Here is a 225,565-nt window from a genome sequence, read left to right as displayed (position 1 = left end):
TATGATCAGGCTCGCCCTCATTCGCCACGGCCACACCGAATGGAACCGTAAGGGTCGCATTCAGGGGCGCACGGACATCCCGCTGGACCCGGAGGCGCGTGCCGGGCTTGCCACGCGCGTCCTGCCGAAGCCGTGGTACGATGCGGCGCTTGTATCCAGCCCGCTGATGCGCGCCGTGAAAACCGCAGAACTGATCAGCGGCAAAACCCCGATCACGATACCTGCGCTGATGGAAATGGACTGGGGTGCGTGGGAAGGAAAGCGCGGGGAGGCGTTGCTGGCCGATCCCGACACAGATTACCGCCATATCGAAGACTGGGGCTGGGAGTATCGCCCCCCCGGCGGGGAAAGCCCGGCAGATGTGAGCGCGCGACTGACCCCATGGGTCAACAGCCTTGCCACGGACACGGTCGCCGTCTGTCACATCGGGATCATGCGCGTGTTGATGGCCAAGGCCACGGGCTGGAACTTTGACGGTGCCGCCCCTTTCCGCATCAAACGGGACCGCCTGTTTATCCTGAACATCTCTGACGCGGGCTGGACGGTTGCAGGCGATCCTGTTCGCCTTGAGGCGCGCACCCGGTGAGAGTGTTCTTTGTGGTGACGCACCTGCTTGGATCGGGACATTTGTCGCGCACATTGGTGCTGGCCCGCGCACATCTGAAGGCAGGGCATGAGGTGACGCTGGTCTCCGGCGGCATGCCCGTGCCTCACCTGTCTCATGACGGTATTACGCTGGTGCAATTGCCCGCCCTGAGATCCGATGGCGTGAACTTCACGCGCCTGCTTGATGACAAAGGGGATGTCGCGCCTGAAACGCTGATGCGGGATCGTCGCGACAAGCTCCTGAGCACATTTGAAGAGGCCGCCCCGGATGTGCTTGTCACCGAATTGTTCCCCTTTGGCCGGCGCAGTTTGAGCGATGAGTTTCTGGCGCTGCTCAAAACGGCCATAGCACGCAAAAACCCGCCGCGCATTTGCTGCTCGATCCGTGATATTCTGGCGCCGCCTTCCAAACCATCCAAAGCGGCACGCGTCCGTGACATCATCGCAGAGTTTTACGACGCAATCATCGTGCATTCCGATCCCGATGTGACACCGCTGGCGGCAAGCTGGCCCGTCACCGAAGATATTTCGGAAAAACTCAGATACAGCGGATTTGTCGCAAACCCGCCCGCCCCCATGCACCCTGATGCATTGGGACAAGGCGAAGTACTCGTCAGCGCTGGCGGTGGGGCCGTTGGCGATGCGCTTTATTCTGCTGCCCTGGGCGCTGCGAAACTGGACGGCGATCTGCATTGGCGTGTTTTGGTCGGTGGCGCGGATGCACCGGCAAAATGCGCGGCACTGAAAGAACTTTGCCCGGCAAATGCTACCATCGAACCCGCCCGACCGGATTTTCGCCAGATGCTGCACCGCGCAAAAGCCTCCGTGTCGATGTGCGGCTACAACACGGCGCTCGATATACTGCAGGCCGGAACGCCCGCGGTTTTCGTCCCCTTTGATGCGGGCGGCGAGGTGGAGCAATCCCTGCGCGCCTCGGCACTTGCTAAAATAGCGGGCATACGCGTTGTGAACTCTGTGGACCTGCAACCCGAGACACTTTTGAACACCGTGTATTCTGTCGTGCAAGACCTCCGACGGGATCCGCAAACGCAGGGCCTCGATGGGGCAAACCGCACGGTTGAACTGCTCGAAACGCTTGTTAAGGCACCGAGCCATGCAGGTTGACTGGACCCCGCTGCGCCGTGAATTGGCGCGCCATAGGGCCCGCGGGATGGCCCTGCACTTCTGGTGGCGTGATGACGATGCCACGAAACCAACTGCGGCGCTTGATCAACTTGAAACTACCGCTGACGCGCTGAACGTGCCCGTGCATCTTGCGATCATCCCGGCATTGGCCGAAGCCTCACTGGCTCAACATGCCAAAAGGTCGGATCACCTCGTGCCGATCGTTCATGGCTGGCAACACAAGAACCATGCCCCGAGCGGTCAGAAAAAAGCGGAATTCGGCGCAATGCGCAGCGGGGCCATCGCCGAACTCCAACGCGGGCTTGATCAGATGCGGCAGCTCTTTGGCACCGGGATGGTCCCGGTCTTTGTACCGCCGTGGAACCGGATCAATCCGTCCTACCTCGCGCCGCTTGCCGATGCAGGCTATGCAGGCCTGTCGACCTTTACGCCACGACAAACCGTCTGTGCCGCCGATGGCCTGATGCAGATCAACACCCATATTGACCCCATCGACTGGCGCGACACGCGCGGCCTCAAAGACCCCGCAACGCTCGTGGCACAAACGGTTGAAGTACTTGCCGCGCGCGCGGATGGGCAGTCGGATTCGTCTGAACCCTTGGGCTATCTGACGCATCATCTTGTGCATACTGCGGATGTGTGGGACTTCACCCAGCAGTTTGTATCAGAGCTTTTGGATGGTGGCGCGCTGCCACAACCCATCGCCCCCTTGCTGGAGAAACACAGATGAGCCGACTGGACTCCATGCGCCGCCGTCTAAGCGCGCAGATCGACGGTCTGAACTGGGCCGCTGAGCAGGTGCGGGGCATTGACGGTGATGTGCTGGAACTGGGTTTGGGCAACGGTCGCACCTATGATCACCTGCGCGAGGTCCTGCCCGAGCGGCGCATCTGGGTGATTGACCGGGTGCTGCAACCGCATCCGTCCTGCGTACCCCCTGCGGAAAACTTCCTGCAGGGCGAAGCGGATGACATGCTCACGACCCTTGCAAAGACGGGGGCAAAATGCGCGCTGGCACACTATGATTTCGGCTTTGGCGTCAAGGATCTGGATGTGGCGGAGGGCGCGCGGCTCTCGCCCCTGATCGCAGCACTGATGGTGCCGGGCGGACTGGTGGTCAGCCAGCAACCGCTGATCGGGCTGACACAGATCAGCGGGCCGGACACAATTGACCCGGAACGATACCTTTTCTACCGCGCGCCCTGACTCCGGCGCATACCGATTTTTGACCTTTCGCCGATCGCATTTCCGGGTAATCTGACCGGATATTGCAATAAAGGACGACCAGATGAAAAAGCTCGTATTGTGCCTGTTTACTGTCGCGGGCCTCGCCGCCTGCGATCACAATCAGGACGCCGATCCGGAGGCAATGGAACAGCTGAATGAAATTCCCGAAGCGGTGGATGGCGTAATTTCCTGACCCCATGGGAAAAACTCCGCAAAAAGCGGTACGGAAATCACTTTTTCGCGTGAACCCGATTCGCAATAGGCTATAGAGGGTCTATTGATGACGACTTCAAAAAGGACTTCCCCATGATCAGAGTTGCCGTTCTCCTCAGCCTCGTATTGGCACTTGCTGCTTGTGAAACCACAAAAGGCATCGGCCGCGACGTACAAAACGCTGGCGAAGCGCTCGACGAAGCGATCTAAGAACACCTCGTCGCGCCGGAGTTTCCCCTGCGGCGCGCGCTGCTATTTAGCACAGTTCCTGCAGAGTGCCGCATCCGGCACGGCCATGAGGCGCGCGTCGGAAATCTGGTCGCCGCAGGACAGACATGTGCCATAGGTGCCGTCGTCAATGCGGCTCAGTGCGGCGTCAATGCGCCTGAGTTCAGCCATCTCGACCTGCCCCATGGCTTCGAGGACTTCATCGCCCTGACGTTCAGTGGCGCGGTCTTCCCAGTCTTGCGGCATGGGCGCATCCAGCGCTTGTTCGATATCGGACAAATCCCCCACAAGAGACGCGCGGCGGCTCAAAAGCGTCTGTTTGTGAACCTGAACATCCATGAAAATCCCCTTTCGTGATCAGCGTAAAACGCGCGGCGAATCGTTTTGTGTGCGGGTGGACTACCCTGCGATCTTACCTGCCAGAATATAGGATGCCGGCGCCGCCAGAACCGCGCCCGCAACCGCCGCCACCACGATTGGCATCATACCGGTAAGACCCATGGTCAACACGGCAATCACAGCCGTCCCCGCGAGAGTGGTTGCGACGATGGAATAAAGAATGAGAGCAATGCGTAACATCGAGGGTGCCTCCTGTGATAAACTCGCATTAAGACTAACGCAGGTGCCGGGTGTTTGCCTTGATATGTGTCAAGGTTGATGTGGTTGGGTTGGGTGGTTCTTAAAACTGCGACCAAGCTATCTTGTGTTTGGGTGCAACCTGCGGCGTGCTTCCAGTAGGGCGACGCGCCCGAACCGAGGGGTGGGAAAAAGCGAAGCGCCCGCCCCGTGGGGGCGGTTCGGGCGCTGCAAATCCAGAGGATTTGCATTGGGTTACTTGGTGAGATGTATTGCAACTGAATTCAAAAGCAGCACACTGTTTGTTTATGAGTATTCGTCTGAGCAAGGCATCAATGAAAAACGAAAAGCTAGCTGTAGAAACACTATTGCCCCCGCGTTTCTTGTTTCAAATTGGCGCATACCTCCAAACTTGCGCGCACATTGAGTTGGCAATATGCGCAGTCATCACTTGTCTCGAAGGCTGTTTTCCACCTGACGATAATTGGCTGAATAAATACTCTAAAAACAGAAAAACAAGCACCAGCGAATTGATTAAAAAACTTCGCAGGACCAATAAAGCAAAAAACAATCATGGTTTTGCCAAAGACCTTGAAAAACTCGTAGATTGGATAGACAGGTTTGTTGACAACAGGCATTTGGCTGCGCACGGCGCTTTTTTTGGCTCTCCGGAGGGTTTCCTTCGCGTCGACTACCTACGCAATACAGGCAAAAAAAAATCGCCAAATTATGAGCAAACGCGAACTGCGATCACCGAAGCAATGGTAACTGAAGTGCTAAATGATGCTAACGATATATACTTGGTTTTGTTGGGAATGCTGGAGCAAATTAAGCCTGGACTGTCAACCGATGTGCACAGGGTGATTGTGCCCTTGGTGGAGCATCCTGTGTCGGCCAAGTAAGTTACCAATAGATAAAGCATGAACCAGTTTTTCTGCTCGCCCGGCTACAACCGCCGATATCGCCGGGCGGGTGTTTTGCACGGAAACTGCGCCCAGTCACTTCTTACTGCTCTGTCTAGTCGCTGTTTCGCGTACCCGATTGCATGTTTAATCCCACAAGTCCAACGCGCGGAAACGCGCATTGCTACGCAGTACGCTGCCTCACGCCGTCTTTCATATAAGCCTTGTTAAACGGCTTTAGCCGTCCATCTTGAGAGCGCTGATAAACGCTTCCTGTGGAATATCCACTTTCCCGAACTGACGCATCTTCTTCTTCCCCGCCTTCTGCTTGTCCAGCAGCTTGCGTTTGCGCGTTGCATCCCCACCGTAACACTTGGCGGTCACGTCCTTGCGCATTGCTGAGAGGGTCTCGCGGGCGATGACTTTGCCGCCAATCGCCGCTTGGATCGGGATTTTGAACATGTGGCGCGGGATCAGGTCCTTGAGCTTTTCGACCATCGCGCGGCCCCGTCCCTCGGCCCGGTCGCGGTGCACCATGGTGGAGAGCGCATCGACCGGTTCGTCGTTCACGAGGATCGACATTTTCACAAGGCTGTCCGTGCGATACCCGATCATCGCATAGTCAAAGGACGCATAGCCCTTGGTCACCGATTTGAGCCGGTCGTAGAAATCAAACACCACCTCATTGAGCGGCAGATCATAGACCACCATCGCACGCGAGCCTGCATAGGTCAGGTCTTGCTGGATGCCGCGGCGGTCCTGACACAGCTTCAGCACATCGCCAAGGTAGTCGTCGGGCACAAGGATCGTCGCCTTGATCCGCGGCTCCTCCAGATGATCGACCAGCGTGAGGTCGGGCATGTCGGCGGGGTTGTGCAGCTCGATCATAGAGCCATCTTTCATATACACATGGTAGATGACCGAGGGCGCGGTAGTGATCAGTTCGATGTCATATTCACGTTCGATCCGGTCGCGGATGACTTCTAGGTGCAACAACCCCAGAAAGCCACAGCGGAACCCGAACCCAAGGGCGGCCGATGTCTCCATCTCATAGGAAAAGGACGCGTCATTCAGCGCGAGTTTCTCGATACTGTCGCGCAACTCCTCGAACTCGGAGCTGTCCACCGGGAAAAGACCACAGAACACCACGGGCTGCGCCGGTTTGAAGCCCGGCAGCGCGTCGGTCGTGCCCTTTTTCTCATGCGTGATCGTATCGCCCACGCGGGTGTCGCGCACCTGCTTGATGGACGCGGTCAGAAACCCGATTTCGCCCGGACCCAATTCGTCGATCTCGGTCATGGCGGGGCGGAACACGCCGATGCGGTCCACGCCATGGGTGGAATTGTTGGACAACATGCGGATGCGGTCGCCCTTTTTCAGCACACCGTCCATGATGCGCACCAGAACGATCACCCCGAGGTAGCTGTCATACCACGAATCCACCAGCATCGCCTTGAGCGGCGCATCGCGGGTGCCTTTGGGCGCGGGCAGGTTCTGCACGATGCTTTCCAGCGTCTCCATGATGCCCTGCCCGGTCTTGGCAGACACCTGAATGGCACCGGAGGCATCAATGCCGATCACGTCTTCGATCTGTTCGGCCACGCGGTCACAATCGGACGCAGGCAGGTCGATCTTGTTGAGCACGGGCACGATTTCATGATCCGCGTCGATGGCGTGATAGACATTGGCGAGCGTCTGCGCTTCGACGCCCTGGGTGCTGTCCACGACCAGCAGCGACCCCTCAACCGCGCGCATGGAGCGGCTGACCTCATAGGCGAAATCCACGTGGCCCGGCGTGTCGATCAGGTTGAGGACATATTCCTCACCATTCTGGGCGGTGTAATTGATCCGCACGGTCTGCGCCTTGATGGTGATGCCGCGCTCGCGCTCGATGTCCATGCTGTCGAGCATCTGCTCCTTCATATCCCGATCCGCCACGGTATTGGTGGACTGAATGAGCCTGTCGGCCAGCGTGGATTTCCCGTGGTCAATATGCGCCACGATGGAGAAATTGCGGATATGTGAAAGCGGTGTCATGGTAATGGGATATGGTGTGGTTTGGGGGGGCGGTCAAGGTGGATCAGAAGGTAGAGATAACGGATCAGCAAAGCGCACAAGCGTGGCTGGACACGCAGGACCACCAGACGCAGGTTTGGTTCGCCGCGCGCTGTGCCTTGCGCGCGCTGCCCGGGCTAGGAAGCTGGGAAGAAGCGACGTCCAACGGGCTTGCTGTTTTGACCTTGCGATCGGCGCTCGTCTCTGCGGCTACAGCAACCTGTCCAGCCGCAGAGTTACACGGGTTGGCAAACGCTGCCGCTAACGCCTTCTTCGCCGGCGCCGCCTTCTCTGGCGCCCCTCCTGTCGCTCGCTCCACCGTCGCTGCCACCCGCGCTGCCACCCGCTCTGCCACCAATTCCACCGCCGCCACGACTGGCGCTTCCGTCGCCTTCTCCGCCACCGACGTAGCTGCCATCAATTCCGCCGTCGAGTTCTCCGCTGCCAGCACCGCTGCCGCAGCTTCCGCAGCCGTCCGCTCCACCGCCACTTTCGACTCAAATTTACCAGGTAATTGGGAGGCGCTCTGGCCAAAAGTCGCTCAACCAGACGGCCTGAAAACCGGATGGGAAACGCTTAAGGCGCAATGGGACGCCGATGATGCCGACTGGTCCTTCTGGGTCGAGTGGTACGAGGCCATCCTGAACGGCACCCCGATGCCATGGGACTTGACGCACCGGATCGCTCTGGAAATCACGGATGCTGAATGGAAGGCCGGGCAGATAGTGGTAGCGGGTCGGATCGCTGAGATAATCCAGTCTTACAAAACCAACGTCGGCCCCAGATTGGTACTCAATTCTGACGGCCTGTGGGACGTAGAAGATGACGTCGCGGTTCCGGAAGAGCCTATGAGTTTTGCGATTTCCCAAGTGGAGATCAACCTCGTGGCCGCGCTGAGCGCAGGAAACGGATTATCTGAAACCTCCGGCGAAACGATTTTGATCAGGAGCGCGTGCACGACATATCGCGGCCAAGCAAGCGTGGTCGCAACATGCTTCTGGAATGCCTGCATGGCTCTTCAACGTAACATTGGCGATGTTTACCCCGACGACGCCGCGCTTATCGGATTACAAAATGTTTTGTATACGTCGGTGGAGGAGCTCTGCGCGCAAGATACGCTCATCAGGGATCGCATTGCAAAGCTGGCAGCCCTCGAAACACGCCGCATGCCAACCCCGTCTGAAAAGGAAGACCTCAAAGCAGTTCCTGAAGCTATGAAAAAGGACCTCACAGAAGATGCGTTTAGACAGTTGAGCGACGCTGTGGAAACCGTCGTCAATGAAGATAAGCCGCCGAAAGTTTGGCGCGCGCGCTTGGTTAATTGGCTTACCACACTTGGGCAAGGAATCGACAAAGGGCAAAAGCATGAAAAACGAGCCACATGGCTACTGAAACTGGGTCGAAAAATCGCGGGTTGGTTTTTTGAAATGGATGAGCAGTAGTACGAACAACCTTTTCGGCTCGTTTTCAGAGCGCCCTCTCAATGCTGAGTCCATTCAAATCAAGCAAGTGTGTCCAATTCCAATTCGTTGCCAAAGTGATCTGGGGTCTGGCCCGCCATCCGACACGCCGACGTGGATCGAAACTGAAAAACCCAATGCCTGAGAGCAGCTTTGCTTTTACGTCTCGAATTTTTCGCGGTAGGGTTGTTTCAGAACGGCTCCGAATTTCGTTTCTGAAAGGTCTAAACATCATGACAGTCTCCCTCCCTTCCCGTCTTGGCCTTGTGTCTGCCCTTGCCCTGGGTGCGCCGCATATTGCCGCCGCGGACCCGACGTTTGATTTCTATGGGCAGCTTAACTTTGGTGTTTTCAGCGTCGATGACGGGACAGAGGATGAGACGTTCTTTACCGACAACGACAATTCCAACAGCCGCGTGGGCGCGATTTACTCGAACGATCTGGCGGGCGGGTCCACGGTCAAATTCCACTTTGAAACGGCGCTTGGGTTCGCCGGGTCGAGTTCTGCGACCATGGATAACAACGATCTCGACCTCGATATCGGGCGCACGGATCTGCGTAAACTCGAACTGATCTACGCCACGCCAAGCTTGGGCACGCTCAGTTTCGGTCAGGGCAGCACCGCGTCGGACGGCGTGGCGGAAGCGGATTTCTCGGGCACCTCGGTGATTGCCTATTCCGGCATTGCCGACCTCGCCGGCAGCTTTCAGTACCGCCCCGATGGCGGCGCGCTGTCAGGCATCGCCATCGGGGACACGTTCAAATCCTTTGACGGGGCGCGACGGTTCCGGGTGCGGTACGACACGCCCTCATGGAACAACCTCGTCTTTAGCATCTCGGGCGGTGAAGAGGTTCTGGATCGCGACAACGACAGCGAATACTATGATGTCGCGGCCAAATACGCGGCTGACTATGGCGACATGAAGGTGGACGGGCGCCTTGGGTACGAGTGGATCAGCGGCGGTGAAGAACTGTTGGTCGGCTCGTTCGCGCTCCTGCATAAGCCCACCGGTTTCAGCCTTGCCCTGTCGGCAGGGGCCGAGCAGGAAGGCGATGCCGATTACATCTACGCCAAACTCGGGTATCAGCAGGATTGGTTTGCCCTTGGCACCACGGCGTTGTCGCTGGATGTGTTCGAGGGCAATGATTACGCAATCGACGGATCCGACAGCTCATCCGTAGGGATCGCGGCGGTTCAAAAGGTCGATGCCTATAATCTTGAGCTTTATGCCATTTACCGCACGCATGAATTTGACGCCTCGGGCACAGATTTCGACGATATTGATGCGATGGCGGTCGGCGCACGCTGGAAATTCTGAGGCGCGGCATCATGTCCTGCAGCGGGCGCGGATGAATTGCGCCTGCGATGCGGATACGGCATATGGGGGCTATGATGTATTGTCGGACAAAACCAGCCTTGGGCATGTTGCGCCTTGGCCTTGCGGGTGCGCTGATGCTTGGCCTTGCCGCCTGCGGGGGAGGTGGTGCAAATACACAGCCAAACACCCTGACACCTGTGACACTGGAAGGCGCTCAGCGTTTTGCCACGGGACCGATCGGCGCGGCGTGCAACGTTCACAATCGGCGCACGGCGTCAAAGGCCCGCTGTGGGTGCGTTCAGGCGGCGGCGAACCTGACGCTGAGCCAGTCAGAACAGCAGCGCAGTGCGCGCTTTTTCGCAGAGCCTGAGCTTTTGCAACAGGTCAAACTCTCTGACAGCCCTGCGAGTGAACGTTTCTGGTATGCGTGGGCTGCTTTTGCCGAAACCGCCGAGACGCTTTGCGCAGATTTGTGACCTCTCAGAGGTCGCGCGCCCAAAACTGAAGCTGCTTGGGTGTTTCATCTGCCGCGCCCAGATCTTTCCAGTTGAATGTCGCCACGACCCCGGGCAGGGGCCGGTAGCCCCGTGCGCGCCAGAAACCATCCAGCGGCCGGTAATCGGTCGGACGCAGTGAATGATCTGCAGGGCGGATCACAGAGCAAAAGACGCATGTGTCAAAGCCATCCTGCCGCGCGGCCGCCTCGCGCAGATCGAAAAACGCATGCCCCGCCCCGTGCCCCCGAAACTGCGGGAGCAAGACACTCTCGGCACAGTAAAACACCTTTGATACATCTATGTCCGTTTGCACAAATGCACTCGCAAACCCATCGGCATGCGCCGTCAGCGGCATCGCGGTCGAAGCCCCAACCAGACGCGCGCCCTCAAAAGCACCGATCAGAACCGTCAGCGGGTTTTGCGCATAGGGGGCGAGATATTCTGCCTCGTATTCGAGATCACCTTCATAAAGATAGGGCCAGTCGCGAAACACCGCGATGCGCAGGGCGGCAACTGCGGGAATGGCGTCGTTTAACGCGGCTCCACTCAGCCTGCGGAACTCAAGCGTCATCGGCTCCAGACACCTGAGCGATCCAGTCCGACAGGTTATACCGCGTCGTCACCCGCGAGATTTTGCCGTCGGTGATGTCAAAGAACGACCCCGCACTCAGCCGATACCTCTGCCCCTGCGCCTCGGGCAGGCCCGCATCCGTCGCCAGATAGGTGCCGTTCACCACATATTCCGCAGCCGCACGCCCCTGATCCTTTGCCTCAAGGATCACCATATCGGTCAGGGTTTCATCATAGCAGCGGCTCATATGCACACAGAACTGTTCAAAGGCTTCCTTGCCCTCGCGCACGTCGCCTTCGTTCACATGATGCGCGACATCCTCCGTCAGACAGGCCAGCATGCCCGGAATATCCTTGGCGTTAAAGGCGTCAAAGTAGGTTTTTACGACAGCGGGCATGGACCCTCCAATTGATCAGAAACACATGTCGGTCGTGTGCCGTGTCAGAGGTTGTCCTCAACATCGGTCACATCAACGCCCAGCAATTCCAACCCGTTTTCAAGATGCTCTGCAAGGCCCGGAATGCCGGACAGATAGTTTTCCGTTGGCGCGGATGCTTCGCGCCGCGCTTCCGCTTTCGCATACTCCAGTTCGGAGACATCAAAACTGTCGCGGCCCACCCACATCAGGGCGACAAGATTGGCTTTCTCGTCATCATTCAGCCCGGATATATAGTTTGATAGATTGGAGCTCTCAGGGCCATATTCACGGGTCAGCAGGATTACCCGCGCGACTTTTCGTGTGCTGATTTCGAGCATATTGCCACCCCTTTTTATATGCTCTCAGCTTGTGTCTTTCGTTGGTGCGGTGCAAGGGTTAATTGTACCTGCGAACGTACCGTACCTTGCACAAGCGCGCGCGCCAAAGCCTGCACGCTCTGTGGCCTGTCCGTAAATAATTCTAGAAAAAGTTAACGACATGCGTGATGTTCTACGCATAGTTGCGTCATTTTCAGAGGATCTTTTTTATGTCACGTATCCCTTACAACGTTCAAAAATTTCTGTTTTCCATTGTCGAAGCCATCCCCCCGCTGGCGGCCTTGGTCAATAAATTTGCCATCAATCGTGTCGTCAAACGCGCCAGAACCCGGCCACACCCCCTGAGCACCGGGCGTGATTATGTCAGCTGGTCCGGCCTGACAGATCGCCGCTGGAGCGCACGGCATCTGCCACCACAAACCCGCGATAACCTGCCAGACCCGGAAGTGTTGCAAGAGCTGTTCCGGCGCAAAGAGGGCACACAACGGCTTTGTCCCAAATCGACCTGCCTGTTTCCGGCCTTTGCGCAATATCTGACCGATGGGTTTATCCGCACCGAGTCAGAACATCTCACCCCCGAGGGGCAAGACCCCAAGCTGCACCTGAAACGTAACACGTCGAACCATGACATCGACATGTGCACGCTCTATGGTCGCACCCCCGCACAGACGGATGCGCTGCGCCTTCAGTCCAGCGATCCGGGCCACAAAGGCCGTCTGAAATCTCAGATGATCGGGGATGAGGAATATCCGCCATTTCTTTACCGCGATGGCGTGCCTGATCCTGATTTCGCGGTTCTCGACCCACCCCTAGGGGGTGCAGATCAAAGCCCTGAGAAACAGGCGAAACTCTTTGCCGTGGGCGGGGACCGGGTCAATTCGGTGCCGCAGGTTGCCATGCTCAACACGCTGTTTCTGCGTGAACACAACCGGCTCGCGGGCGAGATCGAAGTCGTACATCCCGATTGGGATGACGACCGCGTTTTTGAAACAGCGCGCAATACGGTCATCGTGATTTTCATCAAGATCATCGTTGAGGATTACATCAACCACATCTCTCCCCTGCCCTTCACGCTGCGCGCGGACCCGTCCGTGGCGTGGAATGCGCCGTGGAACAAACCCAACTGGATCACCACTGAATTCAGCCTTTTGTACCGCTGGCACGCGCTGATCCCCGATCAGATCCAATGGGGCGATGATCTGCACCCGGTTCATACGACGTTCATGAACAACGACCTGCTGATCCGTGATGGCCTGCTGAAAGGGTTTGCCGGTATATGTGCAACGCAAGCAGCTGAGCTTGGGCCGCGCAACACGGCTGAGCCTTTGTTGAAGGTCGAATTGGCCTCAATCGAGCAGGACCGCTTTTGTCAGCTGGCGGGGTTCTCGGATTATTGCAATTACATGAGTCAGCAAAGACCTGCGTCCTTCAAGGCCATCTCATCTGATCCGGAAATCAGCGATACGCTCGCCAAACACTATGGCGGACCCCGCGATGTCGATTTTCATGTGGGCCTGTTTTGCGAAGACAGGGTGCCCAACAGCCCGTTGCCAAACCTCATTTTGGTCTTTGTCGCGCTGGATGCGTTCAGTCAGGCGCTGACCAACCCGTTGCTGTCACAACATGTCTTTAAACGCGGCACGTTTTCGGCACCGGGATGGAGCGCGATCCGGCAAACAGAATCCCTGCGTGATGTTCTGGACCGCAATGTGGCGGGCGGCGCAGGCGATACATTTATTGCGATGACGCGCAAGGAATGGGTGCCGGAGTAAACGCGCCCTCAGATCAATTCAGTTGGGGGGCCAAATCGCGCGATCAGCCGCTCTTTGATCTGATCGCGGGCCTGCCGATACCCTGCCAGCTTGCTCTCGCGCGTCTCACCCAACCCGGTCGGGTCAAGGATTGGCCAGTATTCCACATCAAGGTGATAGAACCGCGTCAATTCCAGCGCGCGGCGCTGGCTGGCCGGGCTCAAGGCGATCACCAGATCGAAAGAACCCAGATCATCGCCCCAGTTTTCCATCTCGTCAAAGCTGCGGGACCGGTGACGCGATAATTCCACATCCAGTTCCTGACAGACCGCGATCGAGAATCCGTCAATCTCAAGATCATTCGTCACGCCGGCGGATTGGACGTATGTGCCGGTGCCGTAGAGCTTTTTCATCATGCCCTCCGCCATCGGAGAGCGCACAGCGTTATGATCACAACAAAAAAGAACGGACTGTGGCGGTTCTTGTGTCATTTAACCGCCAAAGTGCAGAACGCAAATCAGTGTGAACAAACGCCGTGCGGTGTCGGTGTCGATATCGGCCTTACCTTCGAGGCGTTCCTGAAGCACACGACTGCCTTCATTGTGGATACCGCGTCGTGCCATGTCGATGGTTTCAATCTGGCTCGGTGGCAGTTTCTTGACCGCATCGAAATAGCTTTCGCAAATCTGGAAGTAGTCTTTGACAACCTGCCGGAACGGCCCGAGCGACAGATGGAATTCCGCCGCTTTTTCTGCTGTTTCCGTGTTCACGTCAAAGACGAGACGCTTGTCGCGGATCGCAAGGCTGATGTGATAGGGACCGTCGAGAACCGGGCGCCCCTCGCGACTGGGCAGCACAAACGTATTGTCCTCAAGAAGATCAAACATCGCGACTTTCCGCTCCTGTTCGATTTCAGGCGTCGGCGGCGGAAGGCCGCTGTCATCGAGGGTTATATGCGAGATGCGGGACATTTGAGTACTTCTTGCCGATGGATGTAAGCCGCGCCTGAGTAGCGCGGAAACACCGTTCGGGGCAACCTTTTAGAGCGCTTCACTGTCGTTTAGTTTGCGCAGGCGCGCCGTCACAGAAAGGCCGTGCGCCTCAAGGCTTTCCGAGTTGGCCAGCGTCTCGGCCGCCGGACCGACGGCGCGCAATGCCGCCGGTGTCATCCGCGCCAGTGTCGTACGCTTCATGAAATCAAGCACGGACAGGCCCGATGAGAACCGGGCAGAGCGTGCCGTTGGCAGAACATGATTGGGTCCCCCGACATAATCGCCAATCGCCTCTGGCGTCCATTGCCCCAGAAAAATCGCCCCGGCATGCGTGATCTGCGCGCTCAGGGCATCCGGGTCCGCCACGCAAAGCTCAAGATGTTCAGGGGCGATCCGGTCGGACAATGTAGCCGCTGTGGCCAGATCAGGGACTGTGACGATCGCCCCAAAATCGCGCCAGGACGCACCCGCGATCGCGCGCCGCTCTAGGGTTTCCAACCGCTTTTCAACCGCCACCGCCACCGCCCGCCCGAACGCAGCATCGGTCGTGATCAAGATAGACTGCGCGCTTTCGTCATGTTCCGCCTGGCTCAGCAAATCGAGGGCGATCCAATCCGGGTCATTCTGCGCATCTGCAATCACCAGTATTTCGGATGGACCCGCAATCATATCAATGCCGACTTTGCCAAAAACACGCCGCTTGGCCGCCGCGACAAAGGCATTGCCCGGACCGGTGATCTTATCCACCGGCGCGATTGTCGCCGTGCCGTAGGCAAGTGCTGCCACGGCCTGTGCCCCCCCGATACGGTAGATTTCATCAACCCCCGACAGACGTGCTGCGGCCAGCACAAGCGGGTTCAGCACGCCATCAGGTGCCGGCACGACCATGGCAAGGCGGGAAACCCCCGCGACCTTGGCAGGGATGGCGTTCATCAGCACCGAGGACGGGTAGGACGCAAGACCACCCGGCACATAAAGCCCAGCTGCCGCCACAGGCGTCCAGCGCCAGCCCAGCATTGCGCCGCTGTCATCGATCCACTCTGCGTCCTCAGGACGTTGGCGTTCATGGTAGGCGCGGATACGTTGCGCCGCCAGTTCCAGTGCGGCCACCTGATCGCCGGGCGCCGTCGCAACCGCAGCATCCACCTCATCAGGCGTGATGGCGAGGCGATCCGGCGTCAACGTCAGCCGGTCAAACTTTTCCGTCAGGTCGATCAGGGCCGCGTCACCGCGTGCTCGGACATCCGCAATGATTTGCGCAACGGTGGCGTCTACATCGGGGCTGTCTTCGCGCTTGGCGCTCAGCAAAGCGCTGAAGCGGGTCTCAAAATCTGGATCGGCAGCATTCAGAAATACGGGCATGGCAGTTTACGACTCGTCTGGGAAAGGGGCAGTGCCGGGGATAGGTCACTCAGGATGCGATGGCGTCGTCTTGGACGGTGCCAAATAGGGTTTTGTGACGTCTTTCAAGGTCGCTTCAATTGCTTCAACCTCAAGACGAATGGCCCCATCCCCCGCAAGCGTGATGACGATATGACCCGAAGGGGCGTCTGCGACAACAAATTCTATCGTGAGCACAGACAGAATTGTGTCCTTGTCGCCCCGGTCGATCCCGCTGCTGGCAACAGCGGTCACCGTGTCGAAGGCCAATACAGATTGCACCCGTTCAGGGGACATCGCACGTGCCGTGCCCTCTTCCCAGCGAAAACGGTTGAGTAGCAGAGCGAACCGCTGCGCGACCCTGTCCCAGCGCATTTCGGTTGCCGGAAAAACCGCATCCTGCGCCAGGGACGCCATGACCTTGAGGTCTTCTGCATCGACCGCACCAAGGTTCAACGGCGCTTCACGCCCGTCTTCGAAACGTGCATCGGTCATTATTCCGCGATCCTTTCGATCTGCGCCCCAACAGCGGAGAGCTTGCGCACCACATGCTCATATCCACGGTCGAGATGATAGACGCGGGACACTTTTGTCTCGCCCTCAGCGGCAAGCCCCGCAAGGATCAGGGAAACGGACGCCCGCAGATCGGTGGCCATCACCGGGGCCCCCTTCAGGCGGTCAACCCCCTTGACTGTCGCGGTCCCGCCATGCACCTCGATGTCAGCGCCCATGCGAATGAGCTCAGGCGCATGCATGAACCGGTTCTCGAATATCTTTTCTTCCAGAACAGAGGTCCCTTTGGCGGTGCACAACAGGGCCATCATCTGCGCCTGCAGATCGGTGGGAAACCCCGGAAATGGCTCCGTCGTGACATCGACCGCGCGGATATCCCCATTTGCGCGGGCGACACTCAACCCATTCGCAGTTTCGGTCACCGTGACACCCGCCGCATCCAGCTTGTCACAAAACGCAGCCAGCAGGTTGATGCGTCCCCCCAGCAGTTCCACCTGTCCGCCGCAGATCGCCGGGGCGAGCATATAGGTGCCAAGCTCAATCCGGTCCGTCACAACGCGGTGGGTGGTGCCGCCCAGTCGGTCAACGCCCTGCACCGAGATAGTCGAGGTCCCTTCGCCTTCGATTTGTGCTCCCATGGCGCGCAGGCATTCAACAAGATCCACAATCTCGGGCTCGCGCGCGGCATTGTTAATGACGGTGGTGCCTTTCGCCAGTGACGCGGCCATCACGATATTCTCGGTCGCCCCAACAGAGGCAAAGGGAAAGTCAATGACCGCCCCCTTGAGCCGTCCGCCCTTGGCCTTGGCCAGCAGATAGCCGTCTTTCAACTCGATCTCGGCGCCCATCTGGCTCAACCCGTCGGTGTGGATGTCCATGGGGCGTGCCCCGATTGCACATCCCCCGGGCAGGGAAACCTGCGCGTGACCTTCGCGCGCCAAAAGCGGCCCAAGCACGAGGTTGGACGCGCGCATCTTGCGCACGATGTCATATTCCGCACGGGTGTTGATCGCCCCGTGACAGGACATCGCCAGCACCTTACCATCCTGCAGCGAGGTCACTTCCGCCCCCAGCGACTGAAGCAGTTGCGTCATTGTGCGGATGTCCGACAAGCGCGGTGCATTGGTCAGCGTCAGTGGTTCTTCGGACAACAATGTTGCGGGCATGAGGGCAAGGCAGGCGTTCTTTGCACCTGCGATCGGGATCTGCCCCTTCAGGCTGCCGCCCCCTTTTACCAATATCGAATCCATGCGCTTATGCGTCCTTATCCTGCCCGGAATTGCCCGGTATTTTGTTTGTTTCCCCATCTGACTGCGCCCGCTCGCGCGACTGAGACTTGCGCCGCGCAAGGTTGGCTTTCAACGCCGCTTTCAGCCGGTCTTCGCGGGAGCCATCGGTTGTGCCTTTGAATTTCGATGGAGTTTTATCTGCCATAAAGGCTGTCTATCGCAGCCACGCGCGCGGGTCCAGATTAGGCTTGCACCAATGTGAGTTTGCGTCTAACCAGCACTCGCACAAAGGCTGCAGTAGCTCAGTGGTAGAGCGCGTCATTGGTAATGACGAGGTCGGGAGTTCAATCCTCCCCTGCAGCACCATTCATCTGTACAAATTTCACGGCTCAAATGAACCGGTAGGGTCGGGTGCCTGTCGACGAAGTACACGTGCTCCAGCCCTCGGCGGGATCGACGGAAGGCTGACAAAAGAATTGGTTCGCGCGTGGTTCCTGAACAGCAGGCAAAACCGGCTCACATTGCCATATTCATTTAGTCGCGTCCCGGCTCACAACCTGTTTACAGAACACAGCCGTGGGTCTTGTTCTGCAGAACCTTTGCCGAAACGCTGTCCTATTTAAGGTCCAGATGGACTTCGGGCACGAAGGTTTGGTCCGCCATCGGGGGTCTGACATAGCCCCGTTGCGGTGGGCGTTCTTCAAGGACGACCGGGGGGCGTTCGATTTCCTTGTAAGGGATCAATGACAAAAAGTGATTGATGCAGTTGATCCGGGCGTGCTTTTTCACATCCGAATTTACCACGTACCAAGGCGCCTGCTTGATGTCCGTATGCGAGAACATATCGTCCTTCGCTTTCGAGTAATCCACCCAGCGCTTGCGACTCTCCAGATCCATCGGGCTCAGCTTCCACTGTTTCGTGGGATCGGTCAGGCGCATTTGAAACCGACGTTCCTGCTCTTCGTCGCTGACGGAAAACCAGTATTTGATAAGCTGTATACCTGAACGCACCAGCATGCGCTCAAACTCAGGGCAACTGCGCATGAATTCCTTATATTCCTCTTCGCTGCAGAAACCCATGACACGCTCGACACCCGCCCGGTTGTACCATGAGCGATCAAATATGACGATCTCACCCGCCGCCGGAAGATGCGCGACATATCGTTGGAAATACCATTGCGACTTTTCGCGCTCCGTCGGGGCCGGAAGGGCAACCACCTGACAAATCCGCGGGTTCATGGCTTCGGTGATGCGTTTGATCGTGCCGCCCTTGCCCGCAGCATCGCGCCCCTCAAAGATAACCGCAACCCGATGACCGGTATGTTTGACCCATTCCTGCAGTTTGACCAATTCGATCTGCAGCCTTGCCAACTCGGCTTCGTAGTCTGAATTTGATATTTTTCCCATCATGGTCTCCCAATACCCGTTGCGTTAATCTGGTGCAGGTTTCGACGCCGCTTGTACAAGTTTAGCATTGTCAGGCGCAGGGTCGGGCAAAAATTTTCAAGCTACCGGTGCCGATCAAGGCCAGCCCGGTCATTACCAGCGGCCTGAGCATGCAAGTAGTGTGGTGCCCTGTACCACAAGATCCACCCCTCCATACGAAGGCCGCGTGTCAGATCAATATCCAATGGTGTCTTGGCTTGAGGTCGGAAAGATCTGCGGTCCAATAGTGACCTTGAGAAGGTTGATCATATGCGCGGTTGATCGGCAGACCTGTGAAAGCACAATATAACAACGTCCCCACCGCACCATGGGACACGATTGCAAGATCGCCGGTTTCGTGGTGCGCCGCGATACCGCGCACGGCGTTTTCAATCCGACCCTGAGCGGCGCGCGCGGTTTCCCATCCTCGGAATGCGGTGTCGGGCTTCGAAAAGAACTCATCTGCGGCGGCTTCAAATTCGGGGGGCGGCAGAAACCCGGTCGCGGTACGGTCGTTTTCGCCCAGATTACTGTCTGTCTGAAGGGGCACACCGGTCTGCCGCGCAATATAGTCGGCTGTCTGTTGCGCCTTGCGCTCTTCGCTGGCCCAGATACTGGTCACATTTGCCAAGAGCGTTGAACGCGCAAACCGCTCAGCGCGCGCACAGCCAGTTTCGCTTAGTTCCCAATCCGTCACCGGGCGGGCCGCATCGACCTTGACTTCAGGGTGCGTGATGAAAATCAGGGCGCTCACTTATTTCGCCTCAGGCAGCAGGACTGGCCCCTTGGCGGCAAAGGACATGCGCAGCTCGGCACCAATTTCAAGTGGATCATCGACATCATCCTGAACTGCAAACACCTGCCCGAAACTACCTTCGAGGGTGTATTCCATACGTACGCCGACATAGGTGGCCTTGGCAATACGCACGGCAACCCCATCGCCATGCCCCACGACAATACGCGATGGGCGCACGGCCAAAGTGGCCGGTCCTTGCGTCAAACCGCGCGCGGGTAATCGGTGCTGATACCCGTCTATGTCGATGGTTGCGGTATCGCCTTCAACCGCGACGATGGTACAGTTGATCAGGTTCGCCTCTCCGATGAAATCCGCGACGAAACGGTCGTTTGGCGCATCATAAAGCTGGCGCGGTGTGCCGATCTGGGCGATGGCGGCATTGCGCATGACCACGATCTGATCAGAGACGGCGAGCGCTTCTTCCTGATCATGGGTGACGTAGATGACCGTTAGGCCAAGGTTCTGCTGGATCGCGCGGATGTCCTCGCGCACCTGTCGGCGCAGTTTGGCATCAAGGTTCGACAGCGGTTCGTCAAACAGCAGCACCTGAGGTTCCAGCACCAGCGCGCGTGCGACGGCCACACGCTGCTGCTGGCCGCCGGAGAGTTCCGAGGGCAACCGGTTGTCAAACCCTTTTAGTCCGACCAGATCGAGACCATGCAAGGCCCGCGCGCGCGCTTCCTCCTTGCCAAAACCGGAAAATGTCAGGCCGTATTTTACGTTCTCGAGCACGGTCATATGCGGAAACAGGGCGTAGGACTGGAAGACCATGGATACGTCGCGATCCGTTGCAGGTAATTTTGTAACGTCCTGATCGCCGATCAGAATACGCCCGGAACTCGCCATCTCAAGCCCTGCAATCATGCGCAATGTCGTCGTCTTGCCGCATCCGGACGGGCCAAGAAGTGTCACGAGCGAGCCCGCATCGACATGCAGATCGATGTTGTCGACAGCGATCACATCCTTGCCAAAGACTTTGGAGACCCCTTCGAAGCGAACCGGTGCTGCCTTGCCGCCGAGTTGCGTTTCATTCATGTCGATTTCTCCGCTACCTGTTGGGTTCGCCGCCCGATCTGCACCCGACCCACGAGCAATTGCAGCATGCCAACAGCCGTCAGCATCACAAAGATCAGCGTGGTGGAATAGGCAATCGCAAGGCCATAGTCATTATTTTCGACCCGCCCGATGATGTAGCTGGTGGCCATGTCATATTCCGCCGAAACGAGGAAAATCACGGCAGAAATTGCTGTCATCGCGCGCACAAAGGAATAGACCAATGCCGCGAGAATGGCCGGGCGCAGCAAGGGCAGGATCACGCGCCGGAACGTCTGCCACGAATTTGCCCCAAGGGTCAGCGAGCTTTCGTCCAGTGATTTATCCAACTGGCTCATCGAGGCGATGCCAGCGCGCACGCCAACGGGCATGTTTCGGAAAATGAAGCTGATGACGAGGATAACGCCGGTGCCGGTAATCTCGATCGGCGGAACGTTGAAGGCCAGAATGTAGCTGACACCGATCACCGTGCCGGGGATGGCGAACGACAGCATCGTGCCAAATTCAAACGCGTTTTTGCCTGCAAAGTTCTGGCGCGTCAGCAGATAGGCCGTGACCAGACCCACCGCCGCGGTGAGCGGTGCGGCAATCGCAGCAATGGTGATCGTCGTCCAGAAACTGTCCCAGGCGGCCCCGGTCCAGCGGATGCCTTCCTCTTCGAAACGGACGGAAAAGGCGGTGATGTAGTGTTTGAAGGTCAGCGAATTATTAACGCCCCAGAGTTCGACCACGCTGCCGTAGATGATCATGCCATAAACAACGGCGGTAAATATGGCCCACCCCAGCGCGATCACCATGACAGGCACGGCCAGACCGGTCGGCATCAACGGATGAACCCCTGAATCGCCCTTGCCCGACACGGTGGTGTAGCTTTTCTTACCCAACCATGCGCGCTGCGCGTAAAACGCCGAGAGCGTGAAAAACAACAAAACCATCGCCAGAACAGCCGCACGGCCCTGATCGTATTGCGCGCCGACGATGGCAAAGAAAATCTCGGTCGACAAAACATCGAAATTGCCGCCCAAAACCAGCGGGTTGCCGAAATCGGCCATGCTTTCGATGAAGCCGAGCAGGAAGGCATTGGCCAGACCGGGGCGCATCAGCGGCAGCGAAACCGTGCGAAACGTCTGCCAGCGGTTCGCCCGCAGCGTCTGCGATGCCTCTTCCATGGAGGGGCTGACGCCCTCAACCACACCGATCAGAACAAGAAACGCAATCGGCGTATAGGCCAGTGTTTGCGCGATCATCACGCCCGGCATGCCATAGAGCCACCGGGTCGGTTGCACGCCGAACATCTCGGCAAAGAACACCGTGACGGAACCGGACAGGCCGAACAGCAGGATCAGCGCCAGACCAATCACAAACGGGGGCGTGATGATGGGCAACACCGTCAGCGCGCGGATCGCGCGTTTGTAGCGAAAGCCCGACCGGGTCACGATCAGCGCAAAGCACAGGCCCAGTGCAGTGGTGAGAAATCCAACCGTTATCGCCAAAAACAAGGAGTTCCACGCCGCCCCGCATTTTGCCCCGGCAAAACACCCAAGGCTCCAGAGCCGGTCATCGAACAGTTTATCGGCAAAAACAGCGATGGAGTATGCCCCATCCTCGGTCACGAAGGCCGCGAACAGCATCTTGGCAATCGGGAAAAAGACGAAAACGGCGACGATGGTGATCACGCCGCCAATGGCGCTGACCACAAAGACATCGCCATTGATCGCCCCCCGCGCAGCAACACCCTGCGTGAGCAAAAACAGGAAAGCAGATGCGGTGATCATGCCCCCATAGCCCATGCCGAACTGACGATCCCCAAGGTCACCAAAGGCGGCCTCAAGCCAGTCAGAGTTAAACCCGCGAATGCCGATGCTGAAGCCTTGCGCGATCAACCAGCCAAAGCCAATCGCCCCCGAAAGGATCAGCAGCCGGGCAAACCACGGGTCTGATTTGGGACGCCGCAGTGCGATGAGCGGCAGAATAAGCGCGATCAGCAGAGGCGCCAGCCAGAGCTTTTTGCCCTGCGCGATCAGGAACGCGGCAGGGGCGTAATCCTCATCAAACGGATAGCCATCACGCAGCCACTCGAACGACAGCAGGCCGTCTTCCACCATGTACCATGGCAGAAGACAAAACCCGACCCACCCGGCAATGACCCAGAAGGTCAAAACCGGATGCGTGGTCCGTTCGGATGTGGCGTTTCGCACGGATTACTGCGCGAGCACAGAGACCTCTTCGTCCCACTTTTGCAGCAGCCGCTTGCGTTCATCGGAGGAGCCGTACTTCTTGAAGTCGTAATCAATCAGTTTGATCGTGCTCATATCAGGCGCGCTTTCGGAAGTTTGCGCACTTTTGTTGGATGGCACCTGAAAGGCATCGACCTGCAGAGCAAGGTTCTGCGCCTCGGCACTCAGCGCCCAGTCATAGAACTTTTTCGCTTCTTCAAGGTTGCGGGAGCCATCAATGATCGACATCGATCCGATCTCATACCCTGTGCCTTCGCACGGGGCGACAACCTTGATCGGGAAGCCGGAGACTGCCTGTTTGACCGCGTCATGCATGAAAACGATGCCGATTGTATTCTCGCCACGTCCTGCCGCCTTGATCGGGGCCGAACCGGATTTGGTATACTGGTTCACATTGGCATGAAGCCCTTTCATGAACTCGAACCCCTCGTCCTCGCCGAAAATCTGAACCATCGAGGCCAGTGTCGTGTAGGCCGTCCCCGATGAATTCGGGTTCGCCATCTGCACGTGGCCCTTGTATTCAGGCTTCAGCAAATCCTTCCAGCATGCGGGTTCCGGCAGATTGTTCGCCGCGATCAGGTCGGTGTTATACCCATAGCCCAGCGCACCGGAATAGATGCCAATCGTCTTGTCATCCGCGCTTTCGGCCTGGCTGATTGCCCAGTCGTGTAACTGGTCGCGCATTGGCGAAATATAGGCCATGGTCAGCCCTTCCTCGGCTGCCTGAAGGTGTGGATCGCCCGTACCGCCCCACCATACGTCCCCTTTGGGGTTGGAGGATTCCGCGCGTATCTGGGCAAAGGTCTCACCCGAAGACTTGCGCGTCATGTTGACATCAATGCCTGTCGCATCCTCGAAACTACGCGCCATAAGCTGGCACCATTCTTCCTGCGCGCTGCAGTAGAATGTCAGCTTGTCGGCCTGCGCCGCAGTCATTGACGCGGACAGCGCGATCAAGGACCCCGCCAGCGTGGTTGTAAATTTCTTCATTTTCTTCCTCCCAGTTTATTCGTATGTCCCGGTTTTTCCGGTTCTGATCGGTCAAGCGCCTAGGACGCTTCCCGCAGGTTTTGCATTATCTTCAATTCTCCCGCCCGATCTGCAAGCATTTTGAGGATGCGGGACAGATCTTTTTCATCAACCAGTGTCGCAGCTTTGCCCGGCGAAAACCAATGCCGCTTGCGCTGAAGGCGTTCTTTCCATCGCTTATTCAGCTTTTCGACCACCATTGGATAAAGGGTCACCTCACATGGCATCAGGTCTGTATCGGAGAGACGTTTGTCGTAGTGATAGGTGCCAATCGCATTGTGTGAGATGAAACCAACAGCGCCGGCTTCTTCCAACGCTTCGATCTCCGCCGCGTGCCAGGGCTTTTTGCCATCCATCAGCCAGCCCTTTGGCATGACCCATCTGCCGGTATCGCGCGATGTCACCATCAGCACGCGCAACTTGCCTGTCTTGTCCCACCGTACCGGCAGGGCCGCGATCTGTATGGCCGTTACCAATTGATCACTCATGGGCAAGTCCGCGCGGTTATGTCGTCACCCGTCAGGATTTGTACAAAACACTGGGCCCGGTCTGGTGAAGGCAAAGCGATAAAAGTCATATCGCACCATCATCTTGTGAAATTTCATATTTCAAAACTGTTTAAACACATCTGTTGTTTGATCGTTTATACCCAAGCTTCAACACTGACTTGTGGTTTATGCAACAAAATAATTGCAAATCAGACCGAAACACCACAATCATCAGGCCAAATTTAAGTGGGTCAGGTAATTGGCAAAGGCAACTAAACGAGACGCAGGCCCCGATGTGCGCCCGGGCAAAGTTAAGAAATCAGAACGTCGCCGAAAGATTCTTCTGGAACTAAAATTACGGCCCCATGTTCGGATCAGTGAGCTTGCAAGGCAGTTCAACGCGTCCACGGAAACCCTGCGCCGCGATTTTGACGCGCTTGCCAAGGACGGCCTGATAGACCGCGCACATGGCGGTGCCTCGGCACTGTCGCAGCGCCATTATCCAAATCTCGATACACGCACGGCGGCACGTATTGCAGAAAGGGAAAGGATAGCCCTTGCTGCGGCGTCTCAAGTACGGGACGGCGAAACGATAATGATCGATTCCGGGTCAACAACGATTGAGCTGGCCAAAGCGCTCGCCTATCGCGATGTGTCGTGCACGGTTATCACAAATTCGCTGCCGGTAGCGATGACGCTTGGCTCACGATCCGCAGATGTCATGCTGTGTCCGGGGGAATATCAGGGCGACGAAAATGCAGTTGTTGGCACTGAAACGCTGGAGTTTCTGCGCGGATTTCGAGTGGATCGCTGCATGATTGGTGCATCGGGATTGTCCGTGGACGGCGTGTCCGAGACCGTTCGGGGGTTTGCGGCAGTTAAAAGGGAGATGCTGCGTCAGGCATCACTTCGCCAGCTGTTGATCGGATCCGAGAAATTCAATCAAAGCGGATTGGCCCGCGTCGTCGGCATCGACGAGCTTCACAGTATTTTTGTTGATGTGAGACCGCAAAACGAATTACTCGCAGCATTAAAGCGTGGTGGCGTTGATATTCACGTTGCAGACACGCCATCACCGAACGCATAATCACGTAAAGAAAACTCAGGGAGGAAATGAAATGAAACTCAATCTTAAACTGCTGCTTGGCGCTTCTGCCATCTGCATGCTGTCGCTGTCCACGAGCGCTTTGGCGCAAGACTGCCCACGCGGTGATCTGGATTCGCGCTTCTGCGATGTTGACGGGGACCTGATCGCTGATACGCCAACTGACCCTGCCGAGCAGCTCGACCCCGACACGCTGATCTTTGCATACACGCCCGTCGAAGACCCGGCCGTCTATAAAGAAGCATGGTCCGATTTTCTGACCCATCTGGAATCAGAGACCGGCAAAGATGTCGTCTTTTTCCCCGTGCAAAACAACGCAGCCCAAATTGAAGCGATGCGCTCAGGTCGTTTGCACATCGCCGGTTTCAACACCGGGTCGAACCCGCTGGCTGTAAACTGCGCGGGCTTCAACCCCTTCACGATCATGGCGTCCAAAGACGGCAATTTCGGATATGAGATGGAAATCATCACCTACCCCGGTTCCGGAATCGAAACGGTTGAAGATATCAGAGGCAAATCCCTTGCCTTTACGTCGCCCACGTCAAATTCTGGTTTCAAGGCACCCTCTGCGATCCTCAAGGGCGACTTCGACATGCTGCCCGAACGTGATTTCGAGCCCGTGTTTTCCGGCAAGCACGACAACTCCATCCTTGGCGTGGCCAATAAGGACTACGTTGCCGCCTCCATCGCCAATTCGGTCAAATCGCGCATGATCAGCCGCGACGTGATCTCCGAAGACGACGTGAAGGTCGTGTATAAATCGCAAACCTTCCCGACCACAGGATTTGGCACGGTCTACAACCTCAAGCCGGAACTGAAAGAGAAGATCCGCAATGCGTTCTTTAATTTCGAATGGGAAGGCACCTCACTGCAGGCAGAGTTCGAAAAATCGAACGAAGGCCAGTTCCTTGAGATGACCTATCAGGAATTCTGGGACGTGATCCGCAAGATCGACACCGCAAATGGCGTCAGCTACGCCTGCGAGTAAACTCTGATCGGGCGGGTCTGTTATGGCCCGCCCTGTCCAATCAAAAATGGTGGGGGGCATGGTGATGCTGCGGCTTGAGAAGCTAGTGAAGACGTATAAAACCGGCGATCAGGCGCTGAAGGAAGTCGACCTTGAGATACCACAGGGTCAGGTGCTGGCGTTGATCGGCCCGTCGGGCGCTGGCAAATCAACCCTTATCCGCTGCGTCAACCGACTGGTGGAGCCGAGCTCCGGTCAGGTTTATCTGGGCGATGTCGAGCTGACCGGGCTGTCATCTGGCGCATTACGTCGCGAACGCCGCCGTATGGGCATGATCTTTCAGGAATACGCGCTTGTGGAACGTCTGACCGTCATGGAAAACGTGCTGTCCGGGCGTTTGGGCTATGTCGGTTTCTGGCGTTCTTTCCTGCGTAAGTTCCCGCAAGCGGATGTGGACGAAGCGTTTCGCCTGCTTGATCGCGTGGGCCTCGCGCATATGGCCGACAAACGGGCTGACGAGCTTTCTGGCGGGCAACGCCAACGTGTTGGTATCTGCCGCGCCCTCATTCAAAACCCCGCGCTGCTGCTGGTGGATGAACCAACCGCCTCGCTTGATCCCAAAACATCCCGTCAGATCATGCGGCTGATTTGCGAGTTGTGCCGCGAGCGCGGGCTTGCCGCCATTATCAACATTCACGACGTGGCTTTGGCGCAGATGTTCGTGCAACGTGTCATTGGTTTGCGCTTTGGTGCCATGGTTTACGACGGTCCACCCGAAGGACTGACCCCGGACAGGCTGACCGAAATCTACGGCGAAGAAGACTGGGAAGCGACCATCGAACAAATCGACGATGATGAGATCGAGGCAGCCGAATGAGCGTCCCAAATTCCGAGCTGGAAACACTTCTGGGAAAGCCGTGGAAAAAGCCACCTTTCATCCAGCGTCCGTGGCTACGGTGGACCCTTGTCCTTGGATTCTTCGCCTATCTGATTGCTGCCTATATGACGATCGAGGTCAATTGGGCCCGCGTCTATGTTGGGCTTGAACGCGGCAAACAATTCGTGCTCGCTTTTACAAGCCCGGATTTCACCACCCGGTCCAGCGACATCTATTCGGGGATGCTTGAAAGCATCATCATGACCGTTGCGGCCTCTGTTGTCGGCATCATCATTTCGATTCCAATTGCCCTTGGCGCTGCGCGAAATGTTGCACCCTTGCCGGTCTATTTGATCTGCCGGGGCATCATCGCGATCTCGCGCGCGCTGCAGGAAATCATCGTGGCGATTTTGCTGGTTGCGATCTTTGGCTTCGGCCCGCTGGCAGGTTTCCTGACGCTGAGTTTTGCGACAATCGGCTTTCTGTCCAAACTGCTCGCAGAGGACATCGAAAGCATGGACAAGGTGCAGGCAGAGGCGATCAAAGCTTCTGGCGCGCGCTGGACACAGTGGATCAATTACGGCGTACAGCCGCAGGTCATGCCGCGCCTCATCGGCCTGTCGATCTACCGCATCGATATCAATTTCCGCGAAAGCGCTATCTTGGGTCTGGTGGGTGCCGGGGGCATCGGTGCGACGCTCAACACAGCCTTTGACCGCTACGAATATGACACGGCCGCTGCGATCCTGATCATGATCATCGTGATCGTCATGGCGCTCGAATATATCTCCGGCATTGTCCGGGCGAGGGTACAATAATGCCGATCCGCGAGACAAACAGCCAGAAAATCTGGCAAAGACGCACCGGGCGCGAAAGCCTCTCGCACTGGGCCATGTGGCTCGTTGGCCTGATGATTTTCGCCTATTGCTGGCAGCAGATTTCGCAAGCCACCACATGGTTTTTCGTCTGGGACGCGCCCCGCATTGCGAATGATATCTGGACGCGCGCAACACCGCCGAAATGGGATTACATTGCGCAGCTGGGCGAGCCGATCTGGGATACGCTGAACATTGCGACCCTCGGCACGATCATCGCCCTGTTTCTTGCTGTCCCGGTTGCGTTCTTTGCCGCGCGCAATACCACGCCTTCAGCGCTGTTCGTGCGTCCGATTGCCTTGCTGATCATCGTTTCGACCCGCTCGATCAACTCACTGATCTGGGCATTGCTGCTTATCGCGATTATCGGTCCCGGCGTCTTTGCGGGTGTGATCGCCATCGCGATCCGCTCCATCGGGTTCTGCGCAAAGCTGCTCTATGAGGCCATAGAAGAGATCGACGAAATTCAGGTCGAGGCGATCACCGCGACAGGTGCATCGCGCTGGCAGGTCATGGCATATGGAATTGTGCCACAGATCCTGCCTGCATTTGCTGGCATTGCCGTGTTTCGCTGGGACATCAACATCCGCGAATCGACGGTGCTGGGGCTTGTCGGGGCCGGCGGTATCGGTCTTCAATTGTCAGCATCGCTGAACGTGCTGGCATGGCCGCAGGTCTCGCTCATCCTGCTGGTGATTCTGGCGGCCGTTGTGATCTCCGAATGGGTGTCGGCCAAGGTGCGCGGCGCGATCATATAATTAGATCCGGTGTGGCGGCAGTATATGCCGCCCCGCGATCTGGTCTGTACATCGCCGATAAACACCACTGATTTTACAACATTTACAACGCGATACATCGCGAAACCTATGCGATTTCCACATGGTGCGCTTACTCATGTTGACATGTATGGAAGTATACAAGTAGCTTTCCCGCAAAGGGAGCGGTGATGACGTTGGTGCTGGATGATCTGAGCAAATGGAAGCTTGACCCGCTTGTCGCGGTCAGCCCGCAACTCAGGTTGATCTTGCGCAGCCGCATCATCCGCAATGACCTCAAACCAGCCAGCAGGTTGTCGGAACCGGAGCTTGCCAGAGAATATCACGTCAGCAGACAGCCCGTCCGCGAAGCCTTCATCACCCTCATGAACGAAGGCCTGCTCGAGATCAGACCACAACGCGGCACCTTTGTGAAACTCATCGATTATGATGCGGTCCTGAATGGTCGTTTCGTACGCGAAGCGGTGGAAGCGGATATCGTCAAAAGACTGGCAGACACGCCGCCGGACGGGTTGGTCAAAGACCTGCGCACACAGTTGGACGCGCAAAAAGCGGTCGGCGCACGCGACCCTGCGAAATTCATCGAACTGGACGAAAGGTTCCACCACACCCTTGCGGATGCCGCCGGTGTTGGCAAAGCCTGGAGTATTCTGGATGCCATCAAGACACAGATGGACCGGGTGCGCTTCCTGACCTTCGAAGAGTTTCCGGTCGCCAAGCTGATTGATCAGCACACCGCGATTGTTGATGCGATCGAACAGCAACACGTGGCAGGGGCCGAGGTCGCGATGCGCACCCACCTGATGGAAATCCTAAGCTCGCTCCCAAAGGTGCAGGCCCTCTACCCCGCGTATTTCGACGGGTCTGCTCAAACAATACCCGATCCCAAGCCTTAACACTGGAGGAAACATTATGAGGCTCTTTACAAAAATCAAAGGACTGGCTGCGGTGACCTGCGTTGCAGCGCTCGCGTCTTCGGCCGCATTTGCACAGGAGATGACCCTGAAACTGGGGCATCTGGCAAATGAGCAAAACGCATGGCACCTAGCCGCGGTCAAATTCGGCGAGGAACTCTCCACGCTGACCGATGGCCGCATTGCCGTCGAGGTTTTCCCGAACGAATCCCTCGGTAAGGAAATCGACCTGATCAACGGCATGCAGCTTGGCACGGTGGACATGACAATCACTGGTGAAAGCCTGCAAAACTGGGCCCCCATGGCTGCGTTGCTGGCCGTGCCCTATGCCTATAAATCCCTCGATCACATGGACGAAGTCGCCTCTGGTGACATCGGCACGCAGATCAAACAGCAGATCATCGAAAAAGCCCAGGTGCGCCCGATTGCATTCTTTGCCCGTGGGCCGCGCAACCTGACATCGCAACGCCCGATCACATCGCCTGCAGACCTTGATGGCATGAAAATGCGCGTCCCGAACGTGCCGCTTTTCGTGGACGTCTGGAGCGCTCTGGGCGCATCGCCAACACCGATGGCATTTTCCGAAGTCTTCACGTCCCTGCAAAACGGCGTGATCGACGGTCAGGAAAACCCGCTTGCCCTGATCCGCTCGGCCAACTTCAACGAAGTGCAGGGCTATGTGAACCAGACCGAACATGTCCGGTCCTGGATTTACCTGACGATCGCGGAATCCACCTGGGCCAAACTGTCCGAGGACGATCAGAATGCGGTCATGCAGGCCGCAGCAACAGCGCAGGAATATGAGCGTGGTCTGCTTCTGGAAAGCCTCGCCGAAGATCGCGGCTATCTCGAAAGCAAGGGCATGACCTTCGTTGAGGTGGATGGCGCCGCGTTTCAGGCCGCTGCCAAGGACGCGGTTCTTGCCAACGTAAGCGAAGAAATCCGCCCCGTCGTGGAATCGCTGTTTTCTGAGTAAAACTTCCGCGAGAGCCGTCGGACCTATCTCCGGCGGCTCTTGCACCTCTTTTAATGAAAGTCTGACGGATGCAGCGGATAGAACGGATCATCGTGGGTGTCGCCAGCGTCGGTGTCGGCCTGTCCTTTTTCGTTCTCATCTGTGCTGTCCTGACACAGGTTCTCGGCCGGACATTCGGATCATCGCCCGTCTGGACCGAAGAGCTGACGCGCTATGCGATGCTATACACGGTGACCTTCGGGGCCGGGCTTGCCCTGCGCTCCGGCGATCTGGTGAATGTAGACGTCGTCTGCGAAGCACTCCCGGGCAAGGGGCCATGGCTGTTGCGACTGTTGTCTGCGACCGCAACGCTCGTCCTCTGCATTATCCTGATCCCTGCGGCATGGAAATATGTGTCCATCGGGGCTTTTCAAACCTCGCCCGCCTTGGGCGTGCGCATGGATTATATCCACTTTTCGGTTCTCGCATTGCTAGGCTGCCTCGCGGCTTTCGCCCTGCTCAGGATCGTTTCGATGATCTTTTTCTCCGGCACCGGTGAGCCAGTCAATCGTATGGACAGCTGAACATGGGCTTGCTTATTCTCGTCACCGTTTTCGTCATCGGGCTGGTCGTGGGCATCCCCGTGGCCATCACTCTCGGCCTGAGTTCCCTCTGCTATCTGCTGGTGACGGGCATTCCCGTGGTCGTCATGCCGCAGAAAATGTATGCGGGCATGGATGTTTTCGTATTGCTCAGCATCCCCGGCTTTATTCTCGCAGGCAACCTGATGAACCGGGGCGGTATTACGGAACGGATCATCCGCTTTGCAAATGCGCTGGTCGGTTGGATCAGAGGGGGCCTTGGCCTCACAAACGTGGGCGCGTCGATGCTGTTCGGCGGCATCACCGGCACGGCAGTTGCCGATGCGGCATCCATCGGCGGCGTCATGATACCGGGCATGAAAAAGGCCGGATACCCTGCCGATTTTTCAGCCGCCATCACCGCCGCCTCCTCCACCGTCGGGCCGATCATTCCGCCAAGCGTGCCGATGATCATTGTCGGAGCCTTGTCCGGTATCTCGGTCGGAAAGATGTTTCTTGCCGGGGCGATACCGGGCATTTTGCTGGGTATGGCGATGATGATCACCACCTATGTGATTGCGCGCCGCCGGAATTTTCCCAAACAGGAATGGCAGGGCGTGGGCGAAATCGGGCGGTCCTTCGCGGGCGCGTTCTGGGCGCTCGCGATGACCGCTTTGATCCTTTACGGTCTACTGAGTGGCGTGGCGACACCCACGGAAACGGCGATCATCGCGAGTGTCTATGCCATGTTCATCGGACTTGTCGTTTACCGCGAACTTCCGTTCCGTGAAATTCCCAAGATCATCGTTGACAGCGCCGTTGCCGCATCGGGGATTCTGGTTCTGGTCGGGTTTGCGAATGTGTTCGGCTGGATCCTCGTCTCTGAGCGTATTCCACAGGCCATCGCCGCCGCTGTCCTGTCGTTCACGGAAAACAAATTCATCATCATCCTGATCATCAACATCCTGCTGCTGATTGTCGGCATGTTCATGGAAACGATTGCGGCCCTGATCATCCTCTTTGTCCCACTTCTGACGCTTGCCACCTCCGTGGGGATTGACCCGCTGCATTTTGCGACCTTTGCGGTGCTGAACCTGATGATCGGCCTGACAACCCCGCCCCTTGGCGTGTGCCTGTTTGTCTGCGCGGGGATCGCGCGATTGCCCTTGACCCCCGTCATTATCGCGATCCTGCCGTTTATCGCGACAAACATCATCGTTCTGTTGATGGTGTCCTACTTCCCCCCGCTGGCGACCTGGTTGCCCTCTGTCCTTATCCCGTAAAAGGAGGTTTTCGTGACCACCACAATTTGCAGACTTCACAGCAAAGGTGACTTGCGCGTTGAGGAAATCGCATCACAGCCTCTGGAAACGGGCCAGGTCGCGGTCGAAATCGCGCGCGGTGGCATCTGCGGATCAGACCTGCATTATTTTCAGCATGGTGGCTTTGGCCCGGTGCGCGTGAAAGAACCCATCATTCTGGGTCACGAAATCGCGGGCGTCATAAAGTCGGTCGCACCGGGCGTCACTTGTTTGGAACCGGGCGACAAAGTCGCGGTGAACCCCAGCCAGCCTTGCAATGATTGCCATTTCTGCGCCCGCGAGGAATACCAGCATTGTCTGAACATGCGGTTTCTGGGCTCGGCCAGAACCTTTCCTCACGTGCAGGGGGGATTTCGCAGTATCTTGCCGGTGCCCGCATCCCAATGCGTCAAAGTGAGCGCACAAACCGAGATTGCACATGCCGCCTGCGCCGAGCCGCTGGCAGTTTGCCTGCATGCTGCAAATCAGGCCGGCGATCTGGCAGGCAAACGCGTTCTGGTCACCGGGGCCGGGCCGATTGGCGCGTTGTGTGTTGCAGTATCCAAGGCACGGGGCGCATCGGATATCGTGGTGACCGATCTCGTCGATTTCACCCTGTCCAACGCGAGCAAAATGGGGGCAACGCACTGCGTCAATATCGCGACATCAGCCGACCTGATGGATGCGTTCAGCTCGCCTGAAAAACAATTCGATGTGGTGTTCGAATGCTCCGGCGCTGAGGCCGCGATTGCCATAGCGATTGAATTTGTCCGCCCGCGCGGGACATTGGTTCAGGTCGGCGTCGCGGGGAGCCTGAATATCCCCATCAACGCCATTGTCGGAAAAGAAATTTCGCTGAAGGGCACGCACCGTTTCCACCCTGAATTTGCCGATGCGGTCCGGATGATTGACCAAGGGGTGATCAACGTCGCCCCCATGATCACGCAGGTTTTTCCGGTGGAACAGGCACATGAAGCATTTGCGACCACGCTGGATCGCAACAAATCAATCAAAGTGCAGCTGTCGTTCTAGAGTGTTTGACGAAACGCCTGAAATATCAAGCATCACGTAACGCGTTGAAATCTTTCATTGCAGGCAGCATTACGTGATTCAGGTTTTTCGCATGACGCTTTAGGTTTGCCACGCAGCGAATTGGCGGGGTCCCTGCGGCACTTCTTTGCCAAGTGGCGTTGTTCTTGGACGCGCTGCGCCTTAGTCTGCAAATCGTCGCTCCGATTCCGTTTCAGCAAGGCTTTTCATGTCCGAGACACCGCACGCCCCCTATCAGGTTCTGGCACGTAAATACCGCCCTGAGACCTTTGCCGATCTAGTCGGACAGGACGCGATGGTTCAGACACTGAAAAACGCGTTTGAAGCGGATCGCATCGCGCAAGCCTTTATCATGACCGGCATCCGCGGCACGGGTAAAACCACCACCGCCCGGATCATTGCCAAGGGCATGAATTGCATCGGCCCGGACGGCACAAGCGGCCCTACAACCGAACCCTGCGGCACCTGTGAGCATTGCACTGCCATCATGGAGGGCCGCCACGTCGATGTGATGGAAATGGACGCGGCGTCCAATACCGGGGTCGCAAACATCCGGGAAATCATTGATTCCGTCCACTACCGCGCCGCCTCGGCCCGCTACAAAGTCTATATCATCGACGAAGTGCACATGCTGTCCACCGGCGCATTCAACGCGCTGCTGAAAACGCTGGAAGAGCCGCCGGAACATGTAAAATTCATCTTTGCCACCACGGAAATCCGCAAGGTCCCCGTAACCGTGCTGTCGCGTTGCCAGCGGTTTGACCTGCGCCGCATCGAACCCGAGGTCATGATTGATCTGATGCGCAAAATTGCGACTGCCGAAGGGGCCGAAATCGCGCAGGACGCCATGGCCTTGATCGCGCGCGCGGCTGAAGGCTCCGCGCGGGATGCGACCTCGCTGCTGGATCAGGCCATCAGCCACGGCGCGGGAGAGACAACAGCCGCGCAGGTCCGCGCGATGCTGGGGCTGGCGGATCGCGGGCGCGTGCTCGATCTGTTTGACATGATCCTGCGCGGGGACACTGCGGGCGCGCTCACCGAACTGTCGGCACAATATGCCGAAGGGGCCGACCCGATGGCCGTGCTGCGCGATCTGGCGGAGATCACCCATTGGGTGTCGGTGGTCAAGATCACCCCCGAAGCCGCCGAAGACCCCACCGTATCGCCCGACGAACGCAGCCGGGGCCTTGAGATGGCAGGCACCTTGCCCATGCGCGTGCTGACGCGGCTGTGGCAGATGCTATTGAAAGCACTCGACGAAGTGGCAAGTGCCCCCAATGCAATGATGGCCGCCGAGATGGCGATCATCCGGCTGACACATGTGGCTGACATGCCAACCCCCGAGGAATTGGTGCGCAAACTGAATGCGGCCGATGCACCTGCAAGCGGCCCCTCAGGCGGCAGTACCCCCACACAGGACACGGCAACGCGCGGCACAACTGCGACGGCCTATGCCTCCGCAAGAAGCCCATCCCCGTCGGGTTCTGGCACCGTTACAGCATTGGCCGAGCAACCGAATGAAGCCCTTGGCCGTTTCATCAGCTTTGATCATGTGGTCGAACTGATCCGCACCAATCGGGACGTAAAGCTCTTGGTTGAGGTAGAAGGCTGCGTGCGGCTGGCGCAATACCAGCCCGGCCGGATCGAATTTGCCCCCACGGAAAACGCGCCCGCCGATCTGGCGCAACGGCTCGGGCAGCGGCTGCAACTCTGGACCGGCAATCGCTGGGCCGTCACAATTGTGAATGATGCATCCGCGCCAACGATTGCCGAAAAGCGAGACGCCGCAGAACTCGACCTGCAAAGCAAAGCGCTTGCGCACCCGATGATGCAGGCGGTCCTCGCCCAGTTTCCGAAAGCCCGCATCACGTCCATCAAAACCCCCCAGCAGATCGCGGCAGCCGCCGTTGCGGACGCTCTGCCAGAGGTCGAGGACGAGTGGGACCCCTTCGAGGACAGTTGAGCCTCTTGCGAGACCGCCCCAAAACACGCATATCAAATGTAACTGAACACATAAGGACACAGCAGATGCTCAAAGGACTAGGCTCACTCGGCGATATGGCCGGCATGATGAAAAAAGCGCAGGAAATGCAATCCAAGATGGCGCAGATGCAGGAAGACATGCAAAATGTGATCGTCGAGGGCGTCTCTGGCGCGGGTCTGGTCAAAGCGACCTGCACCGCCAAGGGCGAGTTGAAAGGTCTGGATATTGACCCGTCGATCTTTAACAGTGATGACAAGGAAGTCGTCGAAGACCTGATCCTTGCCGCGATCAAGGACGCGCAAACAAAAGCCGCCGACAAGGCGCAGGAAGAAATGGCGAAATTGACCGAAGGCATGGGCTTGCCTGCGGATATGAAACTGCCGTTCTGAGCGCCCTCCTCTGCCGCAGACCACTCGCCGCGCGGCCCCCGCAAAACAGGCATGATTTGTGAGCAGCACAAAGGACATTGACGCGTTAATCGACCTGATGGCCAAGCTGCCCGGGCTTGGGCCAAGGTCTGCGCGCCGTGCCGTGCTGCACCTCATCCGGAAACGCAGCCTGCTCCTGATCCCGCTGGCAGACACGTTGCAAGCGGTCGCCGAGACAGCCCGTGAATGCCTGAACTGCGGCAATGTCGGTACGACGGATATCTGCGACATCTGCACCTCCGAAAAACGCGCCAATGGGGAGCTTTGCGTGGTAGAAGATGTTGCTGACCTCTGGGCCATGGAACGCTCAGGGGTTTTCAAAGGGCGCTATCACGTGTTGGGCGGCACCCTTTCCGCGCTGGACGCGGTCGGACCGCAGGAATTGCGCATTCCCCGTCTGCTGGACCGTGTCCCGAGCGAAGGGATCACCGAAGTGATCCTCGCCCTGAACGCAACGATCGACGGCCAGACCACCGCACATTACATCGCCGACAACCTCGAAGGTCAGGTCCGCCTCACATCACTGGCGCAAGGCGTTCCGATTGGTGGGGAGTTGGATTACCTCGACGATGGCACGATCACCGCAGCCATGCGCGCGCGAAAGTCGTTTTAGAGCGTCTGACGAAATACCTGAAACATCACGTAACGCGTTGAAATCTTTGATTTCAGGCAGCGTTGCGTGATTCAGGTTTTCCGCATGACGCTTTAGACCGGGTCAGTCGTAGGCCGCATCGACGATAATTTCCACCTTCAACTCAGGACGCGCAAGCTTGGCCTCACCACAAGCGCGGGCCGGGGCGTGCCCTTCGGGGACCCACGCGTTCCACACTTCATTCAGCCCGGCAAAGTCGCTCATATCCGCCAGCCAGATCGTCGCCCGAAGCATTTTCTCGCGCGATGAACCCGCCTTGATCAAAAGGGCATCCAGACGCCGCAAGCACTCTGCGGTCTGATCCTGTATTGTCTCGCCCTCACCAACCTGACCGGTGATATAAGCAACACCTTGATGTTTCACGATTTTCGATGATCTGATGCCGGTTTCAATTCGTTCAATCATGATGCGTCCTTTTCGATAAGATAGGTAAGGCCTGACCGCTTTCGTGCTGGAACACAAGCCCAAGACAAACCACACAAACGAAAACCCCCGGCGACGGTGCACCGGGGGTTAAAGAAGTCAGACGTGACACATGAGTTCAGCGTTTGTCCGCCGCTTCATCTTCGTCTTCATCATCATGCGTGCCATCGGGCAGGTTAAAGAAGCTATCCGCATCGGAGAAATCACCCGCTGACTCTTCGTCTTCATCCTTGGCGCTGTCACCAGATAATGTAAACGTCTCCAACCCTTCGATGGCGGTCGGAATCTTGGGCTCGGCATCCATGCCGAGGCTTTGTTCCGTGCTGACCAGTTTGCGGCGTTCGTCATCGCTCATCACCGGCGCATCGGCGGCCTTTTTGGCGGCGGCTTTCTGCACGACCATGTCCAGTTCGGATTGCTTGCAAAGCCCCAGTGCCACCGGGTCAATCGGTTGAATGTTGCTGATATTCCAATGCGTGCGTTCGCGAATGGCCTGAATGGTCGGTTTGGTTGTCCCGATCAGCTTGCTGATCTGGCCGTCTGTCAATTCGGGGTGGAATTTGACCAGCCACAGGATAGATGCCGGACGGTCCTGACGCTTGGACAGCGGCGTGTAACGCGGACCACGGCGTTTTTCCTCGCCCTGTGCGGCAGCGTTGAACTTCAGCTTGAGCTTGTAAAGCGGGTTGCTTTGGGCCGTGTCAATTTCATCTTGGGTCAGCTGGTTATTGGCAATCGGGTCAAAGCCCTTGACGCCCTGCGCCACATCGCCATCCGCAATCCCCTGCACCTCAAGTTCGTGCATTCCGACAAAGTCAGCAATCTGCTTGAAGCTGAGTGTCGTGTTATCCACCAGCCAGACAGCGGTGGCTTTGGCCATAATCGGTTTTGCCATTGTGGTGCTCCTATCAATACGTATTCCCCACGCCGACCCAATCGCCTTGAAGGGCGGTTCCGAAGCTTCGGAACGGTTTCCATTGTGGGGGAACTGCAGCCGTATATAATCAGCAAAATCCTATAAGGAAAGCCCCAATGCGCTGGCTCATTGCCTCACTTATTGCCGCCTTACCGTTCGGCGCTCAAAGCGACACAACAGGCACGTTTGACTACTATGTGCTCTCCTTAAGCTGGTCGCCAAACTGGTGTGCTTTGCAAGGGGATGCGCGCGGTTCAGACCAATGTGATGAGCGTCACGATCACGGCTGGATTCTCCATGGTCTGTGGCCGCAATACGAAAGCGGCTTTCCCGATTACTGTCAGACCTCCGAACGCGCGCCCTCCCGACAGATGACAGCTGGCATGGCCGATATCATGGGCACGTCCGGTCTGGCCTGGCACCAGTGGAAAAAGCACGGCACCTGCGCCGGGTTGAGTGCCGCGCAGTATTTTGACACCTCGCGCGAGGCTTACGCGCGGATAAACCGTCCGGAAATTCTGCGCCGGTTGAGCGAACCTGTGCGCATCGCCCCCCAAGTCGTTGAACAAGCCTTTCTTGAGGCGAACCCCGATTTGCGCCCCGACCAGATCACGATCACCTGCCGCGACGGACATATCCAAGAGGCACGGATTTGCCTGACCCGCGCACTTGAGCCGCGCCAGTGCGGGCGCGATGTCATCCGGGACTGCAGCGCGAAAAACGCGCTGTTCACCCCGATCCGCTAGAGCGTCAGAATCGTACTGCCCGTGGTTTTGCGTGCTTCCAGCGCGCGATGAGCCTCAGCGACATCCGTGAGGGGAAAGCGCTGATCAATGCGAATCTTCACATCGCCGTTTTGCACCTTTTCAAACAGCTGTGCCGCCATGGCCTGACAGGTTTCATGCTCTGCGATATGGGTGAACAGGGTCGGGCGGGTGATTTTCAGCGACCCTTTCTGGCCCAGAATACCGACAGAAAACGGGGGCACCGGCCCCGACGCATTCCCGAAGGAAATCATCATGCCAAGCGGCTTGAGGCTGTCCAATGACCCCTCAAAGGTATCTGCCCCGACCGCGTCCATGACCACGTCTACGCCTTTGCCATCGGTAAGCTCACGGACCCGCGCGGCAAAATCCTCGGTTTTGTAGTTGATGCAATGGTCGGCACCGTGCTCCAGCGCGATCGCGCATTTCGCGTCACTCCCGGCGGTCCCGATCAGCGTGATCCCTTCTGATCGCGCCCATTGGCAGGCGATCAGACCAACGCCCCCGGCGGCTGCGTGAAACAACACGGTATCGCCCGCCTTCAGCGGGGTCGTGCGGTGGAACAGATATTGCACCGTGAGCCCTTTGAGCATCATGGCGGCGGCTTCTTCGAAGGAAATCCCATCGGGCAACGGGCAAACCTGTGCGGCGGGCATCACGCGGGCTTGCGCATAAGCACCGGGCGGTGTCGCAGCATAGGCGGCACGGTCGCCGACCTTCAGATGCGTGACACCTGCGCCGACAGCCTCGATCACGCCTGCCGCTTCCATACCGAGGGCATGGGGCAACGCCATCGGATACAGGCCACTGCGTTGATAGACATCGATAAAATTCAACCCGCAGGCTTTGTGGGTGATGCGCACCTCGCCAGCCCCCGGCTCGCCAACAGGTCGGTCCACCACGTGCATCGCCTCGGGTCCACCCGCTTCTTCAATAATTACGGTCTTTACCATCTTTTCTCTCCACTACATCGAATTTGCACGGGCCTCACGAGGCGACTTTCAGAACGATCTTGCCAATATGGCCAGAGCTTTCCATGCGTGTATGCGCCGCTGCCGCCTCTTCGAGGAGGAATTCCTGATCCATCACCGGGCCGATTGTTCCCGCCGATAGCATCGGCCAAACGGTGTCGCGCAGTTCCTGCGCAATGCCAGCCTTTGCCAGATCGCTTTGCGGGCGCAGGGTCGATCCTGTCATCGTCAGACGGCGCGTCATCAGCATCGTGAAATTCACCTCGACCTTGGCCCCGCCAAGGAAAGCAATCTGCACCAGCCGCCCGTCATCCGCCAAGGCCTTGAAATTGCGCGGGATATAATCTCCGCCAACCATATCCAGAATGACATTTGCGCCGCCCTCTGCGCGCATGGCAGCCACAAAGTCATCATCCCGGTAGTTGATCGCGCGCTCGGCACCCAGTTCGACACATGCCGCGCATTTCGCCTCCGAGCCTGCAGTGGCAAACACCCGCGCGCCCAAGGCGTGCGCCAGTTGAATGGCCGTCGTACCGATGCCGGATGACCCGCCATGCACCAGAAAACGCTCTCCCGCTTTGAGGCCACCACGCGTGAACACATTGGACCAGACGGTGAAATACGTCTCAGGCAGGCAGGCAGCTTCGCGCAGGCCCATCCCGTCGGGAACGGCCAAACAATGCGCCGCAGGTGTCGCCACATATTCCGCATAGCCCCCGCCCGGCAGCAGCGCGCAGACAAGATCACCCACCGCAAGGTCATTCACCCCGGCCCCCACTGCGACGACCTCGCCCGAGGCTTCAAGCCCCGGCAAATCGCTGGCCGTGGGCGGTGGCGCATATAAGCCCGCGCGTTGCAGGGCATCAGGCCTGTTCACGCCCGCCCATGCCACTTTGATCACAACCTGATCGTGGGCAGGCTCAGGCATCGGGCGCTGGCACAGCGTCAGAACTTCCGGCCCCCCCGCTTCGCTGATCTCAATTGCGCGCATCATCTGGGCCATGTCATCCGTCCTGTTGTTCATTTTGTGTCCACCATAGACAAGCGCACGACGGGTGCAACGCCATCACTCGCGCGGGGCGGTCCAGCTTCCCGGCAGGTCGGTATTGGGCGTGCTGCGCGGTGCTTTGATCTGGCCCAGCAGCCAATTCGGACCTGTCATCAAACGGCTCAGCGTCGGGCTTTGGCGCACCTTGGCCTTGATTTGTTCAATGGCCATGACGTTCTCGATACGCCGATCCAGAAAGCCCCATGTGGCCATGTGATCCGGGCTGTCATCGCCCAGCCAATAGAGCACCGTAGACGAATAGACGCCCGACAGGGTGGCGCGTTTCGTGTACCAGTTCACATCGTCAGACGTATCGCCCAGCGTCGTCCAGATCGCATCGCAAGTACCCCAGATCAGCTTGGCCCCATCCGCTGCATATTGAGGCAGTGCAAAGAGCGTCGTGCCACGACGCACCGCTTCCTTATCCTCTACCACTTCCAGACGTATGCGCACCGCCGCGGTCACCTTGTCGCGAAACTTCATCGCGCTGAGGTCGGTTTCGCCCAACCGCTCCAGCATCGCGGCATCACCCGCCTTGTGAAAGGCAATCGCCAGATCAACCGCACCGCGCGGACAGATGGCGCGCGCAACCGATGGCGACAACTCCGCATCCCGCGCGGCAGCCTGAAATGTGGTCTCTGACCAGCCATCGAAAGGCACATGCATCATGGCTGCTTCCAAAAGGGCGGCTTTGGCGGTTTCATACGGCACTGTCATCATCTGGCTCCTGAACGTCGGTATCAACACACTAGACAAGTTAGGGCGTCCTTGCTATATGCCCACTTCCTGCAAATCCTTGCAACTCAACTTAGAAAGGTGGTGAAAACCACATGCAGGTTAGTGTTCGCGACAACAATGTCGATCAGGCCCTCCGGGCTCTGAAGAAAAAGCTGCAGCGCGAAGGCGTCTTCCGCGAAATGAAGCTCAAGCAACATTTCGAAAAGCCGTCCGAGAAAAAAGCGCGCGAGAAAGCTGAAGCGATCCGCCGTGCCCGCAAGCTGGCACGCAAAAAGGCACAACGCGAAGGGATGATGTAAATCATCCACGCAATGTGACTGTCAAGAATACGAACCCCCGTGCGGCGCAAGCTGCGCGGGGGTTTCACGTTCTGACGCACCATAATTCTGACGCACCATAATAATGACAAACTCCTGCATAATGGTGCATTGTCTGAATCTGAAATTGCAAAAGCGTCATACGAAAAACCTGAATTACCCACCGCTACCTGAAATCAAAGATTTCAACGCATTAGCTGAAATGCGATATTTCTGGTACTTCGTCAGACGCAATAAGGGAGGTGTTGCGGCATGACTGAAAACCTGATGCTGCTCGCGCTCTGCGGCCTGATCGGTCTGTGGGTCGCGGTCCTGATCCGGCGCCTTTTGGCGGCGCGTCGGGCTTCGGCCCTCCGGGCCACGCAGAAGTGGGCGATCATCGACGGGTCGAACGTCATGCATTGGAAGGACGGCACACCGCAGATCGCCACCGTCCGCGACGTCGTGTCCCACCTGTCCCAAAAGGGTTTTACCGTCGGGGTCGTGTTTGACGCGAATGCCGGGTATCTTTTGTCCGGAAAATACCAGCACGATGATACGCTGAGCCTTGCCCTGAATTTACCGGAAAGCCACGTCATGGTCGTGCCCAAGGGGCAGCCTGCGGATCCTGCCATTCTGACAATGGCCCGCGATATGAACGCGCGAATCGTGACCAATGACCGTTTTCGGGATTGGGCCGGTGATTTCCCGGAGGTGCGCAAATCCGGTCATTTGATTCCCGGATCGTTCCGGTCAGGTCAGTTGAACCTCAGGCTGTCAAACACCAACAAGCCCCGCAAGAAACGCGCCGCCTGAACCGCGCAGAGGCCCCAAACCTCATGTCACAGGCAAGGCTGTCGTTTTGAACACCGTGCGCAGCGCAAAGCTTGACTGCATTTGCGCCACACCGGGCAGGCGCGCGAGGTATTGGCGGTGGATACGGGCGAAATCATCCGTGTTTTCAGCCACCACTTTCAGCAGGTAATCCGCAGATCCCGCCATCAGGTGACACTCCAGCACATCCGGGATGCGCGCCACTGCTTTCTCGAAGGCATCCAGCACTTCATCCGCCTGCGCCTGCAGCGTAATCTCCACAAAAACGGTTGTCGGCACACCCATCTTGCGCGCGTCCAGAAGGGCCACGTAGTCCTTGATATACCCGTCTTTTTCCAGACGCTGAACACGCCGGTGACAGGCAGAGGGCGACAGGTTGACCGCATCGCTGAGGTCGGCGTTTGACATGCGTCCCGCGCGCTGAAGAGCGCTCAATATACGTTTGTCTGTGGTATCAAGCGTCATTCGCACACAATTCATTCAAATTTGCGTCCATTACCGGTGATTTCTTTCAATTAATCAACCTCAAGCAACGTTTATTTCGCGCCTATTTGCGCCAAAGACGCCGTATGTTTCGGTCACAATGCAACGGAGGAGGAGTGCATCATGATCATCGGGTGCCCAAAAGAGATCAAACCACAGGAATTTCGCGTTGGCCTGACACCAAATGCCGCCCGCGAGGCCGTGTCACACGGGCACCGGGTTTTGATCGAAACCAACGCAGGCGCCGGTGCCGGGTTTGAGGATGCGGATTACACAGCGGCAGGTGCCGAAATTCTGGAGACCGCCGCCGAGATATTCGCAGCCGCCGAGATGATCGTGAAGGTCAAGGAACCACAGGCCGGTGAGCGTAAAATGCTGCGCGCGGGGCAAGTGCTGTTTACCTATCTGCACCTTGCGCCGGACCCGGATCAGACCCATGACCTTATCGCTTCCGGTGCGACGTGCATTGCCTATGAAACGGTGACGGATGATCAGGGCGGCTTGCCGCTTTTGGCCCCGATGTCAGAGGTTGCGGGGCGGCTTGCGCCACAGGTCGGGGCATGGACCCTGCAAAAGGCCAACGGCGGGCGTGGCGTCTTGATGGGCGGCGTGCCCGGCGTCGGGCCTGCCCGTGTTGTGGTGATCGGCGGCGGCGTCGTTGGCACCCATGCTGCCAAAATCGCAGCGGGTATGGGCGCGGATGTCACGGTTTTGGATCGGTCGCTGGCACGCCTGCGATATCTGGATGACGTCTTTGGAGGTCGTTTCAAGACCTCCTATGCCTCTGCGGGCAATACGCTGGAATTGGCACAGGCCGCCGATCTGATCATCGGAGCGGTCCTCATTCCCGGTGCCGCCGCGCCCAAGCTGATCAGTCGGGCACAGCTGTCAACGCTCAAACCCGGTGCGGCGCTGGTGGACGTGGCCATTGATCAGGGCGGCTGTTTTGAAACTTCAAAGGCCACGACCCACAGTGACCCGATTTATGACGTGGACGGGATCATGCACTACTGCGTGGCGAACATGCCCGGCGCCGTGGCACGCACGTCAACGATTGCGCTTGGCAACGCCACGATGCCCTTCATGCTGGCCCTTGCCGACAAGGGCTGGCGGCAAGCCTGTCTTGATGATCCGCACCTGTTGAACGGCTTGAACGTACACGCAGGCCAGTTGACCTATTACGCCGTTGGCAAGGCGTTGGGGCTGGATGTCATCTCACCCACCGTTGCGATCAGGCAGTAGGGCGCATGAGGGTTTGGCGACGAGACTTGCGCGTCTGACGGTGTGCGCCACGCGTCCGCCACGCTCCGCCGCATGGCAGACGCGCGGCCCGACTCAAAGCCCGCCAACCCCCAGGTTTTCCAGCCCCGAGGTATCAATATCCTTGAGGGCATCGCGCGCGTCAATACCATCTGCACCGTGGCTGCTTGACATGCTGCCTGCGAGCGCCGCACCGATAATGCTTGCCGTCCGTTCATTTTGCGCTTCAGTTTCGCGACACGTCAGGAAACCGTAATCCCACCCTGTTTTGTAATCGCCCCCGGCGGCATAGGCCACATCATCGCGCGCCGCTTGCTGAAAGCTGTCACCGCCCGCCCGTTTTCCACTTGGGCATCCGTCATGATAGCCCGCGACATAATTCTCCGAATACCCATGCTGGCGAAGTGTTTCTTCGCTGGAGTGTTGTGTCGCGCACCCGGCCAACACAAGACCGGCCAATATCATGGTTCCCGTACGTATCATTTGGTTCCCTTTGACTGTGGTTCGCGTGCCAGACGCGGAAATACGGACGCGCATCGTGTCAACTGGCCCGCCCGGCGTCAATCTTGGCCATCAGATATTGCGCGAAATCATAGTTGGGTCGTTCCAGATGGCTCAGGTGTCCGGGCGTTGCTGCATCCGAACAAAGACCACGATAGACCTTTTCGGTGCAGCCGCGATCCTCGACGTTCACATCATCCAGAAGAGCCTTGAGCGCGGCAAAGTTCTCTTCTGTATCGGGGTCATCGGCAAAGTCATTGGACATGCCGCCACCAAAGCGGATGTGTACCTGCCCCGGTCCTTTGGGATGCAGGGAAAGATACCAGAAATAGCCCGGCGTCAGCGTGATCATCAGGCTGGGATAGAGCGCCAGCAAATAGGTCATGCGCCGCGCGTCCCCCTCCAGCCGGTCATTCTTGGTGGGGTGCGCCATGGCGATGCGCAGCGATTCATCCTTGAGGATCGTGTGATAGTTGAACGCGGCACCACCGGGCGGACAGATCATATCCTCCAGCCTCGACAAACCGCCGATCGTGCCCGCGTGGCAAACCGGCAGATGATAGCTTTCCATGAAGTTCTCGGCCAGAACCTTCCAATTGGTGTCCCAGACATGTTCCTCATAAAACGCTTCGGAATAATTGGTCATGTCATAGCCCGCGATCATCAGCGCGACATCCGATAACTGTTCGGCCACAGGTGCGGCGTTGGGGTCAAGGCAGACAAAGACCCAGCCCAGCCATTCCTCACAACGCACCTGCGGCAGCTTGTACTGATCCCTGCAAAAGCCCTCGTTCCGGGTCATCGCAGGTGCACCGCGCAGCTTGCCATCAAGGTTATATGTCCAGGCGTGATACGGGCAAACGATGGTTTTGGCATTGCCGCGTCCGTGCAGCAGGGTGGACATGCGGTGCAGGCACACATTGCTCATGGACCGCAAATCGCCCTCTCGGTCACGCAACACCACAATCGGCTGACCCGCCAGTTCGCAGGATATGTAGTCACCGGGGGCCACCAGCGAATCCGACCGACCGACGCAATACCAGTCCTTGCGGAAGATATGCTCAAGCTCAGCATCCACGAAGGCCTGCGAAGTATAGACTTCGGTGGGCATGGCCCGTGCACGCTCGAAAGGAACCGACGTATTGTCCCGCAGCGCGGCAATCGGGTCTACATGATCCTTGGGCATCGGCGCACCTCCTTTGGCATTTCAGCACTTACGTTTGAGCGATATGATGCAACTGCCTGCCCCCAAAGGAAAGTGGTCGTTGGCTTACTCTGGCTTAACCAAAAGCTAAGCTGCAACCGGCGCGGCGGTTTTTATTGCCAGCGGCTGAAAGGAACGTCTGCCGCCCCTTCGGTCTCGGGCTGAAGGGTCGCGCAGGCCACGCTGCCCCCCTCGGCAGTGCAGGCGATATCGCGACGGTGGATATATCCGCCATCGCTGCAGGCAAGGTTACCCCCTTCGCCAAGGATCAGGCGCGCGGGGCTTTCCATACGCGCCTGCACAGGCCCTTCACAGGTGGAGCCATCATCACCCTGCATGACCTGTTTCCCGCGCCCTTGCGTGTCAAAACACATCCGCCACGTGGGGTAAGAGACGATCTTGCCCGTATCCACATCGCGGGTCTGATAGCTGCTGCCCAAAGACCAGCAGCCATAAAGCGCCTCGAGATCATTGGCCGCCAGTTGCGGCTGCGTGATCGGCGCGGTGGAGGACGGCGGCACGGCCTCACATTGGCGCGCGGCCAGCACCGTTTCTCTGTTGAATATCTCATTGCGCAACGCCGCATGTGTCGCGGCGAGCGCTGCCAATTCCGCCTCCAGCGCCAAATCGGCATCAGTCGGGCAACCGCTCACGTCCGAGAGAAACTCAAGGCGCACAGCACAGCTTTGCAAAGCTGCATATGCCGCCGCACCGCTGGCCACGACAAGCACCACTGCGCCAACAGCCGAAAATATTTTGAGCGCGCTCACAAATAACGCTCCTTTTGCTTGGCTGCGGCGCCCGCAGCCTGTGCTGGTTTTTAATAAGGTGTCCGCCCGTAAAGAAATTGGACAAACACAGCCCCAAGGGCCATTCTGTTCCTAACCACCTAAACGGAATTTCTAGGATGCGTAAATATTTAACCACCACTTTCGGCATTTTTGCTTTGTTTATCGGCTCACTTGCGGCGCAGGCGGAACAAACGGCTGTGCTTTGGTGGGATGGGTCGCCCACCTATGACGGCGCTACCAACGCGCAAGACCGCGCAGCAATGGCAAATTACATCAACCAGTTTGACGGCGGCGCAAGCTATGCTGTCACGTTCAAACATGCGACCCAACGCGGGGCGCTTGCAGCGGCTTTGGCGGGCGCGCCTTTCGATATTATCGTTTTGGACGTGACAACCACGAGCAGGAACTTCACCAACGCGGACCTTGATGCCCTGCGCGCGCATTATGCCAGTGGCAAACGTGCCTTGATGCTGGACGGCACGCTTTGGGTGCGCAACGCGCGGCCCGGACCCAAGACCGTTTTCCCCGGACCAAATGGGGCCAGCGCGGCCCTTTTGATCAATCAGATCGCTGCGCTTGCCGATGCTGGCGGTGGGATCCTGATCGGAACGGATCACCGCGAATTTCAGGCGGGGGCAAATCAATTGCTTGAAGCGATCGTGCCACGCGCGCGCTTTTCGGGTCGCACGAACCCGTCGCGTGATGGGGAGTTCATCGGGGGCACGCTGCTGAATGCGGCCGTGCCGGTGCGACCATTGGATATCCTGCAACACTGGGAAGAGATACCCAGTCAGGCCGAAGCGCCCGTGGGCCAGTTTACCGATTTCATGGGCAATCCGGTCACGCTCCATACATTGGTCGAGACATCCGACAAGCCGGGTGGCAAAGCCAAACGGCCCTATATCACGGCCAGTTTTGCGCCGGGCGAAGGGCGCACCGCGATTGACAGCAACGCGGAGCCTGAACCCGTGCGCGACTACATGCCGACACGCAAAAGCAAGGTGAGCGAATGAAGTCTCTTTTTCACATATTGGTCGCCCTGATGACCGCCTGCCTGATCCTTGTGGCAAGCACTGCCATGGCGCAACCGATGAAGGTGCTATGGTGGGATGTCAGCGTCGAAGAGCCCTCAACCAAATCCTCGCACAGACAGCGGGTGGCGCGCTTTGTCGATGACTATCAAGGCGGCGCTGTTTTTGATGTCACCTACAAGTTTGAACCACGACGCGGTTCTCTGGCGCGCCATCTGGCGACGCAGGGCGGATACCGGATCATCGTGATGACCGCCACAAACACCAACCGCACGTTCAACGATGCCGACCTTGACGCGCTGCGTGGCTTTTATGCCAATGGGCCGAAATCGCTGATGCTGGATGGGACGCTGTTCATTCGCAACACCAACGCCCATAAACTGGCGAACTGGCCGGGGGTAAATGACTCTTCGGCCAATCTGGTGATCAATCAGATGGAAGCCTTGCGCGCGGCAGGGGGCGGCATCTGGATCGGCACCGATCATGGCCAGTTTCAGCGCCCCGCCAATCAGGCGGTCACCGCCCTTATGCCCGAAGCCAGTTTCAGCCGCACGACGAACCCCTCGCGAGATGGCGAGTTCTTTGGCGAATTGCTATTGGCCTACAAGCAGCCGGTCAAACCGATTGATATCCTGCGCCATTGGGAATCGATCCCCAGTCAGGGGCAGGCCCCGACGGGGACATTCACCGATTTCATGGGGCAGCCGGTCACGCTGTATACGCTGGTTGAGGCGTCGGACAAACCGGGGGGCGGTACGCGGCGCACCTATATTTCGGCCACGCTTGATCCCGGTGACAAGCGGTTTGACATCGCAGGCGATGATGTCCCGGTCATCGACCGCATGCCCACACGCAAAAGCCTGCCGCAGAACTAAAGCGTCTGACGAACTACCTGAAACATCACGTAACGCTTTAAAATCCTTGATTTCAGGCAGCGTAACGTGATTCAGGTTTTTCGCATGACGCTTTAGGGTTTATCGTACCGCAAGCGCCAGCAAATCCTGTTGGCTCATGTCAGGCTGTTCGCGATATGCTTCCAGGTCGCGCCAGAACAGGCGCAGCATCTCAAGAAACGGGACCTGTTCGGCCTCGATCAGGTCCTGCGACAGGGTCTGATAGGCGGTATCCAGCGTTGCACCCTCCACATCATTGGTGAGCGTCTCAAGAGCCGCCCGATAGGACAGCAGATAGGTCGCCTGCCCTTCGCGCAACTGACCCAGACGTTCCAGAGTGTTTCGAAACGCGACCATCAATTGCGGGTGCTGCGGCGTGCCGACGGCCACGCGGGCCTGATCGCGCAGCGCGCGCAATTGCAGATCAAGCTGCTGGATCGCCCGCGCGTCTTCGACAAGGGTTTCCACAAAAGCCGCACCGCTGATCAGGGTTGATTTCGCCGCCTGCCGCGTCGATGTCTCCGCCGCTTCACTGGCAAGTCGGAAGCTCAGTTGCAGATCGCTCAGCGCCTGTTTGCGACGTGGGTCGATCTCTTCTTCGAGCAGGGCGGCAAGCGCTGTCAGGGGTTCGGCACTTTCCGACGTTTCACCGGTTTCAACGCGGGCCAGCCAACCATCCCGGATCGCATCATAATCGGCATCCGTCACGATATGCGCGCCGATCACCGGGCGCAGACCAAAAAAACCGCCACTTTGCGCCATGCCCGAACGCGGGTTGAACATCGGATATTCGCGTCGCTGTGCGGAATAGATGTTCTCCGGCGTTGTATCAATCGAACCGCCGCGCGTTACCACGCCGCCCGCCTGCCCATGCTGACGGCCGACCGCATTCAGACGAAAGGGCTCAAGCATCAGCTCTTCGGCATTGCCATAAACATCAAACAGCCCCACGGGATTTGGCGAGCGCAGCCCCACGGGACGCAACTTGCCACGCCCCTGACCTGCGGCCTGAAAATGGGCATAGTCAGACAATGCACCGTCCTCAAAAAACCGCCGACCCGGGAACAGCGTCGGGTCCACCTTTGCCCCACCCCGCGTTGCATATTCCCATTCAACCTCAGTTGGCAGCCGCACGAAACCCTTGCGCGTGCCCTGCGCAGGCAGGCTGTCGGCAGCGTTCTGCAAAATCCATTCCGTCATCAGGCGCGTCAGGTTCACCGCCTCGAACCAGCTCAAATCGCCTTGGGCAAAACGATCCCTGCGTTCGAACGGCGCATCGCAGTCCCCCGTCAGCGCGCGGTATTGCGCGACATTCATCTCATAGCGCGCGATATAGTAATACGAACCCTCCTGCGTATAGAACGCGCCGCGCAGGAACGCCGGGGTCAGGTAATCTGAAAAGCCGGTGGATTCCTGCGACTGGCCCATGCGAAACGGCCGATCATCAATCGGGTCCGCCACATCGACCGGCACCGCGACCCGCTGAAACGCCATGCCACCGCCACAGGGCAACGGCAGGATCAAATCCGCCCCCCCGGCCGGATCAATCAGATCCGCATCCCATGTCGCGCTGTCCGTTTCCTGTCCAACAGATGCCCCCGCGCTCAGCAAGAGCATCAACAGACCTATGACATGTTTCATGTTGCCCCTTCTCTCAACACCGTTGCCGGATCAATGCGCAGAACCGCACGCGCCGCAAACAGCGACGAGGCGATCACGAAAACACTGACGGCAACCACAATCGCCATGACCTGCCCCGTTGTTATCTGCACCAGTCCGCCTGCGGCCAGACCGGTATCGAACATCTGCTCTGCCACCAATGCAGCAAGGCCCAGCAAGGCAAAGGAGACCACCAAAGCCAGCGCAGAAGACACCAGCGCCTGCACCATCGGGAACAGCCACAAGCGTTGCCCACCCAGCCCCATCAGCGCAAGTGACGCCAAAACCTGCCGCTTGCGTTGCACTTCGCCCCAAAAGCCAAACACCAGCGCTGCGGCCAGTCCCAGACTGGCAACCGACGCGGTCAGCAAGAGCGCAAGGTTGAGGTTGCGCCCAAGGTTCAGGACACCCTGCACCTCAGCGGTGCGGGCTTCGGTGCGGATTCCGAATTCACTTTCAATCCGGTTTTGAAGAGGCGCAAGTTCTTGCAGACCAACGGCGTACACGCGCATACCCTCGAAAACTGCCGCGCGATCCGACAGTGGCTTGCCCTGCGTGATACCATATTCCGGCAGGGCGTAGGCGTCGTAAAACGCCTCGACCAGATCAAGGATATCGATCTGCGCCAGCACGGCGCGACCGGAGGCGCGTTCAGCCGGCAATACCGCCACCACGTCCAGCTGGATACGCAGTTGCCGCGGGCGGTCCTCTGCCTGTGTGATGACATCAATCCGGTCCCCGACGCTGATCTCAAGCTGATCGGCCAGTTGCGCGCTGATCACGGCAGCGCCTGCATCCAGCGCCAGACCTTCGGGCAGGTTGGGATCGCCTGCACCACTGGGGATCAGGATCGCGTCGCGTTTTTGCCGCCCGCCCTCCAGCCGTACATTCACGAAATCGAACTGGCTGCGTGTTTTCAGCGTTACAAATCCAGCCTCGGGCCAGCCTCGAACTGTTTCGGCGTCCGCTGTGGAGAAAGTGGCATTGCCGGAGGTGTCGATCTGCACGGACCTTGGGTTGCTCAGCAACTCCCCGATCAGCGCGTTGTAAACGCCGTTTTTGACACCGAACAAAACCAGAAGCGGCACCAGAACCCCGGCCAGCACCGCGATGTTGCAGATCAGATGAACCTTCTGGAAAAACAGATCACGCAGGGCAAGACGCAGGATCAGCATCAGACGTCCACCCCGTCAGATGGCGATGTCGCCCGTTGTTTGTCCATGGCCACAAGGGTGCTGACCACATTCGGGTCATGCGGTGCCGAGGTGATCTGCAACCCCATGCGCCGCATCTCGAATTTTTCCAAGGTGGGGTAATCATGGCTCGACAACAGGGTCGCCGTGCCCCCGGCGCGCGCGGCCTCGATCAAAAGACCCATGGCGGCTTGTGCATTTTCCGGGTCGAGCGCTGCGGTCGGCTCATCCGCGATCACGCAAAACGGGCGATGCGCGAGCGCGCGTGCAATGGCCACCCGCTGGCGTTGACCGATGGACAAGGCACCGGGGCGCAAATGCGCGATCTGGTTCAGACCCAATTCGCCCAACAGCGCCTTGAGCCAGCTTTCGTCAGGACGCCGCGCAATCCGCTGCGTGATTTCCACGTTCTCGGTGACGGTCAGAAACGGCAACAGCCCGCCCGCCTGTGGTACAAAGCCAAAGAACCCCGCACGCGCCCCGGCACAAAGCGCCATGGCATTCGCGTCCCGCCAGAAGCTGTGAAATTCCTGCCGCGTGCCAGCGGTGCCTGTCAGCGGTGTGGCGATATAGCTGCCGCGATCGGGCGCGCGCAACATGCCCAGCAGTTCCAGCAGCAGCGTCTTGCCGGTTCCCGATGGTCCGGTCAGCCCAATGACCTCCCCCGCCGCAATCGACCACTGCCCCGCTTGCAGCGTAAAGCGACGCTCCGCATCGCCAAGCGTCACCGTCAGATCGTCAATTGCGAGCGAATAGGCCATCGCCGCGCCTCAGGGCAAAACGTCAAAGGGCATGGCAAAGACCAGCTCCCCATCATCTGCCCCTTCGTGCAGTGCGGTCCAGACCTGCGGGTCAAACAACCACTTGCGGTATTGCGTCAGCTTCTGGCGCATCCCGTCGATGATGGACCGGCGCAGCATGGCACTTTGCGCCCAGCGGTCTTCGGTCATTTGCAAGAGCTGGCTGCGATAGGGCAATTGTTCAAGGTATTCCAACGCCCCGCCCAGCGTGTCGGCTTGCGTGTTCAGCCGCCGGTCCGGGTTGGTTGCCATATCCGCAATCACGCCCCGCACCTGCGTAAAGAAGTTCATCGCGTCATCACCACCCTGACTTTGCTCCCCCAGACGGATCAGGTTGTCCAGCAGTTCCGCCATTGTCGCCATCTCATTCTTGGTGATCAGCAAGCGCGGTTCTACGGCGAGCGATTGCGGCGCTTCCACCGCCTTGTCACTGACCCATCCGCGGATCACATCGGGGGCCTGCGTGCCGCGTTGTGATCCCAGATAGGCCAAGCGCATGGCGCGGCCCAAGGCCACCAGATCTTCGCCGGCCTCGTCCTCGCTCAGGACCGAGGTTTCACCGCGCGCGGTGCGCACGTGATCGGTGATGGCCGTGACCAGCCGGGTTGCGACACCCTCGAACGCTTCCTCTGATCCGCCCTCGATGGGGAAATAGAACTGACGGCCCGCAAAGGTCGACAGCGCACGGTAACGACCTTCGGCATAGGCATGGTTAGCCTCGCCCCCGGTCGGCGTTTTGAGATGCAGCGTCATCGTCACGATGTTCTTGCCCTCTGCATCGGCTTGCAACTCCTCAACCCCGATCTGCGAGCGTGCATTCGGATCACGCGGGTCTTTTGGCCCGGCATCCGTGACCAGAATGATATAGCGCGCATCAATAGGGTCGCCCGATCCCTCTTGCTGCCAGTCAATCAGGTCAATCGCATCCTCGATGCCAGCCAGACTGTCTTCGTTGAAACCGGGCGAATTGGCGATGGCAACCCGTGTGTTGGCGATTGCATTCAACACTTCGGACTGGTCATCGCGCCGTTTGATATCTGCAAGGACCTTGGTGCGGTATTCCAGTTCAGGCACAACATCGGTGTTGTCGCGAAACCCGATGGCCCCAAAGTTCACCAGCTTGCCAATCTCGGTCCCTGAAATCTCCTGAACCGTGTTTTGCAGCACTTTCTGCGTGCGCGCGATATAGGTCTCCATCGACTGGGTCGTGTCGAACACAAAGACGATACCGACGTCAAAGGCCGCATTGCCTTGATCCGCGTTGTTTTGCACGCCACTTTCCGCCTTGAGCGGGACAGAGGCCACCTCCATCAACAGAATATCCTCGTAGTTGAGCGGATGCAGGTCTTCGACAAAATCGAGGATCGGCATCACATAGAGATCTTCGCGGATGTTGACGAACTCTTCCGGCTCAACAGAGACAACACCGTTGTTGCCCTGCGATATCCCCGCCGAGGCCTCGGCCAGCAAACGCTCCTGCACCTGCGGCAAGGCTTCATGGTTCAACAGCCAGCGCAAATCCTCTTCGCTCTGAAACACCAGCTGGCGTTCTCGCCCGGCGGCATTCGTAAAGGCACCGACGATATTCTGTTTCCATTCAACGGTCTGATCCGTCTTAACCCATCCGGTTGGCTCCTTGGAAATGGACGGTCCGATCTGTTTCCATTCCCCCTGATCCGCAAAGACGTAAAACGGCTGAAACGCGGGGATCTGTTCGATCACAGCGCCGTCAACGGCACTGTGCAGGGTGGCGGCGGGGCGTGTCAGCACGCGCTGAAACACCGTATTGGTGCCCTCCATCAGCAAGGGTTGAGCCGCCAGTGCAGAGGCCCAGAAAGACAGGGCCGCCATGACCATCACCACCAACCGCATGCGCATACCCATCTCCCTAATTGCCACAATAATCGGTGACGGCACCCTGCACCAATGTGTCTGTCATGTCGGCCATCCGTGTGCACAAGGCAGCCAGCTTCTCACTTGCCTCAGTGGATCCTGCCGCGACAGCGCGCGCATAATACTCCGCCGCCGTAGCGGGTTCATCCCCGAAGGTCAGACCAATCTGATCCTCGATCACCGCATCCATCGCTTCGCCGTCATAGACCGTGCCGAACAGCACCAAGGCATCCGCGTCCCCTGCCGCCGCCGCACGCTCAACCAGACCAAGGGCCGTATCGGCTGATGCCGTACCCGCACACCCCCGCAGCGCTGCTGATTGAGCCGCGAACCCCTCAAGAGCGCGCAGCGCATCTGCCGCGCAGGGATCGCTCGCCTCAGCCACTGGCGCAGGCGCGATCACCGGTTCGGCCACGGGTGTGACAGGTGTGTCCTCCGTCGCAAGCAGCCAATAGGCCAGAGCAGCCGCCAAAAGCAGCACAACCACCAGACCGGCGATCAGGCCGCCTTTGCCCTTGGGCGCAGGCGTTTCCACCGGTTCCGCCGTTGGGGCTGGGGTCGGTTCCGGGATAGGGTCCACCTCGGCGGGTTCAGGCTCCGGTTCCGGCATTTTGGCGCTCAGCGCACTTGCGGCTGTGACTTCGGCGGCTTTCGTGCCCATGATGCCGCCGATTTTCGCAGCGCCCGGTGCGGGAACCACATCATCGGGCCAGCTTACATCCTGTTCAGCATCGCCCACCATCAGCTTGACGTTCGCGTATTCTTCAATCTGGTTCACGATCTCGGGGCCGATCACCAGATGCGCCTGCCCCCCTTCGCGCCGCACCGCATAGGGGCCGAACATAACCTTGACCGGCTGCCAGCCGGATTCCCCCAGAAAGCGTTCGGAATAATTGTCGAAAACAGCAACCTGCGCGGTCTCGCCGACCAGTTTGTCCTCTGGTACCGAAAGCTCCGCATGGCCCCCGCGGGGGTGCGCCGGATCGGGTTTGACTGAAATCACCGCTTTACCTCTCTCGTATTCATCGACCCTTACGCGGCCTGTTCAGCATCAAGCCCATTGACCACGCGCCCGATGGCCATGTTCTGCTCGATGTTGATTTCGCCCGCGTCGCCATCTTTGGCGTTTCCGACAAACAGCGCCTCCAGCATATATACCCAATCCGTCCAGAAGTCTTCGGCGGCAGCGCGTTGTTCCTGCGGCAGATCAAACGCCGTATCAGAGGCCGGGCGCGCTTCAAACGCCATCCGGCTGTTGCCGTCTTGCAATTCGATCACCGGGCGGTCTTTGTCCGACAGCTTTTCCGCACCCAGAGAATGTACGAAACTATTGATTGTCTCGGCGCAGACAATGGCGGCGGGTGGTGCCTGTTTGTCAACGGTCAGCCCGTAATCAATCGCCTTGAGCAGGGTTTTCATGTCCGATGCAACATCGGTGCGCCGGAACCCATGCACCAATTCGCGCACCAGATCCGCCGCCGCCTCAGGCGTCAGGCTGAAGGTCGCCAAGCGGTCTGCATCCTCGCGCAACTGGCTTAAGTGTTCGATCCAGATATCAATGGCGGTGTTGGCCTGAAAATCCTCTGACGACATGGTGCGGATCAGCGACGCTGTCTTGGCGGTTGCATCCGTGTCGACCTCAACTGCCACGGGCGCTGGTTTACCCGGGCGGTTTGGCCTTCCGGGGCGCGAGGGGCGTGATGCGCCACCGGGGCGTGGCGGGGATGCAGCCCCGCCGGTGGATGTGCTTTCCATTGCGGAAGAACCTACCGCCTGACTGATCCGGATGGAGCTTGGCACCCGGCTGATCCGATCCTCAATTGCATCCTGATCCACACAGAGCGCGTTTATGAAGGCCCCGAAACGGTGACTTTGCAGCGTCAGCTCAAGGCAGTCGATGATCTGCGCCGCAGCATCCCGCTTTTCTTCGATCCGCGTTTCGATATCGTCAGATACATAAAGATCGCGCAATTCCCCCAGAACGTCATTCGTCATCTTATCCAACTGAGCCGAGATTTGCCCCATCTTGCTTTCCGGCTTGCAGACCTTCGTCAGCTCCTGCGTCAGATAGCCCACACCCCCATCATTCAGGGTCAGGGCCGCGTCCCATGCAACCTCCGGCTCTTTGAAATGCGATGTCACTGCTTCTGTTGACAGACACCCTTCCTTGAGTTCCGCCACCCGGTCCAGTTTTTCCGCGCGGATTTCCTTTTCCGTCTCATCCTCGTTGTAATTGATCAGACCTTCGACGAAATAATTCGGATTGCGCAGCCAATAACAGTTCTGGAACGGCTGGCTGGGCGTCCATTTATGCACCCAACTGTCACGTAATTTGCCAAACGCTTTGAGCAGGGACGCGTCCATCCGCCTTTCGAAGCGTTCTGTCGAAGAGCCACCGGAGGCGCTTTCGCCCAAGTGTTTGTCAAACTTGGTCATGACAAAAAACAGGATGCAGTCGTTCTTGGCCCGTTCCTGCGGCGTGGCACCATGGGTCATGGAAATCCAGTTTTCGACCAGCCCCGGCAGGCTGACCGTGTCCATATTGCTGTCGGGCACGCAGAGCAGCATGGAAGTGATTTCCTGATTGGCCACGTAGCGGTCGAAGAGATAGGCAACCTTGCCGCGCAACAGCATGTTGGTCACGCCCTCTTCGGGATTTTCCAGCGTCTTGGTCAGCGGCAATTCAAACCGGTTGCGCGCTCCGGGGAAATCCAGCAAGTCGGTTTCGGCAAAGAAATCTGACGGCTGCTCCGCCATCGGAAAAACCAGTTCGGCTGCGAGCGCACAGACCACAGCGCGGTTCATCTGGGCCACTTTACCCGAGGGTGTGCGGATCGGCAGCGTGTCCTCATTTTCAGGCCCGAAAAGCCCGCTGAGCGTGTTGACGTCAATGATTGACGTCTCGCGCGGTTGCAGCGCCTCAAGGGGGGCATAGACCTCTTCGGCGTTGTCGATCAGCGTCAGGGCGGAGGACAGTTTGACATAAAGGTCCGTCAGCGGCTGATACCCACCCCAGAGGATCGACAGAAAATCGCCACGGTCCTTGATCGACATATTGGGCGCAAGGCTCGCCGCCTCATCCCAAAACCCACGCAAATGGCTGGCATAGGCGACCTTGCCGAATGTGTTTTCGACATATTCGGCGATTTCATAGACCTCTTCGAACGACAGGCCTGGCACCTCTCCCGCCCCGGCCTTGCTGGTATGGGCGGCGAAATGTGCCTTGAGGTCTTCGGGTTCGGGCGGTGTTTCGGACTGATCGCCATCCTCATAAAAGCTGTTGATGATGGTGCGCGCGATATCGGCCTCGGACAAGAGGTTCAGCTGGATCGGAAAACCATCGGGCGTCGCGGCCTTGGTCATCGTGAACCGTGTGACCAGACCGGTCGATTCCCCATCCCCCGCCGGGTTCACCTGAGAGATGTAATCAAGCTGCCCGCCGGGTCCGTTGAAATCGGCGGCAAGCCGTCCATCCGTCGGGCGCGCGAGGACCGACACCAAAAAGGATTTACCCGCCTGCGAGGGGCCAAAAACGCTCACCGACATATTGGTGCGGGCCGATTTGCCCAGCCGTTCGGCGCGCCGCGCGCTCTTGCGCAGCAGCTTGGTCAGGCTTTTGTGCCGCGGCCCGACAGTGTCGCTGTTTTCCTCGTGGTTGACCCAGGCAAGCGCGTCGCGTGTCAGTTGCGACACCTCTACGCAGCGATCTGCAAGTATATTATTCTCAGACATCGGACCGCACCATTTCTATCTTGCACATTCTCATATTCTATAGACCCCGGTATCGATCCAATAGTCATCGTCAAAGCCGAGAGTTTGCAGTTTCAGCACCAATTCACTGACCTTCATTTCATCGCCCTCCCCATCCAGCAGCTCAGCGATCTTGAAGGCCTCGCGCAGACTTTCACGGCGCAGCTTGGCGACCGATGTCTGCTCGTCGTCGTCATCACCTTCGTCTTTTTCCAGCGTCACCTGATACGGTGTTGGCCGTTTCTGCGCCCCCGGTGCATTGCTGTTGTTGAAATCCAGTCGGAACAGCGGCGTCGTGGTCCAGCGTTCCAGATCCAACTGGCGTGATCCGATATGAACCGGCGAAAACATCTTGAGTTCCGCCGTCTGGTCCCCGGATTTGCCCTTTTTATCCAGATCAATGTCGGAAAACAGCACGCGTTCCCGCAGGATTTGCCCGTTGCGGTCCATCTCACCAATGAACCGCGCGGTTGAGCGCATTTGAAACGCTTCGGTCGTGACCTTAAAGTTGGGAATACGGCTTTCGGAGAGCGCAATCAGCATGCCGCCCACGGCAACGGTGGATTTCGGATCACCGATGCGTTGCGTGATTGGATCGCGGAACGGATACCAGCGCCCGGTCTTGTATTTATGCATCGAAATCAGGCGGTGCGGCGGCACGACCATCATCTCTTCAACGATTGAGCGCACAGCCGGCAGACGCGATGGCCGCCCGGTCAGCAACACGATATCACAGCCCAGATGATCAATGACCTCGCACATATTGCTGAGGACCTTCTGGAACACCTCGCGCGAGATCGCGTCCACGTCCTCGCGGGAGGTGCTGAGTACGATATCGGACAGATGCCAGTTTTCAGCGCCACAATCCGCCGCCGCGCGCTCAAGGTAGCTGAGCACCTCGAGCGGGGTAAACGGCTCTAGCTCTTCTTCGGTCGCATCCTCGTCAGGCACCTCAAGGCCGAGCACCTCTGACAGGTTCAGATCAATCCGGTCAAATTCTTCGGAAGCCTCGGAAACAGACAGGATCGCTTCAGCCAAAGGCACCAGCACACGCACGGAAAACTGACGGCGCCGCTGCACGGCCTGTTGGTCCTGACCGCCCCGGTCCCCGCCAAAAAGTTCCCGCATCTTTTCCGCGACATAAGAGCCACCGGCCGCTTCGATGCTTTCCTGCAGGCGCGGGATCACGATGGCGCTGACCACCCGGTGGACCAGATCATCACCCGCCACCCGGAATCCCTCGCGGAAGGTCTGTTCGGGGTGCAGCACGCGGTTGGCCTCACCCCGGTAGGTCGTGACCATCAGATCGGTTGTACCGCCGCCAATATCAACGCAGGCAAGCCTGAGCGTTGGCACCGCCTCTTTTTGCCCTTCAAGCTGACGTTTCTTGCCCTTGAGGGTCAGGAATGTGTCAATGCGGCCTTCAAACTTTTGCGTCAGTTCGCTGTAGAGATAGACAAGCTGCGTGCAACTGGCCTCGTCCCATTCGATTTTCAACTCAGGCTTACCGGAAATCGAGTTTTTGGTGCTGTCGGTGATGCCCAGCATGGACCACACGAGCTGCAACGCCCCTTCGGTACGGGACCGCATGATCGCCTGTTCCTGAATGGAGGTCGCGGTGGGCAGGCTGAGGATGATCCGGTTGAGTTTGCGCGGCAGATCGCTTTGTGCGCGGCGCGACCGGGACGCCGGATCGTTTACCTGAATGAGCGCATGGGCAATGATTTCCGCCAGCATAAACCCATAGAGCGACGAGCGCGAAAAGCGGGGCCGGATCGCCGCCGTGGTGCTGGCGGTCCCGGCGGTGCGCAGACCGCTCTCAATATCTTTTTGCAACTGCTTGATGACATCGCCTGCTTCATTCAGGTGGCGCATTGCCGCGCGTACCGCCTTGGGCAGGTTGTTGACATCCATGTGGTCGTGAAAGCGCCAGTCCTGCGAGACCGCCGCATCATCCCAAAGATAGCGTTTGGGCGAGGAGAGCCCCGATACCGTTTCGGTTCCTTCTTCTCCCTGCACCAGTCGCACGGCTTCAGGGCCAAGGCGCACAAAGCTTGGCCATAAAAACCCGTTGCGTCGCCCGGACCGGCTGGCAAAGCGTTCATCACCAAAGCGCAGTTCGGCAAATTCCACCCGGCTTTGGAACAGACCGGAATACATGAATTCGGGCCGCGACAGATCGCGAATTTCCAGCGGAAAGGAGCGCGCCAGATCAACGCGGCTTTCACCCGCGAACTGCTCGATCAGAATGCCGCAGGTGCGGCTGTTGCCGATGTCGAGCACCAGATCAACGCCGACCGGCATGACCGCATCCCGGTCCGCGACCGTATTCACAAACCGCATCTTGGGCGGCGACACGGCCTGCTGCACGAGGTTGAGATAGGCCAGATACCGCGCCCAGTGCTCAAACTGATGCGGCAGGTTTTCTTCCAGCACAGTGCGCCCCGGACGCGCTGCGCGTTTGAAACTCATGAAGAGTTCCTTCAGCCAATCCGACACCCAGACCTGCAAATCAATCAGGCTGCCGTCTTCGGCTTCCTCAAGGCGGCGCAGGAACCAGTCCATATGCGCAGGCTCCGACACAAGGCGGAAATCGCGCGGCTTTTCGGCATCCGCAACTTCGGGTGCGATGTAATGCGAGGGCTGCCCCCCCGCCATCAGGTTGGTATCAAGTGCGAGTTGCACGCGGTGCGTATGGCCCGTTTCGGGATCGGGAGTTTCAAGTTCAACAATTCGCATCCGGGCCCAGCTTGAGGGGCCGGGATCAAAACGCTCTTCGCCGCTGGGTCCCCGCTGGCTTTTCATACGCAGCACAGGCACCGGAACCCATTTCTCCAGGAATGGCTCCAGCGCCGCGATGGGCCGGATCGAATAGGCATCATCGGTTTCCAGCGCCGCCTCAAGGATCGGCAGATCACGTTCGTCATTGCCGCTGAGCGGGATCAGCGTGCGTTCCACCTCGCCTGCTTCCTCGCGGGTTACACGCTCGATGAACTTGGATGCCTTGATCTCAAGCGCGTCCAGATCAAAGCCGAAATCGAGCATCTGCACCCCGCTATAGGGCACCAGCGCGATCTCTTCTCCGAAATCAACCAGCTGCTTTAATCGTCCGACACTCTCTTCAAACATCATTTTCCCCCGTACCGGTAGGTATACTGCCAGTTTTCTGCACCCACCGAAACCGTTCCTTTTTGCGTGGTTACCCGGTCCCCTTCGCGGATTTGCAGCGTAAAGCTGCGGGGCGCGTTTCCGTCGCGTTGACGATAGAGATGCACCCGCACGCGGTAATCGCCCGGCAACGGGTCCGTGAAATAGGTATTCTCAACCGGGTCGGGCACAACCTGAAAGCCGTTCATGTCCAGATCCATCTCACCGTTACACTGAACCTTGTCGAGGAAAAACAGCGTATCCCCCGCCGGGCAGGTGGTGTGCAGGTCCAGATCATCAGACCCTTCCCAGATCAGCGTAAAGGACAAATCCCCACGTTCCGCACCCGCCCGATCTGCGCGGTCATCAACTTCCGGGTCAATCGGCAGGCTGGGTTGCACGCCGGTCTCGGGCGGCACCACCGCGTCAGGGTCCGGGATCGGCAGCAGGGCAAAATCAGGCTGGCAGAGGCGATCCTTGATGTGGATTTCCTTTTGCACCTGCGTGATCTGATCCTCCAGCAGCAGCCGCTCTTCATAGAGCGTGTCGGGGATTTCCTCGACCTGCTCACAGGTATTGGGCAGCCAGGAAATCCGCAGCGCGCAGGGTTCGATCATCAAATAGATGACCGCAGCAATCAGCAGCGCCAGCAGCAACCAGCCCAGCCAGACCAGCCACCACCAAATGGCGCTGACACCGGCCACCGCCGCCGTTCCCGCGCCCGCCGCCAATGGCATCGCCGCAGCCGCCGCAGGAGGCGGCACATATCCGGGACGTTGTGCCGGGGCGCGCGTGTCCATGCCCGTCAGCACGCCGCGCACCGCCACTTGCGCGTCTTTGGTCCATGCCCAGTTCACCAGAACCGGTTGTGGTGCACCGCCGTCCGCGCCCTGAATGACAAAAATCGCGTCTTCGTCCGGGATTTCGAGCGCATTGGCCAATGCTTCGCCGAGGCGTTGTTTTTCCGCCAGCTTTGAGGCCATCAGCTCATCCGCCAAATCCTTGATCTTGGCCACAAGCCCGGCAAGGACCTCGCGCACCGGCTCGGGATCTTCCAGTGCGGCAAGCGGAACCGCCTGCCCGTCCACCGTGGCGTACCAGTCAAACCGATCCCCGTATTGCGTCGGTACGGGCTCCGCGAAAAGCGCGGCGGCGGCCTCACCGCAAGCTTCGCGCACGGTGTCGCTGACAAGTTCATAGGACCGCTGAGGGGCCGTGCCCAGCGGCTGCAACCCTTCGGTCGAGGTGTTGGTCAGAAAGGATTCATTCATACCATTAACCCGTCACTGCCCCGCCGAAGCAGAAACAGGCGCAGGGCGCGCAACCAAAGGCTCGCAAACATCGCTCGATATGACGGGGGCCGCAGGTGTACCCGCCAAAAACTCCAGCAAGTCATCGATGGAAAGCGCGAAGTTCAGGTTCCGAAGTTCGCCCTGATAGACGAAGGTATTGACGCCCACCACGCGGCCACACATGTCAACCAGTGGCCCCCCTGAATTGCCGCCCGACAAAGGTGCTGAATGGATCACAGCGCGCGCCTGATCCGAAAGCGATTGTTCTGAGTTCACGGTGCCGTCGGTGACGATCAAATCTGGTACGTCAAAATTGTTGCGGCTGCTGAGCGCCTGAAAGTCGCTGTTGATCCGCAATACATCGCCGGGATAGCCCGCAGCAATGACCGATTGCAGCCGCATCGACTGATCGCTTTGCCGCAGCGTATAAAACGGCTGGTTCACATCAAGCACCCGCAGCAGGGCAAAATCCGCACCGACTTCGGCCACAGGGCCCAGCGATTTCAACACTTCGACACGCTTGAGCCCATCCATCGCCTTGCTCACCACGAAGATATTCTGCGCATCCGCCCCTTCGACCACATGAAAGTTCGAAACAAGCAAATCCGGACCCACGAAAAACCCCGTGCCCGTGCCTGTGCCCTGATCGGAGACGGCGACCACCATCGCGGTGCGGTCATCAATGTGGTTGAGCAACGTCGCGGTGTCGGGAATAACCCCGTCCGCCGGAGGGATCATCACCCGATCAGAGGCGGGGGGCAGGATCGGTGTGCGGTCCGCTTTGATGATCTCGCCCGCACGCAACGTGCCTTCATCGAAACCCGGTGGAAGCAAACCTTCAATGGTCATCCCATCCGGCATCAGCAAAGTGCCATCCGCGCGACAGACAGCGCCCTCAAGCGCCACGTTCAAATCGGCCAGCCGTTGTTCCAGCGCGCGGTTGATCTCGCGAGCGGCCCGCAGTGTATCCTCATCCGTGATTGCAGGTTGCACACCATCATCCGCAAAAATGCGGTTCCCCGGCACCAGCAGCCAGGCCAGCGCCCCCCCGAAGAGCAGCAAGAGCAGAACCAGCGGCACCCAGGCGATCAGCGGTACGCGCCCCCGGGCAGGTCTTTGCTCTGCAACGGGTATTGACGGATCATCGGTTGATCCGCCTGCGGAGGCGCCTGCGCCGGTCGCCACATCCGCCTGCGCGTCAGGCTGGGCTGCATCGGACGTGCCAGCGCTCACTGCGCTGCCCGCCGCAACGCCAGCGATGGCTGAGGCGGCCGCGACCGCGGCGACCTTGTCACCCCGACGCTGTTCCTGTTCCTGTTCCGTCAGGGGTGGTGCGCCATCCATTGCCAGATAAGGTCCGAGCGTGCGCGCGTAATGCATCGAACGGGTCGCAGCGTCTGACCCTTCCGCTGGCATCAAACCCCAGTTCACGATAACAGGATGACCGCCTACCGCCCAGATATCGCCCGCACCGCCGATGTGTAATGCTGCAGCTACAAAAGGCGCGGCCTCGGGATCATCCAACAGGTCCTTCAACGTGGACAAACGCGCGCGCAGGGCCGTTGCAACTTCGTTTTGCTCAGCCGTATCAAGTTTCGACAGGGGCACGCCCTGCCCCGCCCGATCACAATACCACGAGACCGTCGACGCGGCCTGATCATTGCCCTTGCTGACCAATGGTTCAGCAAAAAGCTTGGCAACATCAGGGCCTGCCTTGGCCATCAGCAGCGCGTTGAATGCCTCGTATTGTTCGACCGCAGGTGCCTCGCCCGCATCAATGCAACGGCTCAGGTCGATGCGCGTCTTGGTCAAAAAGTGTTCGGCCATATCAGGCTCCGCAAAATAACTGGCGCACCGGTAAGCGCCGGTACAAAATCAAAACTGCGCGGTTGAATGCTCCGACCTGCTGTCAGACGCTTAAAGAATGAAGAAAAACAGACGCATGTCACCATGCACCAGATCTACTCCCTTGCTCCCGCGCCTCCAGATAACGGCATAAAAAAATTGACGTCAATCGTCGTGTGGCAATCAGTCGGTGCAATAAGCGCCCACCCGGCCTTTTGGACATGCGCGGGGTAAATTGGGCGCGGTTTTCGACAGATATCACTTAAATCAGGTGATATTTTGCCGATCAAATCCCCGTAATTGTGGAAAAAAACCGTGCAGCGGAGGGGCGAATCTGATTTAATCAGGCAAATTAAAGATTTTTCTGTGGGGTATTGGATATGAAAAAGCGAAATGGAATTGCGGCTGTTGTGGCAGCTACTTTGATGATCACATCAACAAGCGCAAAGGCGGACAGCACAATCGGAGGCTTTGTCGCCGGGGCCGCCTTGGGCGCTTTGCTCAACAATCAGATTGGCAAAAACCAACGCGCGCAGAAACAACAAAAGCAACGATCATCGATCAGCAACTACCAACGCCAGCAGAACCGTGAAGTGCAGGCATCCCTGAACGGCTTCGGATTTAACGTCGGCGCCGCCGATGGATCCCTTGGGCCGCGCTCGCGTGCCGGAATTTCCGAATACCAGAACTACATGGGATGGCAGCCCACCGGCAGATTGGATGACTGGCAGCGCTCACAACTTGTCGGTGCGCATCAGCGGCTTCAGGCAGGCGGCGGTGCCGCCTATCCGGAGGTTGTCGCGAATGAGGGCACACGGGGCCTGCTCAAGGCCTTCGCTGACCCGAACTACGCCAACCGTTTCCGAAACAATGGTGGTCAGGTAGACAACGTTCAGAATAACAATGGCGTCGTTGACCGCAATGCCAACAACGGCGGCTTCAACAACAATGCGGGCGTACAGCAAGCTCAGGCGCCGCTTTCAATCGCACCGATCACCTTTGGCGCGCAGCAGGCTGTCACCTCCATGGCCAGCCATTGCGAACTGGTATCTGGCATGACGCAAGCCAATCAGGGTGTGATCCTTGCAAACAACATCAACGACCCCGAACAGGCCCTCGGAGAGCAATTCTGCGAGGCGCGCGCGTTCTCGATCACACAGAGTCAGGGGTTGATCAGCCAGACAGGTCAAAACGAAGACGTCTTCGCGGGACAATGCAGTCAGATCGCGCAAGCGATGGCACCGGCAATTGCGCAGATCGGCACTGGCGACGTCAAACTTGTCGCAACACAAGCGCAGCAAGTGGCGGGAAGCGTTTTCCAAGGCAATATGCAGACCGCTGGCGCTTACGGGCAGATTTGTCTGGGCCTCGGCTATCGTCAGGACGACGCGCAGATGGCGCTTGGCGGTGCAGCTTCGATGCTTGCCGCTGGCCAGATGCCTTATAGCGAGATCATGGGCCATCACCTGCGCTGGGGCTTTGGCACTGCGAAGTCACCTGCCGCATCGACCGGCTGGTACCAAACGGCCATCGCCTCAATGGAGCAAGGCGCGCAACCAGTATTCGTGCCCAGCAAGACAGCCGAGCGCAACGCCATCATCAAGGCCTCAATCACAAGCGCGCCTGTTGGCGGTGTGGCCCCGCTTCAAACTTCGGGACAGGGCGGGCTTGCATTGCCTGCGCTTAACTTGGGCGGGAACTGATACGCCGGCTTTCCGCAGCGCGCGCCCCAGCACATAGCAAAGGGCCTGCCGGTAATTGCCGGCAGGCCCTTTTTTTATCATGTAGAACGATCAGCTTTGTTTGGCCAAAGCGTCGCGGATTTCCTTGAGAATATCCAGCTCGGTTGGACCGGCGGGTTCTTCGGCGACAGCTTCCTTTTCACCCTCAGCTGCATCTTTGATGCGGTTGACGGTCCTGACCAGCATGAAAACCACAAAGGCGATGATGATAAAGTTGATCACGGCCATGATGAAGTTGCCAAAAGCAAAGACCGGCGCACCTGCTTCAGTCGCCGTTGCAAGTGACGCATATGTTTCGCCGTCCAGCGCATAGAACCACCCGGAGAAGTCGATGCCACCGGTGAAAAGCGCGATAAACGGGTTCACAAGGTCAGCGACCAGAGATGAAACGATGGCAGTAAAGGCAGCACCAATGATGATACCGACCGCCATATCCATGACGTTTCCCTTTGAAATAAAGGTTTTAAATTCGTTGAGCATTTTTCCCTCGTACTATTAATGACGGCCCTGAACATGGCCGTTAACCTTTGGTTAACATATGAGAGCCGTGTTGTAAGGCGCATCCACGGGGGAAAAACAGGCCCGGCGCGTCAATGAGCGCCGGGACCAGAAAACAGAGCGCAGATCACCTGCGGCTCGGGGCTTTCGGTTACGAAGGCAAAGTGCTGGTCAACACATACCGCAGAATATCAACAACCTGCTTGGGATCTTCCGCGACGGCAAGTGCTGCGGCATCGACCTCTTTCAAAGCATGCGCGTGGTCTGGCCCATGCAGGATAATCAGGGATTTTCCCAAGGCAGACGCATAGCCCGCATCAAAGGCCGCGTTCCACTGTTTGTATTTCTCGCCAAACCGCACGACAACCACATCGGCATCTGCAATCCCCTTGCGCGTCCGGATCGCATTGACCATCGCACCCTTGTGGTCGTGCCAGTACTTATTGTCCTCTGCGCCAAGGATCGCAACGCCACAGTCGTCGCTCGCCGCGTGGTCGGTCACCGGGCTGTTGAAGCTCACATCGAGACCCTGCGCGCCTTCCACGATCTGCTCGCGCCAGTCAGTGTGGATTTCCCCCGACAGATATACTTTCAATGCCATACTGCACCTCCTTTGAATTCATTCACGTATCGCAGCGCCCCACGGGCACAGGCGCATCAGGCGCGCAGCACACCACCCGTAGCCTTGATCACCTTTTCCACGACCTTTGCGCTGACCGCTTCGATGTCTTTATCGGTCAGCGTCTGGGTCGCGGGTTGCATCCGCACCGTCAACGCGAGGGATTTCTTTCCCTCCCCCAAAGAGCCGCCGATAAATTCATCAAAGACGCGCGCGTCCTCGATCAGCGCTTTATCAGCCCCCATTGCTGCGTTGACGAGGGTCAGTGCCTCGACACCGCTATCGACGACAAAGGCAAAATCGCGTTCCACCGCTTGCAGGTCACTGATCTGCAATGCAGCACGGGTCGCGCCACTCTTGCGGGGCAGCGGCACCTCGGCGGGCCAGATCGTAAAGCCCATCGCGGGCCCTTTGACGTCCATCGCCGCCAGCACCCGCGGGTGGATTTCACCGAATACACCCAGGACTTTCTTGGGCCCCAGACAGATCATCCCATGCCGACCGGGATGCCACCATGGGGCCGCACCGCGCAATATCTGCACCTTGGCAGGTGCACCGATGGCCGCCAGAACCGCTTCCGCATCCGCTTTGACATCATAGACGTCAACAGCGCGGGACGCGCCATGCACATCCTTGGGTTCCGTCCGCCCGATCAGCAATCCACTGACCAGCAAATGCTGTTCTCCGGGTTCGCCGCCATGAAAGGCAGGGCCGACCTCAAACAGCGCGAGGTTCATATTGCCCCGCGCCTGATTGCGCGCTGCCGCCTGCAAAAGACCGGGCAGCAATGCGGGACGCATGTGGCTCATGTCGCTGCTGATCGGGTTTTCCAGCCGGGTGACGTCCTCTCCGCCACCGAACAGCTTGGCAGAGGCCTGATCAATAAAGCTGTAGCTGACACATTCGTTGTATCCCAAGGCCGCGCAGGTACGCCGTGCCATAGCTTCGCGCCGCTGGATCGGCGACAGGATCGGGCGCGACACGCCTTCATCCAGCCGGGGCAGCGGTCTGCCTTTCAGCTTGGTCAGCGAGGCAATCCGCGCCACCTCTTCGACCAGATCCGCTTCGCCCTGCACATCGGGCCGCCAGCTTGGCACATGGGCCATGTTGCCTTCAAGGCGGAACCCCAGCGCAGTCAGCGTCTGGCGCTGATTGCTTTCGGGGATGTCCATGCCCACCAGCGACTGCACCCGCGCGGCATCCAGTTTATAGGCCCGGTTGGTGTCAGGTATCTTGCCCGCAACGATGACCTCGGAGGGCTCACCGCCTGCATGTTCAAGGATCATATGCGTTGCATGTTCAATCCCGTAGGGCGTCCATTCCGGGTCGATGCCCCGTTCAAACCGATACCGCGCGTCGGAATTTATCTTGAGCGCGCGACCGGTATAGGCCGTGCGGACCGGGTCGAAATAGGCCGCTTCGATAAAGACATTCGTGGTCTCTGCCGTGCAGCCCGTCGCAAGGCCGCCCATAACCCCCGCGATGCTTTCCACATTGGCCGCGTCAGAGATCAGCGTCATGCCTTCTGCAAAGGTATATTCCTTTTCGTCCAGCCCCACGAGGGTTTCGCCACCCTTGGCGCGATGGACCCGCAGGGTGTTGCCTTCAATCTTGTCGGCGTCAAAGACGTGCAGGGGGCGGTTGCGATCATAGGTGAAAAAGTTCGTCACATCGACGAGGAACGAAATCGGGCGCAACCCAATCGCGCGCAGCTTATCCTGCAGCCACTGCGGGCTTGGGCCGTTCTTGACACCCCGGATCACCCGGCCAAAAAACACCGGACACTGCTCCAGCGTATCGGCCTCGATGGTGATGCTCACCGGACAGGGGAAGACCCCTTCGACGGCCGCCACATCGCGCGGCTTCAACGTGCCAAGGCCGCGCGCCGCCAGATCACGCGCAATCCCGCGCACACCCAGCGCATCGGGCCGGTTCGGGGTGATCGCGATCTCGATCACCGGGTCGACCTTGGCCGGGTCATGTTCTGCCAGCCAGTCGACGAAAGACTGCCCGACCTCGCCCGAGGGCAATTCGATGATGCCGTCGTGTTCTTCGGACAGCTCCATCTCGCGCTCGGAGGCCATCATGCCAAAGCTTTCGATGCCGCGAATTTTGCCCACGCCGATGGTCGTATCAATGCCGGGCACATAGACGCCGGGCTTGGCCACGACGACGGTGATCCCCTCGCGCGCGTTCGGGGCGCCGCAAATGATCTGCTTGTCGCCCTCATCGGTCGCCACCTGACAGACCTTGAGGCGGTCCGCATCCGGGTGTTTTTCCGCTGATTTGACGTAGCCGATGGTAAAGTCCCGCAGCTTGCCCGCACGGTCCTCCACGCCCTCGACCTCAAGACCAAGGTCGGTCAGCGCATAGGTGATCTCGTCCAGCGTAGCGGTGGTGTCGAGGTGCTCTTTGAGCCAGGAGAGGGTGAATTTCATTGTTTATTTCTCCAATGGTAGAGCCAGTTAACAATCCAATCGAAGCCGCCAATGACATGCCGACGAAAATAAAATCCTATACCGATAACAGCGGCAATGGGCACTAAAATCCACCAAAACAAAGCAACGAACGTCGCGGAAATGAAGGTCCCTGCTATGTAGCCAGAACCCCCGGTCAAAAGGACACCACCCGAGGTATGAGCGACAAGCGAAATTCCAAAAAAGTTACTCAATGCCCAAGTAGCGCCAACCGCGCCAACGCCTGCCCCCCGCCTCCGTGAAGCAATTTTTTTCAAAGACGCGATCAGGAAATCCCTCACCTGCTCAACCCACCATGCAGCGTGGGCTGATCCAGCGATGCGAAACCGTAATGCCGCAGCCACCGCAGGTCGCTATCAAAGAACGCGCGCAGGTCGGGGATGCCGTATTTCAGCATGGCGATCCGGTCGATGCCCATGCCGAAGGCAAAGCCCTGCCACTGGTCGGGGTCAATCCCACCGGCGGCCAGCACCTTGGGGTGCACCATGCCGGAGCCAAGAACTTCGAGCCAGTCATCCCCTTCGCCGATGCGCAATTGCCCATCAATCCACGAACACTGAATGTCCACCTCCGCCGAGGGTTCGGTGAAGGGGAAATGCGAGGCGCGGAACCGCGTCTTGATCCCGTCGATTTCAAAGAAGGCGGCAAAGAACTCCTCCAGCACCCATTTCAGGTTCGCCATGGAGATGTCCTTGTCCAGCGCCAGCCCCTCGACCTGATGGAACATGGGCGTATGCGTCTGGTCGTAATCCGCGCGGTAGACGCCACCCGGACAGATGATGCGCAAGGGCGCGCCCTGCGCCTCCATCGTGCGGATTTGCACAGGGGACGTATGGGTGCGCAGCACATGCGGCGGGCGTTCGTCACCTTCGGCGCGCGTCATGTAAAATGTGTCCATCTCGGCCCGCGCCGGGTGGTGGCCCGGAATATTCAGCGCGTCAAAGTTATACCAGTCGGTATCAATGCGCGGCCCTTCGGCGACCGAAAACCCCATCTCGCCAAAGATGGCGGTGACCTCTTCGGTGACCTGACTGACCGGGTGGATCGTCCCGCGGGGGCGGTCGCGCGCGGGCAGGGTCACATCCAGCCACTCGTCGCGCAGACGGGCATCCAGTGCAGCATCCGCCAAGCCTGCTTTTTTAGCAGCCAGAGCCGAATTGATCTCATCTTTCAGGGCATTCAGGGCAGGCCCAGCAACCTGTCGTTCTTCCGGGGTCATCTTGCCCAGCTCACGCATTTTCAGGGCGACCTCACCCTTCTTGCCGACAGCCGCCAAGCGGATCGATTCCAGCGCCGCCTCGTCTTGCGCCGCCGCAATCTGGCTTAAGTATTTTTGCTTGAGATCGTCCATATTCCGCGCGTCCCTTGATTTGCCCTGTTTCCTAGCAGAACAGTCCCTGATGGCAAGCCAGCAGTTGCGCGGGGCCGAGGCGTTGACGGCTGAGACACATTCACACGCAGCTGTGCGTGTTCCGCAAAGGACAGCGATCCAAAGAAGCGCCCGGAACCCCTATATGCCCTTTCGACAGCCGGAAATCACCTAACCGGAATTTGAAAAAGCACGCTGATCCGAATTCCACGTGAGACCTGTCTTTCGTGCGATCGTTGCAAACTGTCGGTCCAGCGAACGATCATTCATTCGCCTGGACATGCTGCGAAATGGGATCAGGTTGCGCTCACCATATCCGTCGATCAGGAAACAGGCCGCGCCCGCACCGCGTGTCCCGTAGACAATATTCGAAAAATTGATGTCGCGCGCCACGATGTGCAGGTCGAACATTCTGTCGACGAAAGCATTCAGCGCTTCCAATACCGGTTCGTCCATGCGCCCACGGCGGCAAAGCCGATTGAGCCGTTGCGCAAGATCGCCGTCCAGCCCATCGATACGTTCCACGACAACGCCGACGCCGCGATCGGTCTGCACAATACCGAGCATTCTGGAAATCGGCATGTTTTCGATGTCCGCACCAAGCTTGAGCGAAGCCAGTAGCTCACATTTCAACTCATTCAGAATGGTGCGAAATTTCAGCATGGGGAATAATTTCCAGGCGAGGCGCTTGAGTGGCCTGCGCGAGGAACGTTTTTCGAACGCATGGAAAACCTTGATCAAAAGGTTGGGCTGATCGGGAAACGCGTAGACAATGCGCACGGTGCCGTTTGCAATGCTGTGGTCGTCGGAAAGCTTGATAACGCTTGCTGTGAACAACATTTTTCATCCCATTCGAACCGCGGCTTTTTCCGCGCTAGCCGTTTTTTGCGATCGTCACCGATGATACCGCGGGTTTCCACCGCTGCGATGATGGGCGCCAACAGGCAGTTTATCCGCGTTTTGCATGACCCAGAGCCCGGCTGAATTACCCTTGCCGCACAGGCGATGCTTTAGCGTTGTTTATGAAATCAAGGCAAGTGCTTTGCTTGATAAGTCGACAGTGGTTGCATCGCAGCTTCAGCGCGAGGGCAGGCTTTGTTTTGCAGCTGCATGGGCGAGCAAAACCTGTCCTTCCTTCAGGACTTCGCGCAGGATGACCCCGCAATGGGCGAAAACCAGTGATAAACCACGCGCGCAACATGCCGTCTGTACAGCAAAAAAGCCGCCCTCAAAGAGAGCGGCTTTGGACTGTTGAGCCTGGCGCAGGATTATGCGGCCAGCGCGTCCTGTGCCTGCTTGACGATTGCACCGAATGCTTCGGGTTCGTGTACGGCAAGGTCCGCGAGAACTTTGCGGTCGACTTCGATACCCGCGAGCGACAGGCCGTTGATGAACCGGCTGTATGTCAGCGCTTCATCATGGCTGCGCACAGCGGCGTTGATCCGCTGAATCCACAGCGCGCGGAAATTACGCTTGCGGTTCTTGCGGTCACGCGTGGCGTATTGGTTGGCCTTATCGACCGCCTGACGCGCGACTTTGAAGGTGCTCTTGCGGCGACCGTAGTAGCCTTTTGCAGCCTTGATGACTTTCTTGTGACGGGCGTGGGTGACTGTTCCACCTTTGGTACGGGACATGTCTGTATTCCTTCTGGCTTAGCGGTCGTAGGGCATGAAGCCCTTGATGATCTTTGCATCGGGCTCCGACAGAACTGTCGTGCCGCGCGCGTCGCGAATGAACTTTTTGCTCCGCTTGATCATGCCGTGGCGTTTACCCGCCTGGCCGCCGATAACCTTGCCAGTGGCCGTTATCTTGAAGCGCTTTTTGGCGCTCGATTTGGTCTTCATCTTGGGCATTTCCGTCTCCTGGTTTGTAGATCGGTTAAAGCGCGACTCGGCATGCCACATTGGCCGGTCGCGCGGGCGAGAAGCCGCTCTTTAGGGGATCGAACCGCGTATGGCAAGACATCTTCGGCCCAATCCCCAGTTTCATGGCCGGACTGAGCATCTGTGACCACCTCATTCAGGCAACGCCCTACATCGGAATTGCAAAACGTGATACGCTTTGTGTCTACGACATCGTTTCAGGTCAAAAACTGTGAATTTCATCAAGTTTTTCGAATTAGAGAAATTTTCGCTTGGCGATCTGCTTGATACGCTCGGTCTCGTTCTGACCCGCCCATGGAAATTAGCAGAAGCGGTCTACAATGGGGGCAACTCGGTACAAAATGCCCTTGTTTACTACTTTGTGCTCTTTTCCGTATCGCTGATGGCGTTCCTTCCGTTCGGATTGAACGATGAGTTTCGCAATTTCGCGCAACATTTCACGGTCACGGCTTTCCTTATTCTCGCCGTGACATCCGTGACACTGTTTTGTGGGCTTCGTCTCGCCGGCGTAGACCTGCCATTTCATAAAGCCCTGTCGCTCAAGGCCTTCATCGCAGGCGCTTACGTACTGGTAATCAACGCATTGGTCGCCATGGCACTGGGCATCATGTCGATATTCATGCCTGAAGAAGTCCCGACCTTCAGCGCGTTCGCCATGGGGTGTCTTCCGGTCCTGGACTTCGGCTCCGGCACCCCTCGGTTTACCGTGTCGCAGCCAACCCTCTCGATCTACCTATGCCTCACTTTGTTGAGCTTCTTGCTCAATCTGTTTCTCTATATTGGAATCTTCGTTGGGCTCGCCCCGTTTCGCAAACGCAGCCGCTGGGCATACATCGTGATCGTCACAATGATCTACCTGCTCGACTATACGATTTCGGCTGCCTATGCCGGGCGCAATCTCAACGTCTCTTCCGAATATTGCTCCAGCGCGCGGGCCGCCGAAGGCATCGCAGATTAGGAATGACGCCTGCGAAGGGCCAGTCTGCCATGCCCTATTCCGGATCGGTGTTAAAGATCAGCCGTTCATCACAGGGGGCCACACGCAGGATGTTCGTACTGCCCGGCACATTGAAGGGCACGCCAGCGGTGACCACGATCAGGTCCTCTTTGGTGGCATAGCCCTGACGGGTCGCCACGCGCGCAGAATTGACCACCGCCTGTTTAAAACGCTCCAACTGGTCGGTGATGACGCAATTGCACCCCCAGGCCAGCGTCAGCCGCCGGGCCGTGCGGGCCTTGGACGTCATGACGATGATCGGTACGCGGGGACGTTCGCGCGCCGTCAGCATCGCCGTTGTGCCGCTTTGGCTGAAACAACAAATCGCCTTGATGTTCGTCGTTTCTGCAATCTCGCGCGCCGCGGACACGATCCCATCGGCAACGGTTCGTCCTTTGGCCTCGCGCGAGGCTTCGATGATCTGCGTGTAGGTCGGGTCCTGCTCGACCTCGATGGCCACGTTGTTCATGGTGGTCACTGCTTCGACCGGATAGGCCCCCGCCGCAGATTCTGCTGAGAGCATCACCGCATCCGCGCCTTCGTAAATTGCAGTGGCCACGTCCGAGACTTCGGCGCGCGTAGGCACCGGGCTTTCGATCATGCTTTCCATCATCTGCGTGGCCACAATCACCGGTTTGGCGGCGCGGCGGCACCTGCGGACCAATCGCTTTTGGATCGGCGGCACATTCTGAACCGGCAATTCCACACCCAGATCACCGCGCGCAACCATGATACCATCGCTGGCCTCAAGAATTTCATCAAAATTGTGTACGGCTGCCGGCTTTTCGATCTTGCTGAGGATGGCCGCGCGGCCATTGGCCAGATCAGAGGCCTCCAGCACGTCATCCGCACGCTGCACAAAAGACAGCGCGAGCCAGTCGACACCCAGCTCACAGGCAAATTCAAGGTCCTTGCGGTCCTTGGCAGAAAGAGCCGCAAGCGGCAGCACCACGTCGGGCACATTGACACCCTTGCGGTTCGAAATCACGCCACCCGCGACCACGGTGCAATTGGCATGGCTGTCGCTGCAGTCCTCGACCCTGAGGCGAATTTTGCCATCGTTGACCAGCAAGCTGGCACCGGGTTCGAGCGCTTCAAAAATCTCGGGATGGGGCAGGTTCACGCGGGTCTTGTCGCCAAGCGCCTCATCCAGATCCATGCGGAAAGCATCGCCTTCGACAAGCGTTTCACCGTCTTCGTTGGCAAAGACCCCCACACGCAGCTTTGGCCCTTGCAGATCAGCCAGAATACAGATGCTGCCGCCTGTATCCTCTTCGATCTGGCGGATAATCCGGTGGCGCTCACGCATTTCCTCGTGACTGCCATGGCTCATGTTCAGGCGAAACACATCTGCCCCAGCTTCATGCAAAGCACGGATCATGTCGTAGTCACTGGACGCAGGCCCCAGAGTGGCAACGATTTTTACATTGCGATGGCGTCTCATAGCGGTCCGGCCCCTCTTTTTCCAAATTCATTCGCTTCCGTTATCGCTAACGGGTTTTGAGCTTTATGGGTCATGCAGCGCGCGAGGGCAACCATGAGACCGTGTAAGTGCATTATTTAACACCTTGATGACATGACACTTAGCTGAACTGCAATGGTTGACAGCACGTCCATCAGAACCAATCTGTTAACAGAGCCCTGATGCCAAGGAGTACCCGATGCCAACCCAAACCGAGATCGAACTGCAAGCCGCGGCCTTTCGCCGCCTTCAACAGCATTTGATGCAAGACCGCGTCGATGTGCAAAACATCGATATGATGAACCTTGCGGGTTTCTGCCGCAACTGCCTGAGCCGCTGGTATCAGGAAGCGGCGGGCGAGAAAGGCATTGAAATGAGCAAGGACGAAGCCCGCGAGCTTTTCTATGGCATGACCATGGAAGAGTGGAAGACAAACCACCAGACAGAAGCGTCGCCCGAGAAACAGGAGGCATTCAAGACTGCCTTCGCCGAAAACGTCGGCAAAGCCTGACCTGCGTGACGGCCAGCTTGGGGCGTCGGCGCTCACCAAATGGATGTCTCCACCGCGTCTGACCTCATATGCAGCCTTTGATTGTCACAGGCTGCATGTCATTTCATAGCCCAGGTCAGATCGCGGGCGGCGGCAGCGTATCAGAACAAGTAGTATGCAAGCCAATCCGCTGTCAGTGCCGGTTTTTCCGCACCATCAATTTCCACCGTTGCGGCCAGTCGCAACATCCAGCCCTCTCCCCGTGGTGCCGCATCGACGAGTTCAAACTGCGTTCGGATGCGCGTACCGGCAGGCACCGGCGCAATAAAACGAACGCGGTCAAATCCGTAGTTGATGGAAGCGCTCTCCCCTTCAATCTTGGGCAGCACGTCATAGCTCATCGCTGAGAGCATCGACAGGGTCAGAAACCCATGCGCCACGGTACCGGTAAAACCCGCCGATTGCGCAGCCACCGGATCAAGATGGATCGGCTGCCAATCTTCCGTAAGGTCGGCGAAGGCATCAATCCGTGCCTGCGATATCTCAACCCACGTCGATGTGCCCAAAGGCTTGCCGACGGCCTGAGGCAAAGTCTCTCTTGTCAGCATGGCACTCTCCCCTTCGCCCGACCGCAGAATACGAGGCATCATTGCGCTTCGGCATAGCGAATTTATGGGGCATCAAATAAAAACGCCTGACCATCTCTTTAGGAGCGGATAGGCTGAAAAAGACGCAAAACCAAACGTCAGATCGCCTTTTTAAGGCTCTCTTCTAGATAGATTTCACGCAACCGCTGCGCCACGCGCCCCGGCACACCATCGCCCAAAGCCACACCGTCGATCTCAACCACGGGCATCACGAAAGTACTGGCCGAGGTGATAAAGGCCTCATCCGCGTCCTTCGCCTCATCAATGGTGAAATTGCGCTCTTCGACTTCCATCTGCGCCTCAAGCGCGAACCGCAGCACGGAGGCACGCGTGATCCCGTGCAAGATGTCATTCGACAAGGCGCGCGTGATGATCTTGTTGCCCTTGACGATATAGGCGTTGTTGGATGTCCCTTCGGTCACGAACCCGTCTTCGATCATCCATGCATCATCGGCCCCGGCTTTCTTGGCCATCATCTTGCCCATGGAGGGGTACAACAACTGCACCGTCTTGATATCGCGGCGGCCCCAGCGGATGTCTTCGATGCTGATGACCTTGATGCCCTTCTTGGCTGCCGGACTGTCTGCCAGACCGGGCTTGTTCTGCGTGAACAGCACGATCGTCGGCTCGGTTGTGTCGGGGTCCGGAAACGCGAAATCACGATCGCCGGGCGCACCGCGTGTGATCTGCAGATAAATCATGCCCTCATCGACCTCGTTCACGCGGACGAGTTCGCGGTGCACTTCCAGCAGGTCTTCTTTTGAGATCGGGTTCGCCATATCCAGCGCATCCAGCGACCGTTGCAGGCGCACCGCATGGCCGTCAAAGTCAATCAGCTTTCCGCCCAGAACCGATGTCACCTCATAGACACCATCCGCCATCAGGAACCCCCGATCAAAGATCGAAACCCGTGCTTCATTCTCGGGCACGTATTCGCCGTTCACGTAGACAGTCCGCAATGTCATCCCCAAAGCTCCTTTTCAGGCGGGTGAACGCCTTTTTCATCAAATTCCAACGGGTGTTGCCGATCTTCGGCCAAAAGCAGCGGCCCATCAAGGTCCACTACTGACGCACCCTGCGCCACAAGCGTTGCCGGTGCCATGGCAAGGCTGGATCCAACCATGCACCCAACCATCACACCGTACCCCATTGCTTCCCCTTCGCTACGCAAGGCAAGTGCTTCGGTCAAGCCGCCGGTCTTGTCGAGCTTGATGTTGATGACATCGTATTTGTCTTTCAAACCGGCCAGGCTGGCCCGGTCGTGACAGCTTTCATCCGCACAAACCGGCACCGGGCGGTCCATGCCGATCAACGCCGAATCCTGACCCGCAGGCAAGGGTTGTTCGACCAGTGCAACGCCAAGCGCCACCAGATGCGGGGCCAGATCCGCGTAAACCTCGGCAGACCACCCTTCGTTTGCATCCACGATGATCTTTGACTTTGGCGCACCGGCCCGCACCGCCTTGAGCCGTGGCATATCATCAGGCGTACCCAGTTTGATTTTCAACACAGGGCGATGGGCATTTTTAACCGCCTGCTGATGCATGTTTTCGGGGCTGTCCAGCGACAGCGTGTAGGCCGTAATCTGCGGTTCCGGTGCCGCCAGACCAGCCAGTTCCCAGACCCGTTTGCCCGCGCGTTTCGCTTCCAGATCCCACAGGGCGCAATCCACCGCATTGCGCGCAGCCCCTGCCGGTAACATGTCTTGCAAGGCAGCGCGGTCAATCTGCGGCGGAAGGCCGAGGATTTCGTCTGTCACACTGTCCAGTGTTTCGCCGTAGCGCGCATAGGGCACGCATTCGCCCCAGCCGCTGTGCGCGCCATCGCTCACACGCACGGTCAGGACATGTGCTTCGCTGCGCGATCCACGACTGATGGTGAACACCTGAGCCAGCCTGAACACATCACGCGAGACGTCAATTTTCATTGTATTCCCTTCCCGGGCTGAAAGAATCCCCGCCGCAGGTCGGCTTTTACAATGCGGCCAGTGCCTGCGCCAGACGCCCCGCGCCATGCCGGAACGGATCCACTGTCGGCAACCCCAAACGCGCCTCGATCTCCTCACAATAGGCTGTCGCCTCTGCGTCACTGAGATGTTGGGTATTGATGGAAACCCCGACGACCTGACAGGACGGGTTGGCCACATGGGCCAGTTGCAATGTGATGTCACGCACCGCTTCCATCGAAGGCACCGCAAAATCCGGCAAGCCGCGCATGTGTTTGCGCGTCGGCTCGTGACAGATGATCAGCGCATCAGGCTGCCCGCCATGGATCAAGGCCAGCGTCACCCCCGAATAGGACACGTGGAAAATGCTGCCCTGCCCTTCGATGATGTCCCAATGGTCCTCGTCATTGTCTGGCGTCAGATATTCGACGGACCCGGCCATGAAGTCTGCAATCACAGCATCCAGTGGCACACCTGAACCGGTGATCAGAATACCCGTTTGCCCGGTGGCCCGGAAGGTGCTTTTCATGCCAAGCTCGCGCATGGAGGCATCAAGGGCCAGTGCCGTATACATCTTGCCGACCGAACAATCGGTTCCGACGGCCAAAACACGCTTGCCAGAGCGTTTGACACCGCTGGCAATCGGATAGGCATCCGTTGGAACACGCACGTCATGCAACGTCCGCCCATGCACCTGTGCTGCCGCAACAAGTTCACCCTCATCACGCAGCAGATTATGCAGACCGCTCGCCAGATCAAACCCCGCCTCAAGCGCCTCAACCAAGACTGCGCGCCATTCCTTTGAGATAAAACCACCCCGGTTTGCCACGCCAATGACAACCGTCTTCGCGCCCGCCTCCTTGGCCTGTTGCAGCGTCATGTCCTGCAGGCCGACGTCTGCCTTACAGCCTGGCAAGCGCAATTGACCAACTGCGTTTTCCGGCCGCCAGTCCTTGATGCCCTGTGCAACCTTGGCTGCGAGCTGGTCCTGCGCGTCGCCTAAAAAGAGTAGATATGGTGTCTCGATCATCGCGATGGCCCCCTGTGATCCTGTTTCACTGCAATTTCACCGGTTTGGGCTGCAATGACGTCGCGTTATTTGTTGATTTGTAACGTCATGCACAAGATTCTTCGTAGGTTTTACGTTTTTATAGAATATCCTTGCATCAACGCCGAATCCGCGCACTCAGATTACTTTCTGCAGGTGCGAAATGCACTTGCAGCATCTGGCGCAATTTAATACCAGAACCGAGATAGTATTCGACATAAAATTACCCATGAGGTCCCACATGAGCTTTCGCCTTCAGCCCACTGCCCCTGCACGCCCGAACCGCTGTCAGCTTTTTGGCCCCGGATCCCGCCCGGCGATATTCGAGAAAATGGCGGCTTCTGCGGCAGATGTGATCAACCTTGACCTCGAAGACAGTGTCGCGCCCAGCGACAAAGACTCAGCGCGCGCCAACGTCATTCAGGCGATCTCCGATATCGACTGGGGCACCAAGACGCTGTCGGTCCGCATCAACGGGCTGGACACGCCCTATTGGTACAAGGACGTGGTGGATTTGCTGGAACAGGCAGGCGAGCGGCTGGATCAGATCATGATTCCCAAAGTCGGCTGCGCGGGCGATATCTATGCCGTTGATGCGCTGGTCACAGCGGTTGAGGCCGCCAAGGGCCGCAGCAAAAAGATCACCTTTGAGGTCATCATCGAATCTGCGGCCGGGATCGCCCATGTCGAAGAAATCGCCGCCGCCTCCCCCCGTATGACCGCGATGAGCCTTGGGGCTGCCGATTTTGCCGCCTCCATGGGGATGCAAACCACAGGCATCGGTGGCACTCAGGAAAACTATTATATGCTGCGCGAGGGCCAGAAATATTGGTCAGACCCGTGGCATTGGGCGCAAACGGCCATCGTGGCCGCCTGCCGGACGCATGGTGTTCTGCCGGTGGATGGACCCTTTGGCGATTTTTCGGATGACGAAGGGTTTCGCGCGCAGGCACGGCGGTCGGCCACGCTGGGCATGGTGGGCAAATGGGCGATCCATCCCAAGCAGGTCGCCATCGCCAATGAAGTCTTTACCCCCTCGGAAGAGGCCGTGACCGAAGCCCGCGAAATTCTGGCGGCCATGGAACAGGCCAAAGCCAATGGCGAAGGGGCAACCGTCTACAAGGGGCGACTGGTTGATATCGCCTCCATCAAACAGGCGGAAGTGATCGTGCGCCAGTCAGAAATGATCGCCTCCTGAGTAGGGCGGGCGCATCGTCAGGCGCGTTCGTCCTTGGGGGAGCCCATCACCACATAGGACGTGATAGAACTCACCTGCGGAATGGCGCCCAAGGTATCGGTGTGAAACGATTTGTATTCTGGCAGATCAGCGCATTCCACCCGCAGAAGGTATTCGATCGTCCCGGTGGTGTTGTGGCATTCGCGCACTTCGGGCGCGCGTGCAATGGCGCGCTCAAAAGCTTCCTGGCTGGCCTTGGAATGTTCCCGAAGGCCGACACCGATATAGGCGACAAACCCGCGCCCCAATGCGGTCCGGTCAAGCACGGCGCGATACCCCTTGATCAGGCCCGCGCGCTCCAGATCCTGCACGCGACGCAAACAGGCAGAGGGCGACAGGCCAACACGGTCGGCAAGTTCGATGTTACTGATGCGCCCATTGACCGTCAGTTCACGCAATATATGTTCGGTTCTTTGGTCCAGATCGCTCATTAGTTGTGATTAATCCGCAAAAACCGTGAAGTTTGCAATCCGAATGTATTTAGAATGCGCCATTCTTTGCGCATGCCTTTTGAAACACTCTCTGCCCTTGTGGTTTTCGCCTTTGTCAGCTCGGTAACGCCGGGGCCGAATAACCTGATGTTGATGGCCTCTGGTGCCAATTTCGGCTTTTCCCGGTCCGTACCGCATATGCTTGGTATCGCAATCGGCTTTACACTGATGATCGTGGCGGTGGGTGCCGGGCTCATCCAGATGTTTGACGCATGGCCCCCCAGCTATACGGTTCTGAAAATCTTCTCTGTCACCTACATGACATGGCTGGCGTGGAAAATTGCGCGTGCAGGCCCGGCCAAATCGGGTGAGGCGCAGGGCACGCCGATGACATTTTTGCAGGCCGCCGCCTTTCAGTGGGTCAACCCGAAGGCATGGGCCATGGCGCTGACCGCGCTATCTGTTTATGCAACGGATGCCACGCTGGTTGCGTTTGGCCTTGTGGCTCTGGTTTTCGGTCTGGTGAACCTGCCATCCATCACGCTCTGGGCGGTTCTGGGGCAACAAATGGCGCGCATCCTGACGAACCCGCTGCGGCTGCGGGTTTTCAATTGGACCATGGCCGCCCTGCTGATGGCCTCTCTTATTCCGGTGCTCTGGCCCGTTTGATCCCGTTGCAAAGCCCGGCAATGCCCGCCATATAGGACCCGTTCAATCGGAGTGGCTCATGACGCAATATATGGATTTCGAAAAACCTCTTGCCGAGATTGAAGGCAAGGCCGAAGAGCTGCGCGCCCTCGCACGGGCAAATGAGGAAATGGACGTGACCGATGAGGCCTCCGCTCTGGATGCCAAGGCGCGCACCCTGCTGGAGGAGTTGTACAGCACGCTGACCCCTTGGCGGAAATGTCAGGTCGCGCGCCACCCCGAACGCCCGCATTGCCAAGATTACATCAACGCCCTGTTCACCGATTATACGCCGCTGGCGGGCGACCGGAACTTCGCCGATGACCACGCGATTCTGGGCGGATTGGCCCGCCTGCAGGACCGTCCCGTCATGGTGATCGGGCATGAAAAGGGTAATGATACGAAATCCCGCATTGAACGTAATTTCGGCATGGCCCGGCCCGAAGGATACCGCAAGGCGATCCGCTTGATGGAAATGGCGGACCGGTTCGGTCTGCCTGTCGTGACACTGGTGGACACCCCCGGCGCCTATCCCGGCAAAGGGGCCGAAGAACGCGGCCAGTCCGAAGCTATCGCCCGCTCGACCGAAAAATGCCTGCAGATTGGAGTACCGCTGGTCTCCGTGGTCATTGGCGAAGGTGGCTCGGGCGGTGCGGTCGCGTTTGCCACGGCAAACCGTGTCGCCATGCTCGAACATTCCGTCTATTCCGTCATCAGCCCCGAGGGCTGCGCGTCAATCCTGTGGAAAGACGCCGAAAAGATGCGCGAAGCCGCCGAAGCGCTGCGCCTGACTGCGCAGGACCTCAAGCAGCTTGGCGTGATTGACCGTATCATCCCCGAACCGATGGGCGGCGCACATCGTGATGCAAAAACGACCATCGCCTCAGTGGGCCGTGCCCTTGCCGATATGGTGGACGAATTGTCATCCAAAGATCGCACAACGCTCATCACCGAGCGGCGCAACAAATTCCTTGAACTGGGGTCAAAGGGCCTTGCCGCCTGAGGCAGGCACCGTTTCGGGACAACTCTGGCACTCCTTAGCTTGCCAGCATCCTCAGGCCTTGTGTCACATCCGAACGCACCGCGAGACGCAGGCCCGGCTCATCGCCCGCGCGCAGGGCCGCGATAATCAAACGGTGATAATGCGGCGGTTCCTTGCGCCGCAAGCGACCGTAAAGCGCACGCATGGTAGGACCCATTTGCAACCAGACCGTTTCCGCCATGGCCAGCATCGCCGGGGCTTGCGCGCGCAAATAGAGGGTTCGGTGAAACTCCAGATTTGTGCGGATATAGCTGACCGCGTCCCGATGGGCGACCGCCTCGGCGACGGTGGAATTTATGGTCTGCAAGCGTTCGATCAGAGCCATATGCGCCCGCGGCAACGCGCGGCTGGCCAATTCGACCTCGATCAGGGCGCGCAGCGAGGCTAGCTCTTCGATCCGTTCGTTGCTGAGTTCCGGTGTCGAAACGCGCCCGGATGACGACAAGGTCAACGCCCCCTCCGCCACCAGCCTGCGCACCGCTTCACGCGCCGGTGTCATGGAAACATCGTAGGCTTTACCGATTCCGCGCAGCGTCAGTGCTTCGCCCGGCGGGATTGCACCTTGCATGATGCGACCGCGCAAGGATCGGTAAACGCGGTCATGTGCAACGGGTGTCGCATCTGCGGGACGTTGGTTTAAAATCATGGCTGCATTTGTGATCACAAACCCCGGGGCGTCAAGTGCCGGCCCGAAAATTACCCAAACCGGTAGCGGTGCAGCGAACTGCCCTCGCGGCGCAGCCAGGCCCTCGCAGCAGCGTAATCGCCGTAAATCCGCTCGACCTCCGCCCAAAAGGCGGGCGAGTGGTTCATCTGCGCCAGATGCGCCACTTCATGCGCGGCCACATAGTCCAGCACCTCCGGCGGGGCCAGAATCAATCGCCATGAATACATCAACCGCCCCTGCGCCGTGCAGGAGCCCCATCGCGACCGCGTGTCCCGCAGCGTGATCGCAGCATAGGGCTTGCCCAGCCGCTCAGCATAGTGATCCGAGGCCTCGGCCAAGCGCGTTCTGGCCAACGCCTTGAGATGCGCACCGAGACGTTTACCCACACGATCCACCGCGCCCGGAACATGCACCTGTCCTTGGGCAAAACTGATGCGACGCCCCGCGCCCTCAGTCACCTGATGTGGTATCCCGCCAATCGGCACGACGACACCATGGCCCACATCAACGTTTCCCGTACGATTGGCCAGATGCTTTCGAATCCACGCCTCCTTTTCCTGCGCGAAGTGGATGGCTTCGCGTTCCGGAACGCGATCCGGAAGCGTCAGCGTCACGCGACCGTCCAATTGAGAAATGCGCAAAGAGATTCGCCGCGCCCGTCCCGAGCGGCGGATGATCAGCGGGATTGGCGGGTCTCCGGGCAGGTACGGATCGTTCATATGGCTACTCTTGTTGCGATAATCGCCGGCCATGCGCTTTGCCACACGCGGCAGGTCTTTACAGACACCGCCTCATATGGCACTTGCGCTGAATCATCTACACCTTAACCGCAAATTCAAAGGGGGTTTTCATGCCCAAGGAAGAATGGGGAACCAAACGCCTCTGCCCGACCACTGGCAAACGTTTCTACGATCTGAACGCTAGTCCGATCGTAAGCCCCTATACTGGCGAAGTCGTCGAAGTGGACCTGAGCAAGTCGCGTATGATCGCAGCTGACGCCGAAGACGCTGCATCCGCAAAAGCGAAAAAAGCCGATACCGAAGAAGAAGCGGTACTGGACGATGACGATGTGGATGTGGATCTCGACGATGATCTGCTGGACGATGACGACGACGACACGGACAGCGTTCCGCTTGAGGAAATCGCTGACGTTGCAGCTGACGATGACGATAGCTGATCCAATTGCGCAGCGGGTTCGCTTTTACTCTTGATCCCGCTTCGCACTGCCGCTATCCAGCGGCGCAATGGGGCCTTAGCTCAGCTGGGAGAGCGCCTGCATGGCATGCAGGAGGTCAGCGGTTCGATCCCGCTAGGCTCCACCACCCTTCCCATTTGCACAGTGACGCCACCGGGCGGTTTCGTCCGGTGCGAAAGCAGTTTCGCTTTCGAGCGGCGAACAGGCCGCGTGGCCTTATCACGGCCTGTGTCAGCGGTGAGGTGTCAGGCGGGCGGCACCAAAGCGCTGACGCCAGATTTCGCAGCGCAGCGCATCGCGCCTGTCGTAAGCTTCAAGGGCCTCCAGCGGACTTGGATCAAACAGGTGTTCAGCGTCCTCGCCTAGCGCTGTCAGACGCATGGAATACCACGCGGTAACACCACCACGCGGCGGCGAAACGAATCTCGGAAAGGCCGGATCACCCCCCGCAGCGCTTTGCCATGCGTTTGCAATCGCTGGATTAAGCACCATTGCACGGCCGAGGCTGACGGCATCTGCCGCGCTGTCTTCCAGCGTTTTCAGCGCCTGATCGCGCGTTTCAAACCCACCCGACAGAATGATGGGAACAGACGTCACTGTTTTGGCTTTCTTGCCAAAATCGGTGAAATACGGGCCGGAGGTCGCTAATTCATCCGAACTTGATGCGGCGCCGGGGAAATAGGTGCCACCACTGATGTCGATCAAATCCACGGATGTGTCGTCCAACAAACGCACGACTTCCAGCGCGTCGTGATGTGTCAGTCCCCCTTCCAGTTTGTCGGTGGCGTTGATCCTGATTCCAACCGGATAAGCCGCCCCGACCGCTTGCCGAACGGCGCTGAGCACTTCACGTATAATGCGGAAACGCGCGCCAATCGTGCCGCCATAGGAATCCGTGCGATGATTGAACAAGGGTGACAAGAACTGGCTCAACAGGAATCCGTGACCTGCATGGATAAGAACGCCACCAAAGCCCGCCTTCTGTGCCAGCATCGCGGCCTGCGCATAGACTTGGGGCAGGTTGTGAATGTCATCCAAGGACATTCCATCGCATTTCAGACCCGCAACATCCAGTGCCGAGGGGCCTTTGGGCCTGCTGATCGGCGCATGTGACAGCGCCCCCGCGTGGCCAAGCTGCGGCCAGATGTGCGCGCCGTTGACGGACCCGCGCTTTGCCAATTCCCGCAAGGCCGGAAGATCCGCATCTGATGCGAAAACCAGATTGCCGGGCTTTTCAGGATAATCCGGGACCACCTGCACTTCACCAATCAACGACAGCGCAGCGCCTCCCTCAGCCCATCGTTCATATAGACGCATCTGCGCCCCGGTCGGATTGCCCGCACCATCACCAAGGGAATCAGACATGGCAGATTTGATAATTCGATTCTGGAGCCGAACGCCGCAGGGCAGACAAAGCGGTTGGGCCAATGGGTTCTTCATGTCATTATCTTTCTATCGGCATATTTCGATATATCACTTTATTAACGCAGGTTACGATGTGGCACGCTGCGCCTCTACTTCTGTGGACTCAAGAGTTCATCCTGCACAGCCGCAAGAAACGCGCGAATGTTCGTTTCGTCGCGCCGGTAAAATGTCCACTGCCCATGGCGCTCTGCGCGAACGAAACCGGCCTGTTTCAACACCCCCATGTAATTCGATACCGTAGACTGAGACAGCTTTGCCTTCTCCTGAATATGCGCAACACACACGCCCTCAAGGTCTTCGTGCTCCGGCAGTGCGGACGGAAAGTTTGACCGGTCTTTCAGCCATTCCAAAATCTGGCGACGCACCGGGTTGTTCAGCGCTGATATTGATCTTTCAATGTCCATAAATCGAGATATCTCGATATAAAGGCAAAAGTCAATACCTGTGTCGGCGTCACCCGCCGCGCAGTGCCGTCAAAACAACAGCCGGACATGCCGATCCGTGTTTGCCTCCCGACCTACGGAGCGCATGGGAATAGACGCATTCACGGTTTCTCTGATAAGGTGACACAACATCGGTGCCACCTTGTGTGAATACGCCAGTCAGGAAGCCGACACGTCGAATGAACATGATACAAACCCTTTCCACAGCCCGCCATGGGCTGCTGCTCGGCCTTACTGCCTGTGGCCTTTTCCTGTCATCGCTGGCGCAAGCGCAGGAGGCATTCACCCTCAAAGGCCATGGCGGGCCGGTCAAGGGGATCAGCACGCAGACCGATGGCACCATTCTGACCGCAAGTTTCGACAACTCGGTCGGCATCTGGACAGACGGCACACCGCAGTGGCTGGAGGGGCATGAAGCCGCTGTGAATGCGGTCGTTCCCGTGGCCAATGGTCAGGTCGTATCCGCAGGGGATGATTATTCAGTCCGGCTCTGGTCCCCGCAAAACAGCACGGTACGCGAACTTGGCAGACATAATGCCAAGGTCATCCGCCTTGCCGCCGCCCCAGACGGGCAAAGCGTCGCCTCCGCCAGTTGGGACCGGACCGTGCGCATCTGGCCGATTGACGGCGCAGCCCCGGTGCTGATCGAAGGGCATGATAACACGGTCAGCGATGTGGCCTTTTCCCCCGATGGCACGCGCCTCTACACCAGCTCAGCCGATGGCACGATCCGGGTCTGGGACGCGCAAACCGGGGCCTTCCTGAAACGTCTGGTGGAACACGGGTTTGGCATCAACACCCTGCTGGTCGCGCCTGATGAAAGCTGGCTGGCCTATGGTGCCGTCGACGGAGGGACGCGGCTGGTCTCCCTGCCCGAGGGCGTTGAAATCGGCGACTTCACTGCTGATCGTCGCCCTATTCTTGCCATGGCCCATAGCGACAAGACGGACCGGATCGCGATTGGCGACGCGCAGGGTTACATCATGATGATCGACAGCAGCGCCCTGCGCATCACCGATGATTTTCAGGCCACCCCCGCCGGGCCGGTCTGGGCGCTGGCATTTTCACCAGACGGCCAGAACATCCATGCCGGGGGCATTTCTGACGTGGTACACAGCTGGCCCGTGGGCAGCCTTGACGGTGCCGAGCAAATGACCGGCACCACCCGCGCCTTCATGACCGACCCCGACCAGATGACCAACGGCGAGCGCCAGTTCAAACGCAAATGTTCGATCTGTCACACGCTGGAACCGGATGGGAAACGGCGCGCAGGGCCCTCTCTTTATGACCTGTTTGGCCGCGCCGCGGGCGCGATCAAGGACTATCCCTACTCCCCCACGCTGGCCACATCAGACCTGATCTGGACTGAAGAAACCGTTGATCTGCTGTTCGACCTTGGCCCGGATCACTATATCCCCGGTTCCAAAATGCCGATGCAACGGATCACGGGGGCGCAGGACCGCGCCGACCTGATCAGCTTTCTGCAATCCGCCACAACGCCCGAATAGGCGCGCTCAGGTCCAGCGATGGGCCTGTTCGGCCACGTCCTTGGCGATCCATTGTTTGTACACCTCGCGAATGCGCTGCGTAACGGGCCGCGTGCCATCCCCGATTGGCTTGCCATCTATTTCCGCAACCGGAGTCTGCGCCCCGAATGTCCCGGTCAGAAACGCCTCCTGCGCGCCATATGCCTCATAAAGCGAATAGTTCTTTTCAAAAACCGGGATGCCTTCGGCGCGGCAGATATCAATCACCGTCTGCCGGGTGACGCCGTTCATGCAGTAATCGCCGGTAGAGGTCCAAACCTCGCCCCGCCGCACGATAAAGAAATTACAGGCATTGGTGGTATTCACAAACCCATGCGGGTCCAGCATCAGCCCCTCATCTGCCCCCGCCTGCTCCGCCTGCAAACAGGCGATGACGCAGTTCAGCTTGGAATGACTGTTGTATTTCGCATCCTGCGACATCGGCAAACCGCGCACCTGTGGCACGGTGGCCAGACGAATGCCGCGATCCTGCAAGGCGGTCGCGGGCTTGGAATGTTCCATGATGATGACCAGCGTGGGGCCGGTGCGGCTCAGGGACGGGTGCTGAAAGGGTTTCGCCTTGAGGCCCCGCGTCAGCATCAAACGGCAGTGCACATCCGTGACCATATTGTTGGCCTTCGCCGTCTGCTTGAGCGCCTCCATGATCCCGCTGCGATCCATCCCCACATCCAGAGAGACCGCTGTGCAGCTGTCAAAAAACCGATCCATATGCGCGTCAAAAAAGCTCCAGACCCCGTCATAAAGCCGCATGCCTTCCCACATCCCATCGCCCAGCATGAAGCCCGCGTCATAGACCGACACCTTCGCCGCATCACGGTGCAAAAGCTGCCCGTTGATATAGATAAGGATGTCGCGGTTGCGCGGGTCATCATCTGCATCATGGGTGGTCAGGGTCTCTGTCGTCATGTGGGTTTCCTTGGGTTACTTTTCGCTCACGCAATCAGAATGAAACGGCTTGCGCAAGCCCGCCCCGCGCGGCGCCAAAGGGTCGTTGCCCCGCGACACCTGAGGGCCTGATCGGAAAAGGTGATCGACTCTTGAGCGTCAAAGGCATAACGACGCCTCAACAGGTCGCAATGCGACCGACTGAAGCCACAGATGGTGGCTCTACCGATAGGATATTTCGTGCTCAAGACCCTTTCAGATGCGCTGGCCGAACAAGGCTATGACACCCTCACCCCGGTTCAGGAAGCCGTCACAGCACCCGAACTGGCACAGGCGGACTTGCTCGTCTCGGCGCAAACCGGGTCTGGCAAGACGGTCGGCTTCGGGCTGGCGATTGCGCCCACATTGCTGGACGATCAGGAACGCTTTGGCCCCGCGGGCACCCCGCTGGCGCTGATCATCGCACCGACACGCGAGCTGGCACAACAGGTCGCGCGCGAACTGTCCTGGCTCTATGCCAAGGCGGGGGCGGTCGTGATCTCCTGTGTGGGCGGCATGGATACGCGCACAGAGCGGCGCGCGCTGGATCGTGGCGCGCATGTGGTTGTGGCCACGCCGGGACGGCTGTGTGACCATATCAAACGCGGCAATATCGAGCTTGCAAACCTGCGCGCTGTCGTTCTGGACGAAGCGGATGAGATGCTCGACCTCGGGTTTCGCGACGAACTTGAATTCATCCTTGATGAGGCACCCAAAGATCGCCGGACATTGATGTTTTCTGCAACTGTGCCCAAGGCCATCGCCAAACTGGCCGAAAGCTATCAGCGTGACGCGCAGCGCATTGCCACCGTGTCCGAAAACCGGCAGCACGCCGACATTGAGTACCGCGCGCTCAACACGCATCCGCGCGATGTGGAAAACGCAATCATCAACGTCCTGCGCTTTTACGAGGCCAAGAACGCCATCGTCTTTTGCAACACGCGCGCCGCTGTTGCGCGGCTGACCACGCGCTTTACCAACCGTGGATTTTCGGTCGTCGCGCTCTCGGGTGAGTTGACGCAATCCGAACGCAGCAACGCGTTGCAGGCACTGCGCGATGGGCGCGCCCGTGTCTGCGTCGCCACCGATGTGGCCGCGCGCGGCATTGATCTGCCCAACCTCGAACTGGTCATCCATGCGGATTTGCCAAGCAATTCCGACACGCTCCTGCACCGTTCCGGTCGGACCGGGCGCGCGGGGCGCAAAGGTGTCTCAGCCCTGATCGTGCCGCCGAAACTGCGCAGCAAAGCAAACCGCCTGCTGGGCTCGGCCAAACTCAAGGCGGAGTGGGACGAGCCGCCCTCCGCTGCCGAAGTCAACGCGCAGGATACAACGCGGCTGCTGTCGGACCCGCTGTGGACGGCCACGGTGGGAGAAGACTCCGAAGAGCTTGTCGCACAACTCGCGCAGGACTTTACTGCGACGCAGTTGGCGCAGGCTGTTGTCAGTTTTTATCAGGCGCAACGCTCCGCCCCCGAAGAGTTGACGGATGCCGGAACGCCCGATGACCGACCCCGCAAAACCTTCGGGCCCTCGGTCTGGTTTTCCGTATCGGTCGGGCGCGACACAGGTGCTGAACCCCGAACCCTTTTGCCGATGATCTGCAACAAGGGCGATATGACCAAGGACGATATCGGCGCGATCCGCATTCGACAGGACCAGAGCTTTGTCGAAGTGCTGGCGTCGCGGGCGGACGGGTTGGTTGCTGCCGTCGGGCCGGACATGACCCTTGAGGCGGGGATCGTCCTGACACGTCTGGCCCAAGCACCTGATCTGGGGCAGGACCGCCCCGGTGGTGGCAAACCCGGCGCGAAACCGTACCGCAAAAAGCGGCCCGAGGACCGAGATGCACGACCCGAACGCGCCGCAAAACCGGCACGCGAGGCACGCCCGTCCTATGACGCACGACCTGCACGTGAGGCAAAACCTCAGGACAAGCCGTATAAACCGGCCGCCGCCAAAGGCAAAAAGCCACCGAAGTCACATAAAACAGAGCGCTCTCCCATGAAACCGGGGGCAACGCCTAAGCCCAAGACTACCGGCGGTGACACCGCAGATCGCAAGCCCGGCAAGGCCAAACCTGTATGGACGAAAGAGGCACGCGACGGCGCCAAAGCCGAACGGGTGACACGCGACAAAGCCCACCGCGAAGATGGTGGTGCCGCGCGCCCCAATACAAAAGCGGCACCCAAGAAAGATCCGGCAGCATCCAAAAAGCGTGCGGCAGATACGTCGAAACGGTTCGTTCCGCCGCACAAAAGGGGCAAACCAACAGGCAAAGGCCCGAATGCCAAACCTCACCGCAAAGGCTGAGGCGCGGTTACGCGGCCTGATAGACGCGCCGCGCCTCCGAGAATGACAACAGGCGGCGCTGCTTCTCGTCCCAGAGATGCAGGCGCGCGCTCGCAAAGCTTTCTGCGATGCTCAGCCTCTGGGCCTGCGCCAACTCGCGATGATCGCGCAATACTTCGGTCAGGCGATAAAACGGGATCCGGCTATAGAGATGATGCACATGGTGGATGCCGATATTGGCGGTGAACCATTGCAGCCATTTGGGCATCACGTAATGGGACGACCCATGCAGCGCTGAATCGTACATGTCCCAGTCTTCCTGCTGGTCCCAATGGGTCTCTTCGAACTGGTGCTGCACGTAAAACAGCCACACACCCAAAGTCGCCGCAACCATGGTTGTCGGCACAAAGATAAGAAGGACAGGCAGCAAGCCGCCAAACCAGAGAATGGCACCCACAATCAAAGATGCCAGCAGCGTCGTGCCCAAAGAGCTGATCCAGACACGCCAGCCCCCGTCCATCTGACCGAAGGGCAGGCGGTTTTCCACATAGAATACATAGGCCGGCCCGAGCAAAAACAGCACAACCGGGTTGCGATACGCACGATACCGCAAACGGCCCAAAGCGCTGCGGGCGTGATACTCGTCAACCGTCAGCGTCATGACGTCGCCAATGCCGCGCCGTTCCAGATTGCCGGCACCCGAGTGATGCATGGAATGCGACTTGCGCCAGACGTCATAGGGCGTCAGCGTCAGAACGCCCAAGGCCCGGCCCAGCCAGTCGCTCAGGCCCCGATGCGCAAAGAAAGAGCCATGCCCACAATCGTGCTGAATGCAAAACAGTCTGACAAGAAACAAACCGTTCAGACAGGCCAGCGCAAAACTGGCCAGATAGCTGACGGGGATCAGCAGCCATGCAACGGCCCATATGGCGACAAACGGCGCCAGCGTCACGATGACTTCGAAAATCGACCTGCCCAGCTTGGGTTCTCTGTATTGCGCAAGGATACGGACCCAGCCCGCAGAAGTGCCCGGCGAAGGCGACACCGGCGTGGCCTCCCTAAACGGAGTTTCGGATGTCATTGGTGTCTGCCTCTTCGCGATCGTTTCTTACATGTGTCTTGAGTGGGATGATCACACAAGGTCTTTGACCATCTCCCAACACAGTTGTGTTTTCGATGCCCCGGTACCTATGCCCTGAAATTGCCCTGCAAGTCACCCGTTTTTCGCAGTAAACCGGCGCGACACATTCACTTTTGCGAAAACAGGGCCCATACGGCCCCGTTTTTTCTTGTCTGACACCCCAAGGATCAGCCTTTGCCCTTCCACGGCACAAGGATGCGTTCAGCCCAGCGCATCAACATATCAATGCCAAAGCCGATCACACCGATCAGGATAATCCCCATGATCACGATGTCGGTATTCTGGAATTTGGACGCGGTCATGATCATCATCCCCGCCCCCTGTTCGGCTGCGACAAGTTCAGCGGCCACAACGGTGCCCCAACAAACACCCATCGCAACGCGCGCGCCGGTGAAAATTTCGGGCAGGGAGTTGGGCACGATGACATATCGCATGATCTGCCATTTGCTGGCCCCCAGACTATAGGCCGCGTGCACCTTCGATATCTTGACCCCCGACACGCCTGAGCGCGCCGCAATCGCCATGATCCATAAGGCAGCGAGGAAAAGCAGGATAATCTTGCCGGACTCCCCGATGCCCGCCCAGATGATGACCAGCGGGATCAGCGCCAAGGGCGGCACCGGTCGCATGAATTCAACGATCGGGTCAAACCAGCCACGGAACCAGTCCGACAGGCCCATGGCATAGCCCAGCGGAATGCCCACCAAAGCGCCCAGCATGAAGCCGACAACCACGCGAAACAGCGAATATCCCAGATGCTCTACCAAAGTAAAATTACGGAAACCCTCTTTGGCGATTTCGATGGAGCGGACCCAGACGGCCTCCGGCGACGGCAGGTAAAGCGGCTCCATCTGCCAGCCCCGGGTCGGCGCAAAATTGGGCGTGCCTTTATCCGTCAGCGTGACCGAACCACCCTCCACATCCACAGTTTCCCCCGGCGCGATCTTCTCCCCGTTGATGGCAATGACCTGCGCGCCGTCCTGTTTGGTCAGATCATCGTTACGGGCGACATTGATCAGGCCCGTGCGCCATTGCGCAATCGCGGCGGAATCGTTCTTGGCAAAGCCATCCCCCGGCTCGACCTCCGGCGCATCCGTGTCGACCTCGCGCGGATGCACGACGACCGTGACGGTTGCGTCATCCGGGGCCTGCCCTTCGACCTGTGCGGTATAGGTGAACGTCGATGTGCCCAGAAAAGGCCCCGGCGCATGCAGAAAACCCGGCAACAGGTTTGATCCGGTGAAAATGCCCCAGAGCAGGAAGATCGTGAAGATCGAAATAACACCCGCCGCCCGGTTGGGCCGCACGGCACTTTCGTCCCCGAAGGTCACGGTTTTAAGCGAGGTGTAATCCTTGGTGCCGGCGCGCTGCACGACTTTGGTGACGATGAAAAAGGCGGCCGTGAAAATGATGATGTAAATGAGCAGAGGGATCATGCCGCGTCCTCCGAACTGCCCATAATTTCTTCTTCCATATCCCAGATCATGTTCAGGATTTCCTCGCGGCGCGGCCCGAATTCGGGGTGTTTCTTGACCTCTCGCAGGTCGGAATCAACGCCAAGATCCGCAAAAGGCAGGCGGTATTCCTTGTGAATGCGCCCCGGGCGCGGGGCCATCACGATCAAACGCTCGCCCAGCAGCAACGCCTCTTCCACCGAGTGAGTAATGAGAATGATCGTCTTGCCCGTCTCTTTCCAGAGCTTCAGCACAAGGCTTTGCATCTTTTCGCGCGTCAAGGCATCCAGCGCGCCAAGCGGTTCATCCATCAGGATCACATCCGGGTCATTCGCCAGACAGCGGGCAAGGGCCACGCGCTGCTGCATCCCGCCTGACAGCTCGTAAACCGCCTTTTCCTTGAAATCCTGCAAGCCGACAACGTCCAGCAGGTGGTCCACCGTCTTGTCCTTGTCGATCTTTGGCATGCCCTTCATCGATGGGCCAAAGGCCACATTCTCGCGCACCGACATCCACTCGAACAGCGCGCCTTGCTGGAACACCATACCGCGTTCAGCATCCGGCCCGGTAATGCGGTGGCCGTTCAGGATCAACTCACCCGAGGTCGGGGCCAGAAAGCCCGCGACGATGTTCAGCAATGTGGTCTTGCCGCAGCCCGATGGCCCAAGCACGCTGAGCAATTCGCCCGCCTTGAGGTCCAGTGATACATCCTGCAACGCCTGTACGTGATCACCGTTTGGCAATTCAAAACGCATCGACAGATTATTTATGGAAAGTCCGGTCATCGTGTCCCTACCTGTTCCTCTGGTCAGAGCGGCCGGCCGGACAGGATCGGACCTGTCTGTGGCCCCAAAAGTGAAACGGCGCGGGTTGGCCCCGCGCCGTTTCCAACAATTTTACATGCTGCCCGCAGCGGACAACGGACCTGTGTTCACGGCGTCCTCATAGCTATCAAGCGCTGAATCGATGGACCCTGCCTCGACAAAGACATCTGCAACACCCTTCATGAAGTTTGCCGCATTGCCACCGAGCCACGCCTCGGAAAGCTGCTCTTCGACCGATGGGAACTCAAAGGTGGAAATCGAGCTGCGCGCAGCCTCAACGTCCATGCCGGACTGCTCCGCGATCAGGGCCAGCATCTCATCGCTGCCGTTTGCCTTCCACTCCGCATTGGCTGCTGCTGTGACGGCGGCGAATTTCGCCACGGTTTCACTGTTTTCCGCGATGTAGGACGCAGGCGCAGATGTCACATCAAACACCAGAATGCCCAGTTCCTGCTTTTCCGCACCGGTCAACAGCACGTTGCCGTATTCCTTCATGCGCGCAAGACCACCGCCCCAACCGCAGGCGAAATCAACCGCGCCCTGGCTGAGTGCCGCAGCTCCCTCTGGCGGGGCCATATCGACCACCTGCAAGGAGGCCAGATCAACGCCGAAATGGTCCATCTGACGCAGGAAGCCATAATGCGCGGCAGTACCAAGTGGCACGGCCACTTTCTTGCCCGCCAACTCACCCGCGCTGTCCTTGTCGATCTCCAGCGCTTCGGCAACCACGCAGTTGTCGTTCTCCGAATAGGATACGGCCACGTCGATCACCTGAATATCCTGTCCGCCCGAGGTTGCGACCACGAAAGGCGGCACACCTTGCGACACTGAAATCTGCACATCACCCGAGGCCATCGCCGCAGACATCGCCGTTCCGGTTTCGAAAGACACCCAGTTCACTGTCATGCCCAGCGCTTCGTCATATGCGCCGGATGCTTTGGCGGCGAGGAATGGCATGGGCCACTCAAGGAAATAGCCGACAGTGATTTCGCCATCGGCGGCGGTTGCAGTTTGCGCGCTCAGTGCCATGACGGCCCCGGCTACAAATGCGCATGCTGTTTTTTTGATCATTCGTTAAGTCTCCCGTTGATCGTTACCCGATCCTGTTTGATCGGCGTTTTTTGTCGTGCGTCCCGGTTTTATACCAGTCTTGTTTTTCGAACACTGCATCATCCAATGTCAGAATGTCTGCTCCTGCAAGGCAATTGTTGCGGCCAGAACCCAATTGGGATGAAACTGCGCGGAATTTGAACTCCTTTGATACTTTGGCCCCGACAGGCACGAACGTTTTTGACTGCGGACGCTCAACGCCGCTGTCGGCCCGCGCACAGTGGGGCGTAGTTTGAAGAGAGTGGAATGACCACTTTCGCACTGTCCATGAGTCCAGTTAGCGAGAGTACACCGCTGTTTGCGCGATCTACCCTTTAGATGTGAGACCCCAGCATTCTGTGTGTTTATGTGGTGCAGACCTGCAAAAATTGCGCATCTGAAATCGGCAGTTTACCCACGGGAATATGCCCGCCCCTGTCCCAGCACATCATGATTTCATCGAAATCAAACCTCAAGTTGTGCTGTTGTGTAGAAACACCCCTCTGTTTTGGCACTATACTCACAGGCAAACTGGACCTACTGACAAAGGTCAAAAATCTGTCACCTTCTGCTAAGCTGTGGCAGCGTCACCGAATCCCACGACAACGAAGTACCATACGAAAGGTCTTAATCATGGACGGCAATTTCAATGAAAATGATATCTCCCGCGTCGTCGAAGCAGACCGCGCGCACATCTGGCACCATCTGAGCCAGCACAAACCCTACGAGACAACCGACCCGCGCATCATCGTCGAAGGCAAGGGCATGAAGGTTTGGGACCAGAAGGGCAAAGAGCATCTTGATGCCGTCTCGGGTGGGGTCTGGACCGTCAACGTCGGCTATGGCCGCGAACGCATCGCCAACGCCGTGCGGGACCAGTTGATCAAGCTGAACTATTTCGCAGGCTCCGCAGGCTCCATCCCCGGTGCCATGTTCGCCGAGCGTCTGATCGAAAAGATGCCGGGGCTGAGCCGCGTTTACTATTGCAACTCCGGTTCTGAGGCGAATGAGAAAGCCTTCAAGATGGTGCGCCAGATCGCGCACAAACGCTATGGCGGCAAAAAGCACAAGGTGCTCTACCGCGACCGCGATTATCACGGCACCACGATCACCGCCTTGTCAGCGGGTGGGCAGGATGAGCGCAACGCGCAATATGGCCCCTTCACGCCCGGCTTCGTGCGTGTGCCCCATTGCCTTGAGTACCGCGCCTTTGAACAGGAAGGCGCACCACGGGAAAACTACGGTGTCTGGGCGGCGGATCAGATCGAAAAGGTGATCATCGCCGAAGGTCCCGATACCGTGGGCGGCCTGTGCCTCGAACCGGTCACCGCGGGTGGTGGCGTGATCACGCCCCCCGATGGCTACTGGGAACGCGTTCAGGAGATTTGCAAGAAATACGACATCCTGCTGCATATCGACGAGGTCGTCTGCGGCGTCGGTCGGACCGGCTCATGGTTTGGCTATCAGCACTACGGCATCCAGCCGGATATGGTCACCATGGCCAAAGGCGTGGCATCAGGCTATGCGGCGATCGCCTGCCTTGTGACCAATGAAAAAGTCTTCGACATGTTCAAGGATGACGCCTCGGACCCGCTGAACTACTTCCGCGACATCTCGACCTTTGGGGGCTGCACGGCAGGTCCGGCAGCGGCCCTCGAAAACCTGTCGATCATCGAAGAAGAAGGCCTGCTGGACAACACGACCGAGCAGGGCGCCTATATGCTCGACTGTCTGGGCGGCTTGATGGACAAGCACAAAACCATCGGTCAGGTGCGCGGCAAAGGACTGTTCCTCGGTGCCGAACTGGTCGAAGATCGCGACACGCGCAAACCGGTTGACGAAAAGCTCGCGCAAGCGGTTGTCGCGGACTGCATGCAACAAGGCGTGATCATCGGCGTGACCAACCGCTCCCTGCCGGGCAAAAACAACACGCTGTGCTTCTCGCCCGCCCTGATCGCCACCAAAGACGACATCGATCACATTTGCGACGCGGTGGATGGCGCAATGGGGCGCGTTTTCGGCTAGCTCAGGCCCTGCATCACAGAATGCGAAACGCTGCATGAAAAAGCCCCGGCACTGCCGGGGCTTTTTCCGTCTAACGTGTGTCTTTGGCGCTCAGGCCAATGTCAAACAGGCCGCGATTTCATCCTTGAGCTGCAGCCGTTTCTTGCGCATCTCAAGCATGTGAAAATCATCTGTCGGCTCGACGTTGGTTTCCGCCCTGTGGATCGCGCGGTTCAGCGTGTGATACTCATCAAACAGTTTCGCGAAATGGCCATCTCTGGCTTTCAGATCGCTCATTTCCTGTTGCATATGTGGAAATTCTTCCGCCAGTTCGTGTGGGACATGTGTCATCGTTTTCTCCGTTTGTTGGATTGTCAGGACCTGCGGGTACCAGGATGCAATGAGGAGGCGAGGATATGATCGGCATCTGTGACCACATGACTGGCCGAGCGCACGATCAACGGATCGGGTGCGGTAGCAACGGATGTATCCTTGTCCGGATAGTCAAAGGTGGACAAGAAATGCCGCATACAGTTCAGCCGCGCGCGTTTCTTGTCGTTTGAGCGCACAACCGTCCAGGGCGCATCCTTGGTATCCGTGTAAAAGAACATCGCCTCTTTCGCTTCGGTATAGTCCCCCCATTTGTTCAGGCTGGCGCGGTCAATCGGCGACAGCTTCCAGCGCTTGAGGGGGTCGGTTTCGCGCGATTTGAACCGCGCGCGCTGCTCATCCTGCGTGACAGAAAACCAGTATTTGCGCAGACGGATGCCGCTGCGTGTGAGCATCCGCTCGAATTCCGGCGTCTGGCGCATGAATTCAAGGTACTCTCCGGGCTCACAGAAATTCATGACGCGCTCAACGCCGGCACGGTTGTACCAACTGCGGTCATAGAGCGTGATCTCTCCCGCCGTGGGCAGATGTTTGACGTAGCGCTGGAAATACCACTGACCGCGTTCCTCATCCGTCGGCTTGTTCAGCGCGACAACACGCGCCGCACGCGGGTTCATATGCTCGGTAAAGCGCTTGATCGTGCCGCCCTTGCCCGCCGCATCCCGTCCCTCAAACAGAATGACCGCCTTTTGCCCTGTCTGCTGAATCCAAAGCTGCGCCTTCAGCAATTCAACCTGCAACTCTGCTTTTTGCGTTTCATACTCCGCCCGGTTCATTTTCTCCGGGTAGGGGTATTCCGATTGCTCAAAAACGGCTTTCTGATCTTCGGTAGCTGCGGCCTCTACGGGCAGTGGGTCTTGGGGGGCATCTTTCATCATTGGCTCCTTGACTGTAACTGCCCCAAGTATCGCCGTTATACGGCCCGCGCGCCCTGACTCAGATCAAATCAACACGCTTTACTCTTGATTATTTGTGCGTTTTTGATACTTCTGGTTTCATTATCTGACCGACAACAAGTGAAAACGCGGGATGCCCTCGCAGGCATAGAGGCTTTTGGACTGTGCATAATACCAGATTGCATGGCATATAAGTCCAGTATAGGCTGTATTTATGGCTCTTCCCGTCGAAACGTTCTTTCTGCACCCTGACGCACAGGGAACGCTGCAATCACAGATCCAGCAAATGATCGCTCAGGGCATATTGTCCGGTCGATTTCAGCGCGCTGAAAAGCTGCCCTCGACACGTCGGCTGGCCGCGCATCTGGGCGTCAGCCGGATTACCGTGACCATCGCCTATACCGAGCTTCTGGCGAATGATTACCTGACGTCGCGGGGCCGCTCGGGCTATTACGTGTCGGAAAACGCCCCGGTTCCGCCTGCCTTCGCCCCCGGCCCCATCAGGACGGATGCAGTCGACTGGACCCGCGCGATTGGTCAACGGTTTTCCGGCGGGGACACTGTGCGCAAACCCCCCGACTGGGAATCCTATCGCTTCCCTTTCATCTACGGACAGGCAGACCCCGAGCTTTTTGATCATGCCAACTGGCGGCTCTGCGCGCTCAAGGCGCTGGGGCAAAAAGACTTTACCGCCCTGACCACCGATTACTACGATCAGGACGACCCGCAGTTGATCGAATTCATTGCCCGCCACACCCTGCCCCGGCGCGGGATCGCCGCCCGCCCCGAGCAGGTGCTGATCACCCTCGGCGCGCAAAATGCGCTCTGGCTCACCACGCAGGTGTTGCTGACACAACGGCGGCGCGCCGCTTTGGAAGACCCTTGTTATCATGCGCTCCGGGACATTCTTTCGCAGTCGCGCTGCCATGTAACCCCTGTCCGGCTGGACGCGGATGGTTTGCCCCCCGATGCCATTCCACCAGACACGGATGTGATTTTCACGACCCCCAGCCACCAGTGTCCGACCACCGGCACGATGCCCATGGCGCGCCGCCATGAGCTGTTGAAACGCGCTGCTGACATGGACGCGATCATCGTTGAGGATGATTACGAGTTCGAGATGTCTTTTCTGAAGGGCCCCTCCCCCGCGCTCAAGAGTCTGGATGCGGATGGGCGCGTGATTTATGTCGGCAGCTTCTCCAAATCCCTGTTTCCGGGCCTGCGTCTGGGATACCTCGTTGGCTCCGAACCCTTCATCCGCGAGGCGCGCGCGCTCAGGGCCTCGGTGCTGCGCCATCCGCCCGGCCACATACAACGCACAGCCGCCTATTTCCTCTCGCTTGGCCATCATGACGCGCTGATCCGTCGCATGGGGAGCACCCTGCACGAACGCCGACAGGTGATGAGCACCGCAATTACGCAAAACAAGCTCGAAATCGCAGGGCAAGGCGCGCATGGCGGCTCGTCTTTCTGGATGCGCGCCCCCGAAAACGTCGACACGCAGGAGCTCGCCCGCAGGCTGCGCGCCCGCGACGTGTTGATCGAACCGGGACACTCGTTTTTCGCCGGTGCCGCACAGCCCCGAAACTTCTACAGGCTGGCCTATTCGTCCATTCCCGCCACCCGAATAGCGCAGGGCGTGGGCCGCGTTGCCAAAGAAATCGACGCCATGTCAAATCTGGCATTAAACAGCTGATCAGATTGGCCCTAACACAATGTAAGCGCATACATTAGATAACAAGCAACCCTAGATTCGCGCATGGATTTCACCCCCGGAGGAACACCCGCCATGAAAATGACTACTGAAGAAGCCTTTGTAAAAACCCTGCAAGCGCATGGTATCGAACACGCCTTTGGGATTATCGGCTCGGCGATGATGCCGATCTCCGACATTTTTCCCGATGCGGGCATCAAATTCTGGGACTGCGCGCATGAAGGCTCCGCAGGCATGATGTCTGACGGCTACACCCGTGCCACCGGCAAAGTGTCGATGATGATCGCGCAGAACGGTCCCGGCATCACCAATTTCGTGACCGCCGTCAAAACCGCCTACTGGAACCACACGCCGCTGCTGCTCGTGACGCCGCAGGCCGCGAACAAGACCATCGGTCAGGGCGGCTTTCAGGAAGTCGAGCAGATGAAACTGTTCGAAGACATGGTCGCCTATCAGGAAGAAGTACGTGACCCGACCCGTGTCGCCGAAGTGCTGACCCGCGTCATCGCCAAAGCCAAACGCCTCAGCGGCCCGGCGCAGATCAACATCCCGCGTGATTTCTGGACCCAGGTGGTCGACATCGAAATCCCCGACCCGATTGAATTCGAAGTATCCCCCGGCGGTGAAAATTCCGTGGCTCAGGCGGCTGAAATGCTGTCCAACGCCAAGAACCCTGTCATCCTGAACGGTGCGGGCGTGGTTCTGTCCAAAGGTGGGATCGAAGCATCCCGCGCCTTGGCCGAGCGTTTGGGCGCACCGGTTTGTGTCGGCTACCAGCACAACGACGCGTTTCCGGGCAACCACCCACTGTTTGCAGGGCCGCTGGGTTACAACGGCTCCAAAGCGGGCATGCAGCTGATCAAGGAAGCTGATGTGGTTCTGTGCCTCGGCACGCGCCTGAACCCGTTCTCGACCCTGCCCGGCTATGGCATCGACTACTGGCCTGCAGATGCGAAAATCATTCAGGTGGACATCAACCCTGACCGGATCGGCCTGACCAAAAAAGTGTCGATCGGCATTGTCGGCGATGCAGCAAAAGTTGCAAACGGCATTCTTTCGCAGCTGTCGGACACCGCAGGGGATGAGGGCCGCGAAGCACGCAAAGCTCACATCGCACAGACAAAATCCGCATGGGCGCAGGAACTGACCTCGCTCACCCATGAGCAGGACGATCCGGGCACCGACTGGAACGTCCGGGCACGTGCGGCCAAGCCTGAATGGATGTCACCACGGATGGCATGGCGCGCGATCCAAAGCGCGCTGCCGGTCGAAGCGATCATTTCATCGGACATCGGCAACAACTGCGCCATCGGCAACGCCTACCCGGCCTTTGAAGAAGGGCGCAAGTATCTCGCGCCCGGTCTGTTCGGTCCCTGTGGCTACGGTCTGCCCGCCATTGTCGGCGCCAAGATTGGTCAGCCTGAGGTGCCGGTTGTGGGTTTCGCAGGCGACGGTGCCTTTGGCATCGCCGTCAACGAATTGACCGCCATCGGCCGTGGTGAGTGGCCCGCGATCACACAGATCGTGTTCCGCAACTACCAGTGGGGCGCGGAAAAACGCAACTCGACCCTGTGGTTCGAGGACAACTTCGTGGGCACCGAGCTTGACGAAGACGTCTCCTACGCCGGCATCGCCAATGCATGCGGGTTGAAAGGTGTCGTGGCCCGCACGCAGGAGGAACTGACAGATGCCCTCAACCAGGCGATCAAGGATCAAATGGAAAACGGCATCACCACGCTGATCGAGGCGATGATCAATCAGGAGCTCGGCGATCCCTTCCGCCGCGACGCGATGAAAAAGCCTGTCCAGGTTGCTGGCATCAGCAAATCTGACATGCGCCCCCAGACTGTCTGATATCGGGTGCACCGAAGCATCCGCATAAAAGGGAACAGGCCGTGAGCGTATTGCGTGATTTAATCGATCGCGCAGCCTCACGGCCTGCTCACATCGTGATGAGCGAAGGCACCGATCCCCGCGTTGTCGAGGGGGCGGTGACGGCTGTCAAATCCGGCATCGCCCGCATCACCCTGATCGGTCCCGAGGACGCGGTGCAGGCCGCACTTGTGCGCGCGGGCTTGCCCAACGCCCCGGCCATCGCAATCGAAGACCCCGAAAACTCCGCCCTGACGGATGAGGTCGCAACCGCCCTGCACGACATCCGCAAGCACAAAGGCATGACGCCACAGGTTGCAGCGCGGCGCGCGCAGGATCCTCTGGTCTTTGCCGCCATGATGGTGCGTCTGGGTTATGCCGACGGCACTGTGGGCGGGGCTGTACACACAACATCCGATACCGTCCGTGCCGCCCTGCAGGTCATCGGCAAGGCAAAAGACGCCCCTCTGGTCTCGGGCTTTTTCCTGATGGCCCTGCCGGAAAACCACCCCTCCGGGCGCGATGCGATGATCTTCAGCGACTGCGGCCTCGTGATTGACCCCACCTGCGAGGAACTCGCGGCAATTGCGGTGGCATCGGCGGCCTCATGCCGCCACTTGCTGGGCAAAGAGCCCCGCGTCGCACTGCTGTCCTTTTCAACCAAGGGCAGCGCGCACCACGAAAAGGTCAGCAAAGTCACCGATGCGCTGGACCTGTTGAAACAGAACCACCCGACGCTCAAGGCCGATGGCGAGTTGCAATTCGACGCGGCATTTGTTCCTGCGGTCGCCGCCTCCAAAGCCAAAGATTCCGAGGTGGCAGGCACTGCCAACGTCATGATTTTCCCCAACCTTGATGCAGGCAACATCGGGTACAAAATCGCGCAACGCATCGGCGGCTGCGATGCCATCGGGCCCGTCCTTCAGGGGCTGGCCAAACCGGCCAATGATCTGTCGCGCGGTTGCGTCGCCAGCGATGTCACGAATATGATCGCCGTCACCGTCCTTCAGGCCAGAGCCTGAGGCCCCGCGTGAACCCATAAGGAGCACCCAATGAACCAGCCCAAGATTGATCTGAGCCCAAAGGTGTCCGACGAGGTCCGCAAGACCACCTGCTACATGTGCGCCTGCCGCTGCGGCATCAACGTCCACATGAAAGACGGCAAGGTCGCCTATATCGAAGGCAACAAGGACCACCCGGTCAATCAGGGCGTCCTTTGTGCCAAAGGCTCCGCGGGAATCATGCAGGTCAACGCCCCGTCCCGGCTGCGCAAACCGCTGAAACGGGTCGGCGAACGCGGTGCGGGCGACTTTCAGGAAATCGAATGGGACGAAGCCCTGCAAATCGCCACCGACTGGCTGGCACCGGTGCGCCGCGACAACCCCGAAAAGCTCGCGTTTTTCACAGGCCGCGATCAGTCGCAGTCCTTCACCAGCTTCTGGGCGCAAAACTTCGGCACCTGCAATTACGCGGCCCACGGTGGCTTCTGTTCGGTCAATATGGCAGCGGCGGGCATCTACACTATTGGCGGTGCTTTCTGGGAGTTTGGCCAACCCGATTGGGACCACACCAAACTCTTCATGCTCTTTGGCGTGGCCGAGGATCACGACAGCAACCCGATCAAGATGGGGATCGGCAAGATCAAGAAACGCGGTGCGCGCGTCATTGGCGTCAACCCGATCCGCACAGGCTATAATGCGGTGGCAGACGATTGGGTGGGCATCACGCCGGGCACGGATGGCTTGTTCATCCTCTCAATGATCCACTGCCTGATGAAAGCGGGCCGGATGGATCTGCACTACCTTGCGCAATACACCAATGCGCCGGTGCTCGTGATCAACAACCCCGGCGCCGCCGATCACGGTCTGCTGATGCGCGATGCCAACGGCAAAGAACTTGTGATGGACCGCGCCACCGGCAAGCCGACGCCATTCGATCAACCCGGCGTAAAACCCGACCTCGCAGCCACCTACGAGGCCAATGGCCAAACCCACCGCCCCGTCTTTCACCAGATGGCGGAGATGTATCTTGATGAACAATATGCCCCTGAAAATGTCGCCGACCGCTGTGGCATTTCTGCAGGTCGCATTCGCACCATCGCCGCCGAACTGGCCCGCGTCGCCTTTGATGAAGCCTTCGAGCTAGACCACGCGTGGACCGATTTCCGGGGCGAGAAACACGACAAGATGATCGGGCGGCCTGTGTCTTTTCACTCCATGCGCGGCATCTCCGCCCATGCCAACGGCTTTCAGACCTGCCGCGCGCTCCACACCCTGCAGATCATCCTCGGCACCGTCGAAGTGCCCGGCGGTTTCCGCTTCAAACCGCCCTATCCGAAACCGGCGACGGCCCACCCCAAGCCGCATTGCAAGGTCACAGCCGACGCACCACTCGACGGCCCGCATCTGGGCTTTGTGCACGGCCCCGAAGACCTGGCCCTCAAGGACGATGGCACCCCGGCGCGCATCGACAAGGCCTTCACCTGGGAAAACCCCATGTCCTCCCACGGGCTGATGCATATGGTCATCTCCAACGCCTACGCGGGGGACCCTTACAAGATCGACGTGCTCTTCATGTATATGGCGAACATGTCGTGGAACTCCTCGATGAACACGCGCGGCGTGATCGACATGCTGACCGACAAGGACGAAAACGGCGACTATGTGATTCCCAAAATCATCTATTCCGATGCCTATAGCTCTGAAATGGTCGCCTATGCCGATCTGATCCTGCCCGACACCACCTATCTGGAACGTCACGACTGTATCTCGCTGCTGGATCGCCCGATCTGCGAGGCAGATGCGGCAGCCGATGCGATCCGCTGGCCCGTGATCGAACCCGACCGCGACGTCATCGGGTTTCAATCCATGCTCTGCACCCTTGGTGCCAAACTGGGGCTGCCCGGTTTTGTGAATGATGATGGCAGCCAGAAATACGAGGATTACGCCGATTACATCGTCAACCATGAACGCAAACCGGGCATAGGTCCGCTCGCGGGCTTCAGGGGCCTTGATGGTGAGAAATCAGGGCGCGGTGAAGTCAACCAGAGCCAGCTTGAACTTTACATCGAAAACGGCGGCTTTTTTGTCGAACATATTCCCGCCGGGGCGCAGTATTACAAACCGTGGAATGCCGCTTATCAGGACTGGGCCGTGGGCATGGGGCTGTATGACAGCCCTCAGCACTACCTCTTCTCGCTCTATTCGGAACCGATGCGCAAATTCCAGCTGGCAGCCGAAGGTCATGGCGAGCGCCAGCCGCCCGATCACCTGCGCGCCCAATATGCAGAAAAAATGTCACCGCTGCCGATCTGGTATTCCTGCGAGGCAGAAAACAAGGCCGACGCCTTTCCTGTCACCGCACTGACGCAGCGCCCGATGGCCATGTATCATTCATGGGGCTCCCAAAACGCATGGCTGCGGCAGTTACACGGGCACAACCCGCTCTATGTCCCCACCAAACTGATGCGCGAAAACGGCCTGTCCGATGGCGACTGGGCCAAAGTAACCTCCCCTCATGGAGAGATCACCGTCCCCGTGCTGGAAATGGCCGCGCTGAATGAAAATACGATCTGGACATGGAACGCGATTGGCAAGCGCAAGGGCGCATGGGCGCTTGAGGAAAACGCGCCCGAGGCCACCCGTGGATTCCTGCTGAACCACCTGATCCATGAATTGCTGCCGCCCAAGGGTGATGGTCTGCGCTGGGCCAACTCCGATCCGATCACGGGGCAGGCCGCGTGGTTTGACCTCAAGGTTCGGATCGAAAAAGCCGACGCACCGGTTGAGGCACAACCCGCCCTTGACCCGATCAAGTCTCCGGTTGGCACAGGTCCCAAAGACTTGACGTGGAAGGTGGGTAAATGATGCGCGCGCCTGCCACCGACGTGATACCGACGCAATACCGACGCTGTACCGACGTCGAAAAACCACTACAGAATGAGGGCCACGCATGACCACTCTGCCAGCCAAAACCGACAAGAAACTCGGCCTCGTCATCGACCTTGATACCTGCGTCGGCTGCCATGCCTGTGTGATTTCCTGCAAAGGGTGGAACACGGAATACTACGGCGCTCCCCTGTCGGATCAGAACGCCTATGGCGCGGACAACAGCGGCACCTTCCTCAACCGCGTGCATTCTTATGAGGTGCAACCGGACGTCGGTGCCGCACAGCTGATCCATTTCCCGAAATCCTGCCTGCATTGCGAGGACGCGCCCTGCGTGACGGTCTGCCCAACCGGGGCCAGCTATAAGCGCGTCGAAGATGGCATCGTGCTGGTCAATGAAAGCGACTGCATCGGCTGTGGCTTGTGTGCGTGGGCCTGCCCCTACGGGGCGCGCGAGCTTGATCAGGCCGAAGGCGTCATGAAGAAATGCACCCTCTGCGTGGACCGTATCTATAACGAAAACCTGCCCGAGGAAGACCGCGAACCTGCCTGCGTGCGCACCTGCCCGTCAAACGCCCGCCACTTCGGCGATCTGGGTGACCCGGACAGTGCCGTCAGCCAATTGGTGGCAGAACGCGGCGGCATGGACCTGATGCCCGAACAGGGCACCAAGCCCGTCAACCAATACCTGCCACCGCGCCCAAAAGACACATTGCCCGACGCAGGCCCCGAATTCGATGTCCTCGCGCCCTTCCTCGAACCCATCGCCACGGAGCCGAAGGGCTTTCTCAGCTGGCTCGACAAAACGCTGGAGAAGCTCTGATGCACCCCGCCCCTTCTGTTATATTCTTCACGACGTTCAGCGGCCTTGGCTTTGGCCTTTTGGTCTGGCTGGGCATTGGCATGCCCGCTGTCACAGGCTGGACAGCTTTTGCTTTCTTTGCAATCGCTTACGTCATGGCGGTTGGCGGACTGCTGGCCTCGACTTTCCACCTCGGGCGGCCGGAACGCGCGATCAAAGCCTTCAGCCAATGGCGTTCCAGCTGGCTCAGCCGTGAGGCATGGTGCGCTGTCGGCGCGCTGGTGTTCATGGGGCTCTACGGCGCCGGTCTCGTCTTTCTGGAAACCCGTTTCGCCCTGCTCGGGCTGATCGGGGCGGGTTTGTCGCTGGCAACCGTCTTTACCACTTCGATGATCTATACTCAGCTCAAAACCATACCGCGCTGGAACATGCCGCTGACGCCTGTTAAATTCATTTCCTTCTCCGTCGCCGGGGGCGCGTTGCTCGCCGGGCAGGTCAGCATTGCCGTCGTTCTGTTACTCCTCGCAGGCGCCATCCAGCTTTTGGCATGGATGCAAGGCGACAAGGCCTTCGCCGCCTCAGGCACGACATTGGCCACCGCAACGGGCCTCGGCTCAGCGGGGAGCGTGCGCGCGTTTGAACCGCCACACACCGGCACCAACTATCTGCTGCGCGAATTCGTGCATGTGGTCGGGCGCAAACACGCCGCCAAGCTGCGCATCATTTCGCTGCTCTTGATGGTCGTCCTGCCGGTCATCCTGCTGATGCTGCCGTTCTCGCACATCCTCGGCGTTCTCGCACTTGTCTCGCATGTTGCAGGTGTTCTGACGGCCCGCTGGCTGTTCTTTGCCGAAGCAGAACACGTCGTCGGCCTCTATTACGGCAAGCGCTGAAAGCCCTGAAACAGCAGGTTGCATGATCAAGGACCCTGAAAAAATGAGCGGAATCCTCTTCCGCCCGCTTTCTTGATAACGTCATGCGAAAAACCTGAATCACGTAACGCTGCCTGAAATCAAAGATTTAAACGCGTTACGTAATATTTCAGGTATTTCGTCAGTCGCTCTAGTTCATCAGACCGGCATGCCTCAGCCCCGCATCGACCAGCGCGCGGGTTTCATCGGACAAGGCGGTCAGTGGCAGGCGCACCTCTTCTGAACACAGATCAAGCTGTGACATCGCATATTTGACCCCCACAAGACCGGGCTCGGTAAAGATCGCCTTGTGTAGCGGCATCAACCGGTCCTGAATGCTCAGCGCGGTTGCATAATCACCGGCCAGACACGCCGCCTGCATCCGGCTCAACAGTTTGGGTGCGACATTGGCCGTCACCGAAATACAGCCAACGCCGCCTTGCGCATTAAACCCATGCGCCGTTGCGTCTTCACCGGAGAGCTGCATGAAATCCGGGCCACAGGTGCTGCGCTGATCGCAGACACGCGCCAGATCACCGGTGGCGTCCTTAACGCCGATGATGCGCGGCAGTTCGGCCAGTTTGCCCATGGTTTCAGGGCTCATATCAACGACTGAGCGGCCCGGAATATTATAGATAATGATCGGCAGATCGGCACAATCATGCAGCGCCGTGAAATGCGCAATCAGCCCCGATTGCGTGGGCTTGTTGTAATAGGGCGTCACCACAAGCGCGGCATCCGCGCCGACGGCCTCCGCATGGCGCACAAGGCGGATCGCCTCAAGCGTGTTATTGGACCCGGCCCCTGCAATAACCGGCACACGCCCTGCTGAGGCTTTGACCACTGCCTCAACGACGGCTTCATGCTCTTTATGCGTCAGCGTCGGACTTTCACCAGTTGTACCGACCGGGACCAAACCGTTGCTGCCCTCACCGATGTGCCATTCCACCAGCTTTTTAAGCGTTTCCAGATCCAGCTCGCCGTTCCGAAACGGCGTGACGAGGGCAGGCATAGAACCTTTGAACATATTCACGCTCCTTAAGCATTGTGGCCGGCAAATGGCCTGGGTTAACGAGATGTAAGCAGGATCGTGATTTGATCCCTATCATCGAAGTCATATGTATGAGAGCCTCTAGCCCTCAAACCCTAGGAAATGCAAGTGATCAGGCGTTTATTCATTAGTCTTGTGCTGGTTTTAATCACCGCTTTGCCCGTGTCCGCCGAACGGCCACGCCCGTTGGGCTGGGCATTGGACTCGGCGCGCAGCGGCAATTGGCAGGCAGCATCGCGGATTGCAGCACGCGATGGGCAAGTGGCCGCCGATGTTATTGAATGGATGCGCCTGCGGGATGGGCTTGGCACCTATGAAGAGGTGGCGGCATTCCTTGAACGTCGCCCCGACTGGCCGGGGGAGCGGTATCTGAGGCGGCAATCAGAAACCACGCTGATGACGCAAAGCGATGACCGGGTCATCTCGTTTTTCGAGGAAACACCACCGCAATCGCCGCAAAGCGCGTTGCGTTTCGCCAAGGCCCTCAAAGCGCGCCAACGCGCCGATGAGGCGGAAGCCATCGTTGTAGGCGCGTGGCGCAACATGGCGATGGGTGCTTCGGATCAGGCAGAATATATTGCTGCTCACGGGCGCATTTTAAGTGCGCATCACGACGCACGCCTTGATTCGATGCTCTGGCAAGGCGCTGTCGGAAATGCACGCCGCATGTTTGATATGGCCTCAAAGGGTGCGGTTGCTGCGGCTAAGGCACGGCTTGCCCTGCGCGAAGAGACACCCGGCGTCGACACCCTGATCGCGGCTGTGCCGGACAGCAATGCAAAGGATGGTGGCCTGCAGTATGAGCGGTTCATGTGGCGCGTCCGCAAAGGTCGCCGCGATGATGCCAAGGATTTGATGCTAGCCACCTCCGTAAGCGCGGAACGTTTGGGCCGACCCGAATCTTGGTCAAACCGCAGACGCTCACTGGCGCGATATGAAATGCGAAACGGCAGCGCAGAAAGGGCATACGAACTGGCCTCACGGCATTTTCTGACCGGCGGGTCCGCCTATTCCGACCTGGAATGGCTCGCGGGCTACATCGCGTTGCAAAAACTGCAAGAACCGCAAACGGCATTGAAACACTTTGAAAACCATGACGCTGCCGTCCGCTCCCCAATATCAAAGGGGCGCGCTGGCTACTGGCGTGGTCGCGCATATGAAGCAATGGGGGATGTTGCAGTAGCAGATCAGGCCTATGCCTCCGCCGCACAACATCAGACGTCGTTTTATGGTTTACTTGCCGCTGAGCGCGCGGGTCTTCCATTTGATCTAGAACTTGCTGTTTCCGAACCAGCAGAGGATTGGCGCACATCGGACCTTGCCAAAACACCTCTTTTTGAGGCGGGGCTCTTATTGCAGGCCTCCGGTGAACTCAATCTGGCGGAGCGGTTCTGGACACATCTGGCAGAGAGCCTTGATGCACAGGACGGCGCGCTGCTGGCCAAAGCTGCGGTTGACGCCGGGCAGCCTCATCTGGCGGTCATGATTGGCAAACGCCTTGCCCAGCGCGCAATTGTAGTGCCTTACGGGTACTATGCGCTGCACCCGCTGGCACAACGCGCTTTGCCAATGGCCCCGGAAATGTCACTCGCAATCGCGCGTCGGGAAAGCGAATTTGACGCCCGGGTTCAGAGCGGCGTTGGTGCGCGGGGTCTCATGCAAATCATGCCGCGGACGGGCGCTGAGGTCGCACGGCAATTGGGGCGCGCCTCTGAACACACAACGCAACGGCTGATCTCGGACCCCGTCTACAATGCAGAGTTAGGCGCGGCCTACCTGTCGACGCTCGCGCGGCGGTTTTCGGGCAATGTGATCATGATGTCAGCCGGATATAATGCCGGTCCCAGCAGGCCAGACCGCTGGATGGAGGACTATGGTGATCCACGACGCGGCGATGTTGAAATCGTGGATTGGATCGAGCACATACCATTTCGCGAAACGCGCAACTACGTCATGCGCGTCTCCGAGAGCTTGCCAATTTACCGCGCACAACTTGGTAAAGCCCCTTTACCCTTGCCCTTTAGCGAGGAGCTAACGGGGCCCAGCCTATTGAACTATGCACCTAAAGGGGAATAGGGCGAAAACTGGCGCGCGCCCTGTCCTAGCCACGTAAAACGCCGCGGCTCATATGCCTTTTGCGGCCGTATCCCGCGACACGTTCGACGTCAAAACCCGCCGCGTCCAGCCCACGTCGAACAAAACCAGCCGCTGTGTAGGTCGCAAATGTTCCATTCGGTGCGGTATGTAATGCCACATCCTTCAAAAGCTGTTCGCACCATAATTCCGGGTTTTTTGCAGGCGAAAATCCATCCAGAAACCACGCATCTGCCTGCCCCTGCCAGTGAGCCACGGTTGAACGTGCATCCCCGATGATGACCTCAAGCTGGATGTCGGGCGCAAGTTCAAAAACGCCCCCCTCGGGAGACCATAGCTCAAGTAAGCGATCAACAGGCAGGTTCGTTTGTTTAAAGGTGCTCAACGCCTTGGACATATCAGCGGGTTTCATCGGGTAGGCTTCAAAGCTGGTAAAACGCATCTGCCCACCCGGCGCATGCAGTTGCCACATCTGAGCCGCCGCCAGAAAATTCATTCCCGTACCAAACCCAAGCTCTGCGATATGAAAATTCCCGTGAAACCGCTCAGGCAAACGATTGCCAGAAAGAAAAACATACCGCGTTTCCGCTAAACCATTTTCAAGACTGTAATAAGGGTCATCAAAACGGGCCGACACTGGAACATTCTCCGACTGCCATGTTACATCTGCGGTCTGGTTCTGCACGCGCGCGCCTTGTAAAGGTTACGGAAACTGAAATGACCCTGAGGTAGGAACCACAATTTGGCAATGATTGATGTCACCATTCGCGGTGCGGGTATTCTCGGGTTATCAATCGCTTGGGTTTGCCTGCAACGCGGTGCAAGCGTGCGGATTGTTGATCCATATGGCGCTGGTGCGGGCAGCAGCGGCGGCGTGGTCGGCGCGCTTGCCCCTCATGTACCCGAAAATTGGAACCCAAAGAAAGCGTTTCAATTGGACAGCTTGCTCATGGCAGAGGGTTTTTGGTCTGACGTTGCTGAGGCAAGCGGCGAAAACCCCGGCTACATCAGAAGCGGTCGCCTGCAACCAATTGCCGATCAACATGCCCTGACACTTGCGCACCGCAGATGCGATACCGCCAAGCAGCTTTGGGGCGCGCATGCTCAGTGGCTGGTCGAACCTTCGATGACATCCGAATGGTCGCCGCCGAGCCCAACAGGTTGGCTGATAAAAGACAACCTCAGCGCCTTGATACACCCTCGACTGGCAACAAACGCGCTTGCCATCGCACTTAAAAATCGAGGGCTCAGCATTGAAACAGAAGCTGCAGACAAAGGGCAGGTCGTCTGGGCCACCGGCGTTCATGGCTTGGAAAAGCTCTCTGAAACGCACCATCGCATGGTCGGGAATGGTGTAAAGGGTCAAGCGGCGGTGTTCGACTATGACGCTGCTGGTAAGCCGCAACTCTTTATCGACGGGTTGCATATCGTACCCCATGCAAACGGCACCGTCGCCATCGGATCCACCTCCGAAAGGGAATATGCAGCGTCTGATACGACTGACGAACAACTCGATGAACTGATACTGAAAGCGCGCACGGTCTTTCCGACCCTGGGAAAAGCCATGGTATTGGAAAGATGGGCTGGCGTGCGTCCACGCAGCCGAAGCCGCGCCCCGATGCTCGGCGCATGGCCGGGACGGGACGGGCACTTTATTGCAAACGGCGGCTTCAAAATCGGCTTTGGCATGGCCCCAAAAATCGCCCATGTGATGGCTGATTTATTGCTGGAAGGAAAAAATGCGATTCCAGATGGATTTGAAGTAAGCGCGTCCTTCTAAGACCAAGAGCGGTCAAAGTGGCAAAACCGAGATCACACAATGCAGCCTAGCGCGCAGCTTCCTCGCGCAGCTTCGTCATCAACTCCGTCAATGTTTTTTGATAAAACTCCGAGCCCAGTTGCCCATTGTCGTCAAACTGGTTGCTGCTATCGGCCAAGTGCATTTCAGGACCTTGCAGGATACGTGGCTGGAAAGGCACCATAAACCCGCGAAGCACCATTTGCGCACGCTCCCCGCCTGCGCGACCCGCGGCGGCAGACATGACGGCAACAGGTTTCGATTTCCAAGGTGCGTCTTTGGTCCGTGACACCCAATCCAGAGCATTTTTCAAAACACCGGACGGCCCTTTGTTGTATTCTGGCGTCGAAATAACAACGGCATCGGCTGCTGCGATCTGCTCCGCCAGCGTCTGAACCTCACTCGGCACACCATGCGCTGATTCCGCATCTCCGTCATAAAGCGGCAGTCGCAGGTTGGCTTCGACATAGGTGCACTTCCCAAAGAGCCGCGCTGCTTCACGCAGCAACATGCTGTTGGTCGATTCCTGCCGCAGCGCCCCGGATATTCCCAGAAGTGTAAGTTGAGCCATCTTTTAAAACCTCTTTTTCAATTTTTGAATACAGTGATGCGCCAGCCGGGAAAGGCAAGAGGCCCCGCCCTTGGAGCGAGGCCTTTTTTCATGTGGATGCCCGTTTATGCAGTTGGCAAAATAACGATCTCTACCCGACGGTTTTGCGCCTTGCCTGTTTCGTTGAGATTGCTCGCGACGGGCTGGCTCTCTCCGCGTCCGATTGTCTGTAGTCGGGACGACGTGACGCCAGCATTCATCAGGATACCAGCAACCGATCCCGCCCGCCGTTCGGACAGTTGTTGGTTGTAGGCGGCATCCCCATCGCTATCCGTGTGCCCAATGACCTGAATGGTCGAAGCCGGATAGTTTTGCAGGCTGCCCGCAACCGTATAAAGGTCATTTTGCAAATCCGGACGTACTGAAAAACTGTCGGTCGCGAAAAGCAAATCTTGCGGTAGGCTCACGATCAGACGGTCGCCCGTGTTGGTAATCTGCACGTCGTCATTGCCCAGATCGCGGCGCAACTCCGCTTCCTGTTGGTCAAGATTATAGCCGATGCCTGCGCCAATTGCGCCCCCGACAACCGCGCCAATCACTGCGCCCTTGTCCCGGTTGCCATCCCCACGCGACAAAGCACCCGCCAAGGCACCTGCCCCTGCACCGATCAACGCGCCTTGCTGCGTGTTGGATAAGTTGGGGTCTTGGTTCAGTTGCGCGGGATCCGTACAAGCGGCCAAACCCAAAATCCCTGCCATCGCCAAAGCCATTGGTTTACTGAATAGTCTCATATTTACTGCCTTCTCGGTTGCCTCCCCGTTCGGGCGGGGCGGCGTTATGGTCCGTCAGCTTATATGGGATGTGCAGCCCGGCAAACAAAGGGGAAAAATCGACAAGCGACATCCTGCCGGTAAAAATCACGTTTCCAGTTCAACCGCCTCATAGGCAAGCATGGCGCGTTTCATGGGTATTCCCCAGTGATATCCCCCCAATCCCCCCGATTTACGCAGGGCGCGATGACAGGGAATGATCCAACTGATCGGATTTCTGCCCACGGCAGTGCCAACCGCGCGCACCGCACGCGGCGCACCAACAGCTTGGGCGATTTCGGAATAGGTCGTGACATGGCCCGTCGGAATGGACAAAAGCGCTTCCCAGACTTTTATCTGGAATGGCGCACCAATCAAAAACAACGGTGTGGTATCCAGCGCCCCGTCTTTGGCCCCAAACGCCTGCAACACCCATGGGCGCAGCATCATCGGGTCTTCGACATAGGACGCCTGCGGCCAGCGCGCGGCAAGATCTTCGAATGCCGGTTCCGCGCCCATTTCCGCTGCGAAACCGATGCCACATATGCCTTTTTCCGTGCCCATGACGATTGCCGGGCCAAAGGGGCTTTCGAACCAGCCCCAGTATATGGTCAGGCCAGCCCCTTTGCGCGCGAACTCCCCCGGGCTCATCGCTTCCCATCTCAGGAATAAATCGTGCAGCCGACCGCTGCCGGACAAACCGACCGCATGAGATGCCGCGAGCGTCGAAAACCGTTCGCTCAGCAGCGTCTTGGCGTGCCCCAGTGTCAGATATTGCTGATACCGTTTCGGGGAAACGCCCACCCAACGCGAGAACACGCGTTGGAAATGCGCCGGGCTCATTCCCATATCCGCCGCAATGTCGTCGAGGGAAATGGGATGGTCGGTTTGATCAATCAGATCAATCGCCCGGCGGATCACGTGGTAATGATAGGCGCCTTCGGAATCTTGCGGCAGGGTCTGGTGCTGTGTCATGGCGTATGTTTACGCCGTTATCGAGGGCCACGCGACCCGTTTCATGCGGTTATACGACGTCCCGGTTCACAGAAAATTACGATACTGCATGTAGGCACGCAACGACGGTTTACGCCGCACAGTCAAATCGGCGGATCATGCTCTTGCCCGTCCGTAGGAAAGAACGCATACCACCACCATGGCAAAACAACTCGATTATCATACGATCCGGGAGATTTTCACCCGCTTTCGCGCGGCTGATCCTGAGCCCAAAGGCGAGCTGGAGCATGTGAACGTCTATACACTGGTTGTGGCTGTCGCCCTCAGCGCGCAGGCAACGGACGCGGGCGTCAACAAAGCCACACGTGCGCTGTTCAAGATCGCAGACACGCCACAAAAAATGCTGGACCTCGGGATTGACGGTGTCACCGAACACATCAAGACGATCGGTCTCTTTCGTCAAAAGGCCAAGAATGTCATCAAGCTGAGCCAAATTCTTGTGGATCAATATGGCGGCGTCGTCCCAAACAGCCGCGCCGCATTACAAAGCCTACCGGGCGTGGGTCGCAAGACGGCCAACGTGGTGCTGAACATGTGGTGGCAACAGCCTGCACAGGCCGTGGATACGCATATCTTTCGGCTCGGGAACCGCACCGGGATCGCGCCAGGCAAGACAGTCGATGTCGTCGAACGCGCCATCGAAGATAACATTCCGGCAGATTTTCAATTGCATGCGCATCATTGGATGATTTTGCATGGGCGCTACCACTGTAAAGCGCGCAAACCACTGTGCCGGACCTGCATTATAAACGATCTCTGCCCATTTGAGGACAAAACCGAATGACAAAATACGAAGTGGTCGGCATCGGAAACGCCGTTGTCGACGTGATCAGCCATGCCGATGACAGTTTTCTCGCTCATATGGGCATCGAAAAAGGCATCATGCAGCTGATCGAACGCGACCGGGCCGAGGTGCTTTATGGCGCGATGCAGGATCGCCTGCAAACACCGGGCGGCTCGGTTGCCAATGCCATTGCGGGTGTCGGCGCTCTTGGCCTGCCGACTGCCTTTATCGGGCGTGTGCACGACGATGCCTTGGGCCGGTTTTACGCAGAGTCCATGCGCGATGGCGGCACTGATTTCGTGAACGCGCCTGTGCAGGGCGGGGATTTGCCAACCTCACGTTCCATGATTTTCGTCTCCCCCGATGGTGAGCGGTCGATGAACACATATCTGGGCATCTCAACGGACCTTGGCCCGGCGGACGTGCCCGAAACAGTCGCATCCAATGCCAAGATCATCTTTCTTGAGGGGTATTTGTTTGACAAGGACCACGGCAAAGAGGCGTTTTTGCAAGCCTCCCGTCTGGCTTGTGCGGCAGGCGGTAAAGCAGGGATCGCCATTTCCGACCCCTTTTGTGTCGAGCGGCACCGCTCTGATTTCCTGACGCTGATCGAGAACGAACTTGATTACGTGATCGGCAATCAGCACGAAATTGAATCGCTGTTTGAGACCGATCTTGAAACCGCGCTCGCGAAAACGGCCGCGATCTGCCCCTTGGTGGTATGCACACGATCAGGCGACGGCGTCACCGTCGTTTCCGGCAACGAGCGCATTGATGTTCCCGTGCAGACAGTCACACCCGTGGACGCAACCGGTGCAGGCGATCAGTTCGCCGCCGGGTTCCTCTATGGCATGGCAACGGGCCGCGATCTGACGACCTGTGCACGGATGGGCAATCTTTGTGCGGCCGAAGTCATCAGCCACGTCGGCCCACGGCCCCTGATCGACATGATGGCCGAATTCCGCAAGGCCGGGTTAGCCTGACAATGCTTGGCGATGGCTTTCATACTATCCCCGCTGGCAAGGTGGCGATGATCGTCACCTATCTTGAAATGCGCCAACAGGTCCCCATAACCGAGCGCCCGCTGCCGCCCAACCTGACGTTTCGCAGAGTTGAAGCCGATCCGCTCTGGTTTCGCGATGTTTTTAAGCGCGTGGGGTCGCTGAACTGGCTTTGGTATGGTCGGCTGAAACTGAACGACACAGATTTGACCGCGATCTTGCAAGACCCGAAGGTCGAACATTACACGCTGACCAAAGATGGCACGGACGAAGCCCTGCTGGAACTGGATTTTCGCGAGGATGGCGTCTGTGAACTGGCGTATTTTGGCCTGACCCCTGCTCTGATCGGCACCGGCGCCGGGCGCTGCCTTATGAACGAAGCGATCACGCGGGCCTGGACCAGGCCCATTTCGCTGCTGCACGTGCACACCTGTACACTCGACAGCCCGCAAGCGCTCCATTTTTACCGCCGCAGCGGTTTTACCCCCGTCCGGCAAGAAGTCGAAATAGACGATGATCCGCGTATCGCTGGTATTCTACCCAGAAACGCAAGCCCGAACGTGCCAATCTTTGACCCCTAAAGATGCGCCTCAAAGGCATCCAATACGGCCACGTAAACGTCGCGCTTGAAGGGAACGATATTCTCAACCAAGTCCGCCGCAGGTAGCCAGCGCCACTGTGAGAACTCCGGATGTTCGGTCACGATGTTGATATCGCTGTCTGCCCCGTGAAAGCGCATCAGAAACCACTTCTGCTCTTGCCCACGGTATCGCCCCTTCCACAGCTTTGGCACCAGATCAAAAGGCAGCTCATAGGGCAGCCAGTCTTCCGTCTCCGCCACCACCTCGGCCAATTCAGGGTTCACACCCGTTTCTTCCCATAACTCACGCAGCGCCGCAGCGCGCGGGTCTTCACCTTTTTCAACACCACCCTGTGGCATCTGCCATGCGGCAATATTGTTGTCGCGCCGCTGCCCGACGAAAACCTCGCCCTGACCGTTCATCAACATCACACCCACACAAGGACGATACGGCAGCTTGGCGATCTCTTCTGGGGTCATGACGGGTCCTTTTCCGCTGGGTCGCATTTTGGTTTTTCATGTGCTTAATGATTTGTCAGGCATACGCAAGAAACCCATCGCACGAAAGCCCGGTTGCGCCAAAAGGGATCAAGACCACCCCAGCATACGCATTTGCGATTGTGACGCGGCGTTGTGCGTGACAGGCTTTGCCGGATAATGCGATGTCACAACAATAACGACCGGGGAGGGTTTCGAATGGCCAACTATCCAAATCTACTGGCGCCGCTGGATCTTGGCTTTACGACGCTGAAAAACCGCGTGTTGATGGGGTCGATGCACACTGGTCTGGAAGAAACCAAGGACTGGAACCGGGTCGCTGAGTTTTATGCCGAACGCGCCAGAGGCGAGGTCGCCTTGATGGTCACAGGCGGCATTGGCCCCAACCTCGAAGGCTCTGTCCTGCCCGGCGCGGCCATGATGGTCAGCGATCAGGATGTGGCAAACCACAAGATCATCACGGATCGCGTGCATGCGGCGGGCGGCAAAATCGCCATGCAAATCCTGCACGCGGGTCGCTACGCCTATGGGCCAAAATGCGTCGCACCCTCGGCCATCAAGTCCCCGATTTCGCCTTTCGCGCCGACCGAGTTAGACGCCGATGGGATCGAAAAGCAAATCAGCGATATCGTCTCCTGCGCCGCCCGCGCGCAGGCCGCCGGATATGACGGCGTCGAGATCATGGGCTCTGAGGGATATTTCCTGAACCAGTTTCTGGTCACCCATACCAACAAGCGCACCGACGGTTGGGGCGGGTCATATGAAAACCGCATGCGCCTGCCTGTTGAGGTCGTGCGCCGCGTCCGCGCGGCTGTGGGCGCGGATTTTATCATCATCTACCGCCTGTCGATGATTGACCTGATCCCGAACGGCTCCACCCATGATGAGGTCGCCCAACTGGCACAGGCGGTCGAGGCGGCAGGGGCCACGATCATCAACACAGGCATCGGCTGGCACGAAGCGCGCATTCCGACAATCGCCACATCCGTACCCCGCGCGGCCTTTGCATGGGTCACCAAAAAGCTGATGGGCAAGGTCGGGATTCCGGTCATTACCTCCAACCGCATCAACACGCCCGAAGTTGCCGAGGAGGTGCTTGCTACCGGATGCGCTGATATGGTGTCGATGGCGCGCCCCATGCTGGCGGACGCGGATTTTGTGCTCAAAGCCATGCGCGGCAAATCGGGCGAAATCGCACCCTGCATCGCCTGCAACCAGGCCTGTCTGGATCATACGTTCAGCGGCAAGATCTCCAGTTGTCTTGTCAACCCGCGCGCCTGTTATGAGACTGAACTGACCATCGAAACTGCGGCACAACCAAAGACCATCGCCATCGTGGGGGCAGGCCCCGCAGGCCTCTCCACGGCAATCACAGCGGCGCAGCGGGGCCATAATGTCACGCTGTTCGATCAGGCGGATGAAATCGGCGGCCAGCTCAATATGGCGAAACAGGTGCCGGGGAAGGAAGAGTTCTGGGGCCTTGTGGATTGGTACCGTACCATGCTGGACACCACCGGTGTCACGGTTTCACTGGGGCAGCCCGTAGGTGCGGGCGATCTGAAATCCTATGATGAGGTGATCGTTGCAACAGGTGTGGTCCCGCGCGATCCCGGCATCCAAGGGCAGGATGCACCTAATGTTGTCAGCTATATCGAGGTGTTGCGCGGCACGGCGCAGGTTGGAAAACGCGTTGTGATCGTGGGCGCGGGCGGCATCGGGTTCGACGTGGCTGAATACCTTGTTCACGAAGGCAAGAGCCCGACGGTAAACCTGCCCGAATGGATGCGTGAATGGGGTGTCTCCGACCCGAGCGAAAACCGGTCGGGTCTTGCACCAGAGGGGCCGCAACCCGCTCCGCCCGCGCGTGATGTGACCTTGTTGCAGCGCAAGGCGGAAAAGCCCGGCAAACGGTTAGGCAAGACCACAGGTTGGATACACCGAGCGGCGCTGGCAATGAAGAATGTAAAGATGATGGGCGGCGTGAATTACGAAAGTGTTCAGGACGGCGGGCTATTGGTATCCTTTGGCGAGGCCCGCGAAAACCCCACGCTGATCGAGGCCGACACAATCGTGATGTGCGCAGGGCAGCTGCCCGAACGAACGCTCGCTGATGCACTCGATGGCGCAGGCACGCCCTACCATATCATCGGTGGCGCGGATGTTGCGGCTGAACTGGATGCCAAACGCGCGATTGATCAGGGCACGCGTTTGGCTGCGATACTCTAATCGGTCATTCGACCGTGATGGTGATCACTTTAGACACGACGGGCGTTGAGTGTGGAACGTGCCCCGCGTCACCCAAAACCAGCTGCAGCGTATGCCGCCCGACCGGCAAATCTATTTCCGTTTCAGTCTGACCGCCACCGAAATGGATGTGGTTTTCGTCAGACGGGATACCATTTGCCAATTCATCTGCGCCATCTTCACCCTCACCCAAAGGGGGGCGGTTGATAAAAAGGTGGTGATGCCCCGTCATCTCCGCTTCCGATCCCGCAGGGGCGACGCCCATGCCGCGCAACCCAAATTTCACGCGGAATGGTGAAGAAACAGTTTGTCCGTCCTCAAGGTTGATAAAGTACACTTCTGAATCGGGGTTTGCCGGCGTCTCACCCCCGGCCCATCCAAAAGATGTGGTCAGGATAAGTGCCAAGACAAAGCTGGTAATGCGTTTCATTTCAGAATCCTCCCTTAGATTGTATTCATAGAGGGTAGCCTAAGCCGATCACACGTCCAGCAATACAGGCAGAACCGCCTCCTCAACACATTGTGTAGCTTCAGCGTTTCCGACGCTGCGAGCAACTCTGGAATGATTCTCAATTGCGGTTTTTCAGCTACACGCCGCGCCTCATTCGGACCGAATTGCGCCACATTTTCGACAAATTTCAGATCAATTTGACTAAGATTGCTCATTTCTCGCTATGATTGAAGCGCTAAAGAACGAACCGAAATCAACCAACTCCGTACCGAAACCACCATAAAATGCAGGCTATCGCATCAGTATTCGCCCCAACGGTTTCCACATAACGAACGATCTGGTCAAAAAACGTGATACTGTCTCAGACCTGCCGCGTTCCTGCCCGAATTGCCCGTCATAAAAGACGGCGAAGTAATTCGAAGGGAAGAGTGATGGACCGGCTCACGGAAATGGAAGCCTTTGCGATGGTTGTGGATCAGGGTGGCTTTACCGATGCTGCCAAGAAACTGGGCATCTCGAAATCCGCCGTCTCGAAACATGTGTCCTCCCTTGAGGCGCGGCTCGGCGCACGGCTTTTGAACAGAACAACGCGGCGGGTCAGCCCGACCGAAATCGGTCTTGCCTATTACGACCGCGCACGCCGGGTTTTGAACGACGCAGGAGAGGCCGACGCATTGGTGACATCCATGCAAAGCGCGCCTTCGGGGCTATTGCGGATTTCTGTCGCCACTGATTTTGGCGTGAACCACCTGTCGCCCGTTCTCAGCGAATTTCTATCGGATTTCCCGGATATCACCGTCAACATGGTGCTCAACAATCGCTACGTTGAACTGATCTCGGAAGGCTTCGACATGGCCGTGCGGATAGGCGAGCTTGAGGACAGCACATTGCGCGCGCGCAAACTGACCGAGACGACCAAACGGATGATCGCAAGTCCGGGTTACTTCGAAAAATACGGACGTCCCGAAAAGATCGATGACCTCAACGCACATAAGTTACTGCACTATTCCAACCAGTCCTCGGGCAACGTGTGGAAAATCACCGCGCCTTCAGGTGAAAAGCGTCAGGTGCGTACCGCTGGCTGGCTTAGTGTCAATGATGGTCAATCCTTGCTGAACGCCGCCATTTCAGGGCTTGGGATCGCGTATCTCCCCAGCTTTCTGTACGCGGACGCGATGGAAAAAGGTCTGGTTGAAGACGCAATTCCCGATCTCCCAATGGAAACGCAAGGCATTTACGCGGTCTATCCCCCCGGTCGTTTCACCCAACCCAAGGTGCGCGCTTTCATCGATTTTCTGGTCAACTCCTTTGCCGAAAAAGGACCTGCGGAATGGTAAAGCTCCCCGCGCAGTCGGGTATCGCAGATATTAAGGGCGCGCGATACGACTATTGAGTATTTAACAAAACCACTTCTACGCGACGGTTTTGCCTACGCCCTTCGTCCGTGAGGTTCGTTGCAATCGGTGCCAGATAGCCCATGCCCTCTGCATCAACCTTGTCAGGCGCAACGCCATATACCTCGATCAACCGTGCGCGGACCGATTGCGCCCGCGCGCGTGACAGCGAGATATTCGTGGCAAGCGCGCCAGTCGTGTCGGTATGACCAACCAATGCAATGCGTATACCCTCTGTAGTCGACAAAAATTCCGAAAGCTCTTTGAGTGCCGGAAACGGGCCCGGCCCGAGATCCGATGTACCAATCGCGAACGCAAGTCCTGGCAGAACATAACGCCCGTCCTGTGGCAGCATCTGAACGCTTTGATCCAAATTTCGCTCTGCAAGAATGGGTTCACGTTCTGCAGGCCGCTCTCTGGGTACAATCACGGACAGATCTGTGTTTTCGTCGATCGAAACGACCTGCACATAGGATGATGATGCCGTCGTGCTGACCAGGATGCCGACCGCTTGCCGGGGTCCGTCCGGCTCTGCTGAAAACGCCGTCAGATAGCGGTATTGTGAAATGTTGACGTACATGTTGGGGCCCGGCAGCACCTCAATGTTGAACCGGAAGTCGAAGCCTCCACATGTGGGCGCGTCACATTCGAATGCCAGATCAAACCCCTGCGCCTGCAACTGGGCCCGCAACGGGGTGATCACCTGCAAGGGGGTTAATCCCGGTGAGGATATGCGCCAGCTGCGGCGTAAAACTCTACCCTCCATGGATCGTGCGGGCACAGAAGCGCCATCAAACGGCGCTACCGGCAGATCGAAACTGTCCACAGGTGACGCGCGTTCCAGTGTCAGCGTGGCACTCGCGGGCAATTCCAGTTCAAGTGCCGCAAGAGGGGCGGCCAATCCCGTCAGGGCCAACGTCACCGCGGCGCAAAATGCATGCCATATGCTCATCTGGCCTGTGCGTGATATTCAGCGTTCGGGCGCATATCCGTCGCACTTGCCACCCGGTTGGTCATGTTGAAAAAGCCCGCCACATTGGCAATGTCCCAGATATCGGCGTCGCTGAAGCCTGCATCGCGCAACGCTTGCCTGTCAGGTTCTTCTATGGTCGCGCTTGCCTGCGTCATTTTCGTGGCAAAATCCAGCATGGCCCGGTGACGCGAATCCAGATCAGCCACCCGGTAGTTCATCACCAGCGCTTCGCCCAAAGCCGGATCACCAGACATTGCGCGCACCGCCGCACCATGGGCAACAAGACAATAAAAGCACTTGTTGATAGAGGACACGACGACCGCAATCATTTCGCGTTCCAGCTTGCTCAGCCCCGAAGGCGCGAGCATCAGATTGTTGTACATGCCGGTGAACGCGTCCAGTTTATCAGTGTCAAACGCATAGGCCTTCAGGACATTCGGGATCATCCCCAGCTTTTCCATGCAGACATCAAAGTATTTTTGCGTATGGGCCGGAAGCGGGTCCTGCATTGGCAGGTTCAATGCTGTTGGAAGGGAATGATCAGCCATGACGAAGGTCTCCGGTAAGGATTTTATGACGATAATGGTACTGCGCCGCCGGTTCAAAGCCCAGACTGGAATAAAGGGCCAGCGCTGCTGTGTTCTCTTTAGTGCACAAGACAGCCATGGTTTCCGCCTGCTGCGCGCGCGCCCAAAAGGCAGCCTCGCGCATGATCCACTGCGCCGTTCCCTGACGACGGTGTTCGGGCAGGACCTCAACGGCATGCACCATCGCCACAGAACCATGTGCGGCCACAAAACCCGTGCCCGCCGGGCGCTGATTGTTGCGCGCCAGAATGGCCGTTTTCACCTTGGCGCGCGCCATGACCTCCAGACGGGCCGGACCGATCCCGCCCTTGGCCCAGATTTCAGCCATGATCGCCAAGGGCTCCCAAATGGTGAAGGCCGCTAAACGTGGCACCGGCTGGCCCGTCAGCGCAGCAACCGGAGACGTCAGGATCACAACCGGATCGATCAGACCGTAGCCGCGTGCATCAAGCGTCGCGTCAAGCGTGTCGTCCGTCTCCCGCAACATGAACAGCGCATCCTGACCAAGCTGTTTCATCTCCGCCTCGGCAGCTTCGATATCCGGGTCAGAAATGCCCGCACGCAGCGTCGCCGCCGAAACACGCTTGCCGCCCCCTTGTCCCTCGCGCAGCAGCCAATGCGCGGTTTCGATATACCGTGCCGCAGGCCATGTCGCATCCACCGCGGCAAAGAGTTGCGCCTGCGTCAGGGTCACCGTTGCAGCGCCAGTGCAAGTTTGGACATCGCCTCCTGCACAACAGAGGCATCCGTACCCCGGATCACAATATTTGCCCCATAGCTGCCTGTCGTCTTTTGAAACGGATAGGACCCCATGCTGAGGTCCGGGTATTGCCGCGCCAACTCTCCCAAGGGCCCCGCGATGTCCCCTTCGCCCCGGTCAACCTGCAGCGTTTCAGAAATGATCCGCGCGCCGCTGGTCAGGGTCGGCAGGACCGCCGCAACCATGGCGCGGAAAACCGACGGCACACCAGCCATCACATAGACATTTTCGACGACAAACCCCGGTGCCACGGAAACGGGGTTGTCGATCAGCACGCCGCCTTCGGGAATACGGGCCATCCGCAACCGCGCGGCGTTCAACTCAGTGCCCGACTTGGCGTAATGCGCCTCAAGCAGCGCGCGCGCATCGGCGCGGATATCAATCGAGCGATCAAAGGCTTCGGCGATACAATCGGCGGTAATGTCGTCATGGGTCGGTCCGATCCCCCCGCTGGTGAACACATGCTCATGCCGCTGCGACAGGGCGCGCACGGCCTCGATAATCGTGGCCTTTTCATCCGGCACAACGCGCACCTCACGCAGATCGATCCCGGCTTCGGTCAATTCGCCTGCCAGATGATACATATTCGCGTCGCGCGTCCTGCCGGACAGGATTTCGTCTCCGATGACCAACATGGCGGCACTGGGGTTTGGCATGTCTCAAGCGTCCTTGCGTCTGTCTTCGCGGCAGGTATAGACCTCAGATCATGCGCTTTCAAACCGAACTTGTCTCCGCCCGTCTGACACGCCGCTATAAACGCTTTCTGGCGGATTGCGTGCTTGATGCCGACGGTGCAGAGGTCACGGCCCATTGTGCCAATCCCGGCTCCATGATGGGTCTGGCAGCACCCGGCACCCGTATCTGGCTTGAACCGAACGATGACCCCAAGAAAAAGCTCAAATTCGGCTGGCGTCTGGTGGATCACGAGAACGGGCATTTCACCGGTGTGGATACTTCCCTGCCTAACCGCGTGCTGAAAGAAGCGCTCAAGGCCAGACATGTGGAGGCCCTGTCGGGCTATGGCACCGTCAGACCCGAGGTCAAATACGGTCAAAACAGCCGGATTGACTTTCTTTTGAGCGAGGAAGGCCTGCCGGATGCCTATGTCGAAGTCAAAAGCGTGACCCTGAGCCGCCAGACCGGGCAGGCTGAATTCCCCGACAGTGTCACGGCGCGCGGCGCCAAACACCTGCAAGAACTGGCCACTATGGCGCAGGCGGGTCATCGAGCGATCATGCTTTACCTTGTGCAACGCACGGATTGCACAAGTTTCACGCTGGCAGAGGATATCGACCCGACCTACGCCGCGGCATTTCGCAGCGCACGGGACGCTGGCGTTGAAACTCTTTGTCTGGGCACCAATATCTCGGCGCAGGGCATTGAGGTCGCAGACGCGATTTCCATTCGCCTGTGATGTGGTCTGGTTCTCGCACCCAAGGCGCGTTAGAAGGCCGCGAAAGACGCACGATGGAGACGCAGGTGAATCAGGACCTCAAAGGCCGCCAGACCAAGGACGGCATCAGGATATACGACGCCGCAGATTTCGCAGGCATGCGCAAGGCCGGTGCGCTGACGGCGCGGATACTGGACGACATTGCCGATCTTGTTTTCGTCGGGCAGACCACGGGTGCCATCGACAAGAAGATCGAAGAGATGGTCGAAGAGGCGGGCGCCACCTCTGCCACGATCAATTACAAAGGCTATAAACACGCCAGTTGCATTTCGGTCAACAATGTCGTCTGCCATGGCATTCCCGGCGCGCCGATCCCGAAAAGTGGTAGCGAGACAATTTCCAAGGATCCGGAAAAGCGCCGCGATGACGATGTGCTGCGCGATGGCGACATCCTGAACATCGACGTCACTGCGATCGTGGATGGCTGGTTTGGTGATTCCAGCCGGATGTATGTGGCAGGCACCGCGCCGAAAAAGGCACAGAAACTCATTCAGGTGACGCATGACGCGCTGATGCTCGGTATCGAAGCCGTCAAACCCGGCAACACATTTGGTGATATCGGATATGCCATCCAGAGTTTCGTGGAAAACAACCGCATGTCAGTCGTGCGGGATTTCTGCGGTCATGGGTTGGGGCGTGTGTTTCATGCACCGCCCAACGTCCTGCACTATGGCCGACCCGGCACCGGCGCGGTTCTGGAAGAAGGCATGTTCTTTACCATTGAGCCAATGGTAAATCTGGGGCGGCCCGAAACCAAAACGCTGGCCGACGACTGGACCGCAGTGACACGGGATAAAACACTCTCTGCGCAGTTCGAACATTCCATCGGTGTGACGGCGGATGGTGCGGAGATCTTTACGCTGTCCCCTGCTGGCAGGTTCCACCCGACATCCGGCTAAGCATCGTCCATACGCTTTGACGCCTCTTCGCGCAGCAAGGCCAGCAACAGTGTTTCACCGCCCCACGGCTGCACCGCATCGCCGATAAACACCGGCCCGGCGCTTTTGCGTGGCGGTTCTGGTTTGGCTGTGTCCCGCGCGGGCATGGACCAAAGATGCGACAGGGAGGTTGCGAACATATCGCAGCCTAGCACATCATGGGGCGGTTTTCGACAACAAGGTGATATGTGTGTCGCCGTATTTCCTGTGATCGACCTCGGTATATCCTGCGGGCGGCGGCATCGCGCTGGCCTCTTCCCAGACCACGAACGCATCCGGTGACAGCCAGTTGCCCGCCTCGGCACGTGCAAGGGCGGCCGCGCCAAGGCCCTTGCCGTAGGGTGGGTCCAGAAACACCAGATCAAAGGGCGCCGATTTACACTCTGGCAACTGACGCACATCGCAGCGGTGTATCTGCGTCAGGTCTTCAACCCGCAATTTGCGGATATTTTCCCGCAGCAAACGCCCCGCAACGCGCCCATCATCCACGAAACTCACATGCGCCGCCCCGCGCGACAGGGCCTCAAGCCCCAAAGCGCCAGTCCCTGCAAACAGGTCGAGCACACGCGCGCCGTCGATCACATCGTGATGGGAAAGAACACTAAACAGGCTTTCGCGCACGCGGTCCGTCGTTGGGCGCAGGTGCGCGGCGGCGTCGCCTTTGCCCACGCTGGCAAGCGCGACGCTGCGAAACTGGCCTGCGATAATTCTCACCCCTGCAACAGCGGCTTGAGGTCTGCCGATGGGTCCGCAACGAGGGTGCGATCCGCCGTTTTCCCCGCCTCGATCAACCGCTTTCCAATCATATAGGCGCGCGGGTCGTTCATCGCATCCACAGCCAAAAGCCTGTCGCTTTTGTAGTACCAGAATGACGCCGTTTGCCCCTCACCAATGCGCGGGACAACATCTGAATAGCCTGTATTCAACCCGGCAATCTGCAGCTTTACATCGTACTGATCCGACCAGAACCAAGGCTTGGCGGTATATTCCTTTTCAGCGCCCATGATGTTTTCGGCCACGGTTTCCGCCTGATCAATGGCATGCGGCACGCTCTCGAGCCGGATACGCCCTTGCTGATAGGGAAAAGACGCGCAATCCCCCGCCGCCCAGACATGCGGCGCCGAGGTGCACCCATGCTGATCCGTAGCGATCCCGTTATCAATCTTAAGCCCGGCGGCTTCGGCAAGCCCGGTGTTCGGCGAAATACCAACCCCAACAATCACGTAGTCAACCGCGATTTCCGAGCCGTCTGATAATTGGGCACCGGTCACTGTTTCAGCGCCTATCAACCGTTCCAGCCCGATTCCCTCGCGCAGATCGACGCCGTGCCTCATATGTAGAGTACGGAAATAATCACTTGTTTCCGGCGCGGCAACGCGTTGCAGAATTCTGTCAGACATTTCAACGAGGGTCACACGCAACCCCAATTTGGACGCCACCGCTGCGGCTTCCAGCCCGATGTACCCACCGCCAACGATCAAGACCCGAGCGCCTGCACGAAAATGCGATGTCATCGCATCAGCATCCGCCAGATCACGCATCACAAAGACATGGCCAAGATCGCCGCCAATCGCGGCAGGCAGACGGCGCGGGGTAGACCCTGTGGTAAAGACCAGATCGTCGAAGTCCAGCGTTTCGCCTGCCAGATGGACCTTGCGCGCACCGGCATCGACGGCATCCACGACCGTGTTCAGACGCAGGTCGATGTCATTTTCCGCATAAAACCGTTCCGGCCGCAGGAACAGACGCTCAAGCGCCATCTCGCCCATCAAATAGGCCTTGGACAAGGGCGGGCGCTGATAGGGTGCAACCGCTTCCGCACCGATCAGGGTCACCTGACCGTCGAACCCGCTGTTGCGCAGCTTGGCCACGCAGGACGATCCCGCCTGACCCGCTCCTATAACCACGACATGGCTCATATTGCTCTCCCCCTATCGGAAACTACTGGTCGCCCAAGACCCCGCACCCTATATCTTTGCCAAGACCAAACGCAAATACCTGAAAGGCTTAGCACATGACAATTTCGCAAGGCGATCAACTTCCCGACGCAACTCTGGTGCACATGGGTGCGGAGGGACCAGCGCCTGTCTCAATGGCCGAGAAAACCAACAACCGTAAGGTTGTAATCTTTGCAGTGCCGGGCGCGTTCACGCCCACGTGCCATTCCGCACATGTTCCAAGCTTCGTGCGCACGAAAGCACAGTTCGACGCCAAGGGCGTGGAGGAGATCATCTGTGTTTCGGTGAACGACCCTTTCGTCATGCAGGCATGGGGCGAAGCGACTGGCGCCACGGCAGCAGGCATTACAATGCTTGGCGATGCGGACAGTTCATTCACCAAAGCGCTTGGCATGGACTTCAGCGCGCCACCCGCAGGGCTGACGGATCGGTCCAAACGCTATGCAATGCTGGTTGAGAACGGCAAGGTGACCTTGCTGCAGGAAGAAGAGAGCCCCGGCACCTGCGAAGTCTCCGCTGGTGAGGCGCTTTTGGCGAACATGTAGAAACAAGTCAGCCCGGGCGATATCTGTCACCCGGGCTGCTTTATGTCGTGGCAGCGTTAACTTGCCGCTTGAACGATGGTTGTTGTGGGGAATGGGATATCCACGCCGCCAGCATCCAAGGCCTCTTTGACCTTGCGTTTCATATCGGCCTGATAGCCGAACAATTCACCCGCATCGCACCAGACCCGCACCAGAAAATCGACCGAGCTTGCGCCGAGGTTGTTGACCTGAATGAACGGCGCTGGGTCGGCTTTGGAACGTGGGTCAGCCATGATTGTATCGCGAATGATCCTCTCGGCCTCCGCGAGGTTCACGCCGTACCCTACACCAAACGTCCATTCAGCGCGGCGCGTGGCATTGGCAGAGTAATTCGTGATCACATTGCCCCAAACCTGCGCGTTGGGGATGATAACCTGCGCATTGCTGAGGTCTGCGAGTTCGGTAAAGTTCAGGGTCAGGGATTGAACCGTGCCCATTGTCCCGCCGACATCGACAAAGTCACCCAGTTTGATCGGCCTGAACAGGATCAGCATCACGCCAGCCGCGATGTTGGACAAAGTGCCCTGCAAGGCCAGACCAACGGCAAGACCGGCTGCACCGATAACCGCAACCACCGATGTGGTCTGGACGCCAAAGGTGTTCAGGACAAATAGGATTGCAAAGCCGAGCACCAGATACCTGACAATGGCCGATAGAAAGTCGAACAACATATCATCAAGGTTCTTATGCTTGCGCCCAAGCGCACGGACCCGCCCCTGAAGCCAGGCCGAAATGATCCAGCCGAGGATCAGTATCGCAATGGCCGCCACGACAGATCCGACTGCAGACATCAAAAATTCTATCGAAAGCAGATCTGCGACCGTCTTTCCCTGCCATACTTCAGTTTGCAATAATCCCTGCATCTTACCTTATCCTGTCAGACTATCCATTTTACGAGCCAGTTTTGCATCCAATGTGCTCAGCCCGCCTACATCGTGTGTGGTCAACACCACATTCACCGTTTTGTAAACATTGTCCCACTCAGGATGGTGGTTCCATTTTTCAGCCCAGATCGCAACGCGTGTCATCCAGCCAAAGGCATCGACGAAATTTTCGAAAACAAAAGTCTTTGTAATCGCATCCCGCTCGTCGACCATTTCCCAGCCTGAGGCAAAAAGCGGCTCCAGCAAAGGGCCGCGCGTTTCGGTGCTTAGCTTTTCTGTCATTCCTGTTCCTCAACTTTGGCGCGCTTGAAGGGACCGTAGGTGGTCAGCACGCTGATTTCCTGATCCACGGCCTCGCGCTCAGCCGTCAGATATTGATCAATCGCGTCTCTAAAACCCGGATCAGCAACCCAATGCAATGACCAAGTTGGAGTCGGCAAGTAACCGCGGGCCAGTTTATGCTCGCCCTGTGCGCCCGCCTCCACGCGATCAAGACCAAGCGAAATGGCAATATCCATCGCCTGATAATAGCACAATTCAAAATGCAGGAACGGGTGGTGTTCGGTGCAGCCCCAATACCGACCAAACAGGGTGTTTGCGCCAATGAAATTCAAAGCACCAGCAACCCAACGCCCGTCCCGCTCCGCCAAAACAAGGGCCATATCGTCCCGCAAGGTCTCTTGCGCGACATCGAAAAACGCGCGGGTCAAATAGGGCGTGCCCCATTTGCGCGCGCCGGTATCCTGATAAAACGCCCAGAACGCATCCCAGTGCTCTGGCTGCAATTCATCACCTGTGAACGTTTGAATAGTGCCACCGAACGCCTGCGCTTTTGCGCGTTCCTTGCGGATGTTTTTGCGCTTGCGCGAGCTGAGCGTGTCCAGAAAGACGTCAAAATCCGCGTATTTATCGTTGAGCCAGTGAAATTGCTGCGTTTTGCGCCGCATCAGCCCCAGTTCCGCACCGCGCTCAGCCTCTTGCGGCGTGCAAAACGTCACGTGGAGCGATGACACACGGTTGTTTGTGGCCAACTCAACCGCCCCTTGGGTGAGCGCTGCAAAGCCGGTTTCCTCAAACCCCGGGCGAATCAGGAAGCGTCGCCCCGTCGCAGGCGTATGCGGCACCGCGATCTGCAGTTTGGGATAATATCTGCCCCCGGCGCGCTCATAGGCATGCGCCCAGTTGTGGTCGAAAATATATTCGCCCTGACTGTGCGATTTGGCATACATCGGGGCCACGGCAATCAGCTTGCCCGATATCCAAGCGGTCAGATACTGCGGCTGCCAGCCGGTGCCGGTGCCGACAGAACCACTTTGTTCCAACGCATCGAGAAAGCGATAGGTCGTGAAGGGGTCGATTGCACGCGCACCGTCAGTTTCTTCGGGACATGCGCAAGCGTCCCACTCTTTTTGGCCAATCTCCCGCAGGGAAGATATCAGCCGAATTTCAACTGCTTGCTCTGACATAATCCCATCCCAATCTTACAAGGGTTATGTGTGGCACTGGCCAATTTGATCAAGCAGCAATCGGCGCGAGATATTGCTCAAAGGTGATATTGTCAGCGATCTGGCGCGCTTGCGCTTCTTCCTCGGGCGATCTGACCGTCCAGCACAGGATTCGCGCACCGTTTTCCTTTAATTCGCTCACACGCGGGCGGGCAAGGTCGTCTTTTTCATGGCTGATAAACGCACAGGCCGCCCGATCATAGTCGGGTATCTCGCGCAATGTATCACACACTGACGCATGCAAGTGTACCGATGGTTTATAGGCACTCGTCACCAGCCCCCGCGGGATATCCGGTGCTAATTCTGCTAAACGAACCACCGAATGGGGATTGAACGACATCAGCGCGACGGGCCCGGCATACCCTTGCAAAGCCCGTGCCACACTGGCTTCGAGCGGACCGATTGAGGGGCCCATCGCCCCATCCTGATCCTTGATCTCAATCAGCAGAGGCACCTGCCCCGCAACCAGATCAAGGATTTCAGGCAAGCCGGGAATGCCTTCTGCACCCGCGCGCAACTGTGTCTTCTGCAAGTCGGCAGCAGAGGTATCGCGCACACGGCCCTGCGCCTCTGTCAAGCGCGCCAGATTGTAGTCATGAAACACCATGGCCTGATCATCTGCGCTCAGCTGAATGTCGATCTCAATACCGTAACCGGCAGAAATCGCAGCCTTTATTGCCGCCCGGCTGTTTTCCGGACGGCCCTGTTTGATGTCGTGTAGCGCGCGGTGGGCAAGAGGACGGCTAAGAAACGCCTCAGGTAGAAGAGGAGTCATTGAACTTCGAAAATGCCTTCAATTTCTACCGCGACACCAAAAGGTAGAGACGCCGCCGAAACCGCTGAGCGCGCATGACGCCCTGCATCCCCCAGAGCTTCGACCAGAAAATCGGATGCCCCGTTAATGACTTTGGGTTGATCTGTAAACTCAGCGGTTGAATTCACAAAGCCCGTCAGTTTGACCACCCGGACCAAACGCTCGATATCCCCGTCACAGGCCGCCTGAACCTGCGCCAAAAGGCTGATCGCACAGCAGCGCGCCGCCGCGGCCCCCGCCTCGATGTCCATGGTTTCGCCCAGTTTGCCAGTGATCATGCCTTGCGAATCGCTTGAGATCTGACCCGACACGTAGACTGTGTTCCCGGTTTTGACATAGGGCACATAATTCGCCGCAGGTGCTGGCGCACTTGGAAGAGATACTCCGAGTTCTGCAAGTCGGGATGTAAAGCTCATTTTAAACTCCTGTTATCGGGTCTGATCGTATGAGGTAGACCAGTGGCGACGCGACCCTGCAAAACGCACCAAGCCCCACCTTTTAAGGCCCGCGTGTGGCGCGTCCAGTCAAATTTTGGCTCCCTGGCCTCAAAAATCGACAAACTCCGCGAAAGACAGTGATCATCCGGACGACGGTACAGAACCAGTGCGCGAACACCGCCCCGCAGAGCAAAAAGACACATCCGGCAAGCGTCAGGCAATATCCCGCCGCGCTTGTTGACGCGCCAAGGCGACACATGCATCTTGCACAGGTGTTTTTCGAATGACGCCAAGTCGCTTACGGTTTAGTAGGTAAGCCGGATGTACACTTGCGCGCCGAACCCGTGACCGACGTTCGCACGCACCGAAGATTTTAGGACCGTGTCATTCGGATCGCACAGACCAGAGCTCCGTGGGAACGGACCACAACCATAAGGTACCGCAATTGTTAGATTTTGCCCGTATTCAGAAGTTTTTAAAACCCATGTCGTTTATGGTGGTGGCTCTTGCGCTATCTGCATGTGCTACGTCTCAGGATCCGGCAACGCGCACCGATGGGATCAACGACCCCTATGAATCGCAGAACAGAGCCGTTCATCGGTTCAACAAGGGTCTCGATAAAAACCTCGTTCGTCCAGTATCAAAAGGGTATGCGGCGGTTTTGCCGGTCGAAATACGCGACAGGGTGAATGATTTTTCCGAAAACCTGTCGATGCCCGGTGTTGCGGTCAATAGCCTCTTGCAGGGTGATCTGCGCGGCGCTGGCCTCGCCACCACGCGGTTCCTGGTGAATACAACGGTTGGACTTGCGGGCTTCGTTGATGCGGCCAGCGAATTGAACATCCCGGAACACGATACAGATTTCGGTGAGACATTGGCCGTTTGGGGTGTCGGTGAGGGTGCTTATATCGAACTGCCGATCTTTGGGCCGTCGACGCAGCGTGACGCGGTCGGTTTTGTCACTGACTTCTTTACCAACCCGCTGACCTTTGCGACCATTGATACCAGCCCTGAGCAGTATGTGCCGCCTACAGCGCGCGCGGGGTCTTGGCTGAATACCCGCGACAAGATCAGCGGGACCATTGATTCTATCCTGTACGACAGTGCCGATAGTTACGCCCAATCGCGATCAGTTTACCTGCAAAACAGACGGTTTGAGCTTGATAGCTCTGGCGGAGCCGAAGAAGATCCCTATCTTGATCCTTACGCAGAATAACAAAGAGAGCAGACATGCGGTTTGAACCAACCCGACGCACTTTCCTCGCAGCCACGGCAGGCTTCCTCGGCTTGTTGGGGGCACCGGCCTTCGCCTTGAGCGAACAGCAGGCCCGCACCCTCGTAGATGACGTTGTCGCGCAGTTGCAGGCAGTCATCAATTCAGGCAAATCTGATGCAGCCATTCTCGGTGATCTTGAGCGTCTGTTTGTGAAATACGCCGACGTCAACATCATGGCTCAATACGCCTTGGGCAATGACGGGCGCAGCGCCAGCAGTGCTGAAAAGCGCGCTTTTGCTGACGCCTTCAAAGGATATATCGCCCGCAAATACGGCAAGCGTTTCCGCGATTTCATCGGTGGCCGGGTCGAAGTTCAATCCGTCAAGGAAATCCGCTCCGGCTATGAGGTCAAAACCAAGGCATACCTGCGCGGAGAAAGCCCGTTTGACGTCTCTTTCCATGTGTCTGACCGCTCTGGCAGTGACAAGTTCTTCAATATTTATATTGAAGGCGTCAATCTTTTGCTGACCGAACGCACGGAAATCGGTTCAATGCTGGACAAACGCGGCGGCGATATCAATGCTGTTGTCAATGACCTGAAAAAAGCAGGGTAATCGGACAGGGATCAACGATCCGAACCGCTGACATTTTTCGGCGGCTGCCCGCCGCCGCCAGTTCCGCCTAGAATATCGCGCAGCAGACCTTCCAGCAGGCCGACGGCCCCGCCGCTGTTCCGATTGTTATCCCTGTCGTCCTCGCGTGTGCGACCATTATCGCCCGGTGTCTGTAGCGGAAGCGGCGTCAGCGGCATCCCCTCATGCACGCGGGCCATCGTCTCACGCCAGATCTCTGCAGGCAAACCACCGCCCGTGACACCGGTCAACGGCGTATTGTCATCATACCCCATCCAGACACCGGCCACGTACTCGGCGGAGAAACCCACAAACCAGGCGTCCCGCGCGGCTTGCGTCGTGCCTGTTTTACCCGCCAGCTGCCAATTGCCAAAAGCTGCACGCTGCCCGGTCCCCTCAGAGACGACCTTCTCCATCATATAGACCATCTGACGGGCGGCCTGTTCCTGAATGATCCGTTCACCAATACCGCCACCAGTGCCCATCAACGGCTCCTGATCGCCCATAAGCCGAAGCTCGACCAACCCGTATGGCTGTACAGATGAGCCGCCGTTCAGGATGCCGGCATAGGCCCCTGTCATTTCAATCAACGTGCTTTCCGATGCGCCCAACGCAAGCGCGGGCCCCGCAGCAAGGTCGCTCTCCAATCCGAAACCATTTGCAACCTGTCGCACAAGGTCGCGCCCCACAAATTCAGAAACCTTGACTGCCGGGATGTTCAGACTGTCGCGCAGCGCATGGGTCAATGTGACTTTGCCGTAATACTTGTTCGTATAGTTGCGCGGCGACCATGGGCCAGATCCTGGAATATCAATCGTAAGTGGCTCATCCGTAACGGTATCATTCGGTGAATAACCGAGATCCAGCGCTGCGGCATAAACAAACGGCTTGAACGCCGAACCGGTTTGCCGCTTGGCCTGCACCGCCCGGTTAAAAGCGCCAGACACTTTCGTATTTCGCCCGCCGACCATGGCACGCACCGCACCATCTGCGGACATGACGACGATGGCCGCCTGCGCCTTGCTGCCTTCGCGCACCTTGTTTTCAAAGACCCATTTCAACGCCTCTTCGGCACTGCGCTGAATGCGCTGATCGAGGGTTGTCTTGATGATGACATCTTCCGTCGTTTTACGCGTAAAGAACTCCGGGCCAGAGGACATGACCCAATCTGCGAAATACCCACCTGAACGCGCCTCAGCGGCTTGCGATAATTGCGCGGGGTTCTGCTGTGCGTTGCGCGCCTCAGCATCGCTCAAATAGCCCTGTTCGTTCATAAGCCGCACAATTGTCGCTGCCCGCCGTTGCGAGCGTGTCAGATCATTTGTGGGCGCAAAACGTGTCGGTGCCACCAAAAGACCTGCCAGCATGGCCGCCTCTGCCGGTTCCACATTTGCAGCCGACTTGCCAAAATAGCGCTCGCTCGCCGCTTCAAACCCGCGCGCGCCCGCACCCAGAAATACCCGGTTCATGTAGATGGTCAGGATTTCATCCTTGGAGTACTTTGCCTCCATCGCAAGCGCATAGATCGCTTCGCTGGCCTTGCGCTTGACCGTGCCGCGGCGGCACTCGCGCTCATATTCCGCTTCGGTCTGCGTTTCGGGGTCAAAAGCCACCCCAAGGCACAAAAGCTTTGCCACCTGCTGTGTGATCGTTGACCCGCCGTGACCTTGCAACGGCCCACGCCCCTCGCTCAGGTTGATGCGCACGGCACTTGCAATGCCACGCGGGCTGATGCCGAAATGACGATAAAAACGGCGATCCTCGGTGGCGATAATCGCGTTCTTGAGATGTGGCGACACGGTTTGCGCGGTCACCACGCCGCCGAATTGATCGCCGCGCCACGCAAATACCTGACCGTCCTGATCCAGCATCGTGACTGAGCCGCGCGCACGCGCGTCAAGCAACTGATCGACTGGCGGCAGCGTGGTGTAATAATAGCCAACCACCAAGGCAAGCACGAGCCCCGTGACGAACCCAACACGCCACGTAATGCGCCAGATCAGCCGAAGCACCCACCGGATGATCCGTTGGAAAAACCCGATGATGCCGCCGCGTTGCTTGGCCACACGGCGCGGCTTCTTCTTTGCTTGCCGTGGTTTTGGTTTCGCCGTTTTTGCCTTGCGGGACACATAACGTTTATCCGCGACCAAGGGCTTTTTACCTTTGGATGTATTACTCATGAAGAACCTGCCCGGCCCGTTGTTGTTTTCGACACTCTAACCGGCTTTTTCACAAATTGTGACCCGCTCCGGCACGTCATGTTGATCATTTATTTGATTATTTTTTAGGCAAAAATATTTGATAGCCTATATTTTAATCGTTTTTCCGGATTAGCGCCTGCAATGTCATGCCGGAAACTTCCAATGCCCTGTGTCCCTGTCGTTTTCTATCGCCACAACCACCGCAGGGAATCCTGCAACAGTTAAGGGGACACGAGGTGAAACTCATCATTGCAACAATCAAGCCTTTCAAGCTGGAAGAGGTGCGCGAGGCGCTCACCGATGCTGGCGTGCGTGGCATGATGGTCACTGAGATTAAGGGCTTCGGCTCACAATCGGGCCACACAGAAATATATCGCGGCGCAGAATATGCTGTCAATTTCGTGCCGAAGGTAAAGATCGAGATTGTCGTGCCGGAACCGGCCGTCGATCAGATCGTCGAAACAATCACCAAGACCGCACATACCGGCAAGATCGGAGACGGGAAAATCTTCGTGCTCGGGGTCGATCAGGCTGTTCGCGTGCGGACCGGTGAAACAAACGAAGACGCGCTCTGAAGCTGCGACAACTTAGGGATAAGTATTATGACAAACATTAAGACATTCGCCACCGCAGCGGCGCTCATTGCGCTGCCGTCGCTGGCAGTCGCGCAGGACGCGGCACCGGGCTTTGACGAGATCGGCCCGTATATCATGACCACTTTGCTGTTCTGTATGGCGGGCTTTCTCGTCTTTTTCATGGCAGCAGGTTTTGCGATGCTCGAAGGCGGGCTTGTGCGGTCCAAGAACGTCACCATGCAGATGACCAAGAACATCGCGCTCTATTCGATTGCTGCGATCATGTATTGGATGGTCGGCTTCAACACGATGTATCCCGGCGACTTCAATGGGTTCTTCGCACTGGGCGGGCAAACGGTGCTCGACCCTGTCGGTGTTGCCGCCGCTGATGCAGCGCTTGATTATGCGTCTGTAGGGTCCGATTTCTTCTTCCAGCTCGTGTTTGTCGCTGCAACAGCGTCCATCGTATCCGGCGCTTTGGCAGAACGCATCAAACTTTGGCCGTTTCTGGCATTCGTTGTCGTACTCACAGGCTTTATGTATCCGATTTCCGGGTCCTGGCAGTGGGGCGGTGGCTGGTTGTCCGAAATGGGTTTCTCTGACTTCGCGGGCTCCACAGTTGTGCACTCCGTCGGAGGCTGGGCTGCCTTGGCTGGTGCTATCGTACTCGGGCCACGGCTGGGCAAGTACAAAGACGGTCGCGTTAACCCGATGCCGGGCTCTAACCTTGCGCTTGCAACACTGGGTACGTTCATCCTCTGGCTCGGCTGGTTCGGATTTAATGGTGGCTCGCAACTTGCCATGGGCACCGTTGGCGATGTCTCCGATGTATCGCGCATCTTTGCCAACACCAATATGGCCGCAGCAGCGGGTGCTGTCACCGCACTGGTCATGACGCAATTGCTGTATAAGAAACCCGACCTGACAATGGTGCTGAACGGTGCGCTTGCGGGTCTGGTGTCCATCACAGCCGAACCCTTGGCCCCAACGCTTTTTGGCGCGCTTTGGATCGGTGCAGTTGGCGGTATCATCGTGGTTCTTGCGGTTCCAATGCTGGACAAGTTCAAGATTGATGACGTTGTCGGCGCGATTCCGGTTCACCTGTTTGCCGGTATCTGGGGCACGATCGCGGTTGTCTTCTACAACAGCGACGCAAACCTGATGACGCAGCTGACAGGCATTGTTGCCTACGGTGTGTTCACCTTTGTGGGATCGCTGGTCGTCTGGTTCATCCTGAAGGCAGTCATCGGTATCCGCGTCAGCGAAGAAGACGAGATCAACGGTCTCGACGTCTCCGAGCTTGGCATGGAAGCCTACCCTGAGTTCGCAAAAGGCTGACCCCTTCCTCCCCAGAGGGTTAGCAATGACCCGGGCGTGCAAACGCCCGGGTTTTTTTATGCCCACAGAAAGCAGCGACCCAACCCGTGGTCAGAATAACGGCGCATGTTGGTGGGTCGGCCCCTAGACCAAACACAAAAAAGCACTTGACCTAAAGCGAGGTTGAGCATGCAGAGTATCACACGATCAGTCTTTAAAATGGCTGGGCTGAAAGATACTGTGGAAATCACCGATGCATGTCCTGACCGTTCTGGATCACCCCAATCCGACATCCTTTAGTGCCGCCGTTGCACAACGGTTCATGGAGGGCGCGCAGGCGGCTGGCCACACCGTTGAACTAACTGATCTGCATGCCGAGGGTTTCAACCCGCTATGGTCGATGGAGGACATAGAAAGAGACGCACAGGCAAGGGACCCGGCAGATGTTGTGGCCGAACAAGCCCGCATAGAACGCGCCGATGCGCTGTGCCTTGTGTTTCCGCTGTTCTGGTGGGGCATGCCATCGATGATGAAAGGTTGGGTGGACCGCGTCTGGACATGGGGCTGGGCCTATGACCAGCTGGATGATCCCAACAGGTCACTACTCAGGCCCCGGTCAGGCGTGCTGCTTGTTCCTGCGGGCGCAAGGTCAGACGAAATGGACGCGGCTGGCTATAAAGCAGCCTTGGAAACCGTCTGGATGAACGGCACATTCGGCTATTTCGGTCTGTCCCCGCGCCGCCTTGAGGTGCTCAACGGGTCCAGCGGGTCGGATGCGCGGCGGCAGGCACTAATGGATCGCAGCTATGACGCCGGGTTCACGCTGTTGCCACCCGATCCGGCAGTTTAGCCGCCGCAGGCCCGTTACAGTGTTCAAACACCTGCATCAACGATCGCCTTGGCGAGCATCGGAATCGTCTGTGCGTTCAGCCCTGCAATATTCATACGGCTGTCCCCCACCATATAAATACCGTTCTTCTCGCGCATCGTTTCGACCTTATCCGCAGAGGTGCCCAGCCGCGAAAACATACCGCGGTGTTGGGCCAGAAACCCGAACCGGTTTGAGCCGGAGAGCCGCTGCAACTCATCCGCCAGTTGCTGGCGCAAACCCAGCATGTTCAGGCGCACGTCTTCCAGTTCCGCTTGCCAATCGGCGCGCAACGCATCGTCGGTCAGGATCATCGTCACCAAGCGTGCACCGTGATCGGGCGGAAAGCTGAAGTTTTGCCGGTTCAGGAATCCAAGCGTATCCTGATGCAGTTTCCGCGCAGCCGTGTTCTGACTGATCGCCATCAGCAGCCCTGTGCGCTCACGGTAAATACCAAAGTTCTTGGAACAACTGGCCGCGATCAGGCATTCCGGCACAGAGGATGCAACTAGACGTGTGGCGGCTGCGTCTTCTTCAAGGCCCTCACCAAAGCCCTGATAGGCGATGTCGATCATTGGGACCGCGCCCGTTTCGAGCAGTGTCGCGACCACAGCCTGCCATTCAGTCAGGTTGAGATTGGCGCCCGTTGGATTGTGACAGCATCCATGCAGCAAGATCACATCCCCCGCACGGGCCGTCTTGAGGTCGGCCATCATGCCCTCGAAATCAACACCGCGGGTCTCACTGTCGAAATACCGATAGCGCACCACGTCCATCCCCAGATAGTTCAGAATGGAAATGTGGTTGGGCCATGTCGGATCTGACACAAACACCCGAGCGTCCGGCCGCGCCATGCGGATAAGCTCAAAGGCCTGTCGCACAGCACCTGTTCCGCCCGGTGTCGCCACGGATGCCACCGTGTCGCGCGGCACAGCACTGCCCAGCACCAAGGCGATCATCGCGTCCGAAAATGCCGGGTCGCCCGCGAGGCCCGTGTAAACCTTGCTGTCCTGCGTTTCCCACAGGGTGTGTTCGGCAGCCTTGACCGCACGCATGATCGGCGTGAGGCCCGTCGCGTCTTTGTAGACGCCGACGCCAAGGTCGATCTTGTTGTCGCGCGGATCATCCTTGTACATCTGCATCAATGCGAGGATTCCGTCAGCGGGGCGCGTCTTGAGGGTCTCGAACATCATGCGTCTCCCGTGGCGACGGGCACAGTGGGGAACATCCCCCATTCTGCCCAGGACCCGTCATACAAAGACCAGTGCTTATGCCCCATCCGCTCAAGAGCCAGCGCAAGAACGGCCGCTGTGACCCCCGAACCGCAGGAGGTAATGATCGGTTTGTCCAGATCCACGCCGGCCGCCTCGAATATCTGGCGGCATTCTTCGGGCGATTTCATCGTCTTGTCGTCATTTAACAGCGTTGTGTAAGGTAGAGATCGCGAGCCGGGAATATGGCCCGCCCGCAGCCCTTCGCGGGGTTCAGGCGCTTCGCCGCGGAACCGGTTGCCCGCGCGCGCATCGACAATGGCGTGATCCTTGATTTTGGACGCAGCCGACACCTGCGTGACATCGCGCACCAGATGGTTTTGGAACCGCACCGTGATATGGCGGTCGCGCACGATCGGGGGCATGTCTTCGATTTCGTGCCCTTCCGCTTTCCACTTGGGCAAACCGCCATCCAGCACGGCAACATTCTGTTGACCCATCAGCCGGAATAACCACCACACCCGCGGCGCCGATAGCAACCCTGCACCGTCATAGACAACCACCTGATGGCCATCACCCACACCAAGTGCGCGCATCCGGGACGTGAATTTCTCGCTGCGCGGCGCCATATGCGGCAGATCAGAGCGGCTGTCCGAAATCTCGTCGATATCAAAGAAGCGCGCGCCGGGGATGTGGCCTTCGTCATATTCCTGTCTGGCGTTCCGCCCGGCCTCGGGAAGATACCAGGATGCATCCAGTATACGCAGGTCAGGGTCTTTCAAATGCTCTGCCAGCCATTCGGTGGAAACAAGTGTTTTCGGATCGTCAGTCATCAGCTTACCCCTGCGCTCTAGGACCATTTCTGGGTAACGCCACGGGGCTAAACTGGCAAGCCCGCGCACCTAAGATAGAGCGCGGTTCAGCCGTGATCCTTCATCAAGCGGGATTTTTGCCGCGACCAGTCGCGTTTGGCCGCTGTTTCGCGTTTGTCATGCAGCTTCTTACCCTTGGCGACGCCGATCTTGATCTTGGCCATGCCCCGGTGATTGAAGTAGAGCACCAGCGGCACCAGCGTCATGCCTTTGCGCTGCGTGGCATTCCAGAAATCAGCCATCTGCTTGCGGCTGATCAGCAGCTTGCGGCGACGGCGTTCCTCATGCTGAAAGGTTTTGGCCTGTTTGTAGGGGGCAACATAGCTGTTGACGAGCCATAGCTCACCGTCCTCGACAGCTGCATAGCTTTCCGCGATGTTAGCCCCCCCCTCGCGCAGGGATTTAACCTCGGAGCCTTCCAATATGATGCCGCACTCCACATCGCTTTCGATGGCGTAGTCAAACCGCGCGCGGCGATTCTCAGCGACAACCTTGTAGTTCGGGTCAGATTTGGAGGATGATTTCACCTGTGACATGACCGTGATGTAGGCAGTTTGGTGTCTTGGTGCAAGTAAATGACATCAGTCGCGTCAGGCCGCTCCGCAGGAAAATTCAGTGACACCTACGGGTCCACGCATCTTGGGTTTTATGCCGCTTAGACGAGACCCCCATCTATGTGTTTCGCCATGGATGATCTAACGCGGTAGACGCCACACACACTATTGCGACGAGGCGCAAGCAGCGTTGCGGGCATAAAAACCCCTGTCAGATGCGCAGAAATGGTGATCAGATCAGATATCGAGGCCACCCTGACGCAGTTTCCCCTGTTCCTCGGGCAATTGCCTGCGATATTGCACAGGATCAAACACTGTTTTCAGATCGAAAGAGACCCATGAGCTATTCTTACGACGACCAGAACATCTTTGCCAAAATCCTGCGCGGCGAAATTCCCAACACAACAGTGCTTGAAACCGAGCACAGCCTCGCCTTTCGTGACCTTTACCCGCAGGCCCCGACGCATGTGCTTATTATCCCGAAAGGGGCCTATGTAAGCTACGATCACTTCGCCAGCGAGGCGTCGGACGCGGAGATCGTCGATTATACGCGCACCATAGGAAAGGTCTGCGAAATGGAAGGCGTCAGTCTGAATACCGGGGATGGATACCGTCTTATTTCAAATGCGGGAGAGCACGGTGTGCAGGAAGTGCCGCACCTGCACGTGCATATTTTGGGTGCGCGTCATATGGGCCGCATGGTCGCCAAAGCAGAATAACGATCCGCTGCAGGTTTACCGACTGGCCCGCATGGCCCACCACCGCCGCAACCTGCTGCGTTTCTCGGCCATGGCGTCTTCGGTCGCTTCCCAACTGTCCTGAAGCTCTTCGAGCTTCGGGTCGATGCGCGCCTCACGAAACCGCCGCCAGCGCCTCCAGATGGCGAAGCCAAAAAAGCCAAGGATGGCAAGAATAATGCCGTTCACCCAAGGCAGGGGTTTACTGGCATCAGGCCCGTCAACAGGCCAAACAGACACAGCATTGGGGAAAACAGACAGGAATTCGATCCGCCAGCCATAGTGGCGCACTGCCGCATATTGCGGGTCCCCGGAAGTTGAACGCAGGTCTGCGGCCTCTGCCTGAAGGTTTGATGTATCGAATTTCAAATAGGGCGGCCAACTCCATCCCGTATCCTCATTCCGATAAACCATGATCCGGTCATTCACCATGCGTGTTTGAATGAAGAATACGTCGCGCCCGGTTGCATCTTCTCCGGTGCCCGCGCCGCCACGCGACCAGAATATGCTGTTGGTTCCGGGTGTTTCACGTTTTTCATAGGTGTCCGTGATGCGTACGATATCCACCTGAGGCAGGGTATAATGCAGGAAGGATCCAATGAGGCCCCAAAAGACCAGAATAAAAACCCATTTCACGTAGAACATCATATCAGTCACCTCAACTCATATTGGTCACATATATCAGGAGAGCAAGTAAACAGCCGGGTATGATATAAACGCCCCAGATCAGCTTGCGCTTCAATGTGCTTTCATACGTGGACAATTCGGCTTTTACAAAGCTTTCCCGTCGTCCGGGGCCTTGATTTTCATCCCACTGCGCTTCCAATTTTTCGCGCCGGGCGGCACGCGCGTAAAACCACAGGCAGATAAAGACAATCGTCAGAGCAACGAGTGCCATTCCCATCAAACGCGCAAATACCACAGATCTGGTCCTTTTCCCTATTCTATCTTTGATATAGGACCGGTTTTGCCTCTTGCAGCCCGAGGGACCGCAATAGTTGCGTCTTTTTACGGCTCAGAACGAAAAGACGCCCGGCGGACCGGGCGTCAGTTGGCAAATCGCATTGATCTCAGCCGACGACGTTAAAGCCGGGACCGTAAGGATAGCCTGTGATGTTTTCATTGCCGTCTTCGGTGATGACGAGAATATCATGCTCACGATATCCGCCCGCGCCCGGTTGACCATTTGCGATGGTCAGCATCGGCTCCATCGAGATGACCATGCCCGGCTCCAGAACCGTGTCGATGTCTTCGCGCAGTTCCAATCCGGCTTCACGGCCGTAATAGTGGCTCAGCACGCCAAAGGAGTGACCATAGCCAAAGGTCCGGTATTGCAACAGATCCCGCTCTTCAAAGAAATCGTTGATCTTGTGGGTGATCTCGGCACAGGACGCGCCGGGCTTGAGCAGGCTCATGCCGTATTCATGCGCGGCGACGTTTGCTTCCCAAATGCCCAAGCTGGCTTTGTCGACTTCCTGAACGAACAGCGTGCGTTCCAGCGCGGTGTAATAGCCCGAAATCATCGGGAAGGTGTTCAGGCTGAGGATGTCGCCCCGTTCCAGAACACGGGATGTCACCGGGTTATGCGCACCATCGGTGTTCAGACCCGACTGGAACCACACCCATGTGTCGCGATATTCCGCATCCGGAAAGCGTTTGGCGATCTCCTGCTCCATTGCATCGCGGCCAGCCATGGCGACGTCGATCTCGCGCACACCGGCCTTGATCGCATCACGAATGGCATAGCCGCCCACATCCGCGACCTGCGCACCATGGCGGATGAGCGCGATTTCGGCTTCGGATTTATGCATGCGCTGCTGCATGGTGGTGTCATAGACATCCACCATGGACATCGGGGAAAGGAAATCCTCCATCTTGTCCCGCTGGATCAGGGTCAGGTGATCGCCCTCATATCCGACAACCTTGTTCTTGCCCGTCACCGACGCAACGGCGCGCCAGAAATTGTCGCGCTGCCAATCGGTGTAGGTGATGTTATCCGCAAAACTGCGCCGCCATGGCTGGCCTGCGTCAATGCCTGCACTGATGGTCACGCATTCGGATTCCGATACGACCAGACCATAGGGGCGGCCAAAGGAGCAATACAGAAACCCGGAGTAATAGGCGATGTTGTGCATTGAGGTGAAAACAGCGGCTTGTGCGCCAACGGCCTGCATGCGCTCACGCAACTCGGACAGGCGCGCTTCGTATTCTGCAGCGGCAAAAGGCAGCGGCGATTTCTCACCGTTGTGATAGCGATACATATCGGGACGTGCGGTTTTGGATTGAGTGGTCATAGACGCATCTCCTTTGACTGAACTGTCCCGGCGTTCAGGACAATCAAGGCGAAGGTTCTCGGGCGACGCCATCGCCCACAGCCTGCAAGCGTCTTGGCCGAAACACGCGCACCGATCAAGCCTTTTTACGTTGTCAGATAACGGACAAGGTCACTTTGCGGATCACACAGCGCGTCGATCACATCGAAATGGTGTTTTGACGGCACGATCACCTGTGGCACCGACCACGCCCCAGCAAGGGCGGCGGCTTGTTGCAGAAAGACCGGGCGTTCCTGTGCCCCGACCCAGATGCACACCGGCGTGTCCGGGGGCGGTTGCAAGACGGGGCTTTCGGCTGCGGCAATGGCGAGGTCCATTTTGAAATCCGCATTCATCGAGGTTTCAAGCAAAGGGCGCAGGTCCGCCACCGGGGAAATCGGCGCGACCTTTTGAATGCGCGCTGCCACATCCGGCTCAAGCATGCCCGGTGCCAGCATACGCGCCACCAGATGCCCGCCCGCTGAATGACCGCTCAGGGTCATCGGGCCATCGAGCCGCGCCGCAAGCGACGTGATCGCTGTCGCGACCTGTCGGGTGATTTGCGCGATCGTCACATCGGGGCACAGATCATATTCGACCATCGCCACATTCCAATTGCGCGCCAATGCGCCTTTGGCAAAATGCGACCATGTGGAGCGTCCGAATTTCAGCCAATAGCCCCCATGCACGAAAACCATCGTTCCATGGGCCGGACCCTCTGCATGAAACAGATCATAGGCCTGCCGCGCGCTCGGCCCGTAGGACACACCAAGGTCTGCGCGCGCACCCATCGCCTCGCGAAAGGCGGCGGCCGCCTCGGACCAGCGCGGCGGATACTGCGCCGCCTGCGGGATATGGGCGGCATTGGCATAGGCATCATCCAGTTTCATCCACGCCTCCTGTTTTGTGGAACTGGACAATCATTGTCAGACTTGAAATGCAGACAACAGCCATTTTCGGGAGAACGACAAATGAAAGACATGCCTGCAACCAACCTCAAATCACTGCTGAAGGACCCCAGCCTGCTGGAAACGCGCGCCTATGTGGATGGCGCATGGATTGATGGGGATAACGGCACCTTTGACGTCACGAACCCCGCACGCGGCGACGTCATCGCGCAGGTCGCGGATCTGAGCCGCGCGCAAGTGGCCAAAGCCATCGCGCGCGCTGAGGTGGCGCAGAAGGACTGGGCGGCCCAAACCGGGAAAGAGCGCGCAGGCGTCATGCGCCAGTGGTTTGATCTGATGATGGCGCATGCGGACGATCTTGCGACCATCCTGACCGCGGAACAGGGCAAGCCTCACGCCGAGGCCAAGGGCGAGATCGCCTATGGGGCGAGCTTTATCGAGTTTATGGGGGAACAGGCAAAACGCGTTTACGGAGAGACCATTCCGGGGCACCAGCGCGACAAACGTATCATCGTGCTCAAGCAACCCATCGGCGTTGCCGCCTCGATTACCCCGTGGAATTTCCCCAACGCGATGATCACCCGCAAGGCGGCCCCTGCCCTTGCGGTCGGGTGTGCCTTTGTGGCCCGCCCGGCGGCTGAGACGCCGTTGTCCGCCATCGCAATGGGTGTTCTGGCAGAGCGTGCAGGCATCCCTGCAGGTGTCTTCAACGTTGTACCATCGTCGTCGTCTTCGGAGATCGGCAAGGAGTTCTGCGAAAACCCCGGCGTGCGCAAGCTGACGTTCACTGGCTCAACCGAAGTCGGTCGCATTCTTTTGAAACAGGCCGCCAATCAGGTCATGAAGTGCTCTATGGAACTGGGTGGGAATGCCCCGTTCATCGTGTTTGACGACGCGGATCTTGATGCCGCCGTTGAGGGCGCGATGATGTGCAAGTTCCGCAACAACGGTCAGACCTGTGTCTGTGCGAACCGAATTTACGTTCAGGCCGGGGTCTATGACGCCTTTGCCGAAAAGCTGAAAACCGCCGTCGAAGGGTTGCGCGTCGGCGATGGTCTTGAGGACGGCGTGACAACCGGCCCGCTGATCAACACAGAAGCCGTCGAAAAAGTGCAGGACCATATGAACGACGTGGTTTCAAACGGTGGTGCTGTGCTGACGGGCGGCAAACCGCACGATCTGGGTGGCTCGTTCTTTGAGCCGACGATTGTGACCGGTGTGACCCAAGACATGAAAGTCGCGCAGGAAGAGACATTCGGCCCCCTCGCCCCTCTGTTCAAATTCGAGGATGAGGATGATGTGATCGCAATGGCCAATGATACGATCTTTGGTCTTGCGTCGTATTTTTATGCCAAGGACCTCAGCCGCGTTTACAAAGTGTCAGAGGCGCTGGAATACGGCATCGTGGGCGTGAACACGGGTATCATCTCAACCGAACTCGGCCCCTTCGGCGGTGTGAAACAATCCGGGCTGGGCCGGGAGGGATCACACCACGGCATCGAAGACTTCCTTGAGATGAAATACATCTGCATGAGTGTGTGATTTACCCATTAACAACAGGGGCGTTCATGAGAAACTGAATGCCCCTGTTTGCACAAAAGCCAAGTACCCGCCCGACGTTGATCATCCGTGCATGAGTATTTCCGCTCGTCCAACACAGTGATGTTTGGCCTTACGCCCGTCGCCTGCGTGGGCGTCGATCAGTGGTCATAACGCTTCAGGTGGGCAAATACATGCACATGCTGCCGCCGCGCGATTATTTAATAAACAGAAGAAAAAGGGCGACATTCCAATAAGTTGCTAAGCAATTACCACCCGCCAAGGCGCTAAGCGCGTCTCAGCGGGCACGGCGTGATGGAACAAAACAGTCTCCGAGTGGTTAACACCTTGAACCACGAACGGAGGAAGCTCTCCAATGGAATATGGCATTCTCGGACTTTTGATTTTGGTCGCGGACGTTTACGCGATCATCAATATCGTATCGAGCCGCGCATCGCTCGCAGCAAAAGCGCTGTGGACGCTTCTCGTCCTCGTCCTGCCGATTGTCGGCTTCCTCGTCTGGTTCTTCGCGGGGCCACGTGGGACCACCGCAACCACTTAGAACCCACGACTGCTCAGCGACTGAAAAACCCGCCCCACACCGTGTGCGGGCGAATAAACACATCCATGGAAAGGTTATCAACATGAATTGGGATCAAATCGAAGGAAAATGGAAAGAGATGTCCGGCTCAGTCAAGGCCCAATGGGGTGAACTGACGGATGACGAGATAGCCGAAGTCAACGGTGACCGCGACGCGCTGGAAGGCAAAATCCAAGCGAAGTACGGAAAGACCAAAGAAGAAGTAAAAGCTGAAGTGGACAAGTTTCTCAGCAGCCACTGACGGTGTCGACGGGGCGGCGGTGAAATGCTGCCCCAGTCTGTTCAGAATGCAACAGAATAAGCCGACAAAGCGCAAAACGAGCAGGACGCGATTGTGTATTGCTCGTTCCTCAGCGCGAAAAAACGATCAAGGAAAGGAAATGTCAGATGACAATCAATTCACTCGAAGACGTCTACCATGACCAATTGCAAGACCTTTGGAGCGCGAACAAACAGGCTTTGAGCGTGCTGACCGAACTTGGTCAAGCCGCATCGGACACCGATCTGTCCAAAGCGCTGATCGCGGGGTCCAACGGGATCAACGAGGGGATGGAGAAGGTCGCAGAGATTTGCAGCAAGCACAACATCGACCCCAACGGTGAGCATTGCAAGGGCATGGAAGGCCTTGTTGCCGAAGCCAAAGCACACGTCCTGAATGCGGACTTTGGGGACGATGCGTCACGCGACGCGATGATTATCACGCAATATCAGCGCATGGTGCACTACGCGCTTGCTGGCTACGGCTGCCTGACAGCCTTTGCCAACCGCCTCGGTCATGATGAAGATGGCGCTATCCTTCAAGACTGTCTGAACAAGACATATGACGGTGACCGGACGATGACGAGCATCGCAACAGGTGGCGTGAACGCCAGCGCGGCTTGATTATTCTAACGGTACGAAACGCGTAACGAGTACACAGCGGCGGTGAACGTTATCATCGCCGCTGTTTTTTTGTGCTGCGTCAGGGGTCGCATCGGTTTTCTGGGCCTGAACTACGGGTGTTGGGACAGGTCCAAGAGGCCACGTCGAGGATGCACCCAATAATGGTCTCGTGCGATCGCGCCCAAGGTCGTGCGGCGGAGTTCGGACGCAGCGCAAGTTTGATGCAGAACGAACTGTCAATCCTTCCCTTTTCATATTGGTCGAACATTGTCTTGGAACCTTTAACCGCTCTGGGCCGTTCACAAGGTGTAGCAAAAACCGAGGTTTAAAGTGGCAAAGATCAAAGAAGGGGACGAGGTGCAGTGGGCGTGGGGCAGCGGCACTGCGACAGGTAAAGTGCAATCGATTTTTGCAGAAAAGACCACGCGTAAGATCAAAGGAACCGAGGTTACCCGCAATGGTTCGCAAGATGATCCCGCGTTATACATCAAGCAGAAAGATGGCGACGCGGTTCTGAAGTTATCATCCGAAGTCGACAAATTGTGAGCAGACAACTGGTATATGTGTCGGACGCAGATCCGGGCATTTCTCGGCGTCGCCTTGGGCGGGGTTTTTCGTATATTGCTCCTGATGGCACGACCATCGCACGCGGCGCTGAACGCAAACGTATCGATGCCTTGGCGATCCCACCCGCATATGAAGACGTTTGGATTTGCGCTCAACACAACGGCCATCTGCAAGCAACCGGGCGGGATGTGCGCAAGCGCAAGCAATACCGCTATCACGTGAAATGGTCTGCCGCGCAGTCTGATACGAAGTTCGGTAAACTCGCAGCCTTTGGTGAGGCCCTGCCCACTATCCGAGCCCGCGTTGATCGTGATCTCACGGCTGATCCCGGTGACATGGAATTCGTCCTGGCAGCCGCCACGACCCTGATTGACCGCTCAGCCCTTCGGGTGGGGCATCCGGAATATGCGCAGCAAAACGGAAGCTACGGAGCGCTGACACTGCGCAGGCGTCACCTGTCGCTGAACGATGACAACATCGAGCTTAACTTCAAAGCAAAGGGTGGACAAAAGGTCAGGAAAGTTATGACGAACCGGAAGCTGCAACGGTTGCTGCATCTGGCGCATGACTTGCCCGGCGCGACCTTGCTCACTTGGGTTGATGACGCGGGTAAGCCGCATACCCTGTCCTCCCACCAGCTGAATGCATACCTCAAGGAAGCCGGGGGCGGCGCGGAAATTACCGCAAAGACCTTTCGCACATGGGCTGGCACGCTGGCCGCATTCCTGCGCGCTGAAAAGGGCGATGCAACGATCAAAGACATGGCCACCGCCGCGTCAGAACGTTTGCACAATACGCCGACGGTAGCGCGCAACAGCTACATTCACCCGGCGGTCATTGATTTGGCCGGGCAACCCGCAAAATCGTTTGATCCCATAAAGCGCAACGGTCTGTTCGCCGCAGAACAGCGGCTTTTGGGCCTTCTTGCTACGCAATAGCACCCCCGATTTCGATTCACCATTGTCTGTTCGACACCTGTTCTAAGGATGCGCCTCTTGGCCAATACCAAAACAAAAAACTTGACTGAGGGCCCTATTTGGAAAGCCCTGACCATTATGTCCGCCCCCATGGCCCTTGGCATCTTCTCAGTCATCGCTGTCGGTCTAGCTGACGCGTATTTCTTGGGTCAGGTCAGTGGTGCGGCCCTTGCTGCGGTGGGGTTCATTTACCCTGTAATCACCGCGCTGACATCTCTTTCCATCGGATTGAGCGCAGGTGCCAACGCAGCCCTATCGCAGAAAGTCGGCGCGGGTTCGAACAAAGAAGACGTACAGCGTTTGGCGCTGCACGCCACTGGGTTAGGCTGCGTGCTCTCTGTGGTTCTGGCCACAGCCGTCTGGCTTGCCTTCCCTGTGGCATTCGGGGCTTTGGGCGCAAAAGAAGATGTTGCCAAAGAAGTCGCAGAATACATGCCGCTCTGGTCGCTGTCGCTGCCGTTCCTTGTGGTTATGATGGTCACGAATTCTGTGTTTCGCGCCCACGGAGACGGCGCCACGTCTGCTGCCATCATGATCGTGGCGGCCTTTTTCGGTATCGCCCAGAACCCGATATTTATCTTTGGATGGGGCCCAATCCCCGAAATGGGAACAGCCGGTGCGGCGATGTCAACTTTGATTGGGAGGGTTGTTGCAGTTGGGATAGCACTATGGATCGCGTGGCAGCGCGGCCTCTTAGGTGTCTGCGGGAACGTTCTGACTGGCGTTTTCGTCAGTGCGCGCACCATTCTGAAGGTCGGATTGCCCGCGGCGATGTCTAACGCGATCAATCCGGCGGGTATGGCGCTCGTCACTGCGGCCGTCGCCACGGTCGGGGATGACGCAGTTGCCGGTTTCGGCGCAGCGGGGCGCGTACAATCAATTTTGTTGGTCCCACTTATGGCCTTGTCAGCGGGGATCGGACCGGTTGTGGGGCAGAACTGGGGAGCCAAAGAAACAGAGCGGGCACAATCCGCGACGGTATGGGCCTTTGGGTTCAGTCTCGCCTATGGGGCGGCAATCGCACTTGTTTTGGCGCCGTTCGCAACCCCTATTGCGGGGCTTCTGGCCGCAAGCGAAAGCGATCAGGAATACGCGGCAAGCTATCTGCGCATCGTAGGCTTTACATTGTTTGGGTATGGAATGGTTGTGATCGTGAATGCCGCGATGAACGCCAGAGACAAAGCGGTGTGGTCCATGTCCCTCAGCCTTGGCCGTATATTCGCAGTCTATCTTCCGCTTGCGTGGATCGGCGTGGTGGTGTTCGGCTATATGGGGATCGTCGTCGCTGCTGCTTTGGCAAACCTCTTTGGTGCTGCTGCAGCCGTATTCGCAGCCCGAAGAACCAGTCTTTTGTCATTTGATAAGATATCATCGGCCATTCCGGCACAAAGACCGGGTTGAACGATGATTGCGGTTCTTATCGCCCAACCTTTAAGTGCCATTTGTTCGACGGACAGTGGAGTGAAAACCTGCGTTGTAAGGGCTGGAACACTCTGCTCGGTTTGGCCCTCTGAAATACGACGCAATCGACAGCGCAGAAAACCGCGCAAGGCAGCTCAGACGACAGTATCGTGAAAGACAACCCGTTACTGCATCCAGATAGCGGGCATCGCGGAAAAACTGATCGCGAGCCAGCTGCTGTGCCCATCATCGAGGTACAGTTTGCGTGGAGGGATTGGAGCCGAACCCGGAACGCTTAAGGTGATCCCGAAATTCAGCCTTTCCCGAAATTCATAAGTTTGTTTGGAACAACAACAACTGCTCAGCGGTTGTAAACAGACATACAAACGCTTGGAGGCTCAGAATGACGCAGATATCCACCACCAATCCTGCGACGGACAAGACGATCAAAACCTACGAGCTTATGTCCTCCAACGAGGCATTCGATAAACTCGAAAACTGTCACAATGCCTTTCTGGACTGGCGGACCAAAAGCCATCCAGACCGCGCAACCTATCTGCGCGATATCGCATCAGCGTTGCGGGACAACACCGAGGCTCTGGCTGCTCTGATGACTGAAGAGACGGGGAAACTGCTTCGGGACGGCAAGACGGAGGTGGAACTCTGCGCGCAGATTTTCGAGTATACCGCTGAGCATGGCCCCGCCACCTTGGCTGACGAAGACCGCACCCATAGCGGCGGCGACAAAAACGGGATCGTGGCTCATTGCCCGATTGGCGTCATTTACAGTATCCAGCCGTGGAATTTTCCGATCTATCAGCCGGTGCGCGTTCTCGCCGCGAACCTGATGGCTGGCAACGGCGTCATCCTGAAGCATGCGTCCGTCTGCACGGGGAGCGGGCTGAAGCTGCGTGACCTTTGCCTCGATGCGGGGTTGCCGGAAGGATTGTTTGATGTCGTGATCGTTGATCATGACACGTCTGACGCCATGATAGAGCACAAGCTGGTGCGGGGCGTCACAATGACGGGCAGCGACGCAGGTGGGCGGCATATCGGCCAGCTCGCCACCAAGAAGCTGAAGAAATCAGTGCTGGAGCTGGGCTCAAACGACGCCTACCTGGTGCTTGAAGATGCCGATATTGAACTTGCCGTCAAAACCTGTGTGCAGGGTCGGCTGTACAATAACGGTCAAACTTGTGTGTCGGCGAAACGCTTTGTTGTGACCGAGCCCGTCTACGACGCATTTGTCAGCGCCTTTGTTGAGCAGATGGAGGCGATACGTATGGGCGATCCCATGGATCAGGACACAGAGCTTGGCCCATTATCAAGCGCGGAGCAGTTCGAGACGGTCAGCGAACAGGTCGCGCAGAGTGTCAAAGGCGGCTCTGAAATTCTGTGCGGCGGGACGGCACCGGATCGCACAGGCCAATACTACCCCGCGACCGTGCTGGCGAATTGCCAGCCGGGGACGCCCGCCTATGACGACGAGATATTCGGACCGGTTGCCGCTGTGATCAAAGCTCGCGACGACGCCGATGCCATGCGCATTGCCAATGACAGCCGGTACGGGCTGGGCGGTGGCATCTTTAGCAAAGACGAGGACAAAGCCCTCAGACTGGCGCGCGACCATTTTGATACCGGCATGGTCCGCATCAATTCGTTCGGCGCCGCAGATCCGAACATGCCGTTCGGCGGTGTGAAAGATTCAGGTTTCGGCCGCGAACACGGCGGCTTTGGCATGAAAGAATTCGTCAACACCAAGGCCATCTACCTGCCCTGAGGCACCACCTCACGGCGGAGAGGCCGCAATTGACCTGAAATCAGAAAGCGCATCCGATGATCAAAATACATTGCCTTGCCTACTCCAGGGCGTTCCGGCTTATTTGGCTTATGGAGGATATGGGGCAGCCCTATGATCTGGTCCAATATGATCGAACAGACCAGTTTCACGCACCGGACGCTTTGAAAAAGGTGCATCCTCTGGGCAAATCACCAGTCCTTGAAGACGGCGATTTGATGCTGGCAGAGTCCGCGACCTGCTTGCGGTATCTTGTGGATAAATTCGGCGACAAAACACACCGCCCTCAGGGTGCACCCGACGATATCCGACACGAAGAGCTTCTCGATTACGTCGAGGGCTCCTTTGCCGGCGTCTGCATGGATGTCATGATCCCCATCCTCAAAGGCGATGAGCCGTCGGATGCCGCGCGCGGCAAGCTGCGCAAGCACCTGAATTACATCGATCAACACCTGCCTCGAACCGGTCTGTTATTTGGCGAGACAGCCTGCCTCGCGGATATCCAGTTTTCCTACCTTCTGGCGAATCTGGACGGGAATGGGTTTCTCGATAGCCACCCACGCATCAAGATGTACTGGGGTGATCTGCAAGAACAGCCCGGCTTCAAAGCGGCAACAAACATTGCGGGCCCAATGGCACCCGATCCCTGAACCCATCCAATCCGACCATGTCACTCACATTTGAAAGGAAGCTTCATGCTACCAACACCCCGCACGTTTTCTCATATTGGACTATCCGTCCCGGACCTTGACGCAGCCGTTAAGTTTTATTCCGAGGTTCTGGGATTTTACACGATTATGCCCCCGACGGACGTGACAGAAGACGACAGTGATATCGGCATAATGTGCACCGATGTCTTTGGCGCAGGCTGGGGCCATTTGCGCATTGCGCATCTGGCTACGGCAGATCGGATCGGGTTCGAGTTGTTCGAATTCGACGGGAACGAAGCGCCGCAGGACAATTTGTCGTTTCGCAAACACGGCATGTTCCACTTTGCCATTCAGGATCCGGACCTTGAGGGTTTACTGGCCAAAATCGTTGCCGCCGGCGGCAAGCAACGAATGCCGGTGCGTGAGTACTTTCCCGATAAGAAGCCTTACCGCATGGTCTATGTTGAAGATCCGTTCGGCATCGTGTTCGAAATCTATAGCCACAGCTATGAGTTGACCTATTCAGCGGGCGCTTATTCCCCGACCGAATAACACTCTATTCACCCAACAAGAGGAGCTTCCGTCATGAAGGCAGCCATTATTCGTGATTACAACACCGAGATCGAAATCGCCGACATTGCGGCACCTGAGTTGCATGACGATTCCGTTCTGGTTGCCGTTCATGCGGCAAGCGTAAACCCTATTGATTACATCCTTCAGTCAGGCGCGATGAAGGACAACATCCCGCTGGAATTCCCGCATGTCATGGGGTTCGATGTGTCTGGTGAGATCATCGCGTTGGGCAAAGACGTCTCTGGCTTCAAGGTAGGCGATGCGGTCTTCGCACGCGCTAACCAGCAAGATGCAGGCGCCATCGCGCAGATCGCACGTGTTAAGGCAGATGAACTGGCCCTGAAGCCCGTCAATATAAGCCATGCGGAGGCTGCGTCGGTGCCGCTGGCGGGTTTGACAGCGTGGCAGGCGTTGATCAGCAAAGGGAGATTGAAGAAAGGCGACAAGGTTCTCATCCATGCCGGGTCGGGCGGTGTCGGCACCCTGGCCATTCAGATTGCCAAACACTTCGGTGCGGACGTCGCGACGACGTGCAGCCCACGCAACGCGGATTTGGTTCGCAAACTGGGCGCAGATACTGTCATCAACTACAGAGATCAGTCCTTTGAGGACGAGCTGTCAGACTACGACATCGTATTGGATATGATGGGCGGCGAAATCCTGAACCGCTCGTTTCAAGTTTTGAAAAAGGGCGGTGCGCTTATCTCGATCAAGGGACAGGACACAGACAACCTCGCGCAAGAGCATGATGTACGCTTCGAATGGTTTTTTATGGAACCGGACGGTGCGATGCTGGCCGACCTTGGCAAGCTTGTCGAAGACGGGATCGTCAAGCCCGTCATCGACAAAACCTATCCAATGGAGGCTACGGTCGATGCCTACGCGTACCTGAAAGACGGTCATGCGGTCGGGAAAGTCGTGATTTCAATTCCCCCAATAGAGCACTGGTAAGTGATTGCGGTACGCGGATCAGAAACGGCCCGCGTACCGCATCTGAGTTATTTCTTAGCCCGCAAAGAGCCTTGAGCCCTGCGGTCAAAAATCCGCACGCAGCCCTGCCCGAAACTAACGCGCGGTTATCAGGTTCTGTGCGTGACAAATGGTTCTGGAGCGTGGAACCAACTTCCTCGCAAATCGTTGTCCATGGTAACAATCAGGGATGGCAGATAGTATGCGGAACGACACGTTTGATACGATTGTAATAGGAGCGGGCTCGGCAGGCTTAGCGTTTGCGCGGACAGCTGCCGATCTTGGCGCACGGGTTTTTTTGATTGAACGTGATGCACTCGGTGGCACTTGTGTAAACCGGGGTTGCGTCCCCAAAAAGATACTATGGGCCGCAGGACGGACCGCGCGGTCCATCGCGCAAGCTGCCGATCAGGGGATCGCAGAGTCAAGTTCAATCAACTTCCCGGCGCTAATCAGGAAACGCGACGCCCATATCGCCGATATTCGCGCCTCTTTCGCGGACCAGCTTACGGAAAAAGGCGTTACTGTCAGACGCGGCGAAGCAACAGTGTGCAACGCCAATACTGTTGTGGTTGGAGATAAAACCTATCACGCGCAGCATCTTGTTTTGGCGACCGGGGGACGTCCAACCCGGATGGAAATTGAAGGCGCGGAGCATCTGCAGAACAGCGATGATGTGCTGTCATGGAAGGCGCGTCCAGAACGCCTCGCAATCATTGGGGGAGGTTACATCGGGTGCGAGTTTGCCGCAATTTTCAGAGCTCTTGGTTCTGAGGTGACGCTGATCCACAACGGACCAAACATTCTTGATACGTTTCCGAAGGACCTCGCCCTACATGCGCAGTCCGGACTGCGCGAAACTGGCATTTCGATTCAAACGAATGACAGCGTAACAGCCATCAAAAGGGACGACACGCTAAAATACTTTTGCAAATCTGGCAGAATGGGTACTGCCGATGTCGTTGTCGCGGCGTCCGGGCGCTCCCCGAACATCGACCAGCTAGGCGAGTTTGTGAAAGCTCTGAAAACTGCAGAAAGTGGTGCTCTGGCAATATCTAACCAATTTCAAACCAGCTGCGCTGGCGTTTATGCTATTGGTGATGTGGCTGACAGGTTGCCTTTGACCCCTGTTGCCACGGCGGATGGTACGACGTTGGCGCATATGTTGCACGGCCAGGGTGCCACTGTTGCGAACTTGGATCTGGTGGCGACGACAGCCTTCGTTTACCCGCCAGCCGCTTTCGTTGGCAGCACGAACAACGCTAAAGGGAAGAGCGGCACCGTTACACCGCTCGCGCAGAACGTGCTGAGCCAGTCCTCACATGATCCCGATTTCTATCAACTTATCTTTGACGGGAAAAACAAAACGTTAACAGGTGCTTCGATCGCGGCAGAGGGGGCAGAAGACCTCATCGCAATGGCCAGTGCGCTTATCGCGGCCAAGGCTTCGGCGAACGCGTTCACTGACGCGACACCGGTCCATCCTTCATTTGCGGAAGAGTTTTTCTCAAATACACAAACGCAAGAATAGTCTCACGGATGTAATGCAAGCAGGCCGTCATTGCCGACGGCTGCTAAACACGCGGCGCACGGTTTTTGGAGCGAAAACAGGGTTGAGTGTCAGGCGCTGTAATTAGCTGCCAAATCGGGCCGTACGGGCCAGCAACATAAGAACTGGGGGCCTTGTGCAAGACATGGATCGCACGAAGGTCTGCACAGCTATCGGCATACCGGCGCATTCCCTGATCTGAAAACAAACCGGCAACGACCAAGGCAAAAGCATCGATGAACTGGGGTAGCACAGGCGAAAGCAGCCGGTAGAGAACAGCGCGCTGCTCCGGGCAGGAAATGACGCTGGTGATGTCATCATTCGTTCGCCAAGCAGCAAGGACCGGAAACTTTCCCATGACCGTGTGAAAAAAAGGAAGGCTTACTCGCTCGCCCTGCGGTACGTGGATCTTGGTTCACAGCGATTAGCCAAAGCCAGTAAATCCCTATTCAGCGCAGACCCGAACTTGTTAAGCTTTTGCTGACTCTAACTCGCCGTTCAAGCAAAAGACCCGGGGCAAGCCGCCCCAGGTCCTCATGTCTGCGATCAGCTTGGCTTAGCTGCCGTTATAAGTCGGCATTTCTTCCAGCTGTTCTTTCGTGGCATCTACGTAGACGCGCAGTTCACCGCCGTCACGCGCACGCGTGATGGTTAGGCTGTCCATATTCGTCGCCACCGATTTCTCGCCAAGGCCAAGGAAACCGCCGACGTCCAGTACCGCTTGTTGCAGCTCACCCTTCTCGTCGACGATCAGCTCGGACACTTCGCCGATCCACTCGTCGTTGGTATCGTACAGCGGTGCACCGACCAGCATCTCAGTGGTCAGCTCGCTCGCGTCGAAGTGCTCAAAACCATCGCGGGAAATCTCTGGCGCGGTCAAGTTCTTGGCCGTGCGCTCCACATCGTCTGCCGCTTCGTTTGCAGACTGTTCAATATACGCGGCAGTCGCCAGCGCGGACTCCTTGGCGTCAGCTGCTGTTTCCTCAGCTGATTGGCTGACGTCCTTGGCGGTTTCAGTCACGGACTGTTTGACAGACCCTGCGGTTTGCGTGGCCGTCGCTTTGGCTTCGTTCCACTTGGCCGAAGTCCATGCGCCGATCTGGTCGAAATCAAACGGCTCTGCTTCTTCCAACATCTCCTGACTTGCGGAGAAGGCAAGGAAGTAGCTGCCAGCGTCGTCTTCGTCAGCGATAAACTTCAACTCGTCGAAGTTCACGGCAACAGTCTTTTCGCCGATGCCGAGGAACCCACCAATATCGAGCAGAATGGATTTTGTCTTCCCGTCGCGGGACATGATGACGTCGCTGACCTCACCAATGTCATCCCAGTCGCTGTCGATTTCAGCCATAGGTTCGGTTTCGATGTCTGCGGTGCTGGTGTACACGCGCATGCCAATCAGGTCAGATGCGAGCAGATCGGCAGACGATGCGCTGCCTTCTTCGTAGTTCATAAACACGCTGTCCGACTTCGCGTCATAGGCCGCGACAGGCATCGCAGTGGCGAGAACAAGGGCTGTTGTTGTCATGAGGTTTTTCATGGTTTTATTCCTCCGTGGTTTGCATTTCCGGCTCAGGGCCGATTACTGTACCAACACGAGGCAAGCCGACATTGTTCCAAACTTTTTTCCGCGATGGTTTTCGCAGAGGTCGCCGCGGGAACATATCAACTTCTTGGCGCATTGTCCTTTTAAGATAGACAGGTGAAGGGTGTTGAGCATTCGGCACGCTGCGGAAAACGAAATGAAAGAAGAATGAAATACAATAGCTTAACTGCTTGCTTGGCACTGGTACTGTCAGTTTTCCTTGCATGCGGGGCAGGTCAGGGCGTTGTTATGGCTCAGACGACCGAGCCCTCTGCCGAAGATACCCCTGTCGCCCCCGAACAACAGGTAGAAATCGAGCCCGTTGCCCCCGACACGGCCATCAAACGCCGCATCGAAAGCATCCTTACTGCGACCGGCTGGTACACGAACCTGTCCGCCGCAGTGGATGAAGGGGTCGTGTTCCTTGATGGCTCCGCAGGGTCGGGCGCGCATCGGACATGGGCCCGCGATCTGGCGCAGAAAACATCAGGCGTCGTGGCTGTAGTTAACCGTATCACCGTCGACGACGGGCCGGTGTGGTCGCTTACGCCCGCTCTCACCGAGCTTGAGCGACTGGCTGAGAAGTCGGTCACCGTTTTACCTTTGCTATTGCTCGCCGTCCTGGTGCTGCCGCTGGCATGGTACGTCGCGAGCTTCGTGTCAAAACTGGCCCGCTGGTTACTGCAAGACCGCATTCAATCACCCTTCCTGCGTCAGGTCGTGTCACGTGCCATCGCCTTTCCGGTGTTTCTTTTGGGCCTCTACATCGTATTGCAGGTTGCAGGCCTCACCCAATTGGCTCTGTCGCTGGTGGGCGGTGCCGGGGTTATCGGCATCGTGATCGGTTTTGCTTTCCGCGACATCGCCGAGAATTTCCTCTCCAGTCTCATCCTCAGTGTCCGTCGTCCGTTCCAACGCGGTGATTTCATAAGCGTCGCCGGCCTCAGCGGCACAGTAAAAAGCATGACGACACGCAGTACGCTGCTGACGTCTGTTGAGGGCAATGAGATCCACATCCCCAATTCCACCGTTTTCAAGAACGTTATCGAAAACTTCACGTCCTCGCCCAATCGCCGGGGCGAATTTGTCGTGGGCATTGGATATGATGCGGGGATTGCCGATGCGCAAAGCATCATCCTCGATGCCCTCAACGCCCATGACGCCGTCTTGGCGGAGCCTGAACCGATGGTCCTTGTTGATGTGCTAGGCGCGTCGACTGTGAATATCCGTACCTACTACTGGTTCAATGGGCATATGATATCGCCGATCAAACTGAAATCGGCGCTGCTGCGCGCCGTCAAATCCGCCCTGACTGTTGAGGGGATTTCGATGCCCGACGAAGCACGCGAGGTCATCTTTCCCCAAGGCGTGCGCGTGCTGGAGGGGCGCAGTGAAGACGCCTTGCCCCAGACCACTGCCCAGCCGGACCGACCCGTCGCAGAACCGACCTCAAGCGAAGGCGAAGGTGATCTGCTTAGCGATGAACTCCCGGTTGACACAGACGCGCAGGAAGCGGCTCCAGCGGATTTGCTGGATAACCGTTGAACATCCGATGCAGTCGGTGGTGTACTCAGACCGGCCCATACGTCGTTTTCCGCCATCACGCCCAGCCCAACAGTGGCATGGAACTTGCACGCGCCTCCGTAAAAAAGGTGTTGCACTGCGCCAGATCAGGGCATCCCAAATGATGGCCACACGAAAGGGTGGCATCCCTGGGGTCAGGCAACGGGTCGCACCAGATCATAGGGTGATTAGTCTGTGCGCGCAGCGGGTTGGCCAGATGTTGCGTCGACAGGCTTGTTCACCTCATCAGATAGCAGCGATACAACAGCTTGCGTGAGCTCTTCCTGACTGAAAGGTTTGTTCAAATACACCCATCCCCACGTGGACGCTTGGTCGTTCGCATCAAATGCAATGACCCGCCGGTTGACGAGCCATTCGGCATCTTCGGGTGAGACAGAAAAAGTACCGTCGACATTTGCAGAAACAAGGACCAACTGCGGATCATGCTCTTGATTGCTCGCGGACCGCGCCTCAGCGACATTCGTGAATACGGAGCAAACAGCCGACGGCAACACAGCATTGAGCGTCAAAACCATGTCCTGAGACACGAACAGATTCCGTTCAACGACGTAAATATGAAGCTGATCCGTCATGACGATACCCTTTTCTGTGCGCCGCTGACTATCGCGCGCCTGAAAAGGCCCTGCATTAAACTATGACATAGCAAGTGGACTAAATCTGCCAAAATTCGGTTGACCTTGCGGCACCTACGAAGGCTGCATCAGCACTTACAACGGCGGAATGCTGCGGCTTACCAAGCGGTCTGGATATCGGGTGCGGTTTGGCTGATGACATCCCGCGTCATGGAACCAATCCCATTATGTTTAAGCACGGATAGATCCGGCCTGCGCGCCGCCTTGGACAACAGCCCTTGATCGCAGTCTCGGTTCCCGGAACCCACACTCAATCGCGAGAGGGATAGCTTCCGCCTTCTGTAACACACGCGGCCAAGGGCGCGTCACCGTAAGAAATAATTACACTCCCAACAGATGGACTTTTGACAACCGAAGGATGGAACAGGCGCCGTAGCTTGCGCGTTGTCGACAAAAGGGGTCTGGCCAGATCAGCCGGCTCAATTCTTGATTTTGTGGAAGACGCAGAGCGGTATGGTACAGAATTCTGAACGCAGCAGTTTGACGGAGACGGTTGAGACAATCGTAGAGGCAAGCCAGCAAGGGGATGAAACCACGGTTTCTGAAATCTCCGACGCTGTTGGGCGCACGTCTCACCTCACGGCCATCCTGTTTGCCGCCTCTCTTTCAGCTACTCCGCTCAGCGGCGTCCCTGGGTTGTCCACCGTTTGTGGCCTCATCATAGCCACTTGTGCGGCACAGGCCCTCTTGGGTCGTAAAAAAATCTGGCTGCCCGGTTTCTTGCGGCGCAAGAAAGTTCCCAATAAGCGACTGGGGGATGCGCTGGCGTGGTTGAGCAAAGGCGCCGCCTACCTTGATGGCGCGACACAAACACGGTTCCGACCGCTGGTTCGTGGCGCTGCCCGAAAGATGCTTTTAAGCCTGTTTTTAGTTGGCGGCCTCATGATGCCCTTACTTGAGTTCATCCCCTTTTCGGCCTCAATCGTTGCGGGGACAATCGCGTTTTTTAGCGCGGCCCTGCTGACGCGAGATGGGCTGTGGGTGGCATGGGGGATGGGCCTGATCGGACTTGCAGCGACGGGAGCCGTCTGGGCATTCTGACCTTTTAGCGGCTCTTGGAGCCGAATGCGCACGTATCCCGTGTTTTCTGATCGGGCAAACCGTCATGCATTGGCCTGTGACCAAGCATCCCAAGGGTGGACGTGGCGAGGATCAAAGGTTCCGATGTCTGTCGCGAGCGTGCGGTGGTATATTTATTGTTGCGGGTGCAAAAAAGGCGGCCCTTGCAAGCCGCCTTTCAAACGCACCACACCGGCATTAGATCGCTTGGTCAAGCTCTTCGCCAGCGTTCTGGATGTCTTGGCCAACGCCCTTGGTGGTTTCGCAGGCTGCCAGCGCCGAGACTGCGATAACGAGTGCTACAATTCTAAACATGATGTGTTCCTTCTGAGTGTTTGATACCCATGGAACGCTCGATCGTCAGGTTTGTTCCGTTTGGCGCCGTTTTTTTGGGTATTGCGTCAGGCGGCGGATCTTTTTCCCGGCTGTCCGGCCGTGATCTATCGGGTGCTCGCGGCCCATCACTGTGTCGGAGCCGGGGTTTGCGCATTGGCTGCTGCGTTCAGTTCAGCAGCCAACAGGGCGGTGTAGCCATGCGCAGGCCGTGTCTTGCTTTCCGTGCACTCAGGTTAAGCAGCCTCATCCTGTGCGCCTTGCTCGCGCACCGGGATCGGCTCATTGAACGTGAGCGTGCGATAGGGAAACGGGATTTCGATACCGGCATCATCAAGCGCGCGTTTTACGGCTGCGACCACTTGGTCGCGTGACGTTCTGATGTCGAGCGGTTGCGAGCCTGTCCACCATGTCACCTCGAAATTGATCGAAGAAGCCGCAAACTCTTGTGCGAAAACCTGAACATCCTTGACGTCATTTCGAACCGAATCCACCTCGCGCACGGCGGCCTCAATCACAGAGCGGGCGTCGTCGACGTTTTCGCCGTAGGCCACGCCGCAAATGATGGTGGTGCGCCGCAGGTCGCGGTTGGTACGCACAGTAACCGGGTTTTGAAAGAGAAGATGGTTGGGCACAACAACAAGCTGACCATCGGTCTGGCGCACGTGCGTGTCGCGGATGGTGATCTCTTCGATCTGGCCTTCGATGTCGTCACATTCAACATGGTCCCCGATCGCAAATGGTTCGCGCAGCAGAATGAGAATGCCGGCGAGAAAGTTCTCGAAGGTGTCTTTGAAGGCGAAACCAATGGCGACAGACCCCAGTCCCAATGTGGTCAGAGCCTTACCGGGCGTTATGGAAGGAAAAACGATTGCAAGCGCGATGAGCGTTCCCATCAACCACAATCCGGTGCCCGCCAGCATGGACAGAACGTCCGTCAAGTTCTTGCGCATGCGCGTCTTGCTGCCCAGCTTGCGGATGAACGCGCGGGCGAGCGTGACCGCACCCCACGTCAGGAATATCAAGAACAAGGCGGCACCAAGTTTCGGCAGAGATCCGACCAAACCATCCCAATAGGTGATCAGACTTTCCTGCACTGTGGTGAGCATTTCTTCCCAAGACATATTGTATCCTTTTGCTTCTGTTGGAACGCATGGCGGTCGGAATTGTTCCGCTCAACCGAGTTAGAGCGTCATTCAGCATCCTAAGTGAGGGCAACGGAATCGTAGATGTTGAGCAACCCAACAGACGGCATCGCCAGACCACAGGCGATCCCGATGGCTCCAGTGCCGCAGATGGCGGCCCCGCTGAGACCTTGGATCACGCGGGTGGGATCGCTGTTGAGATCCGGCGATGCGCGCGCCACGTGGTTTGTCTTTCCGCCTCGCGATCGATACCGACGATCAGACGAAACGCAAAGCAGCACTGAGGCGTGGCATAATTCCCGTTTGCCCGACCCCGAACTTGCGGGTTCTCATGCGTTGGGCGGGCTCTCGCCGGAAGTTCAGATAACGGGACGCACCCGCATCTCTTCCAACTCCATCCCAGCGACATCGGCAAGTTGCTCAACGTCGTGGATCACCAGCTTGCCCTCGGACCAACTGGCCAACTGCCGCTCTCGCAGACGCGCGAGCGTCTTGTTGGTGTGCACGAGTGAAAGACCCAATGCATCTGCCAGATCTTGCTGTTTAAAGGGCAGCGGCATCGTGTCATTTTGCACCATGTTGAGCGCGTCGCCCTTGCGGAACAGCTGCACAAGTGCCCATGCCACGCCCGCAATCGCGGAGCGTTGACCGACAGTCGTCAGTGCTTCGCCAAGAAAATGCTCCTGGGAGGCGGCAAGCCATGTGACATCGAACGCCCGCTCAGTCGAATTGCGAAAAAAGTCATAGAAGTCTTTGCGGTCGAAAACGCACAGCGTCATATGTGTTGATGCCTCGACCGAATGGCCCATTTCTCCGATCAAACCGGCCTGCAATCCAATAAAATCGCCGGGGAAAATGAAGTTTACAACTTGGCGACGGCCATTGGACAGCACTTTGTAGCGCAGGCCCATGCCCCGCAGTGCCGTGTAGATTTGAGGCGCGTTAGAACCCTCAGCCAAGATCGGCGTACCCGGATCAACTGCCAGCTCGCCGGATTTGAACCGCTGCGTTTTCTCCGTTTCTTCACGCGTCATCTTTTGGAAAATCTCATGCCGCCTTAAAGGACATGCCTTGCAGTCAGTAACCATGTGTTCTCCGTTCATTTCAGTCAGTGCAAAACGCGTCACACAGGCATTTGTTCCACCCAATCTCACTATGGCCCGTGCCGGGGGTCAGGTGTACCGACGCCAAATTTCCGAAGCAGGTCCGGAACATATACAGCGCGTCAGTTGTTGGGGGGGGGTGAGCAACTTTTGAGGAAGTATGACAGATCGCCATCAATTAACCAAAGAATTCATCGGCCAGATCACCGCCCGAAACCCGAATGAGCCTGAATTCCTCCAAGCCGTTTCAGATGTGACGCAGGACGTTATTACCATTGAGAAAAACAATTCTGACTGGGCTGCTGCAAAGGTGATGGAGAGGTTGACAGAACCCGACCGTGTGATCTCGTTTCGGATCACGTGGCTGGATGACGCGGGCATGGTGCGAATAAATCGGGGCTGGCGGGTACAGACATCCAACGCCATCGGCCCATACAAAGGTGGTCTGCGGTTTCATCCGTCGGTGACCCCGTCCATTCTGAAGTTCCTTGGCTTTGAACAGGTGTTCAAGAATGCACTGACCGGCCCACCGTTGGGCGGTGCCAAAGGGGGCTCAGATTTTGATCCGGCCGGCCGCAGCGATGCTGAAATCATGCGATTTTGTCAGGCTTTCATGTCGGAACTCGTCCGCTACATCGGGCCGGATATTGACATACCGGCAGGTGATATCAACGTAGGCACGCGAGAAATCGGCTGGCTGTTCGGCGCGTATAAAAAGATGAGTGGTGCCTTTCACGGCGCGCTGACCGGAAAGGCGCAATCCTTCGGCGGCAGCGCAATGCGCAGCGAGGCGACAGGCTATGGTCTGATCTATTTCGTGCAGGCGATGTTGTCTCAGGCGAACCGGAGCTTGGAGGGCACGCGCATAGCAATTTCCGGCAAAGGAAACGTGGCATCACATGCCGCCGAAAAGGCTATCTGTGAGGGCGCGCATGTGGTTTCCCTGTCCGACACAACCGGCACACTGCTGGCTCTTGATAGCATGTCGCTGGATGCAGTCGCTTGGGTTCAGGCGCGCAAGGCAGCGGGCGAGGACATCGCGCAGCCACTGCAACATCTGGGTCTTGAGTTTATTGAGGGCGCGTTGCCGTGGGGCACAACGGACTACGACATCGCATTGCCCTGCGCCACGCAGAACGAGGTGGACGAGGCGGCCGCCAAGGATATCTGCGACGCAGGCGCATGTCTGCTGGCGGAGGGGGCAAACATGCCACTGGAATCCCAAGCGCTGGCGCAGATCCGCAAAGCAGGGCTGATCTACGCTCCCGGCAAGGCGAGCAACGCGGGCGGGGTTGCCATCTCCGGTCTGGAGATGAGCCAGAACGCACATCGGCGCTTTAGCACAGCCGAGGAAGTGGACGCATCGCTCAAGTCGCTGATGCGGGGTATTCATGACCGCATTCTCGCTGAGGAAGACGGCAGCACGATCACTGATTATGCACGCAGCGCCAATGTCGCCGCCTACCGCCGGGTCGCGGATGCGGTATCTGCCATGGGGGCCATGTGATGAACGTTGCAGAATTGTTGGTTGCAGGGTTGGAAGAGGCCGGTGTCACCACCGCCTATGGCGTTCCGGGCGAAGAAAACACGCATTTGATGCAGGCGCTGGAAACGTCGTCCATCGATGTGGTTCTGACCCGGCATGAACAGGCCGCAGCATATATGGCGAGCGTGCATGCCCGGCTTACGGGGCATCCTGCGCTGTGTTTCGCGACACTTGGACCGGGGGCCACGAACCTGATGACAGGAGTGGCCGATGCGCAGTTGGACCATGCGCCCATGATTGTCGTTACAGGCCAAGGGGAGCGGGCGCGACTCAACAAGACAAGCTCGCACCAGTTGATTGATCTGGAACGTTTGTTCGAGCCAGTCACAAAGTTCAGCCGCACCCTGATGTGCGCAGAAGAGGTCAACGGCCTGCTCGCCGAGGCGATCCGCATTGCGCAGGAGCCAAACCCCGGTGCTGTGCATCTGTCCTTGCCCAAAGACTTGGCGCAAGCGAACACGACGATGAAACCGGTACCGGCCCCGCATCCTGCAACTGCTACGGCAGCCCCCAAGGCGATGGCGGCAGCACTTGATCTGTTGAAAAAGTCGCAGCGTCCGCTGATCATTGCGGGTGACGGTGTCGTCCGCGCCCGCGCCGCGCGCGACATGGCACAGTTTGCAACTCAGGCGAATATACCGCTTGCGACCACATTCATGGCCAAGGGCATATTGTCAGCAGATCACCCGCTGCATCTGCATTGTATCGGGCAACCGTTTGATGATCACATTGATGATGTAATCGACACACGCGATCTCATCATTGCTGTTGGTTTTGATCCTATCGAGGTACCGCCCGCCGCTTTGACCTCTGGCGGAGACGTGCCGGTTTTGCATATCGCTGCATTACCAGCGACGTTGGAGCATGACTGGACCATCGCCTCCGATGTAGCCGGCGATATCGGCCAAAGCCTGCGCGGGTTGAGCGCAGCTATGAAGGGACACATCTGGCCAGAGGATCCGCGCGTTGCCGAGTGTGTCAAACAGATCGCAGAGGCACGTGGCCGCCCACGTGGCACGCAGAACAACGGGCTGCACCCTGCCGATGTATTGCGCATTGTCGAACGCACGCTGGCCCGCGATACTCTGGTGTTGTCGGGTGTCGGCACCCATAAAATGGAAGTTGCCCGATATCTGGCGGCCAGCACCACGCGGCAGATCATCATCCCCAACGGTCTGGCGGGGATGGGTATCGCCCTGCCCGGCGCAATTGCGGCAGCCCGTCTGGGCCGTCACGGCCATGTGCTGGCCATTTGCGGGGATGGCGAGTTCATGATGAATGTGCAGGATATGGAAACTGCTGCGCGGCTGGGTCTGTCTTTCACTGTCCTTCTGTGGGAGGACGGCGGCTACGGCCTGATCAAAGCCAAGCAAGAAGCGGACACAGGCGATCACACCCCGCTGTCCTTTGGCAATCCGGACTGGCAGGCGCTGGCGCAGTCGTTCGGGTGGAAACACGTCCGGGTCGAAAACCTTGACGCGCTCGGGACCGCATTGGAGGACTATCGCTCGGGTTTGACGCTGATCACCTTGCCGGTCGACTATCGGGATGCTTTGCAGCGCGACAAGACACCAGAGGTGCAGGTTGCGTGACGTTTCCCTTTGCCCGTTTCAAGCACATGAGCCGCGTATCAGACACGCGGCTCGGTCGTATTTTGACCGGGTAATAGGGGGTTATTCAGCAGCCTGCGCCATGTCCTCATCTTCGGGCTCAAACTGTGAAACCCCGAAGACCAGCTGCAGCGTAAACGTGCCGTCGGCATCCGAAGTGGTCAGCTCTCCCTCGAGTTGGCTGGCGAAGGCACGCAGCAATCGGGAGCCAAGGCCGGTTCCCTCGACGTCATCAATGGCGGCATCAGTTGTATTTGCCACGATCAGTGTCACATGGGTGTCACCATCGCTGGCTCCAATTGCCCCATTCTTCAAACTGACAGTGATACGCGGTGTATCGCTGCCAACGTATTTAAGAGCATTTGTGACCGCTTCAGACACGAACATCGACAGGGGCATTGCCTGATCAGGGTACAGCGCAACTGGCGAAAGATCGACATCGACCTCCACACTTGAATCACGCGGCAGGCCTATTGCGACACCTTGGTTGACGATTTCACGCACGATCTCGGCGGCATCAACGCGGTCCATGGACTGCGCCTGATAAATCGACCTGTGTACTGACGCCAACGCCATAATGCGGTCTTGCAGGCGGCGAACGACGAGCTTTGTTTCGTCACTGCGGGCACCCCGCAGGATCATGTTGATGATCGAATTGATGAGCTGAAGATTGTTTTTAACCCGGTGGTGCACTTCTTTGAGCAGCACGTTCTTTTCGTGAACCGCGTTTTCCAATTGGGCTTCGTCACGAAGGATCATTCCGGACATCTCGCGAAACTCAGCCTCAAGTTCATAAAGCTCACCGCGTGCAGTGATATCTCCGATCGGTAGAAAGCGGTCGTCTCGGAAATCTCGCAGTTGCCCTCTAAGCCGCTGAATGCCGCGGATTACCAAGAGCTGCATGATGAGAAAGATCACCAAGAGGCTCGCACTCCACATCAATACCGCCAGAATAATCGTGCGCCAATAGGGGGCGTCTGATTGCAACAGACTGGTATCTATGTCCCAGGTGCCCAACGCATAAGCGTTGCCGTCCACCAGCGGTACGACAGCATAGACGCGCTCCTCCCCCAAGGTGGATTGCGCAGTAAAGGTGTAGGGATCGTTGCTTATCAAATCCGTCAATAATACGCCGTCCGGCAGCAGGCTGCGGGCGCGTTTCAGGATGCGTTCACTGGTGAGTATCTCGCCGTTCTCGTTAAACGTGACAAGACCAAGCGGGCGTTCGCCATCGAGGTTGTCTGCTGTCGGCTCAAACCCGACGTGGGGTATGTGCAGGCGCAAATGCCCGGCATAGGTGCCGTTCTGAAAAACGGGTGTGGCCACCACCAGCACGGAGTCTTCCGGCATCTCTGGATTGCGTTTGACGTAAAGGCCCGGACGTTCGCTGTCCATAAGCATGACCAGACTGTCATTGTCGGCCACCGCCGTGCGCAAGACGGACCCGCAGCCAGTATAGCCATCAGCGCCGACAAAACCCACAAAGCTGTAAAAAGCACTGCCGCGCTCGAAGTTGCGCATCGTCTGGGCACAAAGCTGCGGCTGATCTGACAAGGATTGCGCCGTATTGCCCAAGGCCGCTGCGGTGCCGATTGCACGCTCAATGATCTGGCGCTCGCGTGCGGCGGCCTTTTCGGTCACGACCAGTAGAACGCGACTGGCCGCCTCGCGTTCGCCTTTCATGATCCGATCCGTTTGCCACAACGCAATCAGCCCCAGCGGAAGCAAAGCAACCGTCACTAGTATCATTGCGCGCGGTGCCAGACCGAAACGCGCAAACCTGTCTTGGAATATCACAAATTACCTCACGCAGCAGCGCCATTGGTTGCAATGACTGCAAGCGTGGAAGCGTCCGTCAATTCCATGGCTTCATCGTCGTGCAACTGCATGAGCGCCGAAAGGTTCGCGCGTCCACGGTTCAACCGGCTTTTGATCGTTCCGATGGCGACGCCACACATGTCCGCTGCTTCTTCGTAGGAAAAACCCGATGCGCCGACCAACAGCAGCACTTCACGCTGCTCATCTGGCAATTGGGAAAATGCAGCGCGGAAATCGGTCATCTGCAGACGGCCGTCATGGGCCGGTTTCTCGGCGAGCTTTTCAACCATTACACCTTCGGGGTCCGCAACCTCGCGTTTGGCCCGGCGTCGGTTGGAATAATACGTGTTGCGCAGGATGGTGAAGAGCCAAGCGCGCATGTTGGTGCCGGGCTGAAACTTGTCGATGTTCGTCCATGCCTTTTCAACGGTGTCCTGCACCATATCATCAGCCAAGGCAGGATTGCGCGTCAGGCTCAGCGCGAAGGCACGCAGCGTCTTGATATGCTCGACGATTTCTTCTCTCGGGTCTGTCATGCTCGTTTCCCACGCGTCTCTTGTGTATTCGCAGCGTCTTTGGCGCGCAGCTGTTCAATCAGGTTGGTGAAACGATCAGGAAGCTCGCGGTCCACTTCTTGCTGAAATATCTGTTTCAGGTTTTCGTCGATTAAATCTGACGACTTGCCTGTCTGTTCTTCCTTGGCCATTTTACAGACGTCCTTTCAAAAAAATTTGTTGTGCACGGGAACCAAACGCACAACTGATGCGTTTGGTTCCAGAAGAATTCAAAAAAATCGGAGATTTTGATGCCATACGAAGCAAATGCGACCAATCTTGCAGAAGAAGTAGGCAAGCAGTTGCCGTACTTGCGCCGGTATGCGCGGGCTTTGACAGGCAGTCAGGAAAGTGGCGATACCTATGCCGCCGCTACGCTGGAGGCGCTGCTTACCGATGCCAGTGTGTACGACAGCACGTTGCACCCCAAACTTGCATTGTTCAAGGTATTTCATGTCATCTGGCATTCAAGCGGTGCCCCGTCCGGTGAAAGCGACACGCAGCTGTCTGCCGCAGCACACGCACATCTGGCAAAGTTGACCGCCAATAGCCGCGAGGCATTGCTGATGTCGGTGATTGAAGGGTTTTCATCCGCCGAGATCGCGCAGATCACGTCATTGTCCAAAGGCGAAGTGGGCGAATTGCTGAACGCAGCTTACAAAGAGATGGAAGCCTCGGTCACCGGCAAGGTCATGATCATCGAAGATGAAGCGCTCATCGCAATGGATCTGGAAAGCATGGTCAGTGACATGGGCCATGAGGTCACAGGGATCGCCAGAACACGCAAAGCTGCCGTAACGCTGGCAGGGCAGAAAACGCCCGATCTGATCCTCGCGGACATTCATCTGGCCGACAATTCATCCGGAATCGACGCCGTCAAAGACATCCTGAGCGATTTGGGCGACCGACCGGTCATTTTCATCACCGCCTACCCTGAACGGCTTCTGACCGGCGATCGCTACGAGCCTGCGTTCATGATCGCCAAACCCTATACGGAAGAACAGGTAAAAGTCGCCGTGAGCCAGGCGATGTTCTTTTCGTCTACCGAGACTTTAAAAGTCTGACTGTTCGAGATACCGGCCCGCCCTCTGTCGGGCCGGTAATTTTTTAACGCTCAGGTTGCAGCGAAAAGCGCCTTTAGCTCGCGGACTTTCTCTGACCGCACGGCAAAGAGAATTTCTTCGCCCTCGGACAGGGTAACATCGGCGTCGGCAAATTTCTCATGGTCATCTTTCAACAGAGCAACCGGCCGGCAGTCATCGGGCAGATCAAGGTCGCTCAGCGCACAGCCTTCTTGTTTGGCCATCACCGTCACCCGCAAGAGGCGCAGATCACTTGTGAGATTGGTGTCACGGGCAAGCTCGGTCTCTTCTTCGAGCGCGCGGCACAGGCTGCGCGCAACGGTGACATGCGGAGTGATTGTGTCTTTCAAATCAAGTTCGACGCAGACCTCCAACAGTTCCGCTTCGATGATTTGAGGGATCACCCTGCCGAAACCCACGGACCGCGCAGTGAGCGCTGTCAGGATATTGCCATCCGAAGCATTGGTCAGCGCGATCAGAACGTCTTCCTCGCTGGCGAAAGCCTCGCGCAGGATTTTGGGCGAAGACCCATCGCCATGAATCATGCCGCAATCGAGCCGTTGTGACAGATCTTCGAGTTTCTGGCGGTTCTTATCAATCAGTACAACTTCGTGACCTTTGTCGATCAGCTGCTCTGCGGTGGCGACTCCGAATTTGGAACCGCCGACAATAACGGTGCGCATGGCTATCTCCTTTGCGGTGGGGTGACCCATGTGTTGGGCAATATCAGTAAAATTACGGCGACAAATTCCAACCGCCCGAGCAGCATCGCAAGGACAGTGGCCGCTTTGAGCGGCGCGGGAATATCGGGCGCGATGACACCTGTGGACAGGCCCACCGTCGAGAAGGCGGAAACGATGTCAAAAAGCGCAGGGAGCGGCGCATAGCCATAGGCCAGAAAGGCAACCCACAACACCATCACGGATGTTACGTAGAACAGCAGGAACGCCATCAGAGCAATCAACTGACGGTCCTTGACCACCTGTCCATGCTCACGAAGCGGCGCGATTGCGTTGTCCGGCAAGCGCGGTGCACGGGTCGCATGTTTGGCAGCACGCATGAGCGTGGACAGGCGGGCCAGTTTGAGGCCCCCGGCAGTCGAACCCAAATCGCCACCGACCATCATCACAACAGTAAAGAACAGCAACAGAGCAGGCGCTGCAGGCATGTCACCTACGGAAAAACCCGCTGTGCTGATGGCGCTCAGCAGGTTCCACATGAGAACCGCATAGCTATCTTGGCCCAGAGAATACATGAGAACCACCAGAACGGTGACAGCGCCAACGCACCAAAGGCCCAAGCGCTGCAGCGACCCTATATTCCATGCATCACGCACAGCGCCTCGAAAAGCCAGCGCGATTGCCAGCAACGACACAGCCCCCGCCAGGGATGCCAGAATAACCAACGTTTGGGTCAGACCCGAGTATCCCGCAACTGAATCCGCCCGGTAGGCAAAGCCACCCGTTGAGACCGCAGAAAAGGTGAGCAACATACCCTCTGGCACGGAACCGACGCTCGCGGAGATGGCAAGGCCAAAGACCACTGTCAGGCCAGCGTATGCGCCCAAAAGCTGGCGCGCGCGGCTGCGGGTCGAGGCAATCCTGTCACCTTCATCCAAGCTCACCTTGCCGAGCTTGCGCGCCGTGGCTCCCGGGCCAATCAGCATCGCCAGCACCGCTGTAGCCATCGCCAATCCGCCACACCATTGCATCCAACTGCGCAGGAAAAACGCGGCAAAAGGCCAGTCGTTTGTGCTTCCTGCCATCGACAGACCCGTTGTCGTCAGGGCGCTCATCGCCTCGAACAGGGCATCAAGTGGCGACATGCCGAGCACCGTGAATGCAGGTACGGACATCAGAGGGGTCACGACAAAGAGAAGCGCCAACACCACAACGGCTTCGACCTGCCGCAGATCTTTGGGCAGTGGCAGGCGGATCACCGTTGCCCAAAGCACTGCACCTGCAAGCGCAGGTATCAAAAGTGCCAGTGCAAAGGACCACGCGCCCTCGGCTACCGCCCAGACAAAAGGCGGTACGAAAACAAGCGGAAGCAAAACCCCGTGTTTGGCAAGGGCCAGCGCCACTCGTTGCAAGCGCGCGGGTTGCATCAATATCTCTGTACCAGATTTCTGGAGCGCGGGCACTTTCATGCGGGACGCGGGCGGCAAGAGTTAAACGTGTTTGTCGACATGCAGCCACAACCGCCAAGCAACCTGTTTTGTTCCGCCGTGGAACAATTCACATCGCCAGTGCGTATGTCTTTTGACAAACGGAGACACTGAATGACCAAGTCTAATGAAATATCGCACGACCTGACACGCGAACGCGAAGAAAGCGAAGCGGTTGCGGAAGCCGTGGGCCTTTCCCCGCGTCTTGTGTTTGAGACAATTCGCAGAAATGGCGAAGAAGAGCTGGAACGCCCCATGCGCGCCCTGTGGTTTTCGGGAGTCGCGGCCGGTATTCTGATTTCTTTCTCCGTACTGGGAGAGTCGGTCTTACGTGCCTATCTGCCAGACGCACCATGGCGCTATATCGTCGAGAACGCAGGCTACAGCCTTGGCTTTTTGTTGGTCATTCTGGGGCGTATGCAACTTTTTACAGAAAACACGATCACGACGGTCATTCCAGTGACGCTGAACCCGACCGGTCGCGCATTCGGTCGCATGTTTCGACTTTGGGCAACGGTTCTGGCTGCCAACGTCATCGGCGCGTTTCTGATCGCGGGCTTCTTTGCCTATGGTAATGTGCTTGCAGATGACGTCGCCGCAGCAATGATGGACCTGAGCCGCCATGCCACAGGTATGCCACCGCTTGAGGGTATGATGCGGGGTATTCCGGCCGGTATTCTGATTGCCGCACTGGTCTGGATGTTGCCGTCGTCCCAAGGCAGCGAAGTCGCGGTAATCGTGCTTTTCACGTGGCTGATTGCGCTGGGTGATTTCACGCACATCGTCGCAGGCTCGGTCGAGATGGCATTCCTGATGGTGCAGGGTGAGCTGGGGTTGGGAGAAGCGCTGTTCGGGTTCTTCGTTCCCGTGTTGATTGGTAATGTGCTTGGCGGCACGGTGATTTTCACCATGTTGACTTGGGCACAGGTACAGCCCGAGGTGGTCGAAGACCTCAAGAAGTAAAACCGCCGGGATGAATTGAGAAATGAAAGCCGTGGCGCGTAACGCGCGGCGACTTTCACTACCGCAGATTCTTCCACACGCGATCATGCAGACAGCTCACGTTTGATTATGAGCGGCATAAAAGCCTGACGCGACCACAAAACGGAAAAACGCCGCCCCGATTTGCATCAGAGCGGCGTTTTCATTTGCTCAAGCCTGCGCGTTATTTATCTGGCGCATCTTTTGCCAAAGTGGATTTGCGAGCATCGTCATCCTTCATTCGTTTCTCGGTTCTTGCCTTGCTGACCACGGCAAACACAAGCACGGCACTCAGCGTTACAAGAAAGAGCAAAGCGACGAGGTAGGTGATATCCATATCAACTCTCCATTCTTTGCCAGCCGGCTAAATTGTTTGGCAAGCAGACGCCGGCTGAATTTCTTTCCGGCCTGCCAAAATCGCTGAAAATGCGCATCCAGAGCACAGTTTCCAACGCTGTTGAAATCACAACGCAATTGGGCCGGGTGAGGTTCCCGCGAATGGCGACACATTTCAGTTTGGTTTGTGAAACACCGCATACCGCGCAGCGCCGAGGGAACAATTGAGCGCGCAATTCGTTGGCCTATCGAAGCAACCTGCGGGGCGAAACCCTGCCACTCCAGAAAGGACACGCCATGAAAAAAACATCGCAAACCGTAAGCCATCCAGACCTGAAAGGGTCCGAACAACACCACCCGCTCAAAAACCGTGACGGCGAAAAAGGCGACTCCGATCATGCAAAAAGTGACGAAGTTTTGACCGGAGATACGGCCAAAAAAGTGAAAGAAACCGACGCGGATACCCAGATTGCAGACCAACTGCGCGATCTCGCGACAGACGAATAGATCAGGCATGGACGAATACCTCACACACAGCCAACGGATGAACCGGCTGGCACGGCTGGAGCGTATTGCACACCGGCTCGATAATCGGTTTCGCATGCCGCTGGTCGGGCTGCGTTTTGGATGGGACAGCGTGATTGGCCTGATCCCGGGGGTTGGCGACATCGCAACGACGCTGCCCAGCGCCTTCATGATTTACGAGGGTGCAAAAATGGGTGCGCGGCGACGGACACTGCTGCGCATGGGAGCCAACACGGCGGTTGATTTTCTGGTTGGCAGCATCCCGGTTCTTGGCGATTTGTTCGATATGCAGTTCAAGTCCCATCGTCGCAACGTCAAGCTACTCCGCGCGGAGGTAGTCGGCCCATACGCCGTTCGATCTGCGTGACGTTGGTCAGCTTTTGAAAGAATGAGACCACCAGCATGGAATGTTGGTGGTTTTTTTATGCCTGAACATCCTGGTCCTCGGAAGCATACACATAGTATTCAACAAAAGAACGCCGCCCCAAAATGAGGCGGCGCTTTTTCAACTCATATGCGACGCTGTTACTGGTTATTGGCCGTACGGTTGTCTTCTTCCGGCATCTGGACGTCAATTGTGGGTACTTCGACAGTAACCTCTTTTGTACCCATTTCGATGTCGCCCGTCTCAACATCAAATTCGGGCATGTTACCCGCTTCGACGGACACATCGACGTCCGGAAGCTCAGCGTTTTCAGTCACGTCGATGTCTACCATATAGACACCAACACCTATGGCGATTGCAGCAGCTACAGCGGCGATTGTAATACCGGTTTTCATTTATCCGTCTCCTTCAAGTTCTGGTTTCTGTTGGCAAAACCGGTAAGGGCCGGAGAAGTTCCCGAAAAGATCAGAATACTTTTCGGAACAATTTCGGGAGCACGCGTGTTTCCTCCTCAGACGAACACATACAAACGGAGGTTCAAGACAATGGAATATGGTATTATCGGACTGCTCGTACTGGTCCTCAACATTTACGCAATCGTGAAGATCTGGACAAGCGGTGTGTCCCTCGGGGCTAAACTGCTCTGGACGCTTTTGATTCTGGTACTGCCGGTTGTCGGTTTCATCATCTGGTTTTTCGCCGGTCCGCGCGGTTCAGGTCACGCTACGGTATAACCCTATCCTCGCAAGTAAGCCGGCCTCATGACCTGAGGCCGGTTTTTCTATTTCAAACAATCAGGAGTGCACCGTGCAGGATCTTTCCACGACGCCAGACAACAGGAGAGTTGACCTGACGCGGCTGGCGCTTGTCGCTGTCGGTGCCTCGGCCACTGTGTGGCTCCTCGAAAGCGGTACACCTGTTTTCCTGCCATTGGTCTTTGCTCTGGTTGTTGGTGTGGTCTTTGCGCCGCTATCCAACTTCTTTGACCGGCTCGGAGCGCCGCCAGTAGTGGGCGCTCTTGCGGTTCTGATCACGGTGCTGTCGGTGATCACCCTGGGCGTTTTCCTGTTCTACCCGGTAGTCGCTGAGTTTATGACCCGTGTGCCGTTTATGTGGACCGAACTGCAGCAATCGCTGAGCGGCCTCAAATCCACCATGGAAAACGTCGAAAATGTGCAAAACCAGGTCGCCATAACGCTCGCTCCCGAAGGCAGCGCAGAGATGGAAGCACCAGGGACCGTTGCCGTTCCGACGGTCGCGGGAATATTGAGCTATCTGCCTTCTTTCGCCGCGCAGATCATGGTTTTCGTTGGTATTCTCTATTTCTTTCTGTTGACGAAATTGGAACTCTATAAATACATCGCCTCTGTCACGACGCATTTGTCCGAGAAGGTTTTGCGCCGTGCCGAAGTTGAGGTGTCGCGTTATTTTCTTGCGATCACCGCGATCAACGCCTGCTTCGGCGCCTTGGTCAGCCTGATGCTCTCAGCCTACGGCATGCCAAATGCCGCATATTGGGGACTTGGCGCTTTTCTGGTCAACTATGTGCTTTACCTTGGGCCAATCAGTTTTGCGATTGTTCTGCTGCTCGGAGGGTTGATCGTATTTGACGGGGCAATGAGCGTTCTGCCCGCGCTGACTTATATGCTGATGAACATGACCGAAGGTCAGTTCGTCACGCCGACCTTTGTCGGTAAGCAAATGTCGGTGAATCCGCTTTTGATTTTTACCTCGCTGGTGTTCTGGCTATGGATATGGGGACCTGTGGGAGGCATCATCGCGATCCCGCTGCTGGTTTGGCTGCGGCAAATCAACAAGGAGATGCATGGACGCGACCCAATTCAAGGTGACAGGGACGAAAGCCGTGATCTTCTCGCAAAAACTGGACGCAATTCAAAGCCGGAGATGCAATATGACGTTGCTGAATAATCTCGAAGTACTTGTCACCGCAGACGAAGGATACCGTGCCTTCGAAAAAGCCGTTGTCGCCGCCAAAACGCGCATCGACATGGGCTTTCGCGTTTTCGATCCGCGTATGCATTTGCTGTCTTGTGAGGCCCGGGAGTTCGGTTCCCGTTGGGTTGACCTGTTACTTGCAAAGCTGAATGAAGGCGTTGATATCACGATTGCACTGTCGGACTTTGATCCGGTCGTGCGTCCTGAACTGCACCGCGGTAGTTTCAAATCGCTCAGCATCTTGCTGGGGATCGCCGAGATGGTCACTGGGCATGGCAGGTTGCGCGTCACAGTCGAAGATCATCCTGCTCGTGTCGGGTGGGCGCCGCGCATCGCCTTGTGGCCCAAGGTGCAATCACAAGTCGCGCAGACCTGCGATTGGCTCAACGGGTTGGAGGATGCCGCACGTGCCGAGGCGATCCGCTTCATGCCGCGATTCACTGAATTCACGTTTGAAAAGGACGGCAAAATCCACCCGAAACGGCGTGAGTTCCCACCGATGTTGCCGGTCACGCATCACCAGAAGCTCGCGGTTATCGATGACGAGGTGCTTTATGTCGGTGGCCTGGATCTGGATGCGCGCCGTATGGACACGGTGCACCACGCGCTTCCCGCAGAAAAGACGTGGCACGATGTGCATGTCATTTTGCACGACAAGAAGCGCGCCCTCGCCGCGCGTGAACATCTGGAGAGCTTCAGTGCTGAATGCGCGGGCGAGGTCAGCATCCGTTCGCCAGAGGGGCTGTTGCGCACCCTGTCTGTGAAACGCAAACGCAACTCCGGATCGCTGTCACCACATGTTTGCGATACCGGAATCATGGATCGCCATCTGGAGTTGATTGAGCAGGCCGAACGGCTGATATATCTGGAAAGCCAGTTTTTGCGCGATCCGGTGATTGCAGATGCGCTCGTTGCCCGCGCCAAAACAGCACCGGGTTTGGGATTGATCATTCTCCTGCCTGCCGCACCGCTTGAGGTCGCATTCGAAGGGGCGGAGGGTCTGGATTACAAGTTTGGTGAGTACCTTCAGGCCAAGGCCATCGGGCGGATCACAGAGGCTTTCGGGTCGCGTGCGTTCATCGCGTCGCCCGCACACTGCCGCAAAAGCGAGGCAGGCGACCGCGCGACGCTCTGTGGTGCTCCAATGATATTTGTGCATTCCAAAGTGTCGATCTTTGATGATCACGCCGGGCTTGTAACTTCCGCCAATCTGAACGGGCGCAGCATGCGCTGGGACACGGAACTTGGTATCGAGATATCCGACCCTGATCAGGTACGCATGCTGCGCAAACGCGTTATGGGCGCATGGCTTCCCAAGGGTGCCGATGATTGCTTTTGCGCCGCCGCCCCCGAGACCGTCAAAAAGTGGCGCGATTTGGCGCAGCAAAACGCAAGTCGCGCGCCCGCAGATCGGTCAGGCTTCCTGCTGCCGCATACCGCCAGTGCTGCGGAAAGCTTTGGAACCCTTTTGCCCGGAATCCCCGTTGAGATGGTTTAAGGTGCTGTAACTGTGAAAATTTATCGGTACGCCTGAAGACGTCAGCTATGTTTCTTCAGGATTTCTCGGAACAATGTGCCGGATTATCCGTTGTGTCAGTAACAGACTTCAACGGAGGATCAGATGACAGACCATCCAACGAAAAACAACGAAAGCGACTTGCGGGATACACTGGATAACACCGTGACCGCAGCGTCGGAATTTGCGCACCGTCAGGTCGAAAGGGCAGCTGACCAAGCCACCGACCAAGCCGAGATGGAGGTAACGCGTGCCGCAGATGCAGCGGTCGCCGCGTCCAAGGAATTTGAACCCGGCAGTTTGCAAGCTCAGGCAGCAGGCCAAATCGCAGCACAGCTGCAGACTGTTGCAAGTTCAATAAGCGACACTGATCTGGCTGCGGCAACGGCCAAGGCCAAAACGTTTGCGCGCGAGAACCCTGCGCTATTCCTCGGCGGCGCTGTTTTGCTCGGGTTCGCAGCCGCACGTTTCCTCAAAGCCTCCGATCCAGAGGGGCGCGGCGCACTGCTCGGCGATACCGACCCGTGGACCGGCCACGTCACAGGTTCGCCCCGGACAAACCCTGCGCATGAAGCAGGCCTGAGCAACGGGAGTATGTCGTCATGAGCGACATCCACCCGACGCCGCAGGCGCGACCTGATCCGACTGATGCGCCCGCATTGCTCACCGACATTGTGCAGCGCAGCACACGACTGGTTCAGAACGAGATCGAACTTGCCAAGCGCGAACTCGCGCACAATGCGCGAAGAGCATTCATCGGTATCATGTTGGTATTGGCCGCGATTTTTCTGGTCTTTTCCGCGCTCGACGTGCTCACGGCGGCGGCAGTTGCGGGGCTTGCTGAGGCAGGTCTGCCCGTATCCGTGGCCTCGCTGGTCGTTGCCGGCATCGCCTTGGCGATCGCCGCCGGACTTTTCCTGGCAGGCAAATCACGACTGGACCCCGACAACCTGAAGCTCAAGAAAACCGCGCGCAGCTTGCGCAAAAACATCGATACGATCAAGGAGAATGCTCATGTCTAACGACGTTCAAGATCTCGAACGAAACATCGAAGCTGACCGGAGCATGCTGGGTCGCACGCTGACACAGCTGACCAACGCATTGTCGCCGGAACAAATATCGACCACGGTTTCCCGCGAGGTACAATCGAAAGGCGGCGCAATCGGCCACACGGTCATAGACGCCGCACGCGCCAACCCTGCCGGTGCGCTTTTGGTTGGTGTCGGCCTTGCCGCGCTGCTGGCAGGTCCGAAACGCCCGCAACGAAAGCCCGGATATGATGTGCGCACCGCCCCCGTCGCACCCGGCATGTCCGACAAAGACGTCCTGACGGGCGAATTCGACCGGCGCGTTGAGGCTGCGGATGAGGTGCAAACGCAGGCGTCCAAAGCGCCGGGAATGCGCGCGGCCCTGAACAAAGGTCTTGCCAACCTCCCAGCTCCGGCGCGTGAACGGGTCATCGCAGCCCGCGAGGCCGCGATAAACGTACAGGAAAAGCTTGACCGTCAGGCCGCAATAGCAGCTCGAAAGGCGCGCAGCTTTCATCATAACCAACCCTTTTCGACCGCTGCGATCGCGGTAGGTGTCGGCGCCGTCGTTGCCGCCTTATTGCCAAGAACGCGGACCGAAGACGATCTGCTGGGTGCAAAGCGTGACGCGCTGATGCAACAGGCAGAACTGACGCTGCGCGACGAGATCGCCGCCGCTACGGCTACAGGCGAGGCCGCGTTGCGCGAAGGCATCGAGGCTGGATACGATCGTGTCCGCCATCACTGAACGTAAGAGTTAAGTGCTCTTTTCCGACAATTCGAAACTAAGGAGAACACAAATGTCTACCACCATTCATTCCGCAGACCCCGACACACTGACCAATGCATCCACCTCAGAGGTGGAAAAAGGGCCAAAACAAGTCGCAACTGAAACGGCCGAAAAGGCGCGTGAATTTGCTGTCCAGAAGACGCAAGCCGCAAGCGAGGTAGCCGAGCTTGCCGCGACCGAAGTGCGTGACAACATCGTCAAAGCATCCGACGCCGCCCGCGACTTCACCGCGAAGCAGCCATTGGTGACCGTTGCCGGTGCGTTGGCAGTTGGCGTGGTACTCGGCATGGCGCTGAACAGCCGGCGCTAAGCAAAGCCAGCGCCTTAGACAAACTCAACTGCAGCTGGCATGATCAGCTGCAGTTTTCTGCTTGCCATCATCGGGTGTGTGTCTCCGCCGCCATTGGTAGCGAATACGCCAGTATGGGCCAGTGCTCAGCTAGAAGCGTGACGATAGATCTGCTTTCTGCTGGTGGCCGCAATTGAAATGAAAGCGGGATCACCCATTCGTTCCTGGGATCAACATGCGGTCAGCCGCTTGATGGCCGACCGCGACGGTCCCGACAAGAAAACTACCGTCGGTTTCTCATGATCCATTTTAGCCGGGAACAATACTGTTCCAGAATGTATGGAAGCAGTGGGCAGCTAATAGGGGCTGCCCGACCGCCATGGCAGTCGCCTCAGTCTCCGCCAATCCCGTAACCTTCTGTTCACCTAGAACAGTTGCGCGCGATGTTGGTCCGGGGGGGAGACCGTTAAATGATGTTTGTTGGGGGGCCACTGCGACAATGATCATCGCGTTGGTCGCACGGATGATCAATGATGCAGCATGGAAATCACGCTGCAGGCACCGACAGATATAGAGTTTTTGTGAGGTTGGGTCCGCTGAAACAACGCGCTATCGCGATAACTCGCCAGTCGTTGTGACAGACCTAGGGCTGGTACAACGGTACGGTAGAAATCGACATTTTCGCGGATCCGTTTTGAACCTCGCGTGCATGCGCAATATAAATGAGCGTCTGATTTTCGCTATCCAAAATGCGTTTGACGTTCAGGCTCTTCCAGATGATCGACCGCCGCTCGGAAAAAACGTTTTCACCTTCATCGGACCGGTCGATTTCGCCCACTTGGATAGGGCCGGTCTGACGGCACGCAATGGATGCGTTTGACGGGTCTTCGAACCAGTTCCCTTTTTGCAGACGGTCGACGAGGCCCCGTTCGAAATAGGCTACGTGACAGGTCACCCCGTCGACGTCTGGGTCAGCGAAAGCTTCGATTACGATGTCATTGCCGAGCCAGTCGACGTCCACGTTTCCCACTTGTTCTGCCGCTGATGTCGATGCGCAAAATACCGAGAAACATGTCGCAAACCAGCGGCCTGCGGTTGGGCAATTGAATGCCAACCTGATCATCTCAGGCCCAAAAAGGACAGGATGGCAAGGATCACGACAATAAGGCCAATGATATAAATAATACGGTTCATGAGAGGTCCTTTCTAAGACTTGATGCTGCGCGGTCTCATACGATTAATTCGCGCCGCACCTAGACAAACGGACAGACCCAGAAAATGTTCCCTCTACCGGAAACTATTGTGATCTTTCGCAAGGCTCCCTCCGGTAACGAAGGGTACTGCCGCCGTTTCTGTGCGTTTGGTGATGGCAAAGTGCACCGCGAGCGTGCTTCATGCCTTTGTCTTGCAACTTTTCGACCAGTTCCCCGCGAACGTAGCTGGAGCCGGTATCGCTGAGCAGCCTTGGCTTTTGGAAGATGTGAAGTTGGTTGCAACCCGATGCCTGCATTGCGAGGTTTCATGTGACCGTCCCGTCTTGTGTCCGCATACTGGCGGAAACTTCTCACGCGATGATCGCGCGGCTATAATCGTTCAGGATCATGCTGAGATAGAACCAGCCGAACCCGATGGTTGTCGCATAGGTGGAGCCAGGGATTAGGTAACGGGCCGCAGTGCATAGAGCCTTGACCGCATCGGTTTTTGCAGCACGTACCGCGACGCCGGGCACACGCCGTTTTCCAGCCCTTCAAGAAGTCCCTGTATAATTTGCGGTATCTGAGGGTCGCCTGAGACCGCCAAAAATGATGGACCCCTGACACAGTGGTCCTTTTTGGATTGAGGGTTCAGGCCCGTAGGTTCTGCGCCAAGACAGCCGGACATCGCCTTTTTGTGAACATTGTTCATTTTTTGTGTTGACAGAAATTACCCGACCTACTATCTGATATGAACACTGTTCACAAAAAGGAATATCAAATGTTCATACGCTCCACAATCGCCGCTCTCGCTCTTGCTTTGACAGCCACGACTGCTTTTGCAGGCGGCAGCGCACAGCACTCGAATGAGGCCGCTTACCACTCTGTCGAAGCTGCAAGCCATGCCGGTGCCGCAGTTGTATCGGGCGCTGGCACGGTCGCGTCGGTTCCGATTGTCGCCGTTGGCTCAGCCATTGCGGTCACCGGCATGGCCCTCGAAGAAGTTGGCACCAGCGCCATCGAACTTGGGTCTGACATCGGCCACGCCAGCCAGCCCGCACCGCAGACGATCAACATCACCGTGATGCCGAATGCAGCGCCCACGTTGGACTGAACACCACAAGACCGGGAGAGATAAAATGAAACGTATTTTCACCGCAATCGCCGTCGTCCTCGCAACCCTGCTGCCGTCCCTATCCTGGGCTGGCAGCGCCGAGACCGGCACCCCGCACCTGCCGCGCGAGGACGTGGCACGCTATGCAAAACAGCTTGAACTTGATCTGGCCCAGAGAGGCGCGAATATCGCCATTGTCGGCCGGATCGGGCGGGACCCGGACACGTTGCCAGCGGGTATAGATTACACCCACATTGCATATTGGGTCTATTCGCAGATCACCAAGGCGGATGGCACAAAAACCAAAGGGTACCGCGTATACAACCTCTACCAGACCGCAGACGATCCGACCATTAGCACATTGGTGCAGGACAGTCCGGCGGAGTTCTTTGCAGGGGTCTATCAATTGGATGCCGGGGTGATTGTGCCCGATCCTCGGCTGCAAAAGAAACTGCTTTCCGTGATCAGCAGCCCCACCTATGCAAGCCTGCACAACAGTGACTATTCCGTGCTCGCCAACCCCAGAACACCGCAATTTCAGAACTGCACTGAACACACGCTGGATGTGTTGATGGCCAGCCTTTACGACACATCGGATCAGGATCAGATCAAGGCAAACATCGCCGCACACTTTGAGCCGCAACCGATCAAGATCAGCGGATTCAAGCGCTTGCTTGCGCCCGCAAAGTCCGCGACCCTCACGACTGCCGATCATGCGTCTCAGATTGGCACGGCGACCTTTGGATCAATCGCACGCTTCATGGTTACGCATGATCTGTCAGATCAGGTCTACCGCTTTACGCCCAACGGCGCCGAGAGGTTCTAGAAATTGACAAAACCACGGTTGTCCCACAAGACACTGGGGTATGAAAAACGAAAAGACAGCATCCCGGCGGGACAAGAACCTCGCGGATATCCGTGAGCGGGCCACGAAAATCGCAGAGCGCATCGTCCTCGAACAAGGGGGCGGTGCGCTCAACGCGCGGGGGCTTGCCAAGGAGTTGGGTATCTCTGTCGGGTCGCTCTACAATGCCTTTGGCGATCTGGAAGGGGTCGTGCGCGCGGTCAATGCCCGCTGCGCAGACCGATTGGCCCTCGCCCTGCGCACAGGACTTGCAGCAGCGGACGATGAGGCCCGCGCGCGCGTCATCGCCATTGGAGAGGCCTACTTTGACTTTGCCTACTCTGAGCCAAGACGCTGGTACATGCTTTTTGAACGCGACAGCGACCTGCAGCTGGATGTCAAAACCGCCGAGTTGCAGGAAGGACTGCTGGAGATGCTGATACGCGCCGGCGACGGGGACCCCGGAAATGAACAACACCGCCAGTTCTTTCTGCTGTTATGGGCCTCTGTGCACGGGCTGGTGTCACTGGCCTGCCGCCCGAGTATTGTCATGATCAAACCGGAGGTCGCGCGCCACTACATGCATGATCTGATCAAAGCCGCCTTTCGTAACTTCCCCGAAACCGCTCCATCGTGACGCATTGGCTTGCGCGTGACTGTGGGCCTGCCAAAGAGCGGCATTCCAAGCGCATATAAAACGAAAAGAGCGCGACCGTCTGGCCGCGCTCTACAAGATGTCAGAAGTGCGTGGTTAAAGCGTCATGCGAAAAAGCTGAATCACGTAACGCTGCCTGAAATCAAAGATTTCAACGCGTTACGTGATACTTTATGTTTCTGGTATTTCGTCAGACGCTCTAGTTCACAGTCTTTGCGTCCACGACATCTTTCTCGATCTGCTTGGCTGAGGTGATCGAGATTTGGCGTGGCTTGAGCGCTTCGGGCACTTCACGCACCAGATCAATGTGCAGCATCCCATCAACATGGCTGGCGCCTGTTACATGCACATGATCCGCAAGGTGGAAGCGGCGTTCAAAAGCACGCGTCGCGATCCCGCGATGCAGATAGGGGCGGTCCGGTTTTTCCTCAGCTTTGCGTGCAGAAATGATCAGTGCATTCTCACGCACTTCCACAGTCAGGTCCTGATCTGAAAACCCAGCAACAGCCACCGAAATGCGGTAGGCGTCATCCTCAAGTTTTTCGATGTTGTAGGGCGGGTAAGTTGGCTGAGCACCCTCGTTGGTCAGCACGCGGTCCATCAGATCAGCGATCTGATCAAAGCCAACAGTTGCACGGTAAAGCGGTGCAAAATCATAAGTACGCATAGGTATATCCTCTTTTTTGAGCGATAAGATCGGATGCTCTAACCTTAGACACATCCAGTTTCGGTTTCTGCAAGGACCCAGACAAAGGCATCCTCACGACCATGAGATGGGGATCGATTTTAGCGTTTCAAGACCCTGAAACCCGAGCTTCAACTTATGGCAGGTTTGACGTATCCTGATGCAAAAACGTGGGGCGGTTCAGTGATCGATCGTTCACTGCGTGGGCCGGATGAACTTCGCACCCATGGTACTGCGGCTTTCTTCAACGGTGGTTTGCCGGACGCGCGGCACGGAGCTGACGAAGGAGCGGTTTTGCCGCGCAAGCGCATCATGCAGCGACGCGAGCGCACCGCTCAACTCCGTCCCGAGCGAGATTTTCTGTCCCTCAACCTCCGCTTTGGCAGAGATCACAGACACGATGACTGCCGCCCCGCCCTCGAACGAGAAAATTGGCGCGCCAGACGATCCGAAATCCACCGAACATGTTGTGATCAACACGCCGTTCTGGTGGCCAAGCACCTCGCAAATCTCTTGCAGTGACGCAGCTTCGGCGCGACCGCGTCCATAGCTTACCACGCCAACCTTTTCTCCCTTTGCAGGTTGCGCGGCGGTTTCAAATGGCTCGATTGTGGTGTTGCGGATCGGGCGTACAAGCTGAAGCAACGCCAAATCATGACGCACCCTGTGCGGCGCCACAACGTCGCCATATGTATAATCCTGGTGCAAAGCGGCGTGCTTAACCCGCCTGTACGCAGAGGCACGGCCATTGCGCCACCCGGCCAGAAACTCGATCCCAGTGGGGTCAATCTGCGCGCCACTTCGTTTATCGAACAGACAATGTGCAGCGGTCAGCACAACATCAGGTGCAATCAAAGCCCCTGTGCAAAAGCCCGTACCGTCGATATCCAGACGCCCCACAGCTTCCCATGCACTGGCGTCCACACCGGTTTCCAAGCTGCGCAGTTCTGCATCATCTGCGACTGCCGCACTTGCAAGACATCCCGCAATCGCTGCTGTGCATATCCACCCGTACATACCCACCCTCTCTGATCAGCGCCAGAAATACAGACGGGTTGGGGCGAAAATGAGGCCACCCGGATATGGTCGGCCCATTTCATTTTCAACCGGGGGTCAGCGCAGGATCGGCACGTCGGATTTCGGCGTCGCGTCGGCATCCAGCGACGCGGGCCTCGGCCCGCCCGTTGCCCAGTCCAGCAGTTCAACGCTGTGAACAACCGGGATTTTGGTGCCGGACCCGATTTGCATCATGCACCCGATATTGCCTGCCGCGATGACATCCGGGTTTTTCGCCTCCAGCGTTTGCACTTTACGCGCTTTGAGCTGTTTGGAAATCTCTGGCTGCATCAGGTTGTATGTGCCTGCGGACCCGCAGCACAAATGCGAATCCCGTGGCTCGACCACGGTGAAGCCTGCATGTTTCAAAAGGTCTTTGGGAAAGGTCTTGATCTGCTGTCCGTGCTGCAGCGAGCAGGCCGCATGATAGCCCACGACCATGGCTTTATCGTCACCGGCGGGCATGTCCAGATCGATCAGCACTTCAGACACATCCTTGGTAATCGCTGAAACGCGCGCCGCATCCGCTGCCAGCGCAGGGTCATTGCGGAACATATGACCGTAGTCTTTCACGGTGGTGCCGCAGCCAGACGTATTGATCACAATTGCATCCAGACCGCCCGCGTCCATCTCCCGCACCCATGCCCGAATATTGCGCGCCGCGGTCGCATGGCTTTCGTCCGACTTGCCCATGTGGTGGGTCAAGGCACCACAACAACCGGCCCCTTCGGCCACGACAACCTCGCAGCCCAAGCGCCGCAACACCCGGATCGTCGCGTCATTGATGTCTGTGTTCAGCGCCTTTTGCGCACATCCCGTCATCAGCGCCACCCGCTTTTTGCGCGCGATCTGTGGTGCAAAGGTCTGCGGATCGTCATTGCGGCTCACGGGTGGAATGGTCTTGGGCGCCATTTCCAGCATCGCCTGCAAACGCGCATCCGGCATAAAACGCGCAAGCGGACGCCCCATCTTGGCCGCCAGAAGGGCCAGACGAAACCGCATCGGGTAAGGCAGAATACGCGCCAATATCCAACGCAGCGCACGGTCGCTGAACGGTCGCTTGTAGCGTTTTTCTATGTAGTCACGCGCATGATCGACCAAGTGCATATAATGCACACCCGATGGGCAAGTGGTCATACAGGCAAGGCAGGACAGGCAACGATCAATATGCTTGACCGTTTTGGCATCCGGATCACGGTCGTTTTCCAGCATATCCTTGATCAGGTAGATGCGCCCGCGCGGACTGTCGAGTTCGTCGCCCAACACCTGATATGTGGGACAAGTGGCGGTGCAAAACCCGCAGTGCACGCAAGATCGCAGAATCTCATTGCTGCGCTTGATGGCAGGCTGCGCGAGTTGCGCATCAGAAAAGTTCGTTTGCATGTGTTACACACCCTCTGACAGCGCGCGGCCCATCAGGCCCTGATTGAGCATAGCTTTCGGATCGAAACGGTGCCGCAACCCGGCGCTCAGTTGCGCGACACCGGCAGACTCCGGTTGAAACCGTGGCAGGTCTGCGGATGCTGTTCCCCGGACCAATATGGCATGGCCGTCATAGCTGCCCAGCCGGGCGCGCAGATCCGTCCCGGCAGGCACACGCATCCACATCAGGGCACCACCCCAGTCGTAGTAACAGGCCTCGGGTTTTGCCGCATCCGTCAATGCAGGTGCATCACTTGGCTTGCAGGAGATACGCCATACATCGCCAGCCTTGTCCGCATACCGCAGAACGTCACGCGCGCCAGTCCAGAACCACTCCGACAGTTCCTGACTGGCGACCTGCATCTCTGCCCCGGTATGCCGCAACAAAGATTTCAACTGCTCAATGCGGTAAGCCACCGATGCCTCGAAACCTTCTACTCTGAGGGCCGTTACCGGACCGTCTCCCATCACTTCCGCACAATGCGCCGCGCCGGTGATTTCATATGGAGAGCCGAGTGCTGCGGACATCGCGCCCACGGCAGCAGCCTTGTCGATGTTGCGCAACATCAGCGTGCCTTGCGTTTCGGGTACCGGCAACACCTTGAGTGACACCTCCGTCAGCACGCCCAAAGTGCCATGTGCGCCACACATCAGCTTGACCAGATCATAGCCCGTCACGTTTTTCATGACCCGCCCGCCGTTCTTTGTGATGTGCCCTGCCCCATCGACAAAACGCACGCCCAAAGCGTAATCACGCGCGGCTCCGCCCTGTATCCGGCGCGGCCCACTGGCGTTGGTGGCGATGACGCCACCGATGGTGGAGTGGCCGTGCGTGCCAAGCAATCCCGTCAAATCATGTGGCTCAAACGCCAGCCTTTGGCGTTCACCTGCAAGGGTTTTTTCGATCTCCTTCAGCGGCGTTCCGGCTTTGGCCACAAGTGTCAGCGCACCCGGCTCATAGATCGTAATGCCCGACAGTTTGCTCAAAGACAGCTTCTCGCCCGGCACCGCGCACCCGCGCGTGTTCCCACCCTCAATGCAAATCGGGCCAGTGGCTGCACGTATTATGTCGGCAACCGCCGCCTCGCTGTCGGGTGTCATCATCGTCTTGGGCTCGATTTTCCTGCGGATTTCATACTTCGACTATTCGGCGGCCAAAGGCAGCGCACGTCGACTTTCAGAGACGGCCAAAGGAAAGACCTTGGCCGGATTCAACAACCATTTCGGGTCAAACACATCCTTGACGATCATCTGCGCTTCAAGATCCTCCGGCTCATACTGGAACGACATCAGGTCGCGTTTTTCAATGCCCACGCCATGTTCGCCGGTCAGACAGCCGCCCACTTCGACACAGAGCTTAAGAATTTCTGCCCCCATCTCTTCGCAGAGCTCCAGATCGCCGGGCTTGTTCGCATCAAAAAGGATCAGCGGGTGCATGTTCCCGTCACCTGCATGGAATACGTTGCCAACCTGCAGGCCGAACTGTTCTGACAACTCTCCGATCCGACGCAGCACATGGGGCAGCGACGACACCGGGATCGTCCCGTCCAGACACATGTAATCATTGATTTGACCGATCGCACCAAAGGCAGATTTGCGCCCCAGCCAGATCAACGCGCTTTCCTCCGCGGAGGTGCTTTGACGCAATTCAACAGGGTCGTGGCGGCGCGCGATTTCCATGATCAGGTCCAGTTGATGATCAATCTCAGCCTCTGAACCTTCGACCTCAACGATCAGCAAGGCTTCGCACATCGGATAACCTGCCTGCGCGAAGTTTTCGCTGGTCTCAATGCACAGACGATCCATGAACTCAATCGCGACCGGCAGAACGCCCGCCTTGATGATGTCACTGACGCAAGCGCCCGCAACTTCACTGTCATCGAATCCCATGAGCACGGGGCGCGCGCCTTCCGGTTTGGGCAAAATCCGCAAGGTGGCTTCGGTCACAACGCCCAATTGCCCTTCAGAGCCGCAGATCAGACCGAGAAGATCCAGTCCTGCCGGGTCCATATGCGCCCCGCCCACCTCAATGATTTCCCCATTCATCATCACCATGGTGACGCCCATCAGGTTATTGGTGGTCACGCCGTATTTCAGGCAATGCGCGCCCCCTGAATTCATCGCGATATTGCCCGCGATTGCGCAGGCCAGCTGGCTGGACGGGTCGGGCGCATAGAAAAAGCCGTTTTCTTCCACGGCGCCGGTCACGCTCAGGTTGGTACGGCCGGTTTCCACGCGGATGTAACGATCATCGTAGTTCGTTTCGAGCACGTCATTCATGCGCGCCACGCCCAGAATCACGCAGTCTGCCGTTGGCAAAGCGCCCCCCGCCAAAGAGGTGCCAGACCCACGTGGCACGACAGGCACGCCATCCTCGTGGCAAATGCGCAGCACATCAGACACCTCTTTGGTGGATGTTGGCAGCACGACAGCCATCGGCGGACATTTATAGGCCGTCAACGCATCACACTCGTAGGCGCGCGTCTGATGCGGGTTATGAATAACCGCATCGGCAGGCAGCACGGCTTGCAAACGCTCTACCAGATGCGCCTTACGTGCCATGATCGCGGCATCAGGTACCGGCATTTCCATCCACATACTCCTTTTGGTAAATTAATATGACCAATTTAGGCCATTGGCAAGAATTATCTTACCTGCCATGCGTCTGCCTATGGATATCATGGATCGTTTGGCCCTGTTTACGCGTTTTGACATGGCAGCCGTTGTGCTGCTTTTTGGCCTTTGGTTCGTCATCGGATGGTGGGTTGAGCACGCCCCCAAAACCAGACCGTCGACATCACAGCTTATGGCAAATTACCGCAAAGAGTGGATGACGCAGATGGTCACCCGCGAACCCCGCGTATTTGATGCACAAATTTTATCGGCTCTGCGGCAGGGAACCGCGTTTTTCGCATCGACCTGCATGATCGCTCTGGGCGGAACACTCGCGTTGATCGGAAATGCCGATCAACTCGCAGGCGTTGCCGAAGACATCACGGCCACAAATTACCCCGCAATCGTTTGGGAAATCAAACTTGTGATGCTTGCCTTGTTCCTGACGAATGCTTTCTTGAAATTCGTCTGGTCAAACAGGCTTTTTGGATATTGCGCGGTGCTGATGGCAGCCGTTCCGAACGATCCGGATGCCTCCAACGCATATCACCGCGCCTCGCAGGCAGCAGAAATCAACATCACGGCGGCCAAGGGTTTTAACCGAGGCTTGCGTTCCATCTATTTTGCCCTCGCATCAGCGGCCTGGCTTTTGGGCCCACTGGCTTTGGCGCTGGCTGCATTTGTCACATTCACAGTCGTCTGGCGGCGCGAATTTGCATCCAACTCTCGCAAAATTCTGCTGGATGGCTATGTTTAACCGAGAAGAAAAATGAGCCGATTCCCGAACATGGTCCGACATTTCATTACTGCGTTGCTGTTTTTGAGCCTGCCAGCAATGGCCGAGCCGCCGAAGATTGATCACGTTTCTGCCCGTCAGGCAGAGAACGGAACATGGCGCTTTAGCGTAACTATTTCGCATCCGGACACCGGTTGGGATCACTATGCGGATGCTTGGCGGGTGCTGGACATGGATGGCAAGGAACTGGGCACGCGTGCTCTTGCGCATCCTCATGTGGATGAACAACCATTCACGCGTTCACTGTCGAACGTGCGCATCCCCGAAGGTGTAAAACGTGTACAAGTGCAGGCACGGGACAAGCCCGGCGGGTGGAACCCAAAGACCGAAATCATCACGCTGAAATAGATATGCCTGCCCGCAAAAGGTCAAAGCACCGGGGCAACCGTAATGCGATTCGTTCCTCGGCTTGAAGAGTCGTGCAGAACGGTGCACACCCGATGCGACCAGCACGTGAAGGACGTATCATGAAGACGACAATTTTGGGCGGCATTCTGTTTTTGGCACCACTTGCGGTGATCGCGATACTGTTGGGCAAAGTCTATCAGATTGGTCTGCTTGTTGCCGCGCCGGTTGACCAGCTTATCCCGGTCACTCAAATCGGTGGCCTCGCGCTGGTGAATATACTGGCCATTATCATGATACTCGTGGTGTGCTTTCTGGCGGGTCTGGTTGCCCGAAGCCAATTCATGAGAATGCGGGTTCGCAAGATTGACGATCTGCTGATTGATGTGATTCCCACTTACGCGGTTTTCAAAGGGATGCTGGGTAGCATGAGCGGGTCCGAGGACGTCGCTGCACTGATGAAACCGGTTGTCGTGAAGTTCGACGACTACGACCAGATCGCCTTTGAGACGGAGCGGGACGAAACGCAAGCTGTTCTGTTCATTCCCGGCTCGCCTTCAGCATGGTCCGGAACGACGGCCATTGTCACACTGGACAGGGTGCAATCCTTGGACTTGCCCACCCATCAGGCGGTCAAACTGATGCGCGTGATGGGCCGCGGCACGCTCGCCACACGGCGAAAACTGATTGAGAACCAAGTACTCTAGAGCGTCTGACGAAATACCTGAAACATCAAGTATCACGTAACGCGTTGAAATCTTTAATTTCAGGCAGCGTTACGTGATTCAGGTTTTTCGCATGACGCTTTAGAACTGGCGCGCCTTGGTCAGCTGCGATGGTAAGGTGCCCCGGCCAGAATTGACGCTGCGCGATACAGCTGTTCGGCCAGCATGACGCGCACAAGCATATGGGGCCACACCATCTTGCCGAATGACAGTGCGAAATCCGCCTCCGCGCGCAACGCGGGGTCGATCCCATCTGCGCCGCCGATCACAAAGGCCAGATCACCCCGACCCTGATCCCGCCAGCCTCCTAGCCTGCCAGCAAAATCTGGTGAGCTTTCGACGCGCCCGCGTTCGTCAAGAACTGCGATCAGCGCGCCATCTGGAAGCGCACGGCGCAGCAATACAGCTTCGTTGCTCATACCGCCGTTCTTGCGGTCCTCGACTTCGACAATGCGTGCGGGGCCCAAGCCAAGCGGGCGCCCCGACCGCGCAAAACGCGTCAGATAGTCGTCGATCAGATCTTTCTCAGGCCCGGCACGCAAGCGCCCAACCGCGATGATGTGGATACGCATCGAGGCCGCGTCAGATTAATTTGCCGCCGTTTCGGGACCACCCATGGGCTGCCACATCTTTTCAAGCTGGTAGAATTCCCGGACTTCGGGACGAAAGACATGGACGATGACATCGCCGGTGTCGATCAAAACCCAGTCGCCGGTTTCTTTGCCTTCGGTCTTTGACACACGCCCGAAATCATCTTTTATCTTCTGTACAAGCTTTTCAGAAATCGAGGACACCTGACGGGTCGACCGGCCTGAACAGATCACCATATAGTCGCCAATTTCCGTCTTACCGCGCAGATCAATCTGTACGATATCTTCGGCCTTGTCGTCATTCAGGGAAGTCAGGATTGTCGCCAACAGTTTTTCGCTCGTGGCTATCTCGGTTGCGGCAGCCATTACCGCAGCCTCGGTGTGCGCAGCTTTTGCTGCATCAGCATGGATTGACAGGACATTGTCCTCCTTTGGATGCGCCGCCAGACCCCGGTCGCTGGGTGTAGGCTAAATCTAACAATATGATTGCGACAATTCAATAACAGCTTGAGAAACACATTGTTACGCAGCGCACGTCATGCCGCAGCCCGCAGACCACAGCGCACGCCAGGCGGCATCAAGCCCGGCCAATTCCTGGGCGTCAAATCCGAAATCTCGTTCCCAGTAACGCCCGGTGGCGACGAAATAGCCCAGATCATCTTCGCGCTTCAGCACGACATCCATACCGCGGATCTCCGGAAGGACAAACGCAGCTTCACGCAGATCAGAGGCCTTTGCCCTTTGAAACATCAACTCGCTCGGCTCAGAAGAAAGGTTCACGCAGCAACACCCCTGCGCCGCCGCCAGCGCCCCCAAACGCGCTGATTTTGCACCTAAATCCTGCAGTGTGATGTCTGCGCGCAACGGGTCAGCGGCACCGGTTCCGTAAAAATGGGTCGGGCCTGCCTTGGGATAAACCATGTCACAGCCCAGAAACGCCATCACCTTGGGTCGCAGCGCCTGCAAGGCCCAATAGGCCGTTGTGAAGGCCATCGTGCCGCCCGCATAGACAAACCCACCATAGGCGTTTTGCGTCGGTACGAATTGATCTGCCTGAACAAGCCGCTGGGACGGCAGGACGTTTTGTGGCCGCCGGTCCGCTGGAAAGTCTTCGGGAAAGACCAGATCGTCCCAGTCTTCCCGGATCTGCCAAGCGTTATTGATCGCCACGATTCGGTCAAAATACGCGCGCGGCCACGCTTTGGCCTGCGGTGCATTGGGGCCGCTGCCGAGGATCAGTACAATGTCTGTTTGTTGCGCCATAATCATCGCTCGCCTGCGTTCAAGAGATGCAAAAGCTAGTCCCCGATCAGGCAGGGGCAAGGCAGTCCTCGGCTTAATCCTGTTCTTCAAGAACCCGAACCTCGCGCTGAGGGAAGGGAATGGAGATGTTGTTTGCCTTGAAAATATCCCAGAGCGCCAGATAAACCCCGCCGCGGATATTGGTCAGCCCGCCGGTCGGGTCCCTGATCCAGAACCTGAGAATGTAATCAACCGAACTGTCGCCAAAACCCACGATATGACACACAGGCGTCTTTGGTGGCCCCAGAACACGGGACACCCCGCTGGCCGCCTCGACCGCCAATTTGCGCACCACATGCGGATCACAGCCGTAGGAGGTGCCGAAAAATATATCGAGTCGGACATATTCATCCGAATGCGACCAGTTCACCACCTGCCCGGTGATCAAATCCTCATTCGGGATCAGGTATTCGCGCCCGTCCCGCGTCACCACGCTGACGTAGCGCGCGCCCAGACTGTTGATCCAGCCGAATGTTTCACCAAGGCTGATTACATCGCCGGGCTTGATCGACTTATCGAGCAGGATGATCACACCCGACACAAGGTTGGAGACGACCTTTTGCAGACCAAACCCCAAACCCACACCAATAGCGCCGGACAAGACCGCCAGCCCGGTGAGGTCCAGACCCAGCGCATTGATCCCCATGAACAGCGCGAGCCCGTAAAAGATAACCTGCACTGCCTTGACCACAAGCACCTGCATGGAGGGGCTGATGTCTTCGTTGCTGCGGATGCGCGATGCGGTGGTGCGGCTGATGAACCGCGCGCCGGTGAACAGCACGCCAACCACCACGGCCGCCGAGAGCACGGAGAGCAATGAAATACGATAATCACCAAAGTTCAGACCGACATCATCCAGAAATCCCGATGCCTCATCGCCGATGCCGATCAGGATCAGCGTCGCATAGATCCACATCCCCCAGACCACGAACCGGCGCAGCAAACGGTTCTGGATAAAACGCCCCAGAAAGCTGATCACCGCCCAGGCGACCGCCAGCGTTGCAGCCAGACCGATTAAATAGGATCGCGAGGGCCATGTAATCTGCTGCATGATCTGATACAAAAGACCGGCCATGAGTGCAAAACAGATCAGACCCAAACGGCGCTTGATCTGAACAATGACCCGGAGTTTCCATTTCTCCCACCCTTCGCGCGCCCGCACACGGCGGTCTATTTCGCGGCCCAAAAGGCGGTGCAGGACCCAGGCCACAAGCACAAGTGCCAGCAGGATGATGATCTGGTTTTGACGCCAGCCCGGGTTCAGAATGCTTACGGCAAAGCTGGTGATCAAATGCCAAATCTCATCGACTGACATCAGAACACGATCAAAGTCCTGCGACTGGTTTTCCATAAGCGGCAAGGTTACATATCGGCCAAACACCCACAAGGCGATGTGCAATTCCCAAGGCTTGATGAAGGGCGCATTTCACGCTATCGGTTCAACGCAATGAAACAGCTGTTTGACATATCGGATCATGCGCGACTGCCCGGCCGCTTTATGTGCCTCATACGCGCTGTGCCGGCGCACCAATAGGCGCAGCGCGCAGTTGAGTTTGAACATTTCCACAATACGGGAGAGGACTAATGTCCCCCAAGACACTTTACGATAAAATCTGGGATGCCCATGTGGCACATGAGGCCGATGACGGCACGACCCTGCTTTATATTGACCGCCACCTCGTACATGAGGTGACCTCCCCGCAGGCTTTTGAGGGGTTGCGCATGACGGGCCGGACGGTCCGCGCGCCGGACAAGACGATTGCTGTGCCGGATCACAACGTGCCCACCACGCTGGGGCGCGAAAATGCCGACAACATGACCGAAGACAGCCGCATACAGGTCGCGGCCCTTGATACCAATGCCAAGGAATTCGGCATCCACTACTACCCGGTTTCGGATATTCGTCAGGGCATCGTGCACATCGTTGGGCCCGAACAGGGCTGGACGCTGCCCGGCATGACCGTCGTTTGTGGCGACAGTCACACAGCGACACATGGGGCCTTTGGCGCTTTGGCGCATGGGATCGGTACATCCGAGGTCGAACATGTTCTGGCCACGCAGACGTTGATCCAGAAGAAATCCAAGAACATGAAGGTCGAGATTACCGGCAAACTGCGCCCGGGCGTCACGGCCAAGGACATCACCCTGTCAGTGATCGGACATACCGGGACTGCTGGCGGCACCGGCTACGTGATCGAATACTGTGGCGAGGCGATCCGTGATCTGTCGATGGAAGGCCGCATGACCGTTTGCAACATGGCCATTGAAGGCGGCGCGCGCGCCGGTCTAATTGCGCCGGACGAAAAGACCTATGAATACTGCATGGGCAGGCCCCACGCGCCCAAAGGCGCGCAGTGGGAAGCGGCCATGTCATGGTGGAAAACCCTCTATTCGGACGATGACGCGCATTGGGATAAGGTCATTACCATCAAAGGCGATGAAATCGCACCCGTCGTCACATGGGGCACCTCACCCGAGGATGTGTTGCCGATTACGGCGAGCGTTCCCAACGCTGAGGACTTCAAAGGCGGCAAAATCGGAGCGGTCCAGCGGTCGCTTGAGTATATGGGCCTCACGCCCGGCACGCCCTTGTCCGAGGTGGAAATTGACACGGTATTTATCGGGTCCTGCACCAACGGTCGCATCGAGGATCTGCGCGCCGCTGCCGAAATCCTGAAGGGCAAGAAAAAGAAGGAAGGCTTGCGCGCGATGGTCGTGCCCGGTTCCGGACTTGTGCGCGCGCAGGCCGAAGAAGAGGGGCTTGCGGACATTTTCAAGGATGCAGGTTTCGAATGGCGGCTGGCCGGGTGCTCCATGTGCCTAGCGATGAACCCCGATCAACTCGCCCCGGGTGAGCGCTGTGCGGCGACATCAAACCGCAATTTTGAGGGCCGTCAGGGCCGTGGCGGACGCACGCATCTGATGTCCCCAGCCATGGCCGCCGCCGCCGCCATCACGGGCCGCCTGACGGATGTACGCGAGCTGATGTGATCCGGCCAAAGCCTGAATGAACAAGCCCGTCGTTCTTTTGAGCGGCGGGCTTTTTTGTTTCACCTGAGTTGCGAAGCACAACCAAAAGATTGCCGCTGATCAAGGCACAATCGCATGAGTTGCAAAATGGAATATCACGGCTTCAAAAGTTAAGAAAACGTTGCCAGATGAGCTTTGTTGCGATACGCGACAGGGTATAGAAACGGATGCATAAAATTGTCCGAACTGTTAAATGTAACAACTGTTAAAAGGTAAGTAGTATGAACTTCAAACATTTGATGGCCACAACGGCTGCTGTTATCACATTGGGCGTTTCCGCGGCGAGTGCTGCGTCCTTTAGCTTTGTCGGGACGAACCAGACGCAGGTGATTGCGAAGAATGACCTTGGCCTGGGACTGAACGGTCAGACGATTGACTTTATTTCGGGTGATCAAAAATCAACGTCAAACGGCCTGTCAATCGTCGGTGGCCCTGCCAAAATAACCTTCACTTACTTGGGCTTCGAGGCCGGAAACACCAATTTCTCTGCCAATGTGGGCGGAACGATCTTTACCAACAAAGGTCCCGGCGCATCTGCGCAAAACGCAAGCGTGTCGGTAAATCAATTGCTGGACGGGCTCGTTGCCTTCTCCTTCGGCACAACCGCACCTGTTGGCAGCCAAGGCGAGATTTTCAACAATGCGGGCGCCAATCCTGCATCGAGTGACTATGCTATCGGTTACAAGGCAATAAGCGCGACATCGTATTACGTGTTGTTCGACGACATCGCATCGGGCGACCGCGACTTTGACGATATCGGCATGCGGATTGATATTGCACCAGTCCCGCTTCCTGCCGCCGGGTTCATGTTGCTGGCGGGCATCGGTGGGCTTGCCGCTATGAAACGGCGCAAAAAAGCATCTTAATGGTGTGAATGATCTACGTTAAGATGGCGGCATTTCGGTGCCGCCATTTTTCGTTTATGAAGGGTTGGACCCCTCACAAAACAAAGCGTCATGGTCAACTGTGAAACGCAACGGCAATCAAAGGCTGGGTTTCAGGGAACCAACGCGGTTGATTGGCCTGTTTTGCTTTACAGCATCGCCTCAAGCCCCGTTCGATAGTTGGGGTATTTCAAAACGACGCCCAACTCGCGTTTGATCAGATCGTTGCGCACCTTCTTGCTCTCGGCATAAAAGCTGCGCGCCATCGGGGTCATATCCGCGGTTTCAAAGTCAACCTCCGGCGGCAGGGGCAGACCCAAAAGCTCCGCCGCATGACCGATCACATCCTGCGGTGGGGCAGGATCATCATCGCAGACGTTATAGATCGCACCCGGACGCGGCTGCTGGATCGAGGCCATCAACACCTGCGCGATATCCTCCACATGGGTGCGTGAAAAAACCTGACCCTTTTTGATGATCCGCCGGGCAGTTCCCGCGCGCACCTTGGAGAACGGACCACGGCCCGGGCCGTAGATGCCCGCCAATCGAAAGATATGTAACGGCAAATCGGGGATGGCCTGCCATGCGGCTTCTGCCGCGACACGCGCCTGACCGCGCGCCGTCGATGGTGTCAGCGGTGTGTCTTCATCCACCCATGCGCCATCATGATCGCCATAAACACCCGTGGTCGAAAGATAGCCGACCCATTTCAACTGCCGGGCATGGTCGGCAATTTGAGCGTGCAACCGGCGCAAAACGGGATCACCATCCTTGTCAGGTCCAGCAGAAATCAGCAGCGCTGTGGCGTTCCTTATCGTGCCACTGACGTCCGACCCGGGCCAGATCAGCGGCTCAACACCCGTTTGCGCAATGCCTGCGGCTTTGTCGGCGCTGCGTGTTGTGCCAATCACGCGCCAACCTGCCGGTATCAACAGGGCGGCGAGCGCCCGCGCACTATAGCCATGCCCAAAGGATAGAAGTGTTTTCTGCGTCATCTTACTAAAATGACGCCTTGATCCGGCAGAGACAACCCCGGACTGCCCGACCGCTATCGGCCTTTCCAAACCGGGTCGCGTTTTTCGGCGAAAGCCGTTGCGCCCTCAAGCTGATCCTCAGAACTATAGAGCACGTCGATGGTTTCAAGCTGCCGTTTGGTAATCCGGTTCATGATGTCCTGAAACTTGGCGTCTTCTGCCTCTCGCACCACCTCTTTGATTGCGGCGTAGACCAGCGGTGGACCGGAGGCCAGCAACTCCGCCAGCTCCCATGCGCGGGGTAACAGATCAGCGGCGGGCAGGATTTCATTGACCAGCCCCCAGCCTTTGGCTTCTTGTGGGTCGAACCAGCGCCCGGTCAGCAGCAATTCCATGGCGATATGGTAGGGGATACGTTTGGGCAGCTTGATCGAAGCCGCATCCGCGATGGTGCCAGAGCGGATTTCCGGCAAGGCAAAGCTGGCGTGATCAGCGGCCAGAATCATATCCGCACTCAGCGCCAGTTCCAATCCGCCCCCGCAGGCAATGCCGTTGACGGCTGCAATCACCGGTTTGTTCATCGCGCGCAATTCCTGCAGACCGCCAAAACCACCGACACCATAATCGCCATCAACCGCATCACCCTCCGCTGCCGCCTTGAGATCCCAGCCAGGGCAAAAGAACTTTTCACCCGCCCCGGTCAAAATCGCCACGCGCAGATCCGGATCGTCTCTGAAGCTGCGAAAAACCTCTCCCATCTCGCGCGAGGTCGCCAAGTCAATCGCATTGGCTTTGGGGCGGTCGAGCGTAATCTCTAAAATCATGCCCTTTGTACGGGTTCTAATCGGGTCCATTTGGCTCTCCTGCCGGGATTAAAGGTGTGCACCGCATGATGAGGGCATCCGCCGCTATTGCCGCATCAGGGGTACACATCAACGGGTTGATTTCAACTTCTTGCACATGGGCCGCGTTGTTTATGACGTAATCCTGCAAGCCCATCACCGCGTCAATGACTGCAGGCAAACACGCCGCCTTGGCGCCGCGATACCCGCGCAGCATCGGATAAATCCGCAACTCCGCCAAAGCGTCCGCCACATCCACCCGCGACGCCGGGATCAGCAGTGATCTTTGATCGCCCCACAGTTCGGTCAATACACCGCCCGCCGCAAGGGTCAGCACAAACCCATGTGCGGCGTCGCGCGTCACACCTATGAGAAGTTCCGCAACGGTGCCCGTGACCATTTCCTCGACGAGAAACCGGTCGCCAGGCATGTCTCGCGCCGCCATGGCGAGGGTTTCCGCCTGTACATTCAGCCTGAGCGCGCCTGCCTCGGATTTATGCGCCAGCCCTATGGCCTTGAGGGCCAAGGGCGCGACGAGCGCAGATGCCATGCCTCCAAGATCAGCCCGTTTCACAACTAGCCCACGCGGGACAGGTATGCCAAAACGCGCAAGGCTTTGTTTGGCCTCCGCCTCTGACAGCATTTCGGTTTTGCTGCTGGGTCCGGCACGCAACGGAGGTGCATCCTGCGGGGCGATGCACCCCGCTGCGGCCTCAACCGCGCCGAGCGCTTCACGCACCCCATGCAAGGGCGTCACCCCCGCCGCCATAAGGCGTGCCGACACATCCGGGGGGAGCAATTCGGGCAAGGTCGCAACCACGGCCACGGGCCGCCCGCTGCGTTTGTGAACAGCGATCGCTGCTTGTGTCGCACAGTCCCACGCGGTCGCATCCGTGTGCGGATAGTCCAGAATGATCATCACCAGATCGATATGCGGCGCCGCCATCGGTAACCATGCCGCTGCCATCTTATCCGCATCCCCCCAAACATATGTGTGATAATCCAGCGGGTTAGACAGCGCGACCATCGGCCCCAAGGCGCTGGACAAGGCGTTACGTTGCGCGTCACTCAAGGGTGGAAAGGAAACCGCGTGCTGTGCGGCCATATCGGCAACGAGCGAAGCTTCCCCGCCGGAGCAACTGATCGATGAAAGCCTGCTGCCCGGCAGAACCCCGTGGCAGTGCAGCAGCTTGAGGGTTTCCAGAAAGGTCGGCAAATCCTGCATCCGCGGGATACTGAGATAGCGCAGAAACGCGGAAGCGCCAGCGTCACTCCCTGCGAGCGATGCTGTATGTGACACGGTCGCCTGCTGCGCCTGATCGGACACGCCGATCTTGAGAACGATGATCGGTACGGATTTGTCATATGCCTTTTGCGCCAGTGCGTGCCAAAGATGCGTGTCGCCAAACCCCTCCACATGCAGACCCAGCGCTGTGACGCGCGGATCATCCAGCAGGGCCATGGCGATATCTGCCTGCGTGGTTTGGGCCATGTTCCCGCACGTCACTGTATAGGCGATGGGCAAGGCGCGCCGCTGCATTGTCAGATTGATCGCAATATTGGAGCTTTGCGTCAGGATCGCGACACCGCGATCCACGCGCGCACAGCCATGTTGATCAGGCCAAAGCAGTGCGCCATCCACCGCATTCACAAAGCCGTAGCAGTTCGGTCCAAGAATCGGCATATCGCCCGCCGCTGCCACAAGATCCGCTTGCAAACCCGCACTTGCGGGGTCCTCGGCATCTGCTTCAGCAAAGCCCGAGGCGAAACAAACGGCACCCCCTGCCCCCATCGCGGCAAGCTCTGACACGGCCGCAGCCGTGCTGTGACGGTTTATGCCCAGAAATACAGCATCAGGCACATGGGGAAGGTCGCGGACACGGGCCACCGCCGTGATCCCTTCGACGACATCCGATCTGGGATGCACACGCCAAATATCACCTGCAAATCCCATCGCACGGGACTGGCGCACGACTTGCTGGCACCAATATCCACCGCCGACAACCGCGATGGATCGGGGTCGCAGCAAGCGCGACAGATCGCGCGTTGCACCTTTTTTGGCCCTGCTGCTTTCAAGGGGCGACATCGTCGTTAGGCCCCCAAAGCCCGCAGCAGATCACGGCTGATGATGTGGCGCTGGATTTCAGACGTACCGTCCCAAATCCGCTCGACCCGGGCATCGCGCCAGAACCGTTCCAGCGGGTAGTCATCCATCAGGCCCATGCCCCCATGTATTTGGATCGCGGCATCGGTGACCCGCGCCAGCATCTCCGAGGCATATAGCTTGGCGGAGGCAATCTCGCGGTTGGCAGGCAGCCCTTTATCCAGCCGATCCGCCGCGGCCAGCGTCAGCAAATCCGCCGCGTCGATTTCCGTCACCATATCGGCCAGCTGGAAACTCACGCCCTGAAATTTACCGATCTTTTGTCCGAACTGTTCCCGTTCCGCCGCGTAGTTCAGCGCATAATCAAAGACACGCCGGGCGCGCCCCACCGACATTGTGGCCACCGTAATACGGGTGGCGTAAAGCCAGGTGTTCATGACCTCAAAACCGCCATCAACGTCGCCGAGGACCTGCGCATCGGGCAGGCGGCAGTCATCGAAATCAAGGATCATGTTTTTATATCCCCGATGGCTGACCGATTTATATCCGTCGCGGATGGTGAAACCGGGCGTGCCGCGATCCACCAGAAACGCCGTGATCCGCTTTTTGGGGCCCTTGGCCGTCTGATCTTCGCCGGTTGCGATGAACACGATGATGAAATCCGCATGATCCGCACCCGAGATGAAATGCTTGGTCCCATTCACCACCCAGTCACCACCTTTCCGCACCGCAGCACATTTCATGCCGCGCACATCCGATCCTGCACCCGGTTCGGTCATGGCCAGCGCATCCATCCGCTCACCGCGCACGGCGGGCATGAGATAGCGTTCGATCTGATCCCCTTCACAGGCCATCAGGATATTCTGCGGGCGGCCAAAGAAATGGTTGAGCGCCATCGAGCCGCGCCCCAATTCACGTTCCACCAGTGCAAACTCAAGATGGTTCAGCCCGGCACAGCCCACGCTTTCCGGGAAATTACAGGCGTAAAAGCCCAGATCAATGGTTTTGCGTTTGATCTCATCCGCGATCTCTGCAGGCACTTCGCCTGTCCGCTCGACCAGTTCCTCGTGGGGGTAAATCTCTTTTTCAACAAAGCTGCGAACGGACTCCGCAATCATCGTATGTTCGTCGGTTAAGCCGTAAGTTGTCATGATATTTGTCTTTTGGTTGGGAAAGGGACGGGCGACCGCATGCCTTTCTTCCCAACCGCCGTGTGCTGGTCCAGCGTTTCAAGTCCTCGTAAAATGCAGGCGCCATCAGGTGTACATCTGCTTTTTGCGTGCGCGTGTGTCACCCGTGGCTTGGGCTGATCCATCATGATAACTGCCGAACCAACGATCCCAGGGCATCTCAACCGTGCCATAGTTGCATTCAAAATACCGGTGATGCAGCTGGTGGAAAAACACCCCCGCCTTGGCCTGACGTTTGTCGTTCACGACAATCTCTTCAAACCCGGAATGGGAAAAGACAGGGTGCGTGGACTGGACGTAGCCATGAAACAGAACGTGCAGCGGATGGCTGGGCACGACAAAATGGATCAGGAAGTTTGTGTAAAACAGCAAGTGTTCGACCGGGTGCATCGAAATCCCGGACCACGGCCCGACATTGACGTTCCGGTGGTGCAGGGAATGGGCCAGTTTATAGAGCGGCGGCCAATGTAGCGCGCGGTGTATCCAGTAAAAATGAAAGCTCGACCAGATCGGGATCAGCACGAAAAACGCAATAAACCACAGCGGGTTACCCGGAAACAGCATGGCAGGCGCATAGCCATTCGCCATCGCCCAGAACACCAGCACCTGCGCCGCGGTCCAGAGGGTGATGCCGCTGGCAATATGCCAGAACATATTGTCATGGACCTGATTGCCAAAGGTGAAGGTGCCGTTGCTGCGCGCCTGATCGCGGGGATCGTATTTGGTTTTGTCGCCCTGTCCTTTGCGCATGATCAACCAATAATGCAACGTGCCCGCGCAAATGACCTGCGGGATCAGATTGGCAAGCCAGACCTTGGCCACCCAACCCCATGCCAGCACCTGCATCTCAGCAAGGTCAGGCAGAACAAGGAAATAGGCGATCAGCGCAAAAACCAGACAGAGCGTCGTGGTCGACACCTCAAGCCAGAAAGCCGCATACCACCGAAAGATGGCCGCTGGTTTGGGCGGCCACTGAAACAATGGATTCTGCGCCAGCGGGACTTGCGGTCGAAAGTTCCAGCGCCCCGCCTCGCGGTTCTCTGGATCACTGGGCATAGGTCGATCCCTCCTCATCCAGAATGGCCTTGAGTTCCGCCAGATGCCGCAGATCCTGTTCGGGATATTCTTCGATCTCGCGCGCGGTTTTCTCGGCGACATCATCGGGCAGCACCCGCAACGGCCGCCCTGTTTGCAAGGCGAGCAGATAGGTCTGGCAGGCGCGCTCAAAATAGAACATCCGGTTGAAGGTATCGGCCACCGTATCGCCAATCACCATGATGCCGTGGTTGCCCATGACCATGACCTTTTTCCTTGGGTCATCAAACAGCTGCGCACAGCGTACGCCCTCTTCTTCAAAGGCCAGCCCGCCGTAGTTTTCATCGACAACAACGCGATCAAAGAACATGCAGGCGTTCTGATCGACGGGCGGCAATCGGCTGTCAGCCAGCGCTGCAAGCGCGGTCGCATAGGGCGAATGCACATGCATCGCGCAGCGCGCGTGGGCACAGTGCCGGTGCATTCCGCCATGCAGCCCCCAAGCCGTGGGGTCGGGTGCATCCGGCCCGTTCATCGCTTCGGGATCATCGACATCCACAACCAACAGATCCGACGCCTTGATACGTGAAAAATGCATCTGATTGGGATTCATCAGAAATTTCGTGCCACTGTCGTTGATCGCAAGGCTGAAATGGTTGGCGACGGCTTCATGCATGTTCAGCCGTACGGTCCAGCGAAAGGCCGCCGCAAGGTCTACGCGCTCCTGCCAGTTGTCCATATTGGGGTGCAGTTCAGTTACAGACATGGGTCAAGTCCTTTGATCGGGTCGGACATATGACAACACCCAGACGCCTTGTTTGACCAACGAAAAAAACGTACATCATGCATAAGTTAAACTAATGGATGCGTTATATGACTGATCTGCCGCCCTTAAACTGGCTGCGGGCCTTTGAGGCTTCAGCACGCAACCTCAGCTTTACCGGGGCTGCGCGCGATCTGAACATGACGCAAAGCGCGGTCAGCCAGCAGATCAAATCCCTTGAGGGGTTTCTGGGCCGCCCGCTTTTTCACCGTCACGCAAGATCACTTGAACTCACCCAAACCGGCCAGAGCTATCTGCCAGTTGTCAGGGATGCCTTCCGCACATTGGCGCATGGCACCCGTGCGCTGACACGAAACGAAACAAACGTGCTTCATGTTCAGAGCAACCTGACGTTTGCGGTGAACTGGCTGTCACCGCGACTTTCGACCTTTCGGGCAAAGCATCCCGAGGTGCAGCTCAGTATTTCCACCGAATTATGGGAGCCGCGCGATATGGCCGACGGGGCGGATGTGGAAATCCGCTATTCCTTGCGCCCATCGGACCAAGTCTATGCTGAGCTTTTGGCAACCGATCATTACTATCCGGTCTGTCGGCCCGATTTCCCTGCTCACTTGGAAACGCTGCACGAAAAGCCGCTTTATGACTGTCTGAACATGATGGGCACATGGGCCGTCTGGGTAGAGGAGTGCGGGATGGACTGGCCGAACCCGCCGGTCACCTATGCCTCAACCTATTTATTGCCGTTGGCGGTGGCACAGGCAGGGGGTGGCATGGCTTTGGCCCATGACCTGATCGCCAAAAGACTGATCGACACCGGCGCGCTGATTGCGCCCTTTGCACATCGCGCCCGGATGCAGGAGGCCTATTACCTCATCCAGTCGCCTCAGGCTCAGACCATGCCCGCCGCGCAGGCCTTTACCCACTGGCTGCGCGACGCATTGGCGGTGGAACAGAACGCTCAAAGCGGCCGGCTGGGCACCCAGGCATAACCGTCGTCGCACAGGATGTAAGCCTCGCGCAGGCCGTGCGGCTTGTCCGCAGGCTCTTGCAAAACCATCGCGCCGCGCGCCGAGGCCCGCGCAACCGCTGCATCAGGGTCGGTGTCGTAAAACCTGATCTCGACACCTGCACCGCGCGGGGGGGTTTCGGGCAGCAGACCCAGCAAGGGATTGGCAGAATAAGTGGCATCACTATGGAGCTGAAATACGTCGCTCCCATAGGTTACGATCGCAAAATCATCGCTCAGGCGGTGAATGCCGACGTCAAAGATATCCACAAGAAACGCGCTGGTCACCCGCACATCGCGCACCAGCAAGTTCAGTCCGATGCCGCGCAAGGATTTGCCGAAATCCTCCGCTGACACTGTTTCATAGTCCATCTTTGGGCCTCCCGTCTTGAACATCGTCATAAGCCATGGCACGGAAGGACATGACGCATCACATTTTTTCCTCCTGGCCCGACACAGCGGCAGATCTGATTGCCGTCGCGACCGGCAGAATGGCTGCCGATATGCTCATTAGGGGCGGCAAATGGGTCAATGTCCATACCCGCGAAGTGCTGGATGGATATGATATTGCCATCATCCACGGGCGCATCGCCTGCGTGGTCCCGGATGCCACGAACTGCACAGGGCCAGACACGCAGATCATCCGGGCAAACGGGCGCTACATGATCCCCGGCCTGTGCGATGGTCATATGCATATCGAGTCCGGGATGCTGACGCCCGCTGAATTTGCCCGCGCGGTGATCCCGCATGGCACCACATCCATGTTCACGGACCCTCATGAGATCGCCAATGTTCTGGGACTTGAAGGTGTGCGAATGATGCATGACGAGGCGCTGATGCAACCCGTCAACATTTTCACCCAGATGCCATCCTGCGCGCCCTCGGCACCGGGGATGGAAACCACCGGGTTTGAGATCACCGCCGCCGATGTGGCTGATGCCATGACGTGGCCCGGTATCGTCGGTTTGGGTGAGATGATGAATTTTCCGGGCGTGTCGAATGCCGATCCGAAAATGCTGGCGGAAATTGCGGCAACGCAGCGCGCGGGCAAGACGGTGGGTGGACACTATGCGTCACCAGACCTTGGACCAGCGTTTGCAGGTTACGTCGCGGGGGGACCCGCCGACGATCACGAAGGGACCTGCGAGGCGGACGCCATCGCGCGCATGCGGCAGGGGATGCGGTCGATGATCCGGCTTGGCTCTGCGTGGTATGACGTGGAAAGCCAGATCACGGCGATCACCGAAAAGGGTCTCGATCCGCGCAACATGATCCTGTGCACGGACGATTGCCATTCGGGCACGCTGGTCAATGACGGTCATATGAACCGGGTCGTGCGCCACGCTATTGAATGCGGTTGTGACCCGCTGGTGGCGCTTCAGATGGCGACGATCAACACCGCCACCCATTTCGGGCTGGAACGCGAGATCGGGTCCATCACGCCGGGGCGGCGCGCGGATATTATCTTGACCTCAGATCTGAGAACCCTGCCAATCGAAACGGTCATTGCCCGTGGACAGGTCGTGGCGGAAGATGGTCACTGTCTTGTCGAATGTCCGCACTTCGACTGGCCCGCTGCGGCCCGCCAAACCGTGCATATGGGCAAGACGCTGGAGCCGGATGACTTCACGATCAACGCGCCCAAAGGCGCCAATGCGGTGACCGCGAACGTTATCGGTGTGGTGGAAAACCAAGCACCGACCAAGGCGTTGAAATTCGAACTGCCAGTGACCGAGGGGCGGGTGCAAGCCACCGGTGACGTCGCACAGATCGCATTGGTTGAGCGGCACCGCGCCACCGGGTCTGTGACCAATGCCTTTGTTTCAGGCTTTGGGTATGAGGGCCGGATGGCCATGGCCTCGACTGTGGCCCATGACAGCCACCACATGATTGTTGTCGGTACCGATGCCGAGGATATGGCGCGCGCGGCCAACCGGCTGGGCGAGGTCGGCGGCGGCATTGTGCTGTTCAAGGACGGTGTTGAACTGGCGCTGGTCGAATTGCCCATCGCAGGTCTGATGTCAGATCGCCCCGCTGCTGAAGTCGCCGCAAAGGCCGACAAGATGATGCAGGCCATGCGCGACTGTGGCTGCACCCTGAACAACGCGTATATGCAACATTCCCTCTTGGCGCTTGTTGTGATCCCTGAGCTTCGGATTTCCGATCTCGGCCTTGTGGATGTGCGCACCTTTGAATTCATACCTGTGATAGAGTCCCCCACATGAGCGAAACCATCACCCCCGACAGCCCGGCCGCCGAGGTCTTTCATGATGCTGCAGCCGCAGTGGCCCGGCTGGAAGAACTTTACACACAGGCGACCGGCTTTCTCTGTACGCATTTTGCGCAGGCCATGCGCGAAGGCGCACCCGCGTGCCGCGTCCGGGCTTTTTATCCTCAAGTGGAGTTTGAAACCTCAAGTTACGCGCATGTGGACACGCGATTGTCCTTTGGTCATGTCTCTGCGCCCGGACGCTATCGCGCGACGATCACGCGCCCTGATCTGTTTCGCAGCTATCTGACACAGCAAATCGGTCTGTTGATTGAAAACCACGGGCAGCCAGTCACGATTGGCCCATCTGAAACGGCAATGCCGGTGCATTTCGCCGTCGCAAGAGATGCAGCGATCACCGTCCCGCAAGAAGGGGCCGCCGAGTTTACGCTGCGTGATGTCTTTGATGTCCCTGACCTCAGCACCACGAACGACGATATCGTCAACGGCACATATATCCCGACCGACGGGATCGCGCCGCTCGCGCCCTTTACCGCGCAACGTGTGGATTATTCGCTGGCGCGGCTGGCGCATTACACGGCCACGGATGCTGAGCATTTTCAGAACCACGTGCTGTTTACGAATTACCAGTTCTATGTGTCTGAATTTGAGGCCTACGCCCGCGCGCAACTCAAGGATGCAACCTCCGGCTACACGGCGTTTGTATCCACGGACAATGCTGAAATCAACGATTGCGATGGGGTACTGCCGCCCAGCAGTAAAACGCCCCAGATGCCGACCTATCACCTGAAGCGGGCGGATGGGTCGGGGATCACGCTGGTCAACATCGGTGTTGGACCCTCCAACGCGAAAACCGCCACGGACCACATTGCCGTGTTGCGTCCGCATGCGTGGATCATGGTCGGTCACTGCGCGGGTTTGCGCAATTCGCAAGCGCTCGGGGATTTTGTGCTCGCCCATGCCTATCTGCGCGAGGACAAGGTGCTGGACGATGACCTGCCGGTCTGGGTTCCGGTGCCCGCGCTGGCCGAGATACAGATCGCACTTGAGCAGGCGGTGGCCAAGGTCACCGAACTCGAAGGCTATGAGCTGAAGCGCCTGATGCGCACCGGCACCGTGGCCAGCCTTGATAACCGCAATTGGGAATTGCGCGACCAATCCGGCCCTGTGCAGCGGCTCAGCCAGTCGCGCGCGGTCGCACTTGATATGGAAAGTGCCACGATTGCGGCGAACGGGTTTCGCTTCCGGGTGCCCTACGGCACGCTTTTATGTGTGTCAGACAAGCCGCTGCATGGAGAGTTGAAACTGCCCGGCATGGCGTCAGACTTCTATAAAACGCAAGTTGTGCGTCATCTGATGATCGGTATCCACGCGATGGAACAGCTGCGATCCATGCCGCTGGAACGCATTCACAGCCGGAAACTACGCTCATTTGAGGAAACAGCGTTCCTCTGAGGGGGGCAAACCGTTAAAAACAACGAAAATCGGCATGTTTTTCGTTAATTTTGGCACCTAATCGTTGTGTTCATCCACAACATACGGGTAGATTCGCGAAATGAGGCCCTACTCATCGGGCAGCGAAGGAGAATAAAATGGCGAAACCAATGACAAAGACCCAACTCGTTGCCGCACTGGCAGAAGAGATGGACACAGACAAGAAATCTGCAGGCGCAGCACTGGACGCAGTTTGCAACCTCATCACCAAAGAAGTGTCCGGCGGTGGTGCTGTGACGCTTCCCGGTGTTGGCAAAATCTATTGCCGCGAGCGTCCAGAGCGTATGGTTCGCAACCCGGCAACCGGCGAACAGTTCAAGAAAGACGCTGACAAAGTGGTCAAGATGACCATTGCAAAAGCGCTGAAAGACAGCGTGAACGGCTAATCGCCAAACACGCGAACTCTTGAAGGGTCACCTGCGGGTGGCCCTTTTTTATGCCTGCAGCATCTTGCGTTTTGTCTGAGGCATGAGCATCGCAAGACGCCTCCGACCAAAGAAACGGGCAGCGACTTGTAATTCAAATTGAACGCAAAGTGCCTTAGCGCTCAGCCAGAACCAGACGCAGCGCGAGCCCCAGAAACACCACACCCGCCACCCGGTTCAGCGCGACCTGCGCCCTCGGGCTGTTTGAGAGCCACGTGCCAAGAAAACCTGCCGCCCCGGCAATTGTGCAAAACACAACGAAAGCACACAGCACGAAGATTGCCCCGAACAGGAAAATCTGAGCCGTGACCGCACCGCGCAGCGGGTCTGCGAATTGCGGCAGGAATGCGAGGAAAAAGATCGCAACCTTGGGGTTCGTCAGGTTCATCACCACACCGCGCCAATATAAGCGCGCCAGGGGCGTCCTTGGTGCCTGCGCCTGATCAACAGGTGTGGCGGGGGCGCGAAAGGCCATGATCGCCAGATAGACCAGATAGCCCGCCCCCACGAGCTTGAGCACGGTAAAGGCAATCACTGACGTCTGAAAGATCACGGCAACGCCCAATGCGACCAATGTCGTATGCACCATCACGCCTGTCATCAGCCCCAGCGTGACCATGACGCCCGCCATCCGCCCGTAAAGCGCGGATTGAGTCAGTACAAAGATATTATCCGGCCCCGGCGCAAGCGCCAGAGCCACGCTGGCCGCTGCGAATATCAGGACTGTGTCAGGGGGTATCAGCATGGCGGCCTTTCGTTTTCACATCAGCGGTGAAACTTTGATCTGCCGGTGATGTCAAGGGCAGCCCCGCCTGCTTGTATCCCGGTGCTTTTTCGGAAATGGTCCGCTGGAAAGTCACTCATCGGTGTAACGAACAAAAATGGACATCCGCGCAATACTGATGGGGCTGGCTTTTTCGCTGATGTGGTCATCGGCCTTCACATCCGCGCGCATCATCGTCGCCGACGCTTCGCCACTGGCGGCTTTGACCCTGCGCTACCTGATTTCAGGGCTGTTGGGCGTCGCAATTGCCCGTGCCTTGGGTCAGTCATGGCACCTCACCCCCGCACAATGGCGCGCCACGATCATTTTTGGGGTGCTGCAAAACGGCGTTTATCTGGGCCTGAATTTTGTGGCGATGCAAACCGTGCAGGCCTCGGTCGCTGCCATCATCGCGTCCACCATGCCGCTTTTGGTTGCCATGGCGCTTTGGATTGTGCTGGGTGAACGCCTGCGTCCGCTGGGTATCGCAGGGCTGGCAGCGGGCATTGTCGGCGTCGGGCTGATCATGGGCGCGCGCATCACAAGCGGTGTGGACCCCTTTGGTCTTGTCCTGTGTTGTATTGGCGTTGTGGCCCTGACAATCGCGACCCTATCGGTGCGCGGTGCCACGTCTGGCGGTAATTTCTTGATGATCGTCGGGTTGCAGATGCTCGTGGGCTGTCTGGTGCTGGCCCTTGCGACGGCGATTTTCGAGACACCGCATGTCACACCAAGCTGGCGGCTTCTGGCGGCATTCAGCTACACGACACTCATCCCCGGGCTGGCAGCCACATTCGTCTGGTTCTGGCTGGTGAACCGGATCGGGGCAACCCGCGCGGCGACGTTCCACTTTCTCAACCCGTTCCTTGGCGTCGCAACCGCCGCGCTGTTACTGAGCGAGCCGCTGGGCCAGCAAGACATACTGGGCGTTGTGGTTATCACGCTTGGAATTTTGGCGGTCCAACTGTCGCGACAGCAAAAAACATAAAAACCTTTTCAGGCTGCGAAAAATCTCGTTAGCCTTCTCCGTGATCTTTTGAAAGTCACCGAGATGCCTGAACCCAGCAGCACCAGAGCCTATGCATTCGTCCTAATCCCGGGGTATTCGCAACTTGGGTTTGCCTGCGCACTCGAAGCACTGAGCCTTGCCAACCGCTATCCCGCAGGTGGCCCCTGTTACAGGTGGCGATTGCTGAGCGAAACAGGTGAACCCGTTGCAGCTTATAACGGGGTGAAAATCGGCGTAGACGGCGCGCTCACTGAGTTGGACCGACATGAAACCATCGTCATTTGCGCAGGTGAGGATGTCGGCAACGCAACATCAAAAAGGCTGATCCACTGGCTGCGGCGCGAGACACGACGCGGCATGGACTACGGTGCCTTATCCTCCGGAACCTATGTGCTGGCCCTTGCCGGGTTGTTATCAGGCAAACGCGTGACAACCCATTGGGAGTACCGCGCCGCCCTCACCGAAAGCCTGCCAGATGTGATTGTCGAAGATGCAATCTTTTCCGTTGATGGGTCGACATTTACCACGGCGGGGGGGGCCGCATCCATGGATATGATGTTGCAACGCATTCAGGCAGATCATGGTGTTGAGTTGGCGACATGGGTCGCTGACCAAATGGTCTATACCGATCCGCGCCTGCCAAACCACACCCAGCGCGCGGCACTGCATACAAGGTCACAGGTGCGTAACGGCAAGCTGGCAATGGCGTTGCAAGTCATGGAAAACAACATCGAAGACCCGCTGACCCCCGAAGAAATCGCAACCATCGTTGAGTTGTCCACCCGCCAGTTGGAACGATTGTTTTCAAAGTACATCAACGTGTCCCCCAAGCGGTATTATCTGAAACTGCGGCTTGAGAAAGCGCGCGACCTGTTGCGCCAAACGGACCTCTCGGTCACGGATGTCTGCGTGGCCTGCGGGTTCAAATCCCTGTCACATTTTTCAAAAAGCTACCGTACAGCCTATGGCATCAGCCCGGGCCTTGAAGATGGAAGTGCCAAACTGGTCTGGCGCGGCGGCCTCTAGACCTTGCGAAAACAGGCAATCACCCCCGCATCCAGCGCATGGGATATCTGCGCCCCTGCGCCGTAAATCGGCACTTCTTGCGTTTGAAAATCGTAGATTTGGGCGCCGAGCCCGCCGAATTTCGCGCCAAAGCCGCGTGTCTCGTAAAGCTCCGCCTTGATGGTCAACACAAACAGCGCCCCACTTGCGGCCACACGCATCAATTCGCCAAGCGCTTCGGGGCCGACATGCCCATGGGTAAACGTCCCGGCGCTGACAACTGACCCATAGCTACCGTTGGCAAAAGGGAGCTTTCCCGTCAAATCACCCTGAACCAGTTTACGGTAGACACCTTTGGACCTCGCAACAGACAGCATCGCAGAGGAGATATCGAACGCATCTATCAAACAGGTTTTGCGCGCTGCGATGGCCTCAGCCACCAAACCAGTCCCTGCCCCTGCATCCAGAACCGGACCATGACCACCTTGTTCGTGGAAAACCTGCGCGACCTGCTGGGGGAATACATAGTCGCTCGCTGCGGCAAAGCTCTCGTCATATGTCTTGGCCCAGGACGCATAAAGTGCTGCATTCTCCGCCGGGGTCCGGACGGAGTACGCAGCTTCAAGATCCAAGCGTTCGTCTTCTTTTTCCTGCGTCAAAACTCACCCCCGACCTGCTTTTTCCAGAAGCCCCTCAACCGTCTCGGTTATTTCACGTGACATCGGTTTGGTCTGCGAACCCCAGGTTTCCACGACTTCCCCGTCCAGCCCGATCAAAACCTTATTGAAGTTCCAGCGCGGCACAAACCCGGTTTCCGCGCGTACTTCCTGATAAAACGGATGTGCGTTCTTACCCCGGATGCGCGTGATGTCCGCCATCGGCATGTCCAGTCCATAGTTCATCTCGCAGAACTCCTTGACCTCCTGTGCACTACCAAGCTCTTGGTTGAAATCATCTGATGGAATCGCGAAAACCACAAGACCCGCGTCGCGGTAGGTGTCGTAGAGCTTCTGCAGCCCGGCGTATTGGCCCGTAAACCCACATTGCGATGCGGTATTGACGACCAGCACGGGCTGTCCCGCCCAATCGGCCATTTCCAGATAACCGCCGTCGATGGATGCAAACTGGTGATCACGTGCGCCGGCCCAAACCGAGCCTGCGGCAAATACGGCGGATACGACTGCCGCCAATGCTCTTTTCGAAGTCCTCATCGTCGCCTCCTCCAGTGTTATCTGGAATATAGGGTGCCCCGACAAAAAGACACGTCGGGCCGCTTGTGTCAGTTCCCCCCTTTTCTTTACGGGTTTTACGCCCATTTATTAAGGCAACAATCAAAAGGAGTATTCCATGGCCAAATATGCCAAAACGCAGGAGGCGATAGACCGTCTGTCCCCCGAGGAATATCGCGTTACCCAGCAGGATGGGACGGAGCGTCCGGGCACGGGTCCGTTACTTGGAAACAAGGAACCCGGTATCTATGTCGATATCGTTTCAGCCGAACCACTTTTTGCCTCCGCTGACAAATATGAAAGCGGGTGCGGCTGGCCCAGCTTCACCAAACCCATTGAGCCTGCAAACGTAAATGAATTGAAAGATGCGAGCCTCGGCATGGTACGCACTGAGGTCCGTTCCCTGCATGGTGACAGCCATCTTGGCCACGTCTTTCCCGATGGGCCGCGTGATCGGGGTGGACTGCGGTACTGTATTAACTCAGCATCGCTGCGGTTTGTGCATCGCGATGACATGGAGGCTGAAGGCTATGGGGACTACATCAATCAGGTGGAGGACGTAATATGACACAGGAACGCGCAGTACTGGCCGGTGGGTGCTTTTGGGGCATGGAGGATTTGATCCGCAAGCGAAAGGGCGTCATCTCGACCCGCGTTGGATATACCGGCGGCGATGTAGCACACGCAACATACCGTAATCACGGCACCCACGCCGAAGGCATTGAGATCATGTTTGACCCCGCCGTGCTGAGTTACCGTGACGTGCTGGAGTTGTTCTTTCAGATACACGACCCGACCACGCTGAACCGGCAGGGCAATGACGTCGGTCTCAGCTATCGCTCTGCGATCTACTACGTGGATGAAAACCAACAGCGCGTGGCGCTCGATACGATTGAAGACGTGAACGCCTCTGGCATCTGGCCGGGAAAAGTCGTGACGGAAGTCGAACCAGTGGGTGACTTTTGGGAAGCCGAGCCTGAGCATCAGAATTATCTGGAACGTTTTCCAAACGGGTATACTTGCCACTTCCCGCGCGCTGACTGGGTGCTGCCAAAACGAGACAGCGCAACACAAGCAGCCGAATAACAGCGCGCGAGAGGCATCCAGAATTGGAGGCCTCTCGCGTTATCTGATCCGAAAACAAACACGATCTGTTAACGAATGCCTGTCATAACCACTCTCGGGTAGGGGTGCCCACGAGTGAGGTGTGAGGGTTATGGGGTCCATATTTTCAGGGTTTCGGTTCAAGGTTGGGCGTAAGAACGAACCGGCGGAAAACGCAGGCCCCTCCAAAGCAGATCAGGCACATCTTGATGCGATCCAAGGCGCTGAGGCGTCAGGGAGCGGAACTGCCGTTGGTGGCGCATCTGTAACGCTGGCCGCCTTGACCGGCTACATGCGCCCCCAACAGGCCGAGGCGCAAGCGCCCGTTACCGAGACATCCGCGCCTGCCTCCGGGGGGGCCACCGCAACCGCAACGCCACAGCACCTGGTCTCAGAGGGCTCATCAGAACCGAATGCGCCCCCTCAAAGCGATTCCGTCAACCTCAGCGAAGGGTCGGCCGCCTCCGCAGGCTCTGGCCGCACCCCGGCCTCTTTGGATCTGGAGCAGCCCGCGCAAACTGCGCCAAGGTTTGACACGGCAGCAGATCAGATCACCGACGCCCCTGCACCCGCAAGCCCGGGCGTCCGGAACGGGTTGCCCGAAGGAGGATCAGACGGCTCTGCGAAACCTCAGCCCACCGCGTCGAGGGCGGCCACCGGGCAGGAAACGCCTCAGCTTTCCACAGAAACGGAGACTGAACCCACAGCCCAGACTGTAGAGGTCGACGACACGCCTGCCCTGTCCGCAGTGGGCGGCACAGTTGACGAAAACGTCGCGGGCGCCGTTGTTGGCACCGCTGTTGGAGTGGCAGCCGACCCAGGCGACGCCGTGACTTATCACGTCGATGACGCACGTTTCGAGGTTGATGGAAATCAGTTGAAGCTGAAAGATGGCGTCGATCTTGACTACGAAACCGATGGGGCTGTGGTTAATGTCGCGGTAACCGCCACAGACAGTGAAGGTGCCAGTTCCACTCAGACGGTATCGGTCACCATCGGCGATGTAGCAGAGACGGTTCAGTTGGCCGACAACGGTGTCACCTTCGCAGATACCGGGATCGCAGAAACAATGATTTTGGGCGGCAGCGGCGATGATGTGATCACTGCCAATGCCGATGGCCCTGAGGCCAAAGACGGAACAGATGCGGTGCTGTTGATGAATTTCACCGATACCGGAACAACGGCAGCAGACAGCAGCGGCAACGACCGGGATGGCGTTTACCGCGGCGATGCAACGCCTGGCGCGACGGGTTGGGACGGTACTGGCACAGCCGTCACGCTCGACGGAGACAACGACTACGTCGAAGTGCCCCCGAATACCGCTTACGCACTCGAAGCAGGTACTATTTCGATCCGGTTCAATGCGGATAACCTGAACGACCAGCAGTCGATCTTCTCGCGCGATTCAACACATTACGATGGCGGCGGCCATATTTCTGCGTGGCTTAAGTCGGACGGTTCCGTCGAAGTCAGGCTGCAGTCCGACAGCAGCAATACCTACCTGCGCTCTGAACCGGGCACCGTGGAGGCTGGCGACTGGGCGCATGTCGCCTTTAGCTTTGGTCCCGAAGGTGCTGCGCTGTTCCTTGACGGCGTGCAGGTTGATACAGACAGTTATACAGGCGGCCTTGTCGGCAACGACGAACCCTGGACACTTGGCGCTTCGCAAAACCGGAGCGGCGACGGCGTCGCAACTAACCTCAGAGACCACTTTGAAGGGTCAATTGATGAATTCGCCCTTTTTGATCGGCAGTTCGATACCGCAGAAATGGCGGAGTTGGAAAGCGAAGGCGTAACATCGTTCGAACGCTACCAGATTTCCGGCGGTGCGGGCGATGACCAACTGATCGGTGGTGCGGGTGATGAGCGACTATATGGCGATGCCGGTGACGACACGATCAAAGGCGGTGCTGGCGATGACAGGCTGTACGGGGGTGACGAGGTCGGTGCCGACGCCGTTGTCTTAATGCACTTCGAAGACGTTGGAGGCACGTCAGCTGACAGTAGCGGCAATGCCCGGGATGGCCTTTACCGTGGCGGAGCCACGCCCGGCGCGACAGGTTGGGACGGTACAGGAACGGCCGTGGCTCTGGATGGGACTGATGACTACGTCGAAGTTCCGCCCGACTCCGCCTATGCCCTTGATGCAGGGACGGTTTCTATTCGGTTCAATGCGAATAACCTTGACGACAAGCAGACCATTTTTTCGCGCGATTCCACTCATTTTGACGGGGGCGGCCACCTGACAGCCTGGCTCAATACCGATGGCTCGATTGAAGTTCGTCTGCAATCTGACAGCGGCAACACCTTCATGCAGTCCGACTCCGGCACAGTGACAGCCGGCGACTGGTCCCATGTCGCAGTCAGCTTTGGCCCGGAAGGTGCCGCACTATTTCTTGACGGTGCCCGGGTTGATACGGACAGCTATACAGGCGGCATCACCGGCAACAACGAGCCTTGGACGTTGGGGGCATCCCAATGGAAAAGCAGCGATGGAGCCGCTGACAATCTGCAGCATTTCTTTGACGGTGCCATCGATGAATTCGCCGTCTTCGACTACCAGCTTGAGACATCAGAGGTTGCGGCAATCGAAAGTGGCGGCATAACCATGGGCGGTCATGACAACCTCTTCGGGGGCGATGGGAATGACTATCTGAAAGGCGGGGGCGGGAATGATGTGCTCTCTGGCGGTGCGGGGAACGATACCCTCTACGGTGACGGTGGCGACGATATCCTGTCGGGTGGGCTTGGCGACGATGTCTTGTACGGGGGGGCAGGCGAAAACACGTTTCTGGTTGCCGCATCCGAAGGGTCTGACATTGTTGCTGGCGGTGCGTCTGGCTGGACACAAACCATCGAACTTCTGGACACCTCCGGCGGTGCAAATGTCGCGGGCAACACCGTAACTGGCAATGGATGGACAATGGTTCTGGATGCAGGATCAAGTGTTGAAGGCCAAAGCGCTGAGGCATTGGCGCTTTCCGAGGATGCCGCCGGGGTGATCACCTTTGATGCCGGTGGGATCGTGGAGTTCACGGAGATCGACAAGATAACCTGGTAGCGGGTAACCCAAAATTATCTGTTTGTGCGTACCGTAAGCCCCTCGAATTAGGAGTTTACTGGCGCATGGAACGTGGATTGGACTTACGCCGCCTGCGGCGCAACCCACATATCGTGGTCGCTTCCTTGTGCGCAAATGTTCTTGGTCTTGCGCTGCCTTTGGCGATGATTCACGTCTATGACCGGATCATCCCAAGAGAAGGCTATGCGACATTGGCCGTGTTGGCCGCAGGCCTCGCGACGGCGGCACTCGCCGACTTCATGATCCGACTGGCACGTGGCAGATTGATGGCCACCGCCAGCAACCGGTTCGAGACTGAGGCATACCACCGCGCCTTTCGCAACCTTCTGGAGAACAGTACACGCCTTAAAAACGTCGGCCCCGGTGTGCTGCACGACCACGTGGAAAGCATTGAGCGCGTGCGCAAACACCACGCGAGTGAAGCCGCCGCAGCAATGCTTGATCTGCCATTCATTGTGCTTTTCATTGCGGTGATGGCTCTGATATCGCCTCTTTTAGGGGTAAGTGTCTGTGTACTCGCACTTCTGTCGATGGGCATTGTCTGGTTTCAGCGGCGCAAGATTCTGGAACTCAACACTTTTCGGCAGAACAGGGACCAACAACGCCATTCCTTTCTGATGGAGGCGATTGACGGTGTCGAGATGATCAAGAGCCTCGGGATCGAGGATTTGATGCAACGCCGTTACGAGCGGCTGATGTCAGTCAACGCCATCATCACCCATGATCTCAGTCGCCGCGTGACGCTCACGCAAGGCATTACGTCTTCGATCGGGTTGATGGCGCCAGTTCTTATGGCCGGGGTCGGATCGTTTCTGGTCATTGGCGGGCAGATGTCTGTTGGCGGGGTCGCCGCCTCGGTATTGCTCACCGGGCGCGTCATACAGCCAATGCTGCGCATAGAAGCCCTGCTGGCCGGTGAAGCAGATGTTAAAAGGTCTGAAAAACAAACCAATGAACTGTTGCAGACAGATGCTGGTTCTTCGGGCGTCAAAAAGATAGATCAAATTGACGATATCGTTCTGCACGACGTGACGATCGCCCCTCATCCCAACCAAAAGCCTCTTTTCGAAAACGTCTCGCTCAGTCTGCGACGCGGCGACTGCATAGCATTGGTCGGCGCTGACGGATGCGGTCGAAGCACTCTGCTGTCAGTCTTGGCGGGCAGAATTCGCCCGACCTCGGGAACAGTGCACATCAATGGGTTGACGCTCGACGATATCAATCCGGAGGTTCTGTGCGACCGGATCAGTACCTTGTCACCAGATTATACAATGCTCGACGGTACCTTGCTGGAAAACCTCACTGCATTCGATGTGCCGCGACATCAGACACAAGCCTTCAAACTCGCCGAAGAGCTTGGAATATCGAGCTTTATTTCCCATCATGCCGACGGGCTGTCCCTGCAAGTTGCCGCCCGCAATGCCAATAGCCTGCCCAAGGCGATTCACGACGGTGTCGTCCTCATTTCAGGATTGGTCCGGTGTCCTGATGTCATCCTCTTCGATGAAGCAAATGTGGGTCTTGACCGCAGCATCGATCAAAACATGTTGCAAGTCCTACGTCGACGGATACCCGACGCGATAATCGTCATGGTCACCCACAGACCCTCATACATGGCTCTCGCGAACCGTGTCCTGCGCATCAAAGATGGTCACCTCATCAAGGACGAAGTCGCGCCCTCAGAGAGGTCGATGGCTGGATGACACACACCGCTCCTCTCAAAGAAGCACCCGACGCTCAAGACACTGCCTCTGTCTCAGTGTCTGACAGCGACCTGATCGCTTCGGCCACTGTGAAATGGGAAAATGATAGCAATTACGATGCATTGAGTACCGGTTTGCAAACCGGACGATTTGGCGGATTATCGTCGCACACAAATGCTGGCGAAGCGGTCGTTGAGGTCTTGCGCCGCTGCAACTGGCCGGTTGATTTCCGAGACTTTGCTGCGGCCATCCCGCATTTTTTGCCTGAGCTCAATCTAAACTCAGCCCGCGGCATCCTGCGCCATCTCGGTTTCGAAACGAGTGAAGACAGCCTACGCGGACGCAACTTGCAGCACTTGCCGAACGGATCTTTCGTCGTCTCTGCCAGTGAGGATATCTGGTTTGTTGCCGTCGGCGACGATGGTCGATTTGTGTTACGCGACCCTGCGACCGGACAAGAGCGACCTATCCGGCAACGGCGCCTCTATCGCTGCTTGCGCGTAAAAGAATCCGCCTTGAAACCCAACGCCACATCTTGGTCAGGCAGTTGGATCAGCAACACGATCCATCGGTTCGCGCCCGAGAACCGGACAATACTGCTCATTATTTTCCTGTCCAATACACTTGTCGTCATTGCGTCACTTTCTGTCGGATTCATTTTCGATAAGGTCCTGCCTGCCAAAGCATTCGACACCCTCGTGGCTTTGCTGGTTGGTATCGGCATATTACTTTGCGTCGATCTGCGTCTGCGTCGGATCAAATCGAGGATAATCGCACAGGTATCTGGACGCATAGAGTATATTGTCAGCAGCACCCTGTTTGAACGTCTGATGGCCTTTCCGCTGGAGATGGTGACCGGGTCCTCTGCAAGCGATCAGATGAACCGTCTCAAACATTTCGAAACGGTACGTGATTTCTACGCAGGACCATTTGTCGCCGTTATCTTTGAATTGCCATTTGTGGCGATTTTATTGGCTGCGATGTTCTTTCTGGATCCGGTCATTGGGACGATTCTGCTCAGCTTTGTCGCGCTCTATGCAGTGGTGGGCGTCGTTTTTTACCCAAAAATTTCGCGCGGTTCCAGAGAACTGGGTCAGCTGCACAACGAATGTATGCGTCTGCAGGAGGAAACTCTCAGCCAACGCCATCAGATCGTCGCACGCGGTTTGGGTGCGGTATGGAGCGCGCGGATCACGCCACGTTTTAGCGCTTTGAGCCAGGCGCGGCACCGACTGGACGCGATCTGGCGCATACTCAACAGCCTGATTACAGTTGCAACGCCACTGGCAATTGGCTGCGTAATCTTCGTTGGTGCGCTGCGTGTGATATCCTCCGATTTAACCGCAGGCGTTCTGATCGCCTGTACAATCATATCCGCCCGACTGCTGAGCCCGGTGCAACAAGCATTGCTGCTCGCGGTTCGTGCACCTGATCTTTTGAACCTCTTCAAACAGATCGATGTCATGATGCGTATCAAAGGTCGGCACCAATCGGGTCATTCACAGTTGGCGGTCGGATTGGACCACAGTGGCATCGCACCTGATATTCACATAGACAGCCTAGTCTTGAGATACCCACGGTCGGTCACGGCGGCACTCAAAGGGATCAGCGTAAAATTTGATGGCGGGTCATTCATCTGCATCACCGGAGAGGCCGGATCGGGTAAGTCATCTCTGCTGCGCGCGATCACGGGACAGTATTCTGCACAAAACGGGACCGTGATGATTGGGCAATCTAATGTAAACCAGTTTGACACGCGAATGCGGGCCAAATTGATCAGTTACCTTGGCCATCAATCCTTGCAAATACATGGCTCACTGGCTCAAAACCTTCGCCTTACAAAGCCTGATGCCACGGACGCAGAACTGCGTGCCATCACGCAAGAACTATCACTTTTGCAGAGTATTGAAGATCTTGCCGATGGCTTTGACACCAGATTCAGTCACGCAGATCGGCATCGGTTTTCTCCTGCTTTCCGCACCAAATTTGCAGTCGCTCAAATTCTCCTGAATTCCCCCAAGGTTCTCTTGCTCGATGAGCCAGAAGCAGGCCTGTCAGACGAGGATGAAGCCGCGATCCTGAATGCAATCAGGAGGCGGGCAGGCCAGGTAACCTGTCTGCTGGTTACCCATCGACCCAGTATCATGCGCCAAGCCGATAAGGTCTTGCTTCTCAATGCTGGCCAAATTGCGTTTTTTGGCGGGCACGAAAAACTCCAATCGAGGAGCGCTTAACATGCTGAACAGATTCTCCCGCCGCACAAAAAGCGAAAAACTGGGCAATGTTCCATCGTCCGCCATCGCCAGTTCTTCCAATGTCACTGCGAGCCCACATTTGAGCGAGACACATGATGGCGGCTATGCCAAGTCCGTAATATGGACAATCGTTCTCGCCGTTGGAGCTTTTTTCTATTGGTCATCTGTGACGCCTGTTTACGAAGTTGTGACCGGGGAGGGGACCATCAAGCCCGAAGGTTTATCCACCCGGATTGAACACCTGGAAGGAGGCATCGTTAACGAAATTGCTGTGCAGGACGGGGATATCGTGCAGCCTGGGCAGCTCATACTGCAACTGGACACGCAGATCATACAATCCGAGTTAGCGCAAATCGACACGCTTTTGACACAAGTGCAGGAGAGTATTGCTCGTTATGAGACGATCAGCGCCATCAGTTTCGTTACGCTTGATGACGCGGAGTTAAGACAAATGACGTCAATCTCGATCATCAGCGAAGTCAACTACCGTCTGTCGCAAATACAAACGATCCGCTCGCAAAAATCGGTTGCAAGCACCGAACAACAGGCCATCCATGCTAATATGGAGAGCCTGCGTCAAGAACTAGCAATCCAACAAGCACAATTTGACCGCTATCAACGCGCCGGATTCAATGGAAGCGTGTCCCTGAACCGTCGCGAAGAATTGCAGCGCGAGAATTTGAGGTTGGAAAGCAGTATCGCGCAATTGTCCGGTGAGGTACGCATTTTGGATGCAAGGATCGAACAGCTGGAATCCAGCGAGAGGGAACTGATTGCACAGTTTCGGAGAGATGCAGCGCTTCAACTTGACGAAAAGCGTACAGAACTAGCCGGTTTGCTGGAAACCCGCACAGCGCTGAACTTTCAAATACAGCGAAGCCGAATTGTAAGCCCCGTCTCTGGTATGGTGAACGCGATTTCGGTTCAAAACCTCGGAGAGGTGGTTCAGCCAGGCGAAGTCATTGTCGAGATCATCCCCTCGACAGGCCAGACTTTCGCAGAAATCGAAATCGCCGCCGATAGAATTGGTGGGGTAACACCTGGCAGTTCTGCCAGCGTCAAAGTTCTGACATATGATTTTACCAGATATGGCTCGCTGGAAGCCGTAGTTGAGCATATCTCACCCTCGAGCTTTACAAAGGAGAATGGTCAAACTGTATTTCGCGTCCGGCTTGGCTTTCAATCTCTGACAATTACCAATGTCGGTCAGATGCCAGACGGGCGCAAGGTAACGCCCGGAATGACCGTAGTGGCTGACATAAAATCTGAGGGCAGAACAATTTTATCTT

The 225,565-nt window shown here is 57.6% G+C and carries 231 protein-coding genes and 2 tRNA genes (2 of these 233 only partly in view); 112 read left to right on the top strand and 121 right to left on the bottom strand.

Annotated elements, in window-relative coordinates; genetic code table 11:
- The 7 genes from RLO149_RS01420 to RLO149_RS23025 all read left to right on the top strand — a co-directional run.
- Positions 1–5, top strand: the end of a protein-coding gene (locus RLO149_RS01420; protein WP_013960262.1) for a glycosyltransferase family 4 protein. Its footprint begins 1,003 nt before the window's first position; only the last 5 of its 1,008 coding nucleotides appear in the window; its start codon lies off the left edge, out of view; the stop codon is at positions 3–5.
- A complete protein-coding gene (locus RLO149_RS01415) occupies positions 2–586 on the top strand; it encodes a histidine phosphatase family protein (RefSeq protein WP_013960261.1) in 585 nt (194 codons plus the stop codon). The genes RLO149_RS01420 and RLO149_RS01415 overlap by 4 nt, the downstream gene beginning before the upstream one ends.
- Positions 583–1,731, top strand: coding sequence for a glycosyltransferase family protein (locus tag RLO149_RS01410; protein WP_013960260.1), 1,149 nt, complete (start codon positions 583–585; stop codon positions 1,729–1,731). The genes RLO149_RS01415 and RLO149_RS01410 overlap by 4 nt, the downstream gene beginning before the upstream one ends.
- Positions 1,721–2,482, top strand: a complete 762-nt coding sequence (locus tag RLO149_RS01405; RefSeq protein WP_013960259.1) for a polysaccharide deacetylase family protein — start codon at positions 1,721–1,723, stop codon at positions 2,480–2,482. The genes RLO149_RS01410 and RLO149_RS01405 overlap by 11 nt, the downstream gene beginning before the upstream one ends.
- A complete protein-coding gene (locus RLO149_RS01400) occupies positions 2,479–2,958 on the top strand; it encodes a class I SAM-dependent methyltransferase (protein WP_013960258.1) in 480 nt (159 codons plus the stop codon). Before RLO149_RS01405 ends, RLO149_RS01400 begins: the two co-directional genes overlap by 4 nt.
- An 82-nt stretch (positions 2,959–3,040) precedes the next feature.
- Positions 3,041–3,172 (top strand): hypothetical protein, encoded by a 132-nt coding sequence (locus tag RLO149_RS24325; protein WP_281015712.1) that lies wholly within the window; start codon positions 3,041–3,043, stop codon positions 3,170–3,172.
- A 113-nt stretch (positions 3,173–3,285) separates the two neighbouring features.
- A complete protein-coding gene (locus tag RLO149_RS23025) occupies positions 3,286–3,402 on the top strand; it encodes an entericidin A/B family lipoprotein (protein WP_083825432.1) in 117 nt (38 codons plus the stop codon).
- Positions 3,403–3,444: 42 nt separating this feature from the next.
- On the opposite strand, the gene RLO149_RS01395 is transcribed toward RLO149_RS23025, so the two are convergent.
- Both RLO149_RS01395 and RLO149_RS01390 read right to left on the bottom strand, forming a co-directional pair.
- Positions 3,445–3,759 (bottom strand): TraR/DksA family transcriptional regulator, encoded by a 315-nt coding sequence (locus RLO149_RS01395; protein WP_013960256.1) that lies wholly within the window; start codon positions 3,757–3,759, stop codon positions 3,445–3,447.
- A gap of 60 nt (positions 3,760–3,819) precedes the next feature.
- Positions 3,820–3,999 carry a hypothetical protein gene (locus RLO149_RS01390; protein WP_013960255.1) on the bottom strand — a complete coding sequence of 60 codons (180 nt, stop codon included), beginning with the start codon at positions 3,997–3,999 and terminating at the stop codon, positions 3,820–3,822.
- Between the two features lie 332 nt (positions 4,000–4,331).
- On the opposite strand from RLO149_RS01390, the gene RLO149_RS01385 reads away from it, so the two are divergent.
- A complete protein-coding gene (locus tag RLO149_RS01385) occupies positions 4,332–4,898 on the top strand; it encodes a hypothetical protein (protein ID WP_013960254.1) in 567 nt (188 codons plus the stop codon).
- 237 nt (positions 4,899–5,135) lie between these two features.
- Here RLO149_RS01385 and lepA read toward each other — a convergent pair whose 3' ends face one another.
- Positions 5,136–6,935 (bottom strand): translation elongation factor 4, encoded by a 1,800-nt coding sequence (gene lepA, locus RLO149_RS01380; protein WP_013960253.1) that lies wholly within the window; start codon positions 6,933–6,935, stop codon positions 5,136–5,138.
- A 38-nt stretch (positions 6,936–6,973) separates the two neighbouring features.
- Between lepA and RLO149_RS01375 the strand changes: the two genes are divergently transcribed.
- From RLO149_RS01375 to RLO149_RS01365, 3 genes are all read left to right on the top strand, one after another.
- Positions 6,974–8,395: a hypothetical protein gene (locus tag RLO149_RS01375; protein ID WP_148264295.1), complete on the top strand. Its 1,422-nt coding sequence runs from the start codon at positions 6,974–6,976 to the stop codon at positions 8,393–8,395.
- Between the two features lie 251 nt (positions 8,396–8,646).
- Entirely contained in the window at positions 8,647–9,732 is a 1,086-nt protein-coding gene (locus tag RLO149_RS01370) for a porin (protein WP_013960251.1), read from the top strand.
- Positions 9,733–9,806: 74 nt separating this feature from the next.
- Entirely contained in the window at positions 9,807–10,208 is a 402-nt protein-coding gene (locus RLO149_RS01365; protein WP_148264424.1) for a hypothetical protein, read from the top strand.
- A gap of 4 nt (positions 10,209–10,212) precedes the next feature.
- On the opposite strand, the gene RLO149_RS01360 is transcribed toward RLO149_RS01365, so the two are convergent.
- Genes RLO149_RS01360 through RLO149_RS01350 form a run of 3 tightly spaced genes read right to left on the bottom strand, consistent with a single transcriptional unit; the run spans position 10,213 to position 11,556 of the window.
- Positions 10,213–10,800, bottom strand: a complete 588-nt coding sequence (locus RLO149_RS01360; protein ID WP_013960249.1) for a GNAT family acetyltransferase — start codon at positions 10,798–10,800, stop codon at positions 10,213–10,215.
- Entirely contained in the window at positions 10,790–11,197 is a 408-nt protein-coding gene (locus tag RLO149_RS01355) for a ketosteroid isomerase-related protein (protein ID WP_013960248.1), read from the bottom strand. Before RLO149_RS01355 ends, RLO149_RS01360 begins: the two co-directional genes overlap by 11 nt.
- A 44-nt stretch (positions 11,198–11,241) precedes the next feature.
- Complete coding sequence (locus RLO149_RS01350; RefSeq protein WP_013960247.1) at positions 11,242–11,556, bottom strand: DUF3775 domain-containing protein; 315 nt, start codon at positions 11,554–11,556, stop codon at positions 11,242–11,244.
- Between the two features lie 209 nt (positions 11,557–11,765).
- On the opposite strand from RLO149_RS01350, the gene RLO149_RS01345 reads away from it, so the two are divergent.
- Positions 11,766–13,328 carry a peroxidase family protein gene (locus tag RLO149_RS01345; protein ID WP_013960246.1) on the top strand — a complete coding sequence of 521 codons (1,563 nt, stop codon included), beginning with the start codon at positions 11,766–11,768 and terminating at the stop codon, positions 13,326–13,328.
- Between the two features lie 8 nt (positions 13,329–13,336).
- Here the strand turns inward: RLO149_RS01345 and RLO149_RS01340 are convergent, their stop codons facing one another.
- The 6 genes from RLO149_RS01340 to RLO149_RS01315 all read right to left on the bottom strand — a co-directional run bounded on the left by RLO149_RS01340 (position 13,337) and on the right by RLO149_RS01315 (position 17,626).
- A complete protein-coding gene (locus tag RLO149_RS01340; RefSeq protein WP_013960245.1) occupies positions 13,337–13,798 on the bottom strand; it encodes an arsenate-mycothiol transferase ArsC in 462 nt (153 codons plus the stop codon).
- A complete protein-coding gene (locus tag RLO149_RS01335) occupies positions 13,799–14,278 on the bottom strand; it encodes a UPF0262 family protein (protein WP_013960244.1) in 480 nt (159 codons plus the stop codon).
- 69 nt (positions 14,279–14,347) lie between these two features.
- Positions 14,348–15,661 carry a histidinol dehydrogenase gene (gene hisD, locus RLO149_RS01330; RefSeq protein ID WP_013960243.1) on the bottom strand — a complete coding sequence of 438 codons (1,314 nt, stop codon included), beginning with the start codon at positions 15,659–15,661 and terminating at the stop codon, positions 14,348–14,350.
- 45 nt (positions 15,662–15,706) lie between these two features.
- Positions 15,707–16,174, bottom strand: coding sequence for a DUF2948 family protein (locus RLO149_RS01325; protein WP_013960242.1), 468 nt, complete (start codon positions 16,172–16,174; stop codon positions 15,707–15,709).
- The gene (gene murA, locus RLO149_RS01320) at positions 16,174–17,442 is read right to left on the bottom strand and encodes a UDP-N-acetylglucosamine 1-carboxyvinyltransferase (protein ID WP_013960241.1); all 1,269 of its coding nucleotides are present in this window, start codon (positions 17,440–17,442) and stop codon (positions 16,174–16,176) included. The genes RLO149_RS01325 and murA overlap by 1 nt, the downstream gene beginning before the upstream one ends.
- 4 nt (positions 17,443–17,446) lie before the next feature.
- Positions 17,447–17,626: a hypothetical protein gene (locus tag RLO149_RS01315; RefSeq protein ID WP_044025165.1), complete on the bottom strand. Its 180-nt coding sequence runs from the start codon at positions 17,624–17,626 to the stop codon at positions 17,447–17,449.
- A gap of 86 nt (positions 17,627–17,712) precedes the next feature.
- Between RLO149_RS01315 and RLO149_RS01310 the strand changes: the two genes are divergently transcribed.
- Positions 17,713–17,787, top strand: a tRNA-Thr gene (locus RLO149_RS01310).
- 249 nt (positions 17,788–18,036) lie between these two features.
- Here the strand turns inward: RLO149_RS01310 and ppk2 (RLO149_RS01305) are convergent.
- From ppk2 (RLO149_RS01305) to RLO149_RS01280, 6 genes are all read right to left on the bottom strand, one after another.
- Positions 18,037–18,831: a polyphosphate kinase 2 gene (gene ppk2, locus RLO149_RS01305; protein WP_013960240.1), complete on the bottom strand. Its 795-nt coding sequence runs from the start codon at positions 18,829–18,831 to the stop codon at positions 18,037–18,039.
- Between the two features lie 205 nt (positions 18,832–19,036).
- Positions 19,037–19,600 carry a histidine phosphatase family protein gene (locus RLO149_RS01300; RefSeq protein WP_013960239.1) on the bottom strand — a complete coding sequence of 188 codons (564 nt, stop codon included), beginning with the start codon at positions 19,598–19,600 and terminating at the stop codon, positions 19,037–19,039.
- Positions 19,601–20,677, bottom strand: coding sequence for an ABC transporter ATP-binding protein (locus RLO149_RS01295; RefSeq protein WP_013960238.1), 1,077 nt, complete (start codon positions 20,675–20,677; stop codon positions 19,601–19,603).
- On the bottom strand, positions 20,674–22,893 hold the full coding sequence (locus RLO149_RS01290; RefSeq protein ID WP_013960237.1) for an ABC transporter permease: 2,220 nt from the start codon (positions 22,891–22,893) through the stop codon (positions 20,674–20,676). Before RLO149_RS01290 ends, RLO149_RS01295 begins: the two co-directional genes overlap by 4 nt.
- A gap of 3 nt (positions 22,894–22,896) precedes the next feature.
- Positions 22,897–23,922 (bottom strand): ABC transporter substrate-binding protein, encoded by a 1,026-nt coding sequence (locus RLO149_RS01285; RefSeq protein ID WP_013960236.1) that lies wholly within the window; start codon positions 23,920–23,922, stop codon positions 22,897–22,899.
- A 59-nt stretch (positions 23,923–23,981) separates the two neighbouring features.
- Entirely contained in the window at positions 23,982–24,449 is a 468-nt protein-coding gene (locus RLO149_RS01280) for an NUDIX hydrolase (RefSeq protein WP_013960235.1), read from the bottom strand.
- Positions 24,450–24,708: 259 nt separating this feature from the next.
- On the opposite strand from RLO149_RS01280, the gene RLO149_RS01275 reads away from it, so the two are divergent.
- The 13 genes from RLO149_RS01275 to recR all read left to right on the top strand — a co-directional run bounded on the left by RLO149_RS01275 (position 24,709) and on the right by recR (position 36,875).
- Positions 24,709–25,536, top strand: coding sequence for a DeoR/GlpR family DNA-binding transcription regulator (locus tag RLO149_RS01275; protein WP_013960234.1), 828 nt, complete (start codon positions 24,709–24,711; stop codon positions 25,534–25,536).
- Positions 25,537–25,567: 31 nt separating this feature from the next.
- Positions 25,568–26,542, top strand: a complete 975-nt coding sequence (gene phnD, locus RLO149_RS01270) for a phosphate/phosphite/phosphonate ABC transporter substrate-binding protein (RefSeq protein WP_013960233.1) — start codon at positions 25,568–25,570, stop codon at positions 26,540–26,542.
- A 64-nt stretch (positions 26,543–26,606) separates the two neighbouring features.
- Entirely contained in the window at positions 26,607–27,398 is a 792-nt protein-coding gene (gene phnC, locus RLO149_RS01265; RefSeq protein WP_013960232.1) for a phosphonate ABC transporter ATP-binding protein, read from the top strand.
- Positions 27,395–28,216 carry a phosphonate ABC transporter, permease protein PhnE gene (phnE, locus tag RLO149_RS01260; protein WP_013960231.1) on the top strand — a complete coding sequence of 274 codons (822 nt, stop codon included), beginning with the start codon at positions 27,395–27,397 and terminating at the stop codon, positions 28,214–28,216. The genes phnC and phnE (RLO149_RS01260) overlap by 4 nt, the downstream gene beginning before the upstream one ends.
- Positions 28,216–29,031: a phosphonate ABC transporter, permease protein PhnE gene (gene phnE, locus RLO149_RS01255; RefSeq protein ID WP_013960230.1), complete on the top strand. Its 816-nt coding sequence runs from the start codon at positions 28,216–28,218 to the stop codon at positions 29,029–29,031. The genes phnE (RLO149_RS01260) and phnE (RLO149_RS01255) overlap by 1 nt, the downstream gene beginning before the upstream one ends.
- A gap of 188 nt (positions 29,032–29,219) precedes the next feature.
- Positions 29,220–29,945, top strand: coding sequence for a GntR family transcriptional regulator (locus RLO149_RS01250; protein WP_013960229.1), 726 nt, complete (start codon positions 29,220–29,222; stop codon positions 29,943–29,945).
- 16 nt (positions 29,946–29,961) lie between these two features.
- Entirely contained in the window at positions 29,962–30,939 is a 978-nt protein-coding gene (locus RLO149_RS01245; RefSeq protein ID WP_013960228.1) for a TRAP transporter substrate-binding protein, read from the top strand.
- Between the two features lie 68 nt (positions 30,940–31,007).
- Complete coding sequence (locus RLO149_RS01240) at positions 31,008–31,502, top strand: TRAP transporter small permease (protein ID WP_013960227.1); 495 nt, start codon at positions 31,008–31,010, stop codon at positions 31,500–31,502.
- Positions 31,503–31,504: 2 nt separating this feature from the next.
- Positions 31,505–32,782 (top strand): TRAP transporter large permease, encoded by a 1,278-nt coding sequence (locus RLO149_RS01235; protein ID WP_013960226.1) that lies wholly within the window; start codon positions 31,505–31,507, stop codon positions 32,780–32,782.
- Positions 32,783–32,794: 12 nt separating this feature from the next.
- Positions 32,795–33,832 (top strand): L-idonate 5-dehydrogenase, encoded by a 1,038-nt coding sequence (locus RLO149_RS01230; RefSeq protein WP_013960225.1) that lies wholly within the window; start codon positions 32,795–32,797, stop codon positions 33,830–33,832.
- A 226-nt stretch (positions 33,833–34,058) separates the two neighbouring features.
- Entirely contained in the window at positions 34,059–35,813 is a 1,755-nt protein-coding gene (locus RLO149_RS01225) for a DNA polymerase III subunit gamma/tau (RefSeq protein ID WP_013960224.1), read from the top strand.
- A 65-nt stretch (positions 35,814–35,878) separates the two neighbouring features.
- Positions 35,879–36,223 carry a YbaB/EbfC family nucleoid-associated protein gene (locus RLO149_RS01220; RefSeq protein ID WP_013960223.1) on the top strand — a complete coding sequence of 115 codons (345 nt, stop codon included), beginning with the start codon at positions 35,879–35,881 and terminating at the stop codon, positions 36,221–36,223.
- A gap of 58 nt (positions 36,224–36,281) precedes the next feature.
- A complete protein-coding gene (gene recR, locus RLO149_RS01215; protein ID WP_013960222.1) occupies positions 36,282–36,875 on the top strand; it encodes a recombination mediator RecR in 594 nt (197 codons plus the stop codon).
- Positions 36,876–36,977: 102 nt separating this feature from the next.
- Here the strand turns inward: recR and RLO149_RS01210 are convergent, their stop codons facing one another.
- Both RLO149_RS01210 and RLO149_RS01205 read right to left on the bottom strand, forming a co-directional pair.
- Entirely contained in the window at positions 36,978–37,319 is a 342-nt protein-coding gene (locus RLO149_RS01210) for a RidA family protein (protein ID WP_013960221.1), read from the bottom strand.
- 136 nt (positions 37,320–37,455) lie between these two features.
- Complete coding sequence (locus RLO149_RS01205) at positions 37,456–38,232, bottom strand: DUF1013 domain-containing protein (RefSeq protein ID WP_013960220.1); 777 nt, start codon at positions 38,230–38,232, stop codon at positions 37,456–37,458.
- Positions 38,233–38,369: 137 nt separating this feature from the next.
- Between RLO149_RS01205 and RLO149_RS01200 the strand changes: the two genes are divergently transcribed.
- A complete protein-coding gene (locus RLO149_RS01200) occupies positions 38,370–38,999 on the top strand; it encodes a ribonuclease T2 family protein (protein WP_013960219.1) in 630 nt (209 codons plus the stop codon).
- On the opposite strand, the gene RLO149_RS01195 is transcribed toward RLO149_RS01200, so the two are convergent.
- The 3 genes from RLO149_RS01195 to RLO149_RS01185 all read right to left on the bottom strand — a co-directional run bounded on the left by RLO149_RS01195 (position 38,996) and on the right by RLO149_RS01185 (position 41,753).
- Positions 38,996–39,970, bottom strand: coding sequence for a quinone oxidoreductase family protein (locus RLO149_RS01195; protein WP_013960218.1), 975 nt, complete (start codon positions 39,968–39,970; stop codon positions 38,996–38,998). The two genes, RLO149_RS01200 and RLO149_RS01195, sit on opposite strands and share 4 nt — an antisense overlap.
- 34 nt (positions 39,971–40,004) lie before the next feature.
- On the bottom strand, positions 40,005–40,991 hold the full coding sequence (locus RLO149_RS01190) for an NAD(P)H-quinone oxidoreductase (protein ID WP_013960217.1): 987 nt from the start codon (positions 40,989–40,991) through the stop codon (positions 40,005–40,007).
- 63 nt (positions 40,992–41,054) lie between these two features.
- On the bottom strand, positions 41,055–41,753 hold the full coding sequence (locus tag RLO149_RS01185; protein WP_044025497.1) for a COQ9 family protein: 699 nt from the start codon (positions 41,751–41,753) through the stop codon (positions 41,055–41,057).
- 113 nt (positions 41,754–41,866) lie between these two features.
- On the opposite strand from RLO149_RS01185, the gene rpsU reads away from it, so the two are divergent.
- Both rpsU and RLO149_RS01175 read left to right on the top strand, forming a co-directional pair.
- Positions 41,867–42,073, top strand: coding sequence for a 30S ribosomal protein S21 (rpsU, locus tag RLO149_RS01180; protein WP_007118112.1), 207 nt, complete (start codon positions 41,867–41,869; stop codon positions 42,071–42,073).
- 270 nt (positions 42,074–42,343) lie between these two features.
- Positions 42,344–42,886: an NYN domain-containing protein gene (locus RLO149_RS01175; RefSeq protein WP_013960215.1), complete on the top strand. Its 543-nt coding sequence runs from the start codon at positions 42,344–42,346 to the stop codon at positions 42,884–42,886.
- A 21-nt stretch (positions 42,887–42,907) separates the two neighbouring features.
- Here RLO149_RS01175 and RLO149_RS01170 read toward each other — a convergent pair whose 3' ends face one another.
- Positions 42,908–43,369 carry an Lrp/AsnC family transcriptional regulator gene (locus tag RLO149_RS01170; protein ID WP_044025164.1) on the bottom strand — a complete coding sequence of 154 codons (462 nt, stop codon included), beginning with the start codon at positions 43,367–43,369 and terminating at the stop codon, positions 42,908–42,910.
- 141 nt (positions 43,370–43,510) lie between these two features.
- Between RLO149_RS01170 and ald the strand changes: the two genes are divergently transcribed.
- A complete protein-coding gene (gene ald, locus RLO149_RS01165) occupies positions 43,511–44,629 on the top strand; it encodes an alanine dehydrogenase (RefSeq protein ID WP_013960213.1) in 1,119 nt (372 codons plus the stop codon).
- Between the two features lie 93 nt (positions 44,630–44,722).
- Here ald and RLO149_RS01160 read toward each other — a convergent pair whose 3' ends face one another.
- The 3 genes from RLO149_RS01160 to RLO149_RS01150 form a co-directional block, all read right to left on the bottom strand.
- On the bottom strand, positions 44,723–45,130 hold the full coding sequence (locus RLO149_RS01160; RefSeq protein ID WP_013960212.1) for a hypothetical protein: 408 nt from the start codon (positions 45,128–45,130) through the stop codon (positions 44,723–44,725).
- Between the two features lie 58 nt (positions 45,131–45,188).
- Complete coding sequence (locus tag RLO149_RS01155) at positions 45,189–46,334, bottom strand: aromatic ring-hydroxylating oxygenase subunit alpha (RefSeq protein WP_013960211.1); 1,146 nt, start codon at positions 46,332–46,334, stop codon at positions 45,189–45,191.
- Positions 46,335–46,465: 131 nt separating this feature from the next.
- The gene (locus RLO149_RS01150; protein WP_013960210.1) at positions 46,466–47,122 is read right to left on the bottom strand and encodes a hypothetical protein; all 657 of its coding nucleotides are present in this window, start codon (positions 47,120–47,122) and stop codon (positions 46,466–46,468) included.
- A gap of 137 nt (positions 47,123–47,259) precedes the next feature.
- Between RLO149_RS01150 and RLO149_RS01145 the strand changes: the two genes are divergently transcribed.
- Positions 47,260–48,156 (top strand): hypothetical protein, encoded by an 897-nt coding sequence (locus RLO149_RS01145; RefSeq protein ID WP_013960209.1) that lies wholly within the window; start codon positions 47,260–47,262, stop codon positions 48,154–48,156.
- Positions 48,153–49,049 (top strand): hypothetical protein, encoded by an 897-nt coding sequence (locus RLO149_RS01140; protein ID WP_013960208.1) that lies wholly within the window; start codon positions 48,153–48,155, stop codon positions 49,047–49,049. The genes RLO149_RS01145 and RLO149_RS01140 overlap by 4 nt, the downstream gene beginning before the upstream one ends.
- Before the next feature lie 99 nt (positions 49,050–49,148).
- Here RLO149_RS01140 and RLO149_RS01135 read toward each other — a convergent pair whose 3' ends face one another.
- From RLO149_RS01135 to RLO149_RS01095, 9 genes are read right to left on the bottom strand one after another with little or no spacing between them, the layout of a single operon-like run.
- Positions 49,149–50,708, bottom strand: a complete 1,560-nt coding sequence (locus RLO149_RS01135) for a formylglycine-generating enzyme family protein (RefSeq protein ID WP_013960207.1) — start codon at positions 50,706–50,708, stop codon at positions 49,149–49,151.
- Positions 50,705–51,901 (bottom strand): ABC transporter permease family protein, encoded by a 1,197-nt coding sequence (locus tag RLO149_RS01130; protein ID WP_013960206.1) that lies wholly within the window; start codon positions 51,899–51,901, stop codon positions 50,705–50,707. Before RLO149_RS01130 ends, RLO149_RS01135 begins: the two co-directional genes overlap by 4 nt.
- Positions 51,901–52,680 (bottom strand): ABC transporter ATP-binding protein, encoded by a 780-nt coding sequence (locus RLO149_RS01125; RefSeq protein ID WP_013960205.1) that lies wholly within the window; start codon positions 52,678–52,680, stop codon positions 51,901–51,903. Before RLO149_RS01125 ends, RLO149_RS01130 begins: the two co-directional genes overlap by 1 nt.
- 9 nt (positions 52,681–52,689) lie before the next feature.
- On the bottom strand, positions 52,690–54,597 hold the full coding sequence (locus RLO149_RS01120; protein WP_013960204.1) for a vWA domain-containing protein: 1,908 nt from the start codon (positions 54,595–54,597) through the stop codon (positions 52,690–52,692).
- Between the two features lie 10 nt (positions 54,598–54,607).
- Entirely contained in the window at positions 54,608–55,615 is a 1,008-nt protein-coding gene (locus RLO149_RS01115; RefSeq protein WP_013960203.1) for a hypothetical protein, read from the bottom strand.
- A gap of 29 nt (positions 55,616–55,644) precedes the next feature.
- Positions 55,645–58,344 (bottom strand): putative virulence factor, encoded by a 2,700-nt coding sequence (locus RLO149_RS01110; RefSeq protein WP_013960202.1) that lies wholly within the window; start codon positions 58,342–58,344, stop codon positions 55,645–55,647.
- 30 nt (positions 58,345–58,374) lie between these two features.
- A complete protein-coding gene (locus RLO149_RS01105; protein ID WP_044025163.1) occupies positions 58,375–61,491 on the bottom strand; it encodes a virulence factor SrfB in 3,117 nt (1,038 codons plus the stop codon).
- A complete protein-coding gene (locus RLO149_RS01100) occupies positions 61,491–62,780 on the bottom strand; it encodes a hypothetical protein (protein WP_013960200.1) in 1,290 nt (429 codons plus the stop codon). The genes RLO149_RS01105 and RLO149_RS01100 overlap by 1 nt, the downstream gene beginning before the upstream one ends.
- Before the next feature lie 12 nt (positions 62,781–62,792).
- On the bottom strand, positions 62,793–64,628 hold the full coding sequence (locus RLO149_RS01095) for a trypsin-like peptidase domain-containing protein (RefSeq protein ID WP_013960199.1): 1,836 nt from the start codon (positions 64,626–64,628) through the stop codon (positions 62,793–62,795).
- Positions 64,629–65,026: 398 nt separating this feature from the next.
- Here RLO149_RS01095 and RLO149_RS01090 point away from each other — a divergent pair, with 398 nt between their 5' ends.
- The gene (locus RLO149_RS01090) at positions 65,027–66,349 is read left to right on the top strand and encodes a peptidoglycan-binding domain-containing protein (RefSeq protein ID WP_013960197.1); all 1,323 of its coding nucleotides are present in this window, start codon (positions 65,027–65,029) and stop codon (positions 66,347–66,349) included.
- A gap of 90 nt (positions 66,350–66,439) precedes the next feature.
- Here RLO149_RS01090 and mscL read toward each other — a convergent pair whose 3' ends face one another.
- The 8 genes from mscL to rpmI all read right to left on the bottom strand — a co-directional run bounded on the left by mscL (position 66,440) and on the right by rpmI (position 73,204).
- Positions 66,440–66,868 carry a large conductance mechanosensitive channel protein MscL gene (gene mscL / locus RLO149_RS01085; protein WP_013960196.1) on the bottom strand — a complete coding sequence of 143 codons (429 nt, stop codon included), beginning with the start codon at positions 66,866–66,868 and terminating at the stop codon, positions 66,440–66,442.
- A gap of 169 nt (positions 66,869–67,037) precedes the next feature.
- A complete protein-coding gene (locus tag RLO149_RS01080; protein ID WP_013960195.1) occupies positions 67,038–67,487 on the bottom strand; it encodes a YtoQ family protein in 450 nt (149 codons plus the stop codon).
- A 56-nt stretch (positions 67,488–67,543) separates the two neighbouring features.
- A complete protein-coding gene (gene pheT / locus RLO149_RS01075; protein ID WP_013960194.1) occupies positions 67,544–69,943 on the bottom strand; it encodes a phenylalanine--tRNA ligase subunit beta in 2,400 nt (799 codons plus the stop codon).
- A complete protein-coding gene (locus tag RLO149_RS01070) occupies positions 69,940–70,263 on the bottom strand; it encodes a hypothetical protein (protein WP_044025162.1) in 324 nt (107 codons plus the stop codon). Before RLO149_RS01070 ends, pheT begins: the two co-directional genes overlap by 4 nt.
- Positions 70,260–71,333 carry a phenylalanine--tRNA ligase subunit alpha gene (gene pheS / locus RLO149_RS01065; RefSeq protein ID WP_013960193.1) on the bottom strand — a complete coding sequence of 358 codons (1,074 nt, stop codon included), beginning with the start codon at positions 71,331–71,333 and terminating at the stop codon, positions 70,260–70,262. The genes RLO149_RS01070 and pheS overlap by 4 nt, the downstream gene beginning before the upstream one ends.
- Before the next feature lie 189 nt (positions 71,334–71,522).
- Entirely contained in the window at positions 71,523–72,191 is a 669-nt protein-coding gene (locus RLO149_RS01060) for a PhoP regulatory network YrbL family protein (RefSeq protein ID WP_013960192.1), read from the bottom strand.
- A gap of 428 nt (positions 72,192–72,619) precedes the next feature.
- Positions 72,620–72,985: a 50S ribosomal protein L20 gene (rplT, locus tag RLO149_RS01055; protein WP_013960191.1), complete on the bottom strand. Its 366-nt coding sequence runs from the start codon at positions 72,983–72,985 to the stop codon at positions 72,620–72,622.
- Between the two features lie 18 nt (positions 72,986–73,003).
- A complete protein-coding gene (rpmI, locus tag RLO149_RS01050) occupies positions 73,004–73,204 on the bottom strand; it encodes a 50S ribosomal protein L35 (RefSeq protein ID WP_013960190.1) in 201 nt (66 codons plus the stop codon).
- Positions 73,205–73,445: 241 nt separating this feature from the next.
- Here rpmI and RLO149_RS01045 point away from each other — a divergent pair, with 241 nt between their 5' ends.
- Positions 73,446–74,192, top strand: coding sequence for a hypothetical protein (locus RLO149_RS01045; protein WP_013960189.1), 747 nt, complete (start codon positions 73,446–73,448; stop codon positions 74,190–74,192).
- A 34-nt stretch (positions 74,193–74,226) separates the two neighbouring features.
- On the opposite strand, the gene pyk is transcribed toward RLO149_RS01045, so the two are convergent.
- Positions 74,227–75,675, bottom strand: a complete 1,449-nt coding sequence (pyk, locus tag RLO149_RS01040; RefSeq protein ID WP_013960188.1) for a pyruvate kinase — start codon at positions 75,673–75,675, stop codon at positions 74,227–74,229.
- Positions 75,676–75,892: 217 nt separating this feature from the next.
- Between pyk and RLO149_RS01035 the strand changes: the two genes are divergently transcribed.
- Positions 75,893–76,204: a DUF1244 domain-containing protein gene (locus RLO149_RS01035; RefSeq protein ID WP_013960187.1), complete on the top strand. Its 312-nt coding sequence runs from the start codon at positions 75,893–75,895 to the stop codon at positions 76,202–76,204.
- A gap of 140 nt (positions 76,205–76,344) precedes the next feature.
- Here the strand turns inward: RLO149_RS01035 and RLO149_RS01030 are convergent, their stop codons facing one another.
- The 4 genes from RLO149_RS01030 to dgcN all read right to left on the bottom strand — a co-directional run bounded on the left by RLO149_RS01030 (position 76,345) and on the right by dgcN (position 79,805).
- On the bottom strand, positions 76,345–76,791 hold the full coding sequence (locus tag RLO149_RS01030) for a MaoC family dehydratase (protein ID WP_013960186.1): 447 nt from the start codon (positions 76,789–76,791) through the stop codon (positions 76,345–76,347).
- A gap of 137 nt (positions 76,792–76,928) precedes the next feature.
- Entirely contained in the window at positions 76,929–77,795 is an 867-nt protein-coding gene (locus RLO149_RS01025) for a D-amino-acid transaminase (RefSeq protein ID WP_013960185.1), read from the bottom strand.
- Positions 77,792–78,757, bottom strand: coding sequence for an N-acetyl-D-Glu racemase DgcA (gene dgcA, locus RLO149_RS01020; RefSeq protein WP_013960184.1), 966 nt, complete (start codon positions 78,755–78,757; stop codon positions 77,792–77,794). The genes RLO149_RS01025 and dgcA overlap by 4 nt, the downstream gene beginning before the upstream one ends.
- A gap of 46 nt (positions 78,758–78,803) precedes the next feature.
- Complete coding sequence (gene dgcN / locus RLO149_RS01015; RefSeq protein ID WP_013960183.1) at positions 78,804–79,805, bottom strand: N-acetyltransferase DgcN; 1,002 nt, start codon at positions 79,803–79,805, stop codon at positions 78,804–78,806.
- A 259-nt stretch (positions 79,806–80,064) separates the two neighbouring features.
- Here dgcN and RLO149_RS01010 point away from each other — a divergent pair, with 259 nt between their 5' ends.
- Positions 80,065–81,021 carry an L-malyl-CoA/beta-methylmalyl-CoA lyase gene (locus tag RLO149_RS01010; RefSeq protein WP_013960182.1) on the top strand — a complete coding sequence of 319 codons (957 nt, stop codon included), beginning with the start codon at positions 80,065–80,067 and terminating at the stop codon, positions 81,019–81,021.
- 17 nt (positions 81,022–81,038) lie between these two features.
- Here RLO149_RS01010 and RLO149_RS01005 read toward each other — a convergent pair whose 3' ends face one another.
- The gene (locus RLO149_RS01005; protein WP_013960181.1) at positions 81,039–81,491 is read right to left on the bottom strand and encodes an Lrp/AsnC family transcriptional regulator; all 453 of its coding nucleotides are present in this window, start codon (positions 81,489–81,491) and stop codon (positions 81,039–81,041) included.
- Between the two features lie 72 nt (positions 81,492–81,563).
- Between RLO149_RS01005 and RLO149_RS01000 the strand changes: the two genes are divergently transcribed.
- On the top strand, positions 81,564–82,160 hold the full coding sequence (locus RLO149_RS01000; protein ID WP_013960180.1) for a LysE family translocator: 597 nt from the start codon (positions 81,564–81,566) through the stop codon (positions 82,158–82,160).
- Between the two features lie 58 nt (positions 82,161–82,218).
- A complete protein-coding gene (locus RLO149_RS00995; protein WP_013960179.1) occupies positions 82,219–83,181 on the top strand; it encodes an acetyl-CoA carboxylase carboxyltransferase subunit alpha in 963 nt (320 codons plus the stop codon).
- Positions 83,182–83,215: 34 nt separating this feature from the next.
- On the opposite strand, the gene RLO149_RS00990 is transcribed toward RLO149_RS00995, so the two are convergent.
- Together RLO149_RS00990 and RLO149_RS00985 are read right to left on the bottom strand one after the other, a co-directional pair.
- Positions 83,216–83,866 (bottom strand): GntR family transcriptional regulator, encoded by a 651-nt coding sequence (locus RLO149_RS00990; RefSeq protein ID WP_013960178.1) that lies wholly within the window; start codon positions 83,864–83,866, stop codon positions 83,216–83,218.
- Between the two features lie 50 nt (positions 83,867–83,916).
- Complete coding sequence (locus tag RLO149_RS00985; RefSeq protein WP_044025496.1) at positions 83,917–84,606, bottom strand: M48 family metallopeptidase; 690 nt, start codon at positions 84,604–84,606, stop codon at positions 83,917–83,919.
- Between the two features lie 131 nt (positions 84,607–84,737).
- Here RLO149_RS00985 and RLO149_RS00980 point away from each other — a divergent pair, with 131 nt between their 5' ends.
- Together RLO149_RS00980 and RLO149_RS00975 are read left to right on the top strand one after the other, a co-directional pair.
- Positions 84,738–85,064, top strand: a complete 327-nt coding sequence (locus RLO149_RS00980) for a TIGR02300 family protein (protein WP_013960176.1) — start codon at positions 84,738–84,740, stop codon at positions 85,062–85,064.
- A gap of 69 nt (positions 85,065–85,133) precedes the next feature.
- Positions 85,134–85,209: transfer RNA gene (locus tag RLO149_RS00975), tRNA-Ala, on the top strand.
- A gap of 104 nt (positions 85,210–85,313) precedes the next feature.
- On the opposite strand, the gene RLO149_RS00970 is transcribed toward RLO149_RS00975, so the two are convergent.
- Positions 85,314–86,447 (bottom strand): oxidoreductase, encoded by a 1,134-nt coding sequence (locus tag RLO149_RS00970; RefSeq protein WP_245538102.1) that lies wholly within the window; start codon positions 86,445–86,447, stop codon positions 85,314–85,316.
- A 149-nt stretch (positions 86,448–86,596) separates the two neighbouring features.
- Entirely contained in the window at positions 86,597–86,911 is a 315-nt protein-coding gene (locus RLO149_RS00965) for an ArsR/SmtB family transcription factor (protein ID WP_013960174.1), read from the bottom strand.
- Between the two features lie 218 nt (positions 86,912–87,129).
- Between RLO149_RS00965 and RLO149_RS00960 the strand changes: the two genes are divergently transcribed.
- Entirely contained in the window at positions 87,130–88,458 is a 1,329-nt protein-coding gene (locus tag RLO149_RS00960) for a c-type cytochrome (RefSeq protein WP_013960173.1), read from the top strand.
- 6 nt (positions 88,459–88,464) lie between these two features.
- Here the strand turns inward: RLO149_RS00960 and RLO149_RS00955 are convergent, their stop codons facing one another.
- Positions 88,465–89,403, bottom strand: a complete 939-nt coding sequence (locus tag RLO149_RS00955) for an aminotransferase class IV (protein WP_013960172.1) — start codon at positions 89,401–89,403, stop codon at positions 88,465–88,467.
- Between the two features lie 219 nt (positions 89,404–89,622).
- Here RLO149_RS00955 and RLO149_RS00950 point away from each other — a divergent pair, with 219 nt between their 5' ends.
- Positions 89,623–91,734: a DEAD/DEAH box helicase gene (locus RLO149_RS00950; protein ID WP_013960171.1), complete on the top strand. Its 2,112-nt coding sequence runs from the start codon at positions 89,623–89,625 to the stop codon at positions 91,732–91,734.
- Positions 91,735–91,741: 7 nt separating this feature from the next.
- Here RLO149_RS00950 and RLO149_RS00945 read toward each other — a convergent pair whose 3' ends face one another.
- From RLO149_RS00945 to RLO149_RS00930, 4 genes are all read right to left on the bottom strand, one after another.
- Positions 91,742–92,794, bottom strand: a complete 1,053-nt coding sequence (locus tag RLO149_RS00945; protein WP_044025161.1) for a fatty acid desaturase — start codon at positions 92,792–92,794, stop codon at positions 91,742–91,744.
- A 227-nt stretch (positions 92,795–93,021) separates the two neighbouring features.
- Entirely contained in the window at positions 93,022–94,290 is a 1,269-nt protein-coding gene (locus RLO149_RS00940) for an ABC transporter permease (protein WP_013960169.1), read from the bottom strand.
- Positions 94,287–95,093, bottom strand: coding sequence for a taurine ABC transporter ATP-binding protein (locus tag RLO149_RS00935; RefSeq protein ID WP_013960168.1), 807 nt, complete (start codon positions 95,091–95,093; stop codon positions 94,287–94,289). The genes RLO149_RS00940 and RLO149_RS00935 overlap by 4 nt, the downstream gene beginning before the upstream one ends.
- Positions 95,094–95,204: 111 nt before the next feature.
- Positions 95,205–96,203 (bottom strand): taurine ABC transporter substrate-binding protein, encoded by a 999-nt coding sequence (locus RLO149_RS00930; protein ID WP_013960167.1) that lies wholly within the window; start codon positions 96,201–96,203, stop codon positions 95,205–95,207.
- 651 nt (positions 96,204–96,854) lie between these two features.
- On the opposite strand from RLO149_RS00930, the gene RLO149_RS00920 reads away from it, so the two are divergent.
- Positions 96,855–98,246, top strand: a complete 1,392-nt coding sequence (locus RLO149_RS00920; RefSeq protein ID WP_013960166.1) for an aminotransferase family protein — start codon at positions 96,855–96,857, stop codon at positions 98,244–98,246.
- Positions 98,247–98,336: 90 nt separating this feature from the next.
- Here RLO149_RS00920 and RLO149_RS00915 read toward each other — a convergent pair whose 3' ends face one another.
- Together RLO149_RS00915 and ppk2 (RLO149_RS00910) are read right to left on the bottom strand one after the other, a co-directional pair.
- Entirely contained in the window at positions 98,337–98,576 is a 240-nt protein-coding gene (locus RLO149_RS00915) for an HP1242/YdcH family protein (RefSeq protein WP_013960165.1), read from the bottom strand.
- A 23-nt stretch (positions 98,577–98,599) separates the two neighbouring features.
- Positions 98,600–99,490, bottom strand: a complete 891-nt coding sequence (ppk2, locus tag RLO149_RS00910) for a polyphosphate kinase 2 (protein ID WP_013960164.1) — start codon at positions 99,488–99,490, stop codon at positions 98,600–98,602.
- 235 nt (positions 99,491–99,725) lie between these two features.
- Here ppk2 (RLO149_RS00910) and pdxR point away from each other — a divergent pair, with 235 nt between their 5' ends.
- The 6 genes from pdxR to RLO149_RS00880 all read left to right on the top strand — a co-directional run bounded on the left by pdxR (position 99,726) and on the right by RLO149_RS00880 (position 108,679).
- Complete coding sequence (gene pdxR / locus RLO149_RS00905) at positions 99,726–101,207, top strand: MocR-like pyridoxine biosynthesis transcription factor PdxR (protein ID WP_013960163.1); 1,482 nt, start codon at positions 99,726–99,728, stop codon at positions 101,205–101,207.
- A gap of 93 nt (positions 101,208–101,300) precedes the next feature.
- Entirely contained in the window at positions 101,301–103,079 is a 1,779-nt protein-coding gene (xsc, locus tag RLO149_RS00900) for a sulfoacetaldehyde acetyltransferase (RefSeq protein WP_013960162.1), read from the top strand.
- 41 nt (positions 103,080–103,120) lie between these two features.
- On the top strand, positions 103,121–104,119 hold the full coding sequence (pta, locus tag RLO149_RS00895; protein ID WP_013960161.1) for a phosphate acetyltransferase: 999 nt from the start codon (positions 103,121–103,123) through the stop codon (positions 104,117–104,119).
- Positions 104,120–104,149: 30 nt separating this feature from the next.
- The gene (locus RLO149_RS00890; protein WP_013960160.1) at positions 104,150–106,963 is read left to right on the top strand and encodes a molybdopterin oxidoreductase family protein; all 2,814 of its coding nucleotides are present in this window, start codon (positions 104,150–104,152) and stop codon (positions 106,961–106,963) included.
- 85 nt (positions 106,964–107,048) lie between these two features.
- Positions 107,049–107,807 carry a 4Fe-4S dicluster domain-containing protein gene (locus RLO149_RS00885; protein ID WP_013960159.1) on the top strand — a complete coding sequence of 253 codons (759 nt, stop codon included), beginning with the start codon at positions 107,049–107,051 and terminating at the stop codon, positions 107,805–107,807.
- On the top strand, positions 107,807–108,679 hold the full coding sequence (locus RLO149_RS00880) for a dimethyl sulfoxide reductase anchor subunit family protein (RefSeq protein ID WP_013960158.1): 873 nt from the start codon (positions 107,807–107,809) through the stop codon (positions 108,677–108,679). The genes RLO149_RS00885 and RLO149_RS00880 overlap by 1 nt, the downstream gene beginning before the upstream one ends.
- Before the next feature lie 169 nt (positions 108,680–108,848).
- Here RLO149_RS00880 and dapA read toward each other — a convergent pair whose 3' ends face one another.
- The gene (dapA, locus tag RLO149_RS00875; RefSeq protein WP_013960157.1) at positions 108,849–109,724 is read right to left on the bottom strand and encodes a 4-hydroxy-tetrahydrodipicolinate synthase; all 876 of its coding nucleotides are present in this window, start codon (positions 109,722–109,724) and stop codon (positions 108,849–108,851) included.
- 126 nt (positions 109,725–109,850) lie between these two features.
- Between dapA and RLO149_RS00870 the strand changes: the two genes are divergently transcribed.
- Positions 109,851–111,824, top strand: coding sequence for a lytic transglycosylase domain-containing protein (locus tag RLO149_RS00870; RefSeq protein WP_044025159.1), 1,974 nt, complete (start codon positions 109,851–109,853; stop codon positions 111,822–111,824).
- A gap of 25 nt (positions 111,825–111,849) precedes the next feature.
- Here the strand turns inward: RLO149_RS00870 and mnmC2 are convergent, their stop codons facing one another.
- Positions 111,850–112,527 carry a tRNA (5-methylaminomethyl-2-thiouridine)(34)-methyltransferase MnmC2 gene (mnmC2, locus tag RLO149_RS00865; protein ID WP_044025158.1) on the bottom strand — a complete coding sequence of 226 codons (678 nt, stop codon included), beginning with the start codon at positions 112,525–112,527 and terminating at the stop codon, positions 111,850–111,852.
- A gap of 63 nt (positions 112,528–112,590) precedes the next feature.
- Between mnmC2 and RLO149_RS00860 the strand changes: the two genes are divergently transcribed.
- Positions 112,591–113,622 (top strand): NAD(P)/FAD-dependent oxidoreductase, encoded by a 1,032-nt coding sequence (locus RLO149_RS00860; RefSeq protein WP_044025157.1) that lies wholly within the window; start codon positions 112,591–112,593, stop codon positions 113,620–113,622.
- A 46-nt stretch (positions 113,623–113,668) separates the two neighbouring features.
- Here RLO149_RS00860 and RLO149_RS00855 read toward each other — a convergent pair whose 3' ends face one another.
- The 3 genes from RLO149_RS00855 to RLO149_RS00845 form a co-directional block, all read right to left on the bottom strand.
- Positions 113,669–114,211 (bottom strand): NADPH-dependent FMN reductase, encoded by a 543-nt coding sequence (locus RLO149_RS00855; protein WP_013960153.1) that lies wholly within the window; start codon positions 114,209–114,211, stop codon positions 113,669–113,671.
- A gap of 104 nt (positions 114,212–114,315) precedes the next feature.
- Positions 114,316–114,981 (bottom strand): YiaD family glycine zipper/OmpA-like lipoprotein, encoded by a 666-nt coding sequence (locus tag RLO149_RS00850; RefSeq protein ID WP_013960152.1) that lies wholly within the window; start codon positions 114,979–114,981, stop codon positions 114,316–114,318.
- A 126-nt stretch (positions 114,982–115,107) separates the two neighbouring features.
- Positions 115,108–115,974 (bottom strand): methylated-DNA--[protein]-cysteine S-methyltransferase, encoded by an 867-nt coding sequence (locus tag RLO149_RS00845; protein WP_013960151.1) that lies wholly within the window; start codon positions 115,972–115,974, stop codon positions 115,108–115,110.
- 178 nt (positions 115,975–116,152) lie between these two features.
- Between RLO149_RS00845 and nth the strand changes: the two genes are divergently transcribed.
- Genes nth through RLO149_RS00830 form a run of 3 tightly spaced genes read left to right on the top strand, consistent with a single transcriptional unit; the run spans position 116,153 to position 118,379 of the window.
- On the top strand, positions 116,153–116,797 hold the full coding sequence (nth, locus tag RLO149_RS00840; RefSeq protein WP_013960150.1) for an endonuclease III: 645 nt from the start codon (positions 116,153–116,155) through the stop codon (positions 116,795–116,797).
- Positions 116,794–117,780 (top strand): adenosine kinase, encoded by a 987-nt coding sequence (locus RLO149_RS00835; protein WP_013960149.1) that lies wholly within the window; start codon positions 116,794–116,796, stop codon positions 117,778–117,780. Before nth ends, RLO149_RS00835 begins: the two co-directional genes overlap by 4 nt.
- 2 nt (positions 117,781–117,782) lie before the next feature.
- On the top strand, positions 117,783–118,379 hold the full coding sequence (locus RLO149_RS00830; RefSeq protein ID WP_013960148.1) for a GNAT family N-acetyltransferase: 597 nt from the start codon (positions 117,783–117,785) through the stop codon (positions 118,377–118,379).
- On the opposite strand, the gene RLO149_RS00825 is transcribed toward RLO149_RS00830, so the two are convergent.
- Complete coding sequence (locus tag RLO149_RS00825) at positions 118,376–118,858, bottom strand: RNA pyrophosphohydrolase (RefSeq protein WP_013960147.1); 483 nt, start codon at positions 118,856–118,858, stop codon at positions 118,376–118,378. The genes RLO149_RS00830 and RLO149_RS00825 overlap by 4 nt on opposite strands.
- A gap of 216 nt (positions 118,859–119,074) precedes the next feature.
- On the opposite strand from RLO149_RS00825, the gene RLO149_RS00815 reads away from it, so the two are divergent.
- Entirely contained in the window at positions 119,075–121,102 is a 2,028-nt protein-coding gene (locus RLO149_RS00815; RefSeq protein ID WP_013960146.1) for an NADPH-dependent 2,4-dienoyl-CoA reductase, read from the top strand.
- A gap of 4 nt (positions 121,103–121,106) precedes the next feature.
- Here the strand turns inward: RLO149_RS00815 and RLO149_RS00810 are convergent, their stop codons facing one another.
- Entirely contained in the window at positions 121,107–121,550 is a 444-nt protein-coding gene (locus RLO149_RS00810; protein ID WP_013960145.1) for a DUF4399 domain-containing protein, read from the bottom strand.
- 452 nt (positions 121,551–122,002) lie between these two features.
- Between RLO149_RS00810 and RLO149_RS00805 the strand changes: the two genes are divergently transcribed.
- A complete protein-coding gene (locus tag RLO149_RS00805; protein ID WP_013960144.1) occupies positions 122,003–122,908 on the top strand; it encodes a LysR family transcriptional regulator in 906 nt (301 codons plus the stop codon).
- A 49-nt stretch (positions 122,909–122,957) separates the two neighbouring features.
- Here RLO149_RS00805 and RLO149_RS00800 read toward each other — a convergent pair whose 3' ends face one another.
- Genes RLO149_RS00800 through RLO149_RS00785 form a run of 4 tightly spaced genes read right to left on the bottom strand, consistent with a single transcriptional unit; the run spans position 122,958 to position 125,941 of the window.
- Positions 122,958–123,917 (bottom strand): OmpA family protein, encoded by a 960-nt coding sequence (locus RLO149_RS00800; protein WP_013960143.1) that lies wholly within the window; start codon positions 123,915–123,917, stop codon positions 122,958–122,960.
- The gene (locus tag RLO149_RS00795; RefSeq protein WP_013960142.1) at positions 123,914–124,486 is read right to left on the bottom strand and encodes a peroxidase-related enzyme; all 573 of its coding nucleotides are present in this window, start codon (positions 124,484–124,486) and stop codon (positions 123,914–123,916) included. The genes RLO149_RS00800 and RLO149_RS00795 overlap by 4 nt, the downstream gene beginning before the upstream one ends.
- On the bottom strand, positions 124,479–125,219 hold the full coding sequence (locus tag RLO149_RS00790; protein WP_013960141.1) for a GNAT family N-acetyltransferase: 741 nt from the start codon (positions 125,217–125,219) through the stop codon (positions 124,479–124,481). Before RLO149_RS00790 ends, RLO149_RS00795 begins: the two co-directional genes overlap by 8 nt.
- The gene (locus tag RLO149_RS00785; RefSeq protein WP_013960140.1) at positions 125,216–125,941 is read right to left on the bottom strand and encodes a competence/damage-inducible protein A; all 726 of its coding nucleotides are present in this window, start codon (positions 125,939–125,941) and stop codon (positions 125,216–125,218) included. The genes RLO149_RS00790 and RLO149_RS00785 overlap by 4 nt, the downstream gene beginning before the upstream one ends.
- 50 nt (positions 125,942–125,991) lie before the next feature.
- Here RLO149_RS00785 and sfsA point away from each other — a divergent pair, with 50 nt between their 5' ends.
- Together sfsA and map are read left to right on the top strand one after the other, a co-directional pair.
- On the top strand, positions 125,992–126,699 hold the full coding sequence (sfsA, locus tag RLO149_RS00780) for a DNA/RNA nuclease SfsA (RefSeq protein ID WP_013960139.1): 708 nt from the start codon (positions 125,992–125,994) through the stop codon (positions 126,697–126,699).
- Between the two features lie 53 nt (positions 126,700–126,752).
- Entirely contained in the window at positions 126,753–127,637 is an 885-nt protein-coding gene (gene map / locus RLO149_RS00775) for a type I methionyl aminopeptidase (RefSeq protein ID WP_044025494.1), read from the top strand.
- Here the strand turns inward: map and RLO149_RS00770 are convergent.
- From RLO149_RS00770 to RLO149_RS00760, 3 genes are read right to left on the bottom strand one after another with little or no spacing between them, the layout of a single operon-like run.
- On the bottom strand, positions 127,634–127,816 hold the full coding sequence (locus RLO149_RS00770) for a hypothetical protein (RefSeq protein ID WP_044025155.1): 183 nt from the start codon (positions 127,814–127,816) through the stop codon (positions 127,634–127,636). The genes map and RLO149_RS00770 overlap by 4 nt on opposite strands.
- Positions 127,817–127,832: 16 nt before the next feature.
- Entirely contained in the window at positions 127,833–128,390 is a 558-nt protein-coding gene (gene rsmD, locus RLO149_RS00765) for a 16S rRNA (guanine(966)-N(2))-methyltransferase RsmD (RefSeq protein ID WP_013960137.1), read from the bottom strand.
- Complete coding sequence (locus tag RLO149_RS00760) at positions 128,387–129,595, bottom strand: NAD(P)/FAD-dependent oxidoreductase (RefSeq protein WP_013960136.1); 1,209 nt, start codon at positions 129,593–129,595, stop codon at positions 128,387–128,389. Before RLO149_RS00760 ends, rsmD begins: the two co-directional genes overlap by 4 nt.
- Before the next feature lie 95 nt (positions 129,596–129,690).
- Between RLO149_RS00760 and RLO149_RS00755 the strand changes: the two genes are divergently transcribed.
- Positions 129,691–130,179, top strand: a complete 489-nt coding sequence (locus RLO149_RS00755) for a peroxiredoxin (RefSeq protein ID WP_013960135.1) — start codon at positions 129,691–129,693, stop codon at positions 130,177–130,179.
- Positions 130,180–130,235: 56 nt separating this feature from the next.
- Here RLO149_RS00755 and RLO149_RS00750 read toward each other — a convergent pair whose 3' ends face one another.
- From RLO149_RS00750 to RLO149_RS00730, 5 genes are read right to left on the bottom strand one after another with little or no spacing between them, the layout of a single operon-like run.
- Positions 130,236–131,081, bottom strand: a complete 846-nt coding sequence (locus tag RLO149_RS00750; protein WP_013960134.1) for a mechanosensitive ion channel family protein — start codon at positions 131,079–131,081, stop codon at positions 130,236–130,238.
- A gap of 6 nt (positions 131,082–131,087) precedes the next feature.
- The gene (locus tag RLO149_RS00745) at positions 131,088–131,384 is read right to left on the bottom strand and encodes a 4a-hydroxytetrahydrobiopterin dehydratase (RefSeq protein ID WP_013960133.1); all 297 of its coding nucleotides are present in this window, start codon (positions 131,382–131,384) and stop codon (positions 131,088–131,090) included.
- Positions 131,381–132,568 (bottom strand): GNAT family N-acetyltransferase, encoded by a 1,188-nt coding sequence (locus tag RLO149_RS00740; protein ID WP_013960132.1) that lies wholly within the window; start codon positions 132,566–132,568, stop codon positions 131,381–131,383. The genes RLO149_RS00745 and RLO149_RS00740 overlap by 4 nt, the downstream gene beginning before the upstream one ends.
- A gap of 49 nt (positions 132,569–132,617) precedes the next feature.
- Positions 132,618–133,382: a glycerophosphodiester phosphodiesterase family protein gene (locus tag RLO149_RS00735; RefSeq protein WP_013960131.1), complete on the bottom strand. Its 765-nt coding sequence runs from the start codon at positions 133,380–133,382 to the stop codon at positions 132,618–132,620.
- A complete protein-coding gene (locus tag RLO149_RS00730) occupies positions 133,379–133,837 on the bottom strand; it encodes a RidA family protein (protein ID WP_013960130.1) in 459 nt (152 codons plus the stop codon). The genes RLO149_RS00735 and RLO149_RS00730 overlap by 4 nt, the downstream gene beginning before the upstream one ends.
- Positions 133,838–134,342: 505 nt before the next feature.
- Here RLO149_RS00730 and RLO149_RS00725 point away from each other — a divergent pair.
- Together RLO149_RS00725 and RLO149_RS00720 are read left to right on the top strand one after the other, a co-directional pair.
- Positions 134,343–135,074 carry an MlaA family lipoprotein gene (locus tag RLO149_RS00725; protein ID WP_044025154.1) on the top strand — a complete coding sequence of 244 codons (732 nt, stop codon included), beginning with the start codon at positions 134,343–134,345 and terminating at the stop codon, positions 135,072–135,074.
- A gap of 14 nt (positions 135,075–135,088) precedes the next feature.
- Positions 135,089–135,688, top strand: a complete 600-nt coding sequence (locus RLO149_RS00720) for an MlaC/ttg2D family ABC transporter substrate-binding protein (protein ID WP_013960127.1) — start codon at positions 135,089–135,091, stop codon at positions 135,686–135,688.
- Between the two features lie 11 nt (positions 135,689–135,699).
- Here the strand turns inward: RLO149_RS00720 and RLO149_RS00715 are convergent, their stop codons facing one another.
- Entirely contained in the window at positions 135,700–137,886 is a 2,187-nt protein-coding gene (locus RLO149_RS00715; RefSeq protein ID WP_013960126.1) for a transglycosylase domain-containing protein, read from the bottom strand.
- A gap of 257 nt (positions 137,887–138,143) precedes the next feature.
- On the opposite strand from RLO149_RS00715, the gene RLO149_RS00710 reads away from it, so the two are divergent.
- The 3 genes from RLO149_RS00710 to RLO149_RS00700 all read left to right on the top strand — a co-directional run bounded on the left by RLO149_RS00710 (position 138,144) and on the right by RLO149_RS00700 (position 140,649).
- Complete coding sequence (locus tag RLO149_RS00710; RefSeq protein WP_013960125.1) at positions 138,144–138,482, top strand: P-II family nitrogen regulator; 339 nt, start codon at positions 138,144–138,146, stop codon at positions 138,480–138,482.
- A gap of 27 nt (positions 138,483–138,509) precedes the next feature.
- A complete protein-coding gene (locus RLO149_RS00705; protein ID WP_013960124.1) occupies positions 138,510–139,820 on the top strand; it encodes an ammonium transporter in 1,311 nt (436 codons plus the stop codon).
- A 232-nt stretch (positions 139,821–140,052) separates the two neighbouring features.
- Positions 140,053–140,649, top strand: coding sequence for an NAD(P)H-dependent oxidoreductase (locus RLO149_RS00700; RefSeq protein WP_013960123.1), 597 nt, complete (start codon positions 140,053–140,055; stop codon positions 140,647–140,649).
- 23 nt (positions 140,650–140,672) lie between these two features.
- On the opposite strand, the gene RLO149_RS00695 is transcribed toward RLO149_RS00700, so the two are convergent.
- The 3 genes from RLO149_RS00695 to smpB form a co-directional block, all read right to left on the bottom strand.
- Positions 140,673–141,857, bottom strand: coding sequence for an amino acid aminotransferase (locus tag RLO149_RS00695; protein WP_013960122.1), 1,185 nt, complete (start codon positions 141,855–141,857; stop codon positions 140,673–140,675).
- On the bottom strand, positions 141,857–142,711 hold the full coding sequence (gene sseA / locus RLO149_RS00690; protein WP_013960121.1) for a 3-mercaptopyruvate sulfurtransferase: 855 nt from the start codon (positions 142,709–142,711) through the stop codon (positions 141,857–141,859). Before sseA ends, RLO149_RS00695 begins: the two co-directional genes overlap by 1 nt.
- An 86-nt stretch (positions 142,712–142,797) precedes the next feature.
- Entirely contained in the window at positions 142,798–143,286 is a 489-nt protein-coding gene (gene smpB / locus RLO149_RS00685) for an SsrA-binding protein SmpB (protein ID WP_013960120.1), read from the bottom strand.
- Between the two features lie 356 nt (positions 143,287–143,642).
- On the opposite strand from smpB, the gene RLO149_RS00680 reads away from it, so the two are divergent.
- Complete coding sequence (locus RLO149_RS00680; RefSeq protein ID WP_013960119.1) at positions 143,643–144,023, top strand: HIT domain-containing protein; 381 nt, start codon at positions 143,643–143,645, stop codon at positions 144,021–144,023.
- Between the two features lie 15 nt (positions 144,024–144,038).
- Here RLO149_RS00680 and RLO149_RS00675 read toward each other — a convergent pair whose 3' ends face one another.
- From RLO149_RS00675 to RLO149_RS00660, 4 genes are all read right to left on the bottom strand, one after another.
- Complete coding sequence (locus RLO149_RS00675) at positions 144,039–144,686, bottom strand: DUF1523 family protein (protein WP_044025492.1); 648 nt, start codon at positions 144,684–144,686, stop codon at positions 144,039–144,041.
- Between the two features lie 13 nt (positions 144,687–144,699).
- On the bottom strand, positions 144,700–144,963 hold the full coding sequence (locus RLO149_RS00670) for a hypothetical protein (protein WP_013960117.1): 264 nt from the start codon (positions 144,961–144,963) through the stop codon (positions 144,700–144,702).
- A 148-nt stretch (positions 144,964–145,111) separates the two neighbouring features.
- Positions 145,112–146,335 (bottom strand): M24 family metallopeptidase, encoded by a 1,224-nt coding sequence (locus RLO149_RS00665; RefSeq protein WP_013960116.1) that lies wholly within the window; start codon positions 146,333–146,335, stop codon positions 145,112–145,114.
- A gap of 125 nt (positions 146,336–146,460) precedes the next feature.
- Positions 146,461–147,243, bottom strand: coding sequence for an alpha/beta hydrolase (locus RLO149_RS00660; RefSeq protein ID WP_013960115.1), 783 nt, complete (start codon positions 147,241–147,243; stop codon positions 146,461–146,463).
- 81 nt (positions 147,244–147,324) lie between these two features.
- On the opposite strand from RLO149_RS00660, the gene RLO149_RS00655 reads away from it, so the two are divergent.
- From RLO149_RS00655 to RLO149_RS00600, 12 genes are all read left to right on the top strand, one after another.
- A complete protein-coding gene (locus RLO149_RS00655) occupies positions 147,325–148,803 on the top strand; it encodes an NAD-dependent succinate-semialdehyde dehydrogenase (RefSeq protein ID WP_013960114.1) in 1,479 nt (492 codons plus the stop codon).
- A gap of 373 nt (positions 148,804–149,176) precedes the next feature.
- The gene (locus RLO149_RS00650; protein ID WP_013960113.1) at positions 149,177–149,362 is read left to right on the top strand and encodes a PLD nuclease N-terminal domain-containing protein; all 186 of its coding nucleotides are present in this window, start codon (positions 149,177–149,179) and stop codon (positions 149,360–149,362) included.
- Between the two features lie 82 nt (positions 149,363–149,444).
- A complete protein-coding gene (locus RLO149_RS00645) occupies positions 149,445–149,642 on the top strand; it encodes a CsbD family protein (protein WP_013960112.1) in 198 nt (65 codons plus the stop codon).
- A gap of 146 nt (positions 149,643–149,788) precedes the next feature.
- Positions 149,789–150,283: a ferritin-like domain-containing protein gene (locus RLO149_RS00640; protein WP_013960111.1), complete on the top strand. Its 495-nt coding sequence runs from the start codon at positions 149,789–149,791 to the stop codon at positions 150,281–150,283.
- Between the two features lie 330 nt (positions 150,284–150,613).
- Entirely contained in the window at positions 150,614–150,829 is a 216-nt protein-coding gene (locus RLO149_RS00635; RefSeq protein ID WP_013960109.1) for a hypervirulence associated TUDOR domain-containing protein, read from the top strand.
- Positions 150,826–151,788, top strand: coding sequence for a DNA topoisomerase IB (locus RLO149_RS00630; protein WP_013960108.1), 963 nt, complete (start codon positions 150,826–150,828; stop codon positions 151,786–151,788). The genes RLO149_RS00635 and RLO149_RS00630 overlap by 4 nt, the downstream gene beginning before the upstream one ends.
- A gap of 117 nt (positions 151,789–151,905) precedes the next feature.
- Positions 151,906–153,228: an MATE family efflux transporter gene (locus RLO149_RS00625; protein ID WP_245538100.1), complete on the top strand. Its 1,323-nt coding sequence runs from the start codon at positions 151,906–151,908 to the stop codon at positions 153,226–153,228.
- Between the two features lie 403 nt (positions 153,229–153,631).
- The gene (locus RLO149_RS00620; RefSeq protein ID WP_013960106.1) at positions 153,632–155,008 is read left to right on the top strand and encodes an NAD-dependent succinate-semialdehyde dehydrogenase; all 1,377 of its coding nucleotides are present in this window, start codon (positions 153,632–153,634) and stop codon (positions 155,006–155,008) included.
- Between the two features lie 56 nt (positions 155,009–155,064).
- Entirely contained in the window at positions 155,065–155,676 is a 612-nt protein-coding gene (locus tag RLO149_RS00615) for a glutathione S-transferase family protein (RefSeq protein ID WP_044025151.1), read from the top strand.
- A 45-nt stretch (positions 155,677–155,721) separates the two neighbouring features.
- Positions 155,722–156,228, top strand: a complete 507-nt coding sequence (locus RLO149_RS00610; RefSeq protein WP_013960104.1) for a lactoylglutathione lyase family protein — start codon at positions 155,722–155,724, stop codon at positions 156,226–156,228.
- 33 nt (positions 156,229–156,261) lie between these two features.
- Positions 156,262–157,200, top strand: coding sequence for an NADP-dependent oxidoreductase (locus RLO149_RS00605; protein ID WP_013960103.1), 939 nt, complete (start codon positions 156,262–156,264; stop codon positions 157,198–157,200).
- Positions 157,201–157,408: 208 nt separating this feature from the next.
- Positions 157,409–158,749 (top strand): FAD-dependent oxidoreductase, encoded by a 1,341-nt coding sequence (locus RLO149_RS00600; protein WP_044025150.1) that lies wholly within the window; start codon positions 157,409–157,411, stop codon positions 158,747–158,749.
- Positions 158,750–159,323: 574 nt separating this feature from the next.
- Here the strand turns inward: RLO149_RS00600 and RLO149_RS00590 are convergent.
- A complete protein-coding gene (locus tag RLO149_RS00590; protein ID WP_013960100.1) occupies positions 159,324–160,304 on the bottom strand; it encodes a PRC-barrel domain-containing protein in 981 nt (326 codons plus the stop codon).
- 294 nt (positions 160,305–160,598) lie between these two features.
- Between RLO149_RS00590 and RLO149_RS00585 the strand changes: the two genes are divergently transcribed.
- A complete protein-coding gene (locus tag RLO149_RS00585) occupies positions 160,599–161,894 on the top strand; it encodes a mechanosensitive ion channel family protein (RefSeq protein ID WP_013960099.1) in 1,296 nt (431 codons plus the stop codon).
- A gap of 206 nt (positions 161,895–162,100) precedes the next feature.
- Here RLO149_RS00585 and RLO149_RS00580 read toward each other — a convergent pair whose 3' ends face one another.
- Positions 162,101–162,505, bottom strand: coding sequence for a hypothetical protein (locus RLO149_RS00580; RefSeq protein WP_013960097.1), 405 nt, complete (start codon positions 162,503–162,505; stop codon positions 162,101–162,103).
- 513 nt (positions 162,506–163,018) lie between these two features.
- Here RLO149_RS00580 and RLO149_RS00575 point away from each other — a divergent pair.
- Positions 163,019–163,606 carry an exopolysaccharide biosynthesis protein gene (locus RLO149_RS00575; RefSeq protein WP_013960096.1) on the top strand — a complete coding sequence of 196 codons (588 nt, stop codon included), beginning with the start codon at positions 163,019–163,021 and terminating at the stop codon, positions 163,604–163,606.
- A 216-nt stretch (positions 163,607–163,822) separates the two neighbouring features.
- Here the strand turns inward: RLO149_RS00575 and RLO149_RS23020 are convergent, their stop codons facing one another.
- The 3 genes from RLO149_RS23020 to RLO149_RS00565 form a co-directional block, all read right to left on the bottom strand.
- Entirely contained in the window at positions 163,823–163,939 is a 117-nt protein-coding gene (locus tag RLO149_RS23020) for an entericidin A/B family lipoprotein (RefSeq protein WP_083825431.1), read from the bottom strand.
- A 254-nt stretch (positions 163,940–164,193) separates the two neighbouring features.
- Positions 164,194–165,081: a mechanosensitive ion channel family protein gene (locus RLO149_RS00570; protein ID WP_013960094.1), complete on the bottom strand. Its 888-nt coding sequence runs from the start codon at positions 165,079–165,081 to the stop codon at positions 164,194–164,196.
- A 380-nt stretch (positions 165,082–165,461) separates the two neighbouring features.
- Entirely contained in the window at positions 165,462–166,190 is a 729-nt protein-coding gene (locus RLO149_RS00565) for a Crp/Fnr family transcriptional regulator (protein ID WP_013960092.1), read from the bottom strand.
- A gap of 175 nt (positions 166,191–166,365) precedes the next feature.
- Here RLO149_RS00565 and gdhA point away from each other — a divergent pair, with 175 nt between their 5' ends.
- Both gdhA and RLO149_RS00555 read left to right on the top strand, forming a co-directional pair.
- On the top strand, positions 166,366–167,712 hold the full coding sequence (gdhA, locus tag RLO149_RS00560; protein ID WP_013960091.1) for an NADP-specific glutamate dehydrogenase: 1,347 nt from the start codon (positions 166,366–166,368) through the stop codon (positions 167,710–167,712).
- On the top strand, positions 167,712–169,343 hold the full coding sequence (locus RLO149_RS00555; protein ID WP_013960090.1) for an acetolactate synthase large subunit: 1,632 nt from the start codon (positions 167,712–167,714) through the stop codon (positions 169,341–169,343). Before gdhA ends, RLO149_RS00555 begins: the two co-directional genes overlap by 1 nt.
- A gap of 81 nt (positions 169,344–169,424) precedes the next feature.
- Here the strand turns inward: RLO149_RS00555 and RLO149_RS00550 are convergent, their stop codons facing one another.
- From RLO149_RS00550 to RLO149_RS23725, 3 genes are read right to left on the bottom strand one after another with little or no spacing between them, the layout of a single operon-like run.
- The gene (locus RLO149_RS00550; protein ID WP_148264293.1) at positions 169,425–171,110 is read right to left on the bottom strand and encodes a sensor histidine kinase; all 1,686 of its coding nucleotides are present in this window, start codon (positions 171,108–171,110) and stop codon (positions 169,425–169,427) included.
- Positions 171,111–171,166: 56 nt separating this feature from the next.
- On the bottom strand, positions 171,167–171,715 hold the full coding sequence (locus RLO149_RS00545; RefSeq protein ID WP_013960088.1) for an RNA polymerase sigma factor: 549 nt from the start codon (positions 171,713–171,715) through the stop codon (positions 171,167–171,169).
- Positions 171,712–171,885, bottom strand: coding sequence for a NepR family anti-sigma factor (locus RLO149_RS23725; RefSeq protein ID WP_158308130.1), 174 nt, complete (start codon positions 171,883–171,885; stop codon positions 171,712–171,714). The genes RLO149_RS00545 and RLO149_RS23725 overlap by 4 nt, the downstream gene beginning before the upstream one ends.
- Positions 171,886–171,984: 99 nt before the next feature.
- Here RLO149_RS23725 and RLO149_RS00540 point away from each other — a divergent pair, with 99 nt between their 5' ends.
- Complete coding sequence (locus RLO149_RS00540; RefSeq protein WP_013960087.1) at positions 171,985–172,797, top strand: response regulator; 813 nt, start codon at positions 171,985–171,987, stop codon at positions 172,795–172,797.
- A gap of 50 nt (positions 172,798–172,847) precedes the next feature.
- Here RLO149_RS00540 and RLO149_RS00535 read toward each other — a convergent pair whose 3' ends face one another.
- A complete protein-coding gene (locus RLO149_RS00535; protein WP_013960086.1) occupies positions 172,848–173,498 on the bottom strand; it encodes a potassium channel family protein in 651 nt (216 codons plus the stop codon).
- A gap of 2 nt (positions 173,499–173,500) precedes the next feature.
- Positions 173,501–174,922, bottom strand: coding sequence for a TrkH family potassium uptake protein (locus RLO149_RS00530; protein WP_245538099.1), 1,422 nt, complete (start codon positions 174,920–174,922; stop codon positions 173,501–173,503).
- Between the two features lie 174 nt (positions 174,923–175,096).
- Between RLO149_RS00530 and RLO149_RS00525 the strand changes: the two genes are divergently transcribed.
- Positions 175,097–175,945, top strand: a complete 849-nt coding sequence (locus tag RLO149_RS00525) for a formate/nitrite transporter family protein (RefSeq protein ID WP_013960084.1) — start codon at positions 175,097–175,099, stop codon at positions 175,943–175,945.
- A 202-nt stretch (positions 175,946–176,147) separates the two neighbouring features.
- Here RLO149_RS00525 and RLO149_RS23935 read toward each other — a convergent pair whose 3' ends face one another.
- Entirely contained in the window at positions 176,148–176,300 is a 153-nt protein-coding gene (locus RLO149_RS23935) for a hypothetical protein (protein WP_169315064.1), read from the bottom strand.
- A gap of 296 nt (positions 176,301–176,596) precedes the next feature.
- Between RLO149_RS23935 and RLO149_RS00515 the strand changes: the two genes are divergently transcribed.
- Positions 176,597–176,806, top strand: a complete 210-nt coding sequence (locus tag RLO149_RS00515) for a hypothetical protein (protein WP_044025147.1) — start codon at positions 176,597–176,599, stop codon at positions 176,804–176,806.
- A 7-nt stretch (positions 176,807–176,813) separates the two neighbouring features.
- Entirely contained in the window at positions 176,814–177,191 is a 378-nt protein-coding gene (locus RLO149_RS00510) for a DUF4112 domain-containing protein (RefSeq protein ID WP_013960082.1), read from the top strand.
- 158 nt (positions 177,192–177,349) lie between these two features.
- Here RLO149_RS00510 and RLO149_RS00505 read toward each other — a convergent pair whose 3' ends face one another.
- The gene (locus RLO149_RS00505) at positions 177,350–177,604 is read right to left on the bottom strand and encodes a hypothetical protein (RefSeq protein ID WP_013960081.1); all 255 of its coding nucleotides are present in this window, start codon (positions 177,602–177,604) and stop codon (positions 177,350–177,352) included.
- A gap of 150 nt (positions 177,605–177,754) precedes the next feature.
- Between RLO149_RS00505 and RLO149_RS00500 the strand changes: the two genes are divergently transcribed.
- The 7 genes from RLO149_RS00500 (at position 177,755) to RLO149_RS00470 (ending at position 182,809) form a co-directional block, all read left to right on the top strand.
- On the top strand, positions 177,755–177,943 hold the full coding sequence (locus RLO149_RS00500) for a PLDc N-terminal domain-containing protein (protein ID WP_013960080.1): 189 nt from the start codon (positions 177,755–177,757) through the stop codon (positions 177,941–177,943).
- 73 nt (positions 177,944–178,016) lie between these two features.
- On the top strand, positions 178,017–179,138 hold the full coding sequence (locus RLO149_RS00495; protein WP_013960079.1) for an AI-2E family transporter: 1,122 nt from the start codon (positions 178,017–178,019) through the stop codon (positions 179,136–179,138).
- Positions 179,122–180,663 (top strand): phospholipase D-like domain-containing protein, encoded by a 1,542-nt coding sequence (locus tag RLO149_RS00490; RefSeq protein ID WP_013960078.1) that lies wholly within the window; start codon positions 179,122–179,124, stop codon positions 180,661–180,663. The genes RLO149_RS00495 and RLO149_RS00490 overlap by 17 nt, the downstream gene beginning before the upstream one ends.
- Before the next feature lie 123 nt (positions 180,664–180,786).
- Entirely contained in the window at positions 180,787–181,287 is a 501-nt protein-coding gene (locus RLO149_RS00485; protein ID WP_013960077.1) for a hypothetical protein, read from the top strand.
- Positions 181,284–181,703: a phage holin family protein gene (locus RLO149_RS00480; RefSeq protein WP_013960076.1), complete on the top strand. Its 420-nt coding sequence runs from the start codon at positions 181,284–181,286 to the stop codon at positions 181,701–181,703. The genes RLO149_RS00485 and RLO149_RS00480 overlap by 4 nt, the downstream gene beginning before the upstream one ends.
- On the top strand, positions 181,696–182,457 hold the full coding sequence (locus tag RLO149_RS00475) for a DUF3618 domain-containing protein (protein WP_013960075.1): 762 nt from the start codon (positions 181,696–181,698) through the stop codon (positions 182,455–182,457). Before RLO149_RS00480 ends, RLO149_RS00475 begins: the two co-directional genes overlap by 8 nt.
- A 52-nt stretch (positions 182,458–182,509) precedes the next feature.
- Positions 182,510–182,809, top strand: a complete 300-nt coding sequence (locus RLO149_RS00470; RefSeq protein WP_013960074.1) for a hypothetical protein — start codon at positions 182,510–182,512, stop codon at positions 182,807–182,809.
- A gap of 622 nt (positions 182,810–183,431) precedes the next feature.
- Here RLO149_RS00470 and RLO149_RS00465 read toward each other — a convergent pair.
- A complete protein-coding gene (locus RLO149_RS00465; RefSeq protein WP_013960073.1) occupies positions 183,432–183,911 on the bottom strand; it encodes a CreA family protein in 480 nt (159 codons plus the stop codon).
- Between the two features lie 441 nt (positions 183,912–184,352).
- Positions 184,353–184,517 carry a hypothetical protein gene (locus RLO149_RS23720; protein WP_158308129.1) on the bottom strand — a complete coding sequence of 55 codons (165 nt, stop codon included), beginning with the start codon at positions 184,515–184,517 and terminating at the stop codon, positions 184,353–184,355.
- A 245-nt stretch (positions 184,518–184,762) separates the two neighbouring features.
- Here RLO149_RS23720 and RLO149_RS00460 point away from each other — a divergent pair, with 245 nt between their 5' ends.
- From RLO149_RS00460 to RLO149_RS00450, 3 genes are read left to right on the top strand one after another with little or no spacing between them, the layout of a single operon-like run.
- A complete protein-coding gene (locus RLO149_RS00460) occupies positions 184,763–185,095 on the top strand; it encodes a hypothetical protein (RefSeq protein ID WP_013960070.1) in 333 nt (110 codons plus the stop codon).
- A 25-nt stretch (positions 185,096–185,120) separates the two neighbouring features.
- Positions 185,121–185,921, top strand: a complete 801-nt coding sequence (locus tag RLO149_RS00455) for a DUF2145 domain-containing protein (protein WP_013960069.1) — start codon at positions 185,121–185,123, stop codon at positions 185,919–185,921.
- Positions 185,922–185,961: 40 nt separating this feature from the next.
- Positions 185,962–186,576 carry a TetR/AcrR family transcriptional regulator gene (locus RLO149_RS00450; protein ID WP_013960068.1) on the top strand — a complete coding sequence of 205 codons (615 nt, stop codon included), beginning with the start codon at positions 185,962–185,964 and terminating at the stop codon, positions 186,574–186,576.
- A 217-nt stretch (positions 186,577–186,793) separates the two neighbouring features.
- Here the strand turns inward: RLO149_RS00450 and RLO149_RS00445 are convergent, their stop codons facing one another.
- From RLO149_RS00445 to RLO149_RS00425, 5 genes are all read right to left on the bottom strand, one after another.
- Positions 186,794–187,261, bottom strand: a complete 468-nt coding sequence (locus tag RLO149_RS00445; RefSeq protein WP_013960067.1) for an Hsp20 family protein — start codon at positions 187,259–187,261, stop codon at positions 186,794–186,796.
- 213 nt (positions 187,262–187,474) lie between these two features.
- Complete coding sequence (locus RLO149_RS00440; RefSeq protein ID WP_013960066.1) at positions 187,475–188,296, bottom strand: trypsin-like serine peptidase; 822 nt, start codon at positions 188,294–188,296, stop codon at positions 187,475–187,477.
- Between the two features lie 96 nt (positions 188,297–188,392).
- Positions 188,393–189,718 carry a glycolate oxidase subunit GlcF gene (gene glcF / locus RLO149_RS00435; RefSeq protein ID WP_013960065.1) on the bottom strand — a complete coding sequence of 442 codons (1,326 nt, stop codon included), beginning with the start codon at positions 189,716–189,718 and terminating at the stop codon, positions 188,393–188,395.
- Positions 189,719–189,721: 3 nt separating this feature from the next.
- Positions 189,722–190,861, bottom strand: a complete 1,140-nt coding sequence (locus RLO149_RS00430) for an FAD-binding protein (RefSeq protein WP_013960064.1) — start codon at positions 190,859–190,861, stop codon at positions 189,722–189,724.
- Between the two features lie 39 nt (positions 190,862–190,900).
- The gene (locus tag RLO149_RS00425; RefSeq protein WP_013960063.1) at positions 190,901–192,349 is read right to left on the bottom strand and encodes an FAD-linked oxidase C-terminal domain-containing protein; all 1,449 of its coding nucleotides are present in this window, start codon (positions 192,347–192,349) and stop codon (positions 190,901–190,903) included.
- A gap of 79 nt (positions 192,350–192,428) precedes the next feature.
- On the opposite strand from RLO149_RS00425, the gene RLO149_RS00420 reads away from it, so the two are divergent.
- From RLO149_RS00420 to RLO149_RS00410, 3 genes are all read left to right on the top strand, one after another.
- Positions 192,429–193,127 (top strand): DUF599 domain-containing protein, encoded by a 699-nt coding sequence (locus RLO149_RS00420; RefSeq protein WP_044025145.1) that lies wholly within the window; start codon positions 192,429–192,431, stop codon positions 193,125–193,127.
- A gap of 12 nt (positions 193,128–193,139) precedes the next feature.
- The gene (locus tag RLO149_RS00415) at positions 193,140–193,514 is read left to right on the top strand and encodes a hypothetical protein (protein WP_013960061.1); all 375 of its coding nucleotides are present in this window, start codon (positions 193,140–193,142) and stop codon (positions 193,512–193,514) included.
- Between the two features lie 119 nt (positions 193,515–193,633).
- Complete coding sequence (locus RLO149_RS00410; protein ID WP_013960060.1) at positions 193,634–194,218, top strand: DUF502 domain-containing protein; 585 nt, start codon at positions 193,634–193,636, stop codon at positions 194,216–194,218.
- Positions 194,219–194,337: 119 nt separating this feature from the next.
- Here the strand turns inward: RLO149_RS00410 and rlmH are convergent, their stop codons facing one another.
- From rlmH to RLO149_RS00390, 4 genes are all read right to left on the bottom strand, one after another.
- Positions 194,338–194,808, bottom strand: coding sequence for a 23S rRNA (pseudouridine(1915)-N(3))-methyltransferase RlmH (gene rlmH / locus RLO149_RS00405; RefSeq protein ID WP_013960059.1), 471 nt, complete (start codon positions 194,806–194,808; stop codon positions 194,338–194,340).
- A 15-nt stretch (positions 194,809–194,823) separates the two neighbouring features.
- Positions 194,824–195,192 (bottom strand): ribosome silencing factor, encoded by a 369-nt coding sequence (rsfS, locus tag RLO149_RS00400; protein WP_013960058.1) that lies wholly within the window; start codon positions 195,190–195,192, stop codon positions 194,824–194,826.
- A 156-nt stretch (positions 195,193–195,348) separates the two neighbouring features.
- Positions 195,349–196,089, bottom strand: coding sequence for a hypothetical protein (locus tag RLO149_RS00395; RefSeq protein WP_044025488.1), 741 nt, complete (start codon positions 196,087–196,089; stop codon positions 195,349–195,351).
- Between the two features lie 73 nt (positions 196,090–196,162).
- Entirely contained in the window at positions 196,163–197,479 is a 1,317-nt protein-coding gene (locus tag RLO149_RS00390; RefSeq protein WP_013960056.1) for a mechanosensitive ion channel family protein, read from the bottom strand.
- A 233-nt stretch (positions 197,480–197,712) separates the two neighbouring features.
- Here RLO149_RS00390 and leuC point away from each other — a divergent pair, with 233 nt between their 5' ends.
- The gene (leuC, locus tag RLO149_RS00385; protein ID WP_013960055.1) at positions 197,713–199,119 is read left to right on the top strand and encodes a 3-isopropylmalate dehydratase large subunit; all 1,407 of its coding nucleotides are present in this window, start codon (positions 197,713–197,715) and stop codon (positions 199,117–199,119) included.
- A gap of 260 nt (positions 199,120–199,379) precedes the next feature.
- Positions 199,380–200,024, top strand: coding sequence for a VPLPA-CTERM sorting domain-containing protein (locus RLO149_RS00380; protein ID WP_013960054.1), 645 nt, complete (start codon positions 199,380–199,382; stop codon positions 200,022–200,024).
- A gap of 167 nt (positions 200,025–200,191) precedes the next feature.
- Here the strand turns inward: RLO149_RS00380 and RLO149_RS00375 are convergent, their stop codons facing one another.
- The 6 genes from RLO149_RS00375 to RLO149_RS00350 all read right to left on the bottom strand — a co-directional run bounded on the left by RLO149_RS00375 (position 200,192) and on the right by RLO149_RS00350 (position 206,953).
- Complete coding sequence (locus RLO149_RS00375; RefSeq protein ID WP_013960053.1) at positions 200,192–201,037, bottom strand: SDR family oxidoreductase; 846 nt, start codon at positions 201,035–201,037, stop codon at positions 200,192–200,194.
- A gap of 53 nt (positions 201,038–201,090) precedes the next feature.
- Positions 201,091–201,870: a carnitinyl-CoA dehydratase gene (locus tag RLO149_RS00370; protein ID WP_013960052.1), complete on the bottom strand. Its 780-nt coding sequence runs from the start codon at positions 201,868–201,870 to the stop codon at positions 201,091–201,093.
- Positions 201,857–203,944, bottom strand: a complete 2,088-nt coding sequence (locus RLO149_RS00365) for an acetate--CoA ligase family protein (protein ID WP_013960051.1) — start codon at positions 203,942–203,944, stop codon at positions 201,857–201,859. The genes RLO149_RS00370 and RLO149_RS00365 overlap by 14 nt, the downstream gene beginning before the upstream one ends.
- 5 nt (positions 203,945–203,949) lie before the next feature.
- Positions 203,950–205,113, bottom strand: a complete 1,164-nt coding sequence (locus RLO149_RS00360; RefSeq protein WP_013960050.1) for an acyl-CoA dehydrogenase family protein — start codon at positions 205,111–205,113, stop codon at positions 203,950–203,952.
- 105 nt (positions 205,114–205,218) lie between these two features.
- Positions 205,219–206,208 (bottom strand): sterol desaturase family protein, encoded by a 990-nt coding sequence (locus tag RLO149_RS00355; protein WP_013960049.1) that lies wholly within the window; start codon positions 206,206–206,208, stop codon positions 205,219–205,221.
- Positions 206,198–206,953 carry a class II aldolase and adducin N-terminal domain-containing protein gene (locus RLO149_RS00350; protein WP_013960048.1) on the bottom strand — a complete coding sequence of 252 codons (756 nt, stop codon included), beginning with the start codon at positions 206,951–206,953 and terminating at the stop codon, positions 206,198–206,200. Before RLO149_RS00350 ends, RLO149_RS00355 begins: the two co-directional genes overlap by 11 nt.
- A 107-nt stretch (positions 206,954–207,060) precedes the next feature.
- Between RLO149_RS00350 and RLO149_RS00345 the strand changes: the two genes are divergently transcribed.
- Positions 207,061–207,960, top strand: coding sequence for a LysR family transcriptional regulator (locus RLO149_RS00345; RefSeq protein WP_148264292.1), 900 nt, complete (start codon positions 207,061–207,063; stop codon positions 207,958–207,960).
- Here RLO149_RS00345 and RLO149_RS00340 read toward each other — a convergent pair.
- Positions 207,930–208,349: a VOC family protein gene (locus RLO149_RS00340; protein ID WP_013960046.1), complete on the bottom strand. Its 420-nt coding sequence runs from the start codon at positions 208,347–208,349 to the stop codon at positions 207,930–207,932. The two genes, RLO149_RS00345 and RLO149_RS00340, sit on opposite strands and share 31 nt — an antisense overlap.
- Positions 208,350–208,399: 50 nt before the next feature.
- Here RLO149_RS00340 and ade point away from each other — a divergent pair, with 50 nt between their 5' ends.
- The 3 genes from ade (at position 208,400) to RLO149_RS00325 (ending at position 212,087) form a co-directional block, all read left to right on the top strand.
- On the top strand, positions 208,400–210,202 hold the full coding sequence (gene ade / locus RLO149_RS00335; protein ID WP_013960045.1) for an adenine deaminase: 1,803 nt from the start codon (positions 208,400–208,402) through the stop codon (positions 210,200–210,202).
- Entirely contained in the window at positions 210,199–211,662 is a 1,464-nt protein-coding gene (locus RLO149_RS00330) for an AMP nucleosidase (protein ID WP_013960044.1), read from the top strand. The genes ade and RLO149_RS00330 overlap by 4 nt, the downstream gene beginning before the upstream one ends.
- Before the next feature lie 137 nt (positions 211,663–211,799).
- Positions 211,800–212,087 carry an HU family DNA-binding protein gene (locus RLO149_RS00325; protein ID WP_011566925.1) on the top strand — a complete coding sequence of 96 codons (288 nt, stop codon included), beginning with the start codon at positions 211,800–211,802 and terminating at the stop codon, positions 212,085–212,087.
- A 154-nt stretch (positions 212,088–212,241) separates the two neighbouring features.
- Here RLO149_RS00325 and RLO149_RS00320 read toward each other — a convergent pair whose 3' ends face one another.
- Complete coding sequence (locus tag RLO149_RS00320) at positions 212,242–212,871, bottom strand: LysE family translocator (RefSeq protein ID WP_013960043.1); 630 nt, start codon at positions 212,869–212,871, stop codon at positions 212,242–212,244.
- A gap of 136 nt (positions 212,872–213,007) precedes the next feature.
- On the opposite strand from RLO149_RS00320, the gene RLO149_RS00315 reads away from it, so the two are divergent.
- Entirely contained in the window at positions 213,008–213,877 is an 870-nt protein-coding gene (locus RLO149_RS00315) for a DMT family transporter (RefSeq protein WP_013960042.1), read from the top strand.
- 63 nt (positions 213,878–213,940) lie between these two features.
- Positions 213,941–214,924, top strand: a complete 984-nt coding sequence (locus tag RLO149_RS00310) for a GlxA family transcriptional regulator (protein ID WP_013960041.1) — start codon at positions 213,941–213,943, stop codon at positions 214,922–214,924.
- On the opposite strand, the gene RLO149_RS00305 is transcribed toward RLO149_RS00310, so the two are convergent.
- Entirely contained in the window at positions 214,921–215,562 is a 642-nt protein-coding gene (locus tag RLO149_RS00305; RefSeq protein WP_013960040.1) for a class I SAM-dependent DNA methyltransferase, read from the bottom strand. The two genes, RLO149_RS00310 and RLO149_RS00305, sit on opposite strands and share 4 nt — an antisense overlap.
- Before the next feature lie 3 nt (positions 215,563–215,565).
- Positions 215,566–216,114, bottom strand: a complete 549-nt coding sequence (locus tag RLO149_RS00300; RefSeq protein ID WP_013960039.1) for a glutathione peroxidase — start codon at positions 216,112–216,114, stop codon at positions 215,566–215,568.
- Positions 216,115–216,250: 136 nt separating this feature from the next.
- Here RLO149_RS00300 and msrB point away from each other — a divergent pair, with 136 nt between their 5' ends.
- From msrB to RLO149_RS00270, 6 genes are all read left to right on the top strand, one after another.
- Positions 216,251–216,700, top strand: coding sequence for a peptide-methionine (R)-S-oxide reductase MsrB (gene msrB / locus RLO149_RS00295; protein ID WP_013960038.1), 450 nt, complete (start codon positions 216,251–216,253; stop codon positions 216,698–216,700).
- Positions 216,697–217,218, top strand: coding sequence for a peptide-methionine (S)-S-oxide reductase MsrA (gene msrA / locus RLO149_RS00290; protein WP_013960037.1), 522 nt, complete (start codon positions 216,697–216,699; stop codon positions 217,216–217,218). Before msrB ends, msrA begins: the two co-directional genes overlap by 4 nt.
- A gap of 130 nt (positions 217,219–217,348) precedes the next feature.
- Positions 217,349–220,297: a LamG-like jellyroll fold domain-containing protein gene (locus tag RLO149_RS24320; protein WP_013960036.1), complete on the top strand. Its 2,949-nt coding sequence runs from the start codon at positions 217,349–217,351 to the stop codon at positions 220,295–220,297.
- Between the two features lie 65 nt (positions 220,298–220,362).
- On the top strand, positions 220,363–222,021 hold the full coding sequence (locus RLO149_RS00280) for an ABC transporter transmembrane domain-containing protein (protein WP_013960035.1): 1,659 nt from the start codon (positions 220,363–220,365) through the stop codon (positions 222,019–222,021).
- A complete protein-coding gene (locus RLO149_RS00275; RefSeq protein WP_013960034.1) occupies positions 222,018–224,255 on the top strand; it encodes a peptidase domain-containing ABC transporter in 2,238 nt (745 codons plus the stop codon). The genes RLO149_RS00280 and RLO149_RS00275 overlap by 4 nt, the downstream gene beginning before the upstream one ends.
- A gap of 1 nt (position 224,256) precedes the next feature.
- On the top strand, positions 224,257–225,565 hold the 5' portion of the coding sequence (locus RLO149_RS00270; RefSeq protein WP_013960033.1) for an HlyD family type I secretion periplasmic adaptor subunit. The gene runs 53 nt beyond the window's last position; 1,309 of the gene's 1,362 nt are visible here — the first part of the coding sequence; its start codon is at positions 224,257–224,259; its stop codon lies beyond the right edge, outside the window.

This window comes from Roseobacter litoralis Och 149 (assembly GCF_000154785.2).
Lineage (GTDB): Bacteria > Pseudomonadota > Alphaproteobacteria > Rhodobacterales > Rhodobacteraceae > Roseobacter > Roseobacter litoralis.
The sequence above is the reverse complement of the archived record's forward strand: the minus strand, read 5'-3'. Positions and strand labels throughout refer to the sequence as shown.

What these genes read in the sequence shown, in the direction of transcription:
- RLO149_RS00345 (WP_148264292.1), top strand. Translation starts at nt 207,061, where the DNA reads ATGACTGATCTGCCGCCCTTAAACTGGCTGCGGGCCTTTGAGGCTTCA.
- RLO149_RS01145 (WP_013960209.1), top strand. Translation starts at nt 47,260, where the DNA reads ATGCGTAAATATTTAACCACCACTTTCGGCATTTTTGCTTTGTTTATC.
- RLO149_RS00530 (WP_245538099.1), bottom strand. Translation starts at nt 174,922, where the DNA reads ATGCAACCCGCGCGCTTGCAACGAGTGGCGCTGGCCCTTGCCAAACAC.
- RLO149_RS00525 (WP_013960084.1), top strand. Translation starts at nt 175,097, where the DNA reads ATGACCAAGTCTAATGAAATATCGCACGACCTGACACGCGAACGCGAA.
- RLO149_RS01200 (WP_013960219.1), top strand. Translation starts at nt 38,370, where the DNA reads ATGCGCTGGCTCATTGCCTCACTTATTGCCGCCTTACCGTTCGGCGCT.
- RLO149_RS00770 (WP_044025155.1), bottom strand. Translation starts at nt 127,816, where the DNA reads ATGTTCGCAACCTCCCTGTCGCATCTTTGGTCCATGCCCGCGCGGGAC.
- RLO149_RS01295 (WP_013960238.1), bottom strand. Translation starts at nt 20,677, where the DNA reads ATGAATGAAACGCAACTCGGCGGCAAGGCAGCACCGGTTCGCTTCGAA.
- dgcN (WP_013960183.1), bottom strand. Translation starts at nt 79,805, where the DNA reads ATGATCGAGACACCATATCTACTCTTTTTAGGCGACGCGCAGGACCAG.
- RLO149_RS00730 (WP_013960130.1), bottom strand. Translation starts at nt 133,837, where the DNA reads ATGAGCTTTACATCCCGACTTGCAGAACTCGGAGTATCTCTTCCAAGT.
- RLO149_RS00675 (WP_044025492.1), bottom strand. Translation starts at nt 144,686, where the DNA reads ATGTTCTACGTGAAATGGGTTTTTATTCTGGTCTTTTGGGGCCTCATT.
- smpB (WP_013960120.1), bottom strand. Translation starts at nt 143,286, where the DNA reads ATGTCACAGGTGAAATCATCCTCCAAATCTGACCCGAACTACAAGGTT.
- RLO149_RS00440 (WP_013960066.1), bottom strand. Translation starts at nt 188,296, where the DNA reads ATGTACGGGTGGATATGCACAGCAGCGATTGCGGGATGTCTTGCAAGT.
- RLO149_RS00920 (WP_013960166.1), top strand. Translation starts at nt 96,855, where the DNA reads ATGGACGGCAATTTCAATGAAAATGATATCTCCCGCGTCGTCGAAGCA.
- RLO149_RS01315 (WP_044025165.1), bottom strand. Translation starts at nt 17,626, where the DNA reads ATGGCAGATAAAACTCCATCGAAATTCAAAGGCACAACCGATGGCTCC.
- RLO149_RS00735 (WP_013960131.1), bottom strand. Translation starts at nt 133,382, where the DNA reads ATGACTCCTCTTCTACCTGAGGCGTTTCTTAGCCGTCCTCTTGCCCAC.
- msrA (WP_013960037.1), top strand. Translation starts at nt 216,697, where the DNA reads ATGACACAGGAACGCGCAGTACTGGCCGGTGGGTGCTTTTGGGGCATG.
- RLO149_RS00805 (WP_013960144.1), top strand. Translation starts at nt 122,003, where the DNA reads ATGGACCGGCTCACGGAAATGGAAGCCTTTGCGATGGTTGTGGATCAG.
- rplT (WP_013960191.1), bottom strand. Translation starts at nt 72,985, where the DNA reads ATGTCCCGTACCAAAGGTGGAACAGTCACCCACGCCCGTCACAAGAAA.
- RLO149_RS00990 (WP_013960178.1), bottom strand. Translation starts at nt 83,866, where the DNA reads ATGATTTTAAACCAACGTCCCGCAGATGCGACACCCGTTGCACATGAC.
- RLO149_RS00815 (WP_013960146.1), top strand. Translation starts at nt 119,075, where the DNA reads ATGGCCAACTATCCAAATCTACTGGCGCCGCTGGATCTTGGCTTTACG.
- phnD (WP_013960233.1), top strand. Translation starts at nt 25,568, where the DNA reads ATGAAACTCAATCTTAAACTGCTGCTTGGCGCTTCTGCCATCTGCATG.
- dapA (WP_013960157.1), bottom strand. Translation starts at nt 109,724, where the DNA reads ATGTTCAAAGGTTCTATGCCTGCCCTCGTCACGCCGTTTCGGAACGGC.
- RLO149_RS00855 (WP_013960153.1), bottom strand. Translation starts at nt 114,211, where the DNA reads ATGGCTCAACTTACACTTCTGGGAATATCCGGGGCGCTGCGGCAGGAA.
- RLO149_RS01400 (WP_013960258.1), top strand. Translation starts at nt 2,479, where the DNA reads ATGAGCCGACTGGACTCCATGCGCCGCCGTCTAAGCGCGCAGATCGAC.
- RLO149_RS01370 (WP_013960251.1), top strand. Translation starts at nt 8,647, where the DNA reads ATGACAGTCTCCCTCCCTTCCCGTCTTGGCCTTGTGTCTGCCCTTGCC.
- RLO149_RS00810 (WP_013960145.1), bottom strand. Translation starts at nt 121,550, where the DNA reads ATGAAACGCATTACCAGCTTTGTCTTGGCACTTATCCTGACCACATCT.
- RLO149_RS01365 (WP_148264424.1), top strand. Translation starts at nt 9,807, where the DNA reads ATGTATTGTCGGACAAAACCAGCCTTGGGCATGTTGCGCCTTGGCCTT.
- RLO149_RS01240 (WP_013960227.1), top strand. Translation starts at nt 31,008, where the DNA reads ATGCAGCGGATAGAACGGATCATCGTGGGTGTCGCCAGCGTCGGTGTC.
- RLO149_RS00540 (WP_013960087.1), top strand. Translation starts at nt 171,985, where the DNA reads ATGCCATACGAAGCAAATGCGACCAATCTTGCAGAAGAAGTAGGCAAG.
- RLO149_RS00795 (WP_013960142.1), bottom strand. Translation starts at nt 124,486, where the DNA reads ATGGCTGATCATTCCCTTCCAACAGCATTGAACCTGCCAATGCAGGAC.
- RLO149_RS00985 (WP_044025496.1), bottom strand. Translation starts at nt 84,606, where the DNA reads ATGAACGATCCGTACCTGCCCGGAGACCCGCCAATCCCGCTGATCATC.
- RLO149_RS01120 (WP_013960204.1), bottom strand. Translation starts at nt 54,597, where the DNA reads ATGCGCATGCGGTTGGTGGTGATGGTCATGGCGGCCCTGTCTTTCTGG.
- RLO149_RS01235 (WP_013960226.1), top strand. Translation starts at nt 31,505, where the DNA reads ATGGGCTTGCTTATTCTCGTCACCGTTTTCGTCATCGGGCTGGTCGTG.
- RLO149_RS01345 (WP_013960246.1), top strand. Translation starts at nt 11,766, where the DNA reads ATGTCACGTATCCCTTACAACGTTCAAAAATTTCTGTTTTCCATTGTC.
- RLO149_RS01405 (WP_013960259.1), top strand. Translation starts at nt 1,721, where the DNA reads ATGCAGGTTGACTGGACCCCGCTGCGCCGTGAATTGGCGCGCCATAGG.
- RLO149_RS01095 (WP_013960199.1), bottom strand. Translation starts at nt 64,628, where the DNA reads ATGGCCGAACACTTTTTGACCAAGACGCGCATCGACCTGAGCCGTTGC.
- RLO149_RS00510 (WP_013960082.1), top strand. Translation starts at nt 176,814, where the DNA reads ATGGACGAATACCTCACACACAGCCAACGGATGAACCGGCTGGCACGG.
- RLO149_RS00450 (WP_013960068.1), top strand. Translation starts at nt 185,962, where the DNA reads ATGAAAAACGAAAAGACAGCATCCCGGCGGGACAAGAACCTCGCGGAT.
- RLO149_RS01210 (WP_013960221.1), bottom strand. Translation starts at nt 37,319, where the DNA reads ATGATTGAACGAATTGAAACCGGCATCAGATCATCGAAAATCGTGAAA.
- RLO149_RS00425 (WP_013960063.1), bottom strand. Translation starts at nt 192,349, where the DNA reads ATGGAAATGCCGGTACCTGATGCCGCGATCATGGCACGTAAGGCGCAT.
- RLO149_RS00965 (WP_013960174.1), bottom strand. Translation starts at nt 86,911, where the DNA reads ATGGACATTGAAAGATCAATATCAGCGCTGAACAACCCGGTGCGTCGC.
- RLO149_RS01350 (WP_013960247.1), bottom strand. Translation starts at nt 11,556, where the DNA reads ATGCTCGAAATCAGCACACGAAAAGTCGCGCGGGTAATCCTGCTGACC.
- RLO149_RS00620 (WP_013960106.1), top strand. Translation starts at nt 153,632, where the DNA reads ATGACGCAGATATCCACCACCAATCCTGCGACGGACAAGACGATCAAA.
- RLO149_RS00605 (WP_013960103.1), top strand. Translation starts at nt 156,262, where the DNA reads ATGAAGGCAGCCATTATTCGTGATTACAACACCGAGATCGAAATCGCC.
- RLO149_RS00370 (WP_013960052.1), bottom strand. Translation starts at nt 201,870, where the DNA reads ATGGACCCGATTAGAACCCGTACAAAGGGCATGATTTTAGAGATTACG.
- RLO149_RS00715 (WP_013960126.1), bottom strand. Translation starts at nt 137,886, where the DNA reads ATGAGTAATACATCCAAAGGTAAAAAGCCCTTGGTCGCGGATAAACGT.
- pyk (WP_013960188.1), bottom strand. Translation starts at nt 75,675, where the DNA reads ATGAGACGCCATCGCAATGTAAAAATCGTTGCCACTCTGGGGCCTGCG.
- RLO149_RS00930 (WP_013960167.1), bottom strand. Translation starts at nt 96,203, where the DNA reads ATGATCAAAAAAACAGCATGCGCATTTGTAGCCGGGGCCGTCATGGCA.
- RLO149_RS00415 (WP_013960061.1), top strand. Translation starts at nt 193,140, where the DNA reads ATGAGCCGATTCCCGAACATGGTCCGACATTTCATTACTGCGTTGCTG.
- RLO149_RS00625 (WP_245538100.1), top strand. Translation starts at nt 151,906, where the DNA reads ATGTCCGCCCCCATGGCCCTTGGCATCTTCTCAGTCATCGCTGTCGGT.
- RLO149_RS00545 (WP_013960088.1), bottom strand. Translation starts at nt 171,715, where the DNA reads ATGACAGACCCGAGAGAAGAAATCGTCGAGCATATCAAGACGCTGCGT.
- RLO149_RS01190 (WP_013960217.1), bottom strand. Translation starts at nt 40,991, where the DNA reads ATGGCCCAGATGATGCGCGCAATTGAGATCAGCGAAGCGGGGGGGCCG.
- RLO149_RS01195 (WP_013960218.1), bottom strand. Translation starts at nt 39,970, where the DNA reads ATGGTAAAGACCGTAATTATTGAAGAAGCGGGTGGACCCGAGGCGATG.
- ade (WP_013960045.1), top strand. Translation starts at nt 208,400, where the DNA reads ATGACGCATCACATTTTTTCCTCCTGGCCCGACACAGCGGCAGATCTG.
- RLO149_RS01285 (WP_013960236.1), bottom strand. Translation starts at nt 23,922, where the DNA reads ATGAAGAAATTTACAACCACGCTGGCGGGGTCCTTGATCGCGCTGTCC.
- RLO149_RS00470 (WP_013960074.1), top strand. Translation starts at nt 182,510, where the DNA reads ATGTCTACCACCATTCATTCCGCAGACCCCGACACACTGACCAATGCA.
- RLO149_RS01125 (WP_013960205.1), bottom strand. Translation starts at nt 52,680, where the DNA reads ATGGCCTATTCGCTCGCAATTGACGATCTGACGGTGACGCTTGGCGAT.
- RLO149_RS00740 (WP_013960132.1), bottom strand. Translation starts at nt 132,568, where the DNA reads ATGTCAGAGCAAGCAGTTGAAATTCGGCTGATATCTTCCCTGCGGGAG.
- RLO149_RS00490 (WP_013960078.1), top strand. Translation starts at nt 179,122, where the DNA reads ATGACGTTGCTGAATAATCTCGAAGTACTTGTCACCGCAGACGAAGGA.
- RLO149_RS00705 (WP_013960124.1), top strand. Translation starts at nt 138,510, where the DNA reads ATGACAAACATTAAGACATTCGCCACCGCAGCGGCGCTCATTGCGCTG.
- RLO149_RS00465 (WP_013960073.1), bottom strand. Translation starts at nt 183,911, where the DNA reads ATGATCAGGTTGGCATTCAATTGCCCAACCGCAGGCCGCTGGTTTGCG.
- RLO149_RS00280 (WP_013960035.1), top strand. Translation starts at nt 220,363, where the DNA reads ATGGAACGTGGATTGGACTTACGCCGCCTGCGGCGCAACCCACATATC.
- RLO149_RS01355 (WP_013960248.1), bottom strand. Translation starts at nt 11,197, where the DNA reads ATGCCCGCTGTCGTAAAAACCTACTTTGACGCCTTTAACGCCAAGGAT.
- RLO149_RS01205 (WP_013960220.1), bottom strand. Translation starts at nt 38,232, where the DNA reads ATGGCAAAACCGATTATGGCCAAAGCCACCGCTGTCTGGCTGGTGGAT.
- RLO149_RS01130 (WP_013960206.1), bottom strand. Translation starts at nt 51,901, where the DNA reads ATGCTGATCCTGCGTCTTGCCCTGCGTGATCTGTTTTTCCAGAAGGTT.
- RLO149_RS00505 (WP_013960081.1), bottom strand. Translation starts at nt 177,604, where the DNA reads ATGAAAACCGGTATTACAATCGCCGCTGTAGCTGCTGCAATCGCCATA.
- RLO149_RS00445 (WP_013960067.1), bottom strand. Translation starts at nt 187,261, where the DNA reads ATGCGTACTTATGATTTTGCACCGCTTTACCGTGCAACTGTTGGCTTT.
- RLO149_RS00750 (WP_013960134.1), bottom strand. Translation starts at nt 131,081, where the DNA reads ATGCAGGGATTATTGCAAACTGAAGTATGGCAGGGAAAGACGGTCGCA.
- msrB (WP_013960038.1), top strand. Translation starts at nt 216,251, where the DNA reads ATGGCCAAATATGCCAAAACGCAGGAGGCGATAGACCGTCTGTCCCCC.
- RLO149_RS00330 (WP_013960044.1), top strand. Translation starts at nt 210,199, where the DNA reads ATGAGCGAAACCATCACCCCCGACAGCCCGGCCGCCGAGGTCTTTCAT.
- rsfS (WP_013960058.1), bottom strand. Translation starts at nt 195,192, where the DNA reads ATGGCTGCCGCAACCGAGATAGCCACGAGCGAAAAACTGTTGGCGACA.
- RLO149_RS00755 (WP_013960135.1), top strand. Translation starts at nt 129,691, where the DNA reads ATGACAATTTCGCAAGGCGATCAACTTCCCGACGCAACTCTGGTGCAC.
- leuC (WP_013960055.1), top strand. Translation starts at nt 197,713, where the DNA reads ATGTCCCCCAAGACACTTTACGATAAAATCTGGGATGCCCATGTGGCA.
- RLO149_RS00325 (WP_011566925.1), top strand. Translation starts at nt 211,800, where the DNA reads ATGGCGAAACCAATGACAAAGACCCAACTCGTTGCCGCACTGGCAGAA.
- RLO149_RS01325 (WP_013960242.1), bottom strand. Translation starts at nt 16,174, where the DNA reads ATGACCGATGCACGTTTCGAAGACGGGCGTGAAGCGCCGTTGAACCTT.
- RLO149_RS00960 (WP_013960173.1), top strand. Translation starts at nt 87,130, where the DNA reads ATGAACATGATACAAACCCTTTCCACAGCCCGCCATGGGCTGCTGCTC.
- RLO149_RS00785 (WP_013960140.1), bottom strand. Translation starts at nt 125,941, where the DNA reads ATGCCAAACCCCAGTGCCGCCATGTTGGTCATCGGAGACGAAATCCTG.
- RLO149_RS01000 (WP_013960180.1), top strand. Translation starts at nt 81,564, where the DNA reads ATGCCTTTTGAAACACTCTCTGCCCTTGTGGTTTTCGCCTTTGTCAGC.
- RLO149_RS00645 (WP_013960112.1), top strand. Translation starts at nt 149,445, where the DNA reads ATGAATTGGGATCAAATCGAAGGAAAATGGAAAGAGATGTCCGGCTCA.
- RLO149_RS01395 (WP_013960256.1), bottom strand. Translation starts at nt 3,759, where the DNA reads ATGGATGTTCAGGTTCACAAACAGACGCTTTTGAGCCGCCGCGCGTCT.
- RLO149_RS00580 (WP_013960097.1), bottom strand. Translation starts at nt 162,505, where the DNA reads ATGACGGATCAGCTTCATATTTACGTCGTTGAACGGAATCTGTTCGTG.
- ppk2 (WP_013960240.1), bottom strand. Translation starts at nt 18,831, where the DNA reads ATGATGGGAAAAATATCAAATTCAGACTACGAAGCCGAGTTGGCAAGG.
- RLO149_RS00275 (WP_013960034.1), top strand. Translation starts at nt 222,018, where the DNA reads ATGACACACACCGCTCCTCTCAAAGAAGCACCCGACGCTCAAGACACT.
- RLO149_RS00885 (WP_013960159.1), top strand. Translation starts at nt 107,049, where the DNA reads ATGACCACTCTGCCAGCCAAAACCGACAAGAAACTCGGCCTCGTCATC.
- hisD (WP_013960243.1), bottom strand. Translation starts at nt 15,661, where the DNA reads ATGCCCGTATTTCTGAATGCTGCCGATCCAGATTTTGAGACCCGCTTC.
- phnE (WP_013960230.1), top strand. Translation starts at nt 28,216, where the DNA reads ATGCCGATCCGCGAGACAAACAGCCAGAAAATCTGGCAAAGACGCACC.
- RLO149_RS24325 (WP_281015712.1), top strand. Translation starts at nt 3,041, where the DNA reads ATGAAAAAGCTCGTATTGTGCCTGTTTACTGTCGCGGGCCTCGCCGCC.
- RLO149_RS00390 (WP_013960056.1), bottom strand. Translation starts at nt 197,479, where the DNA reads ATGGAAAACCAGTCGCAGGACTTTGATCGTGTTCTGATGTCAGTCGAT.
- RLO149_RS01340 (WP_013960245.1), bottom strand. Translation starts at nt 13,798, where the DNA reads ATGACACAAGAACCGCCACAGTCCGTTCTTTTTTGTTGTGATCATAAC.
- RLO149_RS00315 (WP_013960042.1), top strand. Translation starts at nt 213,008, where the DNA reads ATGGACATCCGCGCAATACTGATGGGGCTGGCTTTTTCGCTGATGTGG.
- RLO149_RS01280 (WP_013960235.1), bottom strand. Translation starts at nt 24,449, where the DNA reads ATGAGTGATCAATTGGTAACGGCCATACAGATCGCGGCCCTGCCGGTA.
- RLO149_RS00915 (WP_013960165.1), bottom strand. Translation starts at nt 98,576, where the DNA reads ATGACACATGTCCCACACGAACTGGCGGAAGAATTTCCACATATGCAA.
- RLO149_RS00955 (WP_013960172.1), bottom strand. Translation starts at nt 89,403, where the DNA reads ATGACGACAGAGACCCTGACCACCCATGATGCAGATGATGACCCGCGC.
- RLO149_RS00610 (WP_013960104.1), top strand. Translation starts at nt 155,722, where the DNA reads ATGCTACCAACACCCCGCACGTTTTCTCATATTGGACTATCCGTCCCG.
- RLO149_RS00570 (WP_013960094.1), bottom strand. Translation starts at nt 165,081, where the DNA reads ATGTCTTGGGAAGAAATGCTCACCACAGTGCAGGAAAGTCTGATCACC.
- RLO149_RS01220 (WP_013960223.1), top strand. Translation starts at nt 35,879, where the DNA reads ATGCTCAAAGGACTAGGCTCACTCGGCGATATGGCCGGCATGATGAAA.
- RLO149_RS00555 (WP_013960090.1), top strand. Translation starts at nt 167,712, where the DNA reads ATGAACGTTGCAGAATTGTTGGTTGCAGGGTTGGAAGAGGCCGGTGTC.
- RLO149_RS23020 (WP_083825431.1), bottom strand. Translation starts at nt 163,939, where the DNA reads ATGTTTAGAATTGTAGCACTCGTTATCGCAGTCTCGGCGCTGGCAGCC.
- RLO149_RS00680 (WP_013960119.1), top strand. Translation starts at nt 143,643, where the DNA reads ATGAGCTATTCTTACGACGACCAGAACATCTTTGCCAAAATCCTGCGC.
- RLO149_RS00945 (WP_044025161.1), bottom strand. Translation starts at nt 92,794, where the DNA reads ATGACATCCGAAACTCCGTTTAGGGAGGCCACGCCGGTGTCGCCTTCG.
- RLO149_RS01110 (WP_013960202.1), bottom strand. Translation starts at nt 58,344, where the DNA reads ATGTCTGAGAATAATATACTTGCAGATCGCTGCGTAGAGGTGTCGCAA.
- RLO149_RS01415 (WP_013960261.1), top strand. Translation starts at nt 2, where the DNA reads ATGATCAGGCTCGCCCTCATTCGCCACGGCCACACCGAATGGAACCGT.
- RLO149_RS00420 (WP_044025145.1), top strand. Translation starts at nt 192,429, where the DNA reads ATGGATATCATGGATCGTTTGGCCCTGTTTACGCGTTTTGACATGGCA.
- RLO149_RS01185 (WP_044025497.1), bottom strand. Translation starts at nt 41,753, where the DNA reads ATGACAGTGCCGTATGAAACCGCCAAAGCCGCCCTTTTGGAAGCAGCC.
- RLO149_RS00980 (WP_013960176.1), top strand. Translation starts at nt 84,738, where the DNA reads ATGCCCAAGGAAGAATGGGGAACCAAACGCCTCTGCCCGACCACTGGC.
- RLO149_RS00360 (WP_013960050.1), bottom strand. Translation starts at nt 205,113, where the DNA reads ATGACAACTTACGGCTTAACCGACGAACATACGATGATTGCGGAGTCC.
- RLO149_RS24320 (WP_013960036.1), top strand. Translation starts at nt 217,349, where the DNA reads ATGGGGTCCATATTTTCAGGGTTTCGGTTCAAGGTTGGGCGTAAGAAC.
- RLO149_RS01105 (WP_044025163.1), bottom strand. Translation starts at nt 61,491, where the DNA reads ATGTTTGAAGAGAGTGTCGGACGATTAAAGCAGCTGGTTGATTTCGGA.
- RLO149_RS01025 (WP_013960185.1), bottom strand. Translation starts at nt 77,795, where the DNA reads ATGACATTGCGGACTGTCTACGTGAACGGCGAATACGTGCCCGAGAAT.
- RLO149_RS00720 (WP_013960127.1), top strand. Translation starts at nt 135,089, where the DNA reads ATGCGGTTTGAACCAACCCGACGCACTTTCCTCGCAGCCACGGCAGGC.
- RLO149_RS00300 (WP_013960039.1), bottom strand. Translation starts at nt 216,114, where the DNA reads ATGAGGACTTCGAAAAGAGCATTGGCGGCAGTCGTATCCGCCGTATTT.
- RLO149_RS01390 (WP_013960255.1), bottom strand. Translation starts at nt 3,999, where the DNA reads ATGTTACGCATTGCTCTCATTCTTTATTCCATCGTCGCAACCACTCTC.
- RLO149_RS00515 (WP_044025147.1), top strand. Translation starts at nt 176,597, where the DNA reads ATGAAAAAAACATCGCAAACCGTAAGCCATCCAGACCTGAAAGGGTCC.
- RLO149_RS00430 (WP_013960064.1), bottom strand. Translation starts at nt 190,861, where the DNA reads ATGATGACACCCGACAGCGAGGCGGCGGTTGCCGACATAATACGTGCA.
- gdhA (WP_013960091.1), top strand. Translation starts at nt 166,366, where the DNA reads ATGACAGATCGCCATCAATTAACCAAAGAATTCATCGGCCAGATCACC.
- RLO149_RS00665 (WP_013960116.1), bottom strand. Translation starts at nt 146,335, where the DNA reads ATGACCACTCAATCCAAAACCGCACGTCCCGATATGTATCGCTATCAC.
- RLO149_RS00500 (WP_013960080.1), top strand. Translation starts at nt 177,755, where the DNA reads ATGGAATATGGTATTATCGGACTGCTCGTACTGGTCCTCAACATTTAC.
- RLO149_RS00890 (WP_013960160.1), top strand. Translation starts at nt 104,150, where the DNA reads ATGAACCAGCCCAAGATTGATCTGAGCCCAAAGGTGTCCGACGAGGTC.
- RLO149_RS01335 (WP_013960244.1), bottom strand. Translation starts at nt 14,278, where the DNA reads ATGTCCCGCATCTCGCATATAACCCTCGATGACAGCGGCCTTCCGCCG.
- RLO149_RS01170 (WP_044025164.1), bottom strand. Translation starts at nt 43,369, where the DNA reads ATGACGCTTGATACCACAGACAAACGTATATTGAGCGCTCTTCAGCGC.
- RLO149_RS00600 (WP_044025150.1), top strand. Translation starts at nt 157,409, where the DNA reads ATGGCAGATAGTATGCGGAACGACACGTTTGATACGATTGTAATAGGA.
- RLO149_RS01060 (WP_013960192.1), bottom strand. Translation starts at nt 72,191, where the DNA reads ATGTTGTTCACAGCAAGCGTTATCAAGCTTTCCGACGACCACAGCATT.
- RLO149_RS00700 (WP_013960123.1), top strand. Translation starts at nt 140,053, where the DNA reads ATGCATGTCCTGACCGTTCTGGATCACCCCAATCCGACATCCTTTAGT.
- RLO149_RS00535 (WP_013960086.1), bottom strand. Translation starts at nt 173,498, where the DNA reads ATGCGCACCGTTATTGTCGGCGGTTCCAAATTCGGAGTCGCCACCGCA.
- dgcA (WP_013960184.1), bottom strand. Translation starts at nt 78,757, where the DNA reads ATGAAAATTGACGTCTCGCGTGATGTGTTCAGGCTGGCTCAGGTGTTC.
- RLO149_RS01360 (WP_013960249.1), bottom strand. Translation starts at nt 10,800, where the DNA reads ATGACGCTTGAGTTCCGCAGGCTGAGTGGAGCCGCGTTAAACGACGCC.
- RLO149_RS00860 (WP_044025157.1), top strand. Translation starts at nt 112,591, where the DNA reads ATGATTGATGTCACCATTCGCGGTGCGGGTATTCTCGGGTTATCAATC.
- RLO149_RS00350 (WP_013960048.1), bottom strand. Translation starts at nt 206,953, where the DNA reads ATGTCTGTAACTGAACTGCACCCCAATATGGACAACTGGCAGGAGCGC.
- lepA (WP_013960253.1), bottom strand. Translation starts at nt 6,935, where the DNA reads ATGACACCGCTTTCACATATCCGCAATTTCTCCATCGTGGCGCATATT.
- RLO149_RS00825 (WP_013960147.1), bottom strand. Translation starts at nt 118,858, where the DNA reads ATGACCCCAGAAGAGATCGCCAAGCTGCCGTATCGTCCTTGTGTGGGT.
- RLO149_RS00310 (WP_013960041.1), top strand. Translation starts at nt 213,941, where the DNA reads ATGCCTGAACCCAGCAGCACCAGAGCCTATGCATTCGTCCTAATCCCG.
- RLO149_RS00455 (WP_013960069.1), top strand. Translation starts at nt 185,121, where the DNA reads ATGAAACGTATTTTCACCGCAATCGCCGTCGTCCTCGCAACCCTGCTG.
- RLO149_RS01035 (WP_013960187.1), top strand. Translation starts at nt 75,893, where the DNA reads ATGCCAACCCAAACCGAGATCGAACTGCAAGCCGCGGCCTTTCGCCGC.
- RLO149_RS01080 (WP_013960195.1), bottom strand. Translation starts at nt 67,487, where the DNA reads ATGGCATTGAAAGTATATCTGTCGGGGGAAATCCACACTGACTGGCGC.
- RLO149_RS00850 (WP_013960152.1), bottom strand. Translation starts at nt 114,981, where the DNA reads ATGAGACTATTCAGTAAACCAATGGCTTTGGCGATGGCAGGGATTTTG.
- RLO149_RS00655 (WP_013960114.1), top strand. Translation starts at nt 147,325, where the DNA reads ATGAAAGACATGCCTGCAACCAACCTCAAATCACTGCTGAAGGACCCC.
- RLO149_RS00745 (WP_013960133.1), bottom strand. Translation starts at nt 131,384, where the DNA reads ATGACAGAAAAGCTAAGCACCGAAACGCGCGGCCCTTTGCTGGAGCCG.
- RLO149_RS00970 (WP_245538102.1), bottom strand. Translation starts at nt 86,447, where the DNA reads ATGTCTGATTCCCTTGGTGATGGTGCGGGCAATCCGACCGGGGCGCAG.
- RLO149_RS01005 (WP_013960181.1), bottom strand. Translation starts at nt 81,491, where the DNA reads ATGAGCGATCTGGACCAAAGAACCGAACATATATTGCGTGAACTGACG.
- RLO149_RS00660 (WP_013960115.1), bottom strand. Translation starts at nt 147,243, where the DNA reads ATGAAACTGGATGATGCCTATGCCAATGCCGCCCATATCCCGCAGGCG.
- RLO149_RS00575 (WP_013960096.1), top strand. Translation starts at nt 163,019, where the DNA reads ATGGTACAGAATTCTGAACGCAGCAGTTTGACGGAGACGGTTGAGACA.
- pheT (WP_013960194.1), bottom strand. Translation starts at nt 69,943, where the DNA reads ATGAAATTCACCCTCTCCTGGCTCAAAGAGCACCTCGACACCACCGCT.
- RLO149_RS00480 (WP_013960076.1), top strand. Translation starts at nt 181,284, where the DNA reads ATGAGCGACATCCACCCGACGCCGCAGGCGCGACCTGATCCGACTGAT.
- RLO149_RS00585 (WP_013960099.1), top strand. Translation starts at nt 160,599, where the DNA reads ATGGCTCAGACGACCGAGCCCTCTGCCGAAGATACCCCTGTCGCCCCC.
- RLO149_RS00340 (WP_013960046.1), bottom strand. Translation starts at nt 208,349, where the DNA reads ATGGACTATGAAACAGTGTCAGCGGAGGATTTCGGCAAATCCTTGCGC.
- RLO149_RS00590 (WP_013960100.1), bottom strand. Translation starts at nt 160,304, where the DNA reads ATGAAAAACCTCATGACAACAACAGCCCTTGTTCTCGCCACTGCGATG.
- rpsU (WP_007118112.1), top strand. Translation starts at nt 41,867, where the DNA reads ATGCAGGTTAGTGTTCGCGACAACAATGTCGATCAGGCCCTCCGGGCT.
- RLO149_RS01250 (WP_013960229.1), top strand. Translation starts at nt 29,220, where the DNA reads ATGACGTTGGTGCTGGATGATCTGAGCAAATGGAAGCTTGACCCGCTT.
- RLO149_RS01100 (WP_013960200.1), bottom strand. Translation starts at nt 62,780, where the DNA reads ATGAATGAATCCTTTCTGACCAACACCTCGACCGAAGGGTTGCAGCCG.
- RLO149_RS00475 (WP_013960075.1), top strand. Translation starts at nt 181,696, where the DNA reads ATGTCTAACGACGTTCAAGATCTCGAACGAAACATCGAAGCTGACCGG.
- RLO149_RS01175 (WP_013960215.1), top strand. Translation starts at nt 42,344, where the DNA reads ATGACTGAAAACCTGATGCTGCTCGCGCTCTGCGGCCTGATCGGTCTG.
- pdxR (WP_013960163.1), top strand. Translation starts at nt 99,726, where the DNA reads ATGGCTCTTCCCGTCGAAACGTTCTTTCTGCACCCTGACGCACAGGGA.
- RLO149_RS00650 (WP_013960113.1), top strand. Translation starts at nt 149,177, where the DNA reads ATGGAATATGGCATTCTCGGACTTTTGATTTTGGTCGCGGACGTTTAC.
- sfsA (WP_013960139.1), top strand. Translation starts at nt 125,992, where the DNA reads ATGCGCTTTCAAACCGAACTTGTCTCCGCCCGTCTGACACGCCGCTAT.
- RLO149_RS00565 (WP_013960092.1), bottom strand. Translation starts at nt 166,190, where the DNA reads ATGGTTACTGACTGCAAGGCATGTCCTTTAAGGCGGCATGAGATTTTC.
- RLO149_RS00550 (WP_148264293.1), bottom strand. Translation starts at nt 171,110, where the DNA reads ATGATACTAGTGACGGTTGCTTTGCTTCCGCTGGGGCTGATTGCGTTG.
- RLO149_RS01135 (WP_013960207.1), bottom strand. Translation starts at nt 50,708, where the DNA reads ATGAAACATGTCATAGGTCTGTTGATGCTCTTGCTGAGCGCGGGGGCA.
- nth (WP_013960150.1), top strand. Translation starts at nt 116,153, where the DNA reads ATGGCAAAACAACTCGATTATCATACGATCCGGGAGATTTTCACCCGC.
- ppk2 (WP_013960164.1), bottom strand. Translation starts at nt 99,490, where the DNA reads ATGAAAGATGCCCCCCAAGACCCACTGCCCGTAGAGGCCGCAGCTACC.
- RLO149_RS00725 (WP_044025154.1), top strand. Translation starts at nt 134,343, where the DNA reads ATGTCGTTTATGGTGGTGGCTCTTGCGCTATCTGCATGTGCTACGTCT.
- map (WP_044025494.1), top strand. Translation starts at nt 126,753, where the DNA reads ATGGAGACGCAGGTGAATCAGGACCTCAAAGGCCGCCAGACCAAGGAC.
- RLO149_RS00460 (WP_013960070.1), top strand. Translation starts at nt 184,763, where the DNA reads ATGTTCATACGCTCCACAATCGCCGCTCTCGCTCTTGCTTTGACAGCC.
- RLO149_RS00835 (WP_013960149.1), top strand. Translation starts at nt 116,794, where the DNA reads ATGACAAAATACGAAGTGGTCGGCATCGGAAACGCCGTTGTCGACGTG.
- RLO149_RS01225 (WP_013960224.1), top strand. Translation starts at nt 34,059, where the DNA reads ATGTCCGAGACACCGCACGCCCCCTATCAGGTTCTGGCACGTAAATAC.
- RLO149_RS00870 (WP_044025159.1), top strand. Translation starts at nt 109,851, where the DNA reads ATGCAAGTGATCAGGCGTTTATTCATTAGTCTTGTGCTGGTTTTAATC.
- murA (WP_013960241.1), bottom strand. Translation starts at nt 17,442, where the DNA reads ATGGATTCGATATTGGTAAAAGGGGGCGGCAGCCTGAAGGGGCAGATC.
- RLO149_RS00940 (WP_013960169.1), bottom strand. Translation starts at nt 94,290, where the DNA reads ATGATCCCTCTGCTCATTTACATCATCATTTTCACGGCCGCCTTTTTC.
- RLO149_RS00410 (WP_013960060.1), top strand. Translation starts at nt 193,634, where the DNA reads ATGAAGACGACAATTTTGGGCGGCATTCTGTTTTTGGCACCACTTGCG.
- RLO149_RS00375 (WP_013960053.1), bottom strand. Translation starts at nt 201,037, where the DNA reads ATGACGCAGAAAACACTTCTATCCTTTGGGCATGGCTATAGTGCGCGG.
- RLO149_RS01030 (WP_013960186.1), bottom strand. Translation starts at nt 76,791, where the DNA reads ATGCTGACAAGAGAGACTTTGCCTCAGGCCGTCGGCAAGCCTTTGGGC.
- RLO149_RS00845 (WP_013960151.1), bottom strand. Translation starts at nt 115,974, where the DNA reads ATGACACAGCACCAGACCCTGCCGCAAGATTCCGAAGGCGCCTATCAT.
- RLO149_RS00830 (WP_013960148.1), top strand. Translation starts at nt 117,783, where the DNA reads ATGCTTGGCGATGGCTTTCATACTATCCCCGCTGGCAAGGTGGCGATG.
- RLO149_RS00395 (WP_044025488.1), bottom strand. Translation starts at nt 196,089, where the DNA reads ATGGCGCAACAAACAGACATTGTACTGATCCTCGGCAGCGGCCCCAAT.
- RLO149_RS23725 (WP_158308130.1), bottom strand. Translation starts at nt 171,885, where the DNA reads ATGGCCAAGGAAGAACAGACAGGCAAGTCGTCAGATTTAATCGACGAA.
- RLO149_RS01140 (WP_013960208.1), top strand. Translation starts at nt 48,153, where the DNA reads ATGAAGTCTCTTTTTCACATATTGGTCGCCCTGATGACCGCCTGCCTG.
- RLO149_RS01245 (WP_013960228.1), top strand. Translation starts at nt 29,962, where the DNA reads ATGAGGCTCTTTACAAAAATCAAAGGACTGGCTGCGGTGACCTGCGTT.
- rpmI (WP_013960190.1), bottom strand. Translation starts at nt 73,204, where the DNA reads ATGCCCAAGATGAAGACCAAATCGAGCGCCAAAAAGCGCTTCAAGATA.
- RLO149_RS00365 (WP_013960051.1), bottom strand. Translation starts at nt 203,944, where the DNA reads ATGTCGCCCCTTGAAAGCAGCAGGGCCAAAAAAGGTGCAACGCGCGAT.
- RLO149_RS00485 (WP_013960077.1), top strand. Translation starts at nt 180,787, where the DNA reads ATGACAGACCATCCAACGAAAAACAACGAAAGCGACTTGCGGGATACA.
- phnC (WP_013960232.1), top strand. Translation starts at nt 26,607, where the DNA reads ATGCTGCGGCTTGAGAAGCTAGTGAAGACGTATAAAACCGGCGATCAG.
- RLO149_RS00355 (WP_013960049.1), bottom strand. Translation starts at nt 206,208, where the DNA reads ATGCCCAGTGATCCAGAGAACCGCGAGGCGGGGCGCTGGAACTTTCGA.
- RLO149_RS00695 (WP_013960122.1), bottom strand. Translation starts at nt 141,857, where the DNA reads ATGTTCGAGACCCTCAAGACGCGCCCCGCTGACGGAATCCTCGCATTG.
- RLO149_RS23025 (WP_083825432.1), top strand. Translation starts at nt 3,286, where the DNA reads ATGATCAGAGTTGCCGTTCTCCTCAGCCTCGTATTGGCACTTGCTGCT.
- mscL (WP_013960196.1), bottom strand. Translation starts at nt 66,868, where the DNA reads ATGCTCAACGAATTTAAAACCTTTATTTCAAAGGGAAACGTCATGGAT.
- RLO149_RS00615 (WP_044025151.1), top strand. Translation starts at nt 155,065, where the DNA reads ATGATCAAAATACATTGCCTTGCCTACTCCAGGGCGTTCCGGCTTATT.
- RLO149_RS01090 (WP_013960197.1), top strand. Translation starts at nt 65,027, where the DNA reads ATGAAAAAGCGAAATGGAATTGCGGCTGTTGTGGCAGCTACTTTGATG.
- RLO149_RS00760 (WP_013960136.1), bottom strand. Translation starts at nt 129,595, where the DNA reads ATGAGCCATGTCGTGGTTATAGGAGCGGGTCAGGCGGGATCGTCCTGC.
- RLO149_RS01385 (WP_013960254.1), top strand. Translation starts at nt 4,332, where the DNA reads ATGAAAAACGAAAAGCTAGCTGTAGAAACACTATTGCCCCCGCGTTTC.
- glcF (WP_013960065.1), bottom strand. Translation starts at nt 189,718, where the DNA reads ATGCAAACGAACTTTTCTGATGCGCAACTCGCGCAGCCTGCCATCAAG.
- sseA (WP_013960121.1), bottom strand. Translation starts at nt 142,711, where the DNA reads ATGACTGACGATCCGAAAACACTTGTTTCCACCGAATGGCTGGCAGAG.
- RLO149_RS01155 (WP_013960211.1), bottom strand. Translation starts at nt 46,334, where the DNA reads ATGCCCAAGGATCATGTAGACCCGATTGCCGCGCTGCGGGACAATACG.
- RLO149_RS00320 (WP_013960043.1), bottom strand. Translation starts at nt 212,871, where the DNA reads ATGCTGATACCCCCTGACACAGTCCTGATATTCGCAGCGGCCAGCGTG.
- rlmH (WP_013960059.1), bottom strand. Translation starts at nt 194,808, where the DNA reads ATGCGTATCCACATCATCGCGGTTGGGCGCTTGCGTGCCGGGCCTGAG.
- RLO149_RS00880 (WP_013960158.1), top strand. Translation starts at nt 107,807, where the DNA reads ATGCACCCCGCCCCTTCTGTTATATTCTTCACGACGTTCAGCGGCCTT.
- RLO149_RS23935 (WP_169315064.1), bottom strand. Translation starts at nt 176,300, where the DNA reads ATGGATATCACCTACCTCGTCGCTTTGCTCTTTCTTGTAACGCTGAGT.
- RLO149_RS01010 (WP_013960182.1), top strand. Translation starts at nt 80,065, where the DNA reads ATGAGCTTTCGCCTTCAGCCCACTGCCCCTGCACGCCCGAACCGCTGT.
- ald (WP_013960213.1), top strand. Translation starts at nt 43,511, where the DNA reads ATGATCATCGGGTGCCCAAAAGAGATCAAACCACAGGAATTTCGCGTT.
- RLO149_RS00935 (WP_013960168.1), bottom strand. Translation starts at nt 95,093, where the DNA reads ATGACCGGACTTTCCATAAATAATCTGTCGATGCGTTTTGAATTGCCA.
- RLO149_RS00380 (WP_013960054.1), top strand. Translation starts at nt 199,380, where the DNA reads ATGAACTTCAAACATTTGATGGCCACAACGGCTGCTGTTATCACATTG.
- pheS (WP_013960193.1), bottom strand. Translation starts at nt 71,333, where the DNA reads ATGGACGATCTCAAGCAAAAATACTTAAGCCAGATTGCGGCGGCGCAA.
- phnE (WP_013960231.1), top strand. Translation starts at nt 27,395, where the DNA reads ATGAGCGTCCCAAATTCCGAGCTGGAAACACTTCTGGGAAAGCCGTGG.
- RLO149_RS00800 (WP_013960143.1), bottom strand. Translation starts at nt 123,917, where the DNA reads ATGAGCATATGGCATGCATTTTGCGCCGCGGTGACGTTGGCCCTGACG.
- RLO149_RS00640 (WP_013960111.1), top strand. Translation starts at nt 149,789, where the DNA reads ATGACAATCAATTCACTCGAAGACGTCTACCATGACCAATTGCAAGAC.
- RLO149_RS01160 (WP_013960212.1), bottom strand. Translation starts at nt 45,130, where the DNA reads ATGATACGTACGGGAACCATGATATTGGCCGGTCTTGTGTTGGCCGGG.
- RLO149_RS00995 (WP_013960179.1), top strand. Translation starts at nt 82,219, where the DNA reads ATGACGCAATATATGGATTTCGAAAAACCTCTTGCCGAGATTGAAGGC.
- xsc (WP_013960162.1), top strand. Translation starts at nt 101,301, where the DNA reads ATGAAAATGACTACTGAAGAAGCCTTTGTAAAAACCCTGCAAGCGCAT.